The 228,219-nt window shown below is 68.4% G+C and carries 205 protein-coding genes and 1 riboswitch (2 of these 206 cut by a window edge); of the genes, 104 read left to right on the top strand and 101 right to left on the bottom strand.

The features are described from left to right. Both coaA and glmS read left to right on the top strand, forming a co-directional pair. On the top strand, positions 1–41 hold the 3' end of the coding sequence (gene coaA, locus ACIP5T_RS07265; protein ID WP_042539164.1) for a type I pantothenate kinase. The gene continues 904 nt to the left of window position 1, outside the view; 41 of the gene's 945 nt are visible here — the last part of the coding sequence; its start codon lies off the left edge, out of view; it ends in the stop codon at positions 39–41. Between the two features lie 58 nt (positions 42–99). Beyond that, the gene (gene glmS / locus ACIP5T_RS07260; RefSeq protein WP_400861894.1) at positions 100–1,947 is read left to right on the top strand and encodes a glutamine--fructose-6-phosphate transaminase (isomerizing); all 1,848 of its coding nucleotides are present in this window, start codon (positions 100–102) and stop codon (positions 1,945–1,947) included. 102 nt (positions 1,948–2,049) lie between these two features. On the opposite strand, the gene ACIP5T_RS07255 is transcribed toward glmS, so the two are convergent. After that, positions 2,050–2,883 carry a DUF559 domain-containing protein gene (locus ACIP5T_RS07255; protein ID WP_400861892.1) on the bottom strand — a complete coding sequence of 278 codons (834 nt, stop codon included), beginning with the start codon at positions 2,881–2,883 and terminating at the stop codon, positions 2,050–2,052. Positions 2,884–3,216: 333 nt separating this feature from the next. On the opposite strand from ACIP5T_RS07255, the gene ACIP5T_RS07250 reads away from it, so the two are divergent. Genes ACIP5T_RS07250 through ACIP5T_RS07210 form a run of 9 tightly spaced genes read left to right on the top strand, consistent with a single transcriptional unit; the run spans position 3,217 to position 10,150 of the window. After that, entirely contained in the window at positions 3,217–3,576 is a 360-nt protein-coding gene (locus tag ACIP5T_RS07250) for a holo-ACP synthase (RefSeq protein ID WP_053098944.1), read from the top strand. Continuing rightward, positions 3,573–4,679 carry an alanine racemase gene (alr, locus tag ACIP5T_RS07245; protein ID WP_400861889.1) on the top strand — a complete coding sequence of 369 codons (1,107 nt, stop codon included), beginning with the start codon at positions 3,573–3,575 and terminating at the stop codon, positions 4,677–4,679. The genes ACIP5T_RS07250 and alr overlap by 4 nt, the downstream gene beginning before the upstream one ends. Beyond that, positions 4,676–5,173, top strand: a complete 498-nt coding sequence (gene tsaE, locus ACIP5T_RS07240; protein WP_400861887.1) for a tRNA (adenosine(37)-N6)-threonylcarbamoyltransferase complex ATPase subunit type 1 TsaE — start codon at positions 4,676–4,678, stop codon at positions 5,171–5,173. The genes alr and tsaE overlap by 4 nt, the downstream gene beginning before the upstream one ends. 20 nt (positions 5,174–5,193) lie before the next feature. Next, positions 5,194–5,817, top strand: coding sequence for a tRNA (adenosine(37)-N6)-threonylcarbamoyltransferase complex dimerization subunit type 1 TsaB (gene tsaB, locus ACIP5T_RS07235; RefSeq protein ID WP_400861885.1), 624 nt, complete (start codon positions 5,194–5,196; stop codon positions 5,815–5,817). Beyond that, on the top strand, positions 5,814–6,320 hold the full coding sequence (gene rimI, locus ACIP5T_RS07230) for a ribosomal protein S18-alanine N-acetyltransferase (protein WP_400861883.1): 507 nt from the start codon (positions 5,814–5,816) through the stop codon (positions 6,318–6,320). Before tsaB ends, rimI begins: the two co-directional genes overlap by 4 nt. Then, the gene (tsaD, locus tag ACIP5T_RS07225; protein ID WP_400861881.1) at positions 6,317–7,387 is read left to right on the top strand and encodes a tRNA (adenosine(37)-N6)-threonylcarbamoyltransferase complex transferase subunit TsaD; all 1,071 of its coding nucleotides are present in this window, start codon (positions 6,317–6,319) and stop codon (positions 7,385–7,387) included. Before rimI ends, tsaD begins: the two co-directional genes overlap by 4 nt. Beyond that, positions 7,387–7,893, top strand: coding sequence for a hypothetical protein (locus ACIP5T_RS07220; RefSeq protein ID WP_400861880.1), 507 nt, complete (start codon positions 7,387–7,389; stop codon positions 7,891–7,893). The genes tsaD and ACIP5T_RS07220 overlap by 1 nt, the downstream gene beginning before the upstream one ends. A 3-nt stretch (positions 7,894–7,896) precedes the next feature. Continuing rightward, positions 7,897–8,955: a hypothetical protein gene (locus tag ACIP5T_RS07215; protein ID WP_400861878.1), complete on the top strand. Its 1,059-nt coding sequence runs from the start codon at positions 7,897–7,899 to the stop codon at positions 8,953–8,955. Beyond that, positions 8,939–10,150: a hypothetical protein gene (locus tag ACIP5T_RS07210; RefSeq protein ID WP_400861877.1), complete on the top strand. Its 1,212-nt coding sequence runs from the start codon at positions 8,939–8,941 to the stop codon at positions 10,148–10,150. The genes ACIP5T_RS07215 and ACIP5T_RS07210 overlap by 17 nt, the downstream gene beginning before the upstream one ends. Positions 10,151–10,167: 17 nt before the next feature. Here the strand turns inward: ACIP5T_RS07210 and ACIP5T_RS07205 are convergent, their stop codons facing one another. Further along, positions 10,168–11,376 carry an SAM-dependent methyltransferase gene (locus ACIP5T_RS07205; protein WP_400861874.1) on the bottom strand — a complete coding sequence of 403 codons (1,209 nt, stop codon included), beginning with the start codon at positions 11,374–11,376 and terminating at the stop codon, positions 10,168–10,170. A 143-nt stretch (positions 11,377–11,519) separates the two neighbouring features. On the opposite strand from ACIP5T_RS07205, the gene groES reads away from it, so the two are divergent. Then, positions 11,520–11,816, top strand: coding sequence for a co-chaperone GroES (gene groES / locus ACIP5T_RS07200; protein ID WP_039394204.1), 297 nt, complete (start codon positions 11,520–11,522; stop codon positions 11,814–11,816). Between the two features lie 85 nt (positions 11,817–11,901). On the opposite strand, the gene ACIP5T_RS07195 is transcribed toward groES, so the two are convergent. Next, entirely contained in the window at positions 11,902–12,777 is an 876-nt protein-coding gene (locus ACIP5T_RS07195) for a helix-turn-helix transcriptional regulator (RefSeq protein WP_400861872.1), read from the bottom strand. Between the two features lie 102 nt (positions 12,778–12,879). Here ACIP5T_RS07195 and ACIP5T_RS07190 point away from each other — a divergent pair, with 102 nt between their 5' ends. The 3 genes from ACIP5T_RS07190 to ACIP5T_RS07180 all read left to right on the top strand — a co-directional run bounded on the left by ACIP5T_RS07190 (position 12,880) and on the right by ACIP5T_RS07180 (position 16,749). After that, positions 12,880–14,292, top strand: coding sequence for an MFS transporter (locus tag ACIP5T_RS07190; RefSeq protein WP_400861869.1), 1,413 nt, complete (start codon positions 12,880–12,882; stop codon positions 14,290–14,292). A gap of 100 nt (positions 14,293–14,392) precedes the next feature. Continuing rightward, positions 14,393–15,331: an EamA family transporter RarD gene (rarD, locus tag ACIP5T_RS07185; protein WP_400861868.1), complete on the top strand. Its 939-nt coding sequence runs from the start codon at positions 14,393–14,395 to the stop codon at positions 15,329–15,331. A gap of 143 nt (positions 15,332–15,474) precedes the next feature. Further along, complete coding sequence (locus ACIP5T_RS07180; protein WP_400861867.1) at positions 15,475–16,749, top strand: ABC transporter substrate-binding protein; 1,275 nt, start codon at positions 15,475–15,477, stop codon at positions 16,747–16,749. Positions 16,750–16,935: 186 nt separating this feature from the next. Here ACIP5T_RS07180 and ACIP5T_RS07175 read toward each other — a convergent pair whose 3' ends face one another. The 4 genes from ACIP5T_RS07175 to ACIP5T_RS07160 are packed head-to-tail and all read right to left on the bottom strand — an operon-like array spanning position 16,936 to position 21,011. Next, complete coding sequence (locus ACIP5T_RS07175) at positions 16,936–17,703, bottom strand: ABC transporter ATP-binding protein (RefSeq protein ID WP_400861865.1); 768 nt, start codon at positions 17,701–17,703, stop codon at positions 16,936–16,938. After that, positions 17,700–18,665, bottom strand: coding sequence for an ABC transporter ATP-binding protein (locus ACIP5T_RS07170; protein ID WP_400864665.1), 966 nt, complete (start codon positions 18,663–18,665; stop codon positions 17,700–17,702). The genes ACIP5T_RS07175 and ACIP5T_RS07170 overlap by 4 nt, the downstream gene beginning before the upstream one ends. Positions 18,666–18,711: 46 nt before the next feature. Further along, complete coding sequence (locus tag ACIP5T_RS07165) at positions 18,712–19,689, bottom strand: branched-chain amino acid ABC transporter permease (RefSeq protein ID WP_400861864.1); 978 nt, start codon at positions 19,687–19,689, stop codon at positions 18,712–18,714. Between the two features lie 5 nt (positions 19,690–19,694). After that, positions 19,695–21,011: a branched-chain amino acid ABC transporter permease gene (locus ACIP5T_RS07160; RefSeq protein ID WP_400861861.1), complete on the bottom strand. Its 1,317-nt coding sequence runs from the start codon at positions 21,009–21,011 to the stop codon at positions 19,695–19,697. Between the two features lie 298 nt (positions 21,012–21,309). Here ACIP5T_RS07160 and guaB point away from each other — a divergent pair, with 298 nt between their 5' ends. From guaB to ACIP5T_RS07115, 9 genes are all read left to right on the top strand, one after another. Further along, complete coding sequence (gene guaB, locus ACIP5T_RS07155) at positions 21,310–22,812, top strand: IMP dehydrogenase (RefSeq protein ID WP_400861859.1); 1,503 nt, start codon at positions 21,310–21,312, stop codon at positions 22,810–22,812. 194 nt (positions 22,813–23,006) lie between these two features. Continuing rightward, positions 23,007–24,050: a response regulator gene (locus ACIP5T_RS07150; RefSeq protein ID WP_400864662.1), complete on the top strand. Its 1,044-nt coding sequence runs from the start codon at positions 23,007–23,009 to the stop codon at positions 24,048–24,050. Next, positions 24,050–25,039 carry an ATP-grasp domain-containing protein gene (locus tag ACIP5T_RS07145; protein WP_400861857.1) on the top strand — a complete coding sequence of 330 codons (990 nt, stop codon included), beginning with the start codon at positions 24,050–24,052 and terminating at the stop codon, positions 25,037–25,039. Before ACIP5T_RS07150 ends, ACIP5T_RS07145 begins: the two co-directional genes overlap by 1 nt. Further along, the gene (locus ACIP5T_RS07140) at positions 25,036–25,749 is read left to right on the top strand and encodes a PHP domain-containing protein (protein ID WP_400861855.1); all 714 of its coding nucleotides are present in this window, start codon (positions 25,036–25,038) and stop codon (positions 25,747–25,749) included. Before ACIP5T_RS07145 ends, ACIP5T_RS07140 begins: the two co-directional genes overlap by 4 nt. Then, a complete protein-coding gene (locus ACIP5T_RS07135) occupies positions 25,749–27,236 on the top strand; it encodes a glycosyltransferase (RefSeq protein WP_400861854.1) in 1,488 nt (495 codons plus the stop codon). Before ACIP5T_RS07140 ends, ACIP5T_RS07135 begins: the two co-directional genes overlap by 1 nt. Beyond that, positions 27,233–27,376, top strand: a complete 144-nt coding sequence (locus tag ACIP5T_RS07130; RefSeq protein WP_400861852.1) for a hypothetical protein — start codon at positions 27,233–27,235, stop codon at positions 27,374–27,376. The genes ACIP5T_RS07135 and ACIP5T_RS07130 overlap by 4 nt, the downstream gene beginning before the upstream one ends. Then, positions 27,373–27,720: a response regulator transcription factor gene (locus ACIP5T_RS07125; protein WP_400861851.1), complete on the top strand. Its 348-nt coding sequence runs from the start codon at positions 27,373–27,375 to the stop codon at positions 27,718–27,720. The genes ACIP5T_RS07130 and ACIP5T_RS07125 overlap by 4 nt, the downstream gene beginning before the upstream one ends. Continuing rightward, the gene (locus ACIP5T_RS07120) at positions 27,717–29,501 is read left to right on the top strand and encodes a sensor histidine kinase (RefSeq protein WP_400861849.1); all 1,785 of its coding nucleotides are present in this window, start codon (positions 27,717–27,719) and stop codon (positions 29,499–29,501) included. The genes ACIP5T_RS07125 and ACIP5T_RS07120 overlap by 4 nt, the downstream gene beginning before the upstream one ends. Positions 29,502–29,569: 68 nt before the next feature. After that, positions 29,570–31,258 carry an ABC-F family ATP-binding cassette domain-containing protein gene (locus tag ACIP5T_RS07115; protein WP_400861847.1) on the top strand — a complete coding sequence of 563 codons (1,689 nt, stop codon included), beginning with the start codon at positions 29,570–29,572 and terminating at the stop codon, positions 31,256–31,258. Between the two features lies 1 nt (position 31,259). Here ACIP5T_RS07115 and ACIP5T_RS07110 read toward each other — a convergent pair whose 3' ends face one another. Continuing rightward, complete coding sequence (locus ACIP5T_RS07110; protein WP_400861845.1) at positions 31,260–32,339, bottom strand: FAD-dependent oxidoreductase; 1,080 nt, start codon at positions 32,337–32,339, stop codon at positions 31,260–31,262. A gap of 76 nt (positions 32,340–32,415) precedes the next feature. Between ACIP5T_RS07110 and ACIP5T_RS07105 the strand changes: the two genes are divergently transcribed. From ACIP5T_RS07105 to ACIP5T_RS07070, 8 genes are all read left to right on the top strand, one after another. Then, positions 32,416–33,531 carry a GuaB3 family IMP dehydrogenase-related protein gene (locus tag ACIP5T_RS07105; RefSeq protein WP_056309199.1) on the top strand — a complete coding sequence of 372 codons (1,116 nt, stop codon included), beginning with the start codon at positions 32,416–32,418 and terminating at the stop codon, positions 33,529–33,531. Positions 33,532–33,589: 58 nt separating this feature from the next. Continuing rightward, positions 33,590–34,351 (top strand): SURF1 family protein, encoded by a 762-nt coding sequence (locus ACIP5T_RS07100; RefSeq protein WP_400864658.1) that lies wholly within the window; start codon positions 33,590–33,592, stop codon positions 34,349–34,351. Positions 34,352–34,593: 242 nt separating this feature from the next. Beyond that, positions 34,594–39,237: an ExeM/NucH family extracellular endonuclease gene (locus ACIP5T_RS07095; RefSeq protein WP_400861843.1), complete on the top strand. Its 4,644-nt coding sequence runs from the start codon at positions 34,594–34,596 to the stop codon at positions 39,235–39,237. Positions 39,238–39,366: 129 nt separating this feature from the next. After that, the gene (locus ACIP5T_RS07090; RefSeq protein WP_400861841.1) at positions 39,367–39,657 is read left to right on the top strand and encodes a WXG100 family type VII secretion target; all 291 of its coding nucleotides are present in this window, start codon (positions 39,367–39,369) and stop codon (positions 39,655–39,657) included. A gap of 24 nt (positions 39,658–39,681) precedes the next feature. Next, positions 39,682–40,230, top strand: coding sequence for a hypothetical protein (locus ACIP5T_RS07085; protein ID WP_400861840.1), 549 nt, complete (start codon positions 39,682–39,684; stop codon positions 40,228–40,230). Further along, positions 40,223–40,528 (top strand): hypothetical protein, encoded by a 306-nt coding sequence (locus ACIP5T_RS07080; RefSeq protein WP_400861838.1) that lies wholly within the window; start codon positions 40,223–40,225, stop codon positions 40,526–40,528. The genes ACIP5T_RS07085 and ACIP5T_RS07080 overlap by 8 nt, the downstream gene beginning before the upstream one ends. A 39-nt stretch (positions 40,529–40,567) precedes the next feature. Beyond that, positions 40,568–41,281: a hypothetical protein gene (locus tag ACIP5T_RS07075; RefSeq protein WP_400861836.1), complete on the top strand. Its 714-nt coding sequence runs from the start codon at positions 40,568–40,570 to the stop codon at positions 41,279–41,281. Next, positions 41,278–41,628, top strand: a complete 351-nt coding sequence (locus ACIP5T_RS07070; protein WP_400861835.1) for a DUF2510 domain-containing protein — start codon at positions 41,278–41,280, stop codon at positions 41,626–41,628. The genes ACIP5T_RS07075 and ACIP5T_RS07070 overlap by 4 nt, the downstream gene beginning before the upstream one ends. A 9-nt stretch (positions 41,629–41,637) precedes the next feature. On the opposite strand, the gene ACIP5T_RS07065 is transcribed toward ACIP5T_RS07070, so the two are convergent. Beyond that, positions 41,638–42,447 (bottom strand): DeoR/GlpR family DNA-binding transcription regulator, encoded by an 810-nt coding sequence (locus tag ACIP5T_RS07065; protein WP_400861833.1) that lies wholly within the window; start codon positions 42,445–42,447, stop codon positions 41,638–41,640. Between the two features lie 249 nt (positions 42,448–42,696). Here ACIP5T_RS07065 and ACIP5T_RS07060 point away from each other — a divergent pair, with 249 nt between their 5' ends. From ACIP5T_RS07060 to ACIP5T_RS07010, 11 genes are all read left to right on the top strand, one after another. Then, complete coding sequence (locus ACIP5T_RS07060) at positions 42,697–43,992, top strand: ABC transporter substrate-binding protein (protein ID WP_400861832.1); 1,296 nt, start codon at positions 42,697–42,699, stop codon at positions 43,990–43,992. Between the two features lie 82 nt (positions 43,993–44,074). Beyond that, positions 44,075–44,998: a carbohydrate ABC transporter permease gene (locus ACIP5T_RS07055; RefSeq protein ID WP_400861830.1), complete on the top strand. Its 924-nt coding sequence runs from the start codon at positions 44,075–44,077 to the stop codon at positions 44,996–44,998. 2 nt (positions 44,999–45,000) lie between these two features. Beyond that, entirely contained in the window at positions 45,001–45,846 is an 846-nt protein-coding gene (locus tag ACIP5T_RS07050) for a carbohydrate ABC transporter permease (RefSeq protein WP_400861829.1), read from the top strand. A gap of 46 nt (positions 45,847–45,892) precedes the next feature. Beyond that, positions 45,893–46,756, top strand: a complete 864-nt coding sequence (locus ACIP5T_RS07045; protein WP_400861827.1) for a ketose-bisphosphate aldolase — start codon at positions 45,893–45,895, stop codon at positions 46,754–46,756. Between the two features lie 30 nt (positions 46,757–46,786). Continuing rightward, complete coding sequence (locus ACIP5T_RS07040; RefSeq protein WP_400861826.1) at positions 46,787–47,983, top strand: ADP-dependent glucokinase/phosphofructokinase; 1,197 nt, start codon at positions 46,787–46,789, stop codon at positions 47,981–47,983. Next, positions 47,980–48,990 carry a carbohydrate kinase gene (locus tag ACIP5T_RS07035; RefSeq protein WP_400861824.1) on the top strand — a complete coding sequence of 337 codons (1,011 nt, stop codon included), beginning with the start codon at positions 47,980–47,982 and terminating at the stop codon, positions 48,988–48,990. Before ACIP5T_RS07040 ends, ACIP5T_RS07035 begins: the two co-directional genes overlap by 4 nt. A gap of 9 nt (positions 48,991–48,999) precedes the next feature. Next, entirely contained in the window at positions 49,000–49,470 is a 471-nt protein-coding gene (locus tag ACIP5T_RS07030) for a DUF3817 domain-containing protein (protein WP_311260306.1), read from the top strand. After that, positions 49,467–51,053: a glutamine-hydrolyzing GMP synthase gene (gene guaA, locus ACIP5T_RS07025; protein WP_400861821.1), complete on the top strand. Its 1,587-nt coding sequence runs from the start codon at positions 49,467–49,469 to the stop codon at positions 51,051–51,053. Before ACIP5T_RS07030 ends, guaA begins: the two co-directional genes overlap by 4 nt. A gap of 147 nt (positions 51,054–51,200) precedes the next feature. After that, positions 51,201–52,139, top strand: coding sequence for an L-lactate dehydrogenase (locus tag ACIP5T_RS07020; RefSeq protein WP_400861819.1), 939 nt, complete (start codon positions 51,201–51,203; stop codon positions 52,137–52,139). Between the two features lie 114 nt (positions 52,140–52,253). Next, entirely contained in the window at positions 52,254–52,682 is a 429-nt protein-coding gene (locus ACIP5T_RS07015) for a YciI family protein (RefSeq protein ID WP_400861818.1), read from the top strand. 1 nt (position 52,683) lies between these two features. Beyond that, a complete protein-coding gene (locus tag ACIP5T_RS07010; protein ID WP_400861816.1) occupies positions 52,684–53,973 on the top strand; it encodes an RNA polymerase sigma factor in 1,290 nt (429 codons plus the stop codon). A 78-nt stretch (positions 53,974–54,051) separates the two neighbouring features. On the opposite strand, the gene ACIP5T_RS07005 is transcribed toward ACIP5T_RS07010, so the two are convergent. Next, on the bottom strand, positions 54,052–54,324 hold the full coding sequence (locus ACIP5T_RS07005; protein WP_042539239.1) for a GlsB/YeaQ/YmgE family stress response membrane protein: 273 nt from the start codon (positions 54,322–54,324) through the stop codon (positions 54,052–54,054). A gap of 160 nt (positions 54,325–54,484) precedes the next feature. Beyond that, on the bottom strand, positions 54,485–55,411 hold the full coding sequence (locus ACIP5T_RS07000; protein WP_400861814.1) for a Bax inhibitor-1/YccA family protein: 927 nt from the start codon (positions 55,409–55,411) through the stop codon (positions 54,485–54,487). Positions 55,412–55,498: 87 nt separating this feature from the next. On the opposite strand from ACIP5T_RS07000, the gene ACIP5T_RS06995 reads away from it, so the two are divergent. Next, positions 55,499–56,485 (top strand): glycerophosphodiester phosphodiesterase family protein, encoded by a 987-nt coding sequence (locus ACIP5T_RS06995; RefSeq protein ID WP_400861813.1) that lies wholly within the window; start codon positions 55,499–55,501, stop codon positions 56,483–56,485. A gap of 33 nt (positions 56,486–56,518) precedes the next feature. On the opposite strand, the gene ACIP5T_RS06990 is transcribed toward ACIP5T_RS06995, so the two are convergent. Both ACIP5T_RS06990 and ACIP5T_RS06985 read right to left on the bottom strand, forming a co-directional pair. Then, positions 56,519–56,980 carry a hemerythrin domain-containing protein gene (locus ACIP5T_RS06990; RefSeq protein ID WP_400861811.1) on the bottom strand — a complete coding sequence of 154 codons (462 nt, stop codon included), beginning with the start codon at positions 56,978–56,980 and terminating at the stop codon, positions 56,519–56,521. Between the two features lie 28 nt (positions 56,981–57,008). Next, positions 57,009–57,404: a YccF domain-containing protein gene (locus ACIP5T_RS06985; protein WP_400861809.1), complete on the bottom strand. Its 396-nt coding sequence runs from the start codon at positions 57,402–57,404 to the stop codon at positions 57,009–57,011. 198 nt (positions 57,405–57,602) lie between these two features. Between ACIP5T_RS06985 and ACIP5T_RS06980 the strand changes: the two genes are divergently transcribed. From ACIP5T_RS06980 to ligD, 4 genes are all read left to right on the top strand, one after another. Next, complete coding sequence (locus ACIP5T_RS06980) at positions 57,603–60,461, top strand: lamin tail domain-containing protein (RefSeq protein WP_400861807.1); 2,859 nt, start codon at positions 57,603–57,605, stop codon at positions 60,459–60,461. Between the two features lie 86 nt (positions 60,462–60,547). Then, the gene (locus ACIP5T_RS06975) at positions 60,548–63,001 is read left to right on the top strand and encodes an ATP-dependent helicase (protein WP_400861805.1); all 2,454 of its coding nucleotides are present in this window, start codon (positions 60,548–60,550) and stop codon (positions 62,999–63,001) included. 26 nt (positions 63,002–63,027) lie between these two features. Beyond that, a complete protein-coding gene (locus tag ACIP5T_RS06970) occupies positions 63,028–64,149 on the top strand; it encodes an SseB family protein (protein ID WP_400861804.1) in 1,122 nt (373 codons plus the stop codon). Between the two features lie 40 nt (positions 64,150–64,189). Then, positions 64,190–65,242, top strand: coding sequence for a non-homologous end-joining DNA ligase (gene ligD, locus ACIP5T_RS06965; protein ID WP_400861802.1), 1,053 nt, complete (start codon positions 64,190–64,192; stop codon positions 65,240–65,242). Positions 65,243–65,245: 3 nt separating this feature from the next. On the opposite strand, the gene ACIP5T_RS06960 is transcribed toward ligD, so the two are convergent. Both ACIP5T_RS06960 and ACIP5T_RS06955 read right to left on the bottom strand, forming a co-directional pair. Continuing rightward, positions 65,246–66,289: an ATP-dependent DNA ligase gene (locus ACIP5T_RS06960; protein WP_400861801.1), complete on the bottom strand. Its 1,044-nt coding sequence runs from the start codon at positions 66,287–66,289 to the stop codon at positions 65,246–65,248. Between the two features lie 52 nt (positions 66,290–66,341). After that, the gene (locus ACIP5T_RS06955; protein WP_400861800.1) at positions 66,342–67,793 is read right to left on the bottom strand and encodes a phytoene desaturase family protein; all 1,452 of its coding nucleotides are present in this window, start codon (positions 67,791–67,793) and stop codon (positions 66,342–66,344) included. Between the two features lie 41 nt (positions 67,794–67,834). On the opposite strand from ACIP5T_RS06955, the gene ACIP5T_RS06950 reads away from it, so the two are divergent. Beyond that, positions 67,835–68,320 (top strand): hypothetical protein, encoded by a 486-nt coding sequence (locus tag ACIP5T_RS06950; RefSeq protein ID WP_400861798.1) that lies wholly within the window; start codon positions 67,835–67,837, stop codon positions 68,318–68,320. Between the two features lie 9 nt (positions 68,321–68,329). On the opposite strand, the gene ACIP5T_RS06945 is transcribed toward ACIP5T_RS06950, so the two are convergent. Continuing rightward, positions 68,330–69,274 carry an SDR family oxidoreductase gene (locus ACIP5T_RS06945; protein WP_400861797.1) on the bottom strand — a complete coding sequence of 315 codons (945 nt, stop codon included), beginning with the start codon at positions 69,272–69,274 and terminating at the stop codon, positions 68,330–68,332. Between the two features lie 122 nt (positions 69,275–69,396). Here ACIP5T_RS06945 and ACIP5T_RS06940 point away from each other — a divergent pair, with 122 nt between their 5' ends. Then, positions 69,397–70,284 (top strand): helix-turn-helix transcriptional regulator, encoded by an 888-nt coding sequence (locus tag ACIP5T_RS06940; RefSeq protein WP_400861795.1) that lies wholly within the window; start codon positions 69,397–69,399, stop codon positions 70,282–70,284. A 27-nt stretch (positions 70,285–70,311) separates the two neighbouring features. Here ACIP5T_RS06940 and ACIP5T_RS06935 read toward each other — a convergent pair whose 3' ends face one another. From ACIP5T_RS06935 to ACIP5T_RS06925, 3 genes are all read right to left on the bottom strand, one after another. Continuing rightward, on the bottom strand, positions 70,312–71,547 hold the full coding sequence (locus tag ACIP5T_RS06935; protein WP_400861794.1) for an acyl-CoA dehydrogenase family protein: 1,236 nt from the start codon (positions 71,545–71,547) through the stop codon (positions 70,312–70,314). Between the two features lie 78 nt (positions 71,548–71,625). Further along, complete coding sequence (locus ACIP5T_RS06930; RefSeq protein ID WP_400861791.1) at positions 71,626–72,288, bottom strand: TetR/AcrR family transcriptional regulator; 663 nt, start codon at positions 72,286–72,288, stop codon at positions 71,626–71,628. Positions 72,289–72,569: 281 nt separating this feature from the next. Continuing rightward, positions 72,570–72,854 carry a hypothetical protein gene (locus tag ACIP5T_RS06925; protein ID WP_400861789.1) on the bottom strand — a complete coding sequence of 95 codons (285 nt, stop codon included), beginning with the start codon at positions 72,852–72,854 and terminating at the stop codon, positions 72,570–72,572. Positions 72,855–73,269: 415 nt separating this feature from the next. Between ACIP5T_RS06925 and sucC the strand changes: the two genes are divergently transcribed. Beyond that, the gene (gene sucC, locus ACIP5T_RS06920; protein ID WP_400861787.1) at positions 73,270–74,436 is read left to right on the top strand and encodes an ADP-forming succinate--CoA ligase subunit beta; all 1,167 of its coding nucleotides are present in this window, start codon (positions 73,270–73,272) and stop codon (positions 74,434–74,436) included. Between the two features lie 27 nt (positions 74,437–74,463). After that, positions 74,464–75,366 (top strand): succinate--CoA ligase subunit alpha, encoded by a 903-nt coding sequence (gene sucD / locus ACIP5T_RS06915; RefSeq protein ID WP_400861785.1) that lies wholly within the window; start codon positions 74,464–74,466, stop codon positions 75,364–75,366. A 143-nt stretch (positions 75,367–75,509) separates the two neighbouring features. Here the strand turns inward: sucD and ACIP5T_RS06910 are convergent, their stop codons facing one another. Continuing rightward, positions 75,510–76,967: an NCS2 family permease gene (locus ACIP5T_RS06910; protein WP_400861783.1), complete on the bottom strand. Its 1,458-nt coding sequence runs from the start codon at positions 76,965–76,967 to the stop codon at positions 75,510–75,512. A 91-nt stretch (positions 76,968–77,058) separates the two neighbouring features. Here ACIP5T_RS06910 and ACIP5T_RS06905 point away from each other — a divergent pair, with 91 nt between their 5' ends. From ACIP5T_RS06905 to purH, 3 genes are read left to right on the top strand one after another with little or no spacing between them, the layout of a single operon-like run. After that, positions 77,059–78,450 (top strand): DUF6350 family protein, encoded by a 1,392-nt coding sequence (locus ACIP5T_RS06905; RefSeq protein WP_400861781.1) that lies wholly within the window; start codon positions 77,059–77,061, stop codon positions 78,448–78,450. Between the two features lie 43 nt (positions 78,451–78,493). Next, positions 78,494–79,081: a phosphoribosylglycinamide formyltransferase gene (purN, locus tag ACIP5T_RS06900; protein ID WP_400861779.1), complete on the top strand. Its 588-nt coding sequence runs from the start codon at positions 78,494–78,496 to the stop codon at positions 79,079–79,081. 41 nt (positions 79,082–79,122) lie between these two features. Beyond that, positions 79,123–80,730: a bifunctional phosphoribosylaminoimidazolecarboxamide formyltransferase/IMP cyclohydrolase gene (gene purH, locus ACIP5T_RS06895; RefSeq protein WP_400861777.1), complete on the top strand. Its 1,608-nt coding sequence runs from the start codon at positions 79,123–79,125 to the stop codon at positions 80,728–80,730. Between the two features lie 29 nt (positions 80,731–80,759). On the opposite strand, the gene ACIP5T_RS06890 is transcribed toward purH, so the two are convergent. The 10 genes from ACIP5T_RS06890 to ACIP5T_RS06845 form a co-directional block, all read right to left on the bottom strand. After that, the gene (locus tag ACIP5T_RS06890) at positions 80,760–81,299 is read right to left on the bottom strand and encodes a hypothetical protein (RefSeq protein WP_400861775.1); all 540 of its coding nucleotides are present in this window, start codon (positions 81,297–81,299) and stop codon (positions 80,760–80,762) included. Continuing rightward, positions 81,296–82,396 carry a C45 family autoproteolytic acyltransferase/hydolase gene (locus ACIP5T_RS06885; protein WP_400861772.1) on the bottom strand — a complete coding sequence of 367 codons (1,101 nt, stop codon included), beginning with the start codon at positions 82,394–82,396 and terminating at the stop codon, positions 81,296–81,298. The genes ACIP5T_RS06890 and ACIP5T_RS06885 overlap by 4 nt, the downstream gene beginning before the upstream one ends. Beyond that, positions 82,393–83,037, bottom strand: coding sequence for an FMN-binding negative transcriptional regulator (locus tag ACIP5T_RS06880; protein WP_400861770.1), 645 nt, complete (start codon positions 83,035–83,037; stop codon positions 82,393–82,395). The genes ACIP5T_RS06885 and ACIP5T_RS06880 overlap by 4 nt, the downstream gene beginning before the upstream one ends. A 4-nt stretch (positions 83,038–83,041) precedes the next feature. Then, a complete protein-coding gene (locus ACIP5T_RS06875; RefSeq protein ID WP_400861768.1) occupies positions 83,042–84,061 on the bottom strand; it encodes a P1 family peptidase in 1,020 nt (339 codons plus the stop codon). Next, complete coding sequence (locus ACIP5T_RS06870; RefSeq protein ID WP_400861766.1) at positions 84,058–84,831, bottom strand: ATP-binding cassette domain-containing protein; 774 nt, start codon at positions 84,829–84,831, stop codon at positions 84,058–84,060. Before ACIP5T_RS06870 ends, ACIP5T_RS06875 begins: the two co-directional genes overlap by 4 nt. Continuing rightward, positions 84,828–85,823: an ABC transporter ATP-binding protein gene (locus ACIP5T_RS06865; protein WP_400861764.1), complete on the bottom strand. Its 996-nt coding sequence runs from the start codon at positions 85,821–85,823 to the stop codon at positions 84,828–84,830. Before ACIP5T_RS06865 ends, ACIP5T_RS06870 begins: the two co-directional genes overlap by 4 nt. Beyond that, positions 85,820–86,704, bottom strand: coding sequence for an ABC transporter permease (locus tag ACIP5T_RS06860; protein WP_056309084.1), 885 nt, complete (start codon positions 86,702–86,704; stop codon positions 85,820–85,822). The genes ACIP5T_RS06865 and ACIP5T_RS06860 overlap by 4 nt, the downstream gene beginning before the upstream one ends. After that, positions 86,701–87,666 carry an ABC transporter permease gene (locus tag ACIP5T_RS06855; RefSeq protein WP_400861762.1) on the bottom strand — a complete coding sequence of 322 codons (966 nt, stop codon included), beginning with the start codon at positions 87,664–87,666 and terminating at the stop codon, positions 86,701–86,703. The genes ACIP5T_RS06860 and ACIP5T_RS06855 overlap by 4 nt, the downstream gene beginning before the upstream one ends. A 1-nt stretch (position 87,667) precedes the next feature. Further along, a complete protein-coding gene (locus ACIP5T_RS06850; protein ID WP_400861760.1) occupies positions 87,668–89,248 on the bottom strand; it encodes an ABC transporter substrate-binding protein in 1,581 nt (526 codons plus the stop codon). Between the two features lie 67 nt (positions 89,249–89,315). After that, complete coding sequence (locus tag ACIP5T_RS06845; protein ID WP_400861758.1) at positions 89,316–91,343, bottom strand: primary-amine oxidase; 2,028 nt, start codon at positions 91,341–91,343, stop codon at positions 89,316–89,318. Positions 91,344–91,484: 141 nt separating this feature from the next. Here ACIP5T_RS06845 and ACIP5T_RS06840 point away from each other — a divergent pair, with 141 nt between their 5' ends. Then, positions 91,485–92,504: a LacI family DNA-binding transcriptional regulator gene (locus ACIP5T_RS06840; protein ID WP_400861756.1), complete on the top strand. Its 1,020-nt coding sequence runs from the start codon at positions 91,485–91,487 to the stop codon at positions 92,502–92,504. Further along, positions 92,501–93,652 carry a CaiB/BaiF CoA transferase family protein gene (locus tag ACIP5T_RS06835; protein ID WP_400861754.1) on the top strand — a complete coding sequence of 384 codons (1,152 nt, stop codon included), beginning with the start codon at positions 92,501–92,503 and terminating at the stop codon, positions 93,650–93,652. The genes ACIP5T_RS06840 and ACIP5T_RS06835 overlap by 4 nt, the downstream gene beginning before the upstream one ends. Here the strand turns inward: ACIP5T_RS06835 and ACIP5T_RS06830 are convergent. Next, positions 93,649–94,998, bottom strand: coding sequence for a PucR family transcriptional regulator (locus ACIP5T_RS06830; RefSeq protein ID WP_400861752.1), 1,350 nt, complete (start codon positions 94,996–94,998; stop codon positions 93,649–93,651). The genes ACIP5T_RS06835 and ACIP5T_RS06830 overlap by 4 nt on opposite strands. Before the next feature lie 90 nt (positions 94,999–95,088). On the opposite strand from ACIP5T_RS06830, the gene gabT reads away from it, so the two are divergent. The 8 genes from gabT (at position 95,089) to ACIP5T_RS06790 (ending at position 106,085) form a co-directional block, all read left to right on the top strand. After that, positions 95,089–96,414 carry a 4-aminobutyrate--2-oxoglutarate transaminase gene (gene gabT / locus ACIP5T_RS06825; protein ID WP_400861750.1) on the top strand — a complete coding sequence of 442 codons (1,326 nt, stop codon included), beginning with the start codon at positions 95,089–95,091 and terminating at the stop codon, positions 96,412–96,414. Next, positions 96,411–97,595, top strand: coding sequence for an acyl-CoA dehydrogenase family protein (locus ACIP5T_RS06820; protein WP_400861748.1), 1,185 nt, complete (start codon positions 96,411–96,413; stop codon positions 97,593–97,595). Before gabT ends, ACIP5T_RS06820 begins: the two co-directional genes overlap by 4 nt. Then, positions 97,592–99,040: an aldehyde dehydrogenase family protein gene (locus ACIP5T_RS06815; RefSeq protein ID WP_400861746.1), complete on the top strand. Its 1,449-nt coding sequence runs from the start codon at positions 97,592–97,594 to the stop codon at positions 99,038–99,040. Before ACIP5T_RS06820 ends, ACIP5T_RS06815 begins: the two co-directional genes overlap by 4 nt. A gap of 79 nt (positions 99,041–99,119) precedes the next feature. Continuing rightward, on the top strand, positions 99,120–100,619 hold the full coding sequence (locus ACIP5T_RS06810; RefSeq protein ID WP_400861745.1) for a DNA-3-methyladenine glycosylase 2 family protein: 1,500 nt from the start codon (positions 99,120–99,122) through the stop codon (positions 100,617–100,619). After that, positions 100,616–101,113, top strand: a complete 498-nt coding sequence (locus tag ACIP5T_RS06805) for a methylated-DNA--[protein]-cysteine S-methyltransferase (protein ID WP_400861743.1) — start codon at positions 100,616–100,618, stop codon at positions 101,111–101,113. Before ACIP5T_RS06810 ends, ACIP5T_RS06805 begins: the two co-directional genes overlap by 4 nt. Before the next feature lie 314 nt (positions 101,114–101,427). Next, complete coding sequence (locus ACIP5T_RS06800; protein ID WP_400861741.1) at positions 101,428–103,359, top strand: ABC transporter ATP-binding protein; 1,932 nt, start codon at positions 101,428–101,430, stop codon at positions 103,357–103,359. Next, positions 103,356–105,170, top strand: a complete 1,815-nt coding sequence (locus ACIP5T_RS06795) for an ABC transporter ATP-binding protein (RefSeq protein WP_400861739.1) — start codon at positions 103,356–103,358, stop codon at positions 105,168–105,170. The genes ACIP5T_RS06800 and ACIP5T_RS06795 overlap by 4 nt, the downstream gene beginning before the upstream one ends. Positions 105,171–105,281: 111 nt before the next feature. Continuing rightward, complete coding sequence (locus ACIP5T_RS06790) at positions 105,282–106,085, top strand: hypothetical protein (RefSeq protein ID WP_400861738.1); 804 nt, start codon at positions 105,282–105,284, stop codon at positions 106,083–106,085. A gap of 52 nt (positions 106,086–106,137) precedes the next feature. Here the strand turns inward: ACIP5T_RS06790 and ACIP5T_RS06785 are convergent, their stop codons facing one another. The 7 genes from ACIP5T_RS06785 to ACIP5T_RS06755 form a co-directional block, all read right to left on the bottom strand. Further along, positions 106,138–107,571 carry a GH1 family beta-glucosidase gene (locus ACIP5T_RS06785; protein WP_400861736.1) on the bottom strand — a complete coding sequence of 478 codons (1,434 nt, stop codon included), beginning with the start codon at positions 107,569–107,571 and terminating at the stop codon, positions 106,138–106,140. Further along, positions 107,568–109,802 (bottom strand): alpha-xylosidase, encoded by a 2,235-nt coding sequence (gene yicI, locus ACIP5T_RS06780; RefSeq protein ID WP_400861734.1) that lies wholly within the window; start codon positions 109,800–109,802, stop codon positions 107,568–107,570. The genes ACIP5T_RS06785 and yicI overlap by 4 nt, the downstream gene beginning before the upstream one ends. Continuing rightward, positions 109,802–110,689: a carbohydrate ABC transporter permease gene (locus ACIP5T_RS06775; protein ID WP_400861732.1), complete on the bottom strand. Its 888-nt coding sequence runs from the start codon at positions 110,687–110,689 to the stop codon at positions 109,802–109,804. The genes yicI and ACIP5T_RS06775 overlap by 1 nt, the downstream gene beginning before the upstream one ends. Next, complete coding sequence (locus tag ACIP5T_RS06770) at positions 110,689–111,654, bottom strand: carbohydrate ABC transporter permease (RefSeq protein ID WP_400864655.1); 966 nt, start codon at positions 111,652–111,654, stop codon at positions 110,689–110,691. Before ACIP5T_RS06770 ends, ACIP5T_RS06775 begins: the two co-directional genes overlap by 1 nt. Positions 111,655–111,712: 58 nt before the next feature. Beyond that, the gene (locus ACIP5T_RS06765; RefSeq protein ID WP_400861730.1) at positions 111,713–113,020 is read right to left on the bottom strand and encodes an ABC transporter substrate-binding protein; all 1,308 of its coding nucleotides are present in this window, start codon (positions 113,018–113,020) and stop codon (positions 111,713–111,715) included. Between the two features lie 124 nt (positions 113,021–113,144). Further along, positions 113,145–114,158 (bottom strand): LacI family DNA-binding transcriptional regulator, encoded by a 1,014-nt coding sequence (locus tag ACIP5T_RS06760; protein ID WP_400861728.1) that lies wholly within the window; start codon positions 114,156–114,158, stop codon positions 113,145–113,147. A gap of 210 nt (positions 114,159–114,368) precedes the next feature. Beyond that, on the bottom strand, positions 114,369–114,827 hold the full coding sequence (locus ACIP5T_RS06755) for a GNAT family N-acetyltransferase (RefSeq protein ID WP_400861727.1): 459 nt from the start codon (positions 114,825–114,827) through the stop codon (positions 114,369–114,371). Positions 114,828–115,007: 180 nt separating this feature from the next. Between ACIP5T_RS06755 and ACIP5T_RS06750 the strand changes: the two genes are divergently transcribed. After that, positions 115,008–117,227, top strand: coding sequence for an NADP-dependent isocitrate dehydrogenase (locus ACIP5T_RS06750; protein ID WP_400861725.1), 2,220 nt, complete (start codon positions 115,008–115,010; stop codon positions 117,225–117,227). A 109-nt stretch (positions 117,228–117,336) separates the two neighbouring features. Here the strand turns inward: ACIP5T_RS06750 and ACIP5T_RS06745 are convergent, their stop codons facing one another. Further along, positions 117,337–118,857: a L,D-transpeptidase family protein gene (locus tag ACIP5T_RS06745; protein WP_400864652.1), complete on the bottom strand. Its 1,521-nt coding sequence runs from the start codon at positions 118,855–118,857 to the stop codon at positions 117,337–117,339. Positions 118,858–118,953: 96 nt separating this feature from the next. Beyond that, a complete protein-coding gene (locus tag ACIP5T_RS06740) occupies positions 118,954–119,361 on the bottom strand; it encodes a RidA family protein (protein WP_400861723.1) in 408 nt (135 codons plus the stop codon). Between the two features lie 25 nt (positions 119,362–119,386). On the opposite strand from ACIP5T_RS06740, the gene ACIP5T_RS06735 reads away from it, so the two are divergent. The 5 genes from ACIP5T_RS06735 (at position 119,387) to nagB (ending at position 126,912) form a co-directional block, all read left to right on the top strand. Beyond that, positions 119,387–120,604, top strand: coding sequence for an amino acid deaminase (locus ACIP5T_RS06735; RefSeq protein ID WP_400861721.1), 1,218 nt, complete (start codon positions 119,387–119,389; stop codon positions 120,602–120,604). After that, positions 120,595–123,849 carry a family 20 glycosylhydrolase gene (locus ACIP5T_RS06730; protein ID WP_400861720.1) on the top strand — a complete coding sequence of 1,085 codons (3,255 nt, stop codon included), beginning with the start codon at positions 120,595–120,597 and terminating at the stop codon, positions 123,847–123,849. Before ACIP5T_RS06735 ends, ACIP5T_RS06730 begins: the two co-directional genes overlap by 10 nt. 79 nt (positions 123,850–123,928) lie before the next feature. After that, a complete protein-coding gene (locus ACIP5T_RS06725) occupies positions 123,929–125,116 on the top strand; it encodes an ROK family transcriptional regulator (protein WP_042539314.1) in 1,188 nt (395 codons plus the stop codon). 58 nt (positions 125,117–125,174) lie between these two features. Continuing rightward, complete coding sequence (locus ACIP5T_RS06720) at positions 125,175–126,140, top strand: ROK family protein (RefSeq protein ID WP_400861718.1); 966 nt, start codon at positions 125,175–125,177, stop codon at positions 126,138–126,140. Then, entirely contained in the window at positions 126,133–126,912 is a 780-nt protein-coding gene (nagB, locus tag ACIP5T_RS06715; protein ID WP_400861716.1) for a glucosamine-6-phosphate deaminase, read from the top strand. Before ACIP5T_RS06720 ends, nagB begins: the two co-directional genes overlap by 8 nt. 30 nt (positions 126,913–126,942) lie before the next feature. Here nagB and ACIP5T_RS06710 read toward each other — a convergent pair whose 3' ends face one another. The 6 genes from ACIP5T_RS06710 to ACIP5T_RS06685 all read right to left on the bottom strand — a co-directional run bounded on the left by ACIP5T_RS06710 (position 126,943) and on the right by ACIP5T_RS06685 (position 134,658). Further along, complete coding sequence (locus ACIP5T_RS06710; protein ID WP_400861714.1) at positions 126,943–127,350, bottom strand: NUDIX domain-containing protein; 408 nt, start codon at positions 127,348–127,350, stop codon at positions 126,943–126,945. Continuing rightward, complete coding sequence (locus tag ACIP5T_RS06705) at positions 127,343–128,707, bottom strand: FAD-binding oxidoreductase (RefSeq protein ID WP_400861712.1); 1,365 nt, start codon at positions 128,705–128,707, stop codon at positions 127,343–127,345. Before ACIP5T_RS06705 ends, ACIP5T_RS06710 begins: the two co-directional genes overlap by 8 nt. Further along, entirely contained in the window at positions 128,704–129,075 is a 372-nt protein-coding gene (locus ACIP5T_RS06700) for a YrdB family protein (protein ID WP_400861711.1), read from the bottom strand. Before ACIP5T_RS06700 ends, ACIP5T_RS06705 begins: the two co-directional genes overlap by 4 nt. A gap of 30 nt (positions 129,076–129,105) precedes the next feature. After that, complete coding sequence (locus tag ACIP5T_RS06695; protein ID WP_400861709.1) at positions 129,106–131,487, bottom strand: sigma-70 family RNA polymerase sigma factor; 2,382 nt, start codon at positions 131,485–131,487, stop codon at positions 129,106–129,108. Between the two features lie 490 nt (positions 131,488–131,977). Then, a complete protein-coding gene (gene nagA / locus ACIP5T_RS06690) occupies positions 131,978–133,144 on the bottom strand; it encodes an N-acetylglucosamine-6-phosphate deacetylase (RefSeq protein WP_400861707.1) in 1,167 nt (388 codons plus the stop codon). After that, a complete protein-coding gene (locus ACIP5T_RS06685) occupies positions 133,141–134,658 on the bottom strand; it encodes a beta-N-acetylhexosaminidase (RefSeq protein ID WP_400861705.1) in 1,518 nt (505 codons plus the stop codon). Before ACIP5T_RS06685 ends, nagA begins: the two co-directional genes overlap by 4 nt. A gap of 52 nt (positions 134,659–134,710) precedes the next feature. Next, a riboswitch (ZMP/ZTP riboswitch) is annotated at positions 134,711–134,795 on the top strand. Positions 134,796–134,831: 36 nt separating this feature from the next. Here ACIP5T_RS06685 and glyA point away from each other — a divergent pair. Next, on the top strand, positions 134,832–136,106 hold the full coding sequence (glyA, locus tag ACIP5T_RS06680) for a serine hydroxymethyltransferase (protein WP_400861702.1): 1,275 nt from the start codon (positions 134,832–134,834) through the stop codon (positions 136,104–136,106). Beyond that, complete coding sequence (locus ACIP5T_RS06675; RefSeq protein ID WP_400861700.1) at positions 136,103–136,981, top strand: bifunctional methylenetetrahydrofolate dehydrogenase/methenyltetrahydrofolate cyclohydrolase; 879 nt, start codon at positions 136,103–136,105, stop codon at positions 136,979–136,981. The genes glyA and ACIP5T_RS06675 overlap by 4 nt, the downstream gene beginning before the upstream one ends. 103 nt (positions 136,982–137,084) lie before the next feature. On the opposite strand, the gene ACIP5T_RS06670 is transcribed toward ACIP5T_RS06675, so the two are convergent. Continuing rightward, the gene (locus ACIP5T_RS06670; RefSeq protein ID WP_400861699.1) at positions 137,085–137,642 is read right to left on the bottom strand and encodes a hypothetical protein; all 558 of its coding nucleotides are present in this window, start codon (positions 137,640–137,642) and stop codon (positions 137,085–137,087) included. A 55-nt stretch (positions 137,643–137,697) separates the two neighbouring features. Then, on the bottom strand, positions 137,698–138,258 hold the full coding sequence (locus ACIP5T_RS06665) for a TetR/AcrR family transcriptional regulator (protein WP_400861698.1): 561 nt from the start codon (positions 138,256–138,258) through the stop codon (positions 137,698–137,700). Positions 138,259–138,324: 66 nt separating this feature from the next. Here ACIP5T_RS06665 and ACIP5T_RS06660 point away from each other — a divergent pair, with 66 nt between their 5' ends. Beyond that, on the top strand, positions 138,325–138,801 hold the full coding sequence (locus ACIP5T_RS06660) for a DUF4188 domain-containing protein (protein ID WP_400861697.1): 477 nt from the start codon (positions 138,325–138,327) through the stop codon (positions 138,799–138,801). 20 nt (positions 138,802–138,821) lie between these two features. Here the strand turns inward: ACIP5T_RS06660 and ACIP5T_RS06655 are convergent, their stop codons facing one another. From ACIP5T_RS06655 to ACIP5T_RS06620, 8 genes are all read right to left on the bottom strand, one after another. Then, positions 138,822–139,544, bottom strand: a complete 723-nt coding sequence (locus ACIP5T_RS06655; protein WP_400861696.1) for a DUF6882 domain-containing protein — start codon at positions 139,542–139,544, stop codon at positions 138,822–138,824. A gap of 22 nt (positions 139,545–139,566) precedes the next feature. Then, the gene (locus ACIP5T_RS06650) at positions 139,567–140,814 is read right to left on the bottom strand and encodes an MFS transporter (protein ID WP_400861694.1); all 1,248 of its coding nucleotides are present in this window, start codon (positions 140,812–140,814) and stop codon (positions 139,567–139,569) included. 62 nt (positions 140,815–140,876) lie between these two features. Next, complete coding sequence (locus tag ACIP5T_RS06645) at positions 140,877–141,680, bottom strand: HpcH/HpaI aldolase/citrate lyase family protein (RefSeq protein ID WP_400861692.1); 804 nt, start codon at positions 141,678–141,680, stop codon at positions 140,877–140,879. Then, complete coding sequence (locus ACIP5T_RS06640; protein ID WP_400861690.1) at positions 141,665–142,450, bottom strand: fumarylacetoacetate hydrolase family protein; 786 nt, start codon at positions 142,448–142,450, stop codon at positions 141,665–141,667. Before ACIP5T_RS06640 ends, ACIP5T_RS06645 begins: the two co-directional genes overlap by 16 nt. Before the next feature lie 38 nt (positions 142,451–142,488). Further along, a complete protein-coding gene (gene hpaD / locus ACIP5T_RS06635) occupies positions 142,489–143,652 on the bottom strand; it encodes a 3,4-dihydroxyphenylacetate 2,3-dioxygenase (RefSeq protein ID WP_400861688.1) in 1,164 nt (387 codons plus the stop codon). A gap of 13 nt (positions 143,653–143,665) precedes the next feature. Then, complete coding sequence (gene hpaE / locus ACIP5T_RS06630; protein ID WP_400861687.1) at positions 143,666–145,162, bottom strand: 5-carboxymethyl-2-hydroxymuconate semialdehyde dehydrogenase; 1,497 nt, start codon at positions 145,160–145,162, stop codon at positions 143,666–143,668. Then, the gene (locus ACIP5T_RS06625; protein WP_400861685.1) at positions 145,159–145,845 is read right to left on the bottom strand and encodes a GntR family transcriptional regulator; all 687 of its coding nucleotides are present in this window, start codon (positions 145,843–145,845) and stop codon (positions 145,159–145,161) included. Before ACIP5T_RS06625 ends, hpaE begins: the two co-directional genes overlap by 4 nt. Continuing rightward, on the bottom strand, positions 145,842–147,311 hold the full coding sequence (locus tag ACIP5T_RS06620) for a fumarylacetoacetate hydrolase family protein (RefSeq protein ID WP_400864649.1): 1,470 nt from the start codon (positions 147,309–147,311) through the stop codon (positions 145,842–145,844). Before ACIP5T_RS06620 ends, ACIP5T_RS06625 begins: the two co-directional genes overlap by 4 nt. 154 nt (positions 147,312–147,465) lie before the next feature. Between ACIP5T_RS06620 and ACIP5T_RS06615 the strand changes: the two genes are divergently transcribed. Beyond that, positions 147,466–148,845: an MFS transporter gene (locus ACIP5T_RS06615; RefSeq protein ID WP_400861684.1), complete on the top strand. Its 1,380-nt coding sequence runs from the start codon at positions 147,466–147,468 to the stop codon at positions 148,843–148,845. Between the two features lie 59 nt (positions 148,846–148,904). On the opposite strand, the gene ACIP5T_RS06610 is transcribed toward ACIP5T_RS06615, so the two are convergent. Next, entirely contained in the window at positions 148,905–149,606 is a 702-nt protein-coding gene (locus ACIP5T_RS06610) for an IclR family transcriptional regulator (protein ID WP_400861682.1), read from the bottom strand. Positions 149,607–149,739: 133 nt separating this feature from the next. On the opposite strand from ACIP5T_RS06610, the gene ACIP5T_RS06605 reads away from it, so the two are divergent. Together ACIP5T_RS06605 and ACIP5T_RS06600 are read left to right on the top strand one after the other, a co-directional pair. Further along, positions 149,740–151,611 (top strand): FAD-dependent monooxygenase, encoded by a 1,872-nt coding sequence (locus tag ACIP5T_RS06605; RefSeq protein ID WP_400861680.1) that lies wholly within the window; start codon positions 149,740–149,742, stop codon positions 151,609–151,611. A gap of 141 nt (positions 151,612–151,752) precedes the next feature. Further along, on the top strand, positions 151,753–152,133 hold the full coding sequence (locus ACIP5T_RS06600) for a VOC family protein (protein WP_400861679.1): 381 nt from the start codon (positions 151,753–151,755) through the stop codon (positions 152,131–152,133). 18 nt (positions 152,134–152,151) lie between these two features. Here the strand turns inward: ACIP5T_RS06600 and ACIP5T_RS06595 are convergent, their stop codons facing one another. Genes ACIP5T_RS06595 through ACIP5T_RS06585 form a run of 3 tightly spaced genes read right to left on the bottom strand, consistent with a single transcriptional unit; the run spans position 152,152 to position 155,260 of the window. Beyond that, a complete protein-coding gene (locus ACIP5T_RS06595; protein WP_400861678.1) occupies positions 152,152–152,586 on the bottom strand; it encodes an NUDIX hydrolase in 435 nt (144 codons plus the stop codon). A 37-nt stretch (positions 152,587–152,623) separates the two neighbouring features. Further along, a complete protein-coding gene (locus ACIP5T_RS06590) occupies positions 152,624–153,478 on the bottom strand; it encodes a PhzF family phenazine biosynthesis protein (protein ID WP_400861676.1) in 855 nt (284 codons plus the stop codon). 27 nt (positions 153,479–153,505) lie between these two features. Next, positions 153,506–155,260: a thiamine pyrophosphate-binding protein gene (locus ACIP5T_RS06585; RefSeq protein WP_400861674.1), complete on the bottom strand. Its 1,755-nt coding sequence runs from the start codon at positions 155,258–155,260 to the stop codon at positions 153,506–153,508. Between the two features lie 204 nt (positions 155,261–155,464). Between ACIP5T_RS06585 and ACIP5T_RS06580 the strand changes: the two genes are divergently transcribed. The 4 genes from ACIP5T_RS06580 to ACIP5T_RS06565 are packed head-to-tail and all read left to right on the top strand — an operon-like array spanning position 155,465 to position 159,468. Beyond that, positions 155,465–157,150, top strand: coding sequence for a circularly permuted type 2 ATP-grasp protein (locus ACIP5T_RS06580; RefSeq protein WP_400861673.1), 1,686 nt, complete (start codon positions 155,465–155,467; stop codon positions 157,148–157,150). Next, entirely contained in the window at positions 157,144–158,070 is a 927-nt protein-coding gene (locus ACIP5T_RS06575; RefSeq protein ID WP_400861671.1) for an alpha-E domain-containing protein, read from the top strand. The genes ACIP5T_RS06580 and ACIP5T_RS06575 overlap by 7 nt, the downstream gene beginning before the upstream one ends. After that, the gene (locus ACIP5T_RS06570; RefSeq protein WP_400861669.1) at positions 158,067–158,912 is read left to right on the top strand and encodes a transglutaminase N-terminal domain-containing protein; all 846 of its coding nucleotides are present in this window, start codon (positions 158,067–158,069) and stop codon (positions 158,910–158,912) included. The genes ACIP5T_RS06575 and ACIP5T_RS06570 overlap by 4 nt, the downstream gene beginning before the upstream one ends. Before the next feature lie 46 nt (positions 158,913–158,958). Continuing rightward, positions 158,959–159,468 carry a phosphoribosyltransferase gene (locus ACIP5T_RS06565; RefSeq protein ID WP_210097298.1) on the top strand — a complete coding sequence of 170 codons (510 nt, stop codon included), beginning with the start codon at positions 158,959–158,961 and terminating at the stop codon, positions 159,466–159,468. A 5-nt stretch (positions 159,469–159,473) separates the two neighbouring features. Here the strand turns inward: ACIP5T_RS06565 and ACIP5T_RS06560 are convergent, their stop codons facing one another. The 8 genes from ACIP5T_RS06560 to ACIP5T_RS06525 all read right to left on the bottom strand — a co-directional run bounded on the left by ACIP5T_RS06560 (position 159,474) and on the right by ACIP5T_RS06525 (position 166,166). After that, positions 159,474–160,997, bottom strand: coding sequence for an ATP-dependent DNA ligase (locus ACIP5T_RS06560; RefSeq protein WP_400861667.1), 1,524 nt, complete (start codon positions 160,995–160,997; stop codon positions 159,474–159,476). 78 nt (positions 160,998–161,075) lie between these two features. Continuing rightward, positions 161,076–161,846 (bottom strand): enoyl-CoA hydratase/isomerase family protein, encoded by a 771-nt coding sequence (locus tag ACIP5T_RS06555; RefSeq protein WP_400861665.1) that lies wholly within the window; start codon positions 161,844–161,846, stop codon positions 161,076–161,078. A 10-nt stretch (positions 161,847–161,856) separates the two neighbouring features. Then, positions 161,857–163,038 (bottom strand): 1,2-phenylacetyl-CoA epoxidase subunit PaaE, encoded by a 1,182-nt coding sequence (paaE, locus tag ACIP5T_RS06550; RefSeq protein ID WP_400861663.1) that lies wholly within the window; start codon positions 163,036–163,038, stop codon positions 161,857–161,859. Beyond that, a complete protein-coding gene (paaD, locus tag ACIP5T_RS06545) occupies positions 163,038–163,544 on the bottom strand; it encodes a 1,2-phenylacetyl-CoA epoxidase subunit PaaD (RefSeq protein WP_400861661.1) in 507 nt (168 codons plus the stop codon). Before paaD ends, paaE begins: the two co-directional genes overlap by 1 nt. After that, complete coding sequence (paaC, locus tag ACIP5T_RS06540) at positions 163,538–164,380, bottom strand: 1,2-phenylacetyl-CoA epoxidase subunit PaaC (protein WP_400861659.1); 843 nt, start codon at positions 164,378–164,380, stop codon at positions 163,538–163,540. Before paaC ends, paaD begins: the two co-directional genes overlap by 7 nt. Beyond that, complete coding sequence (paaB, locus tag ACIP5T_RS06535) at positions 164,377–164,682, bottom strand: 1,2-phenylacetyl-CoA epoxidase subunit PaaB (protein WP_210097303.1); 306 nt, start codon at positions 164,680–164,682, stop codon at positions 164,377–164,379. The genes paaC and paaB overlap by 4 nt, the downstream gene beginning before the upstream one ends. Next, positions 164,682–165,659: a 1,2-phenylacetyl-CoA epoxidase subunit PaaA gene (gene paaA, locus ACIP5T_RS06530; protein ID WP_400861657.1), complete on the bottom strand. Its 978-nt coding sequence runs from the start codon at positions 165,657–165,659 to the stop codon at positions 164,682–164,684. The genes paaB and paaA overlap by 1 nt, the downstream gene beginning before the upstream one ends. Before the next feature lie 87 nt (positions 165,660–165,746). Continuing rightward, positions 165,747–166,166, bottom strand: coding sequence for a pilus assembly protein CpaE (locus ACIP5T_RS06525; RefSeq protein ID WP_400861655.1), 420 nt, complete (start codon positions 166,164–166,166; stop codon positions 165,747–165,749). A gap of 95 nt (positions 166,167–166,261) precedes the next feature. Between ACIP5T_RS06525 and ACIP5T_RS06520 the strand changes: the two genes are divergently transcribed. Continuing rightward, positions 166,262–168,385 carry a RecQ family ATP-dependent DNA helicase gene (locus tag ACIP5T_RS06520; protein ID WP_400861653.1) on the top strand — a complete coding sequence of 708 codons (2,124 nt, stop codon included), beginning with the start codon at positions 166,262–166,264 and terminating at the stop codon, positions 168,383–168,385. Between the two features lie 21 nt (positions 168,386–168,406). Here the strand turns inward: ACIP5T_RS06520 and ACIP5T_RS06515 are convergent, their stop codons facing one another. From ACIP5T_RS06515 to ACIP5T_RS06480, 8 genes are read right to left on the bottom strand one after another with little or no spacing between them, the layout of a single operon-like run. Continuing rightward, positions 168,407–168,754 (bottom strand): DUF86 domain-containing protein, encoded by a 348-nt coding sequence (locus ACIP5T_RS06515; protein WP_400861651.1) that lies wholly within the window; start codon positions 168,752–168,754, stop codon positions 168,407–168,409. Then, positions 168,751–169,245 carry a helix-turn-helix domain-containing protein gene (locus ACIP5T_RS06510; protein WP_400861650.1) on the bottom strand — a complete coding sequence of 165 codons (495 nt, stop codon included), beginning with the start codon at positions 169,243–169,245 and terminating at the stop codon, positions 168,751–168,753. Before ACIP5T_RS06510 ends, ACIP5T_RS06515 begins: the two co-directional genes overlap by 4 nt. A 50-nt stretch (positions 169,246–169,295) precedes the next feature. Next, on the bottom strand, positions 169,296–170,591 hold the full coding sequence (gene paaK, locus ACIP5T_RS06505) for a phenylacetate--CoA ligase PaaK (RefSeq protein WP_400861648.1): 1,296 nt from the start codon (positions 170,589–170,591) through the stop codon (positions 169,296–169,298). A gap of 44 nt (positions 170,592–170,635) precedes the next feature. Beyond that, a complete protein-coding gene (gene paaI / locus ACIP5T_RS06500) occupies positions 170,636–171,019 on the bottom strand; it encodes a hydroxyphenylacetyl-CoA thioesterase PaaI (protein ID WP_311242977.1) in 384 nt (127 codons plus the stop codon). A gap of 5 nt (positions 171,020–171,024) precedes the next feature. Then, positions 171,025–173,106, bottom strand: a complete 2,082-nt coding sequence (gene paaZ, locus ACIP5T_RS06495; RefSeq protein WP_400861645.1) for a phenylacetic acid degradation bifunctional protein PaaZ — start codon at positions 173,104–173,106, stop codon at positions 171,025–171,027. Continuing rightward, positions 173,103–173,969 carry a 3-hydroxyacyl-CoA dehydrogenase family protein gene (locus ACIP5T_RS06490; protein ID WP_400861643.1) on the bottom strand — a complete coding sequence of 289 codons (867 nt, stop codon included), beginning with the start codon at positions 173,967–173,969 and terminating at the stop codon, positions 173,103–173,105. Before ACIP5T_RS06490 ends, paaZ begins: the two co-directional genes overlap by 4 nt. Continuing rightward, the gene (locus ACIP5T_RS06485; RefSeq protein ID WP_400861641.1) at positions 173,966–174,697 is read right to left on the bottom strand and encodes an enoyl-CoA hydratase/isomerase family protein; all 732 of its coding nucleotides are present in this window, start codon (positions 174,695–174,697) and stop codon (positions 173,966–173,968) included. Before ACIP5T_RS06485 ends, ACIP5T_RS06490 begins: the two co-directional genes overlap by 4 nt. Then, entirely contained in the window at positions 174,694–175,881 is a 1,188-nt protein-coding gene (locus tag ACIP5T_RS06480; RefSeq protein ID WP_400861640.1) for a thiolase family protein, read from the bottom strand. The genes ACIP5T_RS06485 and ACIP5T_RS06480 overlap by 4 nt, the downstream gene beginning before the upstream one ends. A gap of 111 nt (positions 175,882–175,992) precedes the next feature. Between ACIP5T_RS06480 and ACIP5T_RS06475 the strand changes: the two genes are divergently transcribed. Next, complete coding sequence (locus ACIP5T_RS06475; protein ID WP_400861638.1) at positions 175,993–176,604, top strand: TetR/AcrR family transcriptional regulator; 612 nt, start codon at positions 175,993–175,995, stop codon at positions 176,602–176,604. A gap of 6 nt (positions 176,605–176,610) precedes the next feature. On the opposite strand, the gene ACIP5T_RS06470 is transcribed toward ACIP5T_RS06475, so the two are convergent. After that, positions 176,611–177,378: an IclR family transcriptional regulator gene (locus ACIP5T_RS06470; RefSeq protein ID WP_400861637.1), complete on the bottom strand. Its 768-nt coding sequence runs from the start codon at positions 177,376–177,378 to the stop codon at positions 176,611–176,613. A gap of 158 nt (positions 177,379–177,536) precedes the next feature. Between ACIP5T_RS06470 and dhaK the strand changes: the two genes are divergently transcribed. The 4 genes from dhaK to ACIP5T_RS06450 all read left to right on the top strand — a co-directional run bounded on the left by dhaK (position 177,537) and on the right by ACIP5T_RS06450 (position 183,076). Next, positions 177,537–178,529, top strand: a complete 993-nt coding sequence (gene dhaK, locus ACIP5T_RS06465; RefSeq protein WP_400861635.1) for a dihydroxyacetone kinase subunit DhaK — start codon at positions 177,537–177,539, stop codon at positions 178,527–178,529. Continuing rightward, the gene (gene dhaL / locus ACIP5T_RS06460; RefSeq protein ID WP_400864644.1) at positions 178,529–179,170 is read left to right on the top strand and encodes a dihydroxyacetone kinase subunit DhaL; all 642 of its coding nucleotides are present in this window, start codon (positions 178,529–178,531) and stop codon (positions 179,168–179,170) included. The genes dhaK and dhaL overlap by 1 nt, the downstream gene beginning before the upstream one ends. Further along, complete coding sequence (gene ptsP / locus ACIP5T_RS06455) at positions 179,170–181,629, top strand: phosphoenolpyruvate--protein phosphotransferase (protein ID WP_400861633.1); 2,460 nt, start codon at positions 179,170–179,172, stop codon at positions 181,627–181,629. The genes dhaL and ptsP overlap by 1 nt, the downstream gene beginning before the upstream one ends. 157 nt (positions 181,630–181,786) lie before the next feature. Then, on the top strand, positions 181,787–183,076 hold the full coding sequence (locus ACIP5T_RS06450; RefSeq protein ID WP_400861631.1) for a hypothetical protein: 1,290 nt from the start codon (positions 181,787–181,789) through the stop codon (positions 183,074–183,076). A gap of 56 nt (positions 183,077–183,132) precedes the next feature. On the opposite strand, the gene ACIP5T_RS06445 is transcribed toward ACIP5T_RS06450, so the two are convergent. The 4 genes from ACIP5T_RS06445 to pdhA all read right to left on the bottom strand — a co-directional run bounded on the left by ACIP5T_RS06445 (position 183,133) and on the right by pdhA (position 188,058). Beyond that, positions 183,133–184,452 carry an MFS transporter gene (locus ACIP5T_RS06445; RefSeq protein ID WP_400861629.1) on the bottom strand — a complete coding sequence of 440 codons (1,320 nt, stop codon included), beginning with the start codon at positions 184,450–184,452 and terminating at the stop codon, positions 183,133–183,135. 125 nt (positions 184,453–184,577) lie between these two features. Continuing rightward, entirely contained in the window at positions 184,578–185,936 is a 1,359-nt protein-coding gene (locus tag ACIP5T_RS06440) for a dihydrolipoamide acetyltransferase family protein (protein ID WP_400861627.1), read from the bottom strand. Then, entirely contained in the window at positions 185,933–186,961 is a 1,029-nt protein-coding gene (locus ACIP5T_RS06435; protein WP_400861625.1) for an alpha-ketoacid dehydrogenase subunit beta, read from the bottom strand. The genes ACIP5T_RS06440 and ACIP5T_RS06435 overlap by 4 nt, the downstream gene beginning before the upstream one ends. Continuing rightward, positions 186,958–188,058, bottom strand: coding sequence for a pyruvate dehydrogenase (acetyl-transferring) E1 component subunit alpha (pdhA, locus tag ACIP5T_RS06430; protein ID WP_400861623.1), 1,101 nt, complete (start codon positions 188,056–188,058; stop codon positions 186,958–186,960). Before pdhA ends, ACIP5T_RS06435 begins: the two co-directional genes overlap by 4 nt. Before the next feature lie 151 nt (positions 188,059–188,209). Between pdhA and ACIP5T_RS06425 the strand changes: the two genes are divergently transcribed. From ACIP5T_RS06425 to ACIP5T_RS06415, 3 genes are all read left to right on the top strand, one after another. Continuing rightward, complete coding sequence (locus tag ACIP5T_RS06425; RefSeq protein ID WP_400861621.1) at positions 188,210–188,647, top strand: Lrp/AsnC family transcriptional regulator; 438 nt, start codon at positions 188,210–188,212, stop codon at positions 188,645–188,647. A 133-nt stretch (positions 188,648–188,780) separates the two neighbouring features. After that, on the top strand, positions 188,781–190,226 hold the full coding sequence (locus tag ACIP5T_RS06420; RefSeq protein ID WP_400861619.1) for an aldehyde dehydrogenase family protein: 1,446 nt from the start codon (positions 188,781–188,783) through the stop codon (positions 190,224–190,226). Continuing rightward, positions 190,223–191,686: a GMC family oxidoreductase gene (locus ACIP5T_RS06415; RefSeq protein WP_400861618.1), complete on the top strand. Its 1,464-nt coding sequence runs from the start codon at positions 190,223–190,225 to the stop codon at positions 191,684–191,686. The genes ACIP5T_RS06420 and ACIP5T_RS06415 overlap by 4 nt, the downstream gene beginning before the upstream one ends. Positions 191,687–191,904: 218 nt before the next feature. On the opposite strand, the gene ACIP5T_RS06410 is transcribed toward ACIP5T_RS06415, so the two are convergent. Genes ACIP5T_RS06410 through ACIP5T_RS06400 form a run of 3 tightly spaced genes read right to left on the bottom strand, consistent with a single transcriptional unit; the run spans position 191,905 to position 195,881 of the window. Next, positions 191,905–193,548: an amidohydrolase gene (locus ACIP5T_RS06410; protein WP_400861617.1), complete on the bottom strand. Its 1,644-nt coding sequence runs from the start codon at positions 193,546–193,548 to the stop codon at positions 191,905–191,907. 1 nt (position 193,549) lies between these two features. Next, positions 193,550–194,389: a molybdenum cofactor biosynthesis F family protein gene (locus ACIP5T_RS06405; protein ID WP_400861615.1), complete on the bottom strand. Its 840-nt coding sequence runs from the start codon at positions 194,387–194,389 to the stop codon at positions 193,550–193,552. Positions 194,390–194,423: 34 nt separating this feature from the next. Next, positions 194,424–195,881: an APC family permease gene (locus ACIP5T_RS06400; protein ID WP_400861614.1), complete on the bottom strand. Its 1,458-nt coding sequence runs from the start codon at positions 195,879–195,881 to the stop codon at positions 194,424–194,426. A gap of 245 nt (positions 195,882–196,126) precedes the next feature. Between ACIP5T_RS06400 and ACIP5T_RS06395 the strand changes: the two genes are divergently transcribed. The 3 genes from ACIP5T_RS06395 to ACIP5T_RS06385 all read left to right on the top strand — a co-directional run bounded on the left by ACIP5T_RS06395 (position 196,127) and on the right by ACIP5T_RS06385 (position 199,706). Further along, positions 196,127–196,873: an SDR family NAD(P)-dependent oxidoreductase gene (locus ACIP5T_RS06395; protein WP_400861613.1), complete on the top strand. Its 747-nt coding sequence runs from the start codon at positions 196,127–196,129 to the stop codon at positions 196,871–196,873. Positions 196,874–196,944: 71 nt separating this feature from the next. Beyond that, positions 196,945–197,760, top strand: a complete 816-nt coding sequence (locus ACIP5T_RS06390; RefSeq protein WP_400861611.1) for an SDR family NAD(P)-dependent oxidoreductase — start codon at positions 196,945–196,947, stop codon at positions 197,758–197,760. A gap of 326 nt (positions 197,761–198,086) precedes the next feature. After that, positions 198,087–199,706, top strand: coding sequence for a DUF222 domain-containing protein (locus ACIP5T_RS06385; protein ID WP_400861609.1), 1,620 nt, complete (start codon positions 198,087–198,089; stop codon positions 199,704–199,706). Positions 199,707–199,811: 105 nt separating this feature from the next. Here the strand turns inward: ACIP5T_RS06385 and ACIP5T_RS06380 are convergent, their stop codons facing one another. Further along, a complete protein-coding gene (locus ACIP5T_RS06380; protein WP_400861608.1) occupies positions 199,812–200,462 on the bottom strand; it encodes an HAD-IA family hydrolase in 651 nt (216 codons plus the stop codon). Between the two features lie 60 nt (positions 200,463–200,522). On the opposite strand from ACIP5T_RS06380, the gene ACIP5T_RS06375 reads away from it, so the two are divergent. Next, positions 200,523–201,146 carry a DUF402 domain-containing protein gene (locus ACIP5T_RS06375; RefSeq protein WP_400861606.1) on the top strand — a complete coding sequence of 208 codons (624 nt, stop codon included), beginning with the start codon at positions 200,523–200,525 and terminating at the stop codon, positions 201,144–201,146. A gap of 7 nt (positions 201,147–201,153) precedes the next feature. Here ACIP5T_RS06375 and ACIP5T_RS06370 read toward each other — a convergent pair whose 3' ends face one another. The 6 genes from ACIP5T_RS06370 to ACIP5T_RS06345 all read right to left on the bottom strand — a co-directional run bounded on the left by ACIP5T_RS06370 (position 201,154) and on the right by ACIP5T_RS06345 (position 206,952). Next, positions 201,154–201,846, bottom strand: coding sequence for an ABC transporter ATP-binding protein (locus tag ACIP5T_RS06370; RefSeq protein ID WP_400861604.1), 693 nt, complete (start codon positions 201,844–201,846; stop codon positions 201,154–201,156). Beyond that, positions 201,843–203,615 carry an ATP-binding cassette domain-containing protein gene (locus ACIP5T_RS06365; protein WP_400861603.1) on the bottom strand — a complete coding sequence of 591 codons (1,773 nt, stop codon included), beginning with the start codon at positions 203,613–203,615 and terminating at the stop codon, positions 201,843–201,845. Before ACIP5T_RS06365 ends, ACIP5T_RS06370 begins: the two co-directional genes overlap by 4 nt. Then, positions 203,602–204,462 carry a branched-chain amino acid ABC transporter permease gene (locus ACIP5T_RS06360; RefSeq protein WP_400861601.1) on the bottom strand — a complete coding sequence of 287 codons (861 nt, stop codon included), beginning with the start codon at positions 204,460–204,462 and terminating at the stop codon, positions 203,602–203,604. Before ACIP5T_RS06360 ends, ACIP5T_RS06365 begins: the two co-directional genes overlap by 14 nt. A gap of 72 nt (positions 204,463–204,534) precedes the next feature. After that, positions 204,535–205,704 (bottom strand): ABC transporter substrate-binding protein, encoded by a 1,170-nt coding sequence (locus ACIP5T_RS06355; protein WP_400861599.1) that lies wholly within the window; start codon positions 205,702–205,704, stop codon positions 204,535–204,537. A gap of 38 nt (positions 205,705–205,742) precedes the next feature. Beyond that, positions 205,743–206,132, bottom strand: coding sequence for a nuclear transport factor 2 family protein (locus tag ACIP5T_RS06350; protein ID WP_400861597.1), 390 nt, complete (start codon positions 206,130–206,132; stop codon positions 205,743–205,745). Between the two features lie 28 nt (positions 206,133–206,160). Beyond that, a complete protein-coding gene (locus ACIP5T_RS06345) occupies positions 206,161–206,952 on the bottom strand; it encodes a MoaF C-terminal domain-containing protein (RefSeq protein WP_400861595.1) in 792 nt (263 codons plus the stop codon). Between the two features lie 218 nt (positions 206,953–207,170). Here ACIP5T_RS06345 and ACIP5T_RS06340 point away from each other — a divergent pair, with 218 nt between their 5' ends. Next, a complete protein-coding gene (locus tag ACIP5T_RS06340) occupies positions 207,171–207,563 on the top strand; it encodes a hypothetical protein (protein ID WP_400861594.1) in 393 nt (130 codons plus the stop codon). A 46-nt stretch (positions 207,564–207,609) separates the two neighbouring features. Here the strand turns inward: ACIP5T_RS06340 and ACIP5T_RS06335 are convergent, their stop codons facing one another. Further along, positions 207,610–208,566: a helix-turn-helix domain-containing protein gene (locus ACIP5T_RS06335; protein ID WP_400861592.1), complete on the bottom strand. Its 957-nt coding sequence runs from the start codon at positions 208,564–208,566 to the stop codon at positions 207,610–207,612. 112 nt (positions 208,567–208,678) lie between these two features. On the opposite strand from ACIP5T_RS06335, the gene ACIP5T_RS06330 reads away from it, so the two are divergent. Continuing rightward, positions 208,679–209,785 carry a DUF998 domain-containing protein gene (locus tag ACIP5T_RS06330; protein WP_400861590.1) on the top strand — a complete coding sequence of 369 codons (1,107 nt, stop codon included), beginning with the start codon at positions 208,679–208,681 and terminating at the stop codon, positions 209,783–209,785. Between the two features lie 10 nt (positions 209,786–209,795). Here the strand turns inward: ACIP5T_RS06330 and ACIP5T_RS06325 are convergent, their stop codons facing one another. Beyond that, entirely contained in the window at positions 209,796–210,650 is an 855-nt protein-coding gene (locus tag ACIP5T_RS06325) for a MurR/RpiR family transcriptional regulator (protein ID WP_400861588.1), read from the bottom strand. A 78-nt stretch (positions 210,651–210,728) separates the two neighbouring features. On the opposite strand from ACIP5T_RS06325, the gene ACIP5T_RS06320 reads away from it, so the two are divergent. Together ACIP5T_RS06320 and murQ are read left to right on the top strand one after the other, a co-directional pair. Then, on the top strand, positions 210,729–211,655 hold the full coding sequence (locus ACIP5T_RS06320) for an N-acetylglucosamine kinase (RefSeq protein ID WP_400861586.1): 927 nt from the start codon (positions 210,729–210,731) through the stop codon (positions 211,653–211,655). After that, positions 211,645–212,580 (top strand): N-acetylmuramic acid 6-phosphate etherase, encoded by a 936-nt coding sequence (gene murQ, locus ACIP5T_RS06315; RefSeq protein ID WP_400861584.1) that lies wholly within the window; start codon positions 211,645–211,647, stop codon positions 212,578–212,580. The genes ACIP5T_RS06320 and murQ overlap by 11 nt, the downstream gene beginning before the upstream one ends. A 79-nt stretch (positions 212,581–212,659) precedes the next feature. On the opposite strand, the gene ACIP5T_RS06310 is transcribed toward murQ, so the two are convergent. Both ACIP5T_RS06310 and ACIP5T_RS06305 read right to left on the bottom strand, forming a co-directional pair. Further along, complete coding sequence (locus ACIP5T_RS06310) at positions 212,660–214,639, bottom strand: primary-amine oxidase (RefSeq protein WP_400861583.1); 1,980 nt, start codon at positions 214,637–214,639, stop codon at positions 212,660–212,662. A gap of 160 nt (positions 214,640–214,799) precedes the next feature. Continuing rightward, positions 214,800–215,384 (bottom strand): TetR/AcrR family transcriptional regulator, encoded by a 585-nt coding sequence (locus ACIP5T_RS06305; RefSeq protein WP_400861582.1) that lies wholly within the window; start codon positions 215,382–215,384, stop codon positions 214,800–214,802. Between the two features lie 66 nt (positions 215,385–215,450). On the opposite strand from ACIP5T_RS06305, the gene ACIP5T_RS06300 reads away from it, so the two are divergent. Further along, entirely contained in the window at positions 215,451–215,999 is a 549-nt protein-coding gene (locus ACIP5T_RS06300; protein ID WP_400861580.1) for a hypothetical protein, read from the top strand. A gap of 7 nt (positions 216,000–216,006) precedes the next feature. Here ACIP5T_RS06300 and ACIP5T_RS06295 read toward each other — a convergent pair whose 3' ends face one another. Together ACIP5T_RS06295 and ACIP5T_RS06290 are read right to left on the bottom strand one after the other, a co-directional pair. After that, on the bottom strand, positions 216,007–216,330 hold the full coding sequence (locus ACIP5T_RS06295) for a DMT family transporter (protein WP_400861578.1): 324 nt from the start codon (positions 216,328–216,330) through the stop codon (positions 216,007–216,009). Continuing rightward, a complete protein-coding gene (locus tag ACIP5T_RS06290) occupies positions 216,327–216,698 on the bottom strand; it encodes a DMT family transporter (protein ID WP_400861576.1) in 372 nt (123 codons plus the stop codon). The genes ACIP5T_RS06295 and ACIP5T_RS06290 overlap by 4 nt, the downstream gene beginning before the upstream one ends. Before the next feature lie 204 nt (positions 216,699–216,902). On the opposite strand from ACIP5T_RS06290, the gene ACIP5T_RS06285 reads away from it, so the two are divergent. Together ACIP5T_RS06285 and ACIP5T_RS06280 are read left to right on the top strand one after the other, a co-directional pair. Further along, positions 216,903–218,351 carry a glyceraldehyde-3-phosphate dehydrogenase gene (locus ACIP5T_RS06285; RefSeq protein ID WP_400861575.1) on the top strand — a complete coding sequence of 483 codons (1,449 nt, stop codon included), beginning with the start codon at positions 216,903–216,905 and terminating at the stop codon, positions 218,349–218,351. 36 nt (positions 218,352–218,387) lie between these two features. After that, a complete protein-coding gene (locus tag ACIP5T_RS06280) occupies positions 218,388–219,449 on the top strand; it encodes a winged helix DNA-binding domain-containing protein (RefSeq protein WP_400861573.1) in 1,062 nt (353 codons plus the stop codon). 21 nt (positions 219,450–219,470) lie between these two features. On the opposite strand, the gene ACIP5T_RS06275 is transcribed toward ACIP5T_RS06280, so the two are convergent. Continuing rightward, on the bottom strand, positions 219,471–220,913 hold the full coding sequence (locus ACIP5T_RS06275; RefSeq protein ID WP_400861572.1) for a helix-turn-helix domain-containing protein: 1,443 nt from the start codon (positions 220,911–220,913) through the stop codon (positions 219,471–219,473). 109 nt (positions 220,914–221,022) lie between these two features. Here ACIP5T_RS06275 and ACIP5T_RS06270 point away from each other — a divergent pair, with 109 nt between their 5' ends. Further along, a complete protein-coding gene (locus ACIP5T_RS06270) occupies positions 221,023–222,885 on the top strand; it encodes a phosphoenolpyruvate carboxykinase (GTP) (RefSeq protein WP_400861571.1) in 1,863 nt (620 codons plus the stop codon). A gap of 151 nt (positions 222,886–223,036) precedes the next feature. Here the strand turns inward: ACIP5T_RS06270 and ACIP5T_RS06265 are convergent, their stop codons facing one another. Continuing rightward, the gene (locus tag ACIP5T_RS06265; protein WP_400861570.1) at positions 223,037–224,920 is read right to left on the bottom strand and encodes an ABC transporter ATP-binding protein; all 1,884 of its coding nucleotides are present in this window, start codon (positions 224,918–224,920) and stop codon (positions 223,037–223,039) included. A 78-nt stretch (positions 224,921–224,998) separates the two neighbouring features. Further along, positions 224,999–225,199 carry an AsnC family protein gene (locus ACIP5T_RS06260; protein ID WP_400861569.1) on the bottom strand — a complete coding sequence of 67 codons (201 nt, stop codon included), beginning with the start codon at positions 225,197–225,199 and terminating at the stop codon, positions 224,999–225,001. Between the two features lie 99 nt (positions 225,200–225,298). Here ACIP5T_RS06260 and ACIP5T_RS06255 point away from each other — a divergent pair, with 99 nt between their 5' ends. After that, positions 225,299–226,330, top strand: coding sequence for a S66 peptidase family protein (locus ACIP5T_RS06255; protein ID WP_400861567.1), 1,032 nt, complete (start codon positions 225,299–225,301; stop codon positions 226,328–226,330). 79 nt (positions 226,331–226,409) lie between these two features. Here the strand turns inward: ACIP5T_RS06255 and ACIP5T_RS06250 are convergent, their stop codons facing one another. Continuing rightward, positions 226,410–227,870: an MFS transporter gene (locus tag ACIP5T_RS06250; protein ID WP_056508598.1), complete on the bottom strand. Its 1,461-nt coding sequence runs from the start codon at positions 227,868–227,870 to the stop codon at positions 226,410–226,412. 150 nt (positions 227,871–228,020) lie between these two features. Between ACIP5T_RS06250 and ACIP5T_RS06245 the strand changes: the two genes are divergently transcribed. Then, positions 228,021–228,219 carry the beginning of a metallophosphoesterase family protein gene (locus ACIP5T_RS06245; RefSeq protein WP_400861565.1) on the top strand. The gene runs 299 nt beyond the window's last position, so 199 of the gene's 498 nt are visible here — the first part of the coding sequence; its start codon is at positions 228,021–228,023; the stop codon falls past the right edge of the window.

Here is a 228,219-nt window from a genome sequence, read left to right as displayed (position 1 = left end):
TGGACCACAGCGTCGAGAGCGTGCTTCTCCGCAAGCTCTGAGCGCGCCCGGGGCTTTCGTTCGGAACCTTCGCAAAAACCCCGCCTTACTCTTGACGACATGTGTGGAATCGTCGGATACGTGGGCCCGCGGCCCAGCCAGGACATCCTGCTCGCAGGGCTCGCCCGTCTCGAGTACCGCGGCTATGACTCGGCAGGCGTCGCGGTCATCGACGGCGAGGGCTCGCTGGGCATGCGCAAGAAGGCGGGGAAGCTCGCGATGCTGCGCGACTCGCTGAAGGATGCCGCCCTCGCCGACGGCAACACGGGCATCGGGCACACCCGCTGGGCCACCCACGGTGGCCCCACCGACGAGAACGCGCACCCGCATCTCGCCGATGACGACAAGCTCGCCGTGATCCACAACGGCATCATCGAGAACTTCGCCTCGCTGCGCGACGAGCTGCTCGCAGACGGCGTGGCGTTCCGCAGCGAGACCGACACCGAGGTCGCGGCCGCGCTGCTCGGTCGTGAGTACCGCAACAACGGCGGCGACCTGCAGGGCGCTTTCCGTGCGGTGGTCAACCGCCTCGAGGGCGCGTTCACCCTGCTCGCGATGCACCAGGACCACCCGGGACTCGTCGTCGGCGCACGACGCAACTCGCCGCTGGTGATCGGCCTGGGAGAGGGCGAGAACTTCCTCGGCTCCGACGTCGCCGCGTTCATCGAGCACACCCGCAAGGCGCTCGCCATCGGACAGGATCAGATCGTCTCGATCACCCCGGATGCCGTGACCGTCACCGACTTCGCCGGCACGCCGGTCGAGGCCGAGCCGTTCGACGTGTCGTGGGACGCCGCCGCCGCCGAGAAGGGCGGATGGTCGAGCTTCATGGCCAAGGAGGTCTCCGAGCAGCCCGAGGCGGTCGCCAACACCATCCGCGGTCGCATCCAGGGCGACCAGGTCGTCATCCCCGAGCTCGACGGACTCGACGACCTGTTCCTCGGCATCAACCGCATCATCATCACCGCCTGCGGCACCGCCGCGTACTCGGCGCTCGTCGGCAAGTACGCGATCGAGCAGTGGGCCCGCATCCCCGTCGATGTCGAGCTCGCCCATGAGTTCCGCTACCGCGACCCGGTGATCGGGGACGACACGCTCGTCGTCTCGATCAGCCAGTCCGGTGAGACCATGGACACCCTGATGGCCGTGAAGTACGCGAGCGAGCGCGGCGCGCGCACCCTCTCGATCTGCAACACCCAGGGCGCCACGATCCCGCGCGAGTCCGACGCTGTGGTCTACACGCACGCCGGTCCCGAGGTCGCGGTCGCATCGACCAAGGCGTTCTCGGCGCAGATCACCGCCCTGCTGCTGCTGGGCCTGCACATGGGGCGCGTGCGCGGATCCGTCCAGGATGCGTCGGTCGACGTCGCCGAGCTCACGGCCCTTCCCGAGAAGATCGCGAAGGTCCTCTCGAGCGAGCAGGAGCACGTCACGCAGCTCGCCGGCTGGATGGCCGACACCCGCTCGGTGCTGTTCCTCGGCCGCCACGTGGGCTTCCCGATCGCCCTGGAGGGCGCGCTCAAGCTCAAGGAGATCTCCTACATCCACGCAGAGGGATTCGCTGCGGGCGAGCTCAAGCACGGTCCGATCGCCCTGATCGAGCCCGGGCAGCCGGTCTTCGTGCTGGTGCCGTCTCCCCGCCACTCGGCCGTGGTCCACTCCAAGGTCGTCTCGAACATCCAGGAGATCCGCGCGCGTGGCGCTCGCGTGATCGTGGTGGCCGAAGAGGGCGACGCGGCGGTCCTGCCCTTCGCAGACGAGGTCATCCGCATTCCGCTCGCCGGAGCGATGTTCGAGCCGCTGCTCGCCGTCGTCCCGTTGCAGATCTTCGCCATGGCGCTCGCCACGGCCAAGGGCCTCGACGTCGACCAGCCGCGCAACCTCGCGAAGTCCGTCACCGTCGAGTAGGCCTCGGCGGCCCTGCGCTTGCAGGTCAGAATCACGGATGCATGCTCAGATGAGCAATCTGGGCATGCATCTGTTTTTTGAGCATGCGTTTGTGCGGAACGATCATCGCCGCGCCCGAGCGACAGCCGAGAGCACGGCGTGAGCGACGGCATCCCAGTCGTGCATGATCATGGCGTAGTCGAATCGGAGCGTCTCGAATCCCAGACGCGATGCCGCGGCGTCCCTCGTCAGATCCTTGTGCCGCATCTCGGGGCCGTCGTGGTTCAGCCTGCCGTCGACTTCGATGATCACGCGCCGCTCGGCGACGAAGTCCACTCGACCGACGCCACCGATGACCACCTGGCAGTCGAGGTGTATCCCGAGCTGATGCAGTCTCAGGCGAAGGGTCGATTCGAGTCCGCTCTCGGCATCGGGTCGTGCGAGATCCAATAGCCAATGGGCCGACTTCGGCAACTCGCGCCGGATCCTCTCGTGATCGTGCGCCGAGAGCAGGCGCTGGTTCCACGCGGACTCGTACGCTGCGAAAAACGCCTCCTGATCTAGGCATCTGTACGCGTGGATCAGAGCAGCTGCGACCGGAGCCAGCCCGAGACCGGCAGTGCCGGGGGAGTGATGAGGGATGCATTCGCACGGGGTGTGCGGATGTCTGCGACCCGAGCCGCCCAGCCACACATGCACGATCGCATCGACCCTCGGCAGCACCCAAACGCCGTGCGCGCGGAGCGCATCCCCACAGGTGAGCGCTCCACCGTGCGCGGCGGCGGCGATGATCTTCGGATCCGTCGCCGGCAGAGCGTAGACCCCCTGACGTACCCGGTGGATCGAGCCTGCGTGCGCGGCAATCGCGAGCTGAGGTCGGGAGGATCCGAACTGCTGCAGCTGCCTTCCACGCGCGATACCGCCGACGGTGTGGAGGAGGTCTGCCGGGTCGATCATCCTCCGAGCATCCGCTGTCGGCGGTGCCGCCGGATCACGGATACCCGCACGCTGTGGAGGATCGCCGATGTCACGCCGGGCGTGCAGGCGGAGTCATATGCACAAATGCATGCCTGTACGACAGATGCAGGTCGAACGGATGGAACTGAGCATGCATATGTGATCCGAGCATGCATTCGTGTTCCCAGAGGCTGCCCATCGGGACACGTCAGCCATCAGGGGTGGGGGGCTGCCGAGGAGAGCAGTGGGACGGGGGAGTCGGGCGAGGGCGGCGCGGGGGACGGGCCGGGGCCAGAGGCCGAAGCCGACGGATGCCGCGACTAGGCTGAACGGGTGATCATCGGGACCGGCATCGACCTCGTGGACATCCCGCGGTTCGAGCGCACGATGGAGCGCACGCCGCGGCTGCGGGAGCGGCTGTTCGCGCCGGGGGAGCGGGGGCTTCGGCTGCCGTCGCTTGCGGCCAGATACGCCGCGAAGGAAGCCCTGATCAAGACCCTCGGCGGTTCTGACGGGGTGCACTGGATCGAGATCGAGATCGCCTCAGAGGCCTCGGGTCGCCCGCATTTCGTGCTGTCCGGGTCGACCGCCGACGTCGTCGCGGAGCGCGGGATCACCCGACTGCATCTGACCCTCACCCACGACGCTGGGCTCGCCGCCGCGTTCGTCGTCGCCGAAGGAGAGCCCCTGTGACCGTTCCGTTCCGCGAGGCCCGCATCGAGCTGGATGCCATCAGCGACAACGTCCGCCACTTCCGCCGTCTCACCGGCGTGCAGGTCATCGCCGTGGTCAAGGCGAACGCCTACGGCCACGGCGCCGCGGCCGCAGCCGTCGCGGCCCTCGCCGGCGGCGCTACCCGCCTGGGCGTCGCCGAGATCCCCGAGGCTCTCGAACTCCGCCGACAGGGCATCACCGCTCCGATCGTCGCGTGGCTGCACGCGCCAGGTGAACGGTTCGACCAGGCGGCAGCGCACGACATCGAGGTCGGCATCTCGTCGTTCGACCAGCTCGAGGCGGCCGGTGCCGTCGCCTCGGTCGATCGCCCGGTCGGAGTGCACCTCAAGTTCGAGACGGGGCTCTCGCGCAACGGCATCGCGCCGGCCGACTGGCGGCGCGTGCTCGCCGAGGCCGCGCGTCTCGAGCGCATCGGACGGCTGCGGATCATCGGGCTCTTCAGCCACCTCTCCAACACGTCGCCGCAGGACGACCGTGAGGCTCTGGCGAAGTTCGAGGAGGCGGTCGCTGTCGCGGCGTCGTTCGGCATCCACCCCGAGATCCGCCACATCGCCGCGACGGCGGCCGCGATCGACCTGCCCGAGATGCGACTGGATGCCGTACGCATCGGCATCGGCATCTACGGCCTCTCTCCCTTCGACGACCGTTCCTCGGCAGAGCTGGGGCTTCGCCCCGCGATGACGTTGCGGGGTGCGATCGCCGCCGTCCGCAGGGTGCCCGCCGGGGCAGGAGTGTCGTACGGATACGACCACCGCGCACCGCGCGACACGACTCTGGTGCTCGTGCCGCTGGGCTACGCCGACGGGGTGCCTCGGCACGCGTCCGGACGCCTGCCCGTGTCGATCGCCGGTCGCCGTTACACCAACGTCGGCCGCATCGCCATGGACCAGTTCGTGGTCGACGTCGGGGACGCCCCGGTGTCGATCGGTGACGAGGTCGTGCTGTTCGGCGACCCGACTCTCGGTGTTCCCTCGGCGGCGGAGTGGGCCAACGCCGCGTCGACCATCGACTACGAGATCGTCACGCGCATCGGCCCGCGCGTGCCCCGGCGGTCGGCATGAGCATCGATCCGGCCCTCCTCGGACGCCTCGAGATCGAGACGTCGGAGGCAATGGAGCAGCTCGGGCTCCGCATCGGCGAACAGCTCGAACCCGGGGATCTGCTGATCCTGACCGGTCCCCTCGGCGCGGGGAAGACGACGTTCACGCGAGGGCTCGCGGAGGGGCTCGGTGTGCGAGGCCCCGTGCAGAGCCCCACGTTCGTGATCGCCCGCACGCACCCCTCGCTCGTCGGACGTGCGCCGCTCGTGCACGTCGACGCCTACCGTCTCGGCTCCGGCGCAGAACTCGACGACCTCGACCTCGACCTCTCGCGATCAGTGGTCGTGATCGAGTGGGGGCGCGGAATGGCTGAGGATCTCGCCGAGACCTGGTGGGACATCGAGCTGGAGCGTCCCGTGGGCGGCGACGACGATCTCGACCCGTCTGAGCTCGACGCCGACGCCCCGCGGCACGTGACGATCACGCGCGGCGGGCGCTCAGCGATCACCGGCTGAACGGCGACTACCCTGGAGAGGTGATCCTCGCCGTCGACACCTCCCTGGGCACCGCCGTCGCCCTCATCGACGACGACGGCACACGTCTGTCCGACGCCTCGGCCGCCGACCCGCTCGGTCACGCGGAGGTCATCGGCGAACTGCTCGTGCGAGCTCTCGACGCGGTCGGCACCGGGTCGATCAGCCACGTCGTCGCCGGCATGGGCCCCGGCCCCTTCACCGGACTCCGCATCGGCATCGCGACGGCCCGCACCTTCGCGATGGGCAGGGCGATCCCCGTGATCCCCGTCCCCAGCCATTTCGCCGCAGCGCTCACCGCGATCGAGCACGACGCCGTCACCGGCCCGTTCGCGATCGTGACGGATGCTCGCCGGCGAGAGGTCGCCATCACCGTCTTCGACGGGACGGATGCCGACGGCATCCCGAACATGGTCGCCGACACCGTGCTGGTCGCCAGGGTCGACGCCGACGAGCACCTCGACGGCATCCGCCGCATCGACGTCGAGACGCTTTCCGCCGTCGACCTCGCCCGTGTGGGCGCGCGATCGCTGGCCGTGGGCCGAACGCTCACCGGAGCCGAGCCCTTGTATTTGCGGCAGCCCGATGTCACCGTGCCCGGAGCGCCGAAGAAGGTGGGCTCGTGACTCTCCGCGAAGCGACTCCCGACGACCTCGAGGCCATCATGGCGATAGAGCATCGGTCCTTCCCCACCGACGCCTGGAGCTCGGAGGCGATGGCGCTGGAGCTCGCGAGTCCGCACGGTCGCTATCTCGTCGACGAGCACGAAGGATCGATCATCGGCTACGGCGGAGTCCGCGCCCTGCAGGGATCGCTCGATGCCGACATCCAGACGATCGCCTTCGATGTAGAGCACCGCGGCGCCGGTCGCGGTCGCGCGCTGCTTCGGGCGCTTCTCGAGGCAGCCGTCGAACGCGGCGCACGCGAGGTGTTCCTCGAGGTGCGCGCCGACAACCCGAGCGCTGAGGGGCTCTACCGGTCAGAGGGGTTCGAGGAGATCGGCCGCCGCCCCCGTTACTACCAGCCCGACGACATCGACGCGGTCGTGATGCGCCTCGCGCTGCAGCATCCGCGTTCCGACCATCGAGACGAGTCCGCCCCGGATGCCGCGAAGGAGGCGACCGCATGACCGAGCCGCTGGTGCTGGGCATCGAGACGAGCTGCGACGAGACGGGGATCGGCATCGTCCGCGGGCGCACGCTGCTGTCCAACACGATCGCGTCGAGCATGGACGAGCACGCCCGCTACGGCGGCGTCGTTCCCGAGGTCGCCGCCCGAGCCCACCTCGAGGCCCTGCAGCCGTCCATCGACGCCGCGTTGGCGGAGGCCGGTGTGCGCCTGGAAGACCTCGACGCAGTCGCCGTGACCAGCGGGCCTGGCCTCGCGGGAGCCCTGATGGTCGGTGTGGGCGCCGCGAAGGGCCTGGCAGTGTCGCTCGACAAGCCGCTGTATGCCGTCAACCACCTGGTGGGCCACATCGCCGCCGACATCCTGACCCCCGACTCCGAGCCCCTCGAGTACCCGACGATCGCCCTGCTCGTCTCGGGCGGCCACACGTCGCTGCTGCATGTGCGCGACCTGACGACCGACGTCGAGATGCTGGGCGAGACCATGGACGATGCCGCGGGGGAGGCGTTCGACAAGGTCGCCCGTCTCCTGTCATTGCCGTACCCCGGCGGCCCCGAGATCGACCGGGCGGCGCTCGACGGAGACCCAGACGCGATCCGGTTCCCGCGCGGGCTGTCTCGGGCGTCCGACCTGGCGAAGCATCGCTACGACTTCTCGTTCTCGGGACTCAAGACGGCGGTCGCGCGCTGGGTCGAGCGCTGCGAGGCCGACGGCGTGCCCGTGCCGGTCGCCGACGTGGCCGCCAGCTTCCGCGAGGCCGTCGTCGACGTGCTCGTGACGAAGGCGCTCGCCGCATGCGCCGACCTCGGTGTGCCGCGCCTGCTGCTCGGTGGCGGAGTCATCGCCAACCGACGTCTGCGCGAAGTCGCCCTCGCCAGGGCCGAGGCCGCCGGAGTCACGGTGCGGATTCCGCCCCTGTCGCTCTGCACCGACAACGGCGCCATGATCGCGGCTCTCGCCGCGGAGCTGATCTCGTCGGGTCGGCGCCCGTCGACGCTCGCCTTCGGAGCAGATTCCACCCTTCCGGTCACCGAGATCCAGGTCGACGAGCGCGTCGCGGTGATGTGATGAGCGACGTGCCGCGCACGCCCGATCCGGTGGGTGCAGAACCAGGGCCTGATGCCGTACTGCCTCCGACCAGGATCGAGCGCCCGAGCGACGAGGTCGAGCATCCGGCGGGTTCCGCGCGGATACCGGGGTCGCGCCGCGAGGGTTACACGAGGCTGCCGACGGGGCCGGTCGGAGTCGAACCGGTGGTCGTCAGCGGACCAGTGGCCGACGGTGTCGGGCGAGACGACGACTGGGCCCCCTCGACCGGAGCGACTGCCGTCGATGACACCCGTCTCGCACCCTGGGCTCTGATGGCGGCCATCGTCGCTCTGGTCTCGTCGTTCTTCGTCGGCTGGGGCATCCCGATCGCCGTCGTCGCCGTGATCGCCTCGATCATGTCGCTGCGACGACCGGTCGAGAGCCGGGCCATCGCACGATGGGCGCTCGTTCTCGGCCTGTGTGCGACCGTCTACAGTCTCGGCTGGCTCGTGTGGGCCGGCATGCAGTTCGAAAGACTCGGATAGCGGATGCTCGACGCGGACGAATCCGTCGAGCTGCGGGCCCTCCAGGCCCGGGCCTACGGTCGTGCCGGTGCTTTGAACGAGGCGGAGGCCGCGCGGCTGCGGGAGCTGGAGGCCGGGAGGGCGCGTGGAGCGGAGCGCCCCGCGCCGACGCGACCGGAATCGCACGCGACGACACCCCCGCAGCTCGAGACCTCGACGTCGATCGTCGCCGAGGGAGGCGGGCCTGCGGCGTCTGGGGAGGTCGGCGCGACCGGCGCGGCGCACGGCGAATCCGCGCTGCGACGACACTGGCCTGTCGTCGTGATCAGTGCGGCTTTCGCTGTCGTCGGCCTCGTGCTGGGTTGGCTGATCTTCGCCGACCGTGGTCCTGCACCGATGCATCTCACCGCACAGCAACAGGAGTGGCAGAGCGCGATCGTCGCGTCGGGCGACTTCGACCGGGGCTCGGTGCGCGCCATGACCCAGGAAGAGGGCGTCGTGATCTGGTTCGCGACGAAGAACGAGGGCGCCGACGTGTGTCTCGTGCTCGGTCATGAAGACGCCACGGCTCCTGCGTGCACCACGCGGGAGCAGGCGACGATCCAGGGCGTGAATGCCACGCTCGCGAAGCCCGTGAGCTCTGCGCAGACCTATGACATCCAGGCGCAGATGTTCCTCACGCAGAGCGGCGAGCCCGCGGTCATCACCCGCAGTTTCATCACGTCGTCGCAGTCCACGTCGATGTTCGCCAGCGAGGCCGAGGCCGAGGCAGCGACATCGCTCGCCGAGCGGACCGGATTGGATCGCCGCACGATCCTGGTCGTCGGCTATGACGACGAGGTGCCGATCTGGACCGGGATCGACACGTCCACCCAGCGCTACTGTCTCGTCTATGACGGGTCCATGCCCGACCCTCCGATGGTGTGCGACGACAGCCTGATGCTCGCGGATGCGGACCGGACGCTCGTGCTCGACGTCGTAGACGACGGCGAGACGACCCGCTATGAGTACCAGTTCGGCTACGGTCAGCAGTACCTCACCGTGACGAGGGGCTGGGAGAGCGACGATGCTGCAGGAGAGTGAGTCTGCCGAACTGCGCGCGCTGCAGGCCAAAGCGTATGGCCGTGGCGGCGGTCTGGCCGAGGCCGACGCGGCGAGGCTGCTCGAACTCGAATCCCAGCGCGTAGAGCCTGCCGAAGTCGCCCGAACTGCGGTCGCGGCCCCGGTGGTTCCGGGTGTGAACCCGGTCGACGTGGTGCATCCGACGGATGGCTCGGTGCTTTCGCATGCCGAAGCACCCGCCTCGAACATATCGAGTGCGATTCCCGCGGATGAGGGATCTCCCGGACGACCACTCGAGGAGACGGGGCTTCGCGCGGCGATCCGACAGCACTGGAAGGCGGCCGCGGCCGCATCCGCGGCCATGCTCGTGATCGGTCTCGGTGTCGGATGGGCTCTTTTCGGGCACACCGGTGGCGCCGTGGCGCTGACCTCCGAACAGCAGCAGAGGCGCGCTGAGCTGCAGGAGGAGGGCGAGTTCGACGCCGGCAGTCTGCGGGCGATCGGACAGGATGAGGGGGCCCTCGTCTGGTACGCGACGAAGGATGACGGCGAGACGATCTGCATCACGCTCGACACCGCCGAAAGGTCGGCGGATCAGTGCCAGCCGGCCGCCGATCTCGACAACGGAAACGGCATCGGTATCAGCGCCAGCGTCACCGTCTCGGACGAGGAGAGCGAACCCCCCGAGCAGGTCTGGGCGTCGGCGGCACGGGCGATGAACGGAGAGGTCGTCGCCATCATCCAACGCTGGCAATCGGATCAGGACTCCTGGCTGGCCCAGTTCCAGGGTGAGGAGAGGGAACGGGCCGAGCAGCTGATCGAGGAGGGCTTCGAGGAGTACTCGTTCTCAATCGTCGGCTACTTCCGCGATGCCCCCGTCTGGCGTGCACAGCGCCTCGATGACGATGACATCCGCGACTGTCTGATCGTCGACGCCGTCGAGAGCGTCGAATGCCTCGTGTCGGGTGACGAGCAGTTCTCCGGCGACGGCATCGAAACCCGAGGAGTCACCGTCGACGAGACGGGGACCGTCGCTGCGGAATGGAGCGTGCGCCTCGCTTACACACTGAACGGCACGCCGTACCTCGTCGTCTCCGGCGACACCGCAGCAGTCGCCGCGGAGCAGACGGTCGGGCCGGGGGAGACGCTCGAGCTCGGCGGCGAGAAGCAGGACCCGATCCAGGTCGACCTCCCGTCCGACGACTCCGACGGCTAGGGTCGCTCGGGCGGACGCTACTCGGGCGCGGGCACCCGATCGGCGAGGATCGCGCGGCGCTGATCGCCCACACGGGTGAGGATCAGCGTCGCCGCCTGATCGCCCCGCAGTGTCAGCTTCTTGCGGAAGGCCGCGGGGTCGATGTCCATGCCGCGCTTCTTGATCTCGAGCGAACCGACGTCGTTCGCCTTGAGCACGGCGCTGATCGCCTTCGGATTGGCGGGCGTCGTCTCGCGCACCCGGAACGACTGCACGAACGGACTCGTGAGTGCGGCATCGGAGGTGAGATACGCGATGCGCTCGTCGAGCATCCCCGCGTCGAGACTGCGCGCGACGTCGCCGATCAGGCGCGCCCGGATCACCGCGCCGTCCGGCTCATGCAGGAAGGAGCCGAGCTCACGTACGGGCGCGTCTTCGGCATCCGCTCCCGCGGTGAGCTCGTGCGAGCGCTCGCCGCGGATCACGAGGGCGGACCGGCGGATGCCGTCGCGAGCGAGCGCCCTCGTCCACAGCACGAGCTCGACGACGCTGCCGTCCGCACTCACCCACTGCGCCTCCGCGTCGCTGGGGAGCGCCTCCCGATCGTGACCGGGGCCGAGCTTGATGCCGGTCGAGGTGCGGGAGGCCACGTCGAAGGCCCAGTCCAGCGGCGGGGAGTAGTCGTCGGTCGATACGCGCCGCGTCTCGCTGTGACCCGCGGTGCGGCGGGCGGGGTCCATCCAGATCGCCTGAGTCTCGTCGCTGTCGACCGGCACGTGGTTCTCGGCGGTCCCGTGCGTCACCACCGCGCTGTCGCCGAAGGGTGCGAGGTTGTAGGCGGCGATCGCAGCGGTCACCTCGTCGGCGTCGACGGCGACGACATCGATTCCGGCGCCGGCGAAGGCGAGCGAGTCCCCGCCGATACCGCATCCGAGATCGGCCACCCGAGTGATTCCGGCTCGGCGCAGTCGCTGGGCATGCCGCGCGGCGACGCCCAGTCGGGTGGCCTGCTCGAGCCCGGCGCGGGTGAACAGCATCCGCGATGCGAAGTCGCCGAACTTGCCCTTCGCCTTGGTGCGGAGACGCGCCTGCCCCACCACAGCAGAGACCAGTTCGGGGGAGTGCCCGGCGGCGCGCAGCCGAGACACGATCCGAGCGACATCGGCGACCTCGTCGACTGGACCGAGGTCGTCCAGAGCCTTCAGGCCTTCGGGGGTGAGCAGGGCGCGCAGCTCGGAGATCTCCACGGCTCCAGCTTAGGCGGCGGTCCGTGCGGCCCATTGGCACTCGCATTGCGTGAGTGCCAGCTGAGCGCCTAGACTGAATTAGCACTCTCGGGTTGAGAGTGCGAAAAGTCTTCCTGTCAGCGTCAAGAAAGAAGAGGTAGACCGTGTCGGTTTCCATCAAGCCGCTCGAGGATCGCATCGTCATCAAGCAGGTCGAGGCAGAGCAGACCACCGCGAGTGGCCTGGTCATCCCCGACACCGCCAAGGAGAAGCCCCAGGAGGGCGAGGTCGTGGCCGTGGGCCCCGGCCGCATCGATGACAACGGCAACCGCGTTCCGCTCGACGTCGCCGTGGGCGACCGTGTGCTCTACAGCAAGTACGGCGGCACCGAGGTGAAGTTCGGCGCAGACGAGTACCTCGTCCTGTCGGCTCGCGACGTGCTCGCAGTCGTCGTCCGCTGAGACAACGTCTTCGGAAGGCCCGGATGCATCACGCATCCGGGCCTTCCTGCATGTCCGGACCGTATTCGGCGACCGGGGTCGAGACTCAGCGCGGTTCAAGCAGGGCGATGGCTGCAGCGGCAGCGCTGCCGGGCGCCGCGCTGTACGCGAGGATGCGCTGGCCATCGCCTTCGGGCAGGTGCAGGACCTCGTAGCGGAGGGTGAGGTCCCCGACGACGGGGTGGCGGAAGCGCTTGTCGCCGCTGGTGCAGAGCCTGACCATGTGTCCCGCCCAGAGCTTCGCGAAATCCGGGCTGCTCAGGCTCAGTTCGCCGATGAGTCCGGCGAGCTGTCGGTCGTCGACGAATCGCGCGGCGACGTACCGCAGCGATGCCACGGCCAGCGCCGCCTCTTCCTGCCAGTCGGCGTACAGATCCCGCGTGTGCGGATCGAGGAACAGCATCCGGAGGTGGTTGGGGCGGTCTGCGGGCCGAGACGGCGCGTCGACGTCGACGTGGCCCGCCATCAGAAGGTGGCCGGCGCTGTTCCAGTCGAGGATGTCGTTAAAACGACCGAGCAGCACGGCCGGTACGCCCATCGCGTGCAGCAGCTGGGAGGCGCCCCGGCGCGGCTGCTCCGGTCGTCGGGGGCGGCGGGGAGCAGCGGATCTCGGCCGCGCGGGCGCTCGGAGATGCGCATGCTCGTCGGGGTCGAGGTGGAGCGCACGGGCCAGACTGTCGACGACCGCCTCGGAGGCATTCTGCGACTGGCCCTGCTCGAGGCGGGTCAGGTAGGTCACTGAGACCCCTGCGAGCCGTGCGAGTTCCTCTCGGCGCAGGCCCGGAACCCTGCGCCGACCGAAGCTGGACACCCCGACGTCGTCCGGGGTGACGCGATCCCGCCGGGAGCGCAGGAACTCGCCCAGCTCGGTCACCGGCCGTTCTGAGGCGATCGACCTGGCGAGCGCGGTGTGCGGATCCATGGTGCCATTCTCCCCGACAGCCGCGGGCGCAGCCTGTCCCTGTCGGTGCTAGTCAGGAGAGGGGACTGGCTGCCCCGTGCCGCGGCGCGGAGTCTGAGGAGCGTGACTCATACCGACTCGACTCTTCCCGCCACGGCGCCGCAGGCGACCGATCGCTTCGCCCCGGCGCAGGCGCTCGCCATGGGCGTCCTGCTGACGGCGAACTTCACTCTCGCCGTCGACTTCTCGATCCTCACCGTCGCGCTGCCTCCGATCGGCCGGGAACTCGGCTTCGACACCGCATCGCTGCAGTGGATCGTGACTGCCTTCGCCGTCTGCGCGGCGTCGTTCACCCTGTTCTTCGGGCGGGTGGCCGACGTTCTCGGGCGGAAGCGGCTGTTCCTCGCCGGGCTCGTGCTGCTCGGTGCGGCGTCGGTCGTCGGCGGACTCGCCACCACACCGGGTGTTCTGCTCGCCGCCCGTGTCGGTCAGGGCGTCGCGACCGGGATGGTCACTCCGGCGGCTCTCGCGCTGATGACCACGATGTTCCCCGAGGGGCGGGCACGTTCGCGGGCGCTCGGGCTCAACGGTGCGCTCATGGCGGCGGGGTTCACGTCGGGAGCGGTGCTCGGCGGGCTGCTCACCGGAGGCGTGTCGTGGCGCTGGGCGTTCTTCATCAACGTCGCGGTGGCCGCTGCAGCCCTGCTCGTCGGGGCCTTCGTCCTTCACGAGCCGCGTCGTGTCGCACGGGCTCGGCTCGATGTGGTCGGCGCCATCACCGTGACAGCCGCCCTGGTGGCACTCGTCTTCGGCATCGACTCCGCGGGGCGCGTCGGCTGGGGCGAACCGGGCACGTGGATGCCGCTCGGGGTCTCCGCGGCGTTCTTCGTGGTGTTCGCGCTCGCCGAGAAGCGAGCGATCGAACCGCTCATCGCACCTTCGCTGCTGAGGAGAAGGGAAATCGCCTGGGGCAATCTCGCCGGTCTCCTCGCCTTCGCGACCGAGACATCGCTCGTCTTCCTGCTGACCATCTATCTGCAGGAGATCCTCGGGTACACCCCGATCGCTGCCGGTCTGATGCTCGGAGTGCTCGGTCTCGGCACGGTGATCGGTGGCCTTCTCGCGCCCCGCGTCATCGGAAGGGTCGGATCGTCGCGCGCGATCGTCGTCGGGTTGATCGTGCAAGCCGCCGCGACCCTGCCGCTCGCCTTCGCATCCGATGAGCATGCCTGGGCGGTTCCGCTCCTGCTTCTGACGTTCGTCGGCGGCGTGGCGAATCTCGTCGCGATCGTCGGCTACGTCGTGACGGCGACGGGATCGGTTCCCGCTGAAGAGCAGGGCCTGGCGACCGGTCTCGTCACGATGAGTCAGCAGGTGGGCATCGCACTGGGTACACCGGTGATGGCGGCTGTGGTCGCCGCAATCGCGGGTGCCGGCCTTCTCACCGGGCTGCGTGCGGCGATCGGACTCAACACGACGATGGCGCTCTCGACCGCGCTCCTCGTGGCCGTCCTCCTCAGACGTCCGCGCCGCTGAACAGCGGAGGACGCGCCAATGGTGCACCGATTCCTGCCAACGTCCGGTCGACGACCGCTGTCGGCGCGATGCCGTTCAGCGGCGGGCATAGGGTTGTGCGGTGACCCCGACGAACGCCGCGACCCGAGCCACCCAGACTGCGGGGGTCGCGTACGCAGGAGGTGCGTACCTGCTCTGGGGCGTGCTGCCGCTCTACTTCCTTCTTCTCGCGCCGACGGGGCCGTGGGAGGTCGTCGCATGGCGGGTGCTGCTGTCGCTCGTCTTCTGCCTCCTCCTTCTCACCGTGACGCGTGGCTGGGCGGCGTTCGGCGTGATCCTCCGACAGCCGAGACTTCTGGGATGGACGGCTCTGGCGGGTGTCCTGATCTACGTCAACTGGCAGGTGTTCCTCATCGGCACCCTCTCCGAGAACATCGTCGAGACCAGCCTCGGATACTTCATCAATCCGATCACCACCGTGCTGCTCGGGGTGTTCGTGCTCAAGGAGCGCATCCGCAGGCTCCAGTGGGTCGCGATCGGGATCGCTGCCGTCGCCGTGATCGTGATCGTCCTCTTCTACGGCGAGTTCCCGTGGATCGCCCTCTCCCTCACGGCCTCTTTCGGCGTGTACGGACTCATCAAGAAGAAGATCGGCCCCTCGGTCGATGCGATCAGCGGACTCACACTCGAGTCGTTCTGGCTGATCCCGATCGCCGTGCTGCAGCTGATCCTCGTCGCCACCACCCCCGCCGGGATCACCATGGGCTCCCACGGCGTCTGGCATGCGGTGCTGCTCGCTTTCGCGGGAGTGGCGACGGCGGTGCCGCTGCTGCTGTTCGCCGCCGGCACCCGTCGCATCAATCTGACCGTCATCGGCATGATCCAGTTCGTCACGCCCGTGATGCAGTTCATCATCGGCGCGGTCGTGCTGGGTGAGCCGATGCCGCCCGAGCGATGGGCGGGGTTCATCATCGTCTGGGTCGCCATCCTGGTCTTCGTCATCGACCTGCTGCTCGCCGCGCGTCGAGGGCGTCGGATCGCTCCGCCGACGCTGGTCTGAACTCCCGGTTCACGCCTGTGGAACTCGGTGTCGGATCGTTAACGCACCGAAACATCGGCGACCCCTACGCGAAGCCTTTCAGTCCTAGTGTTAGAGCACCCGACCGTGGTCACAATCCACGGCCAGTCACGCAAGGGAGCATCATGACCGCATTCACGCGCTCGCGCAGCGCCAAGATTCTCGCAGGAGTCGCGCTGTTGAGCGCCTCGGCGATCGTCGTCGCAGGCTGCAGCAGCACGCCCTCGGAAGAGCCGTCCGACGGCGGAGGCGGCGGCGCGTCGGCCGACCTCACACTCGAGCTCGGCTCGCTGCTGCCGCAGACCGGTTCGCTGTCCTTCCTCGGCCCGCCCATGGAATCCGGCGTCGGCCTCGCAGTCAAGGAGGTCAACGACGCTGCTGCAGGTGTCACGATCAACCTGACGGCGGAAGACGAGGGTGACACCGACACCAAGGCTTACGAGACCTCGATCAGCAAGCTGCAGAGCGCAGGCGTCACGGCCATCGTCGGCGCCGCGGCGTCCGGCGTCTCCCGCCTGATCCTCGACGGAAACGTCAGCGCAGGCATCCTCCAGATCTCGGCCTCGAACACCGGCCCCGACTTCACGGACTGGGACGACAACGGTCTGTATTTCCGCACCGCTCCCAGCGACCTGCTGCAGGGCGAGGTCCTCGGCAACCTGATCGCCGAAGACGGACACAAGACCCTCGGCGTGATCTACCAGAACGACGCCTACGGCACGGGACTCTTCGAGAACATCCAGTCGACGTTCGAGAACGCGGGTGGCGAGGTCGTCGCCAACGCGTCGTACAACGTCGGTGACGGACAGTTCGACGCACAGGTCGAGACCATCAAGGCGCAGAACCCCGACGCCGTCGCGATTGTGTCGTTCGACCAGTTCAAGACGATCGCTCCGCTGCTCGTGAACGCCGGCATCTCGCCGGACAAGTTCTACCTCGTCGACGGAAACCTGTCGGACTACGGCTCTTCGCCCGACACGAACTTCCCGTTCTCGCTCGAGGGCGCGCAGGGCACCAAGCCCGGCCCGGCACTCGAGGACGACTTCACCGATCGTCTGCAGGAGTACTGGACCGGCGAGGGCAACCCCGAGGTCAACGACTTCACGTACGCGGCCGAGGCCTACGACGCCGTCGTGCTCGTCTCGCTCGCATCGCTCGCGGCCGGTTCGACCGAGGGCGCGGACATCGCCGCGAAGATGGCCGAGGTCTCGGGTGGCAGTGGTGACGGAGAGAAGTGCACCAGCTTCGCCGACTGCGCCGAGATCATCAACGGCGGCGGTACTGCTGACTACGACGGTTACTCGGGCGAGATCACGTTCGACGAGAACGGCGACCCGCAGGGCGCCTCGATCGGCACCTACGTGTACGACGCTGAGAACCTGATCTCCCGCACCAACTGATCACGAGCGAAGGCCCCGGATCCGGCATCCGGGGCCTTCGTCGTGTCCGGGTGCCTGTTGAGGCGGCAGGTCTGCCGAGCGTGACCGGCAGCCCGCACCTGCAGATGCCGGTACACAGACACAGACACAGACACAGAGAAGGGGCGGATGCCGCAGCATCCGCCCCTTCTCCGTGTCTCAGCCGCGTCAGGCTGCGTCGGTGCCGAGTGTGCCGAGGTAGAGGCCGATGACCTTCGGGTCGTTCAGCAGATCGCGTCCGGTGCCCTCGTACGCGTCCTTGCCTTGATCGAGCACGTAGCCGCGGTCGCAGATCTGCAGGCAGCGACGCGCGTTCTGCTCGACCATGATCGTGGTCACGCCCGCTTTGTTGATGTCGGAGACGCGGATGAACGCGTCGTCCTGGCGCACGGGGGAGAGACCGGCGGAGGGCTCGTCGAGGAGAAGGACCGACGGGTCCATCATCAGCGCCCGCGACATCGCCACCATCTGGCGCTCGCCACCCGAAAGCGAGCCTGCGCGCTGCTTGAGACGCTTGCCGAGCTCGGCGAAGATGCCGGTGACGAACTCGAGGCGCTCCGCGTAGATCTTGGGGTTCTGATAGAGCCCCATCTGCAGATTCTCCTCGATCGAGAGCGAGGGGAAGACGTTGTTGGTCTGCGGCACGAAGGCGACGCCGCGCTTGACGAGCTTGTCTGCCTTCAGTCCGACGATGCTCTCGCCGTTCAGGGTGACGTCGCCGCTGCGGATGTTGACCATGCCGAAGATCGCCTTCAGCAGTGTCGACTTCCCCGCGCCGTTGGGGCCGATGATGCCGATCAGCTCTCCCTGCCGGGCGACCAGGTTCGCGCCGTTCAGGATGTTCACTCCGGGGAGGTAGCCGGCGTGCACGTCCTTCAGCTCGACGACGATGTCGTCGAGTGGAGACGGCGACGCTGCGGGGGTGGCGGCGCTCATGCGTGGCCCTTCTGGTCGGGATCGAGGGTGCTCGTCGCTTCGAGCTCCGCCTCGGCTTCTGCTTCGATCTGCTCTCGGAGCTTGGCGGCTGCGGCGTTCTCGATGACCGGGATACGACCGGTGACGGCACCGAGATCGAGATCCTGGTGTGCGCCGAGGTACGCGTCGACCACCGCGGGGTCTTCCATGACCTCTTCCGGGGGGCCCTCGGCGACGATGCGACCCTCGGCCATGACCACGACCCAGTCGGCGATGTGGCGGACCATGTGCATGTCGTGCTCGACGAACAGCACGGTCATCCCGAGACCCTTGAGGTCGAGGATGTGGTCCAGGAGCGACTGCGTGAGGGCCGGGTTGACGCCGGCCATCGGCTCGTCGAGCATGACCAGGGTCGGGTCGCTCATCAGCGCTCGAGCCATCTCGAGGAGCTTGCGCTGCCCGCCCGAGAGCGATGCGGCGAAGTCCTTCTCCTTGGCGTCGAGCTTGAAGCGGGCGAGCAGCTCGCGCGCCTTCACCTCGATCTCCTGGTCCTGCTTGCGCCACAGGAACGGGAAGAGGCTCGACCAGAACCCCTCACCGCGTTGTCCTGGAGCACCGAGCTTCATGTTCTCGAGCACGGTGAGCAGCGACAGCGACTTGGTCAGCTGGAAGGTGCGCACCTGTCCCATGCGAGCCACCTTGAACGAGGGGACGCCGGAGAGGCTCACCCCGTCGAACGACCAGGTGCCGCTGTTGGGCTTGTCGAACCCGCACAGCAGGTTGAACAGCGTCGTCTTGCCTGCGCCGTTCGGACCGATCAACGCGGTGATCGCGCCGCGCGGGATCTCGACATGATCGACGTCGACGGCGGTCAGGCCGCCGAAGCGTCGCTGCACGGCGTCCGCCACGAGGATCGGATCGACCTTCGGCACTCCGGGGGCCGCTGGGCCCTTCGCGAGACCGGTGGTCTTCGGGCGTCGGATGCTCCCGGTGCTGGGCGCCGTCTGGGCGCTCTCGTCGGGGGTCAGTTCATTTGACAAAGGTCATCTCCCTCTTGTCTCCGAGGATGCCCTGAGGTCGGAAGATCACGAGCAGCATCAGGGCGATGCCGACGAAGATGAACACCAGGGTCGAGGCCTGGCTGTCGGACATCGGCAGGATTCCCGCCTTCGCCATGGACGGCAGCAGGTTCGCCATGAACGCGAACACGACCCAGAAGAGGATCGCGCCGAGCGTCGGGCCGAACACCGTGGCTGCTCCACCGAGCAGCAGAGCGGTCCAGAGGAAGAACGTGAGCGAGGTCGTGTAGCTGCCGGGGACGACGGCCGACGGGAGGACGAATACGATCCCTCCGGCTGCGCCGATGACGCCACCGACCACGAGCGCCTGCATCTTGTAGGCGAAGACGTTCTTGCCGAGCGAGCGCACAGCGTCCTCGTCTTCACGGATGCCCTTGAGCACGCGCCCCCACGGGCTGCGCATGAGCGACCAGACCAGGAGGATCGCGACGACCAGGACGAGGAGTCCGAACACGCGGTTCCACAGGTCGTTCGCACTGTAGGTCCACGGTCCGAACCCGTAGGTTCCCGGCGGGAAGGGGTTCGCATCGCGGAATCCGCCGTTGAACTGCGCGAGGCCGTCGGCCGAGTTGGTGTACTCGTCGAAGATCTGCGTGGTGAAGAGGAGTCGAACGATCTCACCCGCCGCGATCGTCGCGATGGCGAGGTAGTCGGCTCGCAGCCGCAGCGTCGGGATGCCGAGGAGGACCGCGAAGAGCGCGCCGCCGAGCAGGCCGATCAGCATGCCGATCCACCAGGGGAGACCGAAGGTGAGGACGGAGATGGCGTAGCCGTACCCGCCGATGGCCATGAAGGCCGCCATGCCGAAGTTGAGGAGTCCCGCGTATCCGAAGTGCACGGCCAGGCCGGTCGCCGCCAGTGCGTAGGCCAGGGTGACCGGGCTGAACAGATAGGCGGCTGTGTTCGAGAAGATGCTTCCGAAGTCCATGGCGATCAGCCCAACCTTTCCCTGCGTCCCAGCAGGCCCTGCGGTCTGACGAGGAGGATCACGATGAGCACGACCAGGGCGCTCGCATACTTCAGATCCGAGGGGATCCAGAGGGTGGAGACCTCGACCGCGATGCCCACGATGAGCGAGCCGACGAGCGCGCCGAACGCGGTGCCCAGGCCGCCGAGGGTGATGGCGGCGAAGATGAGCAGCAGCATCTGCATGCCCATGTCCCACTTCACACCGGGGCGGAAGTACGCCCAGAGGATGCCGGAGATCGCCGCGAGGGTGCCGGACAGGATCCAGACGTAGCGGACGACCTTGTCGACGTCGATCCCCGATGCCGCAGCGAGCTGCGGGTTGTCGGAGATGGCCCTGGTGGCCTTGCCGATGCGGGTGCGTGTCAGGAAGAACGCGACACCGAGGATCACGACAATGCTGACGACGATGCCGATCAGGTCGATGTACGACAGCGAGATCGGCCCGAACCGGAACGGCTCGGGACTGGCACCGGGAAGCTGGCGCGTGCCGCCGCCGATCATGTACTGGAAGGCGTAGCGCAGGGCGAGGGAGAGGCCGATGCTGACGATCATCAGCTGCACGACGCCTAGTCCTCGTCTTCGCAGCGGACGCCAGATGCCGGCATCCAGCGCCCAGCCGAAGAGACCGCCGCCGACCACCGCCGCGATGATCCCGAGCCACAGAGGCAGATGCCAGAAGCTCGTCGTCACGAGGGCGACCAGACCGCCCCAGGTGACCATCTCGGCGTGCGCGAAGTTCGAGAGCCGGGTGGTGCCGTAGATGAGCGCGGCGCCCATGGAGGCCAGTGCGAGCAGCAGACCGAAGTTCAGACCGCCCACGAGTCGCGAGAGAAGCTGATCGATGAAGGACGTCGTCATCCTCTCGCCCTCACCGAGGAAGAGGTTCAGGATCTTGGTGCCGGTCAGACCGAACTCGACCTCGAACGACGCCGTCGTGCCGGCGATCGGCTGAGTGCCCTCGGGCAGCTGCGCCGCGTCGACGATCACGCCGTCGGGGAGTGTCTCCTCGTCGACGGTGAGCGTGTAGGTGTCCTTCTCCGGCACGTACAGCCGCCACTTGCCCTCTGCGTCGGTCTCGGTCTCGCCCTCGAAGCCGCCGCCCTCGATCGTCATGACGACGCCTTCGACAGGGTCGTCGTCGAAGGTGATCACGCCGGCGAAGTAGAAGTCGGTGATCTCCTGGCCGTCGTCCGTCTCTTCGGCGGAGGCGGCTGCAGGAGGCTGCAACCACAGGAAAGCGATGGCGAGGAGCGACGCGAGCAGGATGATGACCCACCGCATTCCGCTTCGATTCGCCGAGATCGTCGGACGCACAGAACCTCCAGCCGAGTACACAGGCCATGACGGAGTTGTGCATCGGCCCTGATGTACGACGGTATGAGCGTAATGTGTCGGCTCTGTTTCAACCAAGGCACGATCTGCTCACAGTGAGAACGATCCCATCACGAAGTTGCGAATCCGGCTCGTCTCGGCGCGTCCTCCTGCGCAGGGCGACGCGAGGGCCGGGAATTTCCTCAGCCTCCCGGCGCTTAGAATTGGTACACCCTCGCCCCAGATCGCGCCCGCAGGAGGACAATCCATGGACCAGCACGACCCCTTCGGCTTCGTCGGACTCACGTACGACGACGTGCTGCTCCTCCCGGGGCACACCGACGTCATCCCCAGCGAGGCCGACACCTCGTCGCGGATCACCCGCCGGATCTCGGTCGCGACACCGCTGCTCTCCAGCGCGATGGACACCGTCACCGAATCTCGGATGGCCATCGCCATGGCGCGAGAGGGCGGCATCGGCATCCTGCACCGCAATCTCTCCATCGCCGACCAGGCCGCGCATGTCGACCGCGTCAAGCGCAGCGAGTCGGGCATGATCACCGACCCGATCACGACGTCGCCTGACGCGACCGTCGAAGAGGTCGACGCGCTCTGCGCCAAATACCGCATCTCAGGTCTTCCGGTCGTCGACCCCGACGGGCGCCTCGTCGGCATCATCACCAACCGCGACATGCGCTTCGTGTCGGGCTTCGAGCGCCAGACCACCTTCGTGAAAGACGTCATGACGTCTGAGGGCCTCGTCACCGCACCGGTGGGCGTGGCCGCGGGTGAGGTCATCGCGCTCTTCGCGCACCACCGTGTCGAGAAGCTGCCGCTCATCGACGAGGACGGCAAGCTCGCCGGCCTCATCACCATCAAGGACTTCGACAAGAGCGAGAAGTACCCGCTGGCCACGAAGGACGACCAGGGTCGTCTGCGCGTCGGCGCGGCCATCGGTTTCTTCGGTGACGCCTGGGAGCGTGCGGAAGCGCTGCGCGACGCCGGCGTCGACGTCCTCGTGGTCGACACGGCCAACGGCCAGTCTCAGGGTGTGATCGACCTCGTCAAGCGGCTCAAGGCCGACGAGAGCTTCGCGCACATCGACGTGATCGGCGGCAACGTGGCCACGCGCGAAGGCGCCCAGGCGCTCGTCGATGCAGGCGTCGACGCCGTCAAGGTCGGCGTCGGACCCGGCTCGATCTGCACCACCCGCGTCGTCGCCGGAGTCGGGGTGCCCCAGGTCACGGCTGTGTACGAGGCGTCGCTCGCCGCGCGTCCTGCCGGAGTGCCGGTCATCGCCGACGGCGGGCTGCAGTACTCGGGTGACATCGCCAAGGCGCTCGTCGCCGGCGCTGACGCCGTGATGCTGGGATCGCTGCTCGCAGGCACGGACGAGTCGCCGGGTGAGATCGTGTTCCAGTCGGGCAAGCAGTTCAAGCAGTACCGCGGCATGGGCTCGCTCGGTGCCATGCAGACCCGTGGCAAGCAGACCTCGTATTCGAAGGACCGCTACTTCCAGGCCGATGTGCCGAGCGACGACAAGCTGATCCCCGAAGGCATCGAGGGTCAGGTGCCGTATCGCGGTCCGGTCGGGGCCGTCGCCTACCAGCTCGTCGGCGGACTGCGCCAGTCGATGTTCTACGTCGGCGCTCGCACCATCGAAGAGCTCAAGCAGCGCGGCAAGTTCGTGCGCATCACGTCGGCCGGACTCAAGGAGTCGCACCCGCACGACGTGCAGATCGTGGTCGAGGCGCCGAACTACAAGCGCTGAGAACGAACAGACAGAGGGCCGGATGCGAAAGCATCCGGCCCTCTGTCGTGCTGCGCGGTCGTCGCGGTCTATTGATATGCCAGTATTTAGAGACACCCGCTCGACTTCCCCTCGAGCTCTCCGCGCGAAGGGCGCAGGGAGTGACATGCCGGACGCTGATCGGCAAGGGGACTTCCCCAATGAGAGCCGCAGATATGCCCCAGGATGCTCCCCGCGTCCTCGTCGTCGATGACGACCCTGACGTCGCCCTGCTCGTGAAGACCGTGCTCGAGAGGCGGGCCGGCTGCGAGGTCTCGGTCGCGCACGACGGACACTCCGCCGTCGAGCGACTCGAGACCTTCACCCCTGACGTGGTCGTCACCGATATCGAGATGCCGGGTCTCGACGGCCTCGAGCTGCTGGCCGAGCTGCGTCGCAACGACCCGCTGCTGCCTGTGATCGTCATGACCGCGCACGTCTCGGTCGAGTACGCGGTCTCCGCCCTGCGCGCGCAGGCCGACGAGTTCCTCACGAAGCCGCTCGACAACCTGAAGCTCGTCGAGGCCGTCCAGCGGCTCGCGGCGGAGGGCCGAACGCGACGCGAGGCCGGCCGCAGCAGGGAGGTCGTGCTCGCGATCGGCGCGCACCCCGACGATGTCGAGATCGGCGTCGGCGGCATCCTCGCGGCGCACGCCCAGGCCGGCGACTCGATCACCATCCTGACCCTCTCGCGCGGTGCTCGCGGCGGAGACGCCGACAGCAGGCAGCACGAGTCGCTCGCATCGGCCGAGATACTCGGCGCGCGGCTGTTCGTCAAAGATCTCGTCGACACCGAGATCTCCGGCGGCGGCGCCACAGTGCGGTTGATCGAGGAGGTCGTGCAGGAGGTGCAGCCCACCATCGTCTACACCCACTCGTCGAACGACCGTCATCAGGATCACCGTGCCGTGAGCGAGGCGACGATCGCCGCGACCCGCAGAGTCGGCACGGTCGCCTGCTACCAGAGCCCCTCGGCCACCATCGACTTCCGCCCGACGCGGTTCGTGCGGATCGATCAGTACATCGCCCAGAAGCTGCGACTGCTCGAGTGCTTCGGCTCTCAGACGGCGACGCGCGACTATCTCGAGCCCGACTTCGTGACCGCCACCGCTCGGTACTGGTCGCGATTCGGAGGCGGAGCCGCGGTGGAGCCCCTCGAGGTCGTTCGCGAGACCGCTGAGTTCATCGGCGCCCACGAACTCACACGACGGGAGAGCTGATGGCTGCGCGCGTACTGGTGACAGGCGCCGGAGGTCCCGCCGGCGTGGCCGTGATCCGCTCGCTCCTCCGCCGTTCGGATCTCGAGGTCTTCGCCGCCGACATGGACGGCTGGGCCAGCGGCATCTACCTCGTCCCGCCCACGCACCGACGTCTCGTGCCGCCGGGGCGCGATGAGGACTTCGTCTCGACCATCGCCCGCATGGTCGAGGAGGATCGGCTCGATCTAGTGATCTCGACGGTCGACGTGGAACTCATCGCCCTCGCCGGCCGGCGCGACGAGCTGGCCCCGGCAGTGCTCGCGGCGCCTTCTCAGGACACGCTCTCGGTCGCCCTCGACAAGCTGCTGCTCGCCGAGCGCTGCGAGGGGACGGGACTCACCCCGCGCACCGTCCTCGCAGGCCCCGATGCTCAGGCGGTCGACTGGGAGTTCCCGGTCTTCGCCAAGCCCCGTCAGGGTGCGGGCAGCCGTGGTGTGCGACTCGTCCCCGACAGGGCTGCGCTCGACGCTCTGCCCGAGGACGAGGGACTCATCGTGCAGGACTTCCTCCCCGGCGAGGAGTACTCGGTCGACGTGATCGCAGATGCCTCCGGCTCCGTGGTGGCGGCCGTGCCCCGGACCCGTGCCAGGGTCGACTCCGGTGTCGCGATCGCCGGACGCACGGTGCACGACGACGAGCTCGAGAGCGCGGCTGCGTCGATAGCGCGCGCCATCGGCCTCGTGGGCGTCGCCAACGTCCAACTCCGGCGTGACCGAGCGGGCCGAGCCGTGCTCCTCGAGGTCAATCCGCGGTTCCCCGGTGCTCTTCCGCTCACGATCGCCGCAGGGGTCGACATCCCCTCGCTCGTCGCCGACCTCTTCCTCGGCCGCGAGATCCCGTCGACGATCGCGTTCCGAGAGGTCGCCTCGGTGCGATTCCTCGAGGACGTGATCCTCGAGGTCGACGAGGTCCTCGTCTCGGCACACGCGGGGCATCAGGAGGAACTGTGACCCGCGCTCTGCTCCGAGGCGATCACCACGTGCACTCGACGTTCTCGGACGACGCGGTCTCGACCCTCGCCGAGAACGTCGCGGCGGCCTCGGCGGCAGGACTCACGACAGTGCGCCTCGTCGACCATGTGCGGCGGTCGACGCCGTGGGTGCCCGACTACCTCGCCGCGGTGCGGGCTGTGCAGGTGCCGGACGGTCTCACCGTGCTGACCGGTGTCGAGGCGAAGATCCTCGATGCGTCAGGCGATCTCGACATCCCCGAGCTGCCCACGGGGATCGACCGCATCCTGATCGCCGACCATCAGTTCCCCGGAATCGACGGACCGCTCGGTCCGAGCGCGGTCCGAGAGCGGATCGAGGGAGGCTGGGCCGCGGAGGACGCGCTCGATCAGCTGGTGTCCGCGCTGATCTCGGCCATGCGTCGCCATCCGGGGAACCAGCTGGCGCACTGCTTCTCGATCCTGCCGAAGATCGGACTGTCCGAGGACGACCTCGGTGTCGATCGCGTCTCGGCCTGGGCGAAGACGGCCGCCGAGACCGACACGATCGTCGAGGTGAACGAGAAATGGGGCTGCCCCGGCATCCCGCTTCTCGACGCACTGCACGACGCGGGCGCCGAGATCGTGGCGTCGACCGACAGCCATGTGGCCTCCGATGTCGGACGATACTCGCGGGTCGCCGAGATCCTCGACGGATGGAGCGTTCGCTGATGTCCGAGCTGAACTGGGTCGAGACCGTCATCGTCGTCTTCCTGCTGCTGTGCGTGCTGGTGGGAACGCTGCCGGTCATCAACACGGGCCTGCAGTTCCTCACCCTGCCGCTCCATGCGTTCCGCAACCACTACGGCAAGGCGGCCCCGTACCACCCCCGCATCGCCGTGCTGATCCCGGCGTGGAACGAGGGGCTCGTGCTCGGGCAGGCGATCGAACGCCTCACGCAGCTCGAGTATCCGGCCGATCGAGTGCGCATCTTCGTGATCGACGACGCATCGACCGATGACACCCCCGAGGTGGTCGCGGCGAAGGCCGCCGCATTCCCCGGACGGGTCGTGCACCTGCGCCGAGACAAGGGCGGCGAAGGCAAGGCCCACACGCTCAATCACGGACTCGACATCGTGCTCGCCGACGAGTGGACCGAGGCGGTCCTGATCATGGACGCCGACGTGATCTTCGCGCGGGATTCCCTGCGGAAGATGAGCCGGCACCTGGCCGATCAGAAGGTCGGGGCCGTCACCGCCTACATCGCCGAGGGCAGTCGCGACCGCAACTACCTGACCCGGTTCATCGCCATCGAGTACGTCATCGGCCAGCTCTCGGCGCGACGCACCCAGAACGTCGGGGGAGCGATCGCATGCCTGGCCGGGGGCGCACAGCTGCATTCGCGGGCGAACCTCGAAGCCATCGGCGGTCGGATCCCGACCGGCACGCTCGCCGAGGACACCATGACGACCTTCGAGGGCCAGCTGGCCGGCCGTCGGATGGTGTTCGAGCCCCACGCGGTCGTTCTCGCCGAGGAGCCCCGCACCATCGACAGCCTCTGGAAGCAGCGCCTGCGATGGGCCAGGGGCAATGTGCAGCTGACCTCGATCTACCGCCATCTGTGGTTCCGGCCCAGCCGCGTGCACAACCTGGGCAGCGTCGCGTTCGGTCTCGCCTGGTTCACGATCCTGCTGCTGCCGGCGCTCATGATCCTCGCTGCCACGGCGCTGCTCGTGCTGCTCGTCCTGCACAGCGACATCGCCGAGTTCGTCTTCCGCTTCATGTGGATCTCCGCTGCCTGCATCTATCTGTTCTCGATGCTCTACGCGGTGCAGCTCGACGGTCGGATCGGACGCCAATCCTGGCGCGAGGCACTGATGTTCCCCGGGCTCGGGGCCCTCATCCTGATGGCGATCGCGCTGTTCCCCTGGCTGTTCGAGTCTGGTCTGAGCGACCTCGGACTCGCGCTGACCGACGAGACCAGATTCATGTGGGCGGTGGTCTTCTACCTCTGGGGGCCGATCTCGATGCTCGGAGTCTGGCTCGCCCGTGCCGTCGAGCCGCTGCCGGCAGGCCGCTTCTTCGCCGGCCTTCTGCTCTACATCTGCGGGTACGGCTCGCTTCTCTGCGCCATCACCGTGGATTCGTACATCAAAGAGTGGCGTCACGCCGACGCCGCATGGATCAAGACCGAGAAGATCGGACGGGTCGACTCATGACCGACGCACCTTCGAGAAGCGCCGAGGAGGAGGAGCTCGCCGCCGACGCCCGTCGCGAGAAGCTCCTGATCCCGCAGGCGCTCCTCGCCCTGGGCATCGTCGTCGTCATCGTGATCGTGCGAGAGCTGTTCCTGCGATGACCGGGCGGCCGCTGGCCCTCGTGGTCGAGGACAGCGCAGATCAGACGGCGCTGCTGAAGCGCTACCTCGACCGCGAGGGCTTCGACGTGTTCGCCACAGCGGATGCCGAATCGGCGATCGCCGCGTTCGGGACGATCTCTCCTGCCGTCGCCGTGCTCGACCTGCTGCTCCCCGGCATCAGCGGCACGGAGATGGCGCGTCTCATCAAGACCCGCTTCCCCGACTGCTTCCTCATCGTGAGCTCGGTTCTCGACGTCGCCGACTACCCCGACGCGGATGCCGCACTCCCCAAGCCGATCATCGGTGCGGAACTGCGAGCGCTCCTGCGAGAAGTGACGCGATGACTCCGACCAACACGGTGCAGCAGTCCATGGAACTCAGCTGGCGCCGATTCTTCGACAACCCGACCCCGCTGATGAAGCAGGGGCCGACCGCGATCGCCGTCGCGGTCGCGGCCGTGCTCATGTGGACCATTCCGGGCATCCCGGTGACGGACACGGCGGTCGCGATCTTCGGCCTCGCCACCATCGCTGCGGCGACGGCCTTCGCCGCGGTGCTCTCGGTTCGCGGCGTGTACGAGGGCTGGGTCGTGATGCTCATCCCGATCGTCGACATCCTCGGATTGGGTGCGATCAGAGCGGGCACCGGCGGCCCGGCATCGCTCTTCTCTTCTTTCGTCCTCCTGCCCGTGGTCTGGATCGCCGCCGCGCCGGGGCGCAGACAGGTCGTCATCGTCGGGGTCTTCTCGTCGATCGCTCTGATCATGCCGAACCTCATCGATCCGCCCGAGGAGGCCGCCGACTGGCTGCGCGGCGTGATCGGTCCGCTGGTGTTCGCGACCGTCGGTGCCATCGTCAACGAGCTCTCGCGCCTGCAGCGGCAGCGCACGACCCAGGCCGAGGCGCACGTCGTCGAGCGGACCGCCGCGCTGGCGGCCAACGAGGCGATGCTCGAGCAGCTGAAGGCGAGCGAGCAGCAGTACCGTGCGCTCTCCGAGTCCTTCACGAGCCTGTGGAACTCGATCACCGGACAGGCCGTCATCGCGACCGACAACTGCGGTGTGATCACGGCATGGAATCCTGGCGCTGTGCGGCTTCTCGGCATGGCGGTGCCCGATGCGCTCGCCGCGGTGCAGGTCGACCGGTTCTTCCCGTCGCACGCGCTCGCCCAGTTCGTGACGAACGCGAGCGAAGGCGTCGACGACGGTCTTCACCCCGGCATGCGCGCGCTGTTCGACGACGCCGACGCCGGGCTGCCGGTGGATTCGCACATCGACGTGGCCAGGGTGGGTGGGTCGACGGTTCCCGCCCGCGTCACGGTCACGCCGTATCAGGACTCCGACGGTTCGCGGCACGGGTATCTGCTGGTGATCACCGATGAGACGCGGGCGGTCGAGGTCGCCCGCATGAAGGACGAGTTCGTCGGGATGATCTCGCACGAGCTCCGCACTCCGCTCAGCGCGATCATCGGATTCCTCGACCTTCTGCAGAACGATCCGGCCCAGCCCCTCACCACGGATCAGCAGGAGTTCGTCGACATCATCGAGCGCAATGCGCAACGGCTGCTGAATCTCGTCGGCGACCTGCTGTTCACCGCTCAGGTCGAATCCGGTCGATTCCCTCTCGAACGCCGAGAGGCCGACGTCGCCGAGCTGGTGCGCAGCGCTGTCGCGTCTTCGGGTCCGCACGCGCAGCGCGAGGGCATCGAGATGCTCGCCGAGATCCCGACGGGTCCGGTGCTGATGACCGTCGACTCTGGACGCATCGGTCAGGCGCTCGACAATCTGCTGTCGAACGCGATCAAGTTCACCGCGGCGGGAGGGCGGGTGACCGCGAGTCTGCGTCAGCTCGACGGAGCCGTCGAGCTCGCGGTCCGCGACACCGGTGTGGGGATCCCCGAAGACGAGCAGGGGATGCTGTTCACCCGGTTCTTCCGCGCATCGACCGCGACCCGGAACGCGGTGCCCGGCGTCGGACTGGGCCTGACGATCACGAGAGCGATCGTGCTCGCCCACGGCGGCACCATGGATGTGACGAGCAGGGAGGGCGTCGGCACCGAGTTCCGGATGCTTCTCCCGGCGGCGCCGCGCACCGAGGCGATCCAGGTGGTGGGCCGTCGCACGTGATCGGTCGCCACCCCGATTGCTGATAGCCTGGTCGGCTCGCCATGCGGGCGGAAGGACGGCCACGCACGGTGGGATACATAGATGTTGCAGGGGTCTCGCTGACCCTTCCTGACGGCAGACCGCTGTTGGACGAGACGACGTTCCGCGTCGGAGCGGGCTCGACGAGCGCGCTCATCGGACCCAACGGCGCGGGCAAGACGACGCTGCTCCGCATCATCCGCGGCGATCAGTCCGCGGATGCCGGGGTCGTGACGATCGACGGCGGGCTCGGCGTGATGGATCAGTTCGTGGGACACGGCGCGACCGGCGAGACCGTTCACGAGCTGCTCGTGCGAGTGGCTCCCCGGCGCATCCGCCAGGCTGCGGAAGCCCTCGAGGCAGCGGAGGACGCGCTGATCGAGCGAGACGAGCACGACACCCAGATGGCCTACGCGACGGCGATCGCGGAGTACGCGGATGCCGGCGGGTACGAGCACGAGACCGTGTGGGATCAGTGCACCGTCGCGGCGCTCGGCGTCCCCTACGAGCGAGCGCGGTTCCGCGACCTCACGACGCTGTCCGGCGGCGAGCAGAAGCGTCTCGCTCTGGAGGCGCTCCTGCGGGGCCCGGACGAGGTGCTGCTGCTCGACGAGCCGGACAACTACCTCGACGTGCCGACGAAGCGCTGGCTCGAGGAGCAGCTCCGGCAGACTCCGAAGACGGTGCTGCTCGTGTCGCATGATCGTGAGCTGCTGGCGCGGGCAGTCGACCGCCTGATCACTCTCGAACCCGGCGGTGCCGGGGCCTCGGCGTGGGTGCACGGCGGCGGCTTCGCCACCTACCACCAGGCCCGCAGCGACCGCATGGACAGACTCGACGAGCTTCGTCGTCGCTGGGACGAACAGCACGAGAAGCTGCGCGTCCTCGTCGCGAACCTCAAGGTGAAGGCATCGGCGAACGACGGATTCGCCTCGCGATATCAGGCGGCGCAGACCCGTCTGCGCAAGTTCGAGGAGGCGGGCCCGCCGGAGGAGCGGCCACCGGCCCAGGACTTCGACATGCGGCTGCGAGGAGCGCGCACGGGCAAGCGCGCGGTGGTCGCTCAGAAGCTCGAGCTCACCGGTCTGATGCGGCCGTTCGACGCCGAGGTCTGGTACGGCGACCGGGTGGCGGTGCTGGGGTCGAACGGCTCGGGCAAGTCGCACTTCCTGCGCCTCCTCGCCCGCGGGGGCAGCGACCCCGATCCGACGCTGGGCCATGTGACCTCCACGGGCGAGCAGCTCCCGCCAGTCGATCACAGCGGGCGCGCCACGCTCGGCGCGCGCGTCGTGCCGGGGCTGTTCGCTCAGACGCACGCTCATCCGGAATTCGTCGGCCGGACTCTGCTCGAGATCCTGCACAGAGGCGACGAACGGCGGGCGGGGATGCCGAGGGACGCCGCGAGCTCGGCCCTCGACCGCTACGGCCTCGTTCGCCAGGCGCAGCAGACGTTCGAATCGCTCTCCGGCGGGCAGCAGGCGCGCTTCCAGGTGCTGCTGCTCGAACTCTCGGGCGCGACGCTGCTGCTGCTCGACGAGCCCACCGACAACCTCGACATCGAGTCGGCCGAGGCGCTCGAAGACGCGCTGCAGCGTTTCGAGGGCACCGTGCTCGCGGTCACCCACGATCGCTGGTTCGCGCGATCCTTCGACCGGTTCCTCGTGTTCGGTTCGGACGGCGAGGTCTACGAGTCCGATGCGCCGGTGTGGGATGAGCGGCGCGTGGCGCGAGCGCGCTGAGTCAGGGCAGACGGAACGGCGAGGCCGCAAGAGCTGTCGGATCGAGCGCCAGGTCGGCGAGAGCGGCACCCACGCCCGGCGCGAACTTGAATCCGTGCCCGGAGAAGCCTGCGCCGATGACGATGCGTCCCCGCCGATCGAGAACGAAGGCACTGTCGGCGGTCGAGGTGTAGGTGCAGCTGACGGGCACCGCAGATGCCGGGTCGAGGCCGGGCATCCACTCGCGTACATAGTCGGCGAGAGCGTGCGCGTGTGTGACCGCGTGCGGGCGGGCATCCGGATCGATGACATCGCCGACGCGGTGGAAACCGACTTTGACGCCCTCGCCCGGTGTCGGCATGCCGTACACCGTGGCCGGATAGCGGTCGGCATCGACGTAGTGATTGAAGGAGGGCCAGGCTGATCCGTCCCTGGGCAGGAAGTGCGCGGGGAACTCCTCGGTGACCTCCAGTCGAGGCAGGCGGACGCCCGGCAGCATCCGCTCGGTCCAGGCGCCCACCGTGACGATCGCGACATCCGCCTGGATCCGCCTGTCGGCGAGCACGAGGTCGACGCCGGCGTCCGTCTCCGCGATCCGTGTGACCGGTGTCTCCCAGCGCACCTCGCCCCCTGCCGCCACGATGCGCCGCTCGAACTCGCCCAGCGCAGCGGACGCTCGGGCTACGCCCGCGTCGCGGGAGAACAGCACGGCCTCTTCGAACCGCATGCCCGACCAGCGCGACGATGCGTCGCCGGCCGTCAGGATCTCGGCGTGGATTCCCCGCTCGATCAGACGCTTCTCGATCGCGGTGGCGTCGACGTCGCCGTGGGTCACGAGGCCGTGGAGACGCAGCAGCGGCTCGCCGTCGACCCGCCCGAGGGCATCCCACCCCTCCCGCGCGCGGACGAGCAGGTCGAGGTAGTGCTCTTCGTCGTAGGCGTTGTTGAAGTTGCGTGTCGCACCGTGCGATGCGCCCTGGTGGTGTCCGCGCGCGAATCGCTCGAACACGACGGGCTTCAGACCGCGCCGCGCGAGCTCCCACGCGGTCGCGAGGCCCATCACGCCGGCGCCGACGACGGCGACCTCCACCGAATCCGACATATTGCCTCCCGAGCTCCTTCTCAGTCTTCCAGCCGTCGGTGTCATCGTGCGCGCCCGGTAGTCTGGAGTGGTGACCATGGAGATCGAGCTCGGCCGAGGCAAGCGCGCGCGACGCGCGTACACGTTCGACGACATCGCGGTGGTGCCGTCGAGGCGCACGCGCAACCCGGAGGATGTGTCGACCGCCTGGACGATCGACGCATTCGGCTTCGGCATCCCGGTGCTGGGCGCCCCGATGGACTCCGTCGTGAGTCCGCAGACGGCGATCATGCTGGGGCAGCTCGGCGGCCTGGGTGTGCTCGACCTCGAGGGCCTCTGGACCCGCTACGAGAACCCCGAGCCGCTGCTCGCCGAGATCGCCGGCCTCGACGAGGGTCAGGCGACGGTGCGCATGCAGGAGCTCTACGCCGAGCCGATCAAGCCCGCGCTCATCACGCAGCGCCTCGCCGAGATCCGCGAGGCCGGCGTGACCGTCGCAGGCTCCCTGACCCCGCAGCGCACGCAGGAGTTCTACGACACCGTCGCCGCTGCCGGCGTCGATCTGTTCGTCATCCGCGGCACGACGGTCTCGGCCGAGCATGTGTCGAGCGTCGACGAGCCGCTGAACCTCAAGAAGTTCATCTACGACCTCGACGTGCCTGTGATCGTCGGCGGAGCAGCCACCTACACGGCCGCGCTGCACCTGATGCGCACGGGTGCTGCCGGCGTGCTCGTCGGCTTCGGCGGGGGAGCGGCATCGACCACCCGCGCCACCCTCGGCATCCACGCGCCGATGGCCACGGCCGTCTCCGACGTCGCGGCCGCTCGTCGCGACTACCTCGACGAGTCGGGCGGACGCTACGTGCACGTGATCGCCGACGGCGGGGTCGGCACGTCCGGCGACATCGTCAAGGCGCTCGCGATGGGAGCGGATGCCGTCATGCTCGGTGTCGCGCTCGCTCGCGCCACCGACGCCCCTGGCCGCGGCTTCCACTGGGGCCCCGAGGCGCACCACCCGAAGCTTCCGCGCGGTCGCCGCGTAGAGGTCGGCGGCATCGGCACCCTCGAGGAGATCCTCTACGGCCCCGCACCCGTCGCCGACGGCACGGCGAACCTGATCGGCGCGCTGCGCAAGTCGATGGCCACCACCGGATACTCCGACCTCAAGGAGTTCCAGCGGGTCGAGGTCGTCCTCGCACCGTATGAGGCCTGAGGCACCGCTCGTCACCGTGACTTCACCCGCACTGTTCCCGCCGACCCTCCGCGAGGTCATGCTCCGGGGACGCTGGATCGGGATGCTCGTGCTGTGCCTGGTGGTGGCCGGCGTCTTCGCGTGGCTCGGCCAATGGCAGCTCGAGCGGGCGATCGAGACCGATCCGCCCCCTGCCGGCGCGACCGAGCAGGTGCGCCCGTTGACCGATGTGGTCGAGCCGGGAGAGTACCTGCCGGAGCCGCTGGTCGGGCAGAAGGTCGAGACGTCCGGGGCCTGGATCCCCGACGACTTCCTCATCGTGTCGAGCCGATTCAACGACGACGCGGAAGGCTACTGGGTGACCGGTCAGCTGCGGGTCGCCGAGCGCACATCGATCGCGGTGGCCATCGGCTGGACCGCCGACCGGGCAGTCGCCGATGCGGCCGTGGCGGAGCTGAAAGAGGGCGACGCGGACGCATCGATCGTCGGACGTGTCATCTCCGATGAGGGCCCCTCCGTGCCGCCGAAGGACGATCCGCAGCGTATCGACCGGATGTCGACCGCCGCGCTCCTCAGCCATTGGCACGATATCGACGAGCTCGACGTCTATCGTCCGTACCTGGCCTCGATCACGGCGACCGCAGGTCTCACGGACATCTCCTCTCCAGCGCCCGACGAGCAGTCGCCGGTGAACTGGCTCAACATCTTCTATGCGGCGGAGTGGGCGATCTTCGCCGGGTTCGCGTTCTACCTCTGGTATCGACTCGCGAAGGACCAGTGGGAGCGCGAGGTCGAGGAATTCGAAGACGCTGCCGCCGGCGGGGCCGGCGGGGCCGTCTGAGCGGATGACCGCGCGCATGCGCGCGGCCCGGCGCGCGCATCTGAGCGCGTTCCGTCGCGATATTCCACCTTCGTCAGGGGCGCCTCCGGACATTCGGTGAGGGCTTGGTTACCAATCGGAAAACTCCGTTGAGGTTGTCGGAGGGCCTCCGTATGCTCGCTCACATGTGCGTGAGCTGAGAGGCCGCACAGCCGCGGTTTCACGAGAGCCGTCGCCAGACCACACCCGAGGAGACAACACAGATGATGTCCGCTCCCGACGCCGCGAACCGCCAGGTTCCCGGGTCAGATCGCAGAAGTCGGGGGCGTCTCGGCGTCCTCGCCGCCACCTGCGTCGCCGCTTTGGGCGCCAGCGCCCTGATCGTCACGCCAGCCGCCGCAGACGTCTCGGGAACCGGGGTCGTGATCAACGAGGCGTACCTCTCCGGAGGCAGCGCCGGTGCCGCGTTCACGAACAAGTTCGTCGAGCTCTACAACCCGACGGCGGCGCCCGTCACCCTCGACGGGCTCTCGCTGCAGTACCGGTCCGCGACGGGAACAGGCAACTCCAACGGTGTCGCACCCTTGACCGGTGTCATCCCCGCGGGCGGTCACTATCTGGTGCAGGCGGGCAGCAACGGAGCCAACGGCGCCGCGCTGCCCACAGCCGACGCCGTGAGCACCCTCAACCCCAGCGGCACGAACGGCACGCTCGCACTCGTCGAAGGCACGGCGGCGATCACACTGACCCCCGGCTCGGTCACCGGCGTCGACGGTGTCATCGACGTGCTCGGCTACGGAACGTCGAACACGTTCGAGACCGCCGCGGCGACGCCGCCCACGGGCAACACCGACGTGAAATCGCTCAACCGCACCGGGGGCAAGGACACCGACGACAACAAGGCCGACTTCAGCCTGTCGCCGACCATCACGCCGCAGAACGCCGGCACCGTTCCCGATCCTGATCCCGACCCTGAACCCGAACCCGAGCCGACCGAGGTGTCCATCGCCGACGTGCAGGGCACGGCCGATGTCTCACCGCTGAACGGCCAGACGGTCACGGTCGAGGGCATCGTCACTGCCGACTACCGCACCGGTGGCTACAAGGGCATCGTCATCCAGACCGAGGGCTCAGGCGGCGCGAACGACGCGACACCGGGGGCATCGGACGGCGTCTTCGTCTTCCTGAACGCCCTCGCTCCCACGCTCGCGATCGGCGACCTCGTCTCGGTCACCGGTACCGTCAGCGAGTACTTCGGTCAGACTCAGCTCAACCCGGCGGCGCTGACCGGCATCTCGGTGGTGCAGGCAGCAGCAGGGGTGCCCGAGGTCACGCCTCTTCCCGACTCCGCCGTCGGCACCGACCGCGAGCAGTACGAGAACATGTATGTGGCGCCGGCCGGCACCTACCGACTCGCGTCCAGCCACCAGCTCTTCAACTTCGGCACGCTCTGGCTGAACGCCGGCGCTGACCTGAATGTCAAGAGCACCGAGACCGTGCGACCCGGCTCCGAGGCCTCGGCTATCGCCGCAGCCAACCGGGCGAACCGCATCCTCCTCGACGACGGATGGTCGATCCAGGTGACGAACAACGGTCACCCGAACGACCAGCCGTACTTCACCGAGGACCTCGTCGTCCGCAACGGCGACACCGTCGACTTCAGCGACAGCGGGTACGTGCTCCAGTACGGTTTCGACGACTGGCGTCTGCAGCCGGTCGTGCCGATCGACAGCACGTCTCCCGCCGACCTGAAGGCCGGTTTCGAGGCGACGAACCCTCGCACCGACTCGGCTCCGACCGTGGGCGGCGACGTTCAGGTGGCATCGTTCAACGTCTTCAACTACTTCACGACGCTCAAGAGCGAGAACTCGAACGCGAGGGGCGCGGCCAACGCAGCCCAGTTCGAGATCCAGAAGTCGAAGATCGTCGCGGCGATCAACGGCCTCGACGCCGAGATCGTGTCGCTGATGGAGATCGAGAACTCGATCAAGCTCGGCGGCTCGCTCGACGAGGCTCTCGCCGATCTGGTCGACGGACTCAACGACGCGCTCGGCAGCGAGGAGTGGGACTACGTCCGCACCCCCGACGAGCTGAACGACTCGGCGACGACCGACTTCATCACCAGCGCGATCATCTACAAGAAGGATGCGGTCAGCACCGTCGGCGAGAGCCTCACGGTCACGGACGAGACCGTGTGGGGCAACGCCCGCGAGCCGATCGCGCAGGCCTTCGACATCGACGGCCGCGTCGTCACGGTGGTGGCGAACCACTTCAAGTCGAAGTCGGCGCCGGAGGGCGGTGGCGCCGAGCCGGCTGATGGCCAGGGCTTCTTCAACGCCGACCGTGTGAAGCAGGCGAACTCGCTCAAGGGCTTCACCACGGAGATCGAGGAGACCACCGGAAGCAGCGACATCCTGCTGATCGGCGACTTCAACGCCTACGCGAAGGAAGACCCCATCGAGGTCTTCACGAGCGAGGGCTGGAGCGACGTCGCACGGGAGAAGGCACCGGACGAGCACACATACTCGTTCGACGGCGAGCTCGGCTCGCTCGACCACGTGCTCGCGTCGCCGTCTCTCGCCGAGTCCATCACGGGCGCGGGGGTGTGGAGCATCAACTCTCCCGAGTGGAGCGATCGCGGCTACGCGTTCGGCGCCACTGAGGCGGGCACGCCGTTCCGCTCCAGCGACCACGACCCGATCATCGTCGGCGTCTCCTCGGAGATCCCGCCGGTGAGCATCGACGTCGTCACGATGAACGACTTCCACGGACGCATCGAGGCCGACGGCGCTGCCGCAGGCGCGGCGGTCGTCGCAGGAGCAGTGCAGCAGTTCCGTTCCGAGAACCCGAACACGATCTTCGCCGGTGTCGGCGATCTGATCGGCGCCTCGACCTTCACCTCGTTCATCAACGACGACAACCCGACGATCGACGCGCTCAACGCGGCCGGTCTCGATGTCAGCGCTGCCGGCAACCACGAGTTCGATCAGGGGTGGGAAGACCTGCGAGACCGCGTGCAGGACCGCGCGGATTGGGAGTACATCTCGTCGAACGTCTTCGTCACCGAGACCGGCGAGCCCGCGCTCGCGCCGGCCTGGGTGAAGGAGCTCGACGGCGTGCGCGTCGGCTTCGTCGGCGCAGTCACCGAAGACCTCGACTCGCTCGTGTCCCCGGAGGGCATCGCGGATCTCGAGGTGCGCAGCATCGTCGACTCGGTGAACGCCGTGGCAGACGACCTCCGTGACGGAGACGCGTCCAACGGCGAGGCGGATGTGGTCATCCTGCTCGTGCACGAGGGCGCATCGAGCGTCGAGCTGTCGAGCATCACGCCGGACTCGCCCCTGGGCGAGATCGTCTACGGAGTGGACGAAGACGTGAACGCCATCGTGTCTGCGCACACGCACCTCGCGTACAACCATGTGATCGACGGGCGTCCGGTCATCTCGGCCGGACAGTACGGCGAGAACCTCGGGCTGATGAACATCCAGGTCGACCCGAAGACGAAGGACCTGATCTCGATCACCAACGAGATCAAGCCCCTGACCTCCGGAGGACAGGCGCTGTACCCGGCTGTTCCGGAGGTCGCCGACATCGTCGCGAAGGCGAAGGCGGAGGCTGACGTTCTCGGCGCGGTCAAGGTCGGAGACATCACCGCCGACTTCAACCGCGCTCGTCAGACCAACGGCTCGGAGAACCGCGGTGGCGAGTCCACGATCGGCAACTTCGTCGCGGACGTGCAGAAGTGGTCCACGGGCGCCGACATCGCGCTGATGAACCCCGGTGGCATCCGAGCGAACCTGACGTACGCCTCGGCGAACGCCAGCGACCCGAACGGCAACGTCACGTACCGCGAGGCGGCGACGGTGCAGCCGTTCGCCAACACGCTGGTCACGCTGACACTCACCGGTGTGCAGCTCAAGGGTGTGCTCGAGGAGCAGTGGCAGCCGGCCGGTTCGGCTCGTCCGTTCCTCAAGCTCGGCGTCTCGGAGGGGCTGGTCTACACGTACGACCCCGCTGCGGCGCAGGGCTCGCGGATCACGTCGATCACGCTGAACGGCTCGCCGATCGACCCGACGGCGAACTACACGGTCGCGGCGAACTCGTTCCTGGCGGCGGGTGGAGACAACTTCTTCACCTTCCGCGAGGGCGCGGGCAAGCGCGACACCGGCAAGATCGACCTGCAGTCGATGGTCGACTGGTTCGACGCGAACAAGACCGCGACCCCCGACCTCGCACAGCGCGCGGTGGGTGTCTCGGTAAGCGCGCCGGATGCCGACGGCTACAGCGCCGGTGACCAGGTGACGGTGGCTCTCTCTTCGCTGGCATTCAGCGCGGGGGAGCAGGCGCCGGGTGAGGTGACGCTGTCGCTCGGCGGCACCCCGCTCACAGCGGGTGCGGTCGACCCGACCATCGTCGACACGACCGACGAGGCGGGGCGTGCGACACTCACCTTCACGGTGCCCTCAGGGATCTACGGCGAGCAGCAGCTCGACGTGGCGGTCGCCGGCACGGGAACCACGGTGCAGGTGCCGTTCACGATCGCGGGTGAGGAGCCGGTGGAGTTCGCAGGCTCGATCGACCTCGGCTCGTCGAAGGTCGCCGCAGGCAAGAAGCTCGTGGTCACAGGTGAGGGCTACCTGCCTGGCGAGACCGTGACCGTCGAGCTGCGACCGAAGAAGGGATCGGCCGTCGAGGTCGGCACCGTCCAGGTCAAGGCCGACGGCACCTTCTCCACCTCCGTGACGGTGCCGAAGAACACCCAGCCCGGCAAGTACACGGTCGCGGTGTCGCAGGCTGACGGGGACGAGGCGACCGCTACGGTCACCGTCAACCGCGCAGGCGGCATCGGCGGCATCATCGGCGGCATCATCGACTGGCTGTGGGATCTCATCAACGGCTGGTTCTGACCTCGACAGGCGGGGCACCCGCCTGACACGCACGAAGGCCGTCGGGAGCGATCCCGGCGGCCTTCGTCGTTCGCGGGCCCGGAGAAGATGCGCTGGGGTGCAGCGGGCGGAAGATGTTATCGTGCTGGCATGGGGGTAGCAGTCGAGGTCGATTTCGACCAGATCCAGACCATGATCGATGTCCTGCTCGGGGCGCTTTCCGACCTGCAGGCCGAGGGTGGCGCTCTCGACAGCGCATCCCGGCTGATGCTCGCAGGCTGGGACGGCGAAGCCGCAGACGCCTATGAGAGTCGGCACGATCAGTGGCAAGCGGACCATACCTACACTCTCGACGAGCTGACAGGTGCGATACGAGTCCTGCAGCGCGCGCTCGCGAGCTACCGCCATGCCGAAGCGACCATCATCGAACTGGTCGCCTGACGGCCCGAGCCTGGAGCTTCTCATATGACTCCCTCAGATGACCTGACCGCGCGCATCGACGCTCTCCGCATCCAATCCCGTCAGATAGCCTCGGACTTCTCAGCCGAGATGGCGCGATTGACGCGCGAGGTCGCTCAGCGTGACCCACTCGTCGAGATCGAGGCCGACGCCCGCGGGCTCATCTCCTCGGTCGCCGTCGATCCGAGCGGCTACATGAACGCGGCCGCCACCGCCCTCGCCTCCGCCACGGATTCCGCTCTGGCGCTTGCGGGTGTCTCAGCGATGCCGGATGTCTCGACGAAAGCGCACCGGGCCATGCAGCTGTTGCGCGACGGACTGCCGGCTGAGGATGCGATCGACGCCGTGGTCGCCGAGCCCGACGGTGCATCCGAGCGGCACGTCTTCCCGGAGCTGACAGTCGAGATCAACGCGCTGGGTCAGTTCTCGGTCACGATCGATGCGGAGTGGAGGGCGTCCGCCACCGCGGTCGAATTCGCAGACGTCGTGAAGACGACCGCGAACACGGTGATCGCACGACGCGCGGGCTATGACGACGGGGGTAGCGATGAGTGACGGGTACACAGTCGACACGGGAGTTCTGAGGGCTGACGCCGAACTCTGGCGAGGTTGGGGCGAGACTCTCGCGACGGGAGCCGACAGCATCTCGGACACCTTCGAGTACTGGGCGTTCTCGGACCAGCCGGGGTTCGAAGCCCTTCGCGACGAATATCTCGCGGCGGCGGCCGACCTGCGGCAGAAGGTTCGCGACGGCGGCGCGCTCTTCCGCGCCATGGGGTCGCGGCTCGAGCAGGTGGCAGAGATCTACGAGAAGACCGAAGACGAGGTCAGCCGCGACATCAGGGGGGCTTGAGGTATGCATCCGGAGGCGATGGGGCAATGGATCATCGACGTGATCGATGATGGTCTCAGAGAGCTCGACAGGGCCGAGCGCGGCGCGCCGGCCATGGCGCGCGAGTGGGCCGACGGCCTTTCGACGTTCGGCGTCCCCTGGCCCGACTGGGCGAAGGATGCCGCATACCACGCGGCGATGGCAGCACTCCTCGCCAACATCGGGATCATGCGGGAGATTCTCAATGCGATGCGCGACGCGGTCGCTCGGATGGGTCTTCCCACGGTGCTGCGCGCCGAAGCGGACAAACTGGTGGAGGGCATCCGCAGTGTGCAGAGCAGCGTCGATGCGGAGTGCACGACAGCGCGGCTGGGCGGTCTCGGCAGCGACGCGTGGGACTCCGACGCGGCGCGGCACTACCTGTCGGCGTATGACAACCACGAGGATCAGGTCGACGAACTCGAGAAGTCGATCGACGGGCTGGTGCGTGTGCTCCGGGATGCGGCAGCGTCGCAGGACGCGTGGTACTCCTCGAATCTGTTCAACGCGATCGGCGGGGTGGTCGGCATCGCCGGTCTCGTCGTCGCCATCATCGGCGGCTTCGCGACGCCCGTCGCGTGGGTGGGACTGGCGATCGGCATCATCGGACTGCTGCTGAACGTGATCGGGTACTTCATCGGGCGCGGCGACTCGGAGTCGCGCGCATCCGTGCTCTCGGGCGTCCTCTCTTCCACGGTTCTGCCTTCGTGGCCCCAGCCGTCGTTCGCCTCATGAGCGGTGGGGGGCCGGCCTCGCCGGGTTGGTACGACGTGCACCGACGCACCCAGCGGTGGTGGGACGGGCGGCAGTGGACCGAGAACGTCATCCACCACGGGCGGCCCACGACAGCCACAGCACTCCGTGCGGCGACGACCAGGATGCAGTGGATGTGGGTCGGAGTCGGCGTCGTCGCCTGGGTGGCGTTCCTCGTCTTCTCGTTCGCCTTCGGTCCGAGCGCGGCGTTCGCACTCGCCCTGCTGCCGGTCGCCGGCACTGCTGCGATCGTCGCCTCTGCGATCACCGGGTCGCGCCTGATAGCGGCTGTTCCCCCTACCCCCGGTGGTCCGGTCCACGCCCGGTGACGTGCGCTGTCATGTCGAGGGGCTGACGATCTCGACCTCGGCCTGCGCGAGTGCGGCCGCGAACGCCGGCTCCGGCGCCGAATCGGTCACCAGGTAGTCTGCCCGGTCGAGCGTGGTGACCTGAGCGAACAGGCGGCGACCGAACTTCGACGAGTCGGCGAGGATCGCTGTGCGCTCGGCCCGCTGGATCATCTCGGCCATCATGTTCGCGTCGCCCATGTTCGACGTCGAGAAGCCGGCGTCGTCGATGGCGCCCACGGCGATCATCGCCAGATCGCAGCGGATGTCGACCTCCGGTCCTCCCGGCGTCATCATGAACGTCACGGGCCCGGTGGTGGCCTGGGTGATCGCCCGCACGGCGCCACCGAACACGTAGAGGTCGCGGAAGGCGGAAGGCGATATCTCCGCCGGGATCCGCAGGTTGTTCGTGGCGATCGTCAGGTCGCGATGATTGCGGAGCGCTCGCGCGAGGGCCAGGGTGGTCGTTCCGGCGTTGAGCATGACGACCGCTCCGTCGTCGATGAGCCCCGCGGCGAGGCGCGCGATCGTCTCCTTCTCCTCGGTCTGCAACCGAAGACGGACGTCCAGCGCCCGGTCCTTGAGCTGCCCCTCGGCGCTGACCGCTCCACCGTGCGTGCGGATGACCACGCCTTCACGGTCGAGCTGATCGAGATCGCGGCGGATCGTGTCGATGGAGACGTGGAAATGCTCGGCGAGGCCGCCGACGGTCACTTCTCCCACCTGCTCGACATATGAGGCGAGATCCGCCTTCCGGCCGGCCGGGAGGCGGCGCTTGGGCGACGGTGCAGTTGCTTCCATGCACACATCTCTAGCACAGAGGAGCGAGAAAGGCGGCAGAGTTCAGCAGAAAACGGCAGATCGGATGCGGCGGCACTCTCGCCCCCAGCTCGTGCGGTGGCGCCGATTCGCCGAAGACGCTGTGAGTACATCCATCGAATAGTGCAAAGAAATGCTTGACGTTCCCGCAAAGGACGGCATAACATTGCTCAAAACCGCATGAACAAGCATCGAAGCGCGTGTGCGGCACGATCTCGAAGAGGAGAAGTGATGATCACAGTGGGACGAGGGCGACGCATTCTCAAGCTCGCCGGCGCCGCGACAGCAGCCGTGACAGTCCTGGCCGTGGCTGGGTGCGCGGCAGGCGACAGCGGAACCGACGGCGGGGATGGCGGAGACGTCACGATCGAATTCGCGCAGTGGTGGGAGCCCGAACTCCCCGACGGCGAGTTCCGGGCGCTCATCGACGAGTTCGAAGACGCGAACCCCGGCATCACGGTCAAGCTGGTGAGCGGACCGTACGCATCGACCAAGGAGCAGCTCTTCGCCGGAGCCGCATCCGGCACCATGCCCGATGTCGTCGGCCTCGACGGGGCATGGGTCAACGACTTCGCCTCTCAGGGTGTCATCGCCGACCTGACTGCCCTCATGGAGGAGAACGACTACGACGACAGTGAGCTGGCGAGTCAGATCCAGGTCGACGGCAGTACCTACATGATCCCCGTCGTGAACTTCGTCTACCCGATGTTCACGAACGACACCCTGCTGGCAGACGCGGGCGTCACCGCCCCGCCCGCCACCCGCACGGAGTTCGCGGATGCCGCCTCGAAGGTCTCGGCCCTGGGTGGCGACGTCTCGGGTTGGGTGCTCCCGCTTTCGCTCGAGGCTCCGAACGGCGTGCAGAACGACGTCATGTCGTGGGTCTGGGCCTCGGGCGGCTCGATGCTGAAGGACGGCCAGCCCGACCTGACCAACGACGACGTCACATCGGCGGTCGACTTCATCGGCGGCATGTGGGACGACGGCTCGATCGCCTCCGGTTCCTTCACGATGAAGGAGCAGGACAAGGTCGAGGAGTTCACCAACGGTCGGGTCGGCATGATGATCGACTCGCTGGCCCACATCAACCTGATCCGTGAGACGAACCCCGACCTGAAGTTCTCGATCTCGGCGCTCCCGGCCGAGGACGGCTACGACGGCGAGCGGGGCATCCCCTACGCATCCTGGGGAATCGGCGTGGCCGAGAACTCGGAGCACAAGGATGCCGCGTTCAAACTGGTGTCGTTCCTGATGAGCGAGGAGACGAACTCCGAGCTCTCGACGATGGCGAATGCCTTCCCCGGCAACTCGAAGTCGGTTCCCGGATTCGTGGAGGACGACGAGCTGTTCGCGCAGGCGTTCGAGATCTACCAGGCCGGATACCCCGCGAACGAGTTCACCGGGCTCCCGGTCGCCGAAGAGCTGATGCGTCAGCTCGGCGAGCAGCTGCAATCCGCGTTCGACGGGCAGCAATCGGTCGACGATGCGCTCAAGAAGGCGCAGGAGGCCTGGAAAGCGGAGTTCTGATCTCCTGCTTCCCGAACGAACGGGGTGCCGCATCGCTCCCGATGCGATGCGGCACCCGTCCAACCAAGGAGCCACGCTTCCCATGAGTCTGAGAACGTCCGACGACACCGAGGTGATCGTCACCGGGGTCTCGATGTCGCGTCGCCGGCGGCAGCTGCGCAAGACGACCGAGTCGTACGCCTTCCTCTCGCCGACGATCATCCTGCTGTTCGTGCTGATGATCGTGCCGATCGTCATGGTGATCGGCTACTCGTTCCAGGACAACGTGATCCTGAACAAGTCGCCCGAGTTCGTGGGCATCGGCAACTATGTCGAGATCCTGTCGGACCCCCGCTTCTGGAAGGCGACCGGCAACACGATCCTCTTCACGGTGGCGAGCGTGGCGGCGCACCTGGTGCTCGGCCTCGCCTTCGCGATGATGCTCAACAGCCCGCTGCTCGGCCGGTTCTCCCGGTCGTTCTTCCGGGCCCTCTACGTGCTGCCGTGGCTGTTCACGGTCGCGGTGATCGCGGTGCTGTGGCGCATGCTGCTCGCCCCGAACGGGGTGGTCAACTTCCTGCTCAACACCGACATCGAGTGGCTGGCATCGCCGCAGCTCGCACTCGGGACCATCATCTTCATCAACATCTGGGCCGGATACCCCTTCTTCATGGTGAGTCTTCTCGCGGGACTCCAGGGCATCCCCAACGAGCTCAACGAGGCGGCGACTGTCGACGGCGCCGGTGCCGTCCAGCGCTTCTGGAACGTCACGATCCCGCAGCTGCGGCCGATCATCGTCAGCCTCGTGCTGCTCGACCTGATCTGGACCTCGCAGCAGTTCGCCCTCATCTGGATGACCACAGGCGGCGGACCGATCGATGTGACCGAGGTGCTGAGCACGTTCACCTACAAGCTCGCCTTCGCCAAGTACGACTTCTCGCTCGCGGCGACCTCCGCCGTGCTGGTCCTGCTCATGTCGATGGTGCTCGCCGTCTTCTACGTCCGTCACCAGAAAGCGAGGGACTGATCATGGCTCTCACCGTGCAGAACCAGCGCCGCGTCGCGAAGACCGGCATCATGATCGGGCTGATCCTCGGAGCCGTCTTCGCCGCGGGACCCGTGCTGTGGATGCTGTCGAGCTCGTTCAAGTCCAACACGCAGATCTTCGAGCTGCCGCCCAGACTGATCACCGACACGTTCTCGTTCGACGCGTACATCGCCATCTTCACGAACCCCGAGACGATGCGGTTCTTCTTCAACAGCTACGTCGTCGCGGGCTCGGTCACGATCCTGACCCTCCTCGTCGCGATCCAGGCGGCGTACGCGTTCAGCCGCTTCGACTTCCGGGGCAAGCGCATCCTGAACGTCGTGATCGTGAGCGTGCAGGCGGTGCCGCCCATCACTCTGCTGATCCCGTACTTCGGTCTGATGGTGGCGCTCGGTCTCTACAACTCGTACCTCGGCCTGATCCTCACCTACATGGTGTTCACGCTGCCCTACGCGATCATCATGATGACGGGCTACTTCAACACTCTGCCGAAAGAGCTCGACGAGGCCGTCCGTGTCGACGGTGCCGGTTCCATGACCGCCCTGTGGCGCATCCTGGTGCCGATCTCGATCCCCGGCATCGTGTCGGTCGGCATCTACACCTTCATGATCGCGTGGAACGAGTACCTGTTCGCGCTCACCCTCACCCGCACGATCGACATGCGCACGGTGCCCATCGGGATCCAGCTCCTCATGGGGCAGCACTCGTACGAGTGGAACCAGATCATGGCGATGAGCGTGCTCGGATCCATCCCAGTGCTCATCCTCTTCCTCATCTTCCAGCGGTACTTCATCAGCGGTCTCACGGCGGGGTCCGTGAAGAGCTGACGTCGCGCCGACGGACGAACGACCACCACGAAACAGGAGAAAACACGTGCTCTACACCGGCAAATCCATCCTCGATGTCGCCAACGAGAACAACTTCGCCATCCCGGCGTTCAACATCAGCGACTGGGCGATGTTCAACGGAATCATGGACATCAGCGAGCAGAAGGCCGCTCCGGTCATCATCGCGATCCACCCCGACGAGGTCTCGCACATCACCACCGACCTCATTCCGGCGATGCACGCGCGAGCCCACCGGTCGAGCGTGCCGGTCGCCATCCACTGGGACCACGGCGGAAGCTACGAGCAGATCATCGCGGCCATCAAGGCCGGCTTCACCTCGGTCATGATCGACGCCTCCCTGCTGCCGTTCGACGAGAACGTCGCGCTGACCCGCAAAGTCGTCGACGCGGCGCACGCCGTCGGCATCCAGGTCGAGGGAGAGCTCGGCACCATCGGCGCGAACGACAGCTACGGAGAGTCGGGCGCCGCGGAGATCATCTACACGAACCCGGCAGACGCGGTGCGTTTCGTCGAGGAGACGGGCGTCGACAGCCTCGCGATCGCGATCGGCACCTCGCACGGCCTGTACCCGAGCGACAAGAACCCCGAGCTGCGCCACGACCTGCTCGAACAGATCAAGGCCGCGGTCGGGATCCCGCTCGTGCTGCACGGCGGCTCCTCGAACCCGGATGCCGAGCTGCGCCGCGCTGTGGAGCTGGGCGTCAACAAGATCAACATCTCCAGCGACATCAAGGTCTCGTACCACAACCGCATGCGCGAGATCCTCGGCACCGATCAGCGTCTGCGCGAGCCGAATGCGATCCAGCCGGCGGCGCTCGAGGCCATGAAGGCCACGGCTGCTGAGAAGATCGACCTGTTCGGCGCGGACGGCAAGGCCTCGCTGTACTGAACCTCGAACCTCGGAAGGATGATCGGCGACGTGGACAGAAAGCTCGTGCTCGGACTCGGCGGAACCGTCGACTACGAGCTCACGTGGGATTCGTCGGTGTTCGACAGGCTGGCGAACGCGCACGGTGTGCGACGACACGAGCTGACGACCACGGCGCCGATCACCGACGAACGCTCGCTGCTGGTGGCGGTGCTCGCGTTCGTCGCCTCGGGGACCGGGGCGGAGCGATTCGTCGCCTCGTCCGAGGTGATCGAGGACTTCGTATCGCACTTCGACTACGCGATCACGCTCGGCGGCACCGGGGTGCGGGCGGGGCTCGTGCTCGACGCCCTCGGCATCCCGAGCGTGCAGCACCTGGTGAGCATCGACGAGAATGTCCGTCGGCTGTTGCCTGAGACGATCTCGTACATCTGCTCGGCGACGGAAGACACCCTCGACCCGCACCTGATCGTGCAGTACCCGGTCGGCGCGCACGTGCGCCTCACGGACGGCGACGTGCTGTCGCCCGCGCCCAACCGGCTGATCTTCGCGAACGACCCGCCCAACCGGCGGATGCTGCTCTCGGCCGAGCTGCCGGCATCGCTGTCGGACGCCGGGGTGTTCCTCGTCTCGGGCTTCAACACGATGCAGGACCACGACCTGCTCGAGCAGCGGCTCATCGAGGTGCAGCGGGCGATGCAGAGCCTCCCGGATGATGCGCTCGTCTACTACGAGGACGCGGGCTTCTACACGAGGGGCTTCGCCGAGACCGTGCGAGGCCGACTGCTGCCGCAGATCGACGTCTACGGCATGAATGAGGATGAGCTGCAGGAGTACCTCGGCCGGTCCGTGAACCTGCTCGACCAGTCCGACGTCGTCCGCGCCCTGCGCGAGGTGCAGATGATCATCCCCGCTCGCGCGCTCGTGGTGCACACCCGCTACTGGGCGATCGCCACCGGACCGGATGCCGTTCGACACCGTGCGGCGCTCGACAGTGCGGTGCGCGTCGCCGCCACCCGCTATCGCGTCGGTGACGGCGTGACGTCGGACGATGTCGTGCACACGTCGTCGATGCCCAGGCACGGGGGAGGGGCGGCCCTGGTCTCGGCCATCGAGGCGGCGCTTCCCGATGCTGTCGGAGTCGCGGCCTACGCTCTCGATGTCGCATCACCGACAACCGTCGGCCTCGGAGACACGTTCGTCGGCGGCTTCCTCGCCGGAGCCGTGCGATCGAAGGAGAACGCATGAATCCCATCCTGCTGCCGTCCAATCGACCCGCCGAGCGCTTCTACCGCGGCGGAGCGCGCATCAGCGAGTTCCGAGGCGAAGCCGTCGCCGCGCCCCGGGAGCCCGAGGACTGGATCGGCTCCACGACCACCGTCAACGGCGAGCGAGCGCTGGGCCTCACGATGCTCCCGGACGGACGGGTGCTGCGTGACGCGATCGAGCGGGATCCGGTCGCCTGGCTGGGCGACGAGCATGTCGCGCGGTGGGGCGCGGACACGCGACTGCTGGTGAAGCTGCTGGATGCCGGGCAGCGGCTGCCCGTGCACGCGCACCCGCACGACGACTTCGCGGCGGCGCATCTCGGTCGCGCGCACGGCAAGGCCGAGGCCTGGTACACCCTCGAGGGCGGCACGGTGCACATCGGCCTGCGACAGGATGTCGAGGCGGCCGATCTGGCCGCGCTCGTCGAGCGGCAGGACGCCACGACGCTGCTCGGTCTGCTGCATGAGGTCGAGGTCGCCACGGGAGATGTGGTGTGGGTGCCCCCGGGCGAGCTGCACGCGATCGGCGCCGGCGTGCTGCTGCTCGAGCTGCAGCAGCCGGAAGACCTGTCGATCCTTCTCGAGTGGGGAGACTTCGCGATCGACGGCGCAGCGGTCGGCCATCTCGGCCTCGGCTTCGATCTCGCGCTCGCCGCGGTCACCAGGACCGCGCGATCGGCCGCAGACCTCGCCGCGCTGATCTCCGCCGCCCCCCGAGTCCGGCTCCGCCTTCCCCGAGGCTGCAGACGAGTACTTCCGACTCGAACGGGTTCCCGTGCGCGGAGCCGCGACCGTCGATCAGGGATTCTCGATCGTGATCGTGAAAGAAGGCGACGTCGAGATCGGCGCGCGGCGACTTCGCAGCGGCTCGACCCTGCTCGTGCCCCACGCGGCCGGAGCGCTCGACGCGACAGGCACGGGCGAGCTGCTCGTGGCGCGCCCGCCGGCGCCCTGAAGCCGGAATCGACGCGGATTCTGCCCGGGTAGACTGAAGTCATGCCCGAACCGAAAGTCGCCAGCTTTCCGGCGATCCGTGGTGCGCTGAAGTTCTACCAGATCGCGTCGATCATCACCGGAGTCATGCTGCTCCTCCTGGTCGCCGAGATGGTGCTGAAGTACACGCCGATCCGACTCGAGCTCTTCGCAGGGGGATCCGGCGGTCTGCTGTGGTTCGCACCCGTGGTCGAGGGGCCCGAAGGCCTCGAATCGACCGGCGACGGACTCAACATCTCGCTCTTCATCCTCGTCGCGCACGGCTGGTTCTACGTCGTCTACCTCTTCGCGTGCTTCCGGATGTGGAGCCTGATGCGCTGGCCTTTCCTGCGCTTCATCCTGCTCGCGCTCGGCGGCGTGATCCCGCTGCTGTCGTTCTTCATGGAGGCCATCGTCGCGCGCGACGTCAAGGCCTACCTCGCTTCGAGGGAGGCCGCCTCGGCCCCCGCCCCTGCCACGGAAGGTGTCCGGTGACCGAACAGTCCGAGACCCAGCAGCGCCCCACGCTCGTCGTCGATTTCGGCGCGCAGTACGCGCAGCTGATCGCCCGCCGGGTTCGTGAGGCCGGTGTCTACAGCGAGATCGTGCCGCACACCGCCACGGCCGCCGAGATCGCCGAGAAGAACCCGGTCGCGATCATCCTCTCGGGCGGTCCGTCGTCGGTGTACGAGGAGGGCGCTCCGCGCCTCGACCCCGCTGTCTTCGACCTCGGCGTGCCGACGCTCGGCATCTGCTACGGCTTCCAGTACATGGCGCAGACCCTCGGCGGCGAGGTCGCGAACACCGGCCTCCGCGAGTACGGCGCGACGGATGCCGTCATCTCGGGTGACGGCGGCATGCTGCTCGGCGGCCAGCCGGCCGAGCAGAACGTGTGGATGAGTCACGGCGACCAGGTCGCCAAGGCTCCCGAGGGCTTCGACGTGCTCGCCACGACCGATGCCACGAAGGTCGCGGCTTTCGCGAACGAGGAGCGCGGCTTCTACGGCGTGCAGTGGCACCCCGAGGTCAAGCACTCCGACCACGGTCAGCGCGTGATCGAGAACTTCCTGCACAAGGGCGCGGGGCTCGCCTCCGACTGGAACAGCGGCAACGTGATCGCCGAGCAGGTCGAGCGCATCCGCGAGCAGGTGGGTGACGCACGCGTCATCTCGGCGCTCTCCGGCGGCGTCGATTCGGCGGTCTCGACCGCCCTGGTGCACAAGGCGATCGGCGACCAGCTGACGGCGGTCTTCGTCGACCACGGCCTCCTCCGCAAGGGCGAGCGAGAGCAGGTCGAGAAGGACTACGTCGAGTCCACCGGAGTCCGTCTGATCACCGTCGACGCGGCAGACGTCTTCCTCGGTCACCTGGCGGGCGTCACCGACCCCGAAGAGAAGCGCAAGATCATCGGTCGCGAGTTCATCCGCGCCTTCGAGAAGGTGCAGCTCGACCTCGTCGCCGAGGCCAAGGCCTCGGGCGGCGCCCCGGTCAAGTTCCTCGTGCAGGGAACGCTCTACCCCGACGTCGTCGAGTCCGGTGGTGGTGCCGGCACCGCCAACATCAAGTCGCACCACAATGTCGGCGGGTTGCCTGACGACCTCGACTTCGAGCTCATCGAGCCGCTGCGCGCCCTGTTCAAGGACGAGGTTCGTGCGATCGGCCGGGAGCTCGGCATCCCCGAGGCGATCGTCGGCCGCCAGCCGTTCCCCGGACCCGGCCTCGGCATCCGCATCATCGGCGAGGTCACCCAGGATCGCCTCGAGATCCTGCGCGAGGCCGATGCGATCGCTCGCGAGGAGCTCACCAAGGCCGGACTCGACCAGGACATCTGGCAGTGCCCCGTCGTGCTCCTCGCCGATGTGCGCTCGGTGGGCGTGCAGGGCGACGGACGCACCTACGGACACCCGATCGTGCTGCGCCCCGTGTCGAGCGAGGACGCCATGACCGCCGACTGGACGCGTCTGCCGTACGACGTGCTCTCGAAGATCTCCAACCGCATCACCAACGGCGTGCGCGACGTCAACCGCGTCGTGCTCGACGTGACGTCGAAGCCGCCGGGAACCATCGAGTGGGAGTGACGCAGGAGCTCCCACTCGCATAGGCGCCGGTGGCACTCGACCGCGCCAGCGGGCGAGTGGGAGTAAGCGCTCCCGCGCAGATGAGGTGAACGGGCACGGACCATCGCGGTCCGTGCCCGTTCGCGGTATTTCGGGCAGGATGAGCCTATGACCAAGGCGCGGACGAAGATCACGGTTATCGGTGCGGGCAGCGTGGGGGTGAGCGTGGCGTATGCGGCGCTGATCCGGGGGAGTGCGGCCGAGGTCGCGCTCTACGACATCGCCACCGACAAGGTGGATGCCGAGGTGCTCGACCTCGCGCACGGCACCCAGTTCACCTCCGCGGCGGTGAGTGGAGGCTCCGACCTCGCGGTCGTCGAGGGCAGCGACGTGATCGTGGTGACCGCAGGCGCCAAGCAGCAGCCGGGGCAGACCCGCATGGAGCTCTCGGGCATCAACGCGCGGCTGCTTCAGAAGCTCATGCCGCAGCTCGTCGAGCGCGCGCCGGATGCGGTGTTCATCATCGTCACCAACCCTGCCGATGTCATGACCGTCGTCGCGCAGCGCGTCTCGGGTCTTCCACCGCATCGGGTGTTCGGATCCGGCACAGTGCTCGACACCTCGCGGCTGCGTTGGCGTCTCGCGCACCGGGCGAACGTGAGCACCGCGAGCGTGCACGCAGACATCGTGGGCGAGCACGGCGACACGGAGTTCCCGCTCTGGTCGAACGCGACGATCGGATCCGTGCCGATCCTCGACTGGCCTGCCGATGAGCCGTTCACGGCCGAGGAGCTCGACCGGATCGCGATCGAGGTGCGCGACGCGGCCTATGCCGTCATCCGCGGCAAGGGAGCCACCAACCTCGCGATCGGCGTCAGCTGTGCGCGCATCGCCGAGGCGGTGCTGCACGACGAGCGCGCGGTGCTTCCGGTGGCGACGGTGCTCGACGGCGAGTACGGGCTGCACGGCGTCGCGCTGTCGGTGCCGTCGGTGGTGGGGGCTGCGGGTGCGGTGCCGCTGGCCGAGACGCCGATGGACGAGCGTGAGCTGAGCCTGCTGCGGGCCTCAGCCGACGCCATCCGGGCAGCGATCGACGAGCTCGGCTGACCTTTCCGCAAAGAATTTCACGAATATTCGTCGAGCGTGTCGATCTGAGGCATCCTCGTTCGACGTCTTCAATGAGAGGGTCGACAGGCGGCCCCACCCACCAAGGAGAACACCATGAAGTACATGCTGATCATGCGCTCGAACGACGAAGCGGTCGAGGCGTACAAGGAGATGCCGTTCGAGCAGGTCATCGAGGCCATGGGCAAGTACAACGAGTCGATGATCAAGGCGGGTGTGCTGGCTGCCGGTGAGGGCCTCAGCGACGCTGCCGAGGGCTTCGTGGTCGATTTCAGCGCCGAGACGCCGCTCATCACCGACGGCCCTTACGGAGAGACGAAGGAGCTGTTCAACGGCTTCTGGATCCTCGAGGTGTCCAGTCGAGAAGAGGCGGCCGAGTGGGCGAGCCGCGCACCGCTCGGGCGCGGTTCCTTTCTCGAGGTGCGGCGCGTGACCGACGAGTCCGACTTCCCCGCCGACAACGAGTGGATCGAGAAGGAGAAGGGCTGGCGCGAAGAGGAAGAGGCGCGTCGCGCCCAGCAGTGAGATGACCGGCTCTCCCCACAGCGAGGCGGCTCGCTCCGCACCTGACGAGGGTGCGCGGCGAGCCGTCGCCGCCGTGTGGCGCATCGAGTCTGCGAAGATCGTCGCGACGCTCACGCGCGTGGTCGGCGACTTCGGACTCGCAGAGGACCTCGCGCAGGAGGCCCTGTTGGATGCTCTGCAGCAGTGGCCCGTCGATGGCGTGCCGCGCAACGGCGCCGCGTGGCTCACGGCAGTCGCGAAGCGAAAGGCGATCGATGGCTGGCGCCGTCGTGAGCGATTGGACGACCGCATGGCTGTGATCGCCCACGACCTGGAGCGTGAGCAGTCCGAGGCGGAAGGCGCGCCCCCGTGGGATCCCGATGCCGTCGACGACGACGTGCTCCGACTGATCTTCATCTCGTGCCACCCCGTGCTGTCACGAGAGGCGCAGGTCGCGCTGACTCTCCGCGTGGTGGGCGGCCTGTCGAGCGAGGAGATCGCCCGGGCCTTCCTCGTGCCGACGGCGACCGTGCAGCAGCGCATCGTGCGGGCCAAGAAGACCCTCGCCGCGGCGAACGTGCCCTTCGAGATGCCACCGCGCGAAGAGCACACGGCAAGGCTGGGGGCGGTCCTGGGCGTGCTGTATCTGATCTTCAACGAAGGCCACGCGGCCAGCAGCGGGCCCGACTGGATGCGCCCAGAGCTGAGTCTCGAGGCGGTCCGGCTCGCGCGCGTGCTCGCGGCGCTCATGCCCCGCGAGCGCGACGCGCACAGTCTCGTCGCCCTCATGGAGCTGACTGCCGCGCGATTCCCCGCCCGGGTGGATGTGCACGGCGACCCGGTGCTGCTCGCTGATCAGGACCGCCGTCGCTGGGATCGCGGCCGCATCGCCCGCGGGCGTGCGGCGCTGGGTGCCGCAGATGCCCTCGGCACAGGTCGTGGCCCCTACGGTCTGCAAGCGGCCATCGCCGAGTGCCATGCGGTCGCCGCATCGATAGACGACACCGACTGGGACCGCATCGTCGTGCTGTACGAGGCGCTCGGCCGCATCGCGCCGTCGCCGGTGGTCGAGCTCAATCGAGCGGCGGCTGTCGCGATGGCGACGGGGCCGGCATCGGCCCTGCAGATCATCGACCGGCTCGCCTCCTCGGGTGCCCTCGCCGGATACCACCTGCTCCCCGCCACGCGGGCGGAGCTGCTGCTGCGGCTCGGACGTGACGAGGAGGCGCGCAGCGAGTTCGCCGTGGCAGCGTCGCTCGCGGGCAACGATCGAGAACGTGCGCTACTGCGGGCCAAGGCCGACGAGCGCTGAGCGCGTCGCCCGCATGCAGAGAACCGCCCTCTGCTCCAGCGATGCCGGGGGAGAGGGCGGTTCAGGTACTGCGGTATGTCAGCTGCGGGCCTTGCTGCCGCGGTTGACGACCAGGCCGTAGATCAGCAGCACGATGATCGAGCCGCCGATGGCGAGGAGCCAGGTGCCGAGGTCCCAGAACTCGGTCAGAGGACGGTTCAGGATCAGGCTTCCGAGCCATCCGCCGAGGAAGGCGCCGACGACACCGAGCAGCAGCGTGATCAGCCATCCGCCGCCCTGCTTTCCGGGCAGGATCAGCTTCGCGATTGCTCCGGCGATGAGGCCGAGAAGAAGGAATCCGAGAAAGCTCATGTTCAGCTCCTTTGTTTCGTGAGCCCCGGGGTGCCAGGGCTCGTAGGATCCATCGTGCCCTCTCAGCTGATTATCAGCCAACCCCTTGCGCTGATGCCTCCAGGTGTGCAAAGAGGCCCGCCTCCCAAGGGAGACGGGCCTCTTGACGAACCGGTTCGCGTCAGTTGTTGCCGCGGACGATCGCGATGATCCGCAGGATCTCGACGTAGAGCCAGACGACCGTGACCATGATGCCGAAGGCTCCGAGCCAGCCGTACTTGCGGGGAGCGCCGTTGCGCACGCCCTGCTGGATCTGGTCGAAGTCGAGCACCAGCGAGTACGCCGCCATGATGACGACGAGGACACCGATGATGAGGCCGAGCGGGATGCCGAAGATGGGCTGGCTGTAGAGGCCGAAGGCCTGGCCCTCAGGCAGGACGCCGGTCCACATGAGCACGAGGTTCAGCAGCGAGAAGACGAGGTAGCCGACCATGGCGATCATGAAGATCTTGGTGGCCTTCTTCGAGGCGCGGATCTTGCCGCTCGCGAAGAGCGCCAGCGTGACACCGACGACCGACACCGTGGCGAGAGTGGCCTGCACGACGATGCCGGGCCACATGACCTCGAAGAACGCCGAGATGCCACCGACGAAGAGGCCCTCGAATGCGGCATAGGCGAAGATCAGCGCGGGGCGGACCTTCTTGCGCGAGGTGAACGTGATGACCATCGCGAGCACGAAGCCGCCGAGCGCGCCGACGATCCACGGCATCAGGTTCGGCTCGAAGCGGTTGTAGGGGTTCAGCTCGGGAGCGACGACGCCGCCCAGGGTCAGGACCCAGCCGAGCGCTGCGGTGACGAGCAGGATGGCGAAGAGTCCGGCGGTCTTCCAGACGGTGTCCTCGACGGACATGCGGTCGGTCTCGATCGCGCCGGCGGGGGGAGCGGCGTACATGCCCTCCAGCTGCGCGTTCGCGGCGGCATCCATCGTGCCGTGCTGGAACGACGCGGCCTGTGCACCCTGAGCGCCCTGCGGCGCACCCGGGTAGGTCGCGACGTTGCGCGGGTCCTGCTGCTGGAACGCCGGGTTGTTGAAGGCGAAGTTGCTCATGTGGGCCTCACTCCAAAGTGGGTTGTAGGTCGCTTTCCTCCACGATACCCGGAATGCCGGGCCATCAGGGTGTCCTACGCTGAGAGCGTGCCCAGGAAATCGCCTCTCGTGATCGGGCACCGCGGTGCGCCCGGTTACCGTCCGGAACACAGTCGCTCGTCATACGAGCTCGCTCTCGCGATGGGGGTGGATGCAGTCGAACCCGACGTCGTGGCGACGAAGGACGGCGTGCTCATCGTGCGGCACGAGAACGAGATCTCGGGCACGACGGATGTGGCGGAGCACTCGGAGTTCGCGGACCGCAAGACGACCAAGCGCGTCGACGGCCAGGCGCTGACCGGCTGGTTCACCGAGGACTTCACGTGGGACGAGCTGTCGACGCTGCGCAGTCGAGAACGGCTGCCGGAGGTGCGGCTGTCGAGCGCGACCTTCGACGGCTCCCAGGCCATCCTGCGGCTCACTGACGTGCTGGACATCGTGCGTGCCGGTTCGGTCGAGCACGGGCGCGAGATCGGTGTCGTGCTCGAGGTCAAGCACGCCACGTACTTCGCGAGCATCGGCCTCGATCTGGCGCCGCTGATCGAGCGCGACCTGCGTGCTGCCGGGTGGGCGGACGGCGAGCTGCCGCTGATCATCGAGTGCTTCGAGTCGACGATTCTGGGCGAGCTCAGGGCGCGGGGTATCTCCGCCTCGTACATCTACCTGATCGAGGCGTCTGGGCGCCCGTACGACCTTCTGGTCGCGCAGGGCAAGCATGCGCTGACCTACAAGGCCACGGTCACCCCGCAGGGCCTCGACGGGCTCGTCGGTCAGGTCGACGGCATCAGCGTGAACAAGCGGATGCTGCTCGCGGCCGGCAACTCGATCGTTGCCGACGCGCATGCCCGAGGCCTCAAGGTCTTCACGTGGACCGTCCGCCCCGAGAACGCGTTCCTTTCGGCGGAGTTCCGCGGCGCGGGCGGCAAGAGTGCGTATGGCGACTACGAGGCAGAGTGGGGCGTGATCGCTCGGACGGGCGTCGATGGGGTCTTCGTCGACCATCCCGATCTCGGCGTCCGCTTCTTCCGCAGCTGACGGTCGGCGGCTGGCGGCCGGCAAGTGGTCGACTCAGAGCGGGCCCAGCACGTCCGGCACGCGTCGATCGAGATGCAGGGCGCGCAGCGGTTCGAGGATCTCCCGCTCCTCGAAGCGGAAGTGCGACTCCATGATCGCTCCGATCCCGTCGAGATGGCGCTCGATGGCGTCGGTGCTCTCGCCGCCCTCGACGGCCGTGCGCAGCCCGCCGAGCAGGTGGGCCAGCATCGAGTGGTCCTGCATGAGCTTGTCGATGACCTCGCCCAGTTCGGGGTGCTCCTCACGGAGCGCGGGGAAGAGCGCGCGGTCCTCGCTCAGGTGATGTCCGTCGAGAGCGGAGCAGAAGCCGATGCAGAACAGTGCGAGCTCGCGCGCGGCATCCGGCGTAGCTGTGTCGTTCTGCAGCGCTGTCCGGGTGGCCTCGAGAGCCGCGCGGAGTCGGGTGTGGGCCCGGCGGAGTTCTTCATCCCAGGCGATCAGGCGATCGGCATCCATCCCGGCCAGTCTAGAACCGGCGTCGGTGTCAGAGCGTGCGGTCGAACGCGCCCTTGCGCGACACGATCTCCTTGCCGAGCGGCATCAGCGACACGGGCACCATCTTGAAGTCGGCGATGCCCATCGGGATGCCGATGATCGTGATGCACAGGGCGAGGCCCGAGACGATGTGGCCGATCGCCAGCCACCAGCCGGCGAGGATCACCCAGAGCACGTTCCCGAGAAAAGATCCGACGCCGGAGGTCGGCTTGCTGACGATCTCCCGTCCGAACGGCCAGATCGCGTAGCGGGCGATGCGGAACGAGGCGATGGCCCAGGGGATGGTGACGATCGGGATGCACAGCAGGATGCCCGCCAGCATGTAGCCGAGGAAAAGGCCGAGTCCGGCGAAGATGAGCCAGATGATGTTGAGGATCGTGCGCACGGGTCGATTCTCGCATCGGCGGCTGGGTGTCTGCCGGTTCGCTGCTGCCTCTCGAGGCCCACGGTGCGGCGACCGGCCAGGCTCGGGCGATGGCGAACCGCCACCGGTCGTTCACCATCCGTGCACCTGAGAGTCGTCGGGCGGCCATGGGGCATCGCTGATGTGGAGTCATACCCGTCTGATTCCCCCAGGAGCCCCATGTCCCGCCTGCAATCCGCGGCTGCGGTCACGACGGTCTGCGCGCTCAGCGCAGCCGCTCTGCTCGCCGTGCCCCTCGCCGCCACCGGAGCCGAACTCGGCATCCGGATCAACGAAGTCGAATCCAGCGGAGGTGTTCCCGGAGACTGGATCGAGTTCGTCAACGTCTCAGACGCCGCCGTCGATCTGAGCGGCTTCGTCGTGAAGGACGACGGCGACGACGAGTCGTATGTGTTCCCCGACGGATCTGTCGTCGAACCCGGCGCCCACCTCGTGCTCGATGAGGCAGGCGATGGCGTCAGCGGCTTCACCTTCGGTCTCGGAAAGGACGACCAGGTCCGTCTGCTCGACCAGAGCGCGACGCTCGTCGACCAGACCTCCTGGACGGCTCACGCGGCTGTCACGTGGGGTGCCCGCGAGGTCGCAGGCACGGTCGAGTGGGCGGAGACGACCGAGTCCACGAAGGGCGCGGCCAACGTGTTCGCCCCGGACGCTCCTCTCGGCGGTTCGATCGTCATCAACGAGGTCGATTCGCAACCCGCGGACTGGGTCGAGTTCTACAACCCCGGGGACGCCGCACTCGATGTCTCCGGCTACGAGATCCGCGACAACTCCGACGACCACCGCTGGCAGTTCCTGCCGGGGACGCAGATCGCTGCAGGCGGATTCCTCGTGGTCGAGGAGGGCACGATCGGCCTCGTCGACGGCGTCGAGACCGCGTTCCGCGATCCGATCGGCATCGGCAGCGCCGACCGCATCCGGCTGTTCGACGTCGGTGGCGCGCTGATCGACGACACCCTTCCCTGGGAAGGCCACGCCGCGATCGACGGCGACTCCGCCGCGGCGACGCTCGCACGCTGCCCTGACGGCGAGGGCGCCTTCGTGCTCGCCCACCCGACCATGGGCGGCGCGAACTCATGCGTGATGCCCGATGTGGTCATCAACGAGATCGAGTCCGACGGTGACGCGACCGACTGGGTCGAGGTCGTGAACTCCGGCAGCACGGCGGTCGACCTCTCCGGCTGGACGGTCATGGACGGCGATCCGATCGGGCACGCGGCTGAGACGACGCCGCTGCCCGCGGGTACCGTCCTCGAGCCGGGTGCGTACTTCGTCTTCGACCAGCCGGCGAACTTCGTCTTCGGCCTCGGCAACGGCGACACCGTCACGGTGCGCGATGCGAACCTCAACGTCGTCGACGAGCATGTGTACGACGCGCACGCGGCGGGCGTCCTCGCCCGTTGCGCCGACGGCAGCGGAGACCTCATCGACATCGCCGTCTCGACCAAGGGGCAGCGCAATGCGTGCGGCAACGCGGTGCGCATCAACGAGGTCGAGTCCGACGGCGGAACGCCCGGCGACTGGATCGAACTCGTCAACCCGACCGGATCCGACCTCGATGTCTCCGGCATCGTCGTGAAGGACGATGACGACACGCACTCGTACGAGATCCCGGCAGGCACGACGATCACTGCCGGCGGATATCTCGTCATCGAGGGCGCGGACCTCGGCTTCGGCTTGGGGGACGGCGACACCGTGCGCCTGTTCGACGGCGATCTGCTCGTCGACTCGACCACCTGGGGTGCCGGGCACGCAGCGGTCACGTGGGGTCGCTGCCCGGATGTGACCGGAGCCTTCGACATCACCGCGGAGAGCACGAAGGGCGAGGCCAACACCTGTGCGGGGGAGATCGAGGTATCTCCGTGGCCCGGCTCCGCCGAGGTCAGGGTGCTCGACACCGCGCCGACCTTCCTCGAGGACAGCTCCGGCCTCGACGTGCAGGAGACCGCAGACGGATCGTTCCTCTGGGCAGTCGACAACGGTGACGGACGCATCTGGAAGCTCGAGGCCCACGCCGACGGCTCCTTCGCGCAGATCCCCGGTTGGGAATCGGGCAAGCGCGTGCGGTTCCAGAAGGATGCCTCGGACCCGGGCGCCGCAGGCCCCGACACCGAGGGCATCACCGTCGACGGCGACGGGGCGGTCTACGTCGCCTCGGAGCGCGACAACAGCGCCAAGGGGGTGAACAGCAACACCGTCCTGAAGGTCGACCCCGAGTCGTCCGCCGGTGATCTCGTCGCCGAGCAGGAGTGGGATCTGACCACCCTGCTTCCGGCCGTGGGAGCGAACCTCGGCATGGAGGCGGTGCAATGGGTGCCTGATGCTGCGCTCGACGGTGTGCTCTTCGACGACAACACCGGAGCGGCTTACGACTCGGCCGACTATGCCGGTCACGGTGACGGTCTCTTCTTCGTGGCCGTCGAGGACAACGGTCATGTGTATGCGTTCGCGCTCGGCGCCGACGGTCAGGCGACTCTGGTCTCGGAGATCGCACCGGGTCTCGCCGGCGTCATGGCACTCGACTACGACAGCGTGCTCGACGTGCTGTGGGCGGTCTGCGATGACGGCTGCCAGGGCCAGTCGGCGCAGATCACCCTGAACGGCACGGCTCAGCCCGGACTCGCGCACTTCGCCCGCCCCGCCGGCATGCCGGACATCAACAACGAGGGATTCGCGACGGCTCCCGCCTCGCTGTCGGTCGACGGCGAGCGTCCGGTCTGGTGGTTCGCCGACGGCTTCGCGACGGAGGCGCTGCGCGTCGGCACCCTCCCCGGCGCGACCGCGGAGAACCCGGGCGAGAATCCGGGCGAGAACCCGGGCGAGGATCCGGGCGAGAACCCCGTGGAGAACCCGGGCGGGAACGCCGGCGGGCAGACGCCGCCGGCGCCCGGCAGCGTCTCCGATGGGAACGGTCTGGCTGCCACCGGTGCCGAGCTGCCCGTCGGGATGACCGCGATCGCGCTGCTCCTCGTCCTCGCCGGTGCGCTGATCATCCGTCGGCGTCGACTGACCCCCTGAGGCGAGCGTCTTCGGGATGGGGCGGGTGCACGGCATCCGCCCCATCCGCCGGCAGTGTCGGTGGCGCGGCCTAGACTCGTAGAGCCATGACCGAAGCCCCCCTCATCGTCCCCGGATCCGTCGGCCCCCGCTCCACCGGAGCACAGGGACAGGACGACCTCCTCGCCGGCCTCAACCCGCAGCAGCTCGAGGCGGTGACCTATCGTGGGCCCGCGCTGCTGATCGTCGCGGGCGCAGGTTCCGGCAAGACCAGCGTGCTCACCCGCCGCATCGCGTCGCTGCTGAGGGCGCGAGAGGCGTGGCCCAGCCAGATCCTCGCGATCACCTTCACCAACAAGGCGGCCGGTGAGATGCGCGAGCGCGTCGAGGCGATCGTCGGCGACGCCGCTCGAGGCATGTGGATCTCGACCTTCCACTCCGCCTGCGTCCGCATTCTCCGCCGCGAGGCCCAGCAGTTCGGGTTCACCAAGTCCTTCACCATCTACGACTCGGGCGACTCGCGCGCGCTGATCAAACGCCTGGTCAAGCAGCACGAGGCCGATGCATACGGGCTCACGCCCGGAGCCGTGCAGTCGCGCATCTCGAAACTCAAGAATGAGCTGTCCGACGCCGACGCCTACGCGCGCCAGGCGAACATGAGCGACCCGGCCGAGCGGATCTTCGTCGAGCTGTTCGCCGACTACCAGCGTCAGCTGCAGAAGGCGAACGCGTTCGACTTCGACGATCTGATCGGGCAGACCGTCCATCTGTTCCGCGCGTTCCCGCAGGTCGCCGACACCTACCGCCGTCGTTTCCGTCATGTCCTCGTCGATGAATATCAGGACACCAACCACGCCCAGTACGCACTCATCCACGAGCTGACGAGGCCCGTGACCGGCGAGAGCCCCGACCCGTATGCCTCCAACGGCATGATGATCTTCGAGCCCGAGACCACGCCAGAGCTCGAGGGCGCCTCGCTCACCGTCGTGGGTGACTCCGACCAGTCGATCTATGCCTTCCGCGGCGCGGACATCCGCAACATCAGCGAGTTCGAGCGCGACTTCCCCGGCGCGCGGGTCGTGCTGCTCGAGCAGAACTACCGGTCGACCCAGAACATCCTCTCCGCGGCGAACGCGGTGATCGGCAACAACTTCGATCGAAAAGACAAGAAGCTCTGGAGCGACAAGGGCGACGGCGACATGATCGTCGGCTTCACCGGGTACTCGCAGCACGACGAGGCGCAGTTCGTGGCCGACGAGGTCGAGTCTCTGCACCGTGCCGGGATGCCGTACTCCGAGATGGCGGTCTTCTATCGCACGAACTCGCAGTCGCGCGCCCTGGAAGAGATCTTCATCCGCTCGGCCGTGCCCTACAAGATCATGGGTGGCACGAAGTTCTACGAACGTGCCGAGATCAAGGACGCCCTCGCATATCTCGTGGCCGTCGCGAACCCCGCCGATGAGATGGCGGTGCGGCGCATCCTCAACAAGCCGCGTCGCGGCATCGGCGATGTCAGCGAGACGGCGATCGCCCGCTTCGCCGAGGACCACGACATCACGTTCCGTCAGGCGCTGTCCGTGCCCGAGCAGCTGGGCTTCGGTCCGAAGATCCAGGCGGGCATCGCCCAGCTCGACGCGGTGCTCGCCGAAGCGACCGAGATCATGCTCCCCGCCTCCGGCGAGGTCCCCGCTCCCACCACCGTCGCCGACGGGCTCAGCGTGCTGCTGTCGAAGAGCGGGTACCTCGATGCGCTGCGTGCGAGCCGCGACCCGCAAGACGAGGCGCGTGTCGAGAACCTCGACGAGTTCGTCGCCGTCGCACGCGACTTCGCCCGCAACAATCCCGACGGGACGATCGTCGACTTCCTCACGGAGGTCGCTCTCGTCTCCGATGCCGACGACCTCGACGACGAGTCGGGTTCGGTGTCTCTCATGACGATGCACACCGCGAAGGGGCTCGAGTACGATGCGGTGTTCGTGACCGGAGTCGAAGAGGATCTGATCCCGCACCGCATCTCGGCAGGCGAGCCGGGTGGCCCGCAGGAGGAACGCCGCCTCTTCTACGTCGGCATCACGCGCGCGCGCAAGCGTCTGCACCTGTCGCTGGCGATGACCAGGGCGCAGTTCGGAGAGGTCTCTGTCGCGATGCCCAGCCGATTCCTCCAGGAGATCCCCGCAGGACTCATCGACTGGCGCCAGTCGCCGGGCGATGTCAACTCCCGCGGTGGCACGCAGTCCCGCGCGCTCAATGCGCGTCGCGGGGGAGGATTCGGCGGATCCGGTTCGGGCGATCGCTTCGGCGTGAAGCAGCTGCCAGGACGCGACTCGCTCAAGCCGCTGTCGACGGCGATGGACAAGTTCCCCAACCGGGTGACGGCCAAGATGCGTGACAACGGCGACCTCGAGCTGGCTGCGGGTGACCGCATCCGCCACTCGGATTTCGGCGAGGGACGAGTCGACGCGGTGACGGGCGAAGGGGCGAAGCGCATCGCGCACGTGCGTTTCGATTCCGCCGGTCAGAAGAAGCTGTTGATCAAGGTCGCGCCGATCGAGAAGATCTAGCCCGGTGGCGGGTTAGGCTGGCAGATATGGCCCTGTTCTCCCGCCGCAAGAAGTCCGCTGACGACGTCGTCGCCGACCACATCGAGACCGAGGATTCTGCCGTCGACGCTCCGGAGGTCGCGGACGCACCCTCCGAACCCGCTGAGGTCACGCCCACCATCGGGATCTCCGTGCAGGCGTTCCGCGGTGTCGGCGCGCAGGCCGGACCCGAGGTCGAGCTGCCCGATGCCGACGCGGCTCCCGCGGCATCCGCGCCGACCACCGCACCTGCGCCCGCAGCGCCCGCTGCACCTGCGGCCGAGCCCGAGCGCAAGCTCCCACTGGCACCGGCGATGCCGCCCGAGCAGACCGAGACCGTCGCGGGCATGAAGGACAACGTCCTGCTGCGTGAATCCCTCAAAGAGGTCGAGCAGGGTGCCACGAACGAGCAGCTTCTCGGAGTGCTCCGCCAGGCGCTGCAGGGCCACATGTACATCCGGGTGAACGGCGATGCCCGTGCGCAGATCAGTGAGGGCAAGCCCCTCGCGGTCGCGGTGGTGCGCGATGGCGATCGTCAGTTCATGCTGGCGTTCAGCTCGGCAGCCGCAGTGCGCGACTCCGTGCAGCTCGAGAAGGACCCGACGGCGACATCGGCGGTGGCCCAACCCGTCACCTCCGTTCTGCAGCAGGTCGTCTCCGGAGATTTCGCCGGTCTCATCGTCGACAACGCCTCCGCCCCGCACCGCGTGGTGTTCCCGACCGAGCTGCTGCAGAAGGCCCTCGAGCAGGCAGACGTCGACATGACGGTCAAGTCGCTCATCGCCGCGCCGCGCGAGCAGGACACCGCAGCCAAGGTCGGTGAGGCGCTCGCGACCAAGCGCATGTGGGTCGCCGTCAACGAGGGCAACCCGGGCGGACAGGTCGGCATCGCCGAGGCGCAGACGCCTGACGGCAAGCGGTTCCTCCAGCTGTTCTCGCACCCGCTCGAGGTGCTCGCACTCGGCCGCGGTGATCGACCGCTGCCGTTCGAGCCGCTGCAGCTGGCGAAGATCCTGTCCAGCCACATCGACATGGCCGGCGTCATCATCGACCCGGCCGGGCCCAGCATCGTCGTCGAGCGCGATGCGCTGACCTCCGTGCTGATCCTGGCGGTCGACATCGACGACTGACGGGCTTCCGCACGTCCCACCGGCCCCCTAGGGTCGGAGCATGGCCTCAGAACGCGTGCCCCTGACCGTCACCGATCCTGACGGAGAGCGCGAGGTCGTGCTCTCCAGCCCCAATCGGATCGTGTGGCCGAAGGACGGCATCACCAAGGCCGAGCTCGCGGAGTACTTCCAGCTCGTCAGCACTCCGTTCCTCGAGGCGAACGGCAATCGTCCCGTCTCGCTCGAACGCTTCCGCGACGGGCTGGGCAGCGACGGCTTCTTCTCGAAGAACCCGCCCAAGGGCACGCCCGACTACGTCGACGCCGTCACGGTGACCTACAACAGCGGGCGACGGCATCCGCAGATCGTGCTCAACCGACCGAGCGCCATCGTCTGGGCGGCCCAGATGAACACGATCGTGTTCCACCCGTGGGCGTCGCTCGCCTCTGATCCTGACAACCCCGTCGAGCTGCGGATCGACCTCGACCCGCAGCCGGGAACGGGGTTCGCCGATGCCATTCCCGCCGCACACGCTTTGCGCGAGGTGCTCAGCGAGGTCGGTCTCGACGCGTTCGTGAAGACCAGCGGCAACCGCGGGCTGCACGTCTTCGCTCCGATCGAACCGACGCACGAGTTCCTCGACGTGCGACATGCCGTGATCGCCGCAGGCCGAGAGCTGGAGCGTCGGATGCCGGACGAGGTGACGATGAGCTGGTGGAAGGAGGAGCGCGGGGAGCGGATCTTCATCGACTTCAACCAGGCGAACCGCGACCGCACGATGGCCGGTGCATACAGCCCTCGGGCGCTTCCGGGAGCCACGGTCTCGACTCCGGTGCACTGGGAGGAGCTCGACGGCCTCGACCCCGCCGTGTTCACTGTGCGGAGCATCCCGAAACGACTCGACGAGGTCGGCGATCCGTGGGCAGGCAAGCAAGACAGCCCAGGGCGCATCGACACGCTGCTGGAGTGGTGGGAGCGTGACAAGGAAGCCGGTCTGGGAGAGCTGTCGTTCCCGCCCGAGTTCCCCAAGATGCCGGGGGAGCCGCCGCGCGTGCAGCCCAGCAAGAAGGTCGAGGCCAACTGGGATGCGAACGGCGACCCGATCGACGAGTGAGGGTCAGCCGATGACCTCGGCCAGATCGTATCCCGCAACCGTGTCGAGCTGGTCGTAGGTGCACGAGCGGGCATCACGGTCGGGTCGCCAGCGTTCGAACTGCACGGTGTGCCGGAACCGCGACCCCTCGAGCTGGTCGTAGCGGACCTCGAGCACGAGCTCGGGCCGCAGCCGCACGAACGACACATCCTTGGACCCGCTGAAACGCGAGCGCTCGCCTTCTCCGGTGACGGCATCGCCTGCATCGTCGCGCTCGACCAGCGGGGCGAGTTCGTCGACGAGTGCTGTGCGACGAGCGTCGCTCCACGCGGCGACGCCACCGACCTGCCGCAGCGTGCCGTCTGAGTCGTAGAGGCCGACGAGAAGCGATCCGACCCCGGACCCGGATTTATGCACGCGGTATCCGAGCGCGACCACATCCGCTGTGCGGGCGTGCTTGATCTTGACCAGTGTGCGCTTGCCCGGCGCGTACGGCTGATCGAGCGGCTTGGCGACGACTCCGTCGAGGCCGGCGCCCTCGAACTCGGCGAGCCAGCGCACGGCCGCTTCGCGATCGCGGGTCGTGCGCGTGATGTGCAGCGGATGCCCGACCTCGGCCATCAGCGTCTCCAGGCGCTCGCGCCGCTCCGCGAAGGGGACAGCCAGCAGGTCTTCATCGCCGATCGCCAGCAGGTCGAAGGCGATGAACATCGCCGGAGTCTCCGCGGCCAGTCGGGCGACCCTCGACGCGGCGGGGTGGATGCGCTGACTCAGCGCTTCCCAGTCGAGCCGCTGCGCGCCCGCCGGCCCGGTGGCGACGACGATCTCGCCGTCGAGCAGGCAGGGGGCCGGAAGCAGCCGGGGGATCGCCTCGACGAGCTCGGGAAAGTACCTGGTCAGTGGCTTCGCTCCGCGTGAGCCGATCTCGACGGTCTCGCCGTCCCAGGCGATGAGCCCTCGGAATCCGTCCCACTTGGGCTCGAACAGCAACCCGCCGGCGGTCTTCGCGGGATCGGGGACGGATGCTGCCGCCTTCGCCAGCATCGGGGAGGGGATCTCGTAGCGCATGGGTCCATCCTGGCGTCGGGGACGCCCCGGCAGAAGTGCGACTTCGGGACCGTCAGTCGAACAGATCGCCGAGCGAGACGCGGGCGCCCGCATCCTTCAGCGCCGTCCGGGCGGCGTGCCACCCGGCCATGCCGTTGACGCCTGGCCCCGGCGGGGTCGATGCCGAAGCGAGATACACGCCGCGCATCGGGGTGCGCCACGGTGCCGTGCCGAGCACAGGTCGGCGGAGCGCCTGCGGGATCGTGAAGGCGCCCCCCAGGATGTCGCCGCCGATCTCCGACGGGTTGACCGCTTCGCGCGACGATGCGGGCACCGAGTGGTGGGCGAGGATGAGGTCGCGGAACCCGGGTGCGAAACGCTCGACCTGACGGGTGATGAGTTCGGTGGCGTCGAGGTCGGAGTCCTGAGGCACGTGGATGTAGGCCCACAGCACCGCTTTGCCCTCGGGTGCCCGACTCGGGTCGAAGACCGATGGCTGCACACTCAGGACGTACGGTCTGTCGCTGATCCGACCGCGGGCGACGGCGTTCTCGCTGTCCCAGATCTCCGCCGCCGACCCGCCGATGTGCACGGTGGGTGACTGCCCCACTTCGGGATTCGTCCAGGGGATCGGGCCGTCGAGAGCGAAGTCGACCTTCGCGGCGGCCGGGCCGTAGCGATAGCCGCGGATCGCCCGCGCATACGCCGTGGGGATATCGGGATGGGTGAGCGTCAGCCGGGGCGATGTGTTCAGCATCAGCAGGTCGCCGCGAGCGGGGTCGCCCCAGTCGAGCGACGCGAGGTCGGTGACGTGGGTTCCCGATTCGACGGATCCGCCATGGGCTTCGAGGTCGGCGACCATGCTGTCGGCGATGCTCTGCGCCCCGCCTCGCGGGTACATCCACCCTCCGGCGTGCGCCTGCGCGGCCAGCAGCAGCCCGGCGGCGGCGCCGGCGAGGGAGGGGAGAGGAGTGTTCGCGTGCGCCAGGACGCCCGCCATCAGGCCGGCGGCCTCTTCGGTGCGGAAGGACCGGCGGGCGAGAGGGGTGCCCTGGTCGAGCATCCGCAGCGCGAATCGGAGAGCCGTGATCGGCTCGCGGGGAATGCGGAGCATCTGATTGCCGGTGAAGTCGACGACACCCTCGACATGTGTGCTCAGCGGGCGCAGAAGCGACAGCCACGCGCGCTCATCGACACCGAGTCCCGCCGCGGTGCGCTCGATGTCTCGCCAGGCGATGCCGGCTCTGCCGCCGTCGAGCGGGTGCGCGTAGGAGATGTCGGGCAGGATCCAGTCGACACGTTCGGCGAGGCCGAATGCCTGGAAGAACGACGAGGAGAGCGCAGCCGGATGCACCGCGGCGCAGACATCGTGGCGGAAGCCGGAGAGGGTCGATTCTACGGTGCGGACGCCGCCGCCGATGGTGCTCGCCGCTTCGAGGACGCGCACCTCGTACCCGGCTCGCGCGAGGGTCACGGCCGCCGCGAGGCCGTTCGGTCCGGACCCGATGATCGTCGCGCGTGCCATTCGGCCAGTCTTCCATGCCCGGGCGTGAGATCCTTGAGGAAATGAATGAAGTTCAGGGCCCGACCCCCACAGGCAACTCCCGTCCGTACCGAACCCTCGCGGAGGCGCTCCGTGCGCACCGCATCGCCGAAGAGAACCACGAGTTCATCGCGGCGATCACGGATGCCGTCGGCATCTCGTCCTACATCGACCGAGGCCGCTACATCGAGGCGATCCGCCGCGGCGAGGGCGCCTCGCTGCACATCGGCAAGACCTACACCAATGGCTTCACCGAAGACGAGGTCGTCGTCGTCGGCTCGACGCCCCTCCGTCTCCGGGCGAGCGAAGGCCGTGCTCCGTACTTCTTCGTGACGCACCCGAGCGAGTTCCGTCCCATCGCTCCGGTCAAGGCGAAGCGCACCACGACTCCTCGAGTCGCGGCGGCGCCGAAGGTCGAGCGCGCGACGAAGACGAGCGAGCGCGACTACGGCGTGTGCGATGTCTGCTTCATGGTGAAGACCCCGGCCGGTGGGTGCGGCTGCGACTGACGCCGTCAGTCACCGCGCCGAGAAGCGCACCCCCGTGAGCTTCTCGGACACGTCCCAGATCCTGCGGGCTGAAGCGGCGTCTCGTAGACGCGAGTAGAGCTTCTGGGGCGCGGGCGGGCCGCCGAGATGACCGACGCCCGACGGTCCGTAGAACCCTCCGCCGACGGCATCCGCGGAGGTCGCGGCGTAGAGCGCAGGGAGCCCTGCGGACTCGGCGGTGCCGACGATCAGGCCGTGCCGCGAGAGAGCGTCGATGATACGGCGTCCTGAAGTCTGCGCCGCGCGGCCGAGTTCCGGCTGCGCGGCCAGCAGATTCGTCGGAGCGATCCCCGGATGCGAGAGCAGGCTGCGGATCCCCCACCCCTCGGCCCTGCTCCGTCTGTCGAGTTCGAGCGCGAACAGCCCGAAGGCGATCTTCGACTGGCTGTAGGCGCGCATCCCGTTGTACGAGCGCTCCCACTGCAGGTCGTCCCAGTTGATCCCTCCGCTGTCGGCGGCGATGCTGATCTGCGAGACGACCCTGCCCTCGCCGGCCGTGAGAAGCGGGAGCAGCCGTCCGACGAGTGCGAAATGCCCCAGATGATTGGCGCCGAACTGCAGCTCGAAGCCGTCTGCTGTGGTTCTGCGGTCCGGAGGTGTCATCACTCCGGCGTTGTTGATGAGGATGCTGATCGGCGTGCCCTCCTCCTGCAGCGTTGCGGCGAGTGCGGCGACCGAGTCGAGCGAGGCGAGATCGACGTCCCGCAGTGAGATGCGCGCATTCGGAGTCGTCTGCCGGATCCGTGCGATCGCCGCGTCGCCCTTGGCGCGATTGCGGACGGGCATGACGACCTCCGCGCCGGCGGCGGCGAGACGAGCAGCGATTCCCATCCCGATTCCGTCACTCGCTCCGGTGATCACGGCGCGCGCGTCGTGCAATGGCGGGATGGTCGGTTCGGAGTCCTTGCGTGGCATGTTCTCTCTTCTTCCTGGTTGCTCCGATGCTCTCCCGTGTCCGTCGTGCGAACCAGGGATCGTCGATCCGTGGATCGCGAAGGAGCCGGCTGATAGAACAGAGTCGACGGCGGGAGAAGCGCATGGCGGTGGATCGGCGGGGGCTCGCGGAGTTCCTGAGAACGAGGCGCGAGGCGCTGCAACCCGAGGACGTCGGGCTCGCGCGCGGAGAGCGACGACGCACGGACGGCCTGCGGCGGGAGGAAGCGGCCTCGCTGTGCCACATGTCGACCGACTACTACGCGCGGCTCGAACAGGAACGGGGACCCCAGCCGTCGGATCAGATGGTGGCGGCGATCGCCCAGGGACTGCACCTCTCGCTGGCCGAGCGCGACCACCTCTTCGCGCTCGCCGGGCACACACCGCCGCCGAGAGGCGCCGAGAGCGACCACGTGAGTCCGGGGATGCTGCGGATCTTCGATCGACTGCACGACACCCCCGCCGAGGTCGTCACCGAACTGGGCGAGACTCTGCGTCAGAGCGCCTTGGGCACCGCCCTGGTGGGGGACCTCGTCGGGCTCCGCGGTCCCGCGCGCAGCATCGGATATCGATGGTTCACCGATCCCTCCGCCCGCCTGGTCTACGACCCGGAGGATCATGCGTTCCTCTCCCGACTGTGGGTGTCAGGGTTGCGCGAGATCGCCGCACGTCGGGGCCCGGGGTCCCGAGCGGCGGGCTATGTCGAGCTCCTGACGGACAGGAGCGAAGAGTTCCGCCGCATCTGGAAGACGCATGAGGTGGGTCTTCGCCCCGGTGCCACCAAGCGCTTCGTGCATCCGGAGCTGGGGCGGTTGGAGCTCACGTGCCAGACGCTCGTGGATCCGGAGCAGTCGCACTCGCTGCTCGTCTACACGGCGGCGCCTGGCAGCGAGAGCCACGAGAAGCTGCGGCTGCTCTCCGTGATCGGTCGTCAGCGATTCGTCGACGATCCCGCACCGACGGCCTCAGGAGGAGGGAGGGCCGACGGCTGACCCGCGACAGGCGCTCATCGCACCGAGTCAGGCGAAGGCGCTCATCCCGGTGATGTCGCGTCCGAGCAGCAGCGCCTGCACGCTCTCGGTGCCCTCGTAGGTGTGGATCGCCTCGATGTCGGCCATGTGCTGCATCACGCCGTTCTCGAGCAGGATGCCGTTGCCGCCGAGCAGATCGCGGGCGATGGACGCCACGCGCCGTGCTGCGCGCGTGTTGTGGAACTTCGCCAGTGACGCCTGCGTGGGGCGCAGTTCGCCGGCGGTCTCGAGGTCTGCGAGGCGGCGGCAGTAGAGCTGCATCGCGGTGAGATCCTCGAGCATGTGAGTGAGTCGCTCCTGCACCATCTGGAACTTGGCCAGAGGCTTGCCGAACTGGATGCGCTGCGTCGAGTAGGCGAGCGCGGCCTCGTAGCAGGCGGTCGCGTGGCCGAGAGCCGACCAGGCGACGCCCGAACGGGTCGCGTAGAGCACGACCGACGCGTCCTTGAAGCTCTTCGTCCCCGGCAGCACGGAGTCGAGCGGCACCCGCACGTCGTCGAGCACGATGTGCGCCTGGTGGATCGCGCGCAGCGATGCCTTGCCGCGGATCGGCGTCCCGGTGTAGCCCGGGGTGTCCTGCTCCACGAGGAAGCACCGCACGGCGCCGTGCTCGGCGGCCGTCTCATCGTCGACGCGGGCCCACACGAACGTGATGCCGCCCGAGGCTCCGTTGCCGATCCACTTCTTCGTGCCGCGGATGACCCATTCGTCCCCATCGCGGCGTGCCACGGTCTCGAGCGAGACGGAGTCCGATCCGTGGTCGGGTTCGGTGAGGGCGAAGGAGCCGAAGACCGAGCTGTCGGCGAGCGACGTCAGCCATCTCTCCTGCTGCTCGGGTGAACCGAAGAGCGCGAGAGTGCGCAGCGCGAGCCCGCCCTGCACCGCGAGCACGGTGCCGAGGGATCCGTCACCGCGGGAGATCTCCATGTTGACCAGACCCGCCGCGAGAGGGGAGAGACGCGTGAGCGAAGGATGCTCGATGCCGTCGACCACCAGGTCCATCTCGCCCATGCGGCGGGCGGCGTCGAGAGGGTATTCCGCGCGGTCCCAGGCATCCGCCATCTGCGGGCCGACCTCGTCGATGTAGGCCTTGGCTCGATTCCAGGCCGAGCGATCGGCCTCGGGGATGTCGGCGAAGACGGCGTAGTAGTCGCTGTCCTGTCTTCCGGTGATGTCGTATGACGAGACGCGCTCGCCGGGGAGGGGAGAGGCTGCGGTGCTCATGATGACTCCTTCGTGACACCAAGTATCGTACTCCTCGATACTCGGTTCCACGACTCCGTTCGGGGGAGTCCGGCCAGGTCAGTCGAGCTGCGTGCGCAGGCGCCTGGTGACCTCGGCGATCGGCATCGAACGGGGGAACACGGCGACGACGACGTCGTCCGGCGCCTCGGTGGCCGCGTCGGAGGGCACGCCGTAGCGACGACGCACATCGGCGAGAGCCGTCTGCAGCGTCGAGAGCGGCACCTTCTTCTTGCCTCTCAGCAGCTGCCGGAGCACATGGTTGTGCACCGCGGTGACGAGGGCCGAGAAGCCGACCGCGTCCAGAGGATCGATGCCGGGCAGCGAGCTGCGCAGGTAGTCGTCGAACAGCCGCTCGTAGCGGAACACGGTGATGATCTCGCGCTCTCGGAGCACCGGCACCTGGCGGACGATCTGATAGCGCCGACGCGCGAGCTCCGGGTCGTGCGCGAAGTGGGCGAAGACCGACTCGGATGCCGCGCAGACAGCTCCCCAGGGGTCTTCGTGTCCCTCGCCGAGGAACGTCCGCAGCTGCTCGAGCAGCACCTCGTGGTCGGCGAAGACGACATCCTCCTTGCCGCCGAACTGGCGGAAGAACGTCGACCGAGAGACGCCCGCGGCCTTCGCGATCTGCTCGACGGAGGTCTGGTCGAAGCCCTGCGACGCGAAGAGCTCGAGTGCAGCGGCCACGACGCCGGTGCGCAGTTCTGCGGATTCGTGCATGGGATGAGCCTAGACCTCGGCCCGTGGCGGCGCAGACGCCGCCGGATGAGTGATTGCCTTCCCATCGACCGTCCGATCGCCCCGACGCCTCATCCTCGCCGTTGGGGCCCTCGACCATCATGCGGTGCGACGGCTCCTGGTGGTTTCGGCTCGGCCGGGTCTGCGACGGGCGTGGCGTCCGGCGCGACCGGAGGATCGGCCACCGGGGCGGGCGGGCGTTCCATGGCACCGGGCGTGATGGGCGGAGCCGCGGGCGACGACGAGAAGCAGCGCGAGCTCGGTCACGAGGATCCTCCCAGCCGACGAGTCGCCGAGGAGTCCCCCGCCCTGTACCGGCGCGCGATCTTCAGGAAGAGATCCAGCGCTTCGGCCTCCGAGGCGAAGCGAAGCGGGTCATGGAATATACCTCCGCGCTCGTCGGTCTCCCACACGAGCCAGCCGTCGCCGTCGCTGTCGATCCATGCCGAGGACTCGCGTCGACCTGTGCGGCCGAACCAGTTCGCGGTGGCGGTGAGCGTTTCGGCTGCGATGATGCGCTTCACTTCGTCGGGGGTGAGTTCGGTCATGTGATCTCCTTAAGCAGGCCCAGCGTGATCAGCTGCTGCGCCGTGAGGGCAGCTGCACCTGTACGCCGCCCGCCGGGCGAGCCGAGTCCGGTCGCGATGTCTCCGCGATACCCCTGCGACCCGAGGCATTCGGGCGGGAGCTCGTCAGCCAGGAGCTCGTCCTTGGGCCGTCTCCTGGTACTGGCGGAGGTGTACCGGCCCTCGTGAGGACCGTAGCGGTCGAGTACATCTCCGGGCTGCGGAGTATGCGGCCTCTCTCCCTGATCCGACGCTCGAGAATGCTACCGGACGCCTTCTGGTCGTCGCCCGCGCTCTGCGGACGTAGGGGCGCTCAGGAGGCGGTAGTAGGCTGGGGGATTGATCGATGTCTCGACATCGAGAGAATTCCAGGCCGCAGCCCAGTGAAGGAAGCACAGTGGATCTGTACGAGTACCAGGCACGAGACGTTTTCGAGAAGTACGGAGTGCCGGTCCTCGCCGGCATCGTCGCTGACACCCCTGAGGAGGTGAAGGCAGCCGCGGAGAAGATCGGCGGCGTCGTCGTCGTCAAGGCGCAGGTCAAGACCGGCGGTCGCGGCAAGGCCGGCGGCGTCAAGGTCGCGAAGACCCCCGAAGAGGCATACGAGGCAGCCAAGGCGATCCTCGGCCTCGACATCAAGGGCCACGTCGTCAAGCGCGTCATGGTCGCACAGGGTGCGCGCATCGCCGAGGAGTTCTACTTCTCCGTGCTGCTCGACCGCGCCAACCGTTCCTACCTGAGCCTCTGCTCGGTCGAGGGCGGCATGGAGATCGAGGAGCTCGCCGTCGAGCGCCCCGAGGCACTCGCACGCGTCGAGGTCAACCCGCTGACGGGCATCGACAAGCAGAAGGCCGTCGAGATCGCCCGCGCCGCGAACTTCCCCGAAGACCTGATCGAGAAGGTCTCCGACGTCTTCGTCAAGCTCTTCGACGTCTACAAGGGAGAGGACGCGACTCTCGTCGAGGTCAACCCGCTGGTCCGCACCGAAGAGGGCGACATCATCGCGCTCGACGGCAAGGTCACGCTCGATGACAACGCCTCCGAGATCCGTCACCCCGAGCACGAGGCGCTCGAAGACAAGGACGCCGCAGACCCGCTCGAGGCCAAGGCCAAGAAGAGCGGTCTGAACTACGTCAAGCTCGACGGCGAGGTCGGAATCATCGGCAACGGTGCAGGACTCGTCATGTCGACGCTCGACGTCGTCGCCTACGCCGGTGAGAACCACAACGGCGTCAAGCCCGCCAACTTCCTCGACATCGGTGGCGGCGCATCGGCCGAGGTGATGGCCGCAGGCCTCGACGTCATCCTCGGCGACCCGCAGGTCAAGAGCGTGTTCGTGAACGTCTTCGGCGGCATCACGGCGTGCGACGCCGTCGCCAACGGCATCAAGGGCGCTCTCGAGACTCTCGGCAGCGCGGCCTCCAAGCCGCTCGTCGTGCGCCTCGACGGCAACCGCGTCGACGAGGGTCGCGCGATCCTCGCCGAGTACGCGCACCCGCTCGTCACGCTCGCCAGCACCATGGACGAAGGCGCCGACAAGGCCGCCGAACTCGCCAACGCCTGATCGCAGAGAGACACAAGGACTAGAGAAATGTCGATCTACCTCAACAAGGATTCCAAGGTCATCGTCCAGGGCATCACCGGCGGCGAGGGCACCAAGCACACGGCGCTCATGCTGAAGGCCGGCACCCAGGTCGTCGGTGGCGTGAACGCCCGCAAGGCCGGCACCACGGTCTCGCACACCGACAAGGACGGCAACCCCGTCGAGCTCCCCGTCTTCGCCTCCGTGGCCGAGGCGATGAAGGAGACCGGCGCCGACGTGTCGATCGCCTTCGTCCCCGGCGCCTTCACCAAGGACGCGATGATCGAGGCCATCGACGCCGAGATCCCGCTGCTCGTCGTGATCACCGAGGGCGTCCCCGTGGGCGACTCGGCCGAGGCCTGGGCCTACGCGCAGAGCAAGGGCAACACGACCCGCATCATCGGGCCGAACTGCCCCGGCATCATCACCCCCGGTGAAGCGCTCGTCGGCATCACGCCCGCGAACATCACCGGCAAGGGCCCCATCGGCCTCGTGTCGAAGTCGGGCACCCTGACCTACCAGATGATGTTCGAGCTGCGCGACCTGGGCTTCTCGACCGCCATCGGCATCGGCGGCGACCCCGTCATCGGCACGACGCACATCGACGCGCTCGCCGCATTCGAGGCCGACCCCGAGACCAAGGCGATCGTGATGATCGGCGAGATCGGCGGCGACGCCGAAGAGCGTGCGGCCGAGTACATCAAGGCGCACGTCACCAAGCCGGTCGTCGGCTACGTCGCGGGCTTCACGGCTCCCGAGGGCAAGACCATGGGCCATGCAGGCGCCATCGTCTCGGGCTCCGCCGGTACCGCTCAGGCGAAGAAGGAGGCCCTCGAGGCCGCCGGCGTCAAGGTCGGCAAGACGCCGTCCGAGACCGCCGCTCTGATGCGCGAGATCGTCGAGTCGCTCTAAGCGCTATAATCGAAGAGAAGGCCCTGGACTCCACTCCGGGGCCTTCTTTCATGCCCGGACACTTCTGGCACCCGGGGTCGCAGCCGGTGCAGCGAAAAGGGGCGGATGCCTCAGCATCCGCCCCTTCGTCGTTCCTTCGTCGCTCAGGCGACGCCGAACAGCGCCTCGATGGGACCGCGGGCGAAGAACACCACGAAGCCGATCGCGACGATCCACAGCAGCGGGCTGATCTGCCTGGCCTTGCCGGAGAACGCCTGCACGAGCACCCAGCTGACGAAGCCGGCGCCGATGCCGTTGGCGATCGAGTAGGTCAGCGGCATCACCGTGACCGTCAGGAACACCGGCAGCAGCACGCTGAACTCGGTCAGATCGATGTACTTGATCTGAGCCATCATCATCGCTCCGACGATCACGAGCGCCGCGGCGGCGATCTCGGTCGGGACGATCGACGTGAGCGGGGTGAGGAACATCGCCAGCAGGAACATCCCACCGGTGATCAGGTTCGCGAAACCGGTGCGCGCACCCTCGCCGATGCCGGCACCCGACTCGATGAACACGGTGCTCGACGACGACGAGGTGCCACCGCCGACGATCGCTCCGACACCTTCGACGATGAGCGCGGACTTGATGCGGGGGAAGTCGCCGTTCTCGTTCGCGAGGTCGGCTTCCTTCGCGAGCCCGGTCATGGTGCCCATGGCGTCGAAGAAGTTCGAGAACACCAGGGTGAAGACGATCATCACGATCGCGACGAGGCTGACCTTGCTGAAGTCGAAGCCGAAGTCGACGGCGCCGATCAGACTCAGGTCGGGCAGACCGAAGGGCGATCCGGCGAGCGCGGGGACGGTGAGGCCCCAGCCGCCCGCGTTGCCGTCAGCGGCGGCACCCAGGTGCCAGATCGCCTCGACGATCACCGCGAGCACGGTGCCCGAGACGAGGCCGATGAGCAGGCCGCCCTTGACCTTGCGGGCGACCAGGATGCCGGTGATGATCAGCGTCGCGATGAACAGGACGGTCGGGACTGTCGCCACTGAGCCGCCGATTCCCAGACCGACCGGCGGGGATGCGCTGCCGGTGGCTGTCACGAAGCCCGAGTTGACGAACCCGATGAAGGCGATGAACAGGCCGATGCCGACCGTGATCGCGATCTTGAGCTGGAACGGGACGGCGTCGAAGATCATCTTCCGAAGGCCCGTGGCCGCGAGGAGCACGATCACGAGACCGTTGATCATCACGAGCGCCATGGCCTCGGGCCAGGTGACCTGGCCGACGACCGAGAACGCGACGAAGGCGTTGATGCCGAGGCCGGCTGCGAAGCCGAAGGGCAGACGGGTGATCAGACCGAACAGGATCGTCATCACGCCGGCGGTCAGCGCGGTCGCGGCGCCGACGGCGCTGAAGTCGAGGGTGTTGCCTGCGACATCGGCGGAGCCGGACAGGATGATCGGGTTGAGGATCACGATGTAGGCCATCGTGACGAAGGTCACCAGACCCCCTCGGATCTCGGTGCCGATCGTGGATCCGCGTCTGCTGATCTCGAAGAAGCGGTCGAGGGCGTTCTTGGGTTCGGCCTCTGAGCGGGTGGGGGACGGGGCAGTTGTCATCGGGAAACCTCCGCAGGAGACGATATCGTGTCGCGCGAGTCGCGCGCGCCCCCAGGCGACGACAGGGTTCTCGTCGTAGTCTCGATTCGATATGCAACGCCTCCTCGTCGCGCTCCTCGCCGCCTTCGATGCCGCAATCGCTGCGGCGGTCGGTCTCGTGGTCCTGCTGGCGCCGCTCACGCTGCTCTGGACGCTCTCATTCGGCGTCACAGCCGACTGGGGAGCCCTCTGGCCTCTCACCGGCTCGCTGTGGCAGTTCGGCCACGGCGTGCCGCTGAGCATCGAAGTGTCGACCGAGGTGCTGCGCACGACGGGCATCGCGCCCGACGCCGCCGCCTTCACGCTCTCGGTGACCCCGCTCGCTTTCCTGATCTTCACGCTGCTGTTCGCGGCTCGCTCCGGCGCCCGAGCCGCCCGTGCAGGTGCCTGGCTGCTCGGCACGCTGTCGGGTTCCCTCGCCTTCGCGGCGATCGCGACCGGAGTCGCGCTGACCTCGCATCTCGCGGCGGTCGAGACGTCCGTCGCCGAGGGTATCCTGCTGCCTGCGGCCGTCTACCTCGTCGGCGCGGTGTGCGGGGCGGTGCGCGTCGCCTGGGAAGACGGCGACAGCGGCATCCTCGACCGCGTGCACGACGTCGTCGACTCGTGGGGCGACTGGGGGCCGGTGCCGAGCGCAGCGGTCCGCGGAGCCGCGTTCGCTGTGGTGGGGGTCATCGCGGTCTCGGCGGTGGCGGTCGCTGTTCTCGTCGCGGCACGAGGCGACGAGATGGTGGCGCTGTTCCAGGCTGCTCGGGTCGATGCACTCGGCGCCGGCGTCATCACACTCGGGCATCTCGCGTATCTCCCCACGATCATTGTCTGGGCGGCATCCTGGCTCGCCGGTCCGGGGTTCGCGGTGGGAGTCGGCACTGCGGTGTCTCCCGCAGGCACCCAGCTCGGAGTCGTCCCCGGCATCCCCGTGCTCGGTCTTCTTCCCGAGAGCACATCGATCTGGATGCTCATCGTCATCATCCTTCCGATCGGCGCCGGAGCCTTCGCCGGATGGGCCGTCCGCTCACGTCTCGTCTGGGAGGGCACTCCTCTCGCCATGGCGCCTCGTGCGGCGATCGCGGCGGGGATCGGCGTCCTGACCGCCGCGACCGCCGCGATCGCCGCCCTGCTCGCGGGAGGATCGATGGGTCCGGGCCGGCTCGCTGAAGCCGGACCGGCCGCGCTGCCCTTCGCCCTCGCTCTGGGTGGCGAGGTCCTGCTCGGCGCGGCGATCCTGCTCCTGTCGCCGCGGAACCGGGATGAGCTCGCAGAAGAGCGCACCGACCGGTGGGTCGCCGAGATGACGGTATCCGACGCGGTCGCGAGCGAGTCCGGCGATGCGATGGTCGGCTGGCCGGGAGCATCCCCAGCCCACGACCACGACACTGCGCCGCTCGATGGAGTGGGGGGCTTCCGGCTGCCGAAGCGCGACCCGGGGGATCCCGTCCGCTGACATGCGGGTCGGGCCCTGACGCCGGCCCCGGTAGACTGGGCGCGTGCTCACGGTCGCCGTTCTCATCTCGGGCACCGGCTCGAACCTTCGCGCCCTCCTCGAGGCCGCTCGTCACCCCGATTTTCCTGCGCGGGTGGTGGTCGTCGGTGCCGATCGCGAAGCCGACGGACTCGCCCATGCCGAGGAGTTCGGCATCCCGAGCTTCACGGTTCCGTGGCATGAGCACGAGTCCCGCGACGCGTGGGGTGAGGAGCTCGGACGGCAGCTCGCCGTCTGGAACGCCGACCTCGTAGTGCTCAGCGGCCTCATGCGACTGCTGCCCGCATCACTGGTCGCGAGCCTCGCACCGCGCCTGATCAACACGCATCCCGCCTACCTGCCGGAGTTCCCCGGCGCGCACGGCGTGCGCGATGCGCTCGCCGCAGGCGTCTCCGAGACGGGCGCCAGCGTGATCGTCGTCGACGACGGCGTCGACACCGGCCCGATCCTCGCGCAGGAGCGGGTTCCGGTCCTCGGCGGCGACACCGAGCACACTCTGCACGAGCGCATCAAGCCCGTCGAACGACGACTTCTCATCGACGTGGTGCGCCGCATCGCGACCGGCGAGCTCTCGCTGACCTCCGCATCCTGAACCGATCCCACGCACGCACCCCTCGCACGAAGGAGCCCATCATGGCCGGACCCCGCCACGACCACTCGCTGTACCGCGATCGCGACACCGTCCCGGTGCGCCGCGCACTCGTCTCGGTCAGCGACAAGACCGATCTGCTCGTGCTCGCCAAGGCCCTGTCGGAGGCGGGCGTGCAGATCGTGTCGACGGGCTCGACAGCCTCCACCATCCGCGAGGCCGGGTTCGAGGTGACCGACGTCGCCGCAGTCACGGGCGTCGCCGAGATGCTCGACGGCCGCGTGAAGACGCTGCACCCGAAGATCCACGGCGGTCTGCTCGCCGACCTCCGGCTCGAGGACCACGAGCGCCAGCTCGCCGACCTCGACATCGCGCCATTCGAGCTCGTCGTCGTGAACCTCTACCCCTTCGTCGAGACGGTCGCCTCCGGTGCCGAGGGCGATGATGTCGTCGAGCAGATCGACATCGGCGGGCCCGCCATGGTGCGCGCTGCGGCCAAGAACCACGCGAACGTCGCGATCGTCGTGTCGCCGCAGTCGTACGGCGGCATCATCAGCGCCATCGAGAACGGCGGCACCACGCTGACGCAGCGCCGCGAGCTCGCGGCTCGCGCCTTCGCCCACACAGCCGCCTACGACACCGCCGTGGCCTCCTGGTTCGCGGAGGGCACGCTCGGTGAGGGGGAGGACCTGCCGACCCACCTGACGATCCAGGCCGAGCTTCTCAACACGCTGCGCTATGGCGAGAACTCGCACCAGCGCGGCGCGATCTACACCCGTGTCGGCGGCCATGGCATCGCTCAGGCGACGCAGCTGCAGGGCAAGGAGATGTCGTACAACAACTACGTCGATGCGGATGCCGCACTGCGCGCCGCGTACGACATGGTGAAGCCCGCCGTCGCGATCATCAAGCACGCGAATCCGTGCGGCATCGCGACCACGGCTCCCAATGCCCTCGACCCCATCGCGAGCGCCCACATCCGTGCGCATGAGTGCGACCCCGTGTCGGCGTACGGCGGCGTGATCGCCGCGAACGGCACGGTGACGCTCAAGATGGCGGAGAACCTCAAGGACATCTTCACCGAGGTCATCGTCGCTCCGTCGTTCGAACCCGCCGCGCTCGAGGTCTTCAAGGCCAAGAAGAACCTGCGTCTGCTGCAGCTGCCGGAGGACTGGCAGCAGGAGCGCATGGACGTGCGCCTCGTCTCCGGCGGCCTGCTGCTGCAGGACGCAGACCGGTTCCCCGATGACATCGTGTCGGTCGCCAAGAACTGGGAGCTCGTCTCGGGCGAGCGTCCGAGCGACGAGGAGATGGAGAACCTCATCTTCGCGTGGAAGGCCTGCCGCGCTGTGAAGTCGAACGCGATCGTGCTCGCGAAGGACAACGCCACGGTCGGCGTCGGCATGGGTCAGGTCAACCGCGTCGACTCGTGCCGGCTCGCCGTCGAGCGCGCCGGTGACCGCGCCGCCGGCTCCGTCGCGGCTTCCGATGCGTTCTTCCCCTTCGCAGACGGCGCGCAGGTGCTCATCGACGCGGGGGTCACGGCGATCGTGCAGCCCGGCGGATCAGTGCGCGACGAAGAAGTCGTGGATGCCGCTCGCAAGGCCGGCGTCACGATGTTCTTCACCGGAGAGCGTCACTTCTTCCACTGAGTCGTTCGGCCGTCGATGACGACCGGCGCTCAGAACACCACGATGGCGGACATCGCTACAGTCGATGCCGCCATCGTGGTGTGATGCACTCGGTGGAGCCAGGACCGCTCCGAGCGCAGTGCGATCGTCGAGAGCAGGATCGCTCCGAGTCCGAGAGTCACGCTGAGCACCTGCGGCATCCCTGCGCCCCCACCGTGCGAGTGCGTGGAAGAGACGGCCGCGTCGGTGACGTCGGTCCCGGGAATCGCCGCCATCAGCAGGATCAGCGCGGCGGTCGAGACGAGTCCGAGTGCCAGGTGGGCCGACAGCGTGCCGCCTGCGGGCGCACTCCGGTCTCCGAGCGCAGCCGGCACCCGGCAGCGGATCGCGAGAACGATCGCGGCGGGGAGCATCACGGCGAACCACACGACGGGTGGCAGCAGCGCGACTGTCATGGCATCGCCCATGCCCGCCAGCATGAGCACGGCCGCGGCGATCTCGGGAGCGCCGACTCCGCGTCGCATGCCGATCAACGACCCCGCACCGATCGCCGCCAGTGTCAGCGCGCCAAGGTGCAGGAGGTCGTTCATCGGATGGACGCGGGGCGTACGTCGCTCAGGATGCCGACACGACGCCACTCGGCGTCGAGGACGTCGGCCGGCGCCGCGGCGGCGAACGACAGGGCTCCCGCTGCGACGTCGAGAGCGACCGTGAGCTTCGTCTCCCAGCGGAGATGCTCAGGCTGCTCGGGGCGCGCACGCACCGAGATCGGTGCGTCGGGGATGGCTCCGAACGCGAGAGCGCGTTCGCGATCGTCGATGATCCGAGCGAGATCCGCGGCATCCGTCAGACACCGGTATCGAGGCACGCTCGTGGTCTCGTACGGCGAGTACTCACCGGCGGCGAGGGTCTCGTCGAGGAAGTGATTCGTGTGGGCCAAGGTGCGGCCGCGCGGAACAGGCAGCACCGCGACCCCCGCGGGAGAGACTTCGACGGCTGCGGCTTCAGGCGCCTGACCGTTGTAGGCCGCGACGGTCAACACGCTGGACGCTGCGAGCGGGACGCTGCGGGCGATCGCGACCGCGTCGGCCACCGTGGCTGCGCGATCGAGGATCATGCGGGCGAGCACATGCACCGGCACACCCGCCTGCGACCCGTCGGATCGGTGGTGGAGGATGTTGAAGTGCAGGCCGAGGCCGCGGTCGTTCACTCCGATCTTCGCCGGTTGGCCGAATTCGCAGAAGGTCACGACACCGGTTCCGGACGCCGAGCGCAGACGCCGCACGACGGTCTCGTTCGACAGGGTCTCGTGCCAGTCCCAGGTCTGCAGAGTGCGGGGTGCGCTCGCCTCGTCGGGCACGTACACGACCGTCGAGCACTCCATCGACGGCGTCATGCGCGCCAGGATCTCGGTGCGAGCGGTCAGCAGGTGCACGTCGGTCAGCGACAGACCGCTGCCCTCGGCGATGCCGACGAACTCGTCGGCGATCTCGGGGGCGTGGGTCTCGGTCATCGCCCGGCATTCGTCGGCGATCGCTCGCGCGCGCTCGGCCGGAACACCGGATTGCGCGAAGAGTCTCAGGTACGAGTCGCGGGCAGCCGCGAGCTGAGGCGACCAGTGGGCACCGAACCGGCGTCCTTCCTCCTGCGGCTCGCCTGCCTCCGCAGACCACTCGTGGACGATCACCGGTCTCCTCCGATGCGCTCGACGAGTTCGGCGACGTCCCCATAGGGGCAGCCGCGTGCACGGGATGCGGCGGCGACGCGCTCGCGCACCTCGAGGGGCTTGTCCTGACTGACCTTGAAGACCGCGCGCTGCTCGATGATCTCGAACCGGAACGACACGATCCCCCCGACGATACGCTCGAACGTGGGCAGCGAGCTCTGCATGTCCCACGCGGCCGGCTCGAGGCTCTCGAGCTCCTCGACAGTTCGTGTGACGACGTGCATGCCGTCGCTCGCATCCTCGAGCACGGTCACCCTGGCCGTCAGATGCACGGCCGCGTAATCCCACGTGGGCACGTTGGGGTCGTCGGCGTACGTCGTCGGCGACACGTAGTCGTGGGGGCCGGAGAAGACCAGCAGCACCGAGTCGCCGTCCGCGATCTGCTGCCACTGCGGGTTCTTCCGTGCGATGTGGCCGAGCAGCTCTCCGCCGACGAAACCGCCGTCCGGCGCCATCCGCTCGATGATTACCGGAGTGTGCGTGACGGCGGGGGCTCCGGCCGCGCCGCCGCCGTTCGTCACGACGAGTGCGAACGGGTGTCGGCGGACCAGCTCGTTGACCTCGTGCTGTGAGGGGGCGAGGTACTTCTCGAACTCGTACACGGGGTCAGCCTGCCGCGCAGAGGATCGCATCCCACGCCGTCTCGCCCGCGAGGGTGGCGACGGCGGTGGAGTTCAGCGAGAGCCGGCCGCGGGACGTGCTCGGGTTCTCGGGCAGCGCGACCTCGTCGGTCGTCAGCGCGAAGAGAGTGTCGCCGTCGAGCGGTGTGTGGAAGGGCTGGATGCCGCGGTGCATCGAGCTGTGCACCTGAAGGCCGAACTGCTTGAGCTCGGTGTCGGTGAGCTGCACGTTCGTGACGACAGCCGTGATCGTGGTGTTGCCCGACATCGAGTCGACGAGACGGGACTCGCCGATCGCGTCTTCGTAGTCCAGGGCTGGGTGGCGGCGCTCGCCGGTGTTCGCGTCGTAGTTGCCGCGGATGATCCTGCCGGAGCGATCGAGGATCACTCCGTAGGGGTTGAGCACCGTCACGACGAGGACCTTCACATCACCCACCTGGCGGAATGCGACACCCTGGCCGGTGAACTCCACGCGCGCGGGGTCGACTTTTCCGGACGACGCCGAGGCTCCACCGCCGACGCGGCCGACCTCGACGACGCCCTGACGCGCGGCGTGCAGGGCGGCCTTGCCGAGCGCGGTGTCGGGGAAGACGGAGTTCTCGCGCACCGAGTAGTCGTAGATGATCGCGCCGGACACGAGCTGCAGCTGGTCGAAACCGGAGCGGTGCTCGGCGCGCTCGAACAGCGCCTCCGACACGCCTGCCACGGCGGAGAGGCCGTACACCGAACCCCCGGCGAGGCAGATGGCGTGGTTGTACCCATACAGTCCGCTGGCGCCGACGGCGCCGCCGCGCCGGTCGGTGAACGTCCGAGCGCCGGCCGGGATCGACAGCACCGTCGCTCCGGTCGGACCCTCGGCGTATTCGGCCGTTCCGAGGAGCACGCCGGGGAAGTCGTATTCGACCTGCCCGCGATCGGTGCCGTGCACGGGGGAGAGGGCGTAGTCGCCGTTGGATCGACGCGGTCCCGCGGCGAGGACGGGGGCGAGACGGTGGGTGTCGGTCACGATGAGAGCTCCTGGAACAGTTGACGCGAATAGGGATGGCTGGGCAGGTCGTAGAAGACCTCGGTCGGGGCGTGCTCGACGATCTCGCCGGCGCGCATCACCGCGACGTGATGGGAGATGTAGCGGACGGCTGCCAGGTCGTGCGAGATGAACAGGGCGGCGAAGCCGTGCTCCGCCTGCAGGTCCTGGACGAGGTTGAGGATCTGCGCCTGCACCGAGACATCGAGCGCGCTGACGGCCTCGTCGAAGACGATGAAGGCGGGATGGGTCACGAGTGCACGTGCGACGCTCACTCGCTGCAGCTGTCCTCCCGAGAGCTGGTGGGGCCGGCGAGCGGCGAACGAGGCCGGGAGGCCGACGCTCTCGAGCATCGCCAGGGCGCGCGCCTCGGTCGCCGGCGTGCGACGATCGTGCACGAGCACGGGTTCGAGCACCGACGAGAGCACGGTGGATCGCGGGTCGAGTGCCCACCGCGGATGCTGCAGCACCGCCTGCATCCGCCCGGCGCGGGATCGCAGGCTTCGGGCGAGCGGCGCTCCCTGGAACCGCACGGCGCCCGAGTCGGGCTGCTGCAGTCCGAGAACCACGGTCCCCGTCGTCGTCTTGCCCGAGCCGGACTCGCCGACAAGGCCCAGCGTCTCACCGGGTGCCACCGAGAACGAGACTCCGGACATGGCCCTGACCTCTCGCCTGCTCGCGCCGAAGCCCGACGAGAAGGCGACGCTCACGTCGTCGAGTTCGAGGGTGGGAGTCACGCCGGACGCGCTCATGCCGACACCTCCTCTTCGGGGATGAGCCCTGCGCGCCGATCCGCCAGCACGAGTTCCGTCGTGCGGATGCAGAGACTGTGGCGCGGTGCCACGGGCTCGGGTCGAACGATCTCGCACGCGTCGATCCGGTGAGCGCAGCGTGCGGCGAAGGCGCAGCCCTCCGACTCGCCGTGCAGCACCGGAGGGGAGCCGGGGATGCTCGACAGCCGCTCTCCCCGCTTCGCACGCGAGGGATCCGTCGCCGCGAGCGCTCTGGCGTACGGGTGCACCGGGGTGCCGAGTACGGCTGATGCCGGGCCGCGTTCGACGACCCTGCCCGCATACATGACGGCGACCTCGTCGCACCAGCGTGCCACGGCCGGCAGGTCGTGGCTGAGCCAGAGGATGGTCGTGCCCTGCTCCTTCGCCTGAGCGAACAGCAGCCGGATGACCTCTTCGCGCACCTGGCTGTCGAGCGCTGCGGTCGGCTCATCGGCGATCAGCAGTCGGGGTCGGCGACACATAGCCATCGCGATGGCCACACGCTGGGCCATCCCGCCCGAGATCTGATGGGGGAAGAGGCGGATGACGCGCTCCGGATCGGTGATGCGCATGCCCTCCAGCAGCTCCACCTGACGGCGGGGAGATCCGTCGTCGCCGACGGAGCGGAGCACGAGCTTCAGTTGCGCGCCGATGCGCATCGTCGGATCGAGCGAGCCGATCGGATCCTGCGCGATGTAGGCGAGCGCGTGTCGTCGGTAGTCGCGCAGTGCGGCGTCGTCGAGACCGAGCACGTCGATCCCGTCGACCTCGACCAGACCGCTGACGATCTTCGCCGATCGCGGCTGCAGGCGGCCGATGACGGCGGCGAGCGTCGACTTACCGGACCCCGACTCACCCACGATCGCGACCGAGCTGCCGTCGGCGACGTCGAGGTCGACCCCGTCGAGGGCCCTGACCGTGGTGGCACCGGTGAACTCCAGTGCCAGATCGCTGATGCGTACGGCGGTCATCTGAGGGACCTCGTCTCTCGCGGTTCGAATCGGTCACGGAGGCCGTCGCCGATGATGTTGATGCAGAGGATCGAGACCACCAGCACAGCGCCGGGGACGATCACGAGCTGTGGAGCCTGGGTCATGTACAGCATCCCCTGTTGGATGAGCAGACCCAGAGAGGCCTCAGGAGCCTGCACGCCGAAGCCGAGGAAGCTCAGTCCTCCCTCGACGAGGATCGCGACGGAGAGCGCGTAGCTCGCCTGAACTGCGATCGTGCCGGCGATGTTCGGCAGCAGTCGGCGGACGAAGATCACCGGGGTTCGGACTCCGCTGATGCGAGCGGACACGATGAAGTCGCGCTCAGCCACCGCCCGGGTCGCGATGCGCACCACCCGGGTCATGAGAGGGATGGTGATGACGACGATGCTGATGATGGCCGCCGGTCGACCGGGGCCGAGGAGTGCGGAGACGAGGATCGCCAGCACGAGAGCGGGGAACGCGTAGAGCACGTCTGCGACGCGCATCACCGCCTCGTTCACCGCCCCGCCGTAGTAGCCGGCGAGCATCCCGAGCACGGTGCTGACCACCGCCGAGCAGACGACGGCGACGATCGAGACGACGAGGGTGGTCGCGGTGCCTTGGAACAGACGCGGCAGCAGTGAGCGACCGAGGTTGTCGGTGCCGAACGGCGCGAGTGCCGAGGGGCCCTCGAGCCTGCCGCCGACCGTCGCGGTCGTAGATCCGGCGAGGCCGGTGAGCACAGCGATCACGGTGATCACCACGACGAGGCCGAGGACGACGATCGCGGTGCGCAGCACGGCGTCGCTGCGGCGCCAGGCGCCGCGCGTCGCGTCGCCCGCTGCGCGGACGCGGTGCGTGGCTGTGGGGGCGATGGTCATCGGCGGCTCCCTCCGGTCAGGCGCAGACGGGGGTCCAGCGCATTGGCGATGAGGTCGACGAGCAGGCTCGCGACGATGAACACGATGGCGGCGAGCAGCACCGCGCTTTGGACGATCGCGTAATCGCGTCGCCCGAGGGCCGTCTGCAGGTACGAGCCCATGCCCGGGATGTTGAACACGAACTCGACGATCACGGTGCCGCCGAGGAGGACGGCGACGAGGGCGCCGACGATCGTGAGGATCGGGGCTGCGGCGTTGCGCAGCACGTGGTGACGGACGATGAACCAGGGGGTCTCGCCTCGCGCCACTGCAGCCTGCACATGCGGTTCGACGAGGACGTTCATGACGGCATCCCTCGTGTTCCTGGCGACGACCGCCACGCAGCCGACGGCGAGAACCGTGACCGGCAGCACGAGCGCCCCGAAGAAGCGCGCAGGGTCGACGGCGAACGGGGCGAAGCGGCCGACCGAGACGCCGAGCCCGAGTGTCGAGACGGCGAAGACCACGACTCCCGCGAGCAGGAACTCCGGGATGCTGATGCCGAGAGCGCTGACGATCCGACCGACGGCGCCGCCAGAGCCCTCCGATCGCAGCGCCGCGAAGAAGCCGAGCGGGATGCCGACGAGCAAGGTGACGATGATCGTCAGCAGCGCGATCGTCGCGGTGACGGGAAGGCGGGCCGCGAACTCGTCGGTGACCGACACGTTCGAGACGAATGAGTATCCGAGGTCACCGGTGAGAACGCCGAACAGCCAGTGGAAGTACTGCGCGATCACCGGGTCGTCGAGCCCGGACTCGGCCACCGCCTGGGCCCGCTGCGCCTCGGTGGCGAGCGGACCCAGGACGAGGTCGGTGTAGTCGCCCGGCATGAGACGGACGGACGCGAAGATCAGCACCGAGACGACGATGAGCGTCACCAGTGCGGCGCCGAAGCGCCGGAGCGACCACAGAGCGACGGCCATGTCAGCTGGCGCGGAACTGGGTGATGTACCGCAGGAAGTTGCCGTAGCCCTCATCGCTGCTGAGCGTCGGCGACAGCGACTCGGTGTTCCATCCGATCGTGGAGGGACGCAGCACCAGCGGTACCATCTCGCTCTGCTCGTCGGCGACGGCGCAGAGGTTCTCGAACACGGCGGCCCGGTCGGCCCCCGGCTCGGTCGAGTATCCCTCGGCGATCAGTCCGTCGAGCTCGTCGGAGCCCTTCATGAAGACGGCCGAGAAGCCGGCGACCTCGGGGTTCCACCACGTCGTGACCATCGCGGGGTCCGCGTAGCCGGCGAACCAGCTGAGCGCGAGGTCGAAGGTCGCGGGGCTGCCGTAGACCTGGGCGGAGTAGGTGGCGTAGTCGACCTGCTGGATGTCGACGGTCACGCCTATCTCGGCGAGGTTCTGCTGCATGACCTGTGCGATCTGGGCGAGAACCGGCTCATCGGTGTACACGACGAGGTCGAGCTCGAGGCCTCCGATCTCGTCGATCACGGCTTTCGCCGCGGCGACGTCGTGCGCGGCCGAGGGGAGGTCCTCCGCGACGCACGAGTCGGGGAGGCCGGCAGGGGTGACCCCGGTGGCGGCGGTCGAGCCGCCGAACGCGAGCTCGTTGATCGCGTCACGGTCGATCGCGCTGTTGATGGCGAAGCGCACGTCTTCATCCTGCAGTGCCTCATCGCCCGTGAGCGAGTTGATCATCAGGTAGTGGAAGTCGGTGTTCTTCTGCCCGACGACATTGACTTCCTGCGCGTTCGCGAGGAGCTCTGCAGAGTCGATGGAGTTGAGCACGGCGAAGTCGGCCGATCCGTCGCGGAGCGCTGCGGCCCTGGTCGCCTCATCTCCGACGATGTCGATCGTCAGAGTCGAGAAGCCGAGCGCATCGGCATCGGGGTGGTGCTCGTTCGGCTCGAACGTCCACTCCTCGTCCTGTCGGTGCGCGGTCGCGACGAGCGGACCGGTGCCGACCATCTCGGTGGTGATGTCGATCTCGCCCGCATCGATCTCTGCCATCGGCAGGACGGCGGCAGGGGTGTTCGCCAGCGCGGCGAGGAACGGGGCGTACGGCTCCGACAGGGTGACGGTGACCTCCAGGTCGCCGGTCTCCTCGACCGACGCGATCGGCCCGAGCTGACCTGTCCAGGTCGTCGGAGTGTCGAGCAGACGCTGCAGGCTGCCGACGACATCGGCAGCCGTCATGGCGCGCCCGTTCGAGAACACCGCGTCGTCGGCGAGCGTGAAGACGTACTCGGTGTCGCTCGGCGTCTCCCACGAAGTGGCGAGCGACGGCGCGACGTCGAGGTTCTCGTCGATCGTGGTGAGGGTCTCGTAGGACAGTCCCTCCAGCATCCACGAGCGTGCGGTCGCCGCGCCCTGCGGGTCGAGACCGCTGGCCTCCGCGGTGTCGTAGTCGACCTGGACGACGAGGTCGCCCCCGCCGTTGAATGCGTCGTCCGCGACGGCGAGGAAGCCGGGCGCCGCCTCATCCTGGCTCGGTTCGGTGTCTGGTGAGGCGCCGGCGGCGCATCCGGTGAGTGCGAGGACAGCGATGGCGGACATCGCCACCCCCGCGCGAGCTGCTGTGTGCATGTCGGTGTTTCCCTTCGGGATGCCGGACGACGGCTGATCAGCCGTGGTGCGACGACGGGCGGACAGAGAGGTGATGCAGATGGTGCTCGGACTGCGCAGAGCCTGTGTCCTCGTGAGCGCAGGCGCATGCGGTGGGGGAGGCCGGGACGTCGAGGGTCGGGTTCCGGTCGAAGAAGTCGTGGGGCGTGAGGGTGAATCCACACGTGTCGACGGGCATGATCGGCCAGTCCTCGGTGCGGGGGAAATGGGTGAGGCCGAAGGTGTGCCAGAGCACGAGGTCGGCGCCGTCGAGCGGGGCGTCGTCGGCGACGAAGGCGGGGAGACCCTGCTCGGGAGCACTCTGATTGACGACGTCGCCTGCGGGATAGCGCTCGTCAGGGTCGTAGGCGGTGACCCACAGGTCGGATGTCGCGAACCGTGCACGCGACGCGATCACCGATTCGGGCTGCGCGAGCAGCACGGGCTTGCCCTCTGGCGTCAGGACGTAGGAGGTCGGTCGGCCCAGGCGGTTCTTCGCGGTCGCGCTGCTCACCCGCCAGGTGCGATCGACCGTGGCGTTGGCGCGTCGGCGTCCTTCCTGCTCACTCCGCAGCCGGGTGGTCGTGAAGCCGATCGCGCTGCCGTGCATGTTGTCGTCGTCGATCGGCAGGGCGCGGACATCGATCTCGTCGACGATGGCCGGGCCGTCATCGACCGCCATGTCGAGGCGGGCGCAGAACAGATGCTGGTGATAGGGAGCGGCGAGCCCCGGCGCCAGCTCGCTCGCGAACCGGCTGGTGCGCTCGTCGTAGGCGGCGGTGAAGACGAGGCCGGTGGCTTTGGCCTCGAACTCGATCTTGCCGTCGAGGTAGAGGTACCAGTAGAAGCCGTAGTCGTAGTTGCCGACGGTGACGAAGAACGAGATGACCAGGCGGCGCTGCCGTCGAACGTCGCTCGAACCGGTGAACTGCTCGGTGTGCTTCCAGAGCACCCCGGCGTCCTCCTCGTGGATGCAGATCGCATTGGGCAGGACCTTCACCTCTCCTCGGGCATCGGCGATCGGCACGTCGAGGTAGGTGATGTCGCCGACGCAGTCGCAGCCGAGTTCGAGCGAATTCACCAGCCGTCCGAGCTGGTACTCGCCGGTGTCGAAGTAGTTCTGCCAGAAGCGCACCGGGCCCGGGTCTCCGTAGGGCACGAGCATCTCCGCGATCGAGGCGCGGTGCACGATCGGACGCACACGCCCGTCGTCCTCGAAGCCGATGCCGTGCAGGATGAGACCCTCGCGCATGTCATAGCCGATGCGCAGCGACCACTTCTCCCACGAGATCACGTCGCCGTCGAACGAGAAGCTCGGTCCTTCCGGCTGCGTGATGACGATCGGCTTCTGCGTCGTGCGCTCGGGGCCGAAGGTGCCAGGCACGTGGTAGTCGGCGGTCTCCTGAGGGATCGGCATGACCCCGGTGTCGATGACGTCGACGACGGTTCGGCTCGCGAGGTCGACGTAGGCGACGAGACCGTCGATCGGGTGCGCCCAGGGCATGGTCTGCGGGGTCGGCTGGTGGTGCCCGAGCACGCGCGCCAGTCGGCGTCCGCTCTCGCCTTCGATCGGATAGCGGCCCGCCGACAGACCGGCGAGCGCCACGGTGCTCGGGTCGTCGATTCCTCGAGCCGAGAGCGCGGTGGCCCAGCGCGCGTCGGCGCCGATGAGCTCGCGGATGATCACGTGCTCCTCCTGCAGCAGCGGCACCTGGCCGTCGATCTCGGGGTCGATGTCGACGTCCTTCACGAGCGTGCCGGAGCCGAGATCCACCGAGAGCGCTCGTGCGCGTCCGCTGTCGACGTCGAGGAGCTGCACCCGAGCGCGGCGGGGGACGGGGCGGCCCGCGGTGACCTCCGCGCGGTCGGGCTCATCGAGGCCGAGGTAGGCGATGCGATGCTCCTCGTCGAGCGCGCCTTCAGCGCGCAGGATCTCGGCGACGCGCTGCAGCTCGTCCGCCGAGAGCGTCGCATACGGCGCACCGGACTCGTCGCCGAGGCGGCGCGAGCGCTGGACGTGGTCGGACGAGGAACAGCTGCAGTTCATGGAGTCTCCATCGGAAGTCGGTGCCGGAACGTCTGCGTGCCGGAACGTTCCGGCAAAAGTATGCGAAAAGCGTGTTACGGCGCAAGACCCGATGTGTTTCGAGTGGATTACGGCTTGCTCCGTGTGGCTAGACTCGGCCGCATGCAAGAGCCACGACGCGCCAGATTGATCGATGTCGCTCGGCGCGCGGGTGTCGGAAAGACCACCGCGTCCGACGCGCTCAACGGCGGCGGTCGTGTCTCACCGGCCACTCGGGAAGCCGTGCTGACGGCGGCAGCCGAGCTCGGATACTCGGTCAACACGGCGGCGAGACACCTCCGCGGCGGCGCGATCGGCACGATCGGGATCGTGCTCCCCGAGGTCGTGTCCCGGTCGTCGTACTACATGGCGTTCACCTTCGGAATCGTCACCAGCGCCGCAGCCCACGACATCGACGTGACCATCGTGAGCCCGTCGGCGTCGTCCGGCCGTTCACGGCCGATCCGGGCGGACGGGTTGATCATCGGTGACCCGGTCTCCGGAGACCCCGGGCTGCCGTCGCTCATGGCCTCCGGCATCCCGATCGTCACCCAGGAGCACCTGCCTGACGACATCGAGGGGGTCCCCGACGGCGTCATCTGGTCGTCGCACGAGGCGGCGATGCTCCGGCTCTTCGCCGAGATCGACGTCACCAGGGCCCAGCATCCTGCGTTGCTGGTCGCCCCGGATGCGACGGACTGGTCGCGCCAGCTCGTCTCGGGCTATCGAAGGGGCTGCGCGGCACGCGGCCTCGACCCGGTCATCGCGCCGATCTCGTTCGAGGCTCCCTGGCATGCCGTGCGCGAATCGACCGAACGGCTGCTGCAGACGAATCCGGACACCGACGTGATCATCTGCGGACCGGACTCCAGTGCGATCGAGGTCGTCGCCGTGCTCGGGCGCCTCGGCCGCACTGTCGGCGAGGACATCACGGTCGTCTCGTGCGTCGATCATCCGTCCCTGCCGTTTCTGACTCCGTCGATCACCTCGATCGATCTGCGCCCCCGTGACTCGGGAGTCGCCTGCGCCGAGCTGCTCATCGACCTGCTCGACGGTCGTGCGGCATCCGGCACCGATGTGGAGTTCCCGATCACGGTCGTCGCCAGGGAGTCCACTTCACAGCCGCTGCGGGTGCGCCGGTGAGCGCGCCGCTCGACGGGATCGTCGTCGCAGACTTCTCCCGCGTGCTCGCGGGGCCGCTGGCGACCATGACCCTCGCCGATCTCGGTGCGCGGGTCATCAAGGTCGAGAGGCCGGGGGCAGGCGACGACACGAGGTCGTGGGGTCCGCCCTATGCCGAATCAGGGATCACGACGTACTTCGAATCCGCCAACCGCGGCAAGGAGTCCGTTGCTCTCGACCTCACCGATCCGGGCGACGCGGCACGCGCTCGCGAGCTGATCGCGAGAAGCGATGTGGTGATCGAGAACTTCCGACCGGGGCTCTTCGCGAAACTCGGATTCGACTGGGACTCGCTCGCCTCCGAGCACCCCGGTCTCGTCTACGTCTCGGTCAGCGGCTTCGGCCTGGGGGCCGGTGCGGCGCTTCCCGGATACGACTTCGTCGCCCAGGCGGTCGGCGGCCTCATGCACATCACCGGTGAGACCGGCGGTGATGCCATGAAGGCCGGTGTGGCCTTGGTCGATGTGCTGACAGGCAAGGACGCGGTGATCGGCATCCTCGCGGCTCTCCGCAGGCGAGAGTCGACCGGACGCGGCTCGAGGATCGACGTCAACCTGCTCTCGAGCCTGCAGGCGGCGCTGGTCAACCAGATGTCGGCGCACCTGGGCGCCGGCACCGAGCCCGGCCGGCTGGGCAACCGGCATCCGTCGATCGCTCCCTACGAATCGCTGCGCTGTGCCGACGCTCCGATCGCGGTCGCCTGCGGCAATGACGCGCAGTTCGCGCGCATGACCACCGAACTCGGATGCCCGCAGCTCGCCGCCGATCCGCGGTTCCTCACGAACCCCGACCGCGTCGCGCATCGAGAGGCGCTCGTCGTCGAGCTCGAGTCTGCGCTGGCCGCTGACACGGCGGCGGCGTGGGCCGCGAGGCTGAATCGGATCGGCGTCGCCGCCGGCGTCGTCAACTCGATCGGCGACGGGATCGCGCTCGCCGAAGAGCTCGGGCTCGAGCCTGTGTGGGATGCCTTCGGCCGCGACGGGCGCCGGTCGAGGCAGATCCGCTCACCGCTCACCTGGTCTCCGGCGATCCCGGTGACGGCGTCCGCACCTCCGCGGCTCGGCGAGCACGACGAGGCCGTGCGGGCGTGGTTGGATGCCGATCGCTAGAGCCCACGATCCCGCAGTGCGAGCCACAGTTCGGCGGCGACATCCGGGTCGTCCAGCGAGGCGTCGAGCATCTTCTCCGCAGTGGCGATCCTCGGCCTGATCGTGTTCCGATGCACCCCGAGCTCCCGTGCGGTCCGCTCGGCCTGCTGACGATTGCGCAGGTACGCGATGACCGTGCGCCGCAGTTCCGTGTCGCCGCTCGCGAGCAGGCCGGCCCAGCGGCGCGACCGCGACTCCGGATCGGTGCGGGCCCCTGCGTCGGGAGCCGTGCGGTGGAGGGCCATGACCCGGGCGGCCGCGGCAGCGACGTCTTCCAGCCCCACCGGCCCGCTGAGGACTCCGGAATCGGGCGTCGCGTCTGCCTCGGCGGAGAGCAGGGTGAGGTGCACGCCCGCATGCGCGGTTCCGGCGCCGAGTCCGCCGTCGACCGTGGAACGGTCGCCTGCGAGAACGCGGAACAGCATCGGCAGTTCGATGTCGGAGGCGTCGGCGAGTGCGCGGGCGGCCGCGGGCTCGCCGCGAAATGCGAGCTCGGCTATCCATGCCCCGGGCGTCGGGCCCCCTCGCTCCCGCGCATTCAGCAGCCGCAGCAGGGCGGTGGCGGTGAGGGCGAGTTGGCGATCCGAGCTGCCGAAAGGTCTCCCGGCGCCGAGGGCGAGCGCACCGCGGGTGCGTTCGCCGTCTGTCACCGCGTGGGCGACGACCGTCGAACCGTGAGATACGAACGACGCCGCCTCGACCCCGGAGCGCAGCAGCGACCTCTCCACGTCTGCCCGCACGGAGGGCAGCATCCCCTGGAGCGACGGGGGATGCAGGGTTTCTGCCGAGCCGCCCTGACCGATCGGCAGCCAGGCGACCCATCCGCCGATCGCCTGAGCCATCACCCGGACGACCGCGGTGATCGGATCCGGCCCCGCTGCGGCCTGCACGAGTCGGGTGTGGGCGTGCGCGGTGCGCATCGCCTCCTCCTGGCCGCCACGGCCCGCGAGCGACCAGAACGCTCGGGAGACGTCGAGGAACGGGACGCCGTCGGGCACTGCGAAGATCGGTATGCCGGTGGCGCGGCATCGCTCCACCAGCGCGGACGGCGCGTGCTCCCAGCCTTCGCCGAGACCGATCCCGATCGCGCCGATGCCCTGCTCAGCGAGACGGTCGACGTAGAGGTCGGCCGAGTGGGCGTGAAGCGGGATGCCCGTGGTGAGCAGCAGCTCTCCGCCATCGAGATAGCGACCTGGGTCGTCGAGCTCCGAGACATGCACTCCGGTGATGCTGCGGGCGGCGTCGAACGGCGCGAGGGGGCGCAGGGAGGCGCCGGATGCGAGAGCGAGTTCGCCGAGGGAGACCATGGTCGTCATTGTGCAGTACGCATAGGCCAGGTATCAAGACTGGGCGAAGTGTCACCCTCGACGTCTCTATGGCGTTCTAGCGTCGACCTCATGACCACCGCTCCGCATCTGATCACCGAGATCCCCGGGCCGCGATCGCGCGAGCTCCACGCTCAGCGCACCGCCGCCGTCGCCTCCGGTTTCGGAATCACCCTTCCCGTCTTCATCGCCCGCGCCGGCACCTCCACGCTCGAAGATGTCGACGGCAACACGCTCATCGATCTCGCCTCCGGCATCGCCGTGACCAGCGTCGGCGCGGCGAATCCCCGCGTGCGCGAGAACGTCGCGGCCCAGCTCGACCTCTTCACCCACACCTGCTTCATGGTGACCGAGTACGAAGGGTTCGTACGTGTGGCCGAATGGCTCAACGCGCACGTGCCCGGCGACTTCGAGAAGCGGACCGCGTTGTTCAGCACAGGAGCCGAGGCCGTTGAGAACGCGGTGAAGATCGCGCGGGCGCACACCGGCAGGCCCGGGGTGCTCGTGATCGACGAGGCCTACCACGGCCGCTCCCTGCTGACCATGGCGATGACGGCCAAGGAGCACCCATACAAGACCACGTTCGGCCCCTTCCCGAACGATGTCGTGCGGGGGCCCAATGCCAACCCGCTGCGTGGGGAGGGACCCGATGCCGCACTCTCTGAGATCGAGCGGATCGTCATCGAGCACGGCGCCGACCACTTCGCCGCGCTCGTCGTCGAGCCCATCCAGGGCGAGGGCGGGTTCATCGTTCCCGCTGAAGGCTTCCTTTCGGGGCTCCGCCGGATAGCGGACGCACACGGGATCGTGCTCGTCATCGACGAGATCCAGAGCGGCCTCGGCCGCACGGGTCGTCTGTTCGCGAGCGAGCACGAGGGAGTCGCCGGAGACATCACGCTCACGGCCAAAGCGCTCGGCGGCGGGCTGCCGCTGAGCGCTGTCACGGGCCGCGCCGAGATCATGGACGCCGCGCACACGGGCGGCCTCGGCGGCACGTACGCGGGCAACCCTCTCGCCTGCGCCGCGGCGCTCGCCGTGTTCGAGGTGCTCGAGGACCCTGAGCTGCTGCCGGGCGTCACACGTATCGAGCAGAGCATCCGTGCCCACCTCGAGCCGCTGCTCGCCGAGTTCCCGGTGATCGCCGAGGTGCGAGGGCGAGGAGCGATGATGGCCCTCGAATTCGCCGACCCCGACACCCTCGCGCCACGCGCCGACCTCGCCCAGCGCGTCACCGCCGCCTGCCACACGGCGGGCGTGCTCACCCTGACCTGCGGCACGCACGGCAACGTCATCCGCCTGCTCCCGCCGCTCGTGATCGAGCCGGCCGTGCTCGACACCGGGCTCGAGATCCTCAGCCGTTCCATCCGCTCGATCGCCGCCGAGGAGGCCGCAGCATGACCGCCGTTCCCGACCTGCTCGACTTCGACGAGATGCTCAGCGATGACGAACGGGCGTCGCGCGATCGCGTGCGTGCTTTCGTCGACACCCGCATCCGTCCCCATATCGCCGACTGGTACGACCGCGCGATCTTCCCTACCGAGCTGGTGCCGGAGCTGGCCGAGCTCGGACTGCTCGGCATGCACCTCTCGGGATACGGGTGCGCCGGCCGAAGCGCCGTCGAGTACGGGCTCGCCGCGATGGAGCTCGAAGCGGGCGACTCGGGTCTGCGCACCTTCGTGTCGGTGCAGGGTTCGCTCGCGATGAGCGCGATCCACAAGCACGGCAGCGAGGAGCAGAAGCAGGAGTGGCTGCCGCGCATGGCACGCGGCGAGGTCATCGGATGCTTCGGGCTCACCGAGCCCAACTCCGGATCCGACCCCTCGAGCATGACCACGTTCGCTCGTCGCGACGGCGACGGCTGGGTGATCAACGGAGCGAAGCGGTGGATCGGTCTCGCCTCGATCGCGCAGGTCGCGATCATCTGGGCGCAGACGGATGACGGCGTTCGCGGCTTCATCGTGCCCACGGACACCGACGGCTTCGTCGCGACGCCGATCGCACCGAAGCTCTCGATGCGCGCATCGATCCAGTGCGACATCACGCTCACCGACGTGCGCCTGCCGGCGACCGCTCAGCTTCCGGAGGCACGCGGTCTCAGGGCCCCGTTCTCGTGCCTGAACGAGGCGCGGTACGGCATCGGCTGGGGTGTGATCGGCGCCGCGCGCGACAGCTACGCCACGGCCCTGTCGTACTCGCGCACCCGCATCCAGTTCAACCAGCCGATCGCCGCGTTCCAGCTCACGCAGCAGAAACTCGTCGACATGGCGGTCGAGATCGAGAAGTCCCAGCTGCTCGCTCTGCGCCTGGGCAGGCTGAAGGATGCGGGAAGACTCGAGCCGCATCAGATCTCGGTCGCCAAGCTCAGCAACACCAGGGCGGCGATCGCCATCGCGAGGGAGGCGAGGACGATCCTCGGGGGCAACGGGGTGTCCGGCGACTACTCGCCGCTGCGCCACGCCGCCAATCTCGAGTCCGTGCGCACGTATGAGGGCACCGACGAGGTGCACACGCTGGTGCTGGGCGCCCACATCACCGGCTTCTCCGCCTTCCGCAGCACTGATACCGAGGGAGCATCATGACCGTCATCGCCCTGCGCCACTTCATCGCCGGATCCTGGGTCGAGGGTGGGGGAGAGACCCTCGTCGACGTCAATCCGAGCCGACCGAGCGACGTCGTCGCCGAGGGGCCGGGAGCGTCGGATGCCGACGTCGACCGCGCCTATGCGGCGGCCCGCGCGGCCTTCGACGGCTGGCGTCGTACACCGGCACGCGCACGCGCCGGCATCCTTCTCCGCGCAGCCGACATCATCGAGGCACATCGTGACGAGTGGGGGAGGGAGCTGGCCCGCGAAGAGGGCAAGACCCTCGTCGAAGCGATCGCCGAGACCGGCCACTCCGCGAACATCCTCCGCTTCCACGCACAGGAGGTCGAGCGCCAGAGCGGCGGTGTCTTCGAGTCGCCGACACCGGGCGAGCGCATCCTCGTGATCCGACGACCGGTGGGGGTCGTCGGGGCGATCACGCCGTTCAACTTCCCGATCTCGATCCCGGCGTGGAAGCTCGCTCCCGCCCTGGTCTGGGGCAACACGGTGGTCTGGAAGCCCGCGACGTTCGTGCCGGTGCTCGCGATGCGATTCGCGGAGGCGCTCGAGCAGGCCGGTCTGCCGCAGGGAGTGCTGAATCTCGTGAACGGCTCGGCCGCGGTCGGTGAGGCGATCGTCTCGCACCCGAACGTGGATGCGGTGACCTTCACCGGATCCACGAAGGTGGGCCGCATCATCGCCGCGCAGCTGGCGGCGCGCGGCATCCCGTTCCAGGGAGAGCTGGGCGGCAAGAACGCGTCGCTCGTGCTCGCCGATGCCGACCTCGACGTCGCCGTCGAGCAGGTGGCGATCGGCGCGTTCCGTGCCGCCGGACAGAAGTGCACCGCCACGTCTCGGGTGATCGTGCACGAAGCGGTCGCCGACGAGTTCCTGCGCCGGCTCGCGGCGCGCACCGAGCGGATGGTCGTGGGCGACGCCCAGGATCGGGCGGTCGAGGTCGGACCCGTCGTCGACGCCTCCGCGCGGGACCGCGTCGCGGCGGCCATCGCGCGCGCTCGAACCTCGGCGACAGCGGTGGTCGCTCCGGAACCGTATGGGCCCGGCCACCTCGATGACGGCTACTTCATCGCGCCGTCGGTGTTCGAGCTGAACGAAGACGACCCGGGCGAGCTGTGGACGGACGAGCTGTTCGGCCCCGTGATCGGCGTGCGCAGGGTCTCGAGCACCGAAGCGGGGATCGCGCTGGTCAACGACAGTGAGTACGGCCTCTCGACCGCAGTCTTCACGACCGGTCTCGCGGACGCTCTCAGCGCGATCGAGGAGATCAGGGCGGGTGTGGTGCACATCAACTCGGCATCGGCCGGTGCCGATCTGCACGTGCCGTTCGGTGGCAGCGGTGCGAGTGCGCTCGGCCCGAAGGAACAGGGAGCCGCGGCCCGGGAGTTCTTCACCGAGACCGCCACGGTGTATCTGAAGGGCTGATCGCTCTGCGGCGCCCGGGGGTCACCGCGATGTCCGATTTCCGCCAGCCGGTGTCGGGTGCCAGTGGCAGAGTGGGGGCATGAGCTTCCCCGTGACCGACTTCGACGAGCGATATCGTGCGATCAGCGCACGTGACACGCGTTTCGACGGTCAGTTCGTGACCGCTGTGCGCTCCACCGGCATCTACTGCCGGCCGAGCTGCCCCGCCCGCACACCCAAGCCGCAGAACGTCACCTTCTATCCGACCAGCGCTGCGGCCCACGAAGCGGGCTTCCGCGCCTGCAAGCGCTGCCTCCCCGAGGCGGCCCCCGGCTCGCCCGCGTGGGATCTGCGCAGCGACGTCGCCGCCCGCGCGATGCGCCTGATCTCTTCGGGCGTGGTCGAGCGCGAGGGAGTGTCCGGCCTCGCCGTGCGCCTCGGATACTCGACACGGCACCTCACTCGACTGCTCTCGACCGAACTCGGAGCGGGCCCGCTCGCTCTCGCCCGGGCACACCGGGCTCACACCGCGCGGATGCTGCTCGTCGGCACCGATATGCAGATCTCCGATGTCGCGTTCTCCGCGGGCTTCGCGAGCATCCGGCAGTGCAACGACACGATCCGCGAGGTATTCGGCCTGACGCCGGGTGAGCTCAGGGCTCGACGGAAGACGCCTGCGTCGACGGCGCCTGGAGCGATCGACCTCGTCCTTCCGTATCGCGGACCCCTCGATGCGTCCGGCATATTCCATTGGATGGCGGCCCGTGCGGTGTCGGGAGTCGAGGAGGCCACCGCGACGTCGTTCTCCCGCCATCTGCGTATGGCGGGAGGGGCGGCGTGGTTCGAAGTGAGTCAGGACGCGGCGGAGCGGCTGCACCTGCGCGCGCGCGTCGCCCAGCTGGGCGACCTCGCTCCGCTGGTGTCCACCGTGCGACGGATCTTCGATCTCGACGCCGACCCGCTCGCCATCGATCAGGCGCTGAGCGCGCACCCGGAGCTCGCTCCGCTCGTCGCACGCACCCCCGGCATCCGCGTGCCCGGCTCGGCGGATCCGCATGAGATGCTGATCCGCGCGATGATCGGCCAGCAGATCACGGTCGTCGCCGCTCGCACCGCGCTCACCGCCCTGACCGATGCGCTGGGGGAGCGCACAGAGCAAGGGCTGCTGTTCCCCACGATGTCGGCGATCGCCGAGCGAGGAGCCGAGGTGCTCCGGGGGCCGGGGGCACGCATCAGGGCGATCGTCGGTGCTGCCACGGCACTCGCCGACGGAACCCTGAGGCTCACGGTGGGAGATGACGGGGTGGAGCAGCGCGCGGCGCTGCTCGCGATGCCGGGCATCGGCCCCTGGACGGCCGACTACGTGCGGATGCGCGTGTTGGGCGATCCCGATGTGATTCTCCCGGGCGACGTCGCACTGCGTGCAGGAGCTGCCGCTTCCGGACTCCCGGGTGATCCGCTGCCTCTCGTCGCGTGGGCGGAGCGCGCTGCTCCGTGGCGCAGCTATCTCAGTGCACATCTCTGGCGAGCAGCACCGGCGCGGCCCGTTCGACGCACGCGTGCGTCCCACACCACCACTCTTGTGAAGGAGACCTCATGAACGCCATCATCCAGACCATCGAGACCCCGGACGGGCCGTTCACCATCCTCGCCGACGAGCATCAGCGAGTGCTCTCTTCGGGGTGGACGGCCGATCAGGCGACGATCGTCGCCCGCCTCTCGCCCCGCGACCGACCGACGGAGGTGCGCGAACGCGACACGGATGCGGCGGCCGCGGCCCTTTCGTTCTATGCAGGAGACCTCTCTGCGATCGATGCGGTCGCGGTCAAGCAGACGGGCACGATGCTGCAGCTCGCCGGATGGTCGGCGCTGCGTGAGATCGAGCCGGGGGAGCCGTTGACCTACACCTCGTTCGCAGCGCGCCTCGGCAACCCGCGTGCGGTGCGGGCAGCGGCCTCGATCTGCGCCCGCAACGCTCCGGCGCTGTTCGTGCCATGCCACCGTGTGCTGCGATCCGACGGCACGCTCGGCGGGTTCGCCTGGGGCCTCGACGTCAAGGCGAACCTGTTGGAACGCGAGGCCGCACGAGGCTGAGGGGGAACTGACGCGACGCCGCCCGAGGAAGACGGCGTTGAGCAATCGGGAATCTCTCTTGCGCTCAGCTTGTTCACAGGAATAGGCTGGTGGGCTGTCGCACCGACCGGACGACATCGCCGAGCCTGAGGAGGACACCATGACATCGATCGCCATCGTGCAGATCGCCGCTCTCGGCTCGACCCCGGTGCGCCCGCTCCGCTAGAGCCCCTTTCCGACACGCACGACCTCACCGGATGCCGGACTCCGAGAGTCCCCTGCCGCGTCCGCCCCCTTCAGCAACCGCTTCCCCATACGAAACTCGTCTGAGAGACATGTCTTCCTCGCCTTCATCGCAGAACGCCTCCTCCTCTTCCTCTCTCTCCACGCCGGCCGCGCTGTGGCGTCTGAAGCCCTTCGTGAAGCCTGTCATCTGGCGGCTCGCGGGTGGTGCGGCCAGCGCGCTCGTGGCCGCGATCATCGCCCTGATGATTCCGATCGTGCTCGAGCAGATCATGCGCGGACCGGTGCAGACCGGCGCGATCGATGCCATCGCCTGGGGCGCGCTCGCAGTCTTCGGCCTCGCCCTCGGCGAGGCGCTGATGGTCTGGCTGCGCCGTCAGTTCGTGCTCAACCCCGCGACGCAGGTCGAATACAAGATGCGCACCGAGCTCTACTCGCGGCTCCAGACGCTGCCGGTCTCGTTCCACGACCGCTGGCAGTCGGGGCAGCTGCTGAGCCGGATGATGCAGGACATCGGCCTGATCCGCCGGTGGCTGGCATTCGGTCTCGTGCTGCTCGTCGTCAACGTGCTGACGATCATCATCGGCTCGGTGCTGCTGTTCCGCTGGCACTGGCTGCTCGGCGTCATCTTCATCGTCACCGCCATCCCGCTGTGGATCCGCGGCTACCTCTTCGAGAAGCGCTACGGCGCGCTCACCCGCCGCAGCCAGGACCAGGCCGGGGACCTCGCGACGAGCGTCGAGGAGAGCGTGCACGGCATCCGCGTGCTCAAGGCCTTCGGTCGGGGCAAGCACGCCCTGGGGCGCTTCAGCCGTCAGGCCGAGACGCTGCGCGAGACCGAGATGAGCAAGGCGGGCGCGATCGCGTCGATCTGGTTCTGGCTCGACCTCATGCCCCAGATCGCCTTCGGTCTCAGCCTTATGTCGGGAATCTGGCTGATCTCTCAGGGCGAGATCGACCAGGCGCAGCTGTTCGCGTTCTTCGCCATGGCCGTGGTGCTCCGCTGGCCCATCGAGTCGATCGGCTTCCTGTTCTCGTTCATGCTCGACGCGCGCACCGCGACCGATCGCGTGTTCGACATCTACTCTGAGACGAACTCCATCACCGACCCCGAGAATCCGGTTCACATCGCGGAACCCCGCGGCGAGCTGGCCTTCGAGGCGGCGCATTTCCGGTACCAGGATGCGGGAGCGCACGAGCGCGACCTGCTCGACGGGATCGACCTCGTGCTGCGACCGGGCGAGACCATGGCGCTCGTCGGACTGACCGGCAGCGGCAAGACCACGCTGACCACGCTGCCGACGCGTCTCTACGACGTCACCGGCGGGCGGGTCACGCTCGACGGCGTCGACGTGCGGGACCTCCCGCTTGCCGAGCTGCGCCAGCACATCGCGATGGCCTTCGAAGACGCCACGCTGTTCTCAGCGACGGTTCGTGAGAACGTGCTGCTGGGCCGTGCCGACCTCGACGTGCACAGCGAGGAGGCCGAGCGTGTGCTGCGCGAGGCGCTCGACGTCGCGCAGGCGGCCTTCGTGGATTCGCTGCCCGAGGGCGTCGAGACCGTCATCGGCGAGGAGGGGCTGAGCCTCTCCGGCGGGCAGCGTCAGCGTCTGGCGCTCGCCAGGGCAGTCGCAGCCAACCCGAAGGTGCTCGTGCTCGACGACCCGCTGTCTGCGCTCGACGTCGACACCGAGGCTCTCGTCGAAGAGGCGCTGCGGCACGTGCTGGCCGACACCACGGCCCTGATCGTGGCGCACCGGCCGTCGACCGTGGCACTCGCCGACCGCGTGGCCCTGCTCGAAGCCGGCCGGGTCACCGCAGTCGGAACGCACAGTGAACTGCTGAAGACGAGTCGTCACTACCGGCATGTCATCTCGAGCCTCGAGGCCGAGGAGGCTGCGCGCACGGGCGCGATCCCGATCATCCGGGATGAGCAGGACGAGATCGACGCCGCAGTCCAGGCCGGGATCCGCGAGGATGCCGCCGACCAAGACATCATCACCGAGAAGGAGGTGCAGCGATGAGCTCGGCGATCACCGGAACGCAAGACGAAGACCGCTCCAGCTACACCAAGGAGGAGAGCCGGGCCATCCGCCGTCGGTCGCTCCGACTGCTGGGCTCCCTCGTGCGTCCCCTCAAGGCGCAGATCGCGCTTGCGGCGATCGTGCTCGTGATCTCGACGGCGCTCCAGGTCGCCGGCCCGATCCTCATCAGCATCGGGCTCGACCGGGCGCTCCCCGCAGTGCTCGAGCGCGCGGACTGGATGCCGACCTTCATGATCGGCGGGGTCTACCTCCTTGCCGGTGCTGTCGCGGCGGCGATGATCGCCTGGTACGTCATCATCGCGGCCAAGCTCACCCAGGCGGTGCTGCTCGATCTCCGCAAGCGCATCTTCCTGCACACGCAACGCCTGAGCTTGGAGTTCCACGAGTCGTACACGTCCGGTCGCATCATCTCGCGCCAGACGAGCGACCTCGATTCCATCAAGGAGCTTCTCGACGGCGGCCTCAACGAGCTCGTCTCGGGTGTGCTGTTCGGTCTGTTCACCTTCATCGCCCTGTGCGTGTGGGACTGGCAGTCCGGCCTCATCCTCGCGATCGGCGGTGTGCCGCTGTTCTTCCTGATGCGCTGGTTCTACTCGCGCTCGCAGCTCGTCTACCGCGAGTCCCGCGTGATCAGCGCGAAGGTGATCGTGCAGTTCGTCGAGACGATGACGGGCATCCGTGCGGTGAAGGCGTTCCGCAAGGAGCCTCGCAACGACGTGACCTTCCAGAAGATCGCCGGTGAGTATCGAGACGTCAACCGCCGTTCGATGCTGCTGTTCGGCACGTTCGAACCCGGTCTGATGGGCGTCGCGGCTCTGGTGCTCGGCATCGTCGTGCTCTGGGGCGGGATCCGAGTGTCCGAGGGCGCGCTCACCGTGGGCGTCCTGCTGTCGGCTGTGCTGTACGTGCGCAACTTCTTCGCTCCGATGCAGGAGATCGCGATGTTCCTGAACTCCTACCAGTCCGCCACGGCGGCGCTGGAGAAGGTGTCCGGCGTGCTCGAGGAGGTGCCGACGGTTCCGGATCCCGAGAAGCCGGTGGATCTCTGGGAGTCCCGTGGACACATCGAGTTCGATGAGGTGACGTTCGGCTACAACGGTGAGAAGACGATCCTGCCGAACTTCTCGCTCGACATCCCGGCGGGGCAGACCATCGCTCTGGTCGGCACGACGGGAGCGGGCAAGTCCACGCTCGCGAAGCTGATCTCCCGGTTCTACGACCCGTCGATCGGAAAGGTCACTCTCGACGGGGTCGACCTGCGCAATCTGCATCCGAAGGATCTCCGTCGAGCCATCGTCATGGTGACTCAGGAGGCCTACCTGTTCAGCGGCACGGTCGCCGACAACATCGCCCTCGGGAAGCCGGATGCCTCGCTCGACGAGATACGTGCGGCTGCGCGCGCGGTCGGGGCGGACGAGTTCATCTCGTCGCTGCCCGACGGGTACCGCACCGACGTCAACAAGCGCGGAGGTCGCGTGTCGGCAGGTCAGCGCCAGCTGATCTCGTTCGCCCGCGCGTTCCTCGCCGACCCGGCAGTGCTGATCCTCGACGAGGCCACCGCATCGCTCGACATCCCTTCGGAGCGTCTGATTCAGGATGCGCTGCAGACGCTGCTCAAGGACCGCACGGCGATCATCATCGCGCACCGTCTCTCGACGGTCGCGATCGCGGACCGGGTGCTGGTGATGGAGCACGGACAGATCATCGAGGACGACACCCCCGAGACGCTCATCAGCGGAACGGGGAAGTTCGCGCAGCTGCATGCCGCCTGGCAGCAGACCCTGGTGTGAACCAGCGGGACTCCTGAACACCGAGGCCACGACCGTTCGCCGGGCGTGGCCTCGGTCGTTCACTGTCGAGACGGCGGAGCGGGGAGCCGCAGGCCTGGGTAGCATCGAAGTATGGATCCGTTGCTGCTCGCCGTCGAGTTGTGGTGGGTCGCGCCCATCGCGGCCGGAGGGGTCGCCGCCGGCGCGGTCGGGTTCCGTCGTCGAAGCACGAAGAGCGGCCGACGCCTCGAGTACGACGCGGCTCGACACGACCTCAAGTCCGCCCAGCAGACAGCGGTCGAACGACGGATGGCCGTCAAGCTCGCCCGGGCCGACGTCGCCCGCATCTCGGCGGAACGCAGCGCGCGTCGGGCCACACCCGAGCAGGTCGCCGGCGCCAAGCGGATGCTGCGCGCCAAGGAGAACGACGCCAAAGCCGCGTCCGCAGACGTCCGCGCGAAGCAGGTGCGCCTCAGTGCCGCGCGTGCGGCGATTCCCGCAGCCTCCGCACCGCGTCCCTTGGAGCGCCTCCAGGCCCAGCACGAGGCGATCGTGGTGCGCTGGATGAGCTACGAGACCGATGCAGGCCTGCAGATCGCGTATCCGGCCATGACCGACGTCAGACAGCCAGCCACAGCGGCGTATCTCCGGGCGGCAGCCCACGCGGTCGAGATGCGTCGCGCCGCCACCGGGCGGGTCAGCGCTGCGGACTTCGCCGCATACCGCGATGCGGTCGCCGACCTCGAGAGGGCCTTCGAAGCGGCCGAGCACGCCGCGAGGCTGCAGGCGGGCGAGACCCCGTCGGCGTCATCGAACTGGCAGAACGCCGCGCAGGACGTCTTCAGCCGATCGGCAGAGGCCATCGATCGTGCCGCAGGCGCCGCCGCGTCGGCCATCGCCGCGTGGAACGAGCGCAAGCGGCCTGACAAGCGCTGAGCGCCGCCCCCACTCGCGAGGCGGCGCTCGATGCTCGCACCGGGACGGTGCCTCAGGCTCCGATCGTCCGTGACGCGATCAGCCGCCTGTACCAGTGCCCCGAGTCCTTGACGGTGCGTTCGAGCGAGTCGAAGTCCACGCGCACGATGCCGAACCGCTTGGCGTAGCCGTAGCCCCACTCGAAGTTGTCGAGCAGCGACCACACGAAGTAGCCCCGCAGGTCGACACCCCGCTGGATCGCACGATGAGCGGCGGTGAAGTGCCGTCGCAGGTAGTCGGTGCGCTGAGGATCCGGCACGGAGCCGTCCGCTGCGACCTCGTCATCGAACGCGGCGCCGTTCTCGGTGACCATCAGCGGTTGCGCGGGGAACTGCTCCGCCAATGAGACGAGCAGCTCTTCGAGCCCTTCGGGGGCGATGTTCCACCCCATCGCCGTGTAGGGCCCCGGCTGCTCGACGAACTCGACCAGCTGATCGCTGCCCGGCCACGCAGTGCCTCCGGCCGTGCCCTTGTGCCCGTCGTTCTGCTGCTTCTCCGACACCCCGTCCCACAGCCTCACTGTCGCCGTGGAGTAGTAGTTCACTCCGAGCACATCGATCGGCTGATTGATGGTCGCGAGATCGCCGTCGTGCACGAACGACCAGTCCGTGACCGAGGCCGTGTCGTCGAGGAGGTCCGCGGGGTACTCCCCGCGCAGCATCGGGTGCGTGAAGGCACGGTTCGCCAGAGCGTCGATCCGGCGCATGGCCTCGTCCGCGCCGTCGCCGACACCACGCAGCACGTGGAAGTTCAGCGTCACCGAGTAGTCGGGGTCGCCGGTCGACGTGGAACGGAGCGCCTGGATCGCGCGCCCGTGCGCGAGGTTCAGATGGTGCACGGCAGCGAGAGCAGAGGCCGGCTCGTGGCGGCCCGGCGCGTGACCTCCCTGCCCGTATCCCAGATACGCCGAGCACCAGGGCTCGTTGAGCGTGGTCCAGGTGTGCACACGGTCGCCGAGCGCCGCGCCCATGATCGACGCGTATCGCTCGAACGCGTCTGTCGTCGATCGTGAGGTCCACCCGCCGGCATCCTCGAGGTACTGGGGAAGATCCCAGTGGTAGAGGGTGGCCACTGGTCGGATGCCGCGCTCGAGCAGCCCGTCGACGAGACGAGAGTAGAAATCGATGCCCGCCTGGTTCACCGAACCGTCTGCCGTCGGCACGATCCGCGGCCAGGCGATCGAGAAGCGGTACGCCTGCAGTCCGAGTTCCGACATCAGATCGAGGTCTTCATCGACGCGGTGGAAATGATCGCAGGCCACGTCGCCGGTGTCGCCGTTCCACACCTTGCCCGGTGTCCGACTGAACGTGTCCCAGATCGACGGCGTCCTGCCGTCCACGTCGGCTGCGCCCTCGATCTGGTACGACGCGGTCGCCGATCCGAACGTGAAGCCCTCGGGCAGCACGAGTCCGGATCCGCGGTAGTCATCGGCGGGGGAGAGAGTCACAGGGTCACCTCGGACAGGTCGGTTTCGTAGATCTTCTCACGGCCGTCCGGGGCCGTGACGGTCACCGACGTCGATCCCGATCCACCGGGGAACACCCGCAACTGAAGGCCATCGTGATAGTCGTAGTCCGGTCGGTCGGTGCGGGCTCCCCAGGGGAGCGCTGTGCCGGGTCGCACATACAGCGGAAGCGAGTCGAAGGAGTGCGTCTCGCGGCGCCAGCCGCCCCCCGTGACCGTCTCGCCGCTGAGCAGCGACGTCCACTCGCCCTCCGGCAGATAGAACTCCACGGCTCCGTCCTCCGAGAAGACGGGCGCGATGAGCAGGTCCGTGCCGAGCATGTACTGCCGGTCGAGGTATCCGACGGCCGGATCGTCGGGGAACTCCAGCTGCATCGGACGCATCACGGGCAGACCGGTTCTCGAGGCGATGATGCCCTGCTGATACAGATACGGCATGAGCTGCATCTTGAGGTGCGTGAATCGCCTCGTCACATCGACGGCCTCCTCGTCGAACGCCCACGGCACCCGGTACGAGCTGGAACCGTGGAAGCGCGAGTGCGAGCCGAGCAGACCGAAGGCCGTCCAGCGCTTGAACACGCCGGCATCCGGTGTGCCCTCGAACCCGCCGATGTCGTGGCTCCAGAAGGCGAAGCCGCTGAGTGCCAGCGAGAGCCCGCCACGCAGGGTCTCGGCCATCGATGCGTAGGTCGAGGTGGAGTCGCCGCCCCAATGTACCGGCATGCTCTGTCCGCCTGCGGTCGCCGAGCGTGCGAACAGCACGGCGTCGTCGGCGCCGCGCGCCTCGACGAGCACATCGTGGACCGCGCGGTTATAGAGATCGGTGTACAGGTTGTGCATCCGCTCGGGGTCGGAGCCGTCGGCCCAGACCACCTCGGTGGGGATGCGTTCGCCGAAATCCGTCTTGAAGCAGTCCACACCCTGCGCGATGAGGTCGCGGAGCTTGGACTGGTACCAGGCGGTCGCATCGGGGTTCGTGAAGTCGACGAGTCCCATCCCCGCCTGCCAGAGATCCCACTGCCAGACCGATCCGTCGGCCCGCCGCACGAGGAAGCCCTGATCCGAGGCCTCGCGGAACAACGGCGAGCGCTGTGCGATGTACGGGTTGATCCACACGCAGACACGCAGGTCCTTGTCGTGCAGTCTCGACAGCATGCCCTCGGGGTCGGGGAACACGCGGGAATCCCAGACGAAGTCGGTCCAGTTGAACTCGCGCATCCAGAAGCAGTCGAAGTGGAACACCGACACGGGCAGCTCACGCGCTGCCATCTCGTCGATGAACGAGTTGACCGTCTGCTCGTCGTAGTCGGTCGTGAAGCTCGTCGACAGCCAGAGTCCGTAAGACCAGGCGGGCACCACCGGCGGGCGACCGGTGAGAGCGGTGTACCGCCCCAGGACGTCCTTGGGTGTGGGACCCGCGAACACGAAGTACTCGAGCACCTCGCCCGATACCGAGAACTGCACGCGCTCGACCGACTCCGATCCGATCTCGTACGAGACGTGGCCGGGGTCGTTCACGAGCACGCCGTAGCCACGGTTGGACAGATGGAAGGGGATGCTCTTGTACGCCTGCTCGCTGGAGGTGCCGCCATCGGCGTTCCAGATGTCGACCGACTGGCCGTTCTTCACCAGCGGCCCGAAGCGCTCGCCGAGACCGTAGATCAGCTCGCCGACTCCGAGGTCGAGCTGCTCGTGCGCGAAGACGGATCCGTTCGGGGTCGAGCCACCCTGGCGCGCATTGTCGACGATCCCGGCATCGACCTGTGCGTCCGGGGCGAGTCGTACGTATCCCTGGGCCTTGTGCCCGCTTCCGGTCACGCGCCTGCCGTCGACCTCGAACGCGAGATCCCAGGGTGCGCCGTGACTGACGCGAGCCACGAGCGAGCCTGCGTCGAGGATGCCGCCAGCCTCGGTGATCGATACGGACGCCGCCCCGGAGCCTGCCCCGGGCAGATCGAATCCGCCGTGCCAGCGGCCGCCTTCGTGATGCGCGATCCGCACCCGCACCACACCCTCGGCGGGGGAGGAGAGCGTCGTGGTCAGCACCGGACGGTTCAAGGTGTCGCCGCGTTTGGCGATCACCATGGTGGGCGCCGTGATCACGATGCCGGGGCCGTCGGGGGTGTCGGTGGTCTCGGCGATGTCGTAGGCCTCCTGCGCGTAGAGCGCGGTGACGCCCGGACGCAGTTGCCAGAACCCGTCGGTGAACTTCATTACTTGACTGCTCCTGCCGTGATGCCGCGTGTGAGGGTGCGCTGGAAGATGAGGAAGAAGATGAGCGTGGGGATGATGCCGAGGAGCGCCGAGGCACTGGTCGTCGTGACGTCCATCAGTCGATCGCCCTGCAGCACGCTGATCGCGACGGGGACCGTCTGGTTCGCGTTCGAGGCGAGGAAGGTCAGCGGGATGAGGAACTCGTTCCACGTCCAGATGAAGAAGAAGATGAGCAGCACCGACAGCGTGGGGCGGCTGATGGGGAAGACCACGCGCCAGAGGATCTGCCAGCGGCTCGCGCCGTCGAGCGAGGCGGCCTCGAGTATCTCCTTCGGGAACGTGCCGTAGACCGACGACAGCAGGTAGGTGCCGAAGGCCGCCTGGATCACGGTGAAGACGATGATGACCGACCACACGTTGTCGTACAGGCCGACGGACTTGAACATGTAGTAGAGCGGGTAGAGCAGAGCCTCCTGCGGCAGCAGGTTCGCGAGCAGGAACAGCAGCACGATCCAGCTGCGCCCGCGGACGCGGCCGATCCCGATGGCGAAGGCGTTCAGCATCGAGATGACGACGGCGAGAACCGAGACGACACCCGCGATGAAGAGCGAGTTCCAGACCTTCTCGGGGAAGTTCACGCGCTCCCAGAACTTGATGATCCCGCCGAAGTCCAAGGTCTCGGGGAAGGCGAGAGGACCGGACGTCGCGTAGTCGACGGGGGACTTGAACGAGTTGACCAGCACGAGGTAGAACGGAGCGACGATGAGCAGCGCGCCGATCACGACGAGCGCGAGCATGAGCCAGTCGATCGGACGCTTCTTGGTCATTCCGCCGCGGGCGCGGGTCTTCTCCGGCTTGCCGGTGACGATGGCGGTGGTGGCGTGCATCAGAGACCCGCCCTTTCCTTGCGCTCGAGCGAGTTCTGCACGCGGATGAAGATGATCGACACGATCACCACGACGATGGTCAGTACGGTGGCGATGGTCGCGCCGTAACCGACGTTCCGCTTGGTGAAGAACTCCTGATAGGCGTAGTAAGCGGGCACCAGGGTGGCTCCGGCGGGGCCGCCGCGCGTGATGATGTACACGGGTCCGAAGACTTTGAGGGCGGCGATCGTGCAGGTGAGCGTGACGACGAAGATCTCCGGGCGGATGATGCTCATCGTGATCGCGGTGAAGCGCTGCAGCCAGTTCGCGCCGTCGAGCTCCGCGGCTTCGTAGAGCTCTGGGTCTACGCGCTGAAGCGCCGCCATGAAGACGACGACGGGGTAGCCGAGCTGCACCCACACCATGACGACCATCAGCACGATGAGGGCCGAGGGCATCTGGCCGAGCCAGTCGTAGGCGGGGATGCCGAACCATCCGAGGATCTGGTTCAGCGCCCCGTCGCCACCCGGCCGGACGATCCAGCCGATCACGATGCCGGCGACGGCGATCGGGAGGATCTGGGGGAGGTAGTACGTCGCTCGCAGGAAGCTGCCCACCTTGCCCCCGAACTTGCGCCCGACGACGTCGAAGAGCAGCGCAGCGACGATCAGTCCGACGATCGTCGGGACGACGACCATGGCGATGATCATCCACACCGAGTTCGTGAATGAGGTCCAGAAGTCGCTGTCGGTGAGGATCTTCTGCCAGTTCTCGAGACCGATGAACTCCGGTGTGCGGACGCCCTTCCACTTCGTGAAGGTCAGATACACGTTCCAGATCAGCGGGACGATGACGACGACGAGGAGCAGGACGAAGCCCGGGAGCAGGTACATCCAGTAGGCCCCGGTCCCACCGCTGCGCTGCGGGATCGACGGCTCTTCGGGCGGCAGCTTCGTGCGGCCCTCGCGGCGGGTGACGAGTGACATGTTCATCTCCAGGAGGATGCGGGGGCGACGCCGTGCGGCCGTCGCCCCCGCGAGCGGATCAACGGAATTCGGACGTGCCCTCGTCGTACTGCTCGCCGAGGTTCGTGTTCGTCGTCTCAGCGTCCTGTGTGCCGGTTATGAGGCCCTGGAGCTCCTGCACGATCACGTCGTAGAACCCGGGAGCGGGCCAGTCCGGGTAGAAGGCGAGACCGTCGGCATCCAGCACGCCGTTGAACGTCTCGATCAGCGCCGCGCTCTTCTCGTCGGTGATGTCGGCCGTGTCGGCCGCGACCGGGAGGCCGCCGTTGTTGCCGATGATCGCCTGGATCTCCGGACGCATCGTGATGTCGATGAACTCGTAGGCGAGCTCCTTGTTCGCGGCGTTCTCGGGGACGACCCAGAGGTTGCCGGACGAGCCGAGCGAGAGGTCTGCGCCCGGGAAGGCGGTCATCGTCCAGTCGAAGCCGGTGGCCTCTGAGACGAAGCGGCCGAACCACCATGAGCCTGACACGAAGATCGGCGAGGTGCCGTTGATGAACGAGACGCCCGCATCCTCGGCCTTGACCGAGGAGACGTCCGAGGCGATGTAGCCCTTGTCGACGTACTCCTTGAGTGTCTCGGAGGCGGCGGTGACCTCAGGGCCCTGCCAGTCGACCTCGCCGTCGTAGAGCTGGTAGGCGTCTACGAATTCGCGGTCGCCTTCGAGCAGCGCGAGCTGATACCAGAGTTGTCCGAGGGGATACTCGGCGCCGGCCTCGGCGAGCGGGGTGACGCCCTGCGCGACGAATGCGTCGAGCACGTCGACGAACTCCTCGTAGGTGGTGGGGATCTCCAGTCCCGCCGCGGCGAAGGCATCCTGGTTGTAGTACACGCCGACGAACTCGCCGTAGTTCGGGACGCCGAACCAGGTGTCGCCGCCCATCACGCCGTCTTCCGAGTACTTCGCGGTGGTCTGGAGCGAGGGGGCGAGTTTCTCGTCCCATCCGTACTCGTCGACGGCATCGGAGATGTCGGTGATCAGGCCCGTGGAAGCCAGGAACCCCGCCGTCGCATTGCCCTTGTTGAACTCCATGAGGTCGGGGGCAGCGTCCGTGTCGAGCACCTGGCTGGCGGTCTTCTGGATCTGCTCGAAGGACTTCTCCTCGAACTCGACGGTGGCTCCGGTCTCCTCTTCGAAGATCGCGATCGCCTCGTCCCAGGCCTTGCCCATGGCGCTGTCCGCGCCCTCGTAATGCCAGAGCTTGAGGGTGTCTCCGTCGCCGCCCTCGTCTGCGGAACCGGCGGTGCAGCCGCTCAGAGCGATTCCTGTCGCGGTGAGCGCGGCGAGAGCCGCCAGCGTCTTCGTCCTGCGGGTGGTGCGTGCCATCGTCGGCACTCCTTTCTCAGTGGCCCTGGGGCCGGACACATCAATGGGTCGGGTGTTCAGTTGTGATCAGGCAGTCGTCGAAGCGTTTCGATGACCGCGATGCGGGCGCGATCTCCGCGCGCGGTCACTCTCGAGCGGGAGCGACCGAGCCGGCGGGGTGGTACTCGGGAGGAATGAGGTGGATCTGGGCGGGCGTGCCCCGTTCTTCCAGATGTCGCACGGCGAGATCGACGGCGAGCTCGCACGACTTCTGCGGCACGAGCGGGATCGTGTCGATCGGCACCGCGAGCGAGGAGGTGTCGAACGATGCGGCTGCCGAGATCACCGACACGTCGTAGCCCACCGTCAGCCCATGTGCCGCGATCGCCTCGAGAAGAGTCTCGTGGACGTCGCCGACGGCGTGAACGATGAACGCGCGGACGCCCCGACTCAATGCCAGCTCAGCAGAGGCGCGGACAGCGGCGATGTCGGTCGTCGTGTCGCCGGTCGTCGCCCAGTCGAGGTCGACTCCTCGCTGGGCCGCCCGATCCTGCACGCCGAGGAGCAGTCGTCGGGGGAAGTTCGACTTGCGGTACGAGACCTCCGTCTGGCCGAGCAGCGTGACGGACGTGTGACCGGCATCGGCCAGTCGATCCACCGCGAGATGGCCCGTGCCTTCGAAGTCGAGGTCGACGCACGTCAGACCGTGCGCGTCGTCCGGGATCCCGATGAAGACGCTCGGTGAGCGCAGGGACCGGGCGATGTCCGCGCGTTCGTCGTCCGGCGCGACGTCGAGCACGAGGATGGCGTCGACCAGGTTGCTCGCGGCGACCCGGTTCATCCCCTCGGATGCCTGCTCGTCGGTCAGGAGGAGGATGTCGTAGCCACGGCGACGGGCGGCCACCGCTGTCGCGAGCACGAAGGCCATGTGGGTCGGGGCGTGCGTATCCGCTCGCAGGGGCTCGGTGAGTCCGAAGATCTGCGTGCGTCGACCGGCCAGCATCCGTGCTCCGGCGTCGGGCTCGTAGCCGAGCGTCTGCACCGCGTCCTCGATGCGCCGACGCGTCTTCTCCGAGACCGGGCGCTTACCGCTGAGCGCGTAGGAGACCGTGCTGATCGACACTCCGGCAGCCTCGGCCACCTCGTGAATCGTCGTCATCGGGACTCCATCGTCGCTGTCATCACATCGTCGAAGCGTTTCGCTTGTGCTTCCGAAAGCGATGATAGGCCGAGGCGGAGACTGCGCGCAACCCTTTTGTGGCTGCTCGCAACAAATTAGGCGCCAGGGTCGCGGGAGCGGTCCCACCACGGAACCGGAGAGGGCGACGGAGCCTCGATGGGGGAGGGGATTCGAGACCCCGCCGCCGGTCTACGAAGTGAGACGGATCTGGGCGATGACTTCGGAGTACTCGGTCTCGCCGACGGGAGTGAATCCGACGCGCAGGAAGAACGCCTCCGGGCCGTCTTCTCCGGCCTCGTAGATGACGTTGACGTGGTCGAAGCCGCGGGTGCGGGCTTCTTCGAGCAGACTCTCGACGGCGAAGCGGCCGACGCCCTTGCCCTGGCCCTCGGCGTCGACGTTGATGCGCCAGAGCACCGAGCGGAAGTGCTCCTCCGGGGCCTCGGGGTCGAAGTTCGCGCTGACGAACCCGACGACCTGGTCGTCTTCGAGGACGACCCGCTGCCAGGAGGTCTGCGGGTTGATGACCGTCGCCGCGATGCCATAGGACACCGGAGCGAGGAACTGCTCCTGTCCGGGCTTGAGCGACAGGTTGTTCACGGCGACGATCGTCGCAGCGGAGAGTTCGACCATGCGCAGTTCGGACATAGTCACAGGCTAGCCCCTCGATGGGTCTCCGCGCAGAAACCCTCGACTTTCGTCAGGGGTGCACGCGCGCGGAATGCCGGAAGTCGATGTCCGCCCCACCTCGCGGCGAACGTGCGCCGGGAGCGCCTCAGGTATCTTGGTATCGAGACAAATCTGCCCTCGCGAACGGAGAACCTCCTGGTGACCGACGACGCCATCATCTACACGTACACGGACGAGGCTCCGGCACTCGCCACCGCCTCCCTCCTGCCGATCATCAAGGCCTACACGGGACAGGCGGGTATCGAGGTCGAGACCCGCGACATCTCGCTCGGCGGACGCATCCTCGCAGCGTTCCCGCAGAAGCTCACGCCGGAACAGCAGGTCGGCGATTCCCTCGCGGAGCTCGGTGGCCTCGCCACACTGCCCGAGGCGAACATCATCAAGCTGCCGAACATCTCGGCCTCGATCCCGCAGCTCAAGGGTGCGATCGCCGAGCTGCAGGCTCAGGGCTACGACATCCCGGATTTCCCGGACGAGCCGTCCTCCCTCGAGGAGAAGGACGTCCGCGCGCGCTACGACCGCATCAAGGGCTCCGCGGTCAACCCGGTGCTCCGTGAGGGCAACAGCGACCGTCGCGCCCCGCTCGCGGTGAAGAACTACGCCAAGAAGCACCCGCACCGCAACAAGCCGTTCGCGGAGGGGTCCAAGACCCGCGTCGCCACGCTCGGTCACGACGACTTCAAGAACAACGAGCGCTCATGGGTCGCGGCCCATGACGACGTCCTGAGCTTCCGCCACACCGCCGCAGACGGCACGGTGACGATCCTCAAGGAGGGCCTCAAGGTCCTTCCGCGCGAGATCATCGACGCCACGTTCCTCTCGGCCGCGCACCTCGACGCCTTCCTCGCGGAGACGATGGAGACGGCGAAGAACGACGACATCCTCTACTCGGTGCACCTCAAGGCCACGATGATGAAGGTCAGCGACCCGATCATCTTCGGCCACGTCGTGAGGGTCTTCTTCAAGGACGTGTTCTCTCAGTACGGCGACAAGCTCGCTGAGGCAGGGCTCAACCCGAACGACGGTCTCGGCTCGATCCTCTCGGGCCTCAGCTCCGTCGCCGGCGGCGAAGAGATCGCCGCAGCCTTCGACCGCGCGCTCGCCGAGGGCCCGCGCGTCTCGTACGTGAACTCCGACAAGGGCATCACCAACCTGCACGTGCCCAGCGATGTGATCGTCGACGCCTCCATGCCCGCGCTCGTGCGCAACGGCGGCAAGCTGTGGGGCGAGGACGGCGGCGAAGCCGACACCCTCGCGGTCATCCCGGACTCGTCGTACGCGAGCGTCTACCAGGCCGTGATCGACGACGTGATCGCGAACGGCCCGCTCGACCCCGCCACGATCGGAACCGTGCCGAACGTGGGCCTCATGGCTCAGGCGGCTGAGGAGTACGGCAGCCACGACAAGACCTTCGAGATCGCCGCCCCCGGCACGGTGCAGGTCCTCGACAGCGAGGGCACCGTGCTGATCGAGCACGAGGTCGGCGCCGGCGACATCTGGCGCGCGACGCAGACGAAGCACATCCCGGTCATGGACTGGGTCAAGCTCGCCGTCACGCGTGCTCGCGCATCGGGCGTGCCCGCGGTGTTCTGGCTCGACGCGAACCGCTCGCACGACGCGCAGATCATCGCCAAGGTGCACCAGGGCCTCGCGACGCTCGACACCAAGGGCCTCACCATCACGATCCTCGCCCCCGAAGAGGCCACCCGCTACACGCTCGCGCGCATGCGTCACGGCCTCGACACGATCTCGGTGACCGGCAACGTGCTGCGTGACTACCTCACCGACCTGTTCCCGATCCTCGAGGTCGGCACCAGCGCCAAGATGCTGTCGATCGTCCCGCTGCTTGCAGGCGGAGGGCTGTTCGAGACCGGCGCCGGGGGCTCCGCACCCAAGCACGTGCAGCAGCTGGTGGAGGAGAACTACCTGCGCTGGGATTCCCTGGGCGAGTTCTTCGCGCTGGCCGCTTCGCTGGAGCACTTCGCGGACCGCACCGGAAACGAGAAGGCGCGCGTCCTCGCCGAGACGCTGGACGCGGCGACCGGCACCTTCCTCGAAGAAGACCGCTCGCCGGGGCGCGCTCTCGGCACGATCGACAACCGGGGCAGCCACTTCTACCTGGGCCTGTACTGGGCTCAGGAGCTGGCGAACCAGACGAAGGATGCCGAGCTCGCAGCATCGTTCGCTCCGATCGCCGCCACGCTCGCGGAGAATGAGGAGAAGATCGTCTCCGAGCTCAACGCCGTGCAGGGCAAGCCCGTCGAGATCGGCGGCTACTACCGCCCCGACGACGCACTGGTCGAAGCCGTCATGCGCCCGTCCACGACGCTGAACGGCATCGTCGACGCACTGAGCTGACACGGATGAACGAAGGAGGGGCCGGATGCGTGAGCATCCGGCCCCTCCTTCGTCGTTCTGCCCGAGTCTTTCGCGGGAGGCGTACCGCCCGCTCAGCCGGGGACGAAGCTCAGTAGTGGACCGCGACCTCGAGGCCGACAGGGGACCATTCGTAGACGTACTTGGCGACGTCGATCGGCATGTTCACGCACCCGTGGCTGCGGGGGTTGCCGAAGTCGTTGTGCCAGTAGGTGCCGTGGAAGCCCTCGTCGCCGTTGAAGTACGTGACCCAGGGGACGTTCGGCGTCTCGGTGATCGACCCGTCCGGTTCGCGGCTCTTCATCGTCTGCTCGCGCACATGCGCATACACCCGGAAGTTGCCGGTGTCGGTGGGCGTCGCGCTCTTGCCCGAGGAGATCGCCCACGAACGGACGACTGCGCCGTTCTCGATGAGGGTCGCCGTCTGAGAGCTCAGGTCGACATCGATCTTGCGCACCAGGTTGACCGATTCGAACGGGGTCTCGGCGACTTCGATCGGGAAGACGCCCTCTCCGGCCTCCAGCTTCGCAGCGACATCGGATGCGAGGGTCGAGGTGTCGCCGATCGTGCGGCCGTTGGTGCCTTCGGCGACGGTGCGGAGCACTTTGCCGGCCGAGTCGACGATGTTCGTGGCGTTGACAGGGGCCCGATCGACGGCAGCGGGAAGGGAGTCGATCGTCGTCTGGATCGCCGCCTCGTCTGCGACGATGCTCAGCTCACCCTCGTCGTCCACGACCGAGAACCAGGTCGATGCGGTGGCCGGGTCGACGGGGACAGTGCGCTCTTCGCCGATGTAGAAGCCGATCGAGCCGAGCATCGTGTTCAGCGAGGTGGCGAAGGTCGTGGCGTCCTCGTCGGTGACGGCGGGGGCGGCTTCCGCCGGACCGCCGGAGAACTCGAGGCTCTTGCCGCCATCCGCGATCGTGGCGACGATGGCGGCGGTGAGGCCGTCGACGTCGACGGCAGTGCCCGTCGCCGACGGCGTGATCGCATAGCCACCGCCTGCGGCGTCGAAGACGACGCCGGCGTCGACCGGATCTTCGAAGCTCGTCGGCACTGCCTCGCGCAGTGCGGACTCCGCTGTGGCGGGGTCGAGGGTGATGTCGGCGGCGACGGGTTCGCCCATCCAGGCGCCGATGTTCCAGAGCGGTCGCTCTGCGAAGGCCTGGTCGGCGAGTGCGTCCGCGTCGATCGCGGCCCCCAGGTCGGCTCCGGTCAGCACGACGTCGTCGCCGGCTCCGGTGAGAGTGACCTCGGTCTCGGCGACGTGGCTCTGAATGGTGTCGGCGGCGGCTCCGGGCGTGAGCCAGCCGACGGGGATCCCGGCAACCGTGGTGCCAGGGGCGATCAGGATCATCGATGCGGCGCCTGCGCCGATGGCGAGGGCCCCGACGCCGAGGCCGATCCACAGGCCGAGACGCTTCTTCTTGGGGGCGGGCTCGTTCGGCGCCCAGGCGAGTTGCTGGTCGCCGCTGCTCGGCGGCTGGGAGTCTGTGGGTGCGTCACCGGAGCCGGCGGGCGCGACGGTCTGCAGCTGGTCACCGGAGGCGGTCGCCTCGGTCAGCTTCTCGGTCTTCGCATCCTGCGCTGAGATCAGATCGGTCACGAACATCACCCCCCGGTTTCTCGCGTGTCCTTACCGATATGCTACGCGATCGCGTATAACGGGGAGGCAACGGTCCGTGGACCTGTGGAAACGGTGCTCGCGTCAGTCAATGACGACCGCGAGACCGTCGATCTCGACAAGCATCTCCTCGCGCGGGAGGCCCGTGAAGACGGTGGTGCGCGACGGCAGGACGCCGCTGGGCGTGTGCGCGGTCACGAAGGCGCCGTATGCGTCGTTCATGATCGCGAAGTCCTCCCGCTTGGTCAGATACACGCGCAGCATGACCACATCGTCGAACGTCGCACCCGAGGCCTCGACGATCGCCTTGACGTTCTCGAGGGTGCGCGTGGTCTGAGCCGCGACATCGCCCGGGAAGAGATACTCGTTCGTCTCGGGATCGACGGGGCCCTGCCCGGAGACCTGCACGATCGGCCCCTTGCGGATGCCCTGCGAGAACGTGTGGGCGGGGGCGGGGGCGGCGTCGGTCGACACTCGGATCTTCGCGGTCATGATCCCAGCCTAGTAGCCTTGTTAGATGCCTCTACAAATCCCGGATCCTGTTCTCGGCACCTGGGCGAAGGGTTTCCCTCCGCGATCCGCGGGGCTCCGACTCTCGGAGGTCGCCGGGGCGGGGCTGCATGTGTCCGACCTCGTGACTCCGGTGCTGACAGTCCATGAGGCCGCGCTCGCGCACAACGAATCGACCGTCTTCGCGTGGGCGGCGGAACAGGGCGTCCTCCTCGCTCCGCATGGCAAGACCACGATGGCGCCTGCGCTCTGGCAGCGGCTGCTCGATGCGGGGGCGTGGGGCATCTCGGTCGCGACGCCGTGGCAGGCCGAGGTCGCTGTCGGGGCAGGGGTCTCCACCGTGCTCATCGCGAACTCGGTCACCGATGGCGCCGCGGCACGTCATCTGGGGGAACTGCTCGCTGCGGATCGCGATCTCCGGATTCTGTGCTGGGCCGACTCCGTAGGCACCGTCGGCATCCTCGCAGACGCTCTCTCGGGCGCCGATCGCGAGCTCGACGTGCTCGTCGAGCTCGGTGGCAGGGGAGGCCGCACCGGTGCACGCAGCGTCGAGGAGGGCGAGCGCATCGCCCAGGCGATCCTCGCGGTACCCGGTCTCCGGCTCGCCGGCGTCACGGGGTACGAGGGTCCTTTCGGCCCCGACCGGGGAGACGAGTCGATCGCTGCGGTCGACGCGTACCTGTCGACGTTGGTCGAACTGCACCGGCGTCTCGCATACTCGCCCGGCGTGCGCCCCGTGCTCAGCGCAGGGGGCAGCGCGTTCCCCGACCGAGCGGCGGCGATACTGGCCCCGCACCGGGGCGATGCCGACATCGTGCTGCGGTCGGGGGCGTTCCAGATCCATGACGACGGCTTCTACTCGCGCATGTCGCCGTTCGGACCGTTGACATCCACGGAGCGGCTGCGGTCCGCCATGCACGCCTGGTCGCGTGTCGTATCCCAGCCCGAGGCGAGACTCGCGCTCCTGGACGCGGGGCGCCGCGACGTGCCGTTCGACCTCGACCTGCCCGTGCCCCAATCGGTCGGCGGGCGGATCACTGCGCTCAATGATCAGCACGCGTTCCTCGATCTCGCCGACGGGGCAGAGGTCGCGGTGGGCGACGTCGTGCGGCTCGGGCTGTCGCACCCGTGCACTGCCTTCGACAAGTGGCGTGTGGTGGCCGTGATCGACGACCCTGATGCCGCCGATCCGCGTGTGATCGGAGCGGTGGCGACATGCTTTTGAGCGCCGAGAAGCCCGTGCGGGTGTACCGAGGCGCCACGGTGGTCGACGGAACCGGCGCAGAGAGGTTCGTCGCCGATGTCGCCGTCGAGGGATCGCGGATCGTGGCAGTGATCCGCGAAGGCGACGGGACCGATCTGGAGCTGCCGGCGGATGCGGTGGAGATCATCGCCGCGGGGCGGGTTCTCGCGCCCGGCTTCATCGACATGCATGCGCACAGTGAGCTGGCCGTGCTGCAGGGCGCAGCGCACGACGCCAAGATCCTGCAGGGCGTAACGACGGAGGTGCTGGGCCAGGACGGACTCGGCTACGCGCCGCTCGACGATGCGACGGCAACCGTGATCCCCGCTCAGATCGCCGGCTGGAACGGCACGCCGTCCGACGTTCCATGGCGCACGATGGACGACCTCCTCGTTGCGATCGACAGGGTCTCGGTGGGCAACGCCGCCGTCCTGGTGCCGCAGGGCAACCTGCGGATGATGGTCGTGGGTCACGAGAACCGCGCGGCCACCCGCGAGGAGATCGCGGCGATGTCCGGCATTCTCGGCGAGGCCCTCGACGCGGGGGCGTTCGGAATGTCGAGCGGACTGACCTACACCCCGGGGATGTATGCCGACACCGCCGAGCTGGAGGCACTCTGCCGCGTCGTCGCAGAACGCGGTGGATACTGGGCGCCGCACACCCGGAGCTACGGCGGTGGAGCCCTGGACGCCTATCGTGAGGCCCTCGGCATCGGTCGCCGCACGGGGTGTCCGATCCATCTGACGCACGCGACGATGAACTTCGCACCGAACCGCGGGCGGGCGGCGGAGCTGCTGGCACTCGTCGACGAGGCACTCGAGGACGGCGTCGACGTCACTCTCGACACCTACCCCTATCTTCCCGGCGCCACGACCCTTGCGGCGCTGCTGCCGAGCAGGCTCGCAGAGAGCGGAGACCTGCTGGCGACCATCGCCGCTCTCGATGAGGGAGAGCGCGAGGCCTTGCGCGTCGAGCTCGAGGAGACCGGCTGCGACGGATTCCACGGTGAACGCGCAGACTGGTCGGCGATCCAGATCTCCGGCACCTCCTCGCCCGCGCTCGCAGACCTCGTAGGGCGCACCGTCGACGAGATCGCCTCGACGTCAGGCAGACGCGCCGTCGATGTCGTGCTGGACACGATTCTCGCGGACGGCGGTGCGACCGGCATCCTGATGCACATCGGCGATGAGGACAACGTCCGCGCGATCATGCGGCACCCGCGGCACTGTGGCGGCAGCGACGGCATCCTGATCGGTGCGCGACCTCATCCGCGGGGTCGGGGAACCTTCCCTCGCTATCTCGGGCGCTACGTGCGTGAGCTCGGGGTCCTCTCCCTCGAACAGGCCGTTCGGCATCTGTCCGGCACGCCGGCGATGCGGCTGGGCCTCGACCGCGGCGACGCACCTCGCGGCGTGATCCGCGAGGGCGCGACAGCCGATCTGGTGCTGTTCGATCCCGAGACCATCGCGGCGGGCGCGACGTTCGATGCACCCCACCGGGCACCGATCGGGATCGACGAGGTGCTCGTCGGCGGTGTGCCGGTGGTGATCGCGGGTCGCGTGTCCGGCGAGACACCCGGCGGTGCTCTGACGATGAGCCCCGCAGCGCATCGCGCGCCCCTCCCGGACATCCGCTCGGTGATCGACCCGGCCGCTGCACCCTTCGACTGGACGGCCCGCACGCCCGTCATCGCTCCTGCAGCACTCGCCGGGAGCGCGTCCCGTCTCGGCGGACCTCACGGGGGATCGGCTTCGACCCCCGCGATCACGCTGCGCATCGACGAGTCTCTCGCCGACGAGCCGTTCGCCCGAGAGCGGGTGGGCGACGAAGCCTTCCGGGTGACGGTCGCCGCCCAGGGGATCGACGTCACCGGTGCCGGCCCGGCAGGTGTGTTCCGAGGCGTCACCCTGCTGAGGCAGTTGCGCGAACCGGGCGCTGATCGAGCTCGGATCCCCGCGGGGGTCTGGGAGTCCGCGCCCGCCTACGCCTGGCGGGGAGTGATGCTCGACGTCGCACGGCACTTCCACCCCGTCGAGGATCTCGAGCGACTGGTCGATCTGATGGCCGACCATCACCTCACGCACCTGCACCTGCACCTCACCGACGATCAGGGTTGGCGCTTCGAGGTGCCGGGGTTCCCGCGTCTGACCGAAGTGGGCGCTCGCCGCGGGGAGACACAGCTGGGCCACGGGCCTCGGGCGACGGTCGAGGCGGGGCTGCACGAGGGGCACTACACAGACGCCCAACTGCGCGAGCTGGTCGCCTACGCGGCCGAGAGATTCGTGACGGTCGTGCCGGAGGTCGAGCTGCCAGGGCACATCCAGGCCGGGCTCGCCGCCTATCCCGAGCTCGGCAACACGGACGTGGGCGAGCCCGTCGTCGCACCGTGGTCGCGTTTCGGCGTGAACCCGCGGACGCTTGCGCCGACGGATGACGCTCTCGCCTTCGGACGAGCCGCGATCGACGCGCTCTGCGACCTCTTCGAGTCTCCGTGGATCGGCATCGGGGGTGACGAGGTCCCGGTGACGGAGTGGGCCGAGAGCGCGGTGGCGCGCGAGCGGATGCGCGAGCTCGGTCTCGCGACTCCGCATGACGTGCAGCCGTGGTTCACGAGTCAGTTCGTGGCGCACGTCCGCAGCCGCGGACGCACAGCCCTCGCCTGGGACGAGGTGCTCGAGGGCGAGGTCCCCGACGGGGTGCAGGTCCTCGCCTGGCGCGGCCCTGTCGCCATGCGGGAGGCGCTGCGGCGTGGCATTCCCGTGATCGCGTGTCCCGACCTCGAGGTGTATCTCGACTATCCCCAGTCGGAGTCGGGGGAGGAGCCGATCCGGGTGGGGCCGCCGCTGCCGATCGAGCGTGCATATGCGCTGCGCGTCGAGGACGGCGCGTCCGGTGGGCAGGCCAACGTGTGGACCGAGCACCTCCCGACGAGAGACCGAGTCGACTTCGCCATGTTCCCCCGTCTCGCGGCGATCGCCGAGCGGCTGTGGGATGGTGGCGATCCCCCCGCGTACGAGGGGTTCGCCCGCAGGCTCCCGACCCACCTCAGACGCCTCACCGCGTCGGGGGTGCGGTATCGTCCTCTCGACGGTCCGACGCCGGCGCAGAGGCGTCCTGGAGTGCCGGGGAAGCCTCTCACTCGAGAGGCGCGAGAGGAGATCGTGGCCGGCCTCGTGGAGGGCTTGACCGGGCCTCGCAGCACCCCAGACGGGGTACTCTCGGCATAATGTAACGTTTCCGTAACCCTCCCTGTGCTAACTGAGCCAGGGGTTGCGAAATTTTTGTTCGTAAGGTCTACTAACAAACATGTCCGTATCGGATGGATCGCGTCCTTCGACGTCGCCAGATTACGTCGCCGCGAGCGCACACGCCTTCGGCCCGGGGCGCCACCTGCGCTCGCGATCGAAGGTGCTCCCGGAGCACGCTCGCGGGCACAACCGTGCTCTCGTTCTCCAGACCCTCTATCACTCCGGCGCGATGAGCCGAGCGGATCTCTCGCGAGAGACCGGCCTGACACGGGTCACCATCTCGGACCTCGTCGCCGAGTTCATCGCCGACGGGATCGTCGTCGAGATGGGAGTCCGCGAGACGGTCGGACCGGGCAAGCCGCCGATCCTCATCGACATCGATCGCGTCGGCCATCAGATCATCGGGCTCGATCTCTCGGGTCCCCACGCGTTCGTGGGCGCTCTGCTCAGTCTCGACGGCGACGTGCTCGAGCGCCGCGAGGTGCCGCGCCCCGAGAGCGCAGACGGTGACGCCGCCTACGCCGCCACGCTCGAACTGGCGCGCGCGCTCGCCGAGACCGCCACCCAGCCCATCCTCGGCGTCGGAATTGGCAGCCCGGGTGTCGTGCGCCCCGACGGCGTCGTGCTCAGCTCGCCGAACCTCGGGTGGAGCAATCTGCCTCTCGAGGCGAAGCTCGGCATCGACCTCGACCTGCCGGTGCTGGTCCGCAACGACGCCAACGCCGCCGTGCTCGCCGAGTACACGTTCGGCGAGGCCAAGGCCGACTTCATGCTCATCAAGATCGGTCGAGGAGTCGGAGCCGGAGTCATCACCGGCAGCCAGCCGCTTCTCGGCAGCCGCTTCGCGGCGGGCGAGATCGGGCACGTCGTCGTCGGCACGGACGGCGGACCCCGCTGCGCGTGCGGCAAGGACGGATGCCTCGAAGCCTGGTTGAGCGAGACGAGACTCCGCCCGGCGATCGCTGCCGCTCCCGAGTCGCGAGACGAGATCCTCCGCGATGCCGGCACCCGCATGGGCATCGCGATTGCCCCGATCGTGGCGGCACTGGATCTGTCCGAAGTCGTGCTCTCGGGCCCGGAGGACCTGCTCGACGGAGTGCTGATCGACGCCGCTGTCGAGACCCTGCATGCGCGCACGCTCGAGGGCGTCTTCGAAGACGCGCTCATCCGACGCACCCACCAGGAAGACATCGTCCTGCGCGGCGCGGCCGTGATGGTGCTCTCCAGCCAGCTGGGTGTCTCGTGAGCCGCGCCCTCGTTCGCAAGAGCGCCCACGCCCCGGAGACGAGCAGGGGCTCCATCCGATGACGGATGCGATCGCGGTCGGCCTGTCCGGTCGACCCATTCGAGTGGGCCTGGATGTCGGCGGAACCAAGATCGACGCCGTAGCGGTGTCGCCGGACGGAGACCTCCTGGCGCGCCTGCGCCGACCGACGGGATGGGGCGAGGAGGCGGTCGTCGTCAGCATCCTCGACGCCGTCGACGCGCTCGCCGTCGAGGGAGGATTCGCCCGCTCCGCCGTCGAATCCGTGGGCGTCGGCATCCCCGGGCTGGTCGACGCGGATACCGGTCGAGTCCTGCATGCGGTGAACCTGGGCGTCGAGTCGCTGGATCTCGCCGGTCTCGCCGGCCGACAGCTGGGGATCCCGGTGCGCGTCGAGAACGACGTGAAGGCGGCAGCCCTCGGTGCTGCGGTGCTGCGTGGTATCGACGGCTCCATGGCCTACCTCAACCTCGGCACGGGTGTCGCCGCCGGCATCGTCGTCGACGGCACCATCTGGCGGGGCGCACGAGGAACCGCCGGCGAGGTCGGGCACCTCTCGGTCGACCCGAACGGCCGGCTGTGCGGCTGTGGACAGCGCGGATGCATCGAGACCTTCTGCGGCGGAGGTGCGCTCGCTCGTGCCTGGGATCGACCGGGTGCGCTGCCGGTGCGCGACATCCTCGACGCAGCCGATGCCGGAGACGAGCGCGCCGCAGGTCTGCGCGCCGACCTCTTCCACGGCGCGGCCGCAGCCGTGCGGGCACTGGTGCTCTCCGCAGACGTCGAACGCGTCATCATCGGCGGCGGGCTCACCTCGCTCGGAGACAGGCTCTACTCGGGCATCCGCAGCGCCCTGCAGACAGGTGCAGAGGCATCGCCCTTCATGCGTTCGCTGCACCTGGACGACAGGATCGAACTGCTTCCTTCCGGCTCTCCCGCTGCGGCCTTCGGGGCAGCGGTCGTCGGTGCAACCACACCCTCTAAGGAGATCGTTTCCCATGGCTGAAGTCGTCATCGTCGAGAACGCAGAAGCAGCAGGCGCACTGGTCGCCGCCGAGATCGTGGAGTTGATCGACGGGCGTCCGGATGCCGTGCTCGGCCTCGCCACCGGTTCGACGCCGCTCCCTGTGTACAAGGCGCTGCGCGAGAAGCTCGCGGGGCGCGACGTCTCGCAGGTGCGCGGGTTCGCTCTGGACGAGTACGTGGGGATCGATCCGGCTCACCCCGAGAGCTACCGTTCGGTCATCACCCGCGAGGTGGTGGAGCCCCTCGGACTCGACCCGCGACGGATCCATGTGCCCAACGGCGCGCAGGACACGATCCAGCACGCGGGTGACGACTACGAGACCGCCATCGAGGCGGCCGGCGGAGTGGATCTGCAGATCCTCGGAATCGGCACCGACGGACACATCGGCTTCAACGAGCCCGGCTCGTCCTTCGCCTCGCGCACGCGAGTGAAGACCCTCACCGAGCAGACCCGCGAGGACAACGCGCGTTTCTTCGACTCGATCGACGACGTACCGATGCACTGCATCACTCAGGGTCTGGGCACGATCCTGCGCGCTCGGCACCTCGTGCTGCTCGCCTTCGGCGAGGGCAAGGCTCAGGCGGTGGCGAACGCGGTCGAGGGGCCGCTGTCGGCCATCCTCCCCGGTTCCGCCATCCAGCTTCATCCGCACGCCACCGTCGTGGTCGACGAAGCCGCGGCATCGCGCCTCAGACTCGCCGACTACTACCGCTACACCTTCGCCAACAAGCCGAGCTGGCAGGGCATCTGATCCGAGCGGCTCTCAGGGGTTCGTCGGCTCTCAGGGGGGCGTCGCAGGCCAGGCGAGCGGCAGCAGGTGCTCGAGGCTGAGCGGCGCCAGGGGCAGCGTCTCGGCGTCGGTGGGCGTGATCCAGCGCAGCTCGGCGAGCTCGGCCTGCACCGTCACCTCAGCGGCGGCGATCGAGACCGAGAACGCATCGGCCACGACCCGGTGCCCGGGCTCGTTGGCCGCCTCGGAGACGAACGTGCCGAGGGGCTCGAGGTCGGCCTCGTCGAGTCGCAGACCGAGTTCTTCGTGCAGCTCGCGGATCAGCGTCTGCGACGGCGTCTCACCGGCTTCCGGTTTGCCGCCGGGCTGCATGAAGCGCGTCGTCCCCTGCTTGCGGACCACCAGCACCCTTCCGGCGTCATCGACGATGACCGCCGCACTGACGTGGATGTCAGGCATCGGGGGCGAACACCTTGCCGGGGTTCAGGATCCCGAGCGGGTCGAAGACCCGGGTGATCTGCCGCTGCAGCTCCCACTGGTCCTCTCCGAGTTCGGCGGCCAGCCAGCGGCTCTTCAGCGTTCCGATCCCGTGCTCGCCGGTCAGCGTGCCGCCGAGCGCGATCGCGGCCCGGAAGAGCTCGTCTGCGGCGGCCCAGACCTCCGCGGGGGGCTCGGTGCCCTCGAAGATGAAGTTCGGGTGCAGGTTGCCGTCGCCGGCGTGGGCCACGGTGGGAATGGTCATCGAGTAGGCCTTCTCGATGCGGGCGATCTCGTCGAACATCGCGGGCATCGCGCTGCGCGGCACGGACACGTCTTCGATGAGGGTCGTGCCGAGAGCGGACATCGCGGGGTGCATGGCACGGCGGATCGCCAGCAGACGCTCGCCTTCGTCTCGGTCGTGCGACACCTGAGTCGCACCGCGGTGAGCCGTCAGGATCTCCGCGATCGTCGTCGCCTCCGAGACGGCGGCCGGGCCATCCGTCTGAATCGTCAACTGAGCGCTTCCGGCCGCGGGGGAGGGCAGCTCCAGCAGGGCGGCGACTGCGGCCAGGCTGGCGGAGTCCATAAGCTCCATGATCGCCGGCTGTGCACCCGAGGCGGTGACGGCGGCGGATGCGGAAGCCGCTGCGCGCACGTCGGGGAAGATCGCCGTCACCGTGCACGTGGTTCCTTCGACCAACCGGCGAAGCTTCAGCGTGGCGCCGACGACCACGCCGAGAGTGCCTTCCGAGCCGATCACGAGCGACGTGAGGTCCAGCCCCGTGACGCCCTTGACGCTGCGATGGCCGAGGCGCATCAGGCGACCGTCTGCGAGCACCAGGTCGACCCCGAGGACCGCGTCCTTCACGACGCCGTACTTCGCGCACAGGAGCCCGCCTGCGCCGGTGGCGATGTTGCCGCCGACGGTCGAGATCGCACGGCTCGCGGGATCGGGGGCCCACCAGAGTCCATGCTCTGCCAGCAGGTCGTTGAGGTCGGCGTTGAGGATGCCGGGCTCGACGACGGCGAGCAGGTCGTCTGCCCGGATCTCGTGAACAGCGGTCATGCGGCGGGTGGAGAGGACGATCTCTCCTTCGCCGCCGTTCGCCGCACCGGCGAGACCCGTGCCGGCCCCGCGCACGACGACCGGGGTGCGGTGCTCAGTGGCGATGCGCATCACGGTCTGGACGTGCCCCACGGTCTCAGCGTGCACGACTGCGAGCGGGCGACCTGGAGCGGCGTGCCCTGACCGGTCGGCTCGGGCTTCTTCGAGGGTGGCGGTGGCGGTGTCGACGATGTCGCCGAGCGCAGCGACGAGCTGGTCGAGCGTGCTCATCGGATGCGACGCCGCCCGCTCATGACGCCGGCGCCGACAGCGACCACGGCGAATGCGGTGCCGATGATCGGCTGATCCATCAACCACCAGGCGATCGTGACTCCGACGTAGATCAGGAGCTCGACGATGACTCGCAGGAACGGGTGCAGACGCAGCACGGGCCGCGGGGAGAGGAAGAGAGCCCAGACCAGGATCACGACGATCGGAGCCCCGACCCCGAGGATCACGTTCCAGGGGAACGGCCATGTAGCGAATCCCCACAGTGCGAGCGTGCCCACGGCGACGATCAGGACCACCGATCGGACGATGTCGAGGGGAGTGATGCTCGGGCGGTCGACGCCGGGGACGGAGGCGGGATCCTGGGACATGGATCCAGTCTATTCGCCGCGGATGGCGGGTCAGAGCGCGGGGGCGGCCTCGTCCGCGGCGGGTGCCTCGACGGTGACCTGCTCCTCGGGTGCAGTCGTCTGCGCAGGCGCCGGCGTCTCGACCGGGGCCTCAGCTTCAGCCGGCGCCTCGGCGGGTGCCGGCGTCTCTGCCGGGGTCTCGACGGGTGCCGGTGCAGGTTCCTCTACAGGCGCCGTCGGATCCTCCACGGGCGCTGCCGGTTCTTCCACGGGCGCTGCCGGCTCTACCGGCGCTGCGGGCGCAGGGGACTCCTCGATCGGTGCGGGAACCTCGACCGGATCCGCTTCGCCGCCGTCCCCGTCGGGTGCCGCGTCGTCGGGTGCCAGCACGCAGAGCAAGCCGGGGTTGAACCCGTTGAGACCCCGGAGGGTGGTGGAGATCGTGGCACCGGACTGGTCACCCGCGATGTAGAAGAACTCGACAGGGGCGTCGGCGCAGATCTGCTGCAGCGACGGGCGCAGATCGATGACTCCGTATCCGAGGGACGGGTCGGCGTCTGATGCTTCGAGAGTCGTCGTGCCGTTGCCGCCCGTGCCTCCGCCGATGCGGGTGGTCACAACGGCCCCCGGAACGCCGGACACCGGGACGAGGTAGTGAGTCGTGACGATGTTGTCACCATCGAGCACGAACTGCACCGTGGCGTCCGAGAGCACAGGGGTGCCATCGGGAAGGCCCGGATCGACGGGGTCAACGGGGTCCACGGGGTCCACGGGGTCGACGGGATCGACGGGGTCCACGGGGTCCACGGGATCGACAGGGTCAACGGGGTCGACAGGATCCACGGGATCTACGGGATCGACGGGATCGACGGGATCGACGGGATCCACGGGATCCACGGGATCGACAGGATCTACGGGATCTACGGGATCCACGGGATCGACAGGGTCGACGGGATCGACCGGATCCACGGGGTCGACAGGATCCACGGGGTCGACAGGGTCGACAGGGTCGACCGGATCCACGGGATCGGTCGGGTCAGTGGGATCAGCTGGGTCCACCGGAGTAGTCGGGTCCGCGGGCGGCGCGGGCTTCACCGTCTCGACCGGAGAGGTGGGCGTCGTCACGGCAGGCGCCGTGTCCTCGGCAGGCTCGGAAGGAAGCGGAGCTTCGATGGGCGGCGCCTCAGGCGTCTTCTCCGTATCGGTGTCCGGGTCGGTCTCGGGTTCTTCTGCGGGCGGTGTCTTCTTGTCAGACATCGATTCGTCCGGCCCGACATCTGCGCTGATCGACGAGTCGCTGTCGCCGGCGCTCGGAAGCGATGCTGCCGGTGACGCGCCGGTGAGGCCGGGGATGATCGTGGCGGCCGCCACGACACCGGCGACGACCAGAGCCGCCGATCCAGCTCCGACGAGCGCACCGACGCCGCTGAAGATGCCGCCGCTGGCCATGCCGCCGGCTCCGCCACCTGCCGCACCGCCGCCACCTGCCGCACCGCCGCCGCCTGCCGCACCGCCGCCTGCTGCACCGCTCGAGGAGCCTGTCGATGCCGCCGTCGTGTGTCCTGCGACGACGATCGCACCCTCGGTGATTCCTGAGGGCATGGCTGCGAGCGCGACGATCGGAGCGCCGCCGCCCTGCAGGGTGGCGAGGTAACCTGCGGAACCGGTGACGCCGAGGACGAGCGGGAGCAGCACGAGAGCCAGACGCTTGGACACGTCCTTCGCCTCGGCGGCGACGATCATGCAGCGTGCGCACTCTTCGAGGTGCTGCTCGAGACGGTTGTGGTCGCGTGTGCCGAGGTTGCCTCGTGAGTAGGCGCCCAGATGCTCGATGGTCCACTGGCAGTCGGAGCCGGCGGCCGCGCTGCGGAGGTGAGCCTGGATCCAGGCCTCGCGAAGCCCTTCGCGCGCCCGGAAAGCGAGCTGCGAGACGGCACCGGCCTTCATGCCGAGAAGGGTCGCGGCCTCCTGCGGCTTCATCTGCTCGATCTCGGTGTACCAGAGCACCTCCTGCCAGCGGGAGGGGAGGCTGCGGAACGCCTGTGCCGTCAGACTGCGATCGAGCGCCTCGTTGGCCGCCTGGTCTGTGCTGTCGGGGTCGGCGACGCTGTCGAGCTCGTCGATCGCCGACTCGCGGCGAGAGCGGCCCCACGCGGCGGCGGTGTTGCGGATGCTCGTGAACAGGTACGCGCGGAAGGAGCCGTTGGGCCCGCCGCCTTTGATGATCGCCTGATAGATGCGGGTGTAGGACTCCTGCACGAGATCGTCCGGGTCGATCGACGACGTGATCGATCGGGCGACCGACATGCCGGAGGGATAGTGCCGCCTCCAGAGTTCGCCGAATGCCGCTGCGTCACCCGAGCGGGTGCGCAGGACGAGATCGGCGTCGGCGATCGTTCCCTCGTGCGAAGTGCTGTCCTGATCCACTGTCATCCATCTGTCGTGGAGGGCGAGTGCGCCTCCACATGAAGAGACGCGTGAACCCCATTTTCATCACGCGTCATCTCCATTCTCTCTCCAATCTCTCAGCCTTGCCACCCCTTCCGAGAAACTGGATGCAAATCTTCTTCTCGCGATAAACCCCTGATCAGGAGCAGATCGAGGGGATCCGGCGAAGAACCTCGAAAAAAATCTGGGAAATCGCGTAATGAATCGGCATCGCCTTCGTCTCATCACTAGAGACAAGCCATGGAGCTCCACCGGGGGGCGGAGCTCAGGCGCTGGTGCAAGGGGTAAGTGCACCGGCATGGCGGGTCGGGCACCTCGGGGGAGGAGCGCTCGGCCCGCCAGCTCTCGCACATGGGAGGGAAATGTGACGGGGCCGCCGATCTGGGGAACGGCGGCCCCGCACCCATTCAGGGGTCCGGCAGGAGAGCGCGTCGGCCACTCGATGAGCTATCGCATCCGACTGCGCGACATCGGGTTACGGGCGATCGCCCACCCATACGCGCACGACCTGCAGCTGCGCATCCAGAAGCACCGCGTCGCCGACGTATCCGACTGCGAGGCGGCCGAGTCGGTCTCCGTATCCGATGGCGTCCGCCGGAGTCTCGGTGAGCGCGCGCACCGCCTCAGCGAGCGGTGCCCCGGCGGCGATCGCCCTGCGCAGCGCGACGTCCTGAGTGAGCGTCGACCCTGCGATCGAGCCGGTGTCGTCAGCGCGTGCGATGCCGTCTTCGACCGTCACGCTCACCGCTCCCAGGTCATAGTGGCCGTCGGCGCTGCCCGCGGCGGCCATGGCGTCGGTGATGAGCGCCACGCGCCCCGGCGCCGAGTCGAACACGAGCTTGACCACGTGCGGATCGAGGTGGACGTCGTCGGCGATCACCTCGAGCACCACCCGGCGGTCGGCGGCTGCCGCCAGCACCGGCCCTGGTGCGCGATGGTGGATGCCGGGCATGGCGTTGAACGCGTGGGTCAGCACCGTCGCGCCTGCGTCGAAGGCGGCGATCGCCGTCGCGGCATCCGCGCTCGTGTGACCGACCGCGGCCACAGCCCCAGCATCGACGATCAGTCGGATCGCGTCGAGTCCGCCCGCGAGTTCTGGCGCGATCGTCACCTGTCTGATCGTGCCGCGGCCCGCGTCGAGCAGCCGGACGACATCGTCGTGGACCGGAGTGCGCAGCAGAGTCGGCTCGTGTGCTCCATGGTGCGCAGGGTCGAGGAAAGGGCCCTCCAGATGCGACCCGAGGATGTCGGCGTCCGTCTCCATCAGATCGGCGATCTCCGCCACGCGCTGTGCGAGGGCATCGAGCGGCGCCGTGACGAGCGAGATCACCGATCGTGTGGTGCCGTGAGCTCGGTGCAGGGCTCGCGCCGTGCGGATCGCCTCCACGCCGTCGTCGAACGAGGCGCCCGCGCCGCCGTGGCTGTGGATGTCGATGAACCCGGGGGCGAGCACGGCATCCGAACCGGCGACGACGCTCGCATCGACGACCTCGTCTGCCGTGCCCCACGTCTGCCCGGAGCCGACGGCGATGATGCGCCCGTCTTCGATCCGCACCCAGGAGTCCGCGACATCGGCCCCGTGGTCGATCAGTCGGGCCGAATGGATGACGAGCGACCCTGTCGCTGCGGAACCGGTTGTCATCGCTCGCTCCAGGGGATCTCGGGTGCGGGGTGGAAGTCGACGCCTTCAGCCTTCCACAGCGGTGCGAGTGCGCCGAGCCGCACACGGAACGACTCCCAGTCCCGACCGGCAGCGGTACGCGGCGACCAGGCGACCTCCGCCTGAGCGGCGGCCCGCGGGAACACCAGCTGCTCGACATCGCTCAGCGTGCGAGTGGTCTCGCTCCACAACGGCGCCTCGATGCCGAGGATCGCGGACTCCGGCACGTCGAGCACCGAGGTCGGCTCCCATTCGTAGGCGGTGCGGACATCGATGATCGCGGCCCAGGTCAGCCCGAGAGGGAAGTCCGCGGTGTACTTCATGTCGAGGTAGGCGACGTCGGCGGTCGACATGATGAGCGCTCCGCCCCGCTCGACGAAATGCGCGGCCTCCGCGGCATGCGAGCCCTCGGGCGTCGTCTTGCCCCAGTACTGACCGATCGTGCCCTCGGCGATGTTCTTCGCCGCACCGACCTCGTGCCACGCCAGCGGGATCTTGCCCTCCTCGAACACGATCGCCGTCGCGCGCTCGACGAAGTGGTCGAAGTCGGCCTGCGGGGTGCCGAGCGATTCGTCTCCGCCGATGTGGATGAACGGACCGGGCGTCATCTCGGCGAGTTCTCGTATCACGTCGCGCACGAACTCATACGTGCGCTCCTCATGGATCCGGACGCTCGAGTGCCCCACTCCCCATCCGAGGTAGGGCTCGCCGGCCGCGGGGAGCGGCTGACCGAGGCGCCCCGATTCGGCGATCAGCATGTCGTTCATCACGGGATCCTCGACGAGCTCGGGGTACGCGACGCCGATCGCGTGCGTGTGACCGGGAAGGTCGATCTCGGGGATGACGAGCATGTGCCGCTCGGCCGCATACGCCACGATCTCGCGATAGTCGTCCTTCGTGTAGAAGCCTCCGGGGTCGCCGAGCGAGGCGGTCGACGACGCCAGTTCGGTGAGCTTGGGCCAGGAGTCGATCTGGATGCGCCACCCCTGGTCGTCGCTGAGGTGCAGGTGCAGGTGGTTGAACTTGAGCGCGCTGGTGCTGTCGATGAACTTCTTGACCTCGGCGACGTCGAAGAAGTGGCGGGTGACGTCGAGCATGACGCCGCGGCGCTCGAATCGCGGTGCGTCCGTGACCTCGGCGTGCAGCAGTGCCCAGCCTTCGTCGTCTTCGCGGAGCAGCTGCAGCAGAGTCTGCACACCGTAGAACAGTCCGGCCTCGTCGCCGCCGACCACTTCGACGGAGTCGGCGACCCTGAGCGTGTAGCCCTCGGGCGCGGTGGCGGCATCGATGCGGAGCACGATCGCCGATCTCTCGTCTGCGGTGTCCGTGGAGTGGAGGAAGCGGATGCCGCTGCGCCGCTCGGCGGCATCGATCAGCTGGCGTGCGGCCGGGGAGTCGCCGATGACTCGCGTGCTCTCGGAGACGGTCAGCCGGCCATCGCCGACGATGGCGGAAGCGGGAAGAGGAACAAGGGGCATGGAATGGGGAAGGACCATGAACAAAACCTACCCTGCGCGGAGTCGGCAGCACAGGGAAATCCGCTATGCTGACTCACGTCGCGACTGGCGTCTGGGTGGACTACCACCGGGGAGCGACTGACCACGGAATTCGACCGCGCGCCTGGGCCGATAGGTATACCCCTTCGAATCCGTCGTCAGAGGAGCAAGTCATGACCGATCGTTACTTCAACGCCCCGCTCGCCGAGGTCGACCCCGAGATCGCACAGGTCCTCGACCGCGAGCTCGCTCGCCAGCAGACGTTCCTCGAGATGATCGCATCCGAGAACTTCGTCCCCGTCTCGGTCCTGCAGGCGCAGGGCTCCGTGCTCACGAACAAGTACGCAGAGGGCTACCCCGGCCGCCGCTACTACGGTGGCTGCGAAGAGGTCGACGTCGCTGAAGAGCTCGCGATCCAGCGCGCGAAGGACCTCTTCGGCTCGGAGTTCGCCAACGTCCAGCCGCACTCGGGCGCATCGGCCAACGCCGCAGTCCTGCACGCGATCGCCCGCCCCGGCGACACGCTGCTCGGCCTCGCCCTCGACCAGGGCGGTCACCTGACCCACGGCATGAAGATCAACTTCTCGGGCCGTCTCTACGACATCGTCGCCTACGGCGTCGACCCCGAGACCTCGACGATCGACATGGACGAGGTGCGTCGCCTCGCCATCGAGCACAAGCCCAAGGTCATCATCGCCGGCTGGTCGGCGTACCCCCGCACGCTCGACTTCGCCGCCTTCCGCGCGATCGCCGACGAGGTCGGCGCCCTCCTCTGGGTCGACATGGCGCACTTCGCCGGCCTCGTCGCCGCGGGCCTGCACCCGAACCCGGTGCCGCACGCACACGTCGTCTCGTCGACTGTGCACAAGACGATCGGCGGCCCCCGCTCGGGATTCATCCTGACGAACGACCCCGACCTCGCGAAGAAGATCAACACGGCCGTGTTCCCCGGGCAGCAGGGAGGCCCGCTCATGCACGTCATCGCCGCCAAGGCGACCGCGTTCAAGCTCGCGGGCACCCCCGAGTTCAAGGAGCGCCAGGAGCGCACACTGCGCGGCGCATCGATCCTCGCCGAGCGTCTCTCGCAGCAGGACGTGAAGGATGCCGGCATCGGAGTGCGCTCCGGCGGCACCGACGTGCACCTGGTGCTGGTGGACCTTCGTGACGCCGAGATCGACGGCAAGCAGGCCGAAGACCTGCTGCACGAGATCCACATCACCGTGAACCGCAACGCGGTGCCTAACGACCCGCGTCCGCCCATGGTGACCTCGGGTCTGCGCATCGGCACGCCCGCGCTCGCGACCCGCGGTTTCGGCGACGCCGAGTTCACCGAGGTCGCCGACGTGATCGCGCTCGCACTCCTTCCCGGTGCCGATGTCGAGGCTCTCCGCGCTCGCGTCGACGCGCTCGCCGCAGGCTTCCCGCTCTACCCGGAACTGCAGCAGTGACCGCGAAGGTCCTCGACGGCAAGGCGGCGTCCGCCGCGATCAAGGCCGAGCTCACCGAGCGGGTCGCCGCGCTGAAAGCGAAGGGCGTCGTGCCCGGCATCGCGACCGTGCTCGTCGGCGCCGACCCGGCATCCCAGCTCTACGTCGGCATGAAGCACCGTCAGTCCGAGGCGATCGGGATGAATTCGATCCAGCGCGAGTTGCCGGCCGACGCCACGCAGGCCGACGTCGAAGCGCTGATCGACGAGCTCAACGCCGACCCGGAGTGCCACGGCTACATCGTGCAGCTGCCGCTGCCGAAGCACATCGACACCGACGCGATCCTCGAGCGGATCGACCCGGCGAAGGATGCCGACGGCCTGCACCCGACCAACCTCGGCCGGCTTGTGCTCAACGTCAACAACCCGATCCACACACCGCTGCCGTGCACACCGCGAGGCGTGATCGAGCTGCTGCTGCGCAACGACTACGACCTCAAGGGCAAGCATGTGGTGGTCGTCGGGCGAGGCGTGACCATCGGTCGCTCCATCGGACTGCTGCTGACGAGGCGCGACCTGAACGCGACGGTGACTCTGACGCACACCGGCACGGTCGACATGCCACGCTACCTGCGGGAGGCCGATGTCATCGTCGCGGCTGCGGGTGTGAAGCACCTCATCCGCGCTGAGGACGTCAAGCCCGGCGCCGCCGTGCTCGACGTGGGCGTAACGCGCGAGACCGACCCCGAAACCGGCAAGAACCTGGTCTTCGGCGATGTGCACCCCGATGTGGCCGAGGTCGCGGGCTGGGTGTCGCCGAATCCCGGTGGCGTCGGGCCTATGACCGTCGCGCTGCTCATGACCAACGTCGTCGAGGCGGCCGAACGCCTCGTCTGACTCTCGTCGGTCCCGATCTGCGCATCCGGTCCCGATCCGCTGACTTCGCCCTCTGATCCGCACGCGGATCGGGACGGGGCCCGCAGATCGGGGCCGTCTGCGTTCAGCCGAGTTCGTCGAGCATCCGTCGCTGCTCGGCTGTCAGGCCGTCGTGGAGCTCCGCGCGCGCCTCGGCGGTGGCCGGTGCGGTGGGGGAGGCTGAGGCCGCCGGAGCGGGCGCGGACTTCTTGCCCGACACCCTGCCCTGCACGGCGTCGTACAGCTCGCTCGCCTTCGCGCGGAGCCTGTCGTCGACCTGGTCGTAGATCATCCAGCCGAACAGCAGGAACAGCGGGGGAAGCGCGTAGCTCCAGAAGCCGGAGGCGCGGACGCCGCTCAGCCACACGACGGCCACCCAGATGAGGAGCTCGACGAGGTAGACGAGAACGTACTGCACGACCTTCTCTCCGGTCTTGGTGCGGTCGGCTGCGGACTTGGCGGCGGCCTTGCGGAACGCCCCGGTGAGCAGTGGCTTCACGAAGAGTGCCGCGAGAGTCAGGACCACCGCGGCCCAGAGCGCGTGGAACCCGACCGAGACCCCGGCGGACAGCAGCCCGATGAGCAGCAGGACTGCGACGTTGAACACGTAGAGCGCGGCGAACCGGACGATTCCGTTCTTCATGCGACCAGAATTCCACACTCTCGGATGCCGTGGCATCTCGAAGGTGCAGGACGGATCAGCGGGCGGGGAAGGCGCGCTCGACCGCGTCCACCACCGCGCCGTAGACCGAGTCCCACGGAACGAGCGGGGGCGTCACGCCGGCGAGTTCGAGGCTCACGGCGCCGTGCACCTGCGCCCAGACGGTGAGGGCGGCGGCCGGAACGTCCGACTCGTCGACGCGTGCCGCGAGTGCGCGCATCAGTGGAGCCATCGCCGTGCTCATGGTCGCATCGTCGGGTCGGCAGTCCTCGGTCGCGACCCCGCCGCCGAACATCAGGCGGTAGAGGGCGGGGTTGGCCATCGCCCACGACCGATAGGCGAGACCGAGCGCGCGCAGTCCCTGGGATTCGGATGCGGCCTGCGCCTCGCCGAACGAGGCGAAGCCGTGCTCGATGACGGCGACGAGCAGTTCGGTCTTTCCTCCGAACAGAGCGTAGACGGCCGAGGTCGAGGTGCCGGCATTCTGCGCGATGTCGCGCAGGCTGATCCGCTCAGGCCCCTTGTCATCGACCATCTCCGCTGTCGCGAAGAGCAGGCGATCACGCAGAGCGACATCGTACAGAGGAGGTCTTGCCATGCGTTCGATCGTACCGTAACGTTGTTGCATAACGCAGTTACATAACAACGTTCCAAAGAGTGGCGCATGTCTCAGCAGGTCTTCCCCGGTCGATTCACCGCGGCCCCCGACCGCTCGGACGTGACGGTCTTCCTGATCGGGATGCGCGCCAACCGCTGGTGGCAGCTCGGCAAGGTGTGGTGGACCGCCAGCAAGATGCCCCCGATGCTGCAGCACCTCGCGACCCATCCGGACGCGGGGATGCTCGGCGCACACAGCTGGTTCGGTCGCACGACGATCCTGCTGTCGTATTGGGAGAGCCCGGAGCACCTGCAGCGATTCGCCGCCGACCGCGATGCTCCGCATCTGCAGCCTTGGCGCGACTTCATGCGGTCGCTGCAGGGCACGGGGAGCGTGGGCGTCTGGCACGAGACCTACCAGGTGCCCGTCTCCGACCTCGAAGCCGTGTACGTCGACATGCCGGTGTTCGGGCTCGCGGCGGCCACCGCCCATGTGCCGGTCGGCTCCGGAACGAAGACAGCGCGCCAGCGGCTGGGCCGATGACGCGCTGTCCTCTGCGAGGGTCAGGGCTGCGGGTGCAGGCTGCTCTCGATGTTCGTGATGCGTGCCTGCTCGTCGAAGCGGAACGTCGCAGTGCCTGTCGCATCGGCGACAGTGGCACCTGAGAAGGACTCGTCGGTCCAGGTGAGATTCCACCCGGCGAGGCGAGCGGCATCCCACACGGCCGTGCGGGCATCGGGCAGAGCCACGGTCGAGAGGATGCGAGGGAGGACGATCGCCGCGGAGGCGACCGTGAGCGGCGGGAGCGGGGCGTCGAGCAGGAACACCGCGTAGGTGCCCCCGCCGACCGGAGCGAGGTAGTAGGGGGCGCGGCCGGTGAGCTCGACGGCCACGGCGCCGACGGTATGAGCGGCGGCAGTGATCCACTCGGCGTCTCCGGCGGAGTCGGCGGGGAAGGGGAGCTCGGTCTCGCTCAGCTCGACGATGCCGTGCTCGGTTCCGTAGTCGCGCAACTGGGCTGCGACACCGGCCGGGTCGCCCTGCGGGTGTGCCCACGCCCAGAGCAGCGAGCGAGGCCCCGGGGCGATCGTCGCGACGAGGTGGGCGCGAGCGACGAGCTGGCGGGTGCTGTCGGCGTTCGACGTGAACGTCAGCGTACCCGCCGCCATGTCGGCATCCCAGCGGTTGTCGCCGAGGTCCTCGAGGGCGGTGGCCAGGGAATCCTGACGAAGGGCGGAGAACAGTGCAGCACGGTCTGCGAGCGGCTGGAGCGCGGCGAAGGTCATGCCCACAGTCTCGCCCGAATTGCTATGAATCCGCCAACTCCTCGTGGGCGGAAAGGGCACCTGCCGGCCGCCCCATGTGCCAGACGCTCGGCACGATCAGCGTCGCGACGGCGATCGACGCATAGAGGATCGCCGAGGTGACGAGCACCGTCTCGACGTCGCTGTGGGTGATCAGCCAGCCGTACACGAGGGTGCCGATCGGCATCACGACGTAGCTGCCGAGCATGTCGTAGCTCGAGACGCGCGAGAGCTTGTCACCGGGGATGTTCTCCATCATCGCGAGATTCCAGCCGGTGCTGAAGAGCTCGACGCCGGCACCGGCGATGAACGCGGCGATCGCCAGGAGGACCACGGCCGGGTGCACTCCGAGAACGGTCAACGGGATCGCGAACGCGGCCATGCCGATCATGCCGTAGCGCAGCGGTCGCTTCAGGGGCAGCCACATCAGAATCAGGGTCATCAGCAGGATGCCGACGCCTTCGGCGCTGACGACCCACCCCCAGCCTGCGATGCCGAGTCGTTCGTCGTTCTTCGCGATGTACGGCCCGACGACGCCCCAGGCGCCGATGTGGATCGCGTTCATCACCATGAATGCGATCACGATGACCCAGAGCCACGTGCGGCTCCAGAACTCCTGCCAGCCGACGCGGAGATCGTGGAACATCGTGGTCCCGCCGCCGTGGTCGGGTGGGGGCAGTCGCACCATCGCGAGGACCGGGATCGCGATGACCCAGCCGATCGCCTGCACGACCATCGCCCAGGCGGGGCCGGCAGTGGCGACCACGATGCCCGCGATGATCGGCCCGCCGATCGTCGTCGCCGAGCGCACGAAAGAGAGCATCGCGTTGGCCTGCTGGAGGTGCTCTGCGGAGGCCAACTGCGGGATGATCCCCTGCATCGCAGGCAGCACGAACGCGGTGGATGCTCCGTTCACGACCGACAGCAGGGCCAGCAGCGGAACAGTGGCCGTGCCGGTGAACAGGAGCGCGGCCATCGCTCCGACCGTGACGATGTCGATGACGTAGCAGGACTGGATGATCAGCGCTCGGGGGAGGCGGTCGGCGATGACGCCGCCGAACAGCAGGAACACGATGTTGCTGATCGTGAAGGCGGCGAGCACCAGCGACAGCGATCGTGCGTCGTTGTCGATCTCGAGCACCGCGAAGGCAAGGGCGATCGACGACATCGAGCCGGCGATGAGGGTGATCGCACGGGCCAGGAAGAACCAGCGGAACCCCTTGTCGTGCATGGCCGCGAGGGCGCGGATCATGTCGGCGCCTCGCTTCTCTGCATCCGTCAATCCTGCCACGCCCGGCGGGGCGGTCTCAGGCGTCAGTAGCTGGCGCGGGACGTGTCGTCGGATGCCGGGATGAAGCGGGCGGCGAGAGCCTCGGATGCTCGTGCGAGCATCGCCACGTCGGCACCGACGGCCACGAAATCGGCACCGGCCGCGATGTAGGAATCGGCAGCGGCGGGGTCGAAGGCGTTGACGCCCACGGGTACCCCGGCACTCCTGACCGCAGCGAAGACCCGCTCCACGGCGGCGACCACCTCGGGGTGCCTCTGCTGGCCGAGGAGCCCCATCGACGCAGAGAGGTCCGACGGACCGACGAAGACGGCATCCACTCCGGCGACCGACGCGATCCCGGCGGCGGCTTCGACCCCGGCCGTCGTCTCGATCTGCACCGTGAGCGACGTGTGCCGGGCAGAGTCCTGCAGGTAGCCGTCGACGCGGTTCCAGCGGGCGCTGCGTGCGAGTGCGCTGCCGACTCCCCGCACGCCCTCCGGCGGGTAGCGCGTCGCCGCGACGGCGGCACGTGCCCCGTCGACCGACGACACCATCGGCACGATGATGTTCTGTGCGCCGAGGTCGAGGACCTGCTTGATCGCCACCGTGTCGTTGGACGGCACGCGCACGACCGGGGCGATCGGGTACGCGGCGACGACCTGCAGCTGCAGCAACGTCGACTCGAGCGTGTTCGCCGAGTGCTCCATGTCGATCAGCAACCAGTCGAGACCGGATCCCGCTGCCACCTCGGTGACGAGCGGGCTGCCGGAGCAGGCCCACATGCCGATCAGCGACCGGTCGGATGCGCCGAGCTGCTCGCGGAACGACGGGCTCAGATGAAGCGGCATGCGATCGTTCCCATCGGTCCGTAGTCGCACAGCACCTGATCGCCGCGCGACACCCACATCGGGCGTGTGAACGATCCTGCCAGGATGATCTCCCCGGCCTCGAGACGCGCGCCGTGCTGGTGGAACTTGTTCGCGAGCCAGGCGACACCGGTGGCCGGATGGCCGAGCACGCCGGCCGCGACGCCGGTCTCCTCGATCTCGCCGTTGCGCGAGAGCACACCGGGCACCCAGCGCAGATCGATCTCGTCAGGCCGCTTGTGCACGGTGCCGAGCACCATCGCACCGTAGGCGGCGTTGTCGCTGATCGTGTCGACGATCGTGCGCCCCTCGAGCTCGATGTGAGAGTTGAGCACCTCGAGCGCCGGAACTGCGTAGTCGATCGCCGCGAGGGCGTCGTCGAGCGTGCAGTCGGGGCCCTCGAGCGGACGCTTGAGCACGAACGCGAGCTCGACCTCGATGCGCACGTTCGAGAAATGGTCGACGGGGATCTCGGCGCCCGACTCGTAGACGGTGTCATCGAACATCACGCCGTAGTCGGGCTCGGTGATCCCCGTGGCCTGCTGCATCGCCTTGGATGTCAGACCGATCTTCCGACCCACGAGGCGACGACCGGCGGCGATCTGCGAGTCGCGCCACATGCCCTGGATCGCATAGGAGTCCTCGACCGTCGCCTCCGGATACCGCGCCGTGATGCGCGGGATCACGGAGTGGTTCCGGTCTGCCTCGGCGAGTTCAGCGGCGATCTGCTCGATGGTGTCTGCTGACAGCATCCGTGTCTCCTCCCTGTCTCAACCTGCGTGCGAATCGATCAGAGCTGGTGACCGAGCTTGTACTCGCCCTGCTTGTACTCGGGCATGTCCTTGTCGTCGTCCGGGCGGGTGTACGAGAACCCGTCGGCGCCGATCGTGACGGCCATCTCTGAGCTGTCGGTGCGGGCGACCACGGGCTGGGGGTTGCCGTCGAGGTCGAGAACGAGAGAGGCCTCGGTGTACCAGGAGGGCACCACCGGGTTGCCCCACCAGTCCCGACGCTGGTTGTCGTGCACGTCCCACGTGATCACCGGGTTGTCGGGGTCGCCGGTGTAGTAGTCCTGCGTGTAGACCTCGACGCGGTGCCCGTCGGGGTCGCGCAGGTACAGGTAGAACGCGTTCGAGACGCCGTGACGGCCGGGCCCGCGCTCGATGGCGTCGGACCGGCGGAGGGCGCCGAGCTTGTCGCAGATCGCGAGGATGTTGTGCTTCTCGTGGGTCGCGAAGCACACGTGGTGCATGCGGGGACCGCCGCCGCCGGTCATCGCCGTGTCGTGCACGGTGGGCTTGCGGCGCATCCACGCGGCGTACACGGTGCCCTCGTCGTCCTGGATGTCTTCCGTCACGCGGAAGCCCAGATCCTGCATGAACTTCACGGCGCGGGGCACATCGGGGGTGACCTGGTTGAAGTGGTCGAGGCGCACGAGCTCGCCGGGGGTGTGCAGGTCGTAGCGCCACGACATCCGCTCGACGTGGTCGGACTGGTGGAAGAACTCGATCGGGAAGCCCAGCGGATCGACCACGCGCACCGAGTCGCCGACGCCCTTGACGAAGCCTTCGGGGTTGCGGCGCACATCGCAGCCGAGCTCGGTGTAGAACGCGACGGCGAGGTCGAGGTCGGCGGCCGAGCGGACGCGGTACGAGAACGCGGCCACCGCGGCGATCGGGCCCTTGCGCAGGACGAGGTTGTGGTGGATGAACTCCTCGGTCGAGCGGAGGTAGATGGCCTCGTCGTCCTCCTCCGTGACGTAGAGGCCCAGCACATCGACGTAGAACACCCGCGATGCTGCCAGGTCGGTGACGACCAGCTCCATGTAGGCGCAGCGGAGCACGTCAGGGGGCGTGCTCTCGGGGGTGGCGACCGGGTTGTCGGTCTGGATCGGAGCCTCCTGGCTCACGTAGTAGCCCGATGACGTCAGCGTCTTCGCAGTCTTGTCGGTCATGTCAGGTCCTTGCTCAGTTCTTGCCGAAGGTCGGGTTGTGGGCGCCGCCGAGCGTGATGTGCACACTCTGCTGGTCGGTGTAGAAGTCGATCGAGCGGTAGCCGCCCTCGTGGCCGAGGCCAGAGGCCTTGACGCCGCCGAACGGGGTGCGCAGGTCGCGCACATTGTTGCTGTTCAGCCACACCATGCCCGCCTCGACGGACTGCGCGAAGTTGTGGGCGCGCTTCAGATCGTTGGTCCAGATGTAAGCGGCGAGACCGTACTTCGTGTTGTTCGCGAGCGCGAGCGCCTCTTCGTCGGAGTCGAACGGCGTGATCGCGACGACAGGTCCGAAGATCTCCTCCTGGAAGATGCGGGCGTCGGGGGAGACGTCGGCGAACACCGTCGGCGCGACGAAGTTGCCCTCGTCGAACCCTTCGGGGCGACCGCCACCGGCGACGAGGCGGCCCTCGGTCTTGCCGATCTCGACGTAGCTCATCACCTTGTCGTAGTGCTCGGGGTGCACGAGGGCGCCGACCTCGGTGGCCGGGTCGTGCGGGTAGCCGACCTTGACGCGCTTCGCCTGCGCGGCGTATCGCTCGACGAACTCCTCGTAGATCGAGCGCTCGACGAGGATGCGGGAGCCTGCGGTGCAGCGCTCGCCATTGAGGGAGAACACTCCGAAGATCGTCGCGTCGACCGCGGCCTCGAGGTCGGCGTCGGCGAACACGACGGCGGGGGACTTGCCGCCGAGCTCCATCGAGAGTCCCTTGAGGAACGGGGCGGCGTTGCCGAAGATCAGCTGCCCGGTCGAGCTCTCGCCCGTGAACGAGATGAGCGGCACGTCGGGGTGCTTCACGAGGGCGTCACCAGCGTCTTCGCCGAGGCCGTTCACGAGGTTGAAGACGCCCTTGGGCAGGCCGGCCTCCTCGAAGATGCCCGCCCACAGCGAGGCGGACAGCGGCGTGAACTCGGCGGGCTTGAGCACCACGGTGTTGCCCGTCGCGAGCGCGGGGCCGAGCTTCCACGACTCGAGCATGAACGGCGTGTTCCACGGGGTGATGAGCCCGGCGACGCCGATCGGCTTGCGGTTGACGTAGTTCATCTGCTTGCCCGGCACCTTGAAGGCGTCATCGGACTGCGCGACGATCAGGTCGGCGAAGAAGCGGAAGTTCTCGGCGGCGCGGCGGGCCTGTCCGAGCGCCTGGGTGATCGGCAGCCCCGAGTCGTACGACTCGAGCTCTGCCAGGCGGGCGTCACGGGACTCGACGAGGTCGGCGATCCTGTGCAGCACCCGCGAGCGCTCGCGGGGGAGCATCCGCGGCCACGGGCCCTCGTCGAACGCGCGCTTCGCTGCGGCGACGGCGAGTTCGATGTCGGCCTTCTTGCCCGCGGCGGCCGTCGTGTAGGTCTTGTTGGTCACGGGGTCGAGCACATCGAAGGTGTCGCCGTCGACCGAGTCGACGAACGCGCCGTCGATGTAGTGCTGGATGTGGTCGGGCAGATCGGCGGGGATGCGGGAATCGGTCATGACTCGTCTCCTGGGTTGTGGTGAGAACGGGTGTGCAGCGCATCGAGGAAGGCGTCCCTCGTGCGCAGGCGGTGATTTCGGGCGGCGAGCTCGATCTCGAGCGGGTCAGCGCCCGATCGGATCAGCTCGAGGATCTGCGTGTGCTCTTCGACGGAATGCTGGGCGCGGCCGGGCACATAGGCGAACGTCGAGTCGCGGATGCCGGAGAGCCGCGCCCACCCTCGGTGCACGAGGTCGAGCAGGTGCGGGTTCGGGCAGGGCTCGAAGAGCAGAGAGTGGAACTGTCGGTTGAGCTCGGTGAACGCGTGCGCATCGAGGTGCCCGAGCATCTGAGTCATCCGCTCGTTGACGGCCTCTGCTGCGTCGAGCGTCTCCGGGTCGAGCAGCGGTGCCGAGAGTGCCGTGGCCGCACCTTCGACCAGGCCGAGCGTCTGCATGGTGTGCGCGTACTCGCTCTCGTCCACGAGAGTGACGCGGGCGCCGACGTTGCGCTCGAAGGTCACGAGACCCTCGGCTTCGAGGCGCCGGATGGCTTCGCGCACCGGCACGACGCTCATGCCCAGCTCTTCGGCCAGGGAGCCGAGCACGAGGCGGTAGCCCGGGCCGAAGGCATGTGCCGAGATGCGCGAGCGGATCCAGGCGTAGGCCTGCTCCGATTTGCTGGAGTTGGAGACCGCGGTCACGAGTGCGACCCTTCCTCAGACCCCGCGCCCGTGGCGGCCTCGTACTTGGCGCGCCATTCCGCGTCGAGCGGGAACAGCCCGTCGACGGGGTGCCCGGCCGCGACCTGCTCGGCGATCCAGGCGTCTTCGATCTCCTGAGCGAGAGTGTCGTCCGCGACCTGCTCGGCAAGAGAGGGCGGGATCACGACGACGCCGTCGCTGTCGCCGACGATGATGTCGCCGGGCTGCACCGTGGCGCCGCCGCACGAGATCGTGATGTCGGAATCCCACGGCACGTGCTTGCGTCCGAGGACAGACGGGTGCGCGCCCTGCGAGAAGACCGGCAGTCCGATCTCGGCGACCGCGTCGAAGTCGCGCACGCCGCCGTCGGAGACGACGCCCGCCGCCCCGCGAGCGCGGGCACGCAGCGCGAGGATGTCGCCGAGGGTGCCGGTCGTCGCATCGCCTCGGGCCTCGATCACGATGATCTCGCCCTCGTCGACGGCGTCGAACGTGCGCTTCTGCGCGTTGTAGCCGCCGCCGTGGGTCTTGAACAGATCCTCCCGGAAGGGCACGAAGCGCAGCGTCTTGGCGGTGCCCACGATCTTGCTGCCGGGGATGTTCGCTGAGACGCCGTCGATGAAGCACGAGTGATGGCCGCGTTTGCGCAGCTGGGCGGAGAGGCCGGCGGTCGGCGCCTCCATCAGCTTGGCGCGCAGCGCGGGGGAGAGCGCGGGAACAGCCTCGGCAGGCGCAAGTCCGGCCTCTTCACGAGAGCCCCAGGCTTCGGTGCGCTGCAGGTCATCGACGGCGGGCAGCGAGCCGATCTCGGCGTCGAACGGCGCGTCGCCCTGCGTGACCGTGGTCACCAGGCGTCCTGACGACGGCGCGCCCTCGGCATCCGGCGCGTCGACCTCGACCTCGACCACGTCGCCCGGGACGATCACGGAGGACCCCGCGGGGGTGCCGGTGAGGATGACATCGCCGGGCTCCAGCGTGAAGTGCTGAGAGAGGTCGGCGACCAGCTGGGCGAGCGGGAAGATGAGACCGGCCGTGGTGTCGTCCTGGCGCAGCTCGCCGTTGACCCAGGCGCGTACGCGCAGAGCGGCGGGGTCGACGGCGCGGGCGTCGATCAGCTCGGGGCCCAGGGGCGTGAATCCGTCGCCGCCCTTGGAGCGGACGTTCGAGCCCTTGTCATTGGCGCGCAGGTCGTAGATCCCGAGATCGTTCGAGGCGGTGACCCAGCCGACGTGGCTCCAGGCGTCATCGAGTGAGACCCGACGGGCGGGGGTGCCGATCACGAGGGCGATCTCGCCCTCGAAGGCGAGCAGCTCGGTGCCGGCCGGGCGTTCGACGGTGCCACCCGAGACGCCGACCGAACTGGCCGGCTTGAAGAAGTAGGAGGGGGCTGCGGGCCGCCGACCCCGCTGATCGGCACGGGAGGCGTAGCTCAGGTGGATCGCGATGATCTTGCCGGGGCGGGTCATGGATGCCGTCACGGGGCGCCTCCTCGCGCTTTGCGTCGACGCCTTGTGCGTCGTATTCGAAATCATATATCATCGTGTCACCCCTCGGCAAGCAACTCGAAACACCTCGTGCGCGAGCCGTGACAATGCGGTCACAATCAAAGGAGACACCCCTATGAGCGGGCAGTCACAGGCGGGGTTCACCCCCACCGGAACAATCGCGACACCGGCCGATCGGCGCCGGGTCGTGTTCGCCACCGTCGTCGGCACCACCGTCGAGTGGTACGACTTCTTCATCTATGCCACGGCCGTCGGCCTGGTCTTCGGACAGCTGTTCTTCGAACCGCTGGGCGCGAACAGCGCCATCGTCGCCTTCGCGACCGTCGGCGTCAGCTTCCTCTTCCGCCCGCTCGGAGCCTTCCTGGCCGGTCACTACGGCGACAAGCTGGGGCGCAAGACGGTGCTCATGTGGACGCTGATCCTGATGGGAGCGGCGACCGCACTGATCGGTGTCCTGCCGACCTATGAGGCGATCGGCATCGCCGCCCCGATCCTCCTGGTGCTGCTGCGCATCCTGCAGGGCATCTCGGCCGGTGGCGAGTGGGGCGGCGCGGTGCTGATGGCCGTCGAGCACGCGCCGAAGTCGAAGCGCGGGATCTTCGGCGCCTCACCCCAGATCGGCGTGCCCCTGGGGCTGCTGCTCGCATCGGGCGTGATGGCGCTCATGACCGTCATCGCCCCGGGGGATCAGTTCATCCAGTGGGGCTGGCGCATTCCGTTCCTGCTCAGCGTCGTCCTGATCCTGGTCGGCTACTACGTGCGCCGCAAGGTCGAGGAGAGCCCGGTCTTCATCGAGCTCGCCGAGCGCAAGGAGAAGGCGAGCATGCCGATCGTGCAGCTGTTCCGCAAGCACCTCCTGCTCGTCATCGTCGCCGCCCTCGTCTTCGCCGGAAACAACGCGGTGGGATACATGACGACCGGCGGGTACATCCAGGGCTACGCCACCAACCCCGAGGGTCCGATCGGCCTCGAGCGCGGCCCCGTGCTGTGGGCTGTCGCCGGGTCGGCCGTCACCTGGCTCATCACGACTCTGATCGCGGGGTGGCTGTCCGACCGGATCGGCCGGCGCACGACGTACATCATCGGCTGGATCATGCAGCTCGTCGGTGTCTTCACGCTCTTCCCGCTGGTCAACACCGGCGAGATCGGTCTTCTGTTCGCCGGCCTCGCGATCCTGACGATCGGTCTCGGGTTCACGTACGGACCGCAGGCGGCTCTGTACACCGAGCTCTTCCCCGCCAGCATCCGCTTCTCGGGCGTCTCGATCTCGTATGCGATCGGCGCGATCGCCGGCGGGGCGTTCGCCCCGACCATCGCGACCGCCATCGTGCAGGCCACCGGCTCGACGCAGGCCGTCACCTGGTACCTCGCCGGGATGACGCTGCTCGGCCTCGTGGCGACGCTGCTGCTGCGTGATCGCTCCGGCATCCCGCTGGGCCCGGATCACGAGGAGGAGCAGTCGGTGAGCCCGATCCGCGGGCTCGCCAAGGTCTGACGCGCGCCGCATCCAGAACGCACGTCCGCCTCGCGGGCGTGCGTTCTGCGTATCCCGACTCAGCCTTCGAGGGCTTCGCGGATCGCGGATGCCGAGCGCCGCAGACGTGCTGCGATCTCAGCGTCGTCGAGGGCCGTGGCGACATGCACGACCGCGATCGCCGAGGGGCGCTGGCCGCGCAGCACGAGCGGCACCGCGACCGATCGCACGGTGGGGATGACCTCGTCGTGACTGGTGGCGTATCCGCGCACGCGCGCCTGCTCGACCTCTGCGTGCAGGGCGGCGGGCGCATCGCCCGGCCATTCCGAGATCGGGAGCTGCGTGAGGATCGCCTTGCCGGGCGCGCCGACGGTGACCGGGTGTCTGGCGCCCGGGCGCTGCGCGACGCTCGCGATCGCGTGCCGGGGCTCGATGCTCGCGAGCGTGATGCAGTCGTCGCCGTCGAGCACACCGAGGAAGCACGTCATGCCGAGTTCGTTGGCGATCGCGGTCAGCTCGGGGATCGCCTCGGCCTGCAGATCGTGGGCGACGCCGGCCGCCAGCGCCGCCATGCGAGGACCCAGAGTCACGGCACCCGACGCGTCTCTCCCGATGAGCCGGTGGTCCTCCAGCGTGCGCAGCAGTCGATACGCGACCGAGCGGTGGACCGCGAGTCGCACCGCTATCTCGTCGATCGTGAGCGGGACCCGCGCATCGGCGAGCACTTCGAGGATCCGGATGCCGCGGCTGAGGGTCTGCGAAGCCGGAGTGCCTTCGGGCATGCGTTGCGCTCCCTTGCGTTTCGGGACGAGCGTCCCTAAGCTGTGTTCAATAGTAGAACGTTGTGTTCGAATATAGAACACGATCGGTTCGAACGCAACGCCCGACAGAGACGTCCGGAAGGAATCGACGACGATGCAGTTCCACCACCACGGCTATGTCTCGGGAGACCCGCGCGTGAAGGATGCGGAGGGCATCGGCACCGAGCGGCCCGCAGACCTCCCTGACGAGATCGACGTGCTGATCGTCGGCTCCGGCCCCGCCGGCATGCTGCTCGCGGCACAGATGTCGCAGTACCCCGACGTGTCCACGCGCCTCATCGAGAAGCGCGAGGGGCGGCTGGTGCTCGGTCAGGCCGACGGCATCCAGCCGCGCAGCGTCGAGACGTTCCAGGCCTTCGGCTTCGCCGAGCGCATCGTCGCCGAGGCGTACAACATCGGATGGATGAACTTCTGGGGGCCGAACCCAGAGAAGCCCGACGAGATCGTGCGGACGTCGCGGACCGCCGACTACGCCTACGACATCTGCGAGTTCCCGCACCTGATCGTCAACCAGGCGCGAGTGCTCGACTACTTCGCGGAGGCCGCGGCGAACGGCCCGGGCCGCATCGCCCCCGACTACGGCATCGAGTTCACCGGACTCACCGTGCACGACGACGGCGAGTATCCGGTCGAGGTCTCGCTGCGCTACGTCGCGGGGGAACGCGCAGGCGAGGAGCGCACGATCCGTGCGAAGTACGTGGCCGGGTGCGACGGTGCGCGCAGCGGCGTTCGTCAGTCCATCGGGCGCACGCATGTCGGCGGCAGCGCGGCGCATGCCTGGGGCGTCATGGACGTGCTCGTCAACACCGACTTCCCCGACTGGCGCACCAAGTGCGCGATCAACTCGGAGGCGGGCAACATCCTGCACATCCCCCGCGAGGGCGGCTACCTCAGCCGGATGTACATCGACCTGGGCGAGGTCGCCGAGGACGACGACCACCGCGTGCGTCAGACGCCGATCGAGGAGATCATCGCCAAGGCGAACGCGATCCTCACTCCCTACACGCTCGACGTGAAGGAGGTCGCCTGGCACAGCGTCTACGAGGTGGGGCACCGGGTCACCGACGGGTTCGACGACGTGATCGACGGTTCCGGTCGCACGCCGCGGGTGTTCCTCACAGGTGACGCCTGCCACACGCACAGTGCCAAGGCGGGCCAGGGCATGAACGTGTCGATGCAGGACGGGTTCAACCTCGGATGGAAGCTCGGGTCCGTGCTCACCGGGCGGGCCCCCGAGGCGCTGCTCGCCACGTACGGCGCCGAGCGCCGGCCTGTCGCCCAGCAGCTCATCGACTTCGATCGCGAGTGGTCGACTCTGATGGCGCGCAAGCCCTCGGAGATCACCGACCCGACTGACCTCGCGACGTACTATCTCGCGACGGCGGAGTTCCCCTCGGGGTTCATGACGCAGTACACCTCGTCGATGATCACCGGCTCTGACGCGCACCAGGGTCTCGCCGTCGGATACCCGCTGGGCAAGCGCTTCAAATCTGCAGAGGTCGTGCGGGTCGGCGACGGCAACGCGATCCACCTGGGACACCACGCCAAGGCCGACGGGCGCTGGCGCGTCTACGCCTTCGCCGGCCGCGACACGGCGAGCCTCGACGCATGGGCAGCAGAGGCTGCGCCGGTGTTCGAGCGGTTCACGCCCGCGGATGCCGACACCGACGCGGTGTTCGATGTGAAGGCGATCTACCAGCAGCCGTATGAAGAGATCGAGGTCACGTCCGCGCCCGCTCTGTTCCAGCCGAAGACCGGTCCGCTCGGGCTCACCGACTGGGAGAAGGTCTATGCCGCTGGGCCGTCGAAGTGGACGGAGACCGACATCTTCGAGGCGCGCGAGCTGTCGCGCGACGGAGTCGTGGTCGTGGTGCGCCCCGACCAGTACGTCGCCGCGATCCTGCCTCTGGACGCCGTGGAGGAGCTCGCCGCATTCTTCGACGGGGCGCTGCTGCCCGCATCCTGAGTCCGTCGCGAGAGCCCCTCGCGCCGTCGGGAGGACACGGGTGAGATGCCTCGCACGGGTGAGGTACCTCTGGCGGGTGTCGGAGGCCGCGCGTACCGTGAGGGTCGATGGGCGAAGTCGCCCCGACAGGAGGAGTGCGCGATGGAGTGGAAGATCGAGCTGATCTTCGTCCCGGTCTCGGATGTCGACCGATCGAAGGAGTTCTACGAGAAGATCGGATTTCATGCCGATCACGACCAGGTGCCGTATGAAGGCCTGCGGTTCGTGCAGATGACCCCTCCCGGGTCGGCCTGCTCGATCGCCTTCGGCACCAACCTCGGCGAGGGGCTCTTGCCCGGCCAGCAGAACACGATCCAGGTGGTCGTGCCGGATGCCGACGAGGCGCTCGCCCACCTTCACGGGCTCGGAGTCGCGGCACAGGGCGTCGATGAGCAGGCGTGGGGGCGGTTCGTCACGTTCGACGACCCCGACGGCAACACCTGGACGCTGCAGGAGCTGCCGGACTACAGCGCTCAGGCCTGAGCGCTGCCGGCGTCGTGCTCAGCGCTCGGTGATCGCGAACAGAGCCTCGGGTGCACCCGAGGGGAACAGGATGCGCGCGCCGGAACGGATGTCGTCCACCGGCACCCAGCGCACGGGGCTGCCCTCGTCGAGGATGCGGAGTTCGGCGTCGAGGGGCACGGCATCGAGCGCTGCGGACGACACCGCGAAGACGTGCGCGATCTCGTGACAGGGTGAGCCCTCGTACGTGAAGATGTTCTCGAAGACGCCGAGAAGCTCCGCAGCGTCGACGACGACGTCGAGTTCTTCTGTGAACTCGCGACGCAGCGCCTCCTCCGCCGTCTCGCCGAACTCGATGCCCCCGCCGATCGCACGGAGGAAGTCGAGCCGACGTGAGCGGTCGTGTCCCTCGAGCGCGAGCAGGTGACCGTCCTTGACGGGGAGTCCGACGGCGATGTTGCGGATGGCGGGCATCCCGGAAGGCTAACGCACCGCCCATGCTCGCGCGCGATCAGCCGATCTGCGTCGCACCCCCGGAGACGACGATCCCGCCGCGTGGAGGGATGGCCACCGTGAGCAGGCTCGGCCGCCGGACATGGGCGCCCTGGTGGATCCGCACGGTCGTCTCGGGGTGGTCGAGTGCGCGCAGATACGCCCCGGTCGATGCTGCGGCCGAGCCGGTCGCCGGGTCCTCGGTGATGCGACCGACGGGGAAGAGGTTACGGGCGTCGAAGTCGGCGGGGCCGGCGGCGTGCAGCACGGTCACGGTGCCGAGCCAGTCGTTCACGCGCATGAGAGCCGCGACCTCGGCAGGGGAGAAGCGGAACTGGTCGAACAGCTCGCGGTCTTCGACGACGAGGATCGGATGCCAGTTGCCGGCGAACGCCTCCTTCGGCGGAAAGCGCTCATCGAGGTCGGACGCAGTGAGGTCGAGCAGTCCGAGCAGGCGCTCGAGCGCTTCGGCGTCGAGGTCGCGCACCTGCGGTTCGACGCTGGTGAACGAGACGGTCACCGCGCCGTCCGCGCCGACCACCGATCGCAGTGCGACCGCGCCTGCGTTCGTGTCGAACACCACGTCGCCCGGGCCGTCGCGCTCAGCGAGGGCCACGGCCGTCGCCACGGTCGCGTGTCCGCAGAACGGCACCTCCGCGGCCGGGGAGAAGTAACGCGCGCGATATCGCGGCGCACCGGAGTCGTCCGCGCGACCGACGAGGAAGGCGGTCTCTGAGAAACCGACATCCGCCGCGATGCGCTGCATCCGCTCATCCGACAAGCCGCCGCCGTCGAGCACGACCCCGGCGGGGTTGCCGCCCTCGGGGGTCGCCGCGAAGGCGCTGTACCGCAGGACACTCGGATCATCCGTCATGACGAGGAGCCTAGCGATCCTGCGGAGTCACGAATTCACGCGGATGATCTCCTGCTGGTACGGCGCGATCACGTCACCCGAGATGCGCAGGTCGAGCAGCAGGAACCTGCGCGTCGCGGGATCCTCTTCCGTCCAGGACGCGAGCCGATCGAGGTCGGCGAGGTTCTTGACGACCACGCCCTCGGCGCCGACCGCAGCGCCGAACGCCGCGAAGTCGACCTCGGGAATCAGCATCGGTCCCTCGGCGAGTCCCTTCAGACCATAGAGGTTGACCTCGGCGCCGTAGGCGGCGTCGTTCCAGATCACTGCGATGCCGCGGCCGCCCGCGGCGCGCACCGCCGACTCGAGGTCGGCGATCGCCATCAGGCCGCCTCCATCCCCAGAGGTGAGGACGACTGTCGACTCCCGGCGGGCGAGAGCAGCACCGACGACACTGGGCCAGCCCTGGCCGATCGATTGGAACGCCGTGCCGACCATCATCATGCGATCGGGTGCCTCGACAGGCCAGTACATGTTCGCCCAGCCGATGAAATGGCCGCCGTCCGAGACGACGACGCGGTCGGAGGGCAGGAGCTCTGCGATGCGGCGGGCGGCCGATCGGGGATCCAGGCGCCCGTCGGGGGCGAGGTCGTCGCCCGCGTCATAGGTTCGCGCGGCCGCGACATCGACGGTTTCACGCCACGGCTGTCCGGGCACAGCGTCGGGTGCCGGTGCCGACGCGCCGTGTGCGACCCCTGCCACCTCGGCCTGGCGGGGCGCTGCTCCGAAATCGTGTCCGGCGTCGGGTCGAGGAGCGGACGACAGGGCGCTGACCCGTGCGACCAGCGCCTCTGCGGCGACACGGGCGTCGGCACGCACGAAGCCGCCGACGTGCGGATGCGTGGCAGCCGGAGCGATGTCGATCTGGAACACCTGTGTTCCCGGGGCGAAGAGCTCGCCGAAGCGCATCGTGAACTGGTTCAGTGACGCGCCGAACACGACCGCGACGTCGGCGGAGTGCACCAGGTCCATCGCCCCGTCCGCGCCGAATCCGCCGGTGACGCCGAGATCGAACTGCGGCTCGGGAAAGACCCCACGGCCGAGAGCCGACGACGCGGTGAGTGCGCCGGTCATCGCAGCCAGCTCTCCGAGGGCCTTCCCGGCGCCAGCCAACCACGCCCCGCGACCGGCCAGCAGGAAGGGGCGGGATGCGCCCCTCAGCGCTGCGGCAATCTCGTCGAGCGTGCCCTCCGCGAATTCGCCGCGGGGAGCGAGCGGCGCGGGAATGCGGGGCGTCGGCGCCTCGGGCACCGCGCCCGCCTCGAGCGATGCCACGTCATACGGGATGGCGAGCACGACGGGGACGCGGTAGGTCAGGGCATGCTCGATCGCGATGACGGTGGTCGCCGCGGCATCCGCATGCCCGACCGTATAGGTGCGAGCACCGACGGCGGATGCGAGGGCGATCTGGTCGACATCCCACGGGCGCGGGCCGGAGGTCGGCTCGTCGCCCACCACGAGCACGAGCGGCACGTGGGCCTGGACGGCCTCGGCGAGGGCCGTGAGGGTGTTGGTGAAGCCGGCCCCGTAGGTCGAGGTGCCTGCGGCGATGCGTCCGGAGGCCCGGAAGTGCGCATCGGCGGCGACCACTGCGCCCTGCTCATGACGGACGGCGGTGAAGACCGCATCCGTCTGGGTCTCGATCGCGTCGAGGAAGTAGGCGTTGCCGTTGCCCATCACGCCGAAGACGGCGTCGATGTGCTGAGCGAGAGTGAGGGCGACGTGCGCGGAGACAGAGGGCATGCGAAAGCCTTTCGAGACAGGGACGGAGAACATTCGTATTCCGTATGTGTCTCGCCCCCGCGTCATCGTGGGGAGCTTCGTGCCTCTTTTTCAGGCACCGGCGTCAGAGAGCGCCGGACGGGTAGATCCTATCGCGCCCGGGCCGACGCGGCGCCGACTTGCGCGCGTAACACCAGCGAAACGGCGGCACGGAAACATGCGGTCATGGAGTCACTGTTCGACGGATACACCTCGCGCCGGTCGCCGCGACGGGCGGGCGCCGCACCCTGGGACGAGATGTTCCCCTCAGACGCATCGGCTGGCGGCGAGGGCGTGCGCCTGCCTTATCAGGACATGTATCCGGCGCTCGCGGCCATGGACGACGCGGAGCTGAGGGCACGCACCGACGCGCTCGCCAGCTCGTATCTCGCTCAGGGCGTCACGTTCGACTTCGCAGGGGAGGAGCGTCCGTTCCCTCTCGACGTGGTCCCTCGCGTGGTCGCCGCGGATGACTGGCGCTATGTCGAGTCGGGAGTGAAGCAGCGTGTGCGGGCTCTCGAGGCGTTCCTCGCCGACGTCTACGGGCCGCAGCTCGCAGTGCAGGACGGTGTGATCCCCGCGTCGCTGATCAGCTCGTCCGCTCACTTCCACCGTCAGGCGGCGGGCGTCGTCGGCGCGAACGGAGTGCGCATCCATGTCGCGGGCATCGATGTCATCCGCGACGAGCTCGGAGCCTGGCGCGTGCTCGAAGACAACGTGCGCGTGCCGAGCGGCGTCAGCTACGTGCTGGCGAATCGGCGGGTGATGGCGCAGACGCTTCCCGAGCTGTTCACGAGCCTGCGGGTGCGACCCGTCGTGGACTACCCGGGCCGCCTCCTGCAGGCTCTGCGCGCGGCGGCGCCAGACGGCGTCGATGATCCGACGGTCGTGGTTCTCACCCCCGGCGTGCACAATTCGGCGTACTACGAACACACCCTGCTCGCGCGCATGATGGGCATCGAACTCGTCGAGGGGCGCGACCTGTTCTGCTCCGGCGGGCGCGTGTGGATGCACACGACTGCCGGCCCGACGCGGGTGGACGTCATCTATCGGCGGGTCGACGACGAGTTCCTCGACCCGCAGCACTTCCGTCCCGATTCTGTGCTCGGTGCCCCTGGTCTGATGCTCGCGGCTCGCCTCGGCAACGTCACGCTCGCCAACGCCGTGGGCAACGGCGTGGCGGACGACAAGCTCGTCTACACGTACGTCCCCGACCTGATCCGCTACTACCTGGGCGAGGAGCCGGTGATCCCGAACGTCGACACCTGGCGGCTCGAGGATCCGGGCGCGCTCGAGGAGGTGCTCGACAGGCTCGACGAGCTGGTGGTGAAGCCGGTCGACGGGTCGGGAGGCAAAGGGCTCGTGGTCGGGCCGGACGCATCGCGCGAGACGCTCGACGACCTGCGCAGTTCGCTGCGGGCCGACCCCCGGGGTTGGATCGCCCAGCCGGTCGTGCAGCTGTCGACCATTCCGACACTGGTGGAAGACGGGTTCCGCCCCCGGCACGTCGACCTGCGTCCCTTCGCGGTGAACGACGGACACGACATCTGGGTGTTGCCCGGCGGACTCACCAGGGTCGCTCTGCCCGAGGGGCAGCTCGTCGTGAACTCCAGCCAGGGCGGCGGCTCGAAGGACACCTGGGTGCTGGATCCCTCTCTGCTCACCGGGCCGACGACGACCGTGGAGGGCGACCCGGATGCGGCGGCAGACGAGGTGTCGCTCGCCACCGGGGCGATCGCCGTCGTGGCCCCGACGCGCGGTGACGCGCACCCGCCGTTCCTCTCGTCGCCGCAGGACGAGGACCTGGAGCTGCGCCATCACCAGCAGCAGCAGCAGCAACAGCAACAGCAGTCGGGAGGAGCGGGATGCTGAGCCGTATCGCCGAGGCGCTGTTCTGGATCGGCCGCTACGTCGAGCGGGCCGACGGCACTGCGCGCATCCTCGATGTGCACCTGCAGCTGCTGCTCGAAGATCCGTGGGTCGACGAGGACACGGCCTGTCGTGCGCTGCTCTCGGTGATGGGCACGACGGCGGACGCCGATACCGTGTTGAGCCGTGACGACGTGGTGAGCCGCCTCGCCCTCGACCGCGAGCACTCCGCATCGATCGCCCACTCGATCGCGGCTGCGAGGGAGAACGCGCGGCGGGCGAGGGAGATCATCTCGACGGACCTCTGGGAGACGCTCAACGAGTCCAACGCGCGGATGCCGCGTCGGATCGCCTCGGACAAGACGCATCCGTTCTTCCGATGGGTCCGCGACCGCTCGGCGCTGGCCTTCGGCGTCGTCGACTCGTCGACTAGTCGTGATGAGGCGTGGCATTTCTTCGTGCTCGGCCGCTCGATCGAGCGCGCCGACATGACCGCGCGGCTGCTGGCGACGCGGTCGCTGACAGAGGCAGGTGGTCCGAGCTGGACGACGCTGCTGCGCAGCTGCGGTGCCTACGAAGCACATCTGCGCAGCCACCGAGCGGTGCCCACGGGCGCGTCCGCGGTGGAGTTCCTCTTGATCGACCGACTGTTCCCCCGCTCGGTGCTCTCCAGCATCCTGCAGGCGGAGGAATGCCTGCGCGGCATCGATCCGGCTGGCGCATTCGGGGTGCCCGACCGCGCTCATCGCGTGCTGGGGCGCATGAGATCGGAGCTGGAGTACCGGCCGATCGGCGACACCGTGCATCGTCTGTCGGAGAGCATGGAGGAGGTCCAGGTGGGGATGTCAGTGGCGAGTGACGCGATCAGGGAGCGGTACTTCCCGTCGATCGCGATGCCGGTGTGGATCGGAGAGGCGCTGTGAGCCGCCTCAAGATCGTGCACCGCACGGGCTTCCGCTACGAGCAGCCGGCGACGGCGTCGTACAACGAGGCGCGGATGCTGCCGCACTCCCGAGAGGGACAGTTCGTGCTGCAGGCGACGCTCGACATCTCGCCGACCGCCACGCAGCACTCATACTCCGACTACTGGGACACGCGGGTCTCGACATTCGAGCTGCTGACACCCCACCAGATGCTCTCGGTCACGGCGACGAGCGTGGTCGACGTCAGGCCGCTGCCGACGGCGACCGCCGGGATCGACTGGGATGAGCTCGCAGCCCGCATACCGCAATCGCTCGCGCTGGCCGAATGCGTCGCGCAGACCCCCGCCACCGCTCCTGATGAGGAGATGCGCGATCTCGCCCTGCACATCGAAGCGGAGGGCGGCGGCGTGGACGAGACCGCACTGGACATCTGCCGCGCGGTCGGGGAGGCGATGGAATACCGCAGCGGTGTCACCGGTGTGGGCTCGACGGCGCGTGACGCCTGGCCCACCCGGTCCGGGGTCTGTCAGGACATCGCTCACGTGGCTCTGGGTGTGCTGCGCGCGGCCGGGATTCCTGCGCGCTACGTCTCGGGCTACCTGCACCCCGACCCGACGGCGGCGATCGGGCAGCCGGTGACGGGGGAGTCGCACGCCTGGGTGGAGTGGTACTCCGGAGAGTGGCGCGGATACGACCCCACCAATCTCGTCGAGGTGGGCGAGTCGCACGTCTACGTCGGGCACGGCCGGGACTACACCGACGTGCCGCCGCTGCGCGGTGTGTACGCCGGACCCAGCGCGTCCGAGCTGTTCGTGTCCGTGGAGATCACTCGTCTCGGCTGAGAGTCGGCAGAGCCCGGGGAGTGCGGCGGTGGGGAAGAATGAGACGATGACGGATGCATCGATCGAGCGCGAGACGCTCACCTGGGACGGCTTCGGATCGGCGACGCGAGACCTCGCGCGCAGCATCCTCGACAGCGGCTTCATGCCCGAGGTCGTGGTGGCCATCGCTCGCGGTGGCCTGCTGCCTGCCGGCGCCATCGCCTACGGCCTCGGCGCGAAGAACTGCGGCGCGATCAACGTCGAGTTCTACACCGGCATCGGCACGGTGCTCGACGCCCCGGAGGTGCTGCCGCCCGAGCTCGACATGGCGTACCTCGACGGTCGTCGCGTGCTGCTCGTCGACGACGTCGCCGACTCCGGTCGCACACTCGCACTCGCCGTGCAGCTGTTGAAGGACAAGGGCGCCGATGTGCGCTCGGTCACGATCTACACGAAGCCGTCGACGATCATCCAGCCCGACTACGCGTGGAAGGACACCGATCTGTGGATCAACTTCCCGTGGTCGTTCCAGGGCACCGTGCGTGAAGAGGATCTCGGGCTCGCGCCGTCCGCCTGAGGGTATCAGCCCCGCTGCAGCGAGCGCAGAGTCTGGATGGTGTCGGCGTCTGCGACGGTCTTGTCGGGGCGATACCCCTTGACGCGGGCGAAGCGCAGCGCGATTCCGCCCGGGTAGCGCGGAGACCGCTGGACGCCGTCGATCGCGATCTCGACCACGAACTCGGGGCGCAGGAAGACCGTGCTCTGGGTGCGTCGCGTCTCGAGTGGCGGGAACTGCTCGGTCTGCCAGCGCAGCAGCTCGTCGGTCAGGCCTTTGAACGTCTTGCCGACCATCACCAGACCGCCCGGATCGCCGAACTCGCCACTCGGATCGAGCGCGCCGAGGTGCAGGTTCGACAGCCATCCCTGGCGCCGACCCGACCCCCATTCGGCCGCGAGCACAACCAGGTCGAACGTGAGCACGGGCTTGACCTTGACCCACGACTTGCCGCGTCTGCCGGCGGCGTAGGGAGCATCGACTCCCTTGACCACGACTCCCTCGTGCCCCGCCACCAGTGCCTCTCGCGACAGTCGTTCGGCAGCCTCGGGGTCGTCGGTCACGATGCCGCGCATGCGCCACTCGCCGACGACCCTCTCGAGTTCGCCGAGGCGGGTCGAGAGCGGCTCGTCGAGCAGATCGCGCCCGTCGACGTGCAGGATGTCGAAGAACCACGGACGCAGGACGAGCTCGCGCGAGACGTCGGCGCCGAACCGCGACATCGTCTCCTGGAACGGTCGGGGGCCGCCGTCTTCGTCGAGAGACAGAGTCTCGCCGTCGAGGATCAGATCGTGGGCGGGAAGGCCTCGCACGATCTCGACGATCTCGGGCACCCTGTGGGTGATGTCGGCCAGGCTGCGGGTGTACACGCTCACGTCGTCGCCGCTGCGGTGCACCTGGATCCGCGCACCGTCGAGCTTGTATTCGACGGACGCCCGGCCTGTGACGTCGAGGGCCGCGGTCGGGGTCGCGGCGGTCGAAGCCAGCATAGGCAGCACGGGGCGGCCGACGACCAGGCTCACCGCATCGAGTTCGGCCTCGGTGCCGGTGATCGCGAGGAGCGCCGTCTCGCCGAGATCGCCCGAGAGCATCGCCGCTCGCCGTACCGACGCCGCCGGTCGATCGGATGCGCGGGCGATCGCGTCGAGCAGCACGCCGCCGAGCGCGCCGGTGCGCAGCTCTCCCCGCATCGCCCGGGAGAGGAGATCCCATTCGTGCTCGGTGGCTCGGTTCGCGAGCGCCGCGAGCGTGGCGGTGCGCGTCGCAGCGGAGCCGGAACCCGACGTGCGAGCGAGAGTCTCGAACCCCTCATCGACGTCGCCGATCGACAGGCTGGGAGAGTCGGCGTGCGAGACGTCGAGTGCGGAGATCCCGCGCCAGCCGACTCCGACCCGGCCTTGACGCGGAGCAGCCAAGAGGATTCCGACGACGACGGGGATCTCATCGCGGTCAGCACGCGCGAGCAGCTGCGACAGCGCATCGATCTTGGCGAGGCGCGATGAGGTCGCGGTGACGGTGTCGGCGGTGGAGACGAGCTCCGAGAGCATCATGCAGGCAGTCTCGCATCGGCATCCGACATCGACGACTCCCTTGCTTTCGCCTGTCCAGGCGCAGTAGGAACGTCCGGCTCAGCGCCCGCGGAACTCCGGCGTGCGCTTCTCCTGGAAAGCCGCGAAGCCCTCGCGGTAGTCGTCGGTGTCGCACAACGCGGCCTGAGCCGCGTTCTCGAGGTCGATCGAGTCCCACAGAGCCAGCCGCTCGTCGCGGATGCGCGTGACGAGCTGCTTGCTCGCCAGGAACGCGGCGGTGGCGCCTCGTGCGGCGGTCGCCGCGGCATCCGTCGTCGTCTGCAGCACCTCGTCGTCGGGGAGGACCCGCGAGAAGAGGCCCGAACTCACGGCTTCCGAGCCGCTCATCAGGCGACCGGTGTAGATCAGGTCGAGGGTCTTATGCGCCCCGAGTCTTTCGACGAAGAGCGCGTGCCCGCCAGAGTCGAGCGTGGCGCCCAGCGCCGCGAAGGGTGAGCCGATCTTGGCGGATTCCGCGACGTAGACGACATCGGTGGCGATCAGCAGCCCGAGTCCGACCCCCAGACAGGCACCGTGTGCGACCGCGAAGGTCGGCGCGGGGAAGCGCGACATTCTCTGCAGCAACGGCGTCACGAGGCCACCGAGGTAGCCCATGACGTCGTCGTCGCGCGGGTCGACCGCCGAGATGTCCCGCCCGGCGCAGAACGCCCGGCCCTCGCCGCGCAGCACGAGCGCCCTGACTCCTGCCGCGTCGGCCTCGTCATAGGCGCGACCGAGATCCCGCAGCGCCTGCTCGTCGAGCGAGTTCAGCTTCGCCGGTGCGTTCAGCACGACCGTGGCGACGTCGTCGGCGATGGTGAGATCGATCATCGGATGCTCCTCAGACGTCGTAGTCGACCACGACTCGGTCGCTCGTCGGGTGGGACTGGCAGGTCAGCACATAGCCGCGGTCGAGCTCGTCGGGTTCGAGGGCGTAGTTCTCGGTCATCGTCACGCTTCCCTCGATGACTCGCGCACGGCACGTGCCGCAGACACCGCCCGCACACGCGAACGGGGCGTCGGGGCGCACCCGCAGCGCCGCGTTCAACACCGACTCGTGCGCATCGACGGGGCTCTCGACGGTCGAGGAGACGCCGTCGAGGTTGACCTCGATGCGGATCGTCTTCTCTCCCGCTCGCACCTCGACGGGGCGCGCTGCTCGCACCGGCTCATCGCCGGTCGTGAAGAGCTCGAACCGGATGTGCTCGCGCTGCACGCCGACGTCGGCGAGCACCTCGCGGCACAGGTCGACGAGCGAGAGCGGGCCGCAGAGGAACCACTCGTCGACGTCGCTCGGATCGATCAGCATCCGCAGGATGGTGCGCAGCTTCTCCTCGTCGATCCGGCCGGACAGTACCGGTGCCGTGCGCTGCTCGCGCGAGAGCACATGGTGCAGCGTCACCCTGGTGGGGTAGCGGTCTTTGAGGTCGGCGAGGTCTTCGAGGAACATCACGTCGAGCGTCGAGCGGTTCGTGTAGAGCAGCGTGAAGCGTGACGAGTCCGAGCGCGTCAGCACGGTGTGCGCCAGTGCCATCAGGGGGGTGATGCCCGAGCCTGCCGCGATGCCGACGACGTGGCGGTCGTCGAGGTCGTCGAGGCCTGAGGTGAACGTGCCCTGCGGGCTCATCACGTCGATCTCGAATCCGGCGTGCAGCCCGGTCTGCGCCCACGTGGAGAAGAGGCCGCCCTCGTCGCGCTTCACGGCGACGCTCAGGCGGGTCGGCAGTCCCGCCTCGATCTCCTCCGCCGTGCGATGCTCGGGGGCGCGACACAGCGAGTACGAGCGGCGCACCTCGGCGCCGTCGAGCGTCGTGCGCAGCGCCACGTACTGGCCGGGCAGGTGGTCGTAGTCGTCGGCGAGCTCTGCCGGCACGGTGAAGGTCACCTCCACGGAGTCGTCGGTGAGCGGACGCACCTCTTCGACGGCGAGAGTGTGGAACCGGGCGCGCTTCTTCGCCGTCGTCGACGCGGCGCGATAGGTGGCGGCCGCCGGAGCGATGCCCGGAGAGGCGAACAGCGACATCAGTGCACCTTGAAGTGGTCGAAGGGCTCGAGGCAGGCGCGGCATTCGAAGAGCGCCTTGCACGAGGTGGATCCGAAGCGGGAGACCTCACGGGTGTCGAGCGATCCGCACCGGGGGCAGCGCACGCTGATGGCGAGCCGGATCGGGCCCGATGAGATCGCCGAGCGCCCGGACGGCGGGGCGATGCCGTACTCCGCGAGCTTCTGCTTGCCGGCATCCGACATCCAGTCGGTCGTCCAGGCGGGGGAGAGCACGAGGCGCACCTCGACCTGCGCGTACCCGGCCGCGGTGAGCGCCAGGATGACGTCGTCACGGATCGTGTCCATCGCCGGGCATCCGCTGTAGGTCGGGGTGATGTCGACTCGCACGACATCACCGTCGATCGCGACGGCGCGCAGCACGCCGAGGTCTTCGATCGTCAGCACGGGAACCTCGGGATCGGCCACTGCGGCGGCGATCCGCCAGGCGGCGGCCTCGGTGTCCGGGCGCAGGATGTCGGTCACCATGATGCCCCCGGATGCCGTCTGGCGAGCACCTGCATCTCGGCGAGCAGATGACCGAGCGGTGACGCGTGCGCCCCTCGTCTGCCGCCGGCGGAGGATGCAGAGACGGCGGGTGTCTCCAGCTCCGCCTCGGCGAACACGGTGTCGATGACCGCGTCGAAACCGGGGCGCAGCGTCGACGGGCGCACGGCGGCGTCGCCGAGCCGCTCGATCAGGGGTTCGTCGCGGAAGAGCTCGTCGACGTAGGGCCAGACATCGCCCAGCGCGCGGATGATCCGCTGCCGCGACTCGTCGGTGCCGCCGGCGAGGCGAAGCACCCACTGCACAGAGTGGTCGCGGTGGTAATCGACCTCTTTGAGCGACTTCTCGGCGATCGCCGAGAACGTCGGCTCGGTGCTCCCTCGCAGAGCGGAGTAGAGCTCGAACATGTAGGTCGACACGACGAACTGACGCGCGATCGTCTGCGCGAAGTCGCCGTTGGGCTGCTCGACTATCCAGGCGCTGCGGAAGTCCGGCTCATCGCGGAAATATGCCAGATCGTCTTCGGAGCGTCCGTCGTACGACCCCGCGAAATGCAGGAACGAGCGGGCATGTCCGAGCAGATCGAGGGCGATGTTGCCGAGCGCGACGTCCTCTTCGAGTTCCGGCGCGCGGGCGATCCACTCGCCGAGCTGCTGAGAGAGGATCAGGGCGTCGTCGCCGAGCCACAGCGCGTACTCGGCGATGTCGGCGGATGCCGCCGTGGAGCCTGTTCCCGTGAGCTCCTCGCTCAGTCGCAGCTCGTCGACCGACACGTCGCCGTGCAGGTCGCCGTGGGGGTCCGCATGGATCTCGTTCACAGGTGCGGCACCCCTTCGGACGCCGTGTAGTACACGGCATGCCGGTAGTTCTTGCCTGCGGGGCTCTCGAAGTAGGCGCCCTTGGCATCGGGGTCGCTCGTCGTGATCGCATCCGCCGGAACGGCCCAGATAGACACGCCCTCGCCGCGGCGCGTGTAGAGGTCGCGGGCGTTGCGGATCGCCATGTCGGCATCCGGGGCATGCAGGGAGCCGACGTGCACGTGGCTCAGACCGCGATTCGCGCGGACGAAGACCTCCCAGAGGGGCCACGGTTCGCGTTCGTCGGACCCCGGCGTCGCCATCATGCCACCGCCTTCGTCTTCAGCGCCTGCTTGCGGGCGTACTCGGCCGCGGCCTCACGCACCCACGCGCCCTCCTCGTGCGCCGTGCGGCGGCGCTCGAGTCGTTCGGCGTTGCACGGACCGTTGCCGCGCAGCACCTCGAAGAACTCGTCCCAGTCGATCTCGCCGATGACGTACTGCCCTGTCTCGTCATCGAAGCGCAGATCGGGGTCGGGGAGGGTGATGCCGAGGATCTCTGCCTGCGGCACGAGCATGCCGACGAAGCGCTGGCGCAGCTCGTCGTTGGTGAAGCGCTTGATCTTCCACTTCATCGACTGAGCGGAGTTGGGGGACTGGTCATCCGGCGGCCCGAACATCGCCAGACTCGGCCAGTACCAGCGGTTCACGGCGTCCTGTGCCATCTGCTTCTGCTCATCGGTGCCCTGCATGAGCGAGAGCAGGATCTCGAATCCCTGCCGCTGATGGAACGACTCCTCCTTGCACACGCGCACCATCGCGCGTCCGTAGGGTCCGTACGACGCCCGGCACAGCGGCACCTGGTTGCAGATCGCGGCACCGTCGACGAGCCACCCGATCGCGCCCATGTCGGCCCAGGTGGGGGTGGGGTAGTTGAAGATCGACGAGTACTTGGCCTTGCCGCTGATGAGCTGGTCCATCATCTCGTCGCGGGTGATGCCGAGGGTCTGCGCGGCGGAATAGAGATACAGGCCATGGCCCGCCTCGTCCTGCACCTTCGCCATCAGGATCGCCTTGCGCTTGAGGCTCGGTGCCCGGGTGATCCAGTTGCCCTCCGGCTGCATTCCGATGATCTCGGAGTGCGCGTGCTGCGAGATCTGACGGATCAGCGTCTTGCGGTAGGCATCGGGCATCCAGTCTCGGGGCTCGATGCGCTGCTCGTTCGCGATGAGCTCGTCGAACAGGCGCTCGTCATCGGAGAGTTCGCCATCGACGAGGGAGAGATCTGCGGGGCTGGTCATCATCGACTCCTCGGTATCCGATCGGCTTTACTGACCGGTCGTTAGGTAATTCTGACACGCCCGTCCGTCGTGCGCAAGAAGCGGCGCTCAGCGGGAGCGCGAGACGAGATCGAGAAGAGCGAGGCCGTATGCCTCCGAGGGGTCCGGATGCTCGAAACGCAGGGTCTCACCGGCGATCTCGGCCTCGACGACGAAGGCGTCGGGAAGGCGGGTAAGTGCGCGGAACGTGCCGCGCAGCAGCTCGCGCAGCTGATCCTCGCGGGGGAGCCATACGGCATCCGCCAGCGTGACCGCGTCGAGCGCCCACTCGGTGGTGCCGTTGAAGGCGAGGTCGGTGCCGCTGGGGGTCTGTCTCGCCTCGATCGTCATCGCACTCACGGTGAAGACGTCGGCCTCGGCCTCGAGCTCGACATCGTTCGGGAGGTCGAGCTGGAAGCGATCGCCCTCGGAGGGATGCCACACGAGTCCGGCATCACGCAGGGACACGGCCAGTTCTCGGGTGATCATCGTTCCACGGTAGACGACGTCGTCGGATGAAGGGCCGTGGCGACCCTGTGGACGGCGAGGCCCCCGGTGTCGGCGGTCTCGGGCAGAGTGGAGACATGACTTCCACCCCCTCTGTCGATACCCGCGGCGCTGCACTCTCGGCGCTGCGCGAGCTGGTCGGTCGCTCCGACGCCGACTTCCACGACGGGCAGTACGAGGCGATCGAAGCGCTGGTCGAGGGGCGTCGCCGCGCACTCGTCGTGCAGCGCACGGGGTGGGGCAAGTCGGCCGTCTACTTCGTCGCGACGCTGCTGCTGCGACGGCAGGGTGCCGGGCCCACCGTTCTGGTGTCGCCTCTTCTCGCGCTGATGCGCGACCAGATCGCTGCGGCCGAGCGGGCCGGCGTGCGGGCGGTCGCGATCAACTCGACCAACGCGCACGAGTGGTCGGAGGTGATGGGGCAGCTCGACCGAGACGAGGTCGATGTGCTGCTCGTCTCTCCCGAACGACTCAACAACCCCGCGTTCCGCGAGCAGCAGCTGCCGGCGCTCGTTCGACGGATCGGCATGCTGGTGGTCGACGAGGCGCACTGCATCAGCGACTGGGGCCACGACTTCCGGCCCGACTACCGACGCCTGCGCGACCTCATCGAGCAGATGCCGCAGTCGGTGCCCGTGCTGGCCACGACGGCGACGGCGAACAGCAGGGTCGTCGCCGACGTCGCCGAGCAGCTCGGCACAGGGGGTGCCGACTCCTCGGGCGGCGAGCCGGAGGTGCTGACGATCCGCGGTCCGCTCGCCCGCACCTCGCTGAGGCTCGGGGTGCTGCGTCTGCCCAACTCGGCGAGCCGTCTGGCGTGGCTGCTCAGTCACCTCGACGATCTCCCCGGTTCCGGCATCATCTACACGCTCACGGTCGCCGCCGCGGTCGACACGGCGCGACTGCTCCGCGATCACGGCCACGAGGTGCGCGCGTACACAGGGCAGACCGACACCGACGAGCGCACGGAGTCGGAGGGGATGCTGAAGCGCAACGAGGTGAAGGCACTCGTCGCCACGAGCGCCCTCGGCATGGGGTTCGACAAGCCGGATCTCGGTTTCGTGCTGCACCTCGGCGCTCCGTCATCACCGGTCGCGTACTACCAGCAGGTCGGTCGTGCCGGCCGTGCGAGTGAGAGCGCCGACGTGCTGCTGCTGCCCGGCGTCGAAGACCGCGACATCTGGCACTATTTCGCGACGGCGTCGATGCCCGACCGTGAGCGTGCCGAGCGCGTGATCGGGGCGCTCGGCGACCAGCCGATCTCGACTCCCGCGCTCGAGGCCATGGTCGACATCCGGCGCACGCCGCTCGAACTGCTGCTCAAGGTGCTCGATGTCGACGGTGCGGTGCGGCGCGTGCAGGGCGGATGGGTGGCCACGGGTGAGCCCTGGACCTACGACGCCGAGCGCTACGAACGCATCGCAGGTGAGCGCCGAGCCGAGCAGCAGCACATGATCGACTACGAGCAGACCGACGGCTGCCGGATGGAGTTCCTGCAGCGCTCTCTCGACGATGACACCGCTGCACCGTGTGGCAGGTGCGACAACTGCGCGGGCATCTGGTTCCCGAGCGAGATCGGCGAGGCAGCGACCACGCAGGCTGCGGAGTCGCTCGATCGGGTCGGCGTCCCCGTCGAACCGCGACGCGCCTGGCCGACGGGAGCCGACAAGCTCGACGTCCCGGTCAAGGGGCGCATCCCTGCGGGGGAGCAGGCAGGGGAGGGGCGAGCCCTCGCCCGATTGACCGACCTCGGCTGGGGTGGCACTCTGCGGGAGCTCTTCGCGGCAGGAGCACCCGACGCCGCAGTGACTCCGCAGGTGCTCGGCGGTTGTGTGCGGGTCCTCGCCGGCTGGGGATGGGCAGAACGCCCGGTCGCGGTGGTGGCCATGCCGTCGCGTTCGCATCCGCTGCTCGTCGATTCGCTCGCCCGCGGGATCTCGGAGATCGGGCGGCTTCCGTACCTCGGTGCGCTCGACCTGGTGAACGGGGGACCCACGGGGCAGCCCGGTGGCAACAGCGTCTTCCGTCTCGCCGGTCTGTGGGACAGGTTCAGCGCGCAGGGTCTCGACATTCCCGAGGGTCCGGTGCTCCTCGTAGACGACATGGCCGACAGTCGATGGACTCTCACGGTCGCCGCGCGCACACTGCGTCATGCCGGCGCCACGGAGGTCCTTCCGTTCGTGCTCGCGCTCCGCGGCTGACGCCCGCGTCAGGAGCATCGATCAGCGCTTCGTCGATGCGTCCCGTTCTCTCGACCGCATCCTCTGAACGGCTGCGGCAAGCAGCGGTACGTCGGATCTCGCAGTCGTCATGACGATGGCATGCGTGGTGTCGAAGTAGCGGTGCGCGAGGTAGTCGCGCATTCCAGCGATCTCCGCCCACGGGATACCGGGCTCGGGCGCGGTCGCGGCTTCGCTGAGGCCCTTGACCGCCTCGCCGATCTCGATGAGCCGTGCACGAATGGCATCGAAGACGATCTCGTCATCGCTGTCGATTCGGCGCTCGTAGCGAGAGACCGCCTCGCAGGCGGCCGCGATGTCCTGAAGCCTCTCGGACGTGTGCCGGTTCACAACGTGACGGCTTCACGTTCGACCGCTTCTGCCACCGCGGGTTTGAGGCCGTCGGAGGGGACAAGGTCGACCGGTCGGCCGAGTATCTTCTCGGCCTCGCGCCGCATCCGCAGCAGATCGAACACGCCGACGGTCGGCGCGACATCGACGGCCAGATCGATGTCACTTGACGCACTCTCGTCGCCGCGAGCGACGCTGCCGAAGAGGCGGATGCGCTGCACCCCGAGCGGCAGGAGTGCGCGCCGGAGTTCACCGGACAGAGCGATCACTCGGTCGCGCGCGCTCTGCTCCTCCGGAGTGCGCGGGGTGACCTCGACGATCAGCCCAGCAGCCGAGATCAGCCGGTCGACCGCGTCGAAAGACGGCTCGCGCCTGCCGGTCTCATATTCGCTGACGACGCTCTGCGTCACGCCAGCCAGTCGAGCCAGAGCGGACTGCGTGAGTCCGCTCTGGCGGCGGGCGTAGCGGATCAACTCGGCGGCGCGACTCATGCAGTGATGATATCGCCTATCCGCGATATCGTGGATAGGCGATTGATCTCTCAGCGCAGGTCGTACACGCGCTTGTACTTGCCCTCGCTGCGGGGCAGCGTGCCGGGCTCCTCGACCTTGACGTCGACGCTGGTGCCGATGTGCATCTTGATGCGGTGGTGGAGCACCGCCGCCGCGGCGTCGCACTCCTCGGCGCTCAACGACGGGTGCCGCTCGATGCGCACTGTCATGGTGTCGAGGTGCGCGACATGGTGCAGCTCGAGCACGAAGTGCGGCGTCAGCGTCTCGATCCCCATCACGAGCTCCTCGATCTGCGTGGGGAACAGGTTCACACCGCGCAGGATGATCATGTCGTCGTTGCGTCCGGTGATCTTCTCGATGCGCCGCAGAGCGGGGTAGGTCGTGCCGGGAAGAAGTCGCGTCAGGTCGCGTGTGCGGTATCGGATGACAGGAAACGCCTCCTTGGTGAGAGACGTGAACACGAGTTCGCCCAGCGCTCCGTCCGGCAGTCGATCGCCCGTGTCGCCGTCGATGATCTCGGGCAGGAAGTGGTCCTCCCAGATGTGCGGCCCGTCTTTCGTGAGCACGCTCTCGCTCGCGACACCTGGTCCCATGACCTCGCTGAGCCCGTAGATGTCGACCGCGTCGATGTTCAGTCGTCGCTCGATCTCCCGCCGCATCTCGTTCGTCCACGGTTCGGCGCCCAGTACCGCCACTCGCAGCGATGTCTTCGTCGGATCGATCCCCGCCGTCTCCATGGCATCCGCGATCGTGAGCAGGTAGCTGGGGGTGCAGAGGATCGCGTCCGGCTCGAAATCGGCGATCAGCTGCACCTGCCGCGCGGTCTGCCCTCCCGACACCGGGATCACGGTGGCCCCCAGCCGCTCGATCCCCGCGTGTGCGCCCAGCCCACCGGTGAAGAGTCCATAGCCGTATGCGTTGTGGACCTTCATCCCCGCGCGGATGCCGGCCGCGTGCAGCGACCTCGCGATCAGATCGCTCCATCGGTCGAGGTCGCCCTCGGTGTAGCCGACGACGGTCGGACGCCCCGTCGTGCCGGACGACGCGTGGATGCGACGGACGTCTGGCATGGGAACGGCGAACATCCCGAACGGGTAGCTCTCGCGCAGGTCGGCTTTGGTGGTGAAGGGCAGCTTCTGCACGTCGTCGAGGGTGCGGATGTCGTCGGGGTGCACACCGTGCTCGTCGAACTTGCGGCGATAGACCGGCACATTCTCGTACGCGTGGTGCACCGTCCACTGCAGGCGCTCCAGCTGCAACCGGGCGAGCCGGTCGGGCGAGTGCAGGTGCGCCTCGGTGCCGATCTCGGTACGTGCTGTGATCATCGTCGACTCCTTCGTCATGAACGGGACACTGAGCGTTCGGGCGCTCAGCCCGGGTGCGATCGGTTGGTGGTGAGCGAGCGGCCGCGCACCTCTGCGACGACATCGCCTGACTCATCGGTCACGGTCACGTCGTAGAGCCCGTTCCGGCCGCTGACGACCCGGCGAACGGCACGTGCCGTCAGACGGTCGCCCGAAGTGGTCGACTTCAGGAACGTGATGTCGGCGCCGCCGGCGACCGTGACGCGCTCGTCTTCGTTGCAGGCGATCGCGAAGGCGGTGTCGGCGAGAGTGAAGACCAGCCCGCCATGCGTGATCGCGAAGCCGTTCAGCATGTCGTCGCGCACCGTCATCGACACCACGGCCTCTCCCGGTGCATCGAGTTCGACCACCATGCCGAGCATCGCCGACGCGGCGTCGCGCTGCATCATGGGCCTCATGCGGCTGCGACCTCGGGTGCGGGCTCCTTGCTGACCAGAGTGAGCACGTCGTAGGTCGCGACGAGCTCGTCGGCCTGGTTGCGGATCACGGCATCCCAGCGCACCTCGCCGTACTCATCGGTCTCGCGCGGCGTGATCTGCTTGGCGGTGAGCTCGACGCGGATCGTGTCGCCGGGGGAGACGGGCGTGATGAAACGCAGGTTCTCGAGCCCGTAGTTCGCGAGCACGGGCCCGGGCTCTGGGTCGACGAAGAGACCGGCAGCCCACGAGACGAGCAGGTAGCCGTGCGCCACGCGTCCGGGGAAGAACGGGTTCGCCGCAGCGGCCGCCTCATCCATGTGCGCGTAGAAGGTGTCACCCGTGAAATGGGCGAACGTCTCGATGTCGGCGAGCGTCACCTCTCGCGACGCCGAGACGATCTGGTCGCCGATGCGGAGCTCGGCGAGCGACTTGCGGAACGGATGCCGACCATCGCTGCGCGCCGCAGCACCCGCGTGCCAGACCCCGGTCAGCGCCGTGAGCATCTCAGGCGAACCCTGCACCGCGGTGCGCTGCATGTGGTGCAGCACCGCGCGGATGCCGCCGAGCTCCTCGCCGCCGCCTGCTCGGCCGGGCCCGCCGTGCACGAGATTCGGCAGCGGAGAACCGTGACCGGTCGAGGAGCGCGCATCGTCGCGGTCGAGCAGCAGCATCCGGCCGTTGAACGGAGCGATGCGCGTGGCCAGCTCCACCGCCTGCACAGGGTCGTGCGTGGCGACGCTGGTGACCAGTGATCCGCCGCCCCGGGCGACGAGCGCTGCGGCGTCGGCGATCGTGTCATACGTGAGCAGGGACGACACCGGACCGAACGCCTCCACCGAATGGGCGGCCTCTGACTGAGGGTCGTCGAAGCGCAGCAGCAGCGGTGAGACGAACGCGCCGTCGGGCGAGGGCCCGGTGCTGCCGTCGAGGAGGCGCACCTCGGGGGCATCGGTCGAGCCGATGACGATCCGTCCGCCCGCATCCTGCAGTCTTCCGACTTGACGCAGCACCTCGTCACGCTGCGCGGTCGAGGCGAGGGGGCCCATGGTGACTCCCTCGGCTCGCGGATCGCCCAGCACCGTCTTCGCGGTGATGCGCGCCTGCACGGCGGCGATCACTGCATCCGCCGAACCGGTCGGCACGATCGCGCGGCGGATCGCCGTGCACTTCTGACCGGCCTTGCTCGTCATCTCGGTGACGAGCTGCCGGACATAGGCGTCGAACTCGGGGGTCCCCTCGGTCGCGTCGGTGCCGAGCACCGAGGCGTTGATCGAGTCGGTCTCGGCCGTGAATCGCACCCCACCGGTCTGCACGGAGGGGTGCGCCTTGAGGCTCTCGGCCGTCGAGGCACTGCCGGTGAAGCCGACGATGTCGCCGAGTCGCAGGCTCTCGAAGAGGTCGGGCACGCTCCCGCTCACGAGCTGCAGCGAGCCGTCGGGAAGCAGGCCCGACTCGACGAGGATCCGCACCATCGCCTCGGCGACGTAACCGGTGGGCGTCGCCGGCTTCACGAGGGTCGGCATGCCCGCGAGGAACGCCGGCGCGAACTTCTCGAGCGATCCCCAGACAGGGAAGTTGAAGGCGTTGATCTGCACGGCGACGCCGGGCAGCGTCGTGTAGACATGGCGCCCGAGGAAGGATCCGTCCTTCGACAGCGGCTCGACCGGCCCGTCGACGTGCACGCGGCTGTTCGGCAGCTCACGGCGGCCCTTGCCGGAGTACGAGAACAGCACCCCGATGCCGCCGTCGATGTCGACCCACGAGTCGGCCTTCGTGGCGCCAGTGCGGGAGGAGAGAGCGTACAGCTCGTCCTTGCGGTCGGTGAGGGCGAGGGCGAACTGCTTCAGCAGCACCGCGCGCTGATGGAAGGTGAGGGCGCCGAGGCTCCGCTGACCCACGGAGCGAGCGTGCTCCAGCGCGCCGGCGAGATCGAGGCCATCGGTGGAGACGAGGGTGACGACCTCGCCGGTCGACGCATCGCGCACCTCCGCGGACCGGGTGGGGGACGAGGGCGTCCACCACTCGCCCTGGACGTAGCTCGGCAGATACTCGGTCATCTCTCCTCGTTCCATGCGTAGAACCCTTCGCCGCTCTTGCGGCCGAGCTTTCCTTCGGCGACCATGCGCCGCAGCAGATTCGGCGGCGCGAACCGCTCGCCGAGCGTGCGTTCCAACTCCTCGGCGATGCCCAGCCGCACATCGAGCCCGACGACGTCGGTGGTGCGCAGCGGGCCCATCGGATGCCGGTAGCCCAGAGTCATGGCCGCATCGATGTCGGCTGCTGACGCGACACCCTCCTCGAGCATCCTGATCGCCTCGAGGCCGAGCATCACCCCCAGCCGCGACGACGCGAATCCGGGGGAGTCGCGCACGACGATCGGCGTCTTGCCGAGGGCTGCCACCCAGCGCCCCGCGCTCTCGGTGGTAACCGCGTCGGTCGCGGCTCCGTGCACGATCTCGACGAGTGCCGAGGCGGGCACCGGGTTGAAGAAGTGGAGGCCGAGGAATCGCTCGGGGCGCAGCCGAGCCGCGGCGAGGTCGTCGATCGAGATCGACGAGGTGTTGCTCGCCAGAGTGGCGTGTGCGGGCATAGCGACCTCGGCGCGAGCGAGCGCCTGTTCTTTGAGGTCGCGATCTTCGGGCACGGCCTCGATCACGAGGTCGCTGTCGGCGAAAGACGTGATGTCGGCGCCGGTCGCCAGGCGAGCGCCGATCTCCGTCTCGTCGAGGGACGGGTCGCGTTCGACCGATCGCCGGATGCTGTCGCGGATGCGATCGTGCGCCGCATCGGCGCTCGCCGCATCGCGCTCGACCACGCTGACGCGGGACCCTGCGAGCAGGAACGCATGCGCGATCCCCGCGCCCATCCGCCCTCCGCCGAGCACCCCGACCCTGACCGGTGCGTTCTCCGGGACGCTCATCGGCTCTTCCTCTCGAGGAACGCGGTCATGCGGCGGTGCTTCTCCGCAGACTCGAACAGCTCGGCCTGCAGCTCGAGCTCGACAGCCGGATGTCCGGCGCGCGGAGTCCGCAGAGCACGCTTCGTGTACTGCGTCGCCAGCGGATCGTTCGCCGCGATGCGATCGACGATTCCGTGCGCGGCGGCGAGCAGCTCGTCGACCGGATGCAGCGATGACACGAGCCCCCACTGCAGCGCCTCCTCGGCGTCGAGTGCCCGGCCGGTGAGTAGGAGCTCGCTCGCCCTGGCATCGCCGACGATCTCGGGCAGGCGCCAGGTCGCGCCGGCCGCGGCGATGATCCCGAGTCCTGTCTCGGGATTGCCGATGCGCACCGCACGCGTCGCGATGCGGATGTCGGCTGCGTAGGCGAGTTCCGCTCCGCCGCCGAGCGCGTAGCCGTCGATCGCCGCGACCACAGGCATCGGCAGCTGATGGATGCGGATGAACAACGTCGCGTTGATGCCGCGCTTCGCGTCGTCCGCGGTGCGATCGCGCAGCTGGGCGATGTCGGCGCCCGCGGCGAAGACGCCGTCGGTGCCGGTGAGGATGAGGGTGCGGGGAGTCTCTTCGAGCATCGCGCACAGCTCGTGCAGCGCATCGACCGTCTCCTGGTCGATCGCGTTGCGCTTGTCCGGGCGGTCGAGCGTGGCGATGACGCGGTCGTGCTTTTCCTCGATGCGCAGGGTCATGTCAGACGCTCCACGATCATCGCCGTTCCCTGGCCGACGCCGACGCACATCGTGGCCAGTCCGTATCGCGCGTCTTCGCGCTCGAGTCGGCCGAGCAGGGTCACGATCAGGCGGGATCCACTGGAGCCGAGGGGGTGGCCGAGCGCGATCGCTCCGCCGTCGGCATTGACGATCGACGGGTCGAGGCCCAGGCGCCGGATGCAGGCGAGCGACTGCGATGCGAAGGCCTCGTTCAGCTCGACGGCTCCGATGTCGCCGAGCTGCAGGCCCGCGTTCGTCAGCGCCTTCTGAGTCGCGAGCACCGGACCGAGCCCCATGATCTCGGGGGCCAGTGCGGCGGTCGCCGATGCGACGATCCGCGCGCGTGGTCGGAGCCCGTGCCGCTCGACGGCTTCGGCGCTCGCCACGACGATCGCGGAAGCTCCGTCGTTCAGCGAGCTGGAGTTGCCGGCGGTGACGACCTCGCCGTCTGCGACGACGGGGCGCAGCCTCGCGAGTGCGTCGAGCGTGGTGTCCCGCCGCGGTCCCTCGTCGGTGTCGACGATGCCGTGGCCCGTCTCGACTCCGACGATCTCGGGGGCGAAGCGGCCCGCATCGATCGCGGAAACCGCACGCTGATGGCTCAGGAGCGCGAAGGCATCGGCAGCCGCCCTGGTGATCCCGTCGACGCGGGCGACCTCTTCCGCAGTCTCGGGCATCGTGAACGTCGCCTTGTCGCGGGCACCCAGCCGGGGGTTCGTGAAGCGCCATCCGATCGACGTGTCGAAGGCCGCTCCGGGCTTCGCCCACGCCCGCTCGGGTTTCGCCTGCACCCAGGGGGCACGCGTCATCGATTCGACCCCGCCGGCGACGATGAGGTCGGCGTCCCCTGCGCGCACGGCGTTGGCCGCGATCGCGATGGCGGACATGCCCGAGGCGCAGAGCCGGTTCACCGTGAGGCCGGGGATCGAGTCGGGGAGGCCGGCGAGGAGCACAGCCATCCGGGCGACGTTCCGGTTGTCCTCGCCCGCCTGATTCGCGGCTCCGAGAATGACCTCGTCGATCGACTCGGCAGGGATCGACGATCGGGCGACGGTCTCGCCCACCACGAGGGCCGCCAGATCATCGGGACGGATGCCGGCGAGTGCGCCTCCGTAGCGCCCGACGGCGGTGCGAACCCCGTCCACGAGATAGGCCTCGGACATCGTCATCCTCTCGAACGCCCACGCTGGCGATATTTTCAGACCGATCGGTCAGGAATACGATCTCAGATCCTTCCGCGAATGGCAACTCATCGGGACTGACAGACTGGGGCCATGGCACAGCCCGGAATCGGCGCGCCGGCCCCCAAGCGCGGCCGGCCAGGTTATGACCGCGAACAGGTGCTCGCGGTCGCCGTCAAGGTGTTCAACGAGCACGGCTACGACGCCACCAGCGTCGCCGATCTGAGCGCGACGCTGGGGCTCACCAAGTCGGCTCTGTACCACCACTTCGAATCGAAGTCGGCAATTCTCGCACTCGCGCTCGACGACGCGCTCGATGCACTGGAGGCCGTCGTCGACGACGCGACAGCGCGGCATCCGCTGGCCTCCGACCGCCTGCGGGCGATCATCCGCGGAGCTGTGCGGGTGCTGACCGAGAAGCTGCCCTCGGTCACACTGCTGCTGCGTGTGCGCGGCAACGGCGATGTCGAGACCTCTGCTCTCGTGCGCCGGCGGGCGTTCGATCAGCGGGTGACGGCGATCGTCGCCGAGGCCCAGGCCGAGGGGCTGATCCGTGTCGACGTCGATGCGGCGGTCGCGACGAGGCTGATCTTCGGCATGATCAACTCGGTCGTCGAGTGGTATCGGCCCGGCGGACCCGTCGACCCCGACGAACTGGGGGAGGACATCCTCAGGGTGAGCCTGGACGGACTGCAGTCGCGCTGAGTCGACTCAGTCGTCGGCCGGAGCCACCCGGGGAGGCCAGCTGGTGGCCCCGAGTTCGCGTGAGATGTTTCGCGCCGTCTCCCGGAGCGCGTTCAGCACGACATCGGATGCAGGAGCCTGCGATGTGGGCATCACGACGGCGACCGCGGCGATGATGTCGTTCGAGGCGTCGGCGACCGGTGCGGCGACGGACGATTCTCCGAGCACGGCCTCATCGGTCTCCGAGGCGCTGCCGCGTTCTGCGATGGCGGGCAGATCGAGCAGCAGTCGAGCGACGTCGGTGATCGTGTCACCGGTGAGGCTGTGCAGCGGCCGTTCGAAGACGGTGCGCTGGAAGCCCAGGTCGTGTGCGAGGAGCACCTTTCCCATCGCCGAGGCGTGAGCGGGGATCGCCACACCCGTCTCGAGCATCTGCTGGCTGTCGTCCGGGCGCAGGTCATGGTGGATCACGAGCACCTCGTGGAAGTGCGGTGCGCCGAGCCGCACGGGCAGGTTGGTCCGGCGGGCGAGCTCCTGGGTCCAGCGCATGGCCCGTGCCCTGACGTCGAGCGTGTCGAGGTAGACGTTGCTGAGGCGCAGCAGCGTGGGCCCCAGCATGTAGCGCTGCCCGCCACGCTCCTTCGCGACCAGGCCGTGCTCCCGGAGTGACTTCACGATCCCGTGCACGGTCGACGGGGGGAGGCTCAGGGCCAGGGAGAGATCGGTGATGCCGAGGTGGCGCGCTCCCTGCAGCAGTTTGAGCACTTTCGCCGCCCGATCGATGGCCTGGATCATCGAGGCTCCTCCCTCCGGATCGTCGTCGAGCCGGACACTCTCATCGGTCGTCAGGTCGATCTTGACAACTCGACTGCGCCCGAGCATATTCGACATTGACGAATAACTTTCCAATATTGCGAAAGATCGCCACCGCAGAGATCAAGGGAGATCGAACGATGAAGAAGCTCATCAACAACCCCGCCGATGTGCTGGTCGAGTCGCTGCGAGGCGTCGCTCTCGCGCACCCCGAACTGTCGGTCGACCTCGAGACGCACGTGATCACGCGCGCGACGCCGAAGGCGCAGGGAAAGGTCGCGGTCGTCTCCGGTGGCGGCTCGGGACATGAGCCGCTGCACGGCGGGTATGTCGGTGTCGGCATGCTCGACGCGGCCGTCGCCGGTGAGATCTTCACCTCGCCCACTCCCGACCGCGTGCAGGCTGCGACCAAAGCCGTGGACCGCGGTGCGGGGGTTCTCCACATCGTGAAGAACTACACGGGTGATGTGCTGAACTTCGAGATGGCCGCCGAGCTCGCCGCGATGGACGGCATCGAGGTCGGCACCGTGATCGTCGACGACGATGTCGCCGTGCAGGACTCGCTCTACACGGCGGGGCGCCGTGGGGTCGGACTCACCGTGCTGCTCGAGAAGCTCGTCGGAGCGGCAGCGGAGGAAGGGCAGGATCTCGCCTCGATCGTGGAGCTCGCCCAGCGCATCAACGGTCAGGGGCGCTCGATGGGAATGGCGCTCACGAGCTGCACGGTCCCCGCAGCGGGCAAACCCACGTTCGACCTGCCGGATGACCAGATGGAGATCGGCATCGGCATCCACGGCGAACCCGGTCGTCACCGCGAGCCGCTGGCCCCCGCGTCCGAGATCGCTCGTCAGCTCGTCGAGCCGATCCTCGCCGACCTCGACGCCGCCGGACCCGCGATCGTGATGCTCAACGGCATGGGCGGATCGCCCCTGATCGAGCTGTATCTGATGTACGGCGAGGTCGTGTCGCTGCTCGAGGAGGCGGGAGTGCAGATCGCACGCAACCTGGTCGGCGACTACATCACGTCACTCGACATGGCCGGTTGCTCCCTCACCGTGCTGAAAGCCGACGACGAGCTGCTGCGGCTGTGGGATGCCCCGGTGAACACGCCCGGACTGCGGTGGGGAGCATGATGGCGGCGATCGACACCGCGGCCCTCGCCGACTGGATCCGGCGGTTCCGCGACGTGATCGCCGAGAAGCGCGAATGGCTCACCGAGCTCGACTCGGCGATCGGCGACGCGGACCACGGGGCCAACATGGCGCGCGGGATGGATGCGGTCGTGGCGAAGCTCGACTCGGGCGTGCCGTCGACCGTCGACGAGCTGCTCAAGACGGTCGGCATGACCCTCGTCAGCTCGGTCGGGGGCGCCAGCGGACCGCTCTATGGGACGCTGTTCCTGCGGATGGGCATGGCCGCAGGACCTGTCACCGAACTCGACGCGGCCGGCCTCGCGGCCTCAGCACGAGCGGGCCTCGACGGCATCGTCGCGCGGGGCAAGGCCGAAGCAGGCGACAAGACCATGTTCGATGCGATGGCGCCCGCGGTGGACGCCCTCGACGCGGCGATCGCCGGCGGGGCGGACCTCGAAGAGGCGACCGCGGCGGCTGCCGAGGCTGCGGCTGTGGGACGCGATGCCACCGAGTCGCTCGTGGCACGCAAGGGACGCGCGAGCTACCTCGGTGAGCGCAGCGCCGGACACATCGATCCGGGGGCGGCATCCACGACGCTGCTGTTCGAGGCGCTCGCGCGGGCCACCACGGAATCGTCCTGATGATCGGCATCGTCGCCGTCTCCCACAGCGCTCGGCTCGGGGAGGCGGCCCTCGAGCTTGCCCTGCAGATGGTGCGGGGCGGCGGAGTGCGCGTCCTGGTGGCCGCGGGGGCGGGCACGGATGCCGACGGCACCGCCGTTCTCGGCACGGATGCCGTGGCGGTCGCGGCGGCCATCGACGAACTGGCCGCCGACTGCGACGGTGTCCTCGTGCTGATGGATCTCGGCTCGGCGGTGCTGAGCGCCGAGCTCGCGCTCGAGCTGCGGATGAGCGACGTCGCGGTTCGTCTCACGCCCGCGCCCTTCGTGGAGGGGTTGCTCGCCGCAGCAGTGTCTGCGGCGGCCGGTGCATCGCTCGAGGTCGTGGCCGAGGAGGCCGCTGCTGCGCTGGGCGCGAAGACCGGCCAGCTCGGCGATCCGGAGGCGCCTGCCCCTCTCGCCGCCCCGGCGCTCGTCGAGAGCGACACGGCGACCCGCGTGGTCGCCGTGCGCAACCCCCTCGGCATCCACGCGCGTCCGGCCGCGCTGATCGCCGAGGCCGCCGCGGGGGCTGATGTGCGACTGACTCGGCTGCCCCACGGGCCGGAGGCAGCGGCGGCCAGCCTGTCACGGCTGCTGATGCTCGGTGCCAGGCAGGGCGACGAACTGCGCGTCTCGGCGACCGGCGCCGACGCCGACGGCGCTCTCGATCGACTGGTCGCGCTGTTCGACGACGGATTCGGTGAAGGAATCGACGTCGCAGAGACACCGACAGAGCTCGTGCACCAGCGATCGATGGATCCTCCGGACGTGGCGCCGGTGACGTCCGGGACGGTGCTGAGCGGGCGAGGCGTGAGCTCGGGCCGTGTCGCGGCGCAGGCCGTGCTGCTGGCTGCGCCGCTCGACGAGCCCGACCCGGGAATCACGGTCGAGGCAGACGAGCGCGAGAGCGAAGTGTCGGCGATCGAGTGGGCAGCCGTGGCGGTGGCCGATCAGCTGCGCCGCCGCACGTCGGCGGCGACAGGCGAAGCGCGGGCCATCCTCGACGCCTCGCGTCTGCTCGCCTCCGACCCCGAACTCGTCGCCGACGCGACGGCGCTCGTGCGATCGAAGGGGTGCACCGCCGCCCGAGCGGTCTGGGAGACTGCTGTCGCGCACGAGAAGGGGCTCAAGGCACTGGGAGGTCGGATGGCCGAGCGTGCTGCCGACATCCGCGACGTCCGCGATCGGATCATCGCCGAGATCCTCGAGGTCGAGATGCCGGGTGTCCCGGAACGGGACGAGCCTTTCGTGCTCGTCGCGACCGACCTGGCGCCGGCCGACACCGCCGCCCTCGAGGGCGGCAACTGCGTCGCGCTCGTGACCGAGCAGGGTGGACCCACCTCGCACACCGCGATCATCGCCCGCTCGCTCGGAATCCCGGCGGTCGTCGGGGTCGCCGGTGCCACGGGGATCGCATCCGGCGACCTGATCCTCGTCGACGGCGACCGGGGCACGGTCGAGGTCGACCCGAGCAGCTCCAGGATCGAGGAGGCGAGAGCCGCGGCGATCGTGGTGCCCTTCGACGGGGAGGGAATGCTCGCCGACGGTCGCCGGATCGCACTGCTCGCCAACGTCGGCGGGGCGGCCGAGGCGCTGACGGCCGCGGCATCGGGCGCCGAGGGAGTGGGCCTCTTCCGCACCGAGTTCTGCTTCCTCGACCGCGTCGACGCGCCCTCGATCGATGAGCAGGTCGACGCCTACAGGGGCGTTCTCGCGGCGTTCCCGGGGCGGAAGGTCGTCGTGCGCACGCTCGATGCGGGCAGCGACAAGCCTCTGCCCTTCGCGAACTCCGACGCGGAGGAGAATCCGGCCCTCGGCGTGCGTGGATTGCGGATCGCGCGGCGATCGCCCGCCTTGCTCGACGATCAGCTGCGAGCTCTCGCGCTCGCAGCGGAGGCGGAGTCTGCGCTCGTCGAGGTCATGGCTCCGATGGTGGCGACGGTCGATGAGGCGCGAGACTTCGCAGAGCGTGCCCGGGAGGCCGGACTGGAGACGGTGGGGGTGATGATCGAGACGCCCTCCGCCGCGCTCCTCGCCTCCGAGATGCTCGAGGTCGTCGATTTCGTCAGCATCGGCACCAACGATCTCGCTCAGTACACGCTCGCGGCCGATCGACTGCTCGGAGAGCTGGGCGATCTGAACGATCCGTGGCAGCCGGCCGTGCTGCGACTGATCGGGCAGGCGGGTGCGGCCGGACGTCGGTGGAGCCTGCCGGTGGGCGTATGCGGGGAGGCCGGTGCCGATCCCACTCTGGCCGCAGTGCTGGTGGGGCTCGGCGTCACCTCGTTGTCGATGACACCCCGTGCGCTGGGTCGGGTCGCGACGGCGCTCGCCGGTGTCACGGGCGAGCAGTGCGATGCCGCTGCGGAAGCGGTGTTGAGAGCAGCGACGGCGGCCGATGCCCGCGCCGCTGCAGCTGCCGCACTCAGCGGAGAGTGAGGGGCGGGCGTCCGGTCAGCGACATATGCGATCTCCGGCATGTCTTCCTCTCATTCTGATCTCGACATGCGCAGGCTCCTGGCCGAGGTCGCCTCGGCGCCCCTAGGCTCCGAGGAGGGGACGTCTGCATCGGCGAATGACGAGGTCGGAGGATTCAATGGCTGTCTTCACCACGGGTCGCGCGCGAGTGATGCTCGCCTCGATCGGGATCGGCACCTTGGTCGCCGTGAGCGCCTGCGCCCCGAGTCCTCAGACGTCATCACCTCCGTCGCCTTCGCCGTCGCAGACGACCGCGTCACCAGAGCCTTACGCCGGACCGATCGTGTTCGTCGGAGATGAACTCGACGCGTTCGCGCTCACCCCAGAGGAGATCGTCGGGATCCTGCCCGAGGCCACCGACGTCGGCGAGCCCTCGCCGGTGCTCGAACAGGTGTCGGATGGCGGGGCTCTCCCTGCGGATCCGCCGATCTGCGATGCCCTCTATGCCGAGCAGTCACTCGGCAGCGTCGGGGCGAGAACGATCGAGTGGCAGGTGCCGACGGATCCCGCCAATGGGTTCGGCCGGATGACGATCATGCAGTTCGCCGATGAGGCGCAGGCCGAGGGGCGCATGGATCAGTTGCTCCAGGCGGCCGAGCAGTGCGCCGAGTTCGCCAAAGAGGGAGCCATCACGTTCGATGCCGTGATTCCCGAGCCGTCGGAGGATGTCCGGGCGTTCGCGGGCTCACTGATCGACGCGGGTCTCGACTGGCGATCGTTCAGCACGTTCGCGTCGACCGGGAACGTGATCGTCCAGCTGTGGCAGCCTTTCACCGGCGAGCGCACCTTCGACGCCGAGGCCGCCGCCCTGCTGCTGCAGAGCCGCGCTGCGGAGGCCAGGTCGGGACTGATCGAGGAGCTCACCGAGAACCCGCCCATCGCGGAGACCGACCCGTCCGGCGACCCCGGCGCCGTGTGGAGCGACTGGCAGATCGGTGTCGGCGGGGTCGGTCCGCTCCGCTTGGGCGACTCGGTCGATTCCGCGATCGCCGCAGCAGGACCCGATGCACAGGTCGTCGAGCCCGAGTACGATGGCGGGCCGTGGACGCTCGTCGCCCCCGAGGGGGCCGGGACGATCCTGGTGCATCCCGCCGAGGCCGGCGACGCGGTCTGGTCGATCACCGTCGGGAACGATCGCAGCCTCGGCGAGAGCGTCGTCGAGGGAACTGCGCTGCCGGCTCGGGGCGAGATCCAGGTCGGTGCTCCCGCAGCCGACGCGATGTCCGCCTACCCCGGGGGCACCGTGGTCGATGTCGTGTCGTCGAGCGATCACTACTATGCCGTCACGACGCGCGACGGGCAGGTCTTCCGATTCCAGGCCGATCGCGGGGCTCTGGAGGAGGGATCGACGATCGTCGGCATCACGGTCGAGGACGCCACGGCACGCACGCCGCTCGTCTTCGGCTGACGGCGAGTCGGTCGTGTGACCGACCGGCCCGCCGTCCGGCAGATGTCAGGACTCCGTCAGGCGTGCAGGTCGACGCCCTTGGTCTCCTTCACCATCGATACGGCGATGAGGGAGATCACCGCTGTGATGGCGATGTAGACGCCGATGGTCCAGGCTGCCTGGAACCGGTTCATCAGAGCCTCCGCGATCATCGGTGCGAACGCCCCGCCGAGGATCGCCCCCAGCGCATATCCGATCGAGACGCCCGAGTAGCGGACGTTGGCCGGGAACATCTCGGCATAGAGGGCCGCCTGCGGGCCGTACGAGAGCCCGAGGGCGAACGTCATCACGAACAACGCGACGAAGTACCAGAGGATGTTCGCGGTGTCGATCAGGAACCACATCGGCACGGCCCAGACCGCGAGCGCGATGTAGCCGATCTGGAAGGTGCGGACCCGCCCGAGGCGGTCCGACAGATGACCGCCCCACAGCGTGAAGATGAGCCATCCGAACGAGGCGAGGGTCGTGGCCAGCAGCACGGGAGGACGTTCCATGCCGAGGGCGGTGACCGCGTACGTGGCGAAGAACGCGATGAGCAGGTAGCCGGCGGCGTTGTTGCCGATGAAGATGAGCGCGGTGAGCACGACCTGCTTGGTGTTCTTGCGGAACAGGCGGCCCAGCGGCGCGGAGGCCTCCTGGCGGCGACGGCGGAGATCCTCGAACACCGGGCTCTCGTCGACTGCGCGCCTGATCACGTAGCCGACGGCGATGAGCACGATCGACAGCAGGAACGGAATCCTCCAGCCCCACTCGAGGAACGCCTCGGGCGACATCGAGCTCGTCAGCACCCAGAGTGTGGCTGTGGCGAGGATCATGCCGATCGGGACACCGATCTGCGGGAACGCGCCGAAGAGCCCCCGGCGGGTGTTCGGTGCGTGCTCGACGGCCATCAGCGCCGCACCGCCCCACTCGCCGCCGGCCGAGAACCCCTGCAGGATGCGGAGCACGATGAGCAGGATGGGTGCGGCGACACCGATCGCCGCGTAGGTCGGCAGCAGTCCGATCAGGGAGGTGGAGAGTCCCATCATCACGAGCGTGAAGACGAGCATCTTCTTGCGGCCCAGTCTGTCGCCGAGGTGCCCGGCGACGATGGCTCCGAGGGGGCGGAAGAGGAAGGAGATGCCGATGGTGGCGAAGGAGAGTATCTGCGCGAACCCCTTGTTCTCCTCGGCGATCGGGGCGAGGAAGAGCGGGGCGAGCACGAGGCCGGCGGCTTGTGCGTAGATGAAGAAGTCGTACCACTCGATCGAGGTGCCGACCAGCGTACTGGCGAGGACTCGCCGTTCCTCGGCGGGCATTCGCGCCGTCGAGTTGCGGGCGGAGACTGCTGACGTCATGAGAACTCCATTGTTCTGCGGGTGGGGGAAGAGCGACGCTGCGTCGCCCCGAGCTACTTACCGAATGATCGGTCAGTAATTGACGAGAGTAGCGTACGCCGACCCTCGGCCCAAGCGCGAGTCCCTCACACTCTCCCGAACGCACGGAGCGGATGCTCGATGAGCTCCGTGACTCGTCGGAGGAAGCTCGCGGCGTACCCGCCGTCGCACACCCGATGGTCGAACACCAGCGAGATCTGCACGATGCGGCGGGGGACGATCTGGCCGTCGACCACCCACGGGCGCTCGATGATGCGACCGATTCCGAGGATCGCGACGTCGGGGTGGTTGATGATGGCGGCTGAGCCGTCGACCCCGAGCCCGCCGTAGTTGTTCAGCGTGAATGTCGATCCGCGCAGGCGCTCCGGCGGCATGGTCCCGGCACGGGCGGCGGTCGTCAGCTCGCGCAGCGCCGCGTCGAGCTGTGCGACGGTGAGGTCGTGGGCGCGGGGGATGACCGGAACGACGAGCCCGCGTGCGGTGTCGGCGGCGACGCCGAGATTGACCCCCTCGAACGAGATGAGCTCGGTCGCATCGTCGCTCAGCCGAGAGGCCAGCACAGGGTGATCCTCCAGCGCGAGCAGCACGAAGCGCGCGATGATCGCCGTGAGCGAGGGGGCCCTGCCGCCCTCCGGCGCCATGCCCGCGCGCAGCGCCCACAGCTCGGTGGCGTCGACGTCGACCCACACGGTCGCCTCCGGGATCTCGGAGCGACTGCGGCTGAGCTTCGCGCTCACGGCTCTGCGCAGGGCCGACAGACGCTCGCGAGAGACCACGGTGAGTCCGTCGAGGTTCTTCGCGCTCGTGGTGAGGTGCTGTGCCGCGGCGCCGTCGACCGCATCGTCCACCGCCGCAGCCAGGACATCGGCGCGGGTGATCGAGCCGTCGTGTCCGGTCGGGGTGATGTCGTGCACGTCGAGCCCCAGATCCCGCGCCAGACGTCGGACGAGCGGTGAGCGCACCGCCACCGGACGCCGTGCGGCATGCTCCGCCGGGGTGGGATCACCGGCCTCCTCCGACGTCGGCTCTGACGGTGTCGCGCGCGGACGACGACGACCGGTCGTCACCCGCTCGGAGGTTCCGTAGCCGATCAGGACGTTGCCCGACCCCGCTCGCTCCTCCTCTCGGTAGGCGTCGTGCTCGACGGCATCCGACCCCTTCGCCGCGTCAGACTCGGTCGGAAGCGCGGGTCGCGCCACGTCGGCGACCTCGAGCACCGCCGCGCCGACATCGATCGTCTCGCCAGGCTCTCCGTGCAGAGCGGTCACGACTCCCGCGAAGGGCGAGGGCAGCTCGACGACGCTCTTGGCCGTCTCGACCTCGGCGATCGCCTGGTCGGTGACGATGGTGTCGCCGACCGCGACCAGCCATTGCACGAGACCCGCCTCGGTCAGGCCTTCGCCGAGATCGGGCAGGCGGAACACGCGGCTCGTGAGCGCGGTCATGATGCGTCCTCCCAGTGCAGCGCATCGATCGCGTCGAGGACGCGGTCTACATCGGGCAGATACCAGTGCTCGAGCTTCGGCGGCGCGTACGGGGTGTCGAAGCCGGTGACGCGTCGGACCGGTGCCTCCAGATATTCGAAGCATCGCTCGAACACCCGCGCCTGGATCTCGGAGGCGACGCTGGCGAAGCCCGGGGCTTCGGCGATCACCACGGCTCGTCCGGTCGAACGCACCGCGGCCGTGACCGTCTCGTCATCGAACGGCGACAGTGAACGGACGTCGACGACCTGCACACTCCGCCCCTCGGATGCCGCGACGTCTGCCGCCTCGAGAGCGAGCGGCACCGAGGCGCCGTAGGCGATCAGGGTGACGTCGGTGCCCTCGCGCGCGACCCTGGCGGTGCCGATCTCGGCGACGACCGCAGTGTCGACCTCGCCCTTCGTCCAGTACAGCTTCTTCGGTTCGAGGAAGATCACCGGGTCAGGCGATGCGATCGCTGCACGGAGCATCGAATACGCGTCCTGCGGGGTCGACGGACTCACGACCGTGAGTCCGGGAGTGTGAGCGTAATACGCCTCCGACGAGTCGCAGTGGTGCTCGACTCCGCCGATGCCGCCGCCGAACGGGATGCGGATCACGAGAGGCATCCGCACAGCGCCGCGGGTGCGGTTGCCGAGCTTCGCGACGTGACTGACTATCTGCTCGAACGCCGGAAGGGCGAAGGCGTCGAACTGCAGCTCGACGACGGGACGCATGCCGTTCATCGCCATGCCGACGGCGGTGCCGACGATGCCGGATTCGGCGAGCGGGGTGTCGAAGCACCGGTCCTCGCCGAACCGTGCGGTGAGTCCGTCGGTGATCCGGAAGACGCCCCCGAGTGCGCCGACGTCTTCGCCGAACACCACGACCTCCGGGTCGCTCTCGATCGCATCCCCGAGAGCGAGGTTGAGGGCGGCGGCCATGCTCATGGTCGATACGGCCGCTGAGCGCGTGTCGACGCGGACGTCGTCGTGGGCGATGGTCATCGTGCACCTCCTGCGGTCGCGTGCGTGCGTTCGATCTCGCCCCGCAGCATGTGCCACTGCTCCTCGCGCTGCGGCGATCGGGACTCGGTCACGAAGCGGAAGAGGTCCTCGGGGTCGATATCGGCATCCGTGTTGAGGGCCTCGCGCATCGCCGCGGCCGTCTGCTCAGCCCCGTCGGTGAACTCGGCCTCGAGCTCTTCCGTGAGGGCGCCCGTGCTCGTGAGAAGGGCGCGCAGGCGCGCCAGTGGATCCCGAGCGACCCACGCCTGCACCTCGGCGCGCTCGCGGTAGCGGGTGTCGTCGTCGGCGTTCGTGTGCGCCTGCATCCGATAGGTATGCGCCTCGACGAGCGTCGGTCCCTCGCCCGCGCGCGCCCGATCGACCGCTTCGCCGAGCACCGACAGCACCGCGGCGACGTCGTTGCCGTCGACGCGCTGCCCCGGCATCCCGTATCCGATCGCCTTGTGCGCGAGGGAGGGAGCCGCGGTCTGACGGCTGAGCGGCACCGAGATCGCGAACTCGTTGTTCTGCACGAAGAAGACGACGGGCACTCGGAAGACGGCCGCGAAGTTCATGGCCTCGTGGAAGTCGCCCTCGCTGGTCGCACCGTCTCCGCACAGGGCCACGACCACCGTGCGCTCTCCGCGCCGCTTCGCGGCATACGCGAAGCCGACCGCGTGCAGGAGCTGCGTGGCGAGGGGGGTCGCCTGCGGAGCGACGTGGTGCTCTCGCACGTCGTAGCCCGAATGCCAGTCGCCCTTGAGCAGCACCATCGCCTCGGCAGGAGCGACGCCGCGCGCGATGACCGCCACCGAGTCGCGGTACGTGGGGAAGAGCCAGTCGTCATCCGCGAGAGCGAGAGCGACGCCGATCTGGCAGGCCTCCTGACCGTGCGACGACGGGTAGACGGCCAGGCGGCCCTGTCGAACGAGAGCGCTGGCCTGGTCGTTGATGCGTCGGCCCTCGACGAGGCCCCGATAGGCGGCGAGCAGGGCGTCGGCGTCCGGCAGCGCATAGCGCTCGTCCTCGATGACCCGTCCGTCTGCGTCGATGAGCTGGACCGCGGTGTCGCGCGGCAGCAGATCTGTGTGTTCCATCCGTTCGCCCTCCTTGCCGAACCTGATGAGGACAGCTTGCGCCTCTGCCGACAAACGTCCAACAACAATCGCCACATCGTGGATGAATGCGATCCAGTTGCCCCTTCGTGCGACGGAGTGTCAGAATTCGGGCATAGGACGAAGGGGTGCCATGACCACGCTGGACGACACCGACCACGCCATCCTCGAACAGTTGCGGCTCGACGCACGTGCGTCGATGACGGCCATCGCCGAGGCGGTGCACATCTCGAGGGCGGGAGCGCATGCGCGCATCAAGCGCCTCACCGAGGCGGGGATCATCACCGGATACTCGGTGCGCACCGACCCCGTGCTGCTCGGCCACCATGCGAGTGCCTACGTCACCCTCGCGATCGAGCAGGCGACCTGGCAGGACGTCAGCGCTCGGCTGCGCGCCATCCCCGAGATCGAGCACATGGCGCTCGTCGGCGGTGACTTCGACGTCATCCTGCTGGTGCGCGCGAGCGATGCGCGCGACCTCCGCCGGATCGTGCTGGAGGACATCCAGGCGATCCCCTCGATCCGCTCCACGCGCACGACCCTCATCTTCGAGGACTTCACCCTGATCTGAGCACGTACGGAGGACATCCCTTCGCACTCGGACATCTGCGGCGCGCTCCTCGACAAGTGAGCGTCCCCGCGGCGTTCGACAATGAGACGACCGCCAGGTCCTTGGCACGCGTCCCGCTCGAAGGAGAGTCCCGATGTCCGAATCCGCCGCATCCGCAGCCGCCGCGCTGCTCGACCGCATCCAGGCGCCGGAGGGCGTCGGACGAGACATCCCGGATGCCGCCACACGCGACGTGATCGGGCGCGCGCCTGAGCATTCGGTCGCCGACCTCGACGACGCGATCGCGCGGGCGCGCGCAGCCCAACCGGGCTGGGAGGCCCTCGGGCACGCGAAGCGCAGCGAGCTGCTGATCGCCGCGGCGGATGCGATCGATGCGAACGCCGAACCCCTCGCGCATCTGCTCTCACGCGAGCAGGGCAAGCCGCTGAACGGTCCCAACGCGCGCTTCGAACTGGGTGCGTGTTCGGCCTGGCTCCGCACCAACGCGTCGATCCCGCTCGAGTCGCAGGTGCTCGTCGACGACGAGACCCTGCATGCCGAGCTGGTGTACAAGGCCGCCGGAGTGGTCGGGGCGATCGGTCCGTGGAACTGGCCGCTGATGATCACGATCTGGCAGATCGGTCCGTCGCTGCGCATGGGCAACACCGTCGTCGCCAAGCCCAGCGAATACACGCCCCTGAGCGTGCTGGCGATGCTGGCGGTGATGAACGACGTGCTGCCGGCCGACGTGCTCATCGGCGTCTCGGGCGACCGGGAGGTGGGCGCCCGCCTCGCCTCGCACCCCGACATCGACAAGATCATGTTCACCGGGTCGACCGCCACCGGGCGACGCATCATCGAGAGCTCGGCCGGCAACCTCGCCCGCCTCACCCTCGAGCTCGGAGGCAACGATGCAGGCATCGTGCTGCCGGGCACCGAGGTGTCGGCGATCGCCGAGGATCTCTTCTGGGGCGCGTTCATCAACACCGGCCAGACGTGCGCGGCGATGAAGCGCCTCTACGTGCACGACTCCGTCTACGACGAGGTCGTCGACGCGCTCGCCGCGATCGCGGCATCCGTGCCGATGGGCAACGGGCTCGATGAGGGCAACGTGCTGGGTCCGCTGCAGAATCGCGCCCAGTTCGACATCGTCTCGCGGCTGGTCGAGGAAGCGAAGGGACGCGGTGCCCGCGTCGTCACGGGTGGCGAGGCGGCCCCCGAGCTCGGCGAGCTGTTCTACCGGCCCACGATCGTCGCCGACATCGACAACGACGCCGCCCTCGTGCAGGAGGAGCAGTTCGGACCCGCGCTTCCGGTGATCAGGTACAGCGATGTCGACGAGGCATTCGCGTTCGCCAACTCGGTCGACGTCGGTCTCGGTGCGTCGGTGTGGTCGAGCGACCCCGAGGCCGCCCGCGAGGCCGCGACGCGCATGGAGTCGGGCACGGTGTGGATCAACTCGCACGGCGGGCTGCACCCGATGGTGCCGTTCGGCGGAGTGAAGAGCTCGGGTTACGGCCTGGAGTTCGGTGTCGAGGGCCTCAAGTCCGTCGCCGTGACGCAGGTCGTGTCTGGCCCCGGGCGCAAGGCGCAGGCATGAGATCCGCGATCGTCGTCGGGGCAGGAACCTCGGGCGCGATCGTCGCTCGACGGCTGGTGGATGCGGGTGTCGAGGTCACGCTGATCGAGGCAGGAGGGTACGACTCGAACCCGGCGATCCACGATCCGTCGAGGGCGGGGGAGCTCTGGCATTCCGCCGACGACTGGGATTTCTTCACCGTCCCGCAGGAGCACGCCGGCGGTCGTCGACTGCATCTTCCGCGTGGAAAGGTCACCGGAGGATCTCACGCGCTCAACGCGATGATCTGGGTGCGCGGCGCGGCCTCCGACTATGACGGGTGGGAGCGCGCCGGGGCGATCGGGTGGGGGTGGAGCACGGTGGAACCCGTCTTCGACGCGCTCGAGCACGATGTGCTGCCCGTCACCGACGACTACGAGCTCTCGCCGATCCAGGCCTCGATCATCGACGCGGCGGTCGAAGAGGGCCTGCCCCGCAATCCGGACTACAACGGCGGCACCCTCGACGGAGTCTCGCTGCAGCAGGTGACGATCCGTGACGGGCGACGGGTGAACACCTGGATGGCCTACGCGCAGCCGATCGCCGACAGGCTCACGATCCTCACCGATCGCGAGGTGCATTCGGTGATCGTCGAGGAGGGCCGTGCCGTCGGAGTCCGGCTCGGCGCCGGCACCGACGCCGAAGACATCTTCGCCGACGAGATCGTTCTCTCGGCCGGTGCGATCGGATCGCCCGTGATCCTCCTGCGCTCCGGCATCGGCCCCGCCGACGAGCTCACCGCCCTCGGCATCCCGGTCGTGCTCGATGCGCCGGGTGTCGGCAAGAACCTGCACGACCACCTGCTCTCCCCGGTCATCTTCACGACGGAGCGACCGGTGGGGCCGCCGCAGCCCGGTGTCTCCGTCACACAGTCGCATCTGTTCTGGCGCAGCCGTGGCGACCTCGCCGAGCCCGACACGCAGCCGATCCACTTCTCCGTGCCGATGTGGGGCGACCTCGAACCGCGCGGTGACGACGGATTCACACTCATGGCCGGCCTGGTGACGCCGCACAGTCGCGGAGCGCTCACCCTGTCTGGTCCGGACCTCGACGACCCGCCACTGATCGACCTCGCCGCACTCGAAGACGAGAGGGATGTCGCCTCGCTCGCAGCATCCGTCCGTCAGTGCCGCCGGATCGGCGCGCAGCCGGCGCTCGCCGACGAATGGGGCGCGACCGAGGTGTATCCGGGACCCGACGTGCTCGATGCGGGGGTCGAGGACTGGGTGCGCCGCACCGCCATCACGTATCACCACCAGGTCGGCACGTGCCGGATGGGGTCGGATGCCGAGGCGGTCGTCGACCCGCTCCTGCGGGTGCGCGGCCTCGAGGGGCTGAGCGTGATCGACGCATCGGTGATCCCCACCGTTCCGACGGGCAACACCAATGCGCCCGCCGCGATGATCGGCGAACTGGGCGCGAGGTTCCTGCTGGGGAGCTGACGCCTGTGCACGTTCGAAGCCCCCTCCTGCGAAGTGCGGGAGGGGGCTTCGGCGTCTCATCCGGCGTGCGAGCTCGAACCCGCACCTCGTCCCGCATGCGGGGTCAATAACGCATCTCGTGCCGCGTGCGGGGTCAATAACGCATCCGAATCGCTCCTGAGCGATGCGAATTTGACCCCGCACGGAAAATGCGCGCGCGGGAGCTGCCGCGATCGAGCTCAGCCCGCGGTGTAGACCTCGCGGCCCGCGAACCACGTCGAGCGCACGGGGGTGTGCACGATCTCGTCGGCAGGGCCGGCGATCGCATCCCGCTCGAGCACGACGAAGTCCGCGGACTTGCCGGGCGTCAGAGATCCGGTCTCCGAGCCGAGACCCATCGCAGTCGCGGCATTGATCGTGAAGACCTCCAGCGCCTCCTCGGCGGTGATCGCCTGCTCTGGCCAGAGGACGCCGGGTGCGCGTCCGAGCGGGTCAGCGCGCGTCACGAGCCCCTGCAGTCCCTCGAGGGTGTTCGGCGACTCGCTCACCGGCCAGTCCGAGCCGCCGGCGACGAGCGCACCGGCATCGAGCAGCGAGCGGTTGGGCTGAGAGTGCTCGGCCCGGTCGCCGAGCACCTCGGCCAAGGCCTGCGGGATCACGCCGGGGAACCAGATGAACGGCGAGATGTCGGCTGACACGTCGAGGGCTCGCAACCGGGGGATGTCGTCATCAGCGAGGAACTGACCGTGCGCGATCTGGATCGGCGTGGTGAAGCCCTCGGCGCGGATGTGCTCGGCGACGTCGAGCACCAGACGCGCCGACCCGTCGCCCGTGCAGTGCACCTTGGCACCGAGACCGCGCTCGGCGACCGACCGCAGCCACGTGTGCAGCTCGTCGAAGTCCATGGTCGTCTCGCCGTGGAAGTGGGCGCCGTGCACGGCATCCGCCACGTAGGGCTCGAGGAACGACGCTGTCCGGGCTGGGGGCACCCCGTCGAGGAAGATCTTGACGAAGTCCGGTCGATGGTGCGGGGTTCGGAACTGCTCGCCGAGATCGATGAGCGCGGCGCCGATCGGATCGAATCCGAAGATCTCATCGTTGATCAGCAACGACGAGACGACCCAGGCGTTGAGCTCCTCCGAGCGGTCGAGTGACGCGAGGGCGGCGAGGATGTCGGTCGACACCCCCGCATCCTGGAACGTCGTGATGCCGAAGGAGTTCAGGATCTCGACGCCGCGGCGCGATGCGGCGATGTGCTGCTCCTCGGTCAGTCCGCCGCTGCGGTCGTAGGCCTCCTGCACCGGGATGCCCGCCGCCTCGAACAGCACCCCGGTGGGCGTCCCGTCGTCGGGATCGAGCAGCGTGACACCGCCGGAGGGGATGTCGTCGGCGGTGATCCCTGCGAGCTGGAGCGCCCGCGTGCTGGCCCACCGGTTGTGCCTCGAGTCCTCGACGAGCACGACCGGTCGGCCGCCGGCCGCCTCGTCGAGACGTCGCCTGGTCGCGGTGTTCGCGAGGGTCGGCAGCAGCGTGGTCGACACCGGGCCGCCCACGATCCACGCGTCCGGCGGCAGCGTCTGCGCCTTGTCCCGCACGAGGTCGAGGACGTCGTCGAGAGCGAGCGACGGCGGCAGCGAGAGCTCGAACAGCTCGGTGCGACCGGCCATCGCGTGGTGATTGTGCACGTCGACGAAACCCGGGTACACCGCGGCGTCCCCGACGTCCAGCATCCGCGTGTCCGGCCCGCGGTGCGCCTGCATCTCGGTCCTGGTTCCGACATCGAGGATCCGCCCGTCTCGCACGGCGAACGCCTCGACGACGGGGCTCCGGCGATCCGCCGTGCGGATCATCGAGCCTGTGACGATCAGCTCGGCGGCCGCCATCTCAGACGGCCCCGAACAGGGCGGGCTCGAGCCCGTCGGCGTGATGCGTCGTCGAGAGCAGCCGGCCATGCGCGCCGAACGTGAAGTGGGTCGGCACCTCACCCGACTCGTCGAGTCCGAACAGCACGCCGTGCGAGCGGATCGCGTTGACATCGCGGTGGTCGGCGATCGTGACCGATGCGCAGGGGATCACCTTCTCTCGCCACGCGAAGACGTAGATGCCGGGACGCACCTCCCACACGCTGTTCTCGTCGGTGTCGGCGAGGCCCCGTTCGGGACCGGCGAGGCACTGCCACGAGTACCAGCGCTCCGAGAGGTAGACGTGCTCGTATGCATGCTCCTCGCTGTACACCCATTCGACGCGGCGGCCGATCAGCGTCGTCGTCGGGGCAGGCTCCGCCCCTGTCACGGTTGCGCCCTCGATGATGCTCGGCGCGAACACGTGCTGCACGCGGGTGCGTCCTTGCTCCGGCGCAGGCAGGATCACCGAGATGACGGCGAGGGCGCGCCCGTGGCGCAGATCGACGACCAGCGACACCGCCTCGTTCGGCAGGTAGTTGTGATGGAACTGCACGAAGTACAGGTCGTCGTCGACCTCGAAGGCCTCGTAGTCGTCGGTGTCGGATGCCGGCGCCGTGGAGTCCTCGGAGCCCGGGCGGTAGTCCCACGTGACCGTGGTGTCGGCGAAGCGGTGCGAGATGCGGGTTCCGCGCGCGTTCACGACCGTGATCTCGTGGCCGCTCAGCGCTGTCGAGTGCGGGGCCTTGTTCGCATCGAATCCGGGGGCAAGGCCCTCGAGCGGAAGCCACGTGGATGTGTCGGCGGGGTTCAGAGTCGTCATGTCTCTCCTTGAAACGGGGGGTGGGGTCAGGGGGTCAGCGATCGCTGAAGCGCTCGAGATCGGAGGCGAGGCCCTCGTAGACGGCAGGTCTGGAGCGCTTGAGATAGGCGCCGTAGACGATGCCGCCGATGAGGGCCACCACGAGCAGCAGCGGCATGAGGCGGATGGCGAGCTCTTCGGATCCGGCGACGATGTTGAAGTTCACGATCGCGAGCACCGAGATCGCGGCGATGCCGAGGAATCCGATCCCCGGAGCGATGAACGTGCTCCACCACCGCGGGTCGCCGGCACGTCGGAAGTACACGACGATCGAGATCGCAGCGAGTCCCTGCAGGATCAGCACGCTCAGGGTGCCGAAGCCGAGCATGGCCGGCACCAGGGTGAGGATGGGGTCGGCGCCGGCGATCGCGAAGATGATCGCCACGATCGCCGCGAACGAGGCCTGCACGATCCCGGCGAGCTGCGGGGCGCCGTTGCGACGGGTGCGGGCCAGAGCATGCGGCAGGATGCGCGAGCGCCCGAGGGAGTAGAGGTAGCGCGTCGCCGAGTTGTGGAACGCGAGCATCGCCGCGAACAGGCTGACCAGCAGCAGGATCATCATCACCGTGGTCAGCGGACCGCCGAGGTACTGCTGCGACAGCATGAAGATCAGGTCGCCCGTCGGCAGGTGCTCGAGAGCCGTGGCCTGTGCCTGCGCGACGCCGGTCGCGCTCACCACGGCCCAGGTGGTGACGCCGAGGATCACGCCGATCGCGATGATCGAGGTGTAGGTCGCCCGCGGGATGGTGCGCAGCGGTTGCTTCGCCTCTTCGCTGAACAGGGCGGTCGCCTCGAAACCGAGGAACCCCGTAGCCGCCAGGAGCAGGCCGATCGGCAGGGACCCCGAGAACACGGCTTCGGGGCTGAACGCGGCCACGTCGTATCCGGTCTGCACGAGCACCGAGACGTCGAAGACCACGAGCATCAGCACCTCGAGCACGAGGCAGACGCCGAGGATCTTGGAGCTGAAGTCGACGCCGACCCTCGCCAGCACGAAGCAGACGACGATCGACAGCAGACCCCAGATCAGCCAGTGCACGTCGAGGCCCGTGAGGTCGCGGATGATGTTCTGCATGAAGAAGCCGCTGGTGCCGATCGTCCCGACCACGAAGAAGTTGTAGCCGAGCGTGGCGATGAGGCCCGCAACGAGACCGCCCGTGCGACCAAGGCCCTTCACGACGAAGGCATAGAAGCCGCCCGCATTCACGAGCTGCTTCGACATCTGCGCATACCCCACGGCGAACAGCAGCAGGATCGCGGCGACCAGGAAGAACGCCATCGGCGTGCCGCCGCCGTTTCCGAGCGCGATCGCCAGGGAGGCGACGACCACGATGCCGGTCAGCGGTGCGACGGCGGCGAGCACGAGGAAGACGATCCCGGCGACGCCCAGCGCGCCGGGTCGAAGAGAGGTGTGGTCCTGCTGCGTCGTGGACGCAGATATCGGGTCTGCCACGTCGGCTCCTTTGCTGGGTGACGGCCGTGTCGAAACGGCATCGAGGATGAGGGGGATCGTCGATAGAGCGAGTCTGCTCGCGCCGTGGGCCCGGCGGTTGACCCTGAGCGAAGGACGATGGTGCCAGCGCGCACAGCCGCCGTGGCCGAGTTCCAGGGCTGCGATCGGCAGAGCAGGATGACCGTGATGACACCGCCGTCCTCGAAGAGCGCCGCCCGGCGCCGCCGCGGAGTCTCGGGGAGATCATGGACCTGCAGCTGAGCGGCACGACCGCGCTGATCACCGGAGCGGCGAGCGGCATCGGGCGGGCGACGGCGCTCGCGCTCGCCGCGGAAGGGGTGCGCGTGGCGCTGCTCGATCGCGATGGTGACGCGCTCGCTGAGACTGCACGCGGATGCCGTGACGCCGTGGTGCGTGTGGCGGATGTCACCGATGAAGTGCAGGTGGCGGATGCGGTCTCGACCTCCGTCGCGGAGCTCGGCCGGCTGGATGCGGTCGTCTGTTGTGCCGGAGTCTCGGGCCCGGTCGGGTCAGCCATCGACGAGATCACGCTGCTGGAGTGGAACACGGTGTTCGCCGTCAACGTCACGGGCCCGTTCCTCGTGCTCGCGCAGGCGCTTCCCGCGCTGCGTGCATCGGCTGCGGCATCCGTCGTGCTGCTCGCGAGTGACTCGGCTCTCGTCGCCTCCGCCGGCATGGTGCCGTATTGCGCGTCGAAAGCCGCGCTCGTGCAGTTCGGTCGCGCGCTGTCGGTCGACCTTGCCCTCGACGGCATCCGAGTGAACACGGTGGCGCCATCGATCGTCGACACTCCGATGAGTCGCGGCGACCTCGGTGCCGAGGCCTTCGTCGATCCGTCGTTCGCGGTGCAGTCGCCGGCGGACGTCGCCTCTCACGTGCTGTATCTCGTCTCGCCACGCAGCCGAGCGATCAACGGCACGACGATCGTCAGCGACTTCGGGTATTCGGCCCGTTCAGGATTCCCCGCCTGATGGCCTCGGGGGTGCCACACAGCGCGCGAGCGCACGGACAGCGCGCGAGCGCTGGGAGAACAGGAGCAGACATGGGAATCACAGTGGGATCTACGGTCTCTGGTCGCATCGTCGTCATCACCGGCGGCGGAACCGGCATCGGAGCGGCGATCGCCGAGCGGTATGCCGCAGAGGGAGCGCACGTGGTGGTGGTCGGGCGGCGACCGGAGCCGTTGCGCGTCGTGGCGGATGCGGTGGGCGCTCACCCGATCATCGCGGATGCCGCCGACACGGCATCCGCCCAGGCCGCGGTGGCCGAAGTGCTCGCGACGTTCGGTCGGCTCGACGTGCTGGTCGCGAACGCCGGTGGGCACGGCTTCTCGCCCGTCGCCGACACCGACGACGACAGCTGGGATGCGGCGATCCGCGCCAACCTCACCACGGCGTTCGTCATGGCGCGAGAGGCGCTGCCGTCGCTGATCGAGGCGAAGGGACAGATCGTGATCGTGTCGTCGCTCGCCGGTCTCTTCGCGGGGCCGTCGGTGGCCGGATACACGGTCGGAAAGCACGCGCTCATCGGCCTGACGCGGACTCTGGCCCGCGACTACGGGCGACAGGGTGTGCGGGTCAACGCCGTGTGCCCAGGGTGGGTGCAGACACCGATGGCGGACGACGAGATGGACGAGTTCGCCACACAGGCCGGGCTGGGCTCTCGGGAAGAGGCGTATGCGACCGTCACTGCGGATGTGCCCCTGCGGCGCCCGGCTCGGCCGGCGGAGATCGCGTCGGTCGTGCGGTTCCTCGGCTCGGGGGAGTCGTCGTATGTCACCGGCGCTGTGATCGTGGCGGACGGCGGATCGCACGTCGTGGATGTGCCGACGATCGCGTTCGATCATGCGGGGATGTAGGGGGCGCGTGTGCTCGGTCCCGGCATCTGCGCTCTCGTTCCCGGTCCGGTCGTTTCCGCTCTGATGTCTCTGCGTTCCCCTTCTCGCGTATCTCGTCTCACGTTTCTCGTTTCTCGTTTCTCGTTTCTCGTAACTCGTCTCTCGTCTCTCGTCTCTCGTCTCTCCCTTGTCGGTCGCGCTTCGTGTGGTGTCCCACCGCATCTCGGGGTGCGATCTGGGTCGCACCCGCTGTGTCATTCCGGGAGATCGGAATACGCATCTGATCTGGGCTAATTCAGCGTGGTTTCGGGACTCGAATGTCGGTGGTCCCGGGTTGACTCGGGGGTATGAACAGCACTGCGGAGCTCCTGGATCGGGTCATCGCCGACCTTGACGCGGTGCTGTCCGACGACGCGCTCGCCGGGTTGTCGGATGCGGATCGGATCGCGGTGCTGCAAGGCGCGGGGGCGACGTTCCGCCGCGTGGAGGCCGTGATCGTGGAGACCATCGCGACGGGCGACGCGGCCGACTTTCCGCACTCGGCGGGCTGCCGTGGTCTGAACGAGCTGCTGCAGCGAACGGTGTCGGTGGATGTGCGGGGAGCGGCCAGGGTCGACAAGGTCGTCGATCTGGTGCGGCGGCCGGTGAGTCTGGCGGGGGAGAGGATGCCGGCCCGGTGGTCTGAGATGCGGCTGGCGCTGCTCGACGGGGTGGTCGGGGTCGCCGGGTTTCTGGCAGCGACGGGACCGATCGAGAAGGTGTGGGATCGGCTCACGGTCGATCAGCGGTTGGCGGCGGATGTCGCGTTGGCGGGGTGTGCGCGCGGGCACGGCCTCGTGGTCGACGCTGACGATGACGGCATCGAGGCTGATGAGTCGGGTTCGGCGCCGACTGCGCAGGACTTGAAAGCGCTCGCGGAGGACCTCGCGTCGATGTTCGACCCCGATGGGGAGGAACCGAAGGATGAGGACTCCCGTCGTCGCCGGGGCATCACGATCGGTCGTCTCACGGACGGCGTGCATGCGATCCGTGGGTATCTGACACCGGATGCTGCTGCCCAGTTGCAGCTCATCCTGGACGCGATCCTCAACCCCAAGGGCGACGGCCCGCCCATGCCCGGAGTGCACTTCGCCCCGAGCGAGGGCGCCGATGCGGATGCGGATGCGGATGCGGACGCTGCCGCGGAGGCCGATGCTGCCGCGGAGGCCGATGCTGCCGCGGAGGCCGACGCTGCCGCGGAGGCCGATGCTGCCGCGGACGATGCCGACCCGTTCAACTCCGACCCGCGGTGCGTGCTCGATGACCGCACTGCGTCGCAGAAGCGCCACGACGCCCTCGCGATGGTCTTCGCCATCGCTGCCCGGCACGAGGGCATGCCCACTCTCGGTGGTTCCGCACCGGTCCTGGTCGTCAACGTCGACGCGAAGCACCTCGCCGCCCACGCTTCTCACGGGGCCGGTGTGACCTTCCGGAACGCTGCGACCGGGACGAGCGGCGCCCACCGTGATGGCGGGTGGGCAACGATCCCCGGATCCGGTGCCCACGTCCCCGTCTCCGTGGCGGCCCAGGTCGCCTGCGCCGGGACCATCCAAAGGGTGTTGTTCGATGAGGGCAGGATCATCGGGATCGCGACCACCGACCGGGTCTTCACTGTGCACCAACGCCGGGCGATCATCGCCCGCGACAAAGAGTGCCTCATCCCCGGGTGCCATGTTCCGGCATCATGGTGCGAGATCCACCACGTCACCGAACATGCCAGGGGTGGTCCGACTCATACGGATAACGGTGTGCCGTTGTGCTGGTGGCACCACAGATCCCTCGGAACCTCGGGGTGGGAGATCCGGATGGACGACGGCGTCCCGCGGGTGCGAGGACCGAGATGGTGGGATGCCGAACAGCGATGGCGCATACCGAGGCTCAGCGCGGCCGGACTGAAACGCCCCGCGCGGCTCGCCCGGACCGGATGACGTGGGTGAGCGTCATCGACGCGACGCCGTCACCGCATCACCGGTGCGACGGTCACCGCGTCACCGGTCACCGCGTCACCGACCACCGCGTCACCGATCAGCGAATCAGCGAATCGTGAGCTCGAATCCGCCGACGGTCGGCACCACGGCGACCTGGGTGAGGTCGTCGACGTGGAAGGTCGGCTCGTGCGACGTCGCGTGCGAGCCCACCCCGATCACCCGCATCCCCGCAGCGTGAGCAGCCTGGATGCCGGCGCCGGAGTCCTCGAACACGACGCAGTCGGCCGGGTCGACACCGAGCAGCTTCGCTCCCAGAAGGAAGCCTTCGGGATCCGGCTTCGACGCCGACACGTTCTCTGCGGTCACGGTCAGTGAGGGCACCGTGAGCCCGGCCTGTCCCATGCGCGCATTCATCAGCGTGAGATCAGCCGAGGTGACGATCGCGTGCGGGTAGGGGAGCAGCGCGGCGAGCAGGGCATCTGCGCCCTCGATCGCGACGACGCCGTCGACGTCCTCGCTCTCGTTCGCCAGCATCACGGCGTTCTCGCGGATGTTGATCTTGTGATCCCGCTCGGGAAGCATGATCGCCATGCTCTGATGCCCCTGGCGACCGTGCACGACGCTCAACACGGTTTCGGGAGCAATGCCGTGGGGCTCGGCCCACGCCAACCACAGGCGCTCCACGACGGCGGTCGAGTCGACGAGAGTGCCGTCCATATCGAGCAGGACGGCGCGGGCGCTGATGGTCTCGGTCATCCCCTCAGGCTACTGTGCAGCATCTGAGGACTCAGACGGACGAGTGGTTACGGTGGTCGCATGACCTACGCGCAACACGGCGATGAGCTGCTCCTGAGATATCGCTACCCGGATGGTCGACTCCAGGCAGCGCTGCCGTTGCGAGTCGTCCAGGACGACGCGAGCGTCACCGTCGGGTGGCTTCCGAACGGCACGGACATCATGTACTGGGCGCTGGCCGACGGCAGCGATCCCCGTCAAATTCCACTGGCAGCGCGATTCCGGCAGCGCCTCGGTACCGCGCCACGTGTCTGGCAGGGACCCGGGGTCTTGAGAGTGATGCCAAAGAACGCGGCGTTCCAAGTTCTGCATTTCTGGGACGAACACCAGCAGTTCGCCGGCTGGTACGTGAACCTGGAGAGGGAACGACACCAGACCGGCAGATTCCTCGACACGGTCGACCAGCACCTCGATCTCGTCATCACCCCCGACCGCACCGGCGCATGGAAAGACGAGGACGAGGCCCAGGCGGCCGTCGAGGCACGACAGCTGCCGCCCGCCGATCTGGCTTCTGCTCGCGTCGTCGGCGAGGGCATCATGCGCGACATCGAGGGTCTGCTGACTCGCATCGGCGACTGGAGAGGCTGGACCCCGCCCGACGGATTCGACCGACCGCTGACCCTGCCCTCGGACTGGAACGCCTGAGACCCCATCACCCGCCGAGATACGCGCGGTGCAGCAGTTGCGGATCCTCCTGAAGCGCCTCCGAAGTGCCCTGGAAAGACACCTGCCCGCCGGCGACCACCACGGCCTCCCGGGCGAGCCCGAGGGCGAGCTGCGTGAACTGCTCCACGAGCAGCACTCCGACGCCGGAATCCGCGATCGACTTCACGATCGGCATGAGACGCATGAAGACCACCGGTGCGAGCCCGAGCGACATCTCGTCGATCAACAGGATTCGGGGCTTCGCCGCGAACGCCCGGGCGAGCACGACCATCTGCTGCTCGCCGCCCGAAAGCAGAGCGGTGGGTGAGTCGATGCGCTTCTCGAGCTCGGGGAACTGCGCGAGCGCAGCATCCAGTTCCGCAGTCGTCCGCGCCGTGAGCGAGATGTTCTCGCGCACGGTCAGCGACGGGAACACGGCCCGCCCCTGCTCGATGTGCACGATGCCCCGGCGCGCCCTCGACACCCGGGACAGCTTGTCGATCGGCTCACCGTCGAGCGTCAGTGACCCCGCGGAATGCGGAGTCACGCCTGACACCGACTCGATCAGGCTAGTCTTGCCTGCGCCGTTCGGACCGACCAGGGCGAGCACCTCGCCGCCTCGCACCGTCAGTGACACATCCGAGATCACCGGGCCGGCGCCGCGGCTGACCGTCACCTCCTGCAGCACGAGTTCGCTCACTTCAGCAGCTCCGTCTCTCCCATGTACGCCTTCACGACATCCGGATTCGCGAGCACCTCGGCCTGCGGTCCGCTCGCCAGCACCCGGCCGAAGTCGAGCACGGTGAGCGTCGGGCACACCGAACGCACCAGATCCAGGTCATGCTCGATGATGATCAGCGCCACTCCGTAGCGCGCGGGCAGCTCACGCAGGCGCGCGGCGAGAGCGAGGTGCTCGTCGTGCGACAGGCCGGCGGCCGGTTCATCGAGGATCAGCAGCCGCGGACGCGAGATCACGTTCGCGGCCACCTCGACCAGCCGTCTGGTGCCGACATCCACGCTCGACAGACGCGCACCGGCCGGCGGGCACCCGAAGAACTCCAGGACCTCGTCGATATCGGATGCGGCGAGTCGACGCCGCGCGACGAACCTCACATATGCGCCGACCGTGAGGGCCGGTGGCACCCTGTCCTGCTGGAAGGTCCTGCGCAGCCCGAGCCGCGCGCGACGCGTCGGCGAGAGACCGGCGAGGTCGCGATCACCGAGCATCACCCGACCGCCGTGCTTCGGCAGGAAGCCGCTGATCGCATCGACGAAAGTCGATTTGCCCGCTCCGTTGGGGCCGATGAGCCCCATGATCGATGCTGCCGGCACCTGGAACGACACATCGTCGAGGGCCTTCAGCGCCCCGAACTGCACCGTGAGTCCCTCGACCGTGAGCACCGGCGCGCCGTTCAGCGCGCGCTCGTCGACGGTCGCGGTGGTCGTGGTCGTGATGGCGGCGTCACCCGCGTCGGCGTCCGGAGGCAGCGCCGTCAGCGTCGCAGACGCCGTCTTGCGATCCGTCCGCTTCCAGATCAGGTTGCGGATGCCCTGCCCGAGGTTTGTTCCGCTGGTGAGCGCCTGCACACCGAGCACGCCGAAGACCACGAAGGCCCAGTCCTGCGGCACGCCCCAGCGCTTCAGCAGCTCCGGCACCAGCACCCAGAGGATGCCGCCGAGGATCGCCATATCGATCAGATGCGCTCCCGACATGACGGCGAGGACGTAGAGGGCGAGCGACTGCAGCGGTGTGAAGCTCGAGGCGAAGGGAAGCTGCACCTGGCCGGCGAGCAGCCCGCCGGCGATGCCTCCGAGGGCGGCCGAGACGGCGAAAGCGGTGAGCTTCGCGCTCTGCACGCTCTGGCCGGCGGCGGCGGTGCCGCGTTCCGAGAACGCGACGGCCTTCCAGCTCGAGCCCCACCGCCCGCGCTGCAGGAAGAAGACGCCGAGTGCGCAGACGGCGAGCACCACGACCGAGAGGAAGAAGAACTCGCGGTCGTTGGAGAACATCGAGGGGCGTTCGACAGCCGTGCCGTCGGCGGACCCGGGGAACTGTATCTGCACTAGGGTCACATCCGCGGCAGCCGCGAAGCCCAGTGTGACGACGGCGAGGTTGACGCCGCGAAGCCTCAGCGCCGGAAGCCCGACGAGGATGCCGACCAGACCGGCGGCGATGCCGCCCAGCCCGAGCCAGACGACGAAGCCGCCCGGGGCCTGCATGACGTTCAGCAGCGACACGATCCAGGCGCCGACCGCGGCGAACGTGAGCTGGCACAGTGCGATCATGCCGGCAGACCCGGTGACGATGCCGAGGCCCAGAATCGCGATCGCCGCGACGACCGCGCTGATCGCGAGGAACACGAAATAGCCCGGAAGCGCCGCGCTCAGGAGGGCACCCACTCCGACCGCGGCAGCGGCGACGGCGAGAGGCCAGGACAGACGGAACCAGGGACGGTCAGCGAGCGGCATCCCACACCTCCTTGCGCTGCGTCCACAGGAGCAGGACGACGATGAACAGGAACGGGAGGAAGTTGCGCACGAGCGCGACCTCGTCGATCTGCGCGACGAGCCCGCCGAGCACACCGAGGACGACTCCGCCGACGACCGCGAGGTCGAGTCGGCGGAAGCCGCCGAGCAGCGCGGCGGCTGCGGCGGGGACGATGAGCATCGCGAGGCTCGTCGCGTCGTTCGACTGCGACGGCGCCACGATCATGATCGCGATGGCACTGATCACGCCGGTGACGAACCAGACGGCGATCGAGAGCGGACGCGAGCGGATGCCGAGGAGCTCGGCGGTCGTCGGCCGCTCCGACAGTGCGCGAAGCTGCGTGCCTACTCTCGTGCGGCGCAGGACGATCCGTACCACCACCGCCGTCGCGATCGCCATGACGACGGTGGCGATCGTCACCTGGCTGATCACGACCCCGCCGAAGGAGAACGCGGGGCCGGCGATGATCGGCGTGAACGGCTGCGGTTTGTTGCCGAACAGGATGAACGACATCGAGATCAGCAGAAGCAGGGGGCCGACGGTCATCGCCGAACGGGTGGTGGTGGAGGCTTCGGAGAGCCAGGTCGCGGCGATCCATCCGATCGCGGCGGAGAGGACCCCGCCGACGAGCACGCCGAGCACGGAGCCGAGCCAGATCGGCATCCCCAGTTCGCTGACGAACCACACGGCGCTGAACGCACCGAACATCCCGGTCGCAGCCTGCGCGAAGTTGACGACCCGCACGAGGCGGGACATCAAGGTCAGGCACACTCCGAGGACCGCATAGAGACCGCCGGCGGCGAGACCGGCGATGGCGCCTTGCAGCATGAGGCGTCCTTTCTGGTGTGAGGGGGAGAGGACCTGCCGCCGAGAATGCGCTCGGCGGCAGGCGAGGGTCGACTACTCGCCGATGCGGAGCCAGTCGTCGGCGACCTTCTCCCAGGCGTTCGTGCCGGACTCGAGGATGATCGGCCACCCGGCGGTATTCTGCGTGCCGAAGGCATAGGGTGTTCCGACCATCGGGTTCTCGATCGGGTCCATCCCGCGCAGCGCCTCGGTCACCGTCTCGCGCGTGATGTCCCCGTCCATGCCTTCGAGCACCTCGATGAAGTAGGTCGCCGCGAGATAGCCGCCCTGACTGAACGAGGTGAGGGGGATCTCGTTCGCCTCCATCAGCTCCCGCCATTCGGAGTTGATCTCGTTGTCGTCCGTGAACGGGTAGAACTCGGCGGGCACGTAGATGCCGGCGCCCGCATCGTCGATCGCGTCAGCGAAGTTCTCGCTGTAGACGCTGGTCAGATAGAGCCAGGTCACGTCGTCCCATCCCTGGGCGTTCGCGGCCTTGACCTGTCCGATCGCGTCGGGCTCGACCGGGTTGATCGCGAGTGCCTTGCACCCCTGCTCACGGGCCTTCACGATGTAGGGCGTGTAGTCCGATGCACCATAGGGCACGGTGTCGTCGACGTACTTCGGCTCCTTGCCGGTGATCTCGGTCCACTTGTCAATCGCGGCCTGATAGGTCGGGCGCGTGGATCCTGCGATCTCCAGCAGGATGCAGATGTCATCGAGCCCCAGCACCTCGGAGCCGTATTGCAGGGTGAGGGTCATGTCGTTGAACGGACCGACGTTCGCGGGGGAGATGTTGTCGCTGGCGAAGCAGCCGGTGTCGACCCCGATGCCCGGGAGCGAGAGGATCTCCTCCTGCTCGTAGTACTTCGCGTTGATCTCGCACTCGATCAGGCTGGCGGAGCCGACCAGCGCGACGGCGCTGTCGCTGCCGACGAGCTCGCGGGCCGATGCGGTGGCGGTCGCCGGGTCTCCCTTGTCGTCGAGGGTCTTGTACTCGATGGTGCGTCCGTCCAGGCCGCCGGCCTCGTTGAACGCGTCGAACACGGCGGCCGCCGCGAGAGATGCCTCGGGGAACGTCGCCGGCCCGCTGATCGTGTTCACGGAGCCGACGACGATGGGGGCGCCTTCGCCGCCTCCGCTTCCGTCTCCGCCGGCGCAGCCGGCCAGGGTGAGGGCTGCCACGGCGATGAGCGCCGCAGTGCCGGATACTCGCTTGTTCATGTGATTCCTGCCTCTCGTGTGCTTCGGGACTGCTGCGGTCAGTCGCGCAGCGCGCGGTTGACCAGTTCGGTGTCGGTGAACTGCTCGAACGCGACGACCCTGCGATCGTTCAGGCGCCAGACGTGCGCGACACGAGCGGCGAAGAATCGACCGGTCGCTCGGTACGTACCCGAGTAGGTGCCGATTCCGACGACCACGTCGCCGCCGTCGATGACCTCGTCGATCGCGACCGTGTAGTCGTCCCACTCGTCCTGGATGCGCTGGAAGACCCCTGCGGCCACGGCATCCGGCCCCAGATACGTGCCGGCATACGGAAAACCCGCAGCCTCGGTCCAGCTCACATCGGCGGCGAGCGGTGCCAGCATGCCGTCGAGGTCGCCACGGTCGCTGGCCGCATAGTGCTCTGCGATGATGTCTGCGTTGCTCATGGGAATCCTTCCTGAGGCCGTCGGCGGGTCAGACGGGCTGAGCGTCGGGATAGTCGACGGAGCCCAGCGGATAGATGTGGCCGCCGCCGCGGGAGTGCTCGGCATCGCCGTCGCCGTTGAGACCGAGGAAGATCCCGGTCGTCATCAGCTGGTAGCCGAGGTCGTGCAGCCAGACGCTGGCCACCGCGATGCGGAACTCGCGGAAGCAGAACAGGTAGAGCCCGTCGGCGAACTTCCACACGGTCGACAGGTCCATGTCGCCGTGACCGCGCTGCACGCCCTCGAGGCACTGCCACGCGTAGCGTCGGCTCGAGACGTAGACGTGCTCGTAGAGATGCTGGGGGCTGTAGCGATAGATGTTGCGCTTGCCGATGAGGTCTCGGCTCGGCCCAGGCACCTCGCCCGTGGCGGTGCCGCCGTCGGTGGTCGCCGCCCAGAAGTCCTGCCCGACCTGAGGCGTGCCTTCGGCCGCTTCAGCCGCGATCCGTGAACGCACGACGGTCGCCCGGTGGGTCGTGGTCGAGTACACGACGGTGATGGCCTCGCGTTCGCGGCTCTCGAGCGGGATGTTCACGAAGACGATGTCATCGCGCACAGCCACGGCGTCGTAGGGGTCTGTGCCGGACTCCGCGAATCCCGCCCAGGTGACGGCGATCGCGTCGAACGTCAATGACAGCGTCGAGCCGTCATCGAGCGTGAGCGTCAGCGCCGTGCCGGACAGCGAGGCGTTCGGCAGCCTGTAGGTGTCGATTCCGGCGGCGAACTCGTCGTAGGTGCGCCATTCGTCCAGCGCTGGGTCGGTCGTGACAGAGGCGGTCATGGTGGTCCTGACGTCGCATGCGGCGAAGCGTCGTCGCTCCGGGCACCGCATCCTCGCGGTGTGCTTGCCTCATGCTCCGGCGCGCCCCGGCATCCGCTCAAGAGAAGCGGCGCCATCGCGCGCCGACAGTCAACCGGCGTGCCCTGCAGGGCAAGGACGGGCCTGGGAATCCGCCGTGGCGTCGGCGGCGCCGCTCACGGCGGATGCCAGGATGAGGCATGCGAACAGAACCCCGGGCCGCCCTCTCGCCCGCGGTCAAGGCGGTGGCCTGGACGGCATCCGTCTTCTTCGCTCTGCTCATCTTCGCCGTGGCGTGGGTGTGGTGCGGAATGTCCTACGAGGAGCAGTTCAGCGAGCAGTCCAAGGCCGTCTCCGCCGGGTCGACGATGGAGGGCTGGGGGTTCACCGTCGGCTTGGTGCCGGTGCTGGTGTTCCACGCGCTGGTCGCGATCGGTGCGTTCTTGGCCGTCCGCGACGGAGGACGCCGCGGAGTGCTGGCGAGTCTGGCGCTGGCGCTGGTGCTCGTCGTCGCGGTATCGCTGCCGGGTTTCGTCGCGGTACAGCTGCTGTACGGAGGCACGATGTTCGCGCCGCCGGTCTATGTTCCCTGACCGGCCGTTCGCCAGGCGCTGCGCACCCGGACTGAACGGTGCCGGGTCAGTGCGCCGCGCGGTACTCGCTCGGCGAGATCCCGAACGCGGACTTGAATGCGCGGCTGAAGTGCGCCGCATCGACGAATCCCCATCGGGCTGCGATCGCGGCGACGGGACGATCCGCGAGCATGGGGTCGAGCAGATCCCGGCGGCACTGCTCGAGGCGACGCGTGCGGATCCACGTCGAGACGGTCACGCCCTGCTCCTGGAACAGGCCGTGCAGGTGCCGGGTCGAGATGAAGTGCGCCGATGCGATGGTCGCGGGTCCCAGATCCGTAGAGGCGAGGTTGCGGTCGATGTATGAGCGGATGCGCTGCACGAGGGCGCGATGAGGGTCGGCCGACACCCCGTCGAGGCCGAGTTCGCGGGTGAACACCGTGGTGACGAGATCGAGCGCGCTGTGCGCCAGCCGGGCTCCCGTCGTGCCGGCGAGCTGATCGAGGTTGCCCGCGAGCTGGGTCAGATAGGGCACGACCATCCCTCCCAGTCCGCCCTGACCCGAGATCCGCACCGCGGTGAGCTGCCCGATCATGTCTGACGGGAGGCTGATCAGGTGCTTGGGGAACATCACGACCATCGTGCGGAAGTCATCGTCGAACACCAAGGAGTACGGTCGATCGGTGTCGTAGACGGCGAGGTCTCCGGCCTGGAGCACGGCCTCACGGTCGTCCTGGATCAGCATCCCGGTGCCGGCGAGCATGAGGCTGAGCTTGAAGTACGACCGGTCGCTGCGTGCGATGAGCTCGGGGGTCCTCTCGACGACGTGCGAGGTGGCCCGCACCTCGTTGACGTGCACCTCGTCGACCGAGGCGCCGCGGATGATCCCGCGGAAGTGGTCGGGCCCGGCCGTCGACACCTGCAGCGGCACGAAGGACTCCGAGACGGCCGCCCGGAATTCGCTGATGTTGCGCGCGACGAGCGTCGATACCGATTCGGCGGGGGCGGCGGGTGCACCGTTCATGACTGATCACCTCGGGTGGTGGAACGACGACGTTGTATACGATCCGTGCCGCGATGCTATCACCGGCACGGTCCGGAGGGCGAGGCTTCTATGATGTGGGCGGAGGCCAGTGATGCGATATCTCGGCGACAAGGTCATGCAGGTCCTGCGTCAGCTGCGCGGACCCGACACAGCGGATGCGGTGTTCGAGGCCACCGCGCTCATCGTCGGGGCGGTGTTCTTCGTGCTCGGCTTCGTGATCGGGTGGCCGGTCTTCTGGGGCAGGGAACTGGCGATCAGCGGCACGGGTTCGATCGGCGCCTTCACTGCCTACGGTGGAGCGATTACCGCCGTTCTCGCCTTCGCGATCGGTCGTCTCGTCGTCAGACCGGCGGAGATCGCCCCGGACGGCACTCGCGACGGCTTCAGCGTTCCGGGCGATCGGCTGCGCTGGTACGACCTCGCCGCGATCGCCTTCGCGCACGCGGCGATCGCCTACCTGGGTTGGCTGGGCATCGCCGAGCTGCTCGACCGCAGCTTCACGGATGCCCCGGTCTTCGCCTTCCCGGGAGCGATCCTCGTGGCCGTGGCGTTCGCACTCACGGCCTATGTGACGTTCTTGAGCGCCGTGGCGCTGACGCCGACCGTGCTCTCGCTCGTCCTGGCCGTCTTCCTCGTGGTGGGAGCATTCGCGGCGATGCTCGCCTCGAGTGATGTGCATTGGTGGCAGGACAACCTGTCGGCGCTCGGGATGAGCAGCAACAGCGCCTCCCTGGCGTTCAACGCCACGTTGATCATCGCTGGCGTCCTGGTGACGACGATCGCACGCTATGCCACAGCGGGTCTCCCGGTCGATGACCGCATCGATCGTCGCGGCCGGCGGATCGTGCGAGGCGGGCTCATCCTGATCGGAATCTTCCTCGCGTGCGTCGGGATCTTCCCCGTCGACGAGTTCTTCCTCGTGCACAACACCGTGGCGACCGGGATGACCGTGGCGTTCGCGGTCATCGTCGTCGGGCTGCCCTGGTTCGTGCGCACGATCCCGCGGGTGTTCGTGGTGCTGGGCTGGATCTACGTGCTCGTGATCGTCCTGCTCGGTGTGTTCTTCGCCGTCGGCTACTACAACCTCACGGCGGTCGAGCTGATCGCGGCCGTGCTGATCTTCAGCTGGATCATCGTGTTCCTCCGGACGGCGGGGTCGGTCGATCCCGCGCGCCGACACGAACCGGTGCAGGCCTGAGGGCAGATCGTCAGCGCAGCGGCTGCGTGGCGTCGGCCGTGCGCTGAAGCGCGTGGATGGTGTGGGCATGCCGACGTTGCGCGACGCCGATGAACAGGCAGTCGACGAGAGCGAGCTGCGCGATCCGGCTCACCATCGCACCGGCGCGGAGCCGCGGCTCGCGGGCACGAGTGAGCAGGGCGTGATCGCAGCTCTCGGCGACGGGTGACGCTGATCCTCCCGTGACACCGATCGTGACGCCCGCCGCTGCCCGCGCGGTCTGCAGGAAGTGCACGGTCTCGCGAGTCGTGCCCGAGTTCGAGAAGCCGATGGCGACCGTCTTCCTGGCTCCGAGCGACGCGGCGGCGCTCGCCTCATGGGCGTCGGTGAGCACGATCGCCGTGTGCCCGATGCGCAGCAGCTTGCGGCCGAGGTCTGCCGCCGCCTGTCCGCTCGCTCCGATACCGAAGAGCAGGATGCGATCGGCGTCGTCGACGGCTTCGACTGCGGCCGCGAGATCGTCGTAGTCGAGGTTGGCGATGGTCTCTTCGATGGCCAGGAGCTCGAGCGCGGCGACCTTCGCCGTCGCCTCGCGCAGGGTGTCGGCCGCGGAGATCTCGGAACCGAAACCGGACGCTGCCGGAAACTGCACGGACTCGCGACCGAGTTCGGTGGCCAGGGCCATCCGCAACGCGGCATAGCCGTTCACGCCGATGACGCGGCAGAAGCGGACGACCGAGGCGACCGAGGTGTCGCATCTCGCCGCGATCTCGGTGATGGTGCTGTCGACCACGATGGTCGGATCGTCGGCGATCGTCCGAGCGATGCGCGCCAGCGACGGCGGAAGCTTCTCGGCCGCCGTGGCGATCGTGGTCTGGATGCTCATGGCTCTCCTGGCTGAGGGCGGGTTTCCGTCGTGTGAACAATTCTTTCATGCGGGAGGGGTGATGCGTAGACTATTTCCATGCCTTCCTCGCGTGCCCTCGTCGCCGTCGACCTCGGCAAGTCGCGATGCCGTGCGGTGATCTTCGGGCCGGGGGATGCCGACGATCGCGGCTCGCACCGCCGGCCCGTCTACGACGGCATCGGCGCACCGGGTCTGGCGGCCGCAGACGGCGTCGCCGCAGCGCTTGCCGCGATCCTTCCGCTGAGAGAGCGGCTCGATGCGCCGATCGCCGCCGTCTCGATCGGCGCGGCGGGAGCCTGGGCGGCCCCCGAAGCCGCATCCGCACTCGCTCGCAGCCTCGCCGACGCGTTCCAGGCGCCGGTCGCGGTGACCTCCGACGTCGTCTCGGCCCACGCCGGAGCGCTCGCGGGCAGGGCGGGCGTGCTGCTGATCGCCGGCACCGGCGCGGCGGCTCTCGGCATCGACGGCGAGGTGGCCACCCTCATCGACGGGTGGGGGCCCGAGCTGGGAGACTTCGGCAGCGGATCCTGGCTCGGGCGGGAGGCGCTGCGCGCTGTGCTGCGCGCCTCGGTCGGCCTCGCGCCCGCGACGGCGCTCACGGACGCGGTGGCGTCGACGATCGGCGGCTCCGCAGCCATTCCCGACTGGCTCTCGACGGACGGCCCGCTGCCTCGCCGCCTCGCCACCCTGGCGCCTCTGGTGCTCGATGCGGCAGAGCACGGCGATCCCGTCTCGACGGAGATCGCCGCCGAGGCGGTCCGTCTGCTCGTCGCATCAGCCGTCGCCGCATCCTCGGGCGACCGCGAAGTCGCCCTCCACGGAGGCCTCACCGAACACGTGTGGTTCCACGCCGCACTCGACGACGCGCTGCGCGCCACAGGCCATGCGGTCGTCGTCTCCGCCGGCGACGCGCTCGACGGGGCGCTCCTGCTCGCCCAGCGCGCTGATCTTCCCCATGAAAGGTTCGTGCATCGTGCCGAATGAACACGCCAGACTGACAGCACTCCTCGACGTCCTCTCGACGCTCGGCACCGAGGCGTCGACGACGGAACGCGGTGATCTGGATCTGCTCGAGACCGCGGAGCTCGTGCGGCGCATGAACGCCGAGGACCACCGCGTCCCGACCGCGGTCGGGGAGCGGAGCGCCGAGATCGCCGCAGCCGTCGACGGCATCACCGACCGCTTCCGCTCCGGTGGGCGCCTCATCTATCTCGGGGCAGGCACCGCAGGCCGCATCGGAGTGCTCGACGCCAGCGAATGCCCGCCGACCTTCGGCACGGACCCCTCGATGGTCGTGGGGCTGATCGCGGGCGGTGAGACGGCGATCCGCGCTGCCGTCGAGAACGCCGAGGACGACGACGCCGCCGCGGCGATCTCGCTGCGGGCTCTCGGGCTCACCGAGCGCGATACGGTCGTCGGCATCTCGGCGTCCGGTCGCACGCCGTATGTCGTGGGCGGTCTCGACTTCGCGAGGGGACTCGGCGCGCTCACCGTCGCGATCGCCTCGAACCCGGCATCCGAGATCGGTGCTGTCGCCGATATCGCGATCGAGGTCGTCACGGGCCCCGAGTTCATCTCGGGATCCACGCGTCTGAAGTCGGGAACAGCCCAGAAGCTCGTCGTCAACATGCTCACCACCCTGTCGATGATCAAGCTCGGAAAGACGCACCGCGGGGTGATGGTCGACCTGCTGGCCACGAACGAGAAGCTGCATGCACGCTCGATCCGCACGGTCACGGAACTCACCGGCGTCGGGGTCGACGAGGCCTCCGCGGCACTGGACGCGGCCGGCGGCTCTGTCAAGCTCGCGATCCTGATGATCTCCACGGGGGCGGCCGCGGACGCGTCGGCTCAGGCGCTCCGCGAGGCCGACGGGATCCTGCGCGTCGCGATCGCTCGACTCTCGTGAGGGGCACGTTCGCCGCATGCTTCCGTCAGGGGCTGCCCGATGACGGCGACGCGCTGACCGCCGACGGCGACGCCGAGGCTCAGTGGCCGCAGCTGCAGCCGTCGCCGCCTCCGCAGCATCCGGCATCCGCCGAGACGTGCGCCTGAGACGACTCGGGCACATCCATCGCGGGGTTCTGATCGAGGAACCCATTCGGCTTGAACCAGAACCCTGCATAGTCGACGGGCATGATCGGCCAGTCCTCAGGGCGGGGGAAGTGCGTGAGGCCGAAGGTATGCCAGAGCACGATGTCCTCGCCGTCGAGAGATCGGTCTCCGGCCGTGTATTCGGGCAGGCCCGAGCCGCCCTGGTGTGCGTTCGGGTATCTTCCGGCGGGCCAGATCTGACCCTGCTCGTGCTGGGTCGCCCACAGGTGTCTGGTCGCGAAGGTCGCACGCGCCGCCACGGACGACGCGGGGTCGGCCATCAGCAGTGCGGTGGGCTGGGGGATCAGGTGGTACGCGGTCGGACGCCCGACGTGGTTCGTGCGCGAGGCACTCTGCACCTCCCAGGTACGCGCGACGGACGAGTCGGCATCGCGCTGAGCGGCGGATTCGGTGGCGAGCTGGGTCTCCGACCACGTGAAGGCGTTGCCGAACGGGTTGTCCGGTCCCATCGGGATGCGCTGGGCGTCGATCTCGAACAGACGGTTCGCCTCGCCGTCGATCGCGACGTCGAGGCGGGCGCAGAACAGGTGCTGGTGCACCGGCGCGAACACCCCGGGGGCGAGTTCGGTGGCATGCTTCTGCCGTACACCGGGTTCTCCGGCGCCGGCGAACACGATCCCGGTGGCCTTGGCCACGACCTCGATCGACCCGTCGAGGTAGAAGTGCCAGTAGAACCCGTAGTCGTAGTTGCCGATCGTCGAGAAGTACGACACCACGAAACGGCGTGACCGGCGCACATCGGAGCGTCCTGCGAGGTCGGTGTGCTTCCAGAGGATGCCGTAGTCCTCCTCGTGCATGCAGACGACGTTGGGGATGCGCACGGGATGGCCGTGGTCGTCGGCGACGTAGCCGTCGAGGTAGCGGATCACCCCCAGGCAGTCGCAGCCGAGCTCGAGGTGGTTGGCGTTCTTGCCGAGGAGGTACTCGCCGGCGTCGAAGTAGCTGATCCAGAAGCGCCCCGGCGCGGTGTCGCCGTAGGGGACGACCATCTCGGGCACGCTGGCCCTGCTCAGCACCGAGCGTCCGTCGAACGCGACGTCATGCAGCACGAGTCCCTCTCGCGCGTTGAAGCTGACCCGCATCGACCAGTTCTCCCACTCGACGAGAGATCCGGTGACGGCGAAGCTCGGCCCTTCCGGCTGTGTGATCTCGATGGGCTTGAGCGTCGTGCGCGCCGCGCCCTGAGCCTCGGGGTAGTAGTTGCCGTGGCCGGCGGGCACGGGCACGTCGCCCTCGTCGTCGATGCGGATCACGCCGCCGGTGGTGAGGTCGATGTGCACGACCAGTCCTTCGACGGGGTGGGCCCAGGGGGAGTCGGCCTCGTCGTACTTCAGGAAGGTGAGGGAGCGGATGACGCGGCGTCCCACCTCATCGGAGCGGCCGGTGTACCCCGGCGCCAGTGGTCCGCAGAACGCGAGTGCCATGTGCTCCGCGAGTCCGCGGCGCGTCATCGCCGCCTGCCATTCGGGGGACGCCTTCGCGATCACCTCGGCGCGTTCGTACTCTTCGAACAGGTACTGAGGTTGGCCGTAGGGCGGCGCATCGTTGGGAACCCGCTCGTTGCGCAGGACCTCGCCTCGGGTGATCGAGACGACGACCTCACTGGCGACACCCGTCGCGGTGTCGAGGAGCGTCGCGTCCACCCGGCGGTCGATGGGGGAGCCTGGTGACCATGCCGCGAGCTCCTGCTTCGTGGGCTCGTCGGGCAGCAGCATCGGCACGCGCACGGACTCGCCGAGAAGTCCTGCGGAGTCGAGCACGGCGCGCGCCGCGGCGATCTCGGCGCCGGTGAGCGGGTCGAGCGGATGCGGGGTCGGGATCCGGTCGATGGAGACGGGCTGGCGGTGGGACATCGGCGTACCTCACTATTTCGAGCGATCGCTCAATAAACGGATTGGATCGATGGTACGACGGCGCGGCGGGGCGCACAAGAGCGACGGACGAGGATTCCGAGGGGCTCGGGCGCCGGCCGGACGCGGCGGCCCCGGCGAACGGCAGGGGAGTGCGGTGTGCTCAGCTGCGCCAGGGGGCGAGGATGCTGTCGTACACCGCGAGGTGCGCTGAGGCCTCCTGTGGCTCGGTGACCTCGATGACCTGCTGCCCGTAGGTGATCGAGCGCAGCAGCTCCATCACGGCGCCGGTCGGAGTCGACGGTGACAGCTCGCCGTCGGTGATCGCCTGATCGAGGGCGTCACGGATGCCCTCCTGCCAGGTCGCGACCGTGGGTGCCCCTGCGTTCGGCGCGGGCGCGAGAGTCGCGATGCGCCCCCAGAACCCGACGACGACGTAGGCCTCAGTGCGCGTGCGGTCGTCGATGGGGAGCACTTCATGCATGAGCGCGTCGAGGCGTGCGAGTCCACGGAGCCCATCCGTGGCCGCGGCGATCCGTTCATCGGTGCGCCGGGTCACGATGGTCGCTGCGGCGCGGATCACATCGTCGAACCCGTCGAAATAGTGCCAGAGCGAGCCTGTCGCGACACCGAGCTCCTTGGCCACGGCACGAGACGACACCGCCTCATGGCCGTCGCGCGCGGCCACGGCCAGCAGCGCCTCGGCGATCTGCCGGCGGCGCTCATCATGGTCTACGACGCGGGGCACATGCCCATCCTGACGCATCCACCGCAGGTATCGCTATTTTGAGCAGTTGATCAATATGATGCGAGTGTGGACCACCTCCTCCCCGCAGCACCGTGGCTGATGGCGCTCGCCGCCGTCGTCTCGGCTGCGGCGTGCGTGGCTGCCTGGCGGGCCGTGCCGTGGCAGGGGCGGCAGAGCGCGCTGATCATGGCGGCGGCGATGCTCGTCATCGCAGTGAGCGGCGGTGATCCGCTGATCGGTCTGGTGACCGGACTCGTCCTCATCGTCTCCGCGATGCTGGGCACAGCCGGCGTGCGGGGCACCCCGGCGGCTGCGACCTGCTGCCACCGCGCGCTGGTCTCCCTCGTCATGGCGACCTGCTCTTTCGAGAGCCTGTCGGCGGGTGACGGGCGCGGGACGACGCAGTCGGTGGTCGAGTCAGGCGGCCACGGTGGGCATGGGCTCGACGGACTCCTCTCGGTGCTCGTGATAGCCGGAGTCATCGGCGTGGTGCTCTGGACGGTCGTCTCCGAGTGGGTGCTCGTGCCCGTGCATCAGGGGCGGACCGCCCGCCTGCTCGCTGTGGAGTCGTGGGCGATGGCGGCGGGAGTCACCGTGATGTGCGTGGGGTTCTGAGGTCACGTCAGTGCGCTCCGCCGAACTCGATCAGCACGACGCCCAGGGCGATCAGTGCGACGCCGATCGCCATCATGACTGAGAAGTGATCCTTGAAGATCACTCGGCCCAGGATCGCGGTGATCGCGACGCCGGCCGCTGACCATACTCCGTAGGCGACGCCCACCGGCATGCCCATGGCGAGGATCGTGCCGAGCAGTGTGAACGCGGCGAGATAGCCGATGACGATCACGGGGATCCACCTCCGGCGACGGAGGCCTTCGGACGCGCGCAGGCTGAGGGTCGCGGTGACCTCGCTCGCGATCGCGAGGGCGAGGAGCAGCCAGGTCATGCTCCGACCTCCGCGAACGCCTCGCGCGGGTGCGACCCGAGCTCGACGAGCAGCACACCGACCACGATCGCGCCGATCCCGATGATCTGCACCGTCCCGAGAAGCTCGCCGAAGAGCACCGTGCCCATGATCGCGGTGAGGACGACGCCGATCGCGGCCCAGATGCCGTAGGCCACACCCACCGGCATCCCTCGATCCAGCACGATCGACAGCAGCCAGAGCGAGCCGGTGTAGCCGATCACGACGGGGATCAGCCACAGCGGATGGGTGAAACCCTCGGCGGCCCGCAGCGACAAGGTGGCCGTCACCTCGAGGGCGATCGCGATCAGCAGCGGTGGCCACGCGGACGGGCGGGAGGTGTCGGTCATCTGGTGCCTTTCGACGCGGGGCGTGCCCGGGGGACAACGCGTCGGATGGTCGCAGGATTCCCTGTCGTGTGGGTGAACGGCGGGCGACAGGCCGCGATTTCAGAACCTCGCCGCGCGGCGCGTACCCTGGACGCATCCCCCGAAGCTCACCCGGCAATCTCGCGCGCCGGCGACCTCGGCGCGCTCACACATGCAAGGACGCAGATGAACGTAACCGCCGCACCCTACGACGACTGGACGGCGAGAGAAGAGCTGGCCGAGCGGATGATCCCGCTCATCGGCGCTCTCAAGCGCGAACGCGACGTGGTCACCTCCCTCCACGGGCACCGACTTCTCGGGCTCTCGGCCACGGCGATCGTGGAGGTCCATGATCGGGTCGCCCAGCTCGGGCATGAACAGCTTCCGCTCGACGAGACCCTCGGGGTGCTCGAGGCGGTACACGAACTCGCACCCGGTGCGTCGTCGCTCGACCTCGCGCGCCTCGCCGCGGGCCACGCCGACAGCGACCTGCCCCTCGACGCGTACCTGGCCGAGGTGCTCGCACCGGCGATGGGTGCGGTCGCGGCAGCGCCCACCGACGTCGTGCTGTACGGCTTCGGTCGCATCGGGCGGCTGCTCGCCCGCATCCTCGTCGCGCACAACGGGGGTGGCAGCGGTCTGCGCCTGCGCGCGATCGTGGTGCGTCGAGGATCCGAGAACGACCTCGTGAAGCGCGCGTCGCTGCTGCTGCGCGACTCGGTGCACGGCCGCTTCGCCGGCTCCGTCACGGTCGACGAGGACGCCGATCAGATCATCGCGAACGGCACCCGCATCCAGGTGATCTACTCCGATGACCCCTCGACGATCGACTACACGGCGTACGGCATCGACGACGCGATCGTCGTCGACAACACCGGACGATGGCGCGACGAGGCGGGTCTCAGTCGCCACCTGGAGTCGACGGGGGTCGCGCGCGTGCTGCTCACGGCGCCTGGCAAGGGTGCCCTGAAGAACATCGTGCACGGCATCAACGACAGCACGATCGAGCCCGACGACCGGATCATCACCGCAGCCTCGTGCACCACGAACGCCATCACCCCGGTGCTCAAGGCGATCGACGAGGCGTACGGCATCGTGCGGGGTCACGTCGAGACGGTGCACTCGTTCACCAACGACCAGAACCTGATCGACAACTTCCACAGCGGTGACCGTCGTGGCCGGTCGGCCGTGCTCAACATGGTGATCACCGAGACGGGCGCGGCGAAGGCCGTGGCGCGGGCGCTGCCCGAGCTCGAGGGCAAGCTCACCGGCTCTGCGATCCGCGTGCCGACGCCCGATGTGTCGCTGGCCGTGCTGCACCTCAGCCTCGAGCGTCCGGCGGTCAGGGCCGAGCTCAACGACTACCTGCGCCGCGTCTCGCTGCACTCGAAGCTGCGCCAGCAGATCGACTACGTCGAGAGCCCCGAGGTCGTCTCGACGGACTTCGTCGGCTCGCACCGCGCGGGCATCGTCGACGGCCTCGCCACCATCGCGAACGACCGGGATGTCGTGCTGTACGTCTGGTACGACAACGAGTACGGGTACTCGTGCCAGGTGATCCGCGTGCTCGAGGTCATGGCCGGTTCGCATCCGATCGTGCTCCCCGAGCGCCGTGAGGTGACGCTGCGCGGCTGAGTGCGCGATGTCCGTCCTGCCCGGCATGATGAGGGCATGAAGACCGCGACTCTGCGCACCGAGCGGCTCCGCTCTCATCGGCTGAGCACTCCGGCGCGCACGGTGACGGATGCCGCGTCGCACATGCTCGCCGTGCAGAGTCAGGACTTCATCGCGGGGAGGTGGGCACTGGCTTCCCGCACGCGCGGCGAGTCCGCGCTCCGCACGGTGGATCGCGCCTTCGACCGGGGCGACCTGGTTCGGGCGTGGACCATGCGCGGCACCCTGCACATCATCCCGGCGCGTGACCTTCGCTGGGTGATGTCCGTGACCGCTGAGCGGCAGCGTCGACAGGCGGCGGGCAGGCGCCGCGATCTCGGGATCGACGCGCCGATGGTCGCGGCGGTCGTGGCGGCAGCCGTGCCTCGCCTGGGTGACGGAGGCCTCACGCGGGCCGAGATGTTCGAGGTGTTCGCGGGTGTCGGCATCGACCCGGCCGGGCAGCGGGGCATCCACCTGCTGAGCGAGCTCACGCTCGACGGCCTGATCTGCCAGGGTCCGGTGGTCGCGCGCGACGGTGTGAGTCGGGAGCAGCGCTTCGTCCTGGTCGATCAGCACATCAGCGAGCATGCGGCCCCCGATGACCCGCTCGCCGAGCTCTTCGTGCGTTACATCGACGGGCACGGGCCGGCCGGAGTCGCTGACTTCGCCTGGTGGTCGGGGCTCACGCTCGGGCAGTCGCGCGACGCTCGGGACCGGGCGACGGGCCGGGTGCACGAAGTCGAGGAGGGCATGTTCGTCAGCGTCGATCGCCTGCGGCGGTCATCGAATGCTCCGTCGGTGCTCGCCCTGGCGGCCTTCGACGAGTACTACATCTCGTACGCCGACCGCACGGCGGTCTGCGCTCCCGAGCATCTCGCGCTGGTCGGTCCGGGCAAGAACGGCATGGTGCGAGCGACGATCGTCGCCGACGGCCGGGTGATCGGATGCTGGACGCACGCGAGCGCCTCGCTCGGCACGCCTCCAGAGCTCTTCGAGTCCGCGGACGAGGCACCGGCGCCAGGCGAGGAAGCGGTGCGCGCTGCGCTCGCGCGGTTCACCCGCTTCCTCGACGGCTGATCCGGTCTGCCGCGGCTCAGCTCACTCGCTCGCGTGACGCCCGAGGAAGTTGTAGACCTCGTTGTCGTCGACGCCGGGGAATGCGCCGCGGGGGAGCGGCGAGAACATGTGCGTGTGCACGCGAGCGCTGGGCCAGGCCTTTCCGTTCCACCGGTCTGTGAGGTCGGCGGAGGGGCGTCGGCAGCACGCCTCGTCCGGGCACGTCGAGACCGCGCGGTCCGCGGTCTCTCGTCCGCGCCACCAGCGGGCGTCGTCGAAGGGAACGCCGACCGTGATCGAGAACTCGCCGTCGGTCGCGGCTCCGGTCTGGGTGGAGCACCAGAAGGTGCCGGAGGGCGTGTCGGTGTACTGGTGGTGCTCATTCGTGCGGTTCTGCTGCGTGAACGCCGCCCTCGCCTGGAACTTGCGACACACCCGCTGGCCTTCGACGGCGCCGGTGACGTCCATCGGCAGGGGCAGATCGTCGTTCTCGTAGACGCGGGTGATCGCGCCGGTGGCGTCGACGCGGAGGAAGTGCAGCGACATTCCGAGGTGCTGCGTGAGCAAGTTCGTCATCCGCATGCCCGCGGCCTCGTGCGTGACGCCGAACGCGTCGCGGAAGTCCTCGACGGCGAGGTTGCGATCCTTCTTCGCCTGCTGCAGGAAGGCCACGGATGCCGTCTCGGGCATCAGGCAGGATGCCGCGAAGTAGTTGATCTCGAGTCGCTGCTGCAGGAAATCGGCGTAGTCGGTCGGCGGGGTGTGGCCGAGCAGGCGATGCGCCATGGCCTGCAGCGCCATGGACCGCAGGCCATGGCCGCCGGGGATCGACGCCGGCGGCAGGTAGATGCGGCCGTTCTCGAGATCGGTCACGGATCTGGTCGAGTGCGGCAGATCGTTGACGTAGATCAGCTCGAAACCGAGCTTGTCGGCCATGATGCTCACCGTGCGGTGCGTGAGCGCACCCTGCACGTGACCGGCCGACCGCAGCTGCTTCTCTGCGAGCTTCTCGATGTCGGCGAGGTAGTTGTTCTGCTCGCGCATCCGCAACCGCAGCTCGGTGTTCGCCCGTCTCGCCTCTTCAGGGGTCGCTATCGCCTCGCGTTCGCGTCGCTGCAGCTCGCGGTGCAGGCCGAGCATGGATTCGATGGTCTCATCGCTCATGCCCTTCGTGACCCGCACCGGAGCGATGCCGAGCTGCCGGAACACGGGACTCTCCTGTGCGCGTTCGAGTTCGATCTCGAGCGCGGCACGTCGGTTCGGCGGCTCGCCGGAGATGAGATCGGTGACCTCGGTGTCCGTGGCCTGCGCGATGGCCTGCAGCAGCGAGAGCTTCGGCTCGCGTTTGCCGTTCTCGATCAGGCTCAGCTGCGAGCCGGCGACGCCGACGAGCGCACCCAGCTCGTCGAGCGTGAACCCCTTCTCGAGGCGGTGGTGCCTGATGCGGTGGCCGAGAGTCGCGAGGTGGATGCCGGAAGGAGCCATTCCTTGATCCTAGCTAAAGAACTTCGATTCTTATCGCACGATATGACGGAAAGTCGCCTCTGAGGGGGAACATGATGGAACAAACGCCCCTCACTTCAAAGGAGTAGTCATGGCGATCGCCGAAGTCTTCACCCCCCGAGCATCATCTGTCGCACCTGTGCGCACCTTCGGGACGGCTCCGACGTATGACACCCCTGCGATGGCAGAGCTCGCCGCGTGGGTCGATGAGATCGCCGCTCTCACGCAGCCGGCGTCGATCCACTGGGTCGACGGCTCGCGTGCCGAGAACGACTGGCTGCTGCGCGGACTCGTCGACGAGGGCAAGCTGATCAAGCTCAACCCCGAGTGGCGGCCCGGCTCGTACCTCGCCCGCTCGCACCCCAGCGACGTCGCGCGCACCGAGGGACGCACCTACATCTCGTCGGAGAACGAGGAGGATGCCGGTCCGACCAACAACTGGGCGCCTCCTGCGCAGATGCGCGAGAAGATGACCGAGATCTTCGAGGGCTCGATGCGAGGCCGCACGATGTTCGTCGTGCCGTTCTCGATGGGTCCGGTCGGCGGGCCGCTCTCGCATATCGGCGTCCAGGTCACCGACAGCGCCTACGCCGTGGCATCCATCGGCATCATGACTCGCGTCGGTGATGCGGTCACTCGCCAGATCGCCGAGGGTGCGCCCTGGGTCAAGACCGTGCACTCGGTCGGCGCACCGCTCGCCGCGGGAGAGCCCGATGTCGAGTGGCCGTGCAACGACGACAAGTACATCGTGCATTTCCCCGAGACCCTCGAGGTCTACTCGTTCGGCTCCGGCTACGGCGGCAACGCGATCCTCGCCAAGAAGTGCTTCGCGCTGCGCATCGCCTCGGTGATCGCGCGTGACGAAGGCTGGCTGGCCGAGCACATGCTGCTCATCCGTGTGATCGACCCCGCCGGCAAGGCGTACCACGTGGCTGCGGCATTCCCCTCGGCGTGCGGCAAGACGAACCTCGCGATGCTGCGCCCCACGATCCCTGGATGGCGCGTCGAGACCCTCGGCGACGACATCGCGTGGATCCGCCCGGGTGAAGACGGTCGCCTCTGGGCGATCAACCCCGAGGCCGGCTTCTTCGGCGTCGCGCCCGGAACCGGCGAGTCGACCAACGTCACCGCGGTCGAGACGCTCTGGGGCAACACGATCTTCACGAACGTCGCACTCCGCCCCGACGGCGACGTGTGGTGGGAGGGGCTGACCGATCAGGCTCCGGCTCACCTCACCGACTGGGAGGGCAACGCATGGACGCCCGACTCCGGTCGCCCCGCCGCGCACCCCAACTCGCGCTTCACGGTCTCGGCCGCCCAGTGCCCGCAGATCTCGGAGGACTGGGAAGAGGCCGTGCCGCTCGACGTCATCCTCTTCGGCGGACGCCGTGCGACCAACGTGCCGCTCGTCGTGGAGGCGACGGATTGGACGCATGGCGTGTTCCTCGGATCCAACATCTCGTCTGAGCGCACTGCCGCCGCCGAAGGAACGGTCGGCGAGCTGCGCCGCGATCCCTTCGCGATGCTGCCGTTCTGCGGCTACAACATGGCCGACTACTTCGGCCACTGGCTGAAGGTCGGACGTGGTCTGCGGTTCGATCGCGCACCCCGCATCTTCCAGGTCAACTGGTTCCGTCGCGGTTCGGACGGTCGCTTCCTGTGGCCAGGATTCGGCGACAACTCGCGCGTCGTCGACTGGATCATCCGTCGCGTCGCAGGCGAGGTCTCGACCGTCGACAGCCCGATCGGCCGCCTGCCGCTGATCGAGGATCTCAATCTCGACGGAATCGACGTGCCGGAGGCCGATCTCGAAGGGCTGTTCTCGATCGACACCGAAGCGTGGAAGACCGAGGCCGACCTCACCGAGGAGTTCTACGACACGTTCGGAGACAAGGTGCCGGCCGCGTTGCGCGCCGAGCTGGCGTCGCTGCGCTACCGACTCGACAAGGCCTGACAGACCGGGCGCCGGTTCGGGGGAGCCGGCGCTCTATACCCCAGATCCCCCTACCCCCAGACCGCGAAGGCGGGATGGCTGAGGCGAACCCATGGCTGAGTGGTCTCTGACATCCCGCCTTCGCGCATGTTCCGGCGCGAGGTGACGCTGTTCAGGCGAGCAGCTGGTGCCGTGCCAGATCACGGTAGAGCGACGTCGACTCGATCAACTCGGCATGTGTGCCCTGGCCGACGACAGCGCCGTCCTGCAGCACCACGATGAGGTCGCTGTCGATGACGGTCGACAGCCGGTGGGCGATGACGATGAGCGTGCGGTCGGTCGACACCGCGTCGATGGCCTCCCGCATGCGCTGCTCGTTCACGCCGTCGAGAGACGACGTCGACTCGTCGAGCAGCAGGATCGGCGCATCGGTGAGCAGCGCGCGGGCGATCGCCAGACGCTGACGCTCTCCGCCGGAGAGCATCACGCCGTCCTCGCCGACGGGAGCCTCGAGGCCCAGAGGGTCGCGCTCGAGCACGTCGCCCAGGTTCACGGCGCGCAGCACCTGCTCGCAGGCCTCGTCCGAGGCGTTCGGCGAGGCGAGACGCAGGTTGTCGCCGAGGGTTCCGGCGAGCGTGGGGGCGTCCTGCTCGACATAGCCGAACTGCGCGCGCAGCTCGTCGCGCGGATAGGTGCGCGAGTCGTGGCCGTAGAGACGGATCGATCCGCCAGTCGGATCGTAGAAGCGCTCGACGAGAGACAGGATCGTGCTCTTGCCTGCTCCACTGGGGCCGACGAGTGCGACGCGCGCGCCGCGGGGCACGGCGAACGAGACTCCGCGCAGGACCTCTCGCTCCGCCGGGGCGGCCGGGTCGTCGGTCGGCTCGAGGTGGGCGTCGGCGAGAAGCGTCTGCGCCTCCTTCGCAGCGGCCAGCCGTGCGGCGACCACGTTCTCGGGGTAGCGGAAGCGCACGTCGCGGAACTCGATCGCAGGGGCGTGAGGGTCCGCCTCGTCGCGAGGGAAGGAGGCGGCGATCTCGGCATCGTGCTCGGTCTCGACCGGCAGGTTCAGCACCTCCTGGATGCGGCCGAGTGCTCCGAGCGCCTGGTTCACCGAGGTGATCGCTCCGAACGTGGTCGCGAGCGGCATCACGAGCATGAACAGGAACAGGATGAACGTGATCAGCGACGCGATGGTGATGGTGCCCGCCGCGACCCTGAGGCCGCCCACGCCGAGAACGACGAGGAGCGAGACCTGCAGCGCGACGCCGGCGATCGGAACCACGAGGGATGAGATCTTCGCGATGCGCACGCCGATGCCGTAGGCCTCGGAGGCGAGGACGGACACCGTCTCGGTCTCGCGTTCGGTCGCCCCTGAGGCGCGCACGGTGCGGATCGAGCCCACGGCGCGCTCGACGCCGGAGGCGAGCTCGCCGACCTTCTCCTGCTGCGCGGTGGAAGCGGTGCGGATGCGACCGCTGAGCGCGGTGACCACGACGACCGAGGCGCCGATCACGACGACGATGAGCAGCAGCAGCACGGGGTCGATCACGAGCATCGCGATCAGGGCGCCGAGGAAGAGGATCGCGCTGCCGACGGCATCCGCCAATCCCTGGGTGAGCACGGCATAGAGCAGCGTGGTGTCGGTGCCGACACGCGAGACCAGGTCGCCGGTGCGTCGGGCGTCGAACTCGCTGATCGGCAGGTGCAGGATGCGGGAGATCAGCTTGCGTCTGCTGGAGTACACGACCGCTGTGCCGGTGCGCTGCAGCAGATAGTGCTGGTAGCCGGAGATGATCGACGACACGATCACGAGACCGACGAGGATCCAGACGAGGATGCCGAGACCCTGATCGGACTGCACGGTCTCGATGAGCTGGCCGACCAGCAGTGGCTGCGCGAGCGATGTGGCCGCTCCGAACACGCTGAGCACAGCGACGACGATGAGTGTGCGCTTGTGTTCGAAGAGGAAGGGGAGGAGCTGGCGGAAGGTGGCGCGCGGACCGTCGTGCTGCGCGCCGCGTCCGCGTCGGCGTGATGTCGCCGTGCTGGACATGCGGAACCTCGTTCTGAAAAGGGGTAGTTCGACCGTACTTCGTTCGAAGACGGATTCTGTGGATGGGCTGTATGCGGTTCAGTGCCTGCCGAACCGGCGGTGCGCCGCCTGTTTCGAGACGCCGAGCGAGCTCGCGATCGCCTGCCAGGAGTATCCGAGATTGCGCGCACGGCGCACCTGGGTCTCTTCGGCCCTGGCCAGCTCACTGCGCAGGGCGGCGAGGCGGTGCAGTTCCGACAGCGGCTCGCTGCCGTCATCCTGTGCGATCGCGGTCTTCATGGTCATCATGGGCCTCCCGCGTCAATCTTTGTTGACGCGTGGTGAGATGTCAACAGAAATTGACGGACAGGGAAACGCGCGCGATGCGAGACTGGGCCGATGCTGTCTGCATCGAAACCTGAACCAGGCGACCGCGTCGCCGTCCTGTCGCCCGCTTTCGCCGCCCCTGCGGTCGCCCCGGAGATCCACGAGCAGGCTCTGCATCGACTCGAGCAGCTGACCGGACTGATCCCGGTGGAGTTCCCGACCACGCGACAGCTCGATGCGAGCCCGGAAGCCCGAGCGGCCGACGTCAACGCGGCCTTCGCCGACCCCGGCATCCGCGCGATCCTCGCGACGATCGGCGGAGACGATCAGATCCTGGTGGTGCCGCACCTCGATCCCGCGGTCGCTCAGGCCGATCCCAAACCGTTCCTGGGGTACAGCGACAACACCAACATCCTCAACTGGCTGTGGGGGCTCGGCATCCGGGCCTACTACGGCGGGTCCACGGCCGTGCACCTCGGGCCGGGTCCCGCGGTCGACGACGTGCACCTGCGCTCGCTGCGAGCGGCGCTGCTCGACGGCGGCACGCTCGAGATCACCGAACCAGGCGAATCGGAAGACAACGGAAAGCGCTGGGACGACCCCCTCGCGCTCACCGAGTACGGAGACCGGATCGCGACCGAGGAGTGGACCTGGTCGGGTCCTGGAGCGCGTGTCGAAGGTCGCACCTGGGGCGGCTGCCTCGAGAGCATCGATGCGCTCGCGCTCGCGGACCGGCTGCCCACGACCTACGATCTGCGCGGCGGGATCCTGCTGCTCGAGACGAGCGAGGAGCGCCCGCCGGCGAGCTGGGTGGCTCGATGGATTCGCGGGCTGGGTGAGCGCGGGATACTCGATGCCGTCGCCGGCGTGGTCGTCGCACGTCCGCCAGTGAGTGATTTCGAGTTCCAGCCGTCGCCGGCCGAGGCCGATGCGCTGCGTGCGGCGCAGCGAGACGCGGTGATCGAGACGGTCTCGCGGTACAACCCCGACGCGGTCGTCTGCGTCGGAGTGCCGTTCGGCCACACGCGGCCGCAGTGGATCGTCCCCTATGGCGGGACGATGACGCTCGACGGTTCGACGCGTTCCATCCACGCGTCCTACTGAGCACGAGACGGCCCACTGAGGCGAGACGACTGAGGGCGGCACCTCCCGAGGAGATGCCGCCCTTCGTGGGACGAACGCGTCAGAGCTCGACCGCAGCCGCGACTCCGAGGTCGGATTCGTAGTCGTTGTCCTTGGTCTCCTTCGACAGCAGCAGTGCGATGAAGGTCAGCACACCCATCGCTGACAGGTAGAGACCGACGAGCCACGGGGCGCCGTCGCCGAGCTCCCAGAGCCACAGGGCGATGAGAGGCGCCACGGCCGCGCCGAGGATCGACGACACGTTGTACGAGATCGCGGAACCCGTGTACCGGACGTTCGTCGGGAAGAGCTCGGGAAGCAGCGCGCCCATCGGGCCGAATGTCGCGCCCATGAGCATGAACCCGAACACGAGGAACGCCTGCGCGAGTGCGCCGGTGAACTTCGGGTCCATCGCAGGAAGCAGGAAGGCGTTGAACGTGAACCCGAACACGATGATGAGCCCGGTGACCCACAGCAGCAGCTTGCGACGACCGATCGAGTCGGCGATCGGCCCGGAGAGCAGCGTGAAGATGCCGAAGAACACGACGCCGACGATCTGCATGAGCACGAAGTCGGTGTAGGCGAACCCGAGACCCGGATAGAACTGCGCAGCGAAGGCCGACGCGTCGAAGTCCTTGCCCGTCGCCTCGGCAGCGGCCTGCGCGGCGGCCGACGCCGTCTCGAGCGTGGCCGGCTTCGTGCCGTACGCGAGGGTGAAGTTCGTCATCAGGTAGAAGAGCACGTAGGTCGCCAGCATGATGAACGTGCCGAGGATCAGCTGCTTCCAGTGATGACGGAACACGGTCGCGAGGGGCAGCTTGCGGATCGCGCCCTTCTTCTCCGCCTTCTTGAAGGTGTCGGACTCGACGAGCTTGAGCCGGACCCACAGGCCGATGATGACCATGACGGCCGAGAACAGGAACGGGATGCGCCAGCCCCACGACAGGAAGGCCTCGGACTTGAGCGCGGGGTTCTCGGAGTGCGGAAGCAGCCAGTTGATGCCGAGGAACAGGAAGTTGGCGATGATGAAGCCGAGCGGCGCTCCCAGCTGCGGGAATGTGCCGTACCAGGCGCGCTTGCCCGCCGGGGCGTTCTCGGTCGCGACCAGTGCGGCGCCCGACCACTCGCCACCGAGTGCGAAGCCCTGCGCCAGTCGCAGGATCAGCAGCAGCAGCGCTGCCCACCAGCCGATCTGCTGGAACGTGGGCAGGAGCCCGATGATGAACGTCGCGATGCCCATCGTGAGCAGGGAGGCGACGAGCGTGGCCTTGCGTCCGAACTTGTCACCGAAGTGGCCGAACACGACCGCGCCGATCGGACGGGCGACCATCGCGGCACCGAACACGGCGAACGACGACAGCAGCGAGGTCGTGTCGTTGCCCGTGGGGAAGAACAGCACCGGGAACACGAGCACTGCGGCTGTCGCGTACGCGTAGAAGTCGTAGAACTCGATCGTGGTGCCGACGAGGCTCGCCGTGATGACGCGCGAGCGCGGGTTCGCGGGCGCTGTGGTCGTACTCATGCTGCTCCTTAGATCCATGGGCCCGGTATACCAAGGCACCGAGAGATCCTACGCCTTCCTGAACGTTTGCTGGGTACGTATGACGACCTGTCGATGCGCGTGCGTAGAGTCGGAGGCGGATGCCGAGGCCTGCGCGAGACGGGGAGAACTGTGACGACGAGACTGCTGCTGATCGCCGACACCCATGTGCCCGCACGTGCGAAGCACCTGCCCGACGTGGTCTTGCGGGCGGTCGAGGATGCCGACATCGTCGTGCACGCGGGCGACTGGATCGACGTCGCAACGCTGGATCTGCTCGAGTCCCGGTCGCGGGTGCTCGTGGGCGTCTACGGGAACAACGACGGCCCGG

It is taken from the genome of Microbacterium sp. NPDC088619, from assembly GCF_044752825.1.
Lineage (GTDB): Bacteria > Actinomycetota > Actinomycetes > Actinomycetales > Microbacteriaceae > Microbacterium.
The sequence above is the reverse complement of the archived record's forward strand: the minus strand, read 5'-3'. Positions and strand labels throughout refer to the sequence as shown.

Coding starts and splice junctions, on each gene's coding strand:
- glmS (WP_400861894.1), top strand. CDS start 100: ATGTGTGGAATCGTCGGATACGTGGGCCCGCGGCCCAGCCAGGACATC.
- ACIP5T_RS07255 (WP_400861892.1), bottom strand. CDS start 2,883: ATGATCGACCCGGCAGACCTCCTCCACACCGTCGGCGGTATCGCGCGT.
- tsaE (WP_400861887.1), top strand. CDS start 4,676: ATGAGCATCGATCCGGCCCTCCTCGGACGCCTCGAGATCGAGACGTCG.
- tsaD (WP_400861881.1), top strand. CDS start 6,317: ATGACCGAGCCGCTGGTGCTGGGCATCGAGACGAGCTGCGACGAGACG.
- ACIP5T_RS07220 (WP_400861880.1), top strand. CDS start 7,387: ATGAGCGACGTGCCGCGCACGCCCGATCCGGTGGGTGCAGAACCAGGG.
- ACIP5T_RS07215 (WP_400861878.1), top strand. CDS start 7,897: ATGCTCGACGCGGACGAATCCGTCGAGCTGCGGGCCCTCCAGGCCCGG.
- ACIP5T_RS07210 (WP_400861877.1), top strand. CDS start 8,939: ATGCTGCAGGAGAGTGAGTCTGCCGAACTGCGCGCGCTGCAGGCCAAA.
- ACIP5T_RS07195 (WP_400861872.1), bottom strand. CDS start 12,777: ATGGATCCGCACACCGCGCTCGCCAGGTCGATCGCCTCAGAACGGCCG.
- ACIP5T_RS07180 (WP_400861867.1), top strand. CDS start 15,475: ATGACCGCATTCACGCGCTCGCGCAGCGCCAAGATTCTCGCAGGAGTC.
- ACIP5T_RS07175 (WP_400861865.1), bottom strand. CDS start 17,703: ATGAGCGCCGCCACCCCCGCAGCGTCGCCGTCTCCACTCGACGACATC.
- ACIP5T_RS07165 (WP_400861864.1), bottom strand. CDS start 19,689: ATGGACTTCGGAAGCATCTTCTCGAACACAGCCGCCTATCTGTTCAGC.
- ACIP5T_RS07160 (WP_400861861.1), bottom strand. CDS start 21,011: ATGCGGTGGGTCATCATCCTGCTCGCGTCGCTCCTCGCCATCGCTTTC.
- guaB (WP_400861859.1), top strand. CDS start 21,310: ATGGACCAGCACGACCCCTTCGGCTTCGTCGGACTCACGTACGACGAC.
- ACIP5T_RS07150 (WP_400864662.1), top strand. CDS start 23,007: ATGCCCCAGGATGCTCCCCGCGTCCTCGTCGTCGATGACGACCCTGAC.
- ACIP5T_RS07145 (WP_400861857.1), top strand. CDS start 24,050: ATGGCTGCGCGCGTACTGGTGACAGGCGCCGGAGGTCCCGCCGGCGTG.
- ACIP5T_RS07135 (WP_400861854.1), top strand. CDS start 25,749: ATGTCCGAGCTGAACTGGGTCGAGACCGTCATCGTCGTCTTCCTGCTG.
- ACIP5T_RS07130 (WP_400861852.1), top strand. CDS start 27,233: ATGACCGACGCACCTTCGAGAAGCGCCGAGGAGGAGGAGCTCGCCGCC.
- ACIP5T_RS07125 (WP_400861851.1), top strand. CDS start 27,373: ATGACCGGGCGGCCGCTGGCCCTCGTGGTCGAGGACAGCGCAGATCAG.
- ACIP5T_RS07120 (WP_400861849.1), top strand. CDS start 27,717: ATGACTCCGACCAACACGGTGCAGCAGTCCATGGAACTCAGCTGGCGC.
- ACIP5T_RS07110 (WP_400861845.1), bottom strand. CDS start 32,339: ATGTCGGATTCGGTGGAGGTCGCCGTCGTCGGCGCCGGCGTGATGGGC.
- ACIP5T_RS07105 (WP_056309199.1), top strand. CDS start 32,416: ATGGAGATCGAGCTCGGCCGAGGCAAGCGCGCGCGACGCGCGTACACG.
- ACIP5T_RS07100 (WP_400864658.1), top strand. CDS start 33,590: ATGCTCCGGGGACGCTGGATCGGGATGCTCGTGCTGTGCCTGGTGGTG.
- ACIP5T_RS07095 (WP_400861843.1), top strand. CDS start 34,594: ATGATGTCCGCTCCCGACGCCGCGAACCGCCAGGTTCCCGGGTCAGAT.
- ACIP5T_RS07090 (WP_400861841.1), top strand. CDS start 39,367: ATGGGGGTAGCAGTCGAGGTCGATTTCGACCAGATCCAGACCATGATC.
- ACIP5T_RS07085 (WP_400861840.1), top strand. CDS start 39,682: ATGACTCCCTCAGATGACCTGACCGCGCGCATCGACGCTCTCCGCATC.
- ACIP5T_RS07080 (WP_400861838.1), top strand. CDS start 40,223: ATGAGTGACGGGTACACAGTCGACACGGGAGTTCTGAGGGCTGACGCC.
- ACIP5T_RS07070 (WP_400861835.1), top strand. CDS start 41,278: ATGAGCGGTGGGGGGCCGGCCTCGCCGGGTTGGTACGACGTGCACCGA.
- ACIP5T_RS07065 (WP_400861833.1), bottom strand. CDS start 42,447: ATGGAAGCAACTGCACCGTCGCCCAAGCGCCGCCTCCCGGCCGGCCGG.
- ACIP5T_RS07060 (WP_400861832.1), top strand. CDS start 42,697: ATGATCACAGTGGGACGAGGGCGACGCATTCTCAAGCTCGCCGGCGCC.
- ACIP5T_RS07055 (WP_400861830.1), top strand. CDS start 44,075: ATGAGTCTGAGAACGTCCGACGACACCGAGGTGATCGTCACCGGGGTC.
- ACIP5T_RS07050 (WP_400861829.1), top strand. CDS start 45,001: ATGGCTCTCACCGTGCAGAACCAGCGCCGCGTCGCGAAGACCGGCATC.
- ACIP5T_RS07035 (WP_400861824.1), top strand. CDS start 47,980: ATGAATCCCATCCTGCTGCCGTCCAATCGACCCGCCGAGCGCTTCTAC.
- ACIP5T_RS07030 (WP_311260306.1), top strand. CDS start 49,000: ATGCCCGAACCGAAAGTCGCCAGCTTTCCGGCGATCCGTGGTGCGCTG.
- ACIP5T_RS07020 (WP_400861819.1), top strand. CDS start 51,201: ATGACCAAGGCGCGGACGAAGATCACGGTTATCGGTGCGGGCAGCGTG.
- ACIP5T_RS07015 (WP_400861818.1), top strand. CDS start 52,254: ATGAAGTACATGCTGATCATGCGCTCGAACGACGAAGCGGTCGAGGCG.
- ACIP5T_RS07010 (WP_400861816.1), top strand. CDS start 52,684: ATGACCGGCTCTCCCCACAGCGAGGCGGCTCGCTCCGCACCTGACGAG.
- ACIP5T_RS07005 (WP_042539239.1), bottom strand. CDS start 54,324: ATGAGCTTTCTCGGATTCCTTCTTCTCGGCCTCATCGCCGGAGCAATC.
- ACIP5T_RS07000 (WP_400861814.1), bottom strand. CDS start 55,411: ATGAGCAACTTCGCCTTCAACAACCCGGCGTTCCAGCAGCAGGACCCG.
- ACIP5T_RS06990 (WP_400861811.1), bottom strand. CDS start 56,980: ATGGATGCCGATCGCCTGATCGCCTGGGATGAAGAACTCCGCCGGGCC.
- ACIP5T_RS06980 (WP_400861807.1), top strand. CDS start 57,603: ATGTCCCGCCTGCAATCCGCGGCTGCGGTCACGACGGTCTGCGCGCTC.
- ACIP5T_RS06975 (WP_400861805.1), top strand. CDS start 60,548: ATGACCGAAGCCCCCCTCATCGTCCCCGGATCCGTCGGCCCCCGCTCC.
- ACIP5T_RS06970 (WP_400861804.1), top strand. CDS start 63,028: ATGGCCCTGTTCTCCCGCCGCAAGAAGTCCGCTGACGACGTCGTCGCC.
- ligD (WP_400861802.1), top strand. CDS start 64,190: ATGGCCTCAGAACGCGTGCCCCTGACCGTCACCGATCCTGACGGAGAG.
- ACIP5T_RS06960 (WP_400861801.1), bottom strand. CDS start 66,289: ATGCGCTACGAGATCCCCTCCCCGATGCTGGCGAAGGCGGCAGCATCC.
- ACIP5T_RS06955 (WP_400861800.1), bottom strand. CDS start 67,793: ATGGCACGCGCGACGATCATCGGGTCCGGACCGAACGGCCTCGCGGCG.
- ACIP5T_RS06950 (WP_400861798.1), top strand. CDS start 67,835: ATGAATGAAGTTCAGGGCCCGACCCCCACAGGCAACTCCCGTCCGTAC.
- ACIP5T_RS06945 (WP_400861797.1), bottom strand. CDS start 69,274: ATGCCACGCAAGGACTCCGAACCGACCATCCCGCCATTGCACGACGCG.
- ACIP5T_RS06940 (WP_400861795.1), top strand. CDS start 69,397: ATGGCGGTGGATCGGCGGGGGCTCGCGGAGTTCCTGAGAACGAGGCGC.
- ACIP5T_RS06935 (WP_400861794.1), bottom strand. CDS start 71,547: ATGAGCACCGCAGCCTCTCCCCTCCCCGGCGAGCGCGTCTCGTCATAC.
- ACIP5T_RS06930 (WP_400861791.1), bottom strand. CDS start 72,288: ATGCACGAATCCGCAGAACTGCGCACCGGCGTCGTGGCCGCTGCACTC.
- ACIP5T_RS06925 (WP_400861789.1), bottom strand. CDS start 72,854: ATGACCGAACTCACCCCCGACGAAGTGAAGCGCATCATCGCAGCCGAA.
- sucD (WP_400861785.1), top strand. CDS start 74,464: ATGTCGATCTACCTCAACAAGGATTCCAAGGTCATCGTCCAGGGCATC.
- ACIP5T_RS06910 (WP_400861783.1), bottom strand. CDS start 76,967: ATGACAACTGCCCCGTCCCCCACCCGCTCAGAGGCCGAACCCAAGAAC.
- ACIP5T_RS06905 (WP_400861781.1), top strand. CDS start 77,059: ATGCAACGCCTCCTCGTCGCGCTCCTCGCCGCCTTCGATGCCGCAATC.
- purH (WP_400861777.1), top strand. CDS start 79,123: ATGGCCGGACCCCGCCACGACCACTCGCTGTACCGCGATCGCGACACC.
- ACIP5T_RS06890 (WP_400861775.1), bottom strand. CDS start 81,299: ATGAACGACCTCCTGCACCTTGGCGCGCTGACACTGGCGGCGATCGGT.
- ACIP5T_RS06870 (WP_400861766.1), bottom strand. CDS start 84,831: ATGAGCGCGTCCGGCGTGACTCCCACCCTCGAACTCGACGACGTGAGC.
- ACIP5T_RS06865 (WP_400861764.1), bottom strand. CDS start 85,823: ATGACCGCCGTACGCATCAGCGATCTGGCACTGGAGTTCACCGGTGCC.
- ACIP5T_RS06860 (WP_056309084.1), bottom strand. CDS start 86,704: ATGACCATCGCCCCCACAGCCACGCACCGCGTCCGCGCAGCGGGCGAC.
- ACIP5T_RS06855 (WP_400861762.1), bottom strand. CDS start 87,666: ATGGCCGTCGCTCTGTGGTCGCTCCGGCGCTTCGGCGCCGCACTGGTG.
- ACIP5T_RS06850 (WP_400861760.1), bottom strand. CDS start 89,248: ATGTCCGCCATCGCTGTCCTCGCACTCACCGGATGCGCCGCCGGCGCC.
- ACIP5T_RS06845 (WP_400861758.1), bottom strand. CDS start 91,343: ATGAACTGCAGCTGTTCCTCGTCCGACCACGTCCAGCGCTCGCGCCGC.
- ACIP5T_RS06840 (WP_400861756.1), top strand. CDS start 91,485: ATGCAAGAGCCACGACGCGCCAGATTGATCGATGTCGCTCGGCGCGCG.
- ACIP5T_RS06830 (WP_400861752.1), bottom strand. CDS start 94,998: ATGGTCTCCCTCGGCGAACTCGCTCTCGCATCCGGCGCCTCCCTGCGC.
- gabT (WP_400861750.1), top strand. CDS start 95,089: ATGACCACCGCTCCGCATCTGATCACCGAGATCCCCGGGCCGCGATCG.
- ACIP5T_RS06820 (WP_400861748.1), top strand. CDS start 96,411: ATGACCGCCGTTCCCGACCTGCTCGACTTCGACGAGATGCTCAGCGAT.
- ACIP5T_RS06815 (WP_400861746.1), top strand. CDS start 97,592: ATGACCGTCATCGCCCTGCGCCACTTCATCGCCGGATCCTGGGTCGAG.
- ACIP5T_RS06810 (WP_400861745.1), top strand. CDS start 99,120: ATGAGCTTCCCCGTGACCGACTTCGACGAGCGATATCGTGCGATCAGC.
- ACIP5T_RS06805 (WP_400861743.1), top strand. CDS start 100,616: ATGAACGCCATCATCCAGACCATCGAGACCCCGGACGGGCCGTTCACC.
- ACIP5T_RS06800 (WP_400861741.1), top strand. CDS start 101,428: ATGTCTTCCTCGCCTTCATCGCAGAACGCCTCCTCCTCTTCCTCTCTC.
- ACIP5T_RS06795 (WP_400861739.1), top strand. CDS start 103,356: ATGAGCTCGGCGATCACCGGAACGCAAGACGAAGACCGCTCCAGCTAC.
- ACIP5T_RS06790 (WP_400861738.1), top strand. CDS start 105,282: ATGGATCCGTTGCTGCTCGCCGTCGAGTTGTGGTGGGTCGCGCCCATC.
- yicI (WP_400861734.1), bottom strand. CDS start 109,802: ATGAAGTTCACCGACGGGTTCTGGCAACTGCGTCCGGGCGTCACCGCG.
- ACIP5T_RS06775 (WP_400861732.1), bottom strand. CDS start 110,689: ATGCACGCCACCACCGCCATCGTCACCGGCAAGCCGGAGAAGACCCGC.
- ACIP5T_RS06770 (WP_400864655.1), bottom strand. CDS start 111,654: ATGTCACTCGTCACCCGCCGCGAGGGCCGCACGAAGCTGCCGCCCGAA.
- ACIP5T_RS06765 (WP_400861730.1), bottom strand. CDS start 113,020: ATGGCACGCACCACCCGCAGGACGAAGACGCTGGCGGCTCTCGCCGCG.
- ACIP5T_RS06760 (WP_400861728.1), bottom strand. CDS start 114,158: ATGACGACGATTCACGAGGTGGCCGAGGCTGCCGGAGTGTCGATCAGC.
- ACIP5T_RS06755 (WP_400861727.1), bottom strand. CDS start 114,827: ATGTCCGAACTGCGCATGGTCGAACTCTCCGCTGCGACGATCGTCGCC.
- ACIP5T_RS06745 (WP_400864652.1), bottom strand. CDS start 118,857: ATGTTCGTGACCGATCTGATCTCAGCGCAGGATGCGAAGACCGAGAAG.
- ACIP5T_RS06740 (WP_400861723.1), bottom strand. CDS start 119,361: ATGACCGCGAAGATCCGAGTGTCGACCGACGCCGCCCCCGCCCCCGCC.
- ACIP5T_RS06735 (WP_400861721.1), top strand. CDS start 119,387: ATGCCTCTACAAATCCCGGATCCTGTTCTCGGCACCTGGGCGAAGGGT.
- ACIP5T_RS06730 (WP_400861720.1), top strand. CDS start 120,595: ATGCTTTTGAGCGCCGAGAAGCCCGTGCGGGTGTACCGAGGCGCCACG.
- ACIP5T_RS06725 (WP_042539314.1), top strand. CDS start 123,929: ATGTCCGTATCGGATGGATCGCGTCCTTCGACGTCGCCAGATTACGTC.
- ACIP5T_RS06720 (WP_400861718.1), top strand. CDS start 125,175: ATGACGGATGCGATCGCGGTCGGCCTGTCCGGTCGACCCATTCGAGTG.
- nagB (WP_400861716.1), top strand. CDS start 126,133: ATGGCTGAAGTCGTCATCGTCGAGAACGCAGAAGCAGCAGGCGCACTG.
- ACIP5T_RS06710 (WP_400861714.1), bottom strand. CDS start 127,350: ATGCCTGACATCCACGTCAGTGCGGCGGTCATCGTCGATGACGCCGGA.
- ACIP5T_RS06705 (WP_400861712.1), bottom strand. CDS start 128,707: ATGAGCACGCTCGACCAGCTCGTCGCTGCGCTCGGCGACATCGTCGAC.
- ACIP5T_RS06700 (WP_400861711.1), bottom strand. CDS start 129,075: ATGTCCCAGGATCCCGCCTCCGTCCCCGGCGTCGACCGCCCGAGCATC.
- ACIP5T_RS06695 (WP_400861709.1), bottom strand. CDS start 131,487: ATGACAGTGGATCAGGACAGCACTTCGCACGAGGGAACGATCGCCGAC.
- nagA (WP_400861707.1), bottom strand. CDS start 133,144: ATGACAACCGGTTCCGCAGCGACAGGGTCGCTCGTCATCCATTCGGCC.
- ACIP5T_RS06685 (WP_400861705.1), bottom strand. CDS start 134,658: ATGGTCCTTCCCCATTCCATGCCCCTTGTTCCTCTTCCCGCTTCCGCC.
- glyA (WP_400861702.1), top strand. CDS start 134,832: ATGACCGATCGTTACTTCAACGCCCCGCTCGCCGAGGTCGACCCCGAG.
- ACIP5T_RS06670 (WP_400861699.1), bottom strand. CDS start 137,642: ATGAAGAACGGAATCGTCCGGTTCGCCGCGCTCTACGTGTTCAACGTC.
- ACIP5T_RS06665 (WP_400861698.1), bottom strand. CDS start 138,258: ATGGCAAGACCTCCTCTGTACGATGTCGCTCTGCGTGATCGCCTGCTC.
- ACIP5T_RS06660 (WP_400861697.1), top strand. CDS start 138,325: ATGTCTCAGCAGGTCTTCCCCGGTCGATTCACCGCGGCCCCCGACCGC.
- ACIP5T_RS06655 (WP_400861696.1), bottom strand. CDS start 139,544: ATGACCTTCGCCGCGCTCCAGCCGCTCGCAGACCGTGCTGCACTGTTC.
- ACIP5T_RS06650 (WP_400861694.1), bottom strand. CDS start 140,814: ATGATCCGCGCCCTCGCGGCCATGCACGACAAGGGGTTCCGCTGGTTC.
- ACIP5T_RS06645 (WP_400861692.1), bottom strand. CDS start 141,680: ATGCCGCTTCATCTGAGCCCGTCGTTCCGCGAGCAGCTCGGCGCATCC.
- ACIP5T_RS06640 (WP_400861690.1), bottom strand. CDS start 142,450: ATGCTGTCAGCAGACACCATCGAGCAGATCGCCGCTGAACTCGCCGAG.
- hpaD (WP_400861688.1), bottom strand. CDS start 143,652: ATGACCGACAAGACTGCGAAGACGCTGACGTCATCGGGCTACTACGTG.
- hpaE (WP_400861687.1), bottom strand. CDS start 145,162: ATGACCGATTCCCGCATCCCCGCCGATCTGCCCGACCACATCCAGCAC.
- ACIP5T_RS06620 (WP_400864649.1), bottom strand. CDS start 147,311: ATGACCCGCCCCGGCAAGATCATCGCGATCCACCTGAGCTACGCCTCC.
- ACIP5T_RS06615 (WP_400861684.1), top strand. CDS start 147,466: ATGAGCGGGCAGTCACAGGCGGGGTTCACCCCCACCGGAACAATCGCG.
- ACIP5T_RS06610 (WP_400861682.1), bottom strand. CDS start 149,606: ATGCCCGAAGGCACTCCGGCTTCGCAGACCCTCAGCCGCGGCATCCGG.
- ACIP5T_RS06605 (WP_400861680.1), top strand. CDS start 149,740: ATGCAGTTCCACCACCACGGCTATGTCTCGGGAGACCCGCGCGTGAAG.
- ACIP5T_RS06600 (WP_400861679.1), top strand. CDS start 151,753: ATGGAGTGGAAGATCGAGCTGATCTTCGTCCCGGTCTCGGATGTCGAC.
- ACIP5T_RS06595 (WP_400861678.1), bottom strand. CDS start 152,586: ATGCCCGCCATCCGCAACATCGCCGTCGGACTCCCCGTCAAGGACGGT.
- ACIP5T_RS06590 (WP_400861676.1), bottom strand. CDS start 153,478: ATGACGGATGATCCGAGTGTCCTGCGGTACAGCGCCTTCGCGGCGACC.
- ACIP5T_RS06585 (WP_400861674.1), bottom strand. CDS start 155,260: ATGCCCTCTGTCTCCGCGCACGTCGCCCTCACTCTCGCTCAGCACATC.
- ACIP5T_RS06580 (WP_400861673.1), top strand. CDS start 155,465: ATGGAGTCACTGTTCGACGGATACACCTCGCGCCGGTCGCCGCGACGG.
- ACIP5T_RS06575 (WP_400861671.1), top strand. CDS start 157,144: ATGCTGAGCCGTATCGCCGAGGCGCTGTTCTGGATCGGCCGCTACGTC.
- ACIP5T_RS06565 (WP_210097298.1), top strand. CDS start 158,959: ATGACGGATGCATCGATCGAGCGCGAGACGCTCACCTGGGACGGCTTC.
- ACIP5T_RS06560 (WP_400861667.1), bottom strand. CDS start 160,997: ATGATGCTCTCGGAGCTCGTCTCCACCGCCGACACCGTCACCGCGACC.
- ACIP5T_RS06555 (WP_400861665.1), bottom strand. CDS start 161,846: ATGATCGATCTCACCATCGCCGACGACGTCGCCACGGTCGTGCTGAAC.
- paaE (WP_400861663.1), bottom strand. CDS start 163,038: ATGTCGCTGTTCGCCTCTCCGGGCATCGCTCCGGCGGCCGCCACCTAT.
- paaD (WP_400861661.1), bottom strand. CDS start 163,544: ATGGTGACCGACATCCTGCGCCCGGACACCGAGGCCGCCGCCTGGCGG.
- paaB (WP_210097303.1), bottom strand. CDS start 164,682: ATGGCGACGCCGGGGTCCGACGAACGCGAACCGTGGCCCCTCTGGGAG.
- paaA (WP_400861657.1), bottom strand. CDS start 165,659: ATGACCAGCCCCGCAGATCTCTCCCTCGTCGATGGCGAACTCTCCGAT.
- ACIP5T_RS06525 (WP_400861655.1), bottom strand. CDS start 166,166: ATGATCACCCGAGAACTGGCCGTGTCCCTGCGTGATGCCGGACTCGTG.
- ACIP5T_RS06520 (WP_400861653.1), top strand. CDS start 166,262: ATGACTTCCACCCCCTCTGTCGATACCCGCGGCGCTGCACTCTCGGCG.
- ACIP5T_RS06510 (WP_400861650.1), bottom strand. CDS start 169,245: ATGAGTCGCGCCGCCGAGTTGATCCGCTACGCCCGCCGCCAGAGCGGA.
- paaK (WP_400861648.1), bottom strand. CDS start 170,591: ATGATCACAGCACGTACCGAGATCGGCACCGAGGCGCACCTGCACTCG.
- paaI (WP_311242977.1), bottom strand. CDS start 171,019: ATGATGCAGCGCGACGCCGCGTCGGCGATGCTCGGCATGGTGGTCGAA.
- paaZ (WP_400861645.1), bottom strand. CDS start 173,106: ATGACCGAGTATCTGCCGAGCTACGTCCAGGGCGAGTGGTGGACGCCC.
- ACIP5T_RS06490 (WP_400861643.1), bottom strand. CDS start 173,969: ATGAGCGTCCCGGAGAACGCACCGGTCAGGGTCGGGGTGCTCGGCGGA.
- ACIP5T_RS06485 (WP_400861641.1), bottom strand. CDS start 174,697: ATGACCCTGCGCATCGAGGAAAAGCACGACCGCGTCATCGCCACGCTC.
- ACIP5T_RS06480 (WP_400861640.1), bottom strand. CDS start 175,881: ATGTCCGAGGCCTATCTCGTGGACGGGGTTCGCACCGCCGTCGGGCGC.
- ACIP5T_RS06475 (WP_400861638.1), top strand. CDS start 175,993: ATGGCACAGCCCGGAATCGGCGCGCCGGCCCCCAAGCGCGGCCGGCCA.
- ACIP5T_RS06470 (WP_400861637.1), bottom strand. CDS start 177,378: ATGATCCAGGCCATCGATCGGGCGGCGAAAGTGCTCAAACTGCTGCAG.
- dhaK (WP_400861635.1), top strand. CDS start 177,537: ATGAAGAAGCTCATCAACAACCCCGCCGATGTGCTGGTCGAGTCGCTG.
- dhaL (WP_400864644.1), top strand. CDS start 178,529: ATGGCGGCGATCGACACCGCGGCCCTCGCCGACTGGATCCGGCGGTTC.
- ptsP (WP_400861633.1), top strand. CDS start 179,170: ATGATCGGCATCGTCGCCGTCTCCCACAGCGCTCGGCTCGGGGAGGCG.
- ACIP5T_RS06450 (WP_400861631.1), top strand. CDS start 181,787: ATGGCTGTCTTCACCACGGGTCGCGCGCGAGTGATGCTCGCCTCGATC.
- ACIP5T_RS06445 (WP_400861629.1), bottom strand. CDS start 184,452: ATGACGTCAGCAGTCTCCGCCCGCAACTCGACGGCGCGAATGCCCGCC.
- ACIP5T_RS06440 (WP_400861627.1), bottom strand. CDS start 185,936: ATGACCGCGCTCACGAGCCGCGTGTTCCGCCTGCCCGATCTCGGCGAA.
- ACIP5T_RS06435 (WP_400861625.1), bottom strand. CDS start 186,961: ATGACCATCGCCCACGACGACGTCCGCGTCGACACGCGCTCAGCGGCC.
- pdhA (WP_400861623.1), bottom strand. CDS start 188,058: ATGGAACACACAGATCTGCTGCCGCGCGACACCGCGGTCCAGCTCATC.
- ACIP5T_RS06425 (WP_400861621.1), top strand. CDS start 188,210: ATGACCACGCTGGACGACACCGACCACGCCATCCTCGAACAGTTGCGG.
- ACIP5T_RS06420 (WP_400861619.1), top strand. CDS start 188,781: ATGTCCGAATCCGCCGCATCCGCAGCCGCCGCGCTGCTCGACCGCATC.
- ACIP5T_RS06415 (WP_400861618.1), top strand. CDS start 190,223: ATGAGATCCGCGATCGTCGTCGGGGCAGGAACCTCGGGCGCGATCGTC.
- ACIP5T_RS06410 (WP_400861617.1), bottom strand. CDS start 193,548: ATGGCGGCCGCCGAGCTGATCGTCACAGGCTCGATGATCCGCACGGCG.
- ACIP5T_RS06405 (WP_400861615.1), bottom strand. CDS start 194,389: ATGACGACTCTGAACCCCGCCGACACATCCACGTGGCTTCCGCTCGAG.
- ACIP5T_RS06395 (WP_400861613.1), top strand. CDS start 196,127: ATGGACCTGCAGCTGAGCGGCACGACCGCGCTGATCACCGGAGCGGCG.
- ACIP5T_RS06390 (WP_400861611.1), top strand. CDS start 196,945: ATGGGAATCACAGTGGGATCTACGGTCTCTGGTCGCATCGTCGTCATC.
- ACIP5T_RS06385 (WP_400861609.1), top strand. CDS start 198,087: ATGAACAGCACTGCGGAGCTCCTGGATCGGGTCATCGCCGACCTTGAC.
- ACIP5T_RS06380 (WP_400861608.1), bottom strand. CDS start 200,462: ATGACCGAGACCATCAGCGCCCGCGCCGTCCTGCTCGATATGGACGGC.
- ACIP5T_RS06375 (WP_400861606.1), top strand. CDS start 200,523: ATGACCTACGCGCAACACGGCGATGAGCTGCTCCTGAGATATCGCTAC.
- ACIP5T_RS06365 (WP_400861603.1), bottom strand. CDS start 203,615: ATGCCGCTCGCTGACCGTCCCTGGTTCCGTCTGTCCTGGCCTCTCGCC.
- ACIP5T_RS06360 (WP_400861601.1), bottom strand. CDS start 204,462: ATGCTGCAAGGCGCCATCGCCGGTCTCGCCGCCGGCGGTCTCTATGCG.
- ACIP5T_RS06355 (WP_400861599.1), bottom strand. CDS start 205,704: ATGAACAAGCGAGTATCCGGCACTGCGGCGCTCATCGCCGTGGCAGCC.
- ACIP5T_RS06350 (WP_400861597.1), bottom strand. CDS start 206,132: ATGAGCAACGCAGACATCATCGCAGAGCACTATGCGGCCAGCGACCGT.
- ACIP5T_RS06345 (WP_400861595.1), bottom strand. CDS start 206,952: ATGACCGCCTCTGTCACGACCGACCCAGCGCTGGACGAATGGCGCACC.
- ACIP5T_RS06340 (WP_400861594.1), top strand. CDS start 207,171: ATGCGAACAGAACCCCGGGCCGCCCTCTCGCCCGCGGTCAAGGCGGTG.
- ACIP5T_RS06335 (WP_400861592.1), bottom strand. CDS start 208,566: ATGAACGGTGCACCCGCCGCCCCCGCCGAATCGGTATCGACGCTCGTC.
- ACIP5T_RS06330 (WP_400861590.1), top strand. CDS start 208,679: ATGCGATATCTCGGCGACAAGGTCATGCAGGTCCTGCGTCAGCTGCGC.
- ACIP5T_RS06325 (WP_400861588.1), bottom strand. CDS start 210,650: ATGAGCATCCAGACCACGATCGCCACGGCGGCCGAGAAGCTTCCGCCG.
- ACIP5T_RS06320 (WP_400861586.1), top strand. CDS start 210,729: ATGCCTTCCTCGCGTGCCCTCGTCGCCGTCGACCTCGGCAAGTCGCGA.
- ACIP5T_RS06310 (WP_400861583.1), bottom strand. CDS start 214,639: ATGTCCCACCGCCAGCCCGTCTCCATCGACCGGATCCCGACCCCGCAT.
- ACIP5T_RS06295 (WP_400861578.1), bottom strand. CDS start 216,330: ATGACCTGGCTGCTCCTCGCCCTCGCGATCGCGAGCGAGGTCACCGCG.
- ACIP5T_RS06290 (WP_400861576.1), bottom strand. CDS start 216,698: ATGACCGACACCTCCCGCCCGTCCGCGTGGCCACCGCTGCTGATCGCG.
- ACIP5T_RS06285 (WP_400861575.1), top strand. CDS start 216,903: ATGAACGTAACCGCCGCACCCTACGACGACTGGACGGCGAGAGAAGAG.
- ACIP5T_RS06280 (WP_400861573.1), top strand. CDS start 218,388: ATGAAGACCGCGACTCTGCGCACCGAGCGGCTCCGCTCTCATCGGCTG.
- ACIP5T_RS06275 (WP_400861572.1), bottom strand. CDS start 220,913: ATGGCTCCTTCCGGCATCCACCTCGCGACTCTCGGCCACCGCATCAGG.
- ACIP5T_RS06270 (WP_400861571.1), top strand. CDS start 221,023: ATGGCGATCGCCGAAGTCTTCACCCCCCGAGCATCATCTGTCGCACCT.
- ACIP5T_RS06265 (WP_400861570.1), bottom strand. CDS start 224,920: ATGTCCAGCACGGCGACATCACGCCGACGCGGACGCGGCGCGCAGCAC.
- ACIP5T_RS06260 (WP_400861569.1), bottom strand. CDS start 225,199: ATGAAGACCGCGATCGCACAGGATGACGGCAGCGAGCCGCTGTCGGAA.
- ACIP5T_RS06255 (WP_400861567.1), top strand. CDS start 225,299: ATGCTGTCTGCATCGAAACCTGAACCAGGCGACCGCGTCGCCGTCCTG.
- ACIP5T_RS06250 (WP_056508598.1), bottom strand. CDS start 227,870: ATGAGTACGACCACAGCGCCCGCGAACCCGCGCTCGCGCGTCATCACG.